At 57.6% G+C, this 230,686-nt stretch carries 210 protein-coding genes, 1 other RNA gene, 2 pseudogenes and 1 riboswitch (2 of these 214 running past the window's edge); of the genes and pseudogenes, 126 read left to right on the top strand and 87 right to left on the bottom strand.

Translation table 11 applies throughout. From position 1 onward, the window contains the following. From hflX to EC836_RS07455, 9 genes are all read left to right on the top strand, one after another. Positions 1-533 carry the end of a ribosome rescue GTPase HflX gene (hflX, locus tag EC836_RS07495; RefSeq protein ID WP_123331656.1) on the top strand. The gene continues 748 nt to the left of window position 1, outside the view, so only the last 533 of its 1,281 coding nucleotides appear in the window; its start codon lies beyond the left edge, outside the window; it ends in the stop codon at positions 531-533. Positions 534-601: 68 nt separating this feature from the next. After that, on the top strand, positions 602-1,864 hold the full coding sequence (hflK, locus tag EC836_RS07490) for an FtsH protease activity modulator HflK (RefSeq protein ID WP_123331655.1): 1,263 nt from the start codon (positions 602-604) through the stop codon (positions 1,862-1,864). A gap of 3 nt (positions 1,865-1,867) precedes the next feature. Next, on the top strand, positions 1,868-2,872 hold the full coding sequence (hflC, locus tag EC836_RS07485; RefSeq protein WP_123331652.1) for a protease modulator HflC: 1,005 nt from the start codon (positions 1,868-1,870) through the stop codon (positions 2,870-2,872). 99 nt (positions 2,873-2,971) lie between these two features. Beyond that, positions 2,972-3,172 carry a DUF2065 domain-containing protein gene (locus EC836_RS07480; RefSeq protein WP_123331650.1) on the top strand — a complete coding sequence of 67 codons (201 nt, stop codon included), beginning with the start codon at positions 2,972-2,974 and terminating at the stop codon, positions 3,170-3,172. 135 nt (positions 3,173-3,307) lie between these two features. Further along, positions 3,308-4,606 (top strand): adenylosuccinate synthase, encoded by a 1,299-nt coding sequence (locus EC836_RS07475; protein WP_123331648.1) that lies wholly within the window; start codon positions 3,308-3,310, stop codon positions 4,604-4,606. A 197-nt stretch (positions 4,607-4,803) separates the two neighbouring features. Continuing rightward, entirely contained in the window at positions 4,804-5,247 is a 444-nt protein-coding gene (gene nsrR, locus EC836_RS07470; RefSeq protein WP_123331646.1) for a nitric oxide-sensing transcriptional repressor NsrR, read from the top strand. A 16-nt stretch (positions 5,248-5,263) separates the two neighbouring features. After that, positions 5,264-7,711: a ribonuclease R gene (gene rnr, locus EC836_RS07465; RefSeq protein ID WP_123331644.1), complete on the top strand. Its 2,448-nt coding sequence runs from the start codon at positions 5,264-5,266 to the stop codon at positions 7,709-7,711. Positions 7,712-7,800: 89 nt separating this feature from the next. Further along, positions 7,801-8,538 (top strand): 23S rRNA (guanosine(2251)-2'-O)-methyltransferase RlmB, encoded by a 738-nt coding sequence (gene rlmB / locus EC836_RS07460; protein WP_123331642.1) that lies wholly within the window; start codon positions 7,801-7,803, stop codon positions 8,536-8,538. 85 nt (positions 8,539-8,623) lie between these two features. After that, a complete protein-coding gene (locus EC836_RS07455; protein ID WP_123331640.1) occupies positions 8,624-10,255 on the top strand; it encodes an isovaleryl-CoA dehydrogenase in 1,632 nt (543 codons plus the stop codon). Here the strand turns inward: EC836_RS07455 and bsmA are convergent. Further along, positions 10,229-10,555, bottom strand: a complete 327-nt coding sequence (bsmA, locus tag EC836_RS07450) for a biofilm peroxide resistance protein BsmA (RefSeq protein ID WP_123331638.1) — start codon at positions 10,553-10,555, stop codon at positions 10,229-10,231. The genes EC836_RS07455 and bsmA overlap by 27 nt on opposite strands. A gap of 355 nt (positions 10,556-10,910) precedes the next feature. On the opposite strand from bsmA, the gene rpsF reads away from it, so the two are divergent. Genes rpsF through rplI form a run of 4 tightly spaced genes read left to right on the top strand, consistent with a single transcriptional unit; the run spans position 10,911 to position 12,355 of the window. Then, positions 10,911-11,309: a 30S ribosomal protein S6 gene (gene rpsF, locus EC836_RS07445; RefSeq protein ID WP_123331636.1), complete on the top strand. Its 399-nt coding sequence runs from the start codon at positions 10,911-10,913 to the stop codon at positions 11,307-11,309. A 5-nt stretch (positions 11,310-11,314) separates the two neighbouring features. Next, positions 11,315-11,632 carry a primosomal replication protein N gene (gene priB, locus EC836_RS07440; RefSeq protein ID WP_123331634.1) on the top strand — a complete coding sequence of 106 codons (318 nt, stop codon included), beginning with the start codon at positions 11,315-11,317 and terminating at the stop codon, positions 11,630-11,632. A 4-nt stretch (positions 11,633-11,636) separates the two neighbouring features. Continuing rightward, entirely contained in the window at positions 11,637-11,864 is a 228-nt protein-coding gene (gene rpsR / locus EC836_RS07435; protein ID WP_123331632.1) for a 30S ribosomal protein S18, read from the top strand. Between the two features lie 38 nt (positions 11,865-11,902). Then, positions 11,903-12,355, top strand: a complete 453-nt coding sequence (rplI, locus tag EC836_RS07430; protein WP_123331631.1) for a 50S ribosomal protein L9 — start codon at positions 11,903-11,905, stop codon at positions 12,353-12,355. Between the two features lie 93 nt (positions 12,356-12,448). Here the strand turns inward: rplI and EC836_RS07425 are convergent, their stop codons facing one another. From EC836_RS07425 to EC836_RS07415, 3 genes are all read right to left on the bottom strand, one after another. Further along, positions 12,449-12,772, bottom strand: a complete 324-nt coding sequence (locus tag EC836_RS07425) for a hypothetical protein (protein WP_233599155.1) — start codon at positions 12,770-12,772, stop codon at positions 12,449-12,451. After that, positions 12,769-13,056, bottom strand: a complete 288-nt coding sequence (locus EC836_RS07420) for a helix-turn-helix domain-containing protein (RefSeq protein ID WP_233599202.1) — start codon at positions 13,054-13,056, stop codon at positions 12,769-12,771. Before EC836_RS07420 ends, EC836_RS07425 begins: the two co-directional genes overlap by 4 nt. 284 nt (positions 13,057-13,340) lie before the next feature. Further along, positions 13,341-13,880 (bottom strand): OapA family protein, encoded by a 540-nt coding sequence (locus tag EC836_RS07415; RefSeq protein ID WP_123331627.1) that lies wholly within the window; start codon positions 13,878-13,880, stop codon positions 13,341-13,343. A 377-nt stretch (positions 13,881-14,257) separates the two neighbouring features. On the opposite strand from EC836_RS07415, the gene fklB reads away from it, so the two are divergent. Then, positions 14,258-14,878, top strand: coding sequence for an FKBP-type peptidyl-prolyl cis-trans isomerase (gene fklB, locus EC836_RS07405; RefSeq protein WP_123331623.1), 621 nt, complete (start codon positions 14,258-14,260; stop codon positions 14,876-14,878). 45 nt (positions 14,879-14,923) lie between these two features. Here fklB and EC836_RS07400 read toward each other — a convergent pair whose 3' ends face one another. Beyond that, on the bottom strand, positions 14,924-16,861 hold the full coding sequence (locus EC836_RS07400) for a bifunctional 2',3'-cyclic-nucleotide 2'-phosphodiesterase/3'-nucleotidase (protein ID WP_123331621.1): 1,938 nt from the start codon (positions 16,859-16,861) through the stop codon (positions 14,924-14,926). A 327-nt stretch (positions 16,862-17,188) separates the two neighbouring features. Here EC836_RS07400 and cysQ point away from each other — a divergent pair, with 327 nt between their 5' ends. Further along, positions 17,189-17,935 carry a 3'(2'),5'-bisphosphate nucleotidase CysQ gene (cysQ, locus tag EC836_RS07395; protein ID WP_123331619.1) on the top strand — a complete coding sequence of 249 codons (747 nt, stop codon included), beginning with the start codon at positions 17,189-17,191 and terminating at the stop codon, positions 17,933-17,935. A gap of 94 nt (positions 17,936-18,029) precedes the next feature. On the opposite strand, the gene EC836_RS07390 is transcribed toward cysQ, so the two are convergent. Beyond that, positions 18,030-18,587 carry a YtfJ family protein gene (locus EC836_RS07390; RefSeq protein ID WP_123331617.1) on the bottom strand — a complete coding sequence of 186 codons (558 nt, stop codon included), beginning with the start codon at positions 18,585-18,587 and terminating at the stop codon, positions 18,030-18,032. A gap of 318 nt (positions 18,588-18,905) precedes the next feature. Here EC836_RS07390 and EC836_RS07385 point away from each other — a divergent pair, with 318 nt between their 5' ends. Then, positions 18,906-19,112 (top strand): DUF1107 domain-containing protein, encoded by a 207-nt coding sequence (locus EC836_RS07385; RefSeq protein ID WP_123331615.1) that lies wholly within the window; start codon positions 18,906-18,908, stop codon positions 19,110-19,112. 997 nt (positions 19,113-20,109) lie between these two features. Here EC836_RS07385 and EC836_RS07380 read toward each other — a convergent pair. Further along, entirely contained in the window at positions 20,110-21,444 is a 1,335-nt protein-coding gene (locus EC836_RS07380; RefSeq protein ID WP_123331613.1) for a hemolysin family protein, read from the bottom strand. Between the two features lie 484 nt (positions 21,445-21,928). On the opposite strand from EC836_RS07380, the gene EC836_RS07375 reads away from it, so the two are divergent. The 8 genes and pseudogenes from EC836_RS07375 to EC836_RS07340 all read left to right on the top strand — a co-directional run bounded on the left by EC836_RS07375 (position 21,929) and on the right by EC836_RS07340 (position 33,547). Then, positions 21,929-23,644 (top strand): autotransporter assembly complex family protein, encoded by a 1,716-nt coding sequence (locus EC836_RS07375; RefSeq protein WP_199735047.1) that lies wholly within the window; start codon positions 21,929-21,931, stop codon positions 23,642-23,644. After that, complete coding sequence (locus tag EC836_RS07370; protein ID WP_123331609.1) at positions 23,641-27,414, top strand: translocation/assembly module TamB domain-containing protein; 3,774 nt, start codon at positions 23,641-23,643, stop codon at positions 27,412-27,414. The genes EC836_RS07375 and EC836_RS07370 overlap by 4 nt, the downstream gene beginning before the upstream one ends. A gap of 2 nt (positions 27,415-27,416) precedes the next feature. Further along, positions 27,417-27,764 carry a gamma-glutamylcyclotransferase gene (locus tag EC836_RS07365; protein WP_123331607.1) on the top strand — a complete coding sequence of 116 codons (348 nt, stop codon included), beginning with the start codon at positions 27,417-27,419 and terminating at the stop codon, positions 27,762-27,764. A 142-nt stretch (positions 27,765-27,906) separates the two neighbouring features. Beyond that, positions 27,907-28,236 (top strand): annotated as a pseudogene (locus EC836_RS07360) (DUF29 domain-containing protein). Positions 28,237-28,516: 280 nt separating this feature from the next. Further along, entirely contained in the window at positions 28,517-29,998 is a 1,482-nt protein-coding gene (locus EC836_RS07355; RefSeq protein WP_123331605.1) for a cytosine permease, read from the top strand. After that, a complete protein-coding gene (locus tag EC836_RS07350) occupies positions 29,998-31,725 on the top strand; it encodes a nitrilase-related carbon-nitrogen hydrolase (protein WP_123331604.1) in 1,728 nt (575 codons plus the stop codon). The genes EC836_RS07355 and EC836_RS07350 overlap by 1 nt, the downstream gene beginning before the upstream one ends. Before the next feature lie 39 nt (positions 31,726-31,764). Next, complete coding sequence (locus EC836_RS07345; protein WP_123331602.1) at positions 31,765-32,949, top strand: transporter substrate-binding domain-containing protein; 1,185 nt, start codon at positions 31,765-31,767, stop codon at positions 32,947-32,949. Continuing rightward, complete coding sequence (locus EC836_RS07340; RefSeq protein ID WP_123331600.1) at positions 32,939-33,547, top strand: ANTAR domain-containing response regulator; 609 nt, start codon at positions 32,939-32,941, stop codon at positions 33,545-33,547. The genes EC836_RS07345 and EC836_RS07340 overlap by 11 nt, the downstream gene beginning before the upstream one ends. 97 nt (positions 33,548-33,644) lie before the next feature. Here EC836_RS07340 and ppa read toward each other — a convergent pair whose 3' ends face one another. Then, entirely contained in the window at positions 33,645-34,175 is a 531-nt protein-coding gene (gene ppa / locus EC836_RS07335) for an inorganic diphosphatase (RefSeq protein ID WP_105592067.1), read from the bottom strand. A gap of 228 nt (positions 34,176-34,403) precedes the next feature. Continuing rightward, positions 34,404-35,402: a class 1 fructose-bisphosphatase gene (gene fbp / locus EC836_RS07330; RefSeq protein WP_123331597.1), complete on the bottom strand. Its 999-nt coding sequence runs from the start codon at positions 35,400-35,402 to the stop codon at positions 34,404-34,406. Between the two features lie 166 nt (positions 35,403-35,568). Here fbp and mpl point away from each other — a divergent pair, with 166 nt between their 5' ends. After that, entirely contained in the window at positions 35,569-36,933 is a 1,365-nt protein-coding gene (gene mpl, locus EC836_RS07325; protein ID WP_123331595.1) for a UDP-N-acetylmuramate:L-alanyl-gamma-D-glutamyl-meso-diaminopimelate ligase, read from the top strand. A 120-nt stretch (positions 36,934-37,053) separates the two neighbouring features. Here the strand turns inward: mpl and yjgA are convergent, their stop codons facing one another. Next, complete coding sequence (gene yjgA, locus EC836_RS07320; protein WP_123331593.1) at positions 37,054-37,596, bottom strand: ribosome biogenesis factor YjgA; 543 nt, start codon at positions 37,594-37,596, stop codon at positions 37,054-37,056. Positions 37,597-37,782: 186 nt separating this feature from the next. On the opposite strand from yjgA, the gene pmbA reads away from it, so the two are divergent. From pmbA to EC836_RS07265, 11 genes are all read left to right on the top strand, one after another. Then, positions 37,783-39,123, top strand: coding sequence for a metalloprotease PmbA (gene pmbA, locus EC836_RS07315; protein ID WP_123331591.1), 1,341 nt, complete (start codon positions 37,783-37,785; stop codon positions 39,121-39,123). Positions 39,124-39,211: 88 nt separating this feature from the next. Then, positions 39,212-39,598: a cytochrome b562 gene (cybC, locus tag EC836_RS07310; RefSeq protein WP_123331589.1), complete on the top strand. Its 387-nt coding sequence runs from the start codon at positions 39,212-39,214 to the stop codon at positions 39,596-39,598. A 332-nt stretch (positions 39,599-39,930) separates the two neighbouring features. Next, positions 39,931-40,266 (top strand): glycine dehydrogenase, encoded by a 336-nt coding sequence (locus tag EC836_RS07305; protein ID WP_255416833.1) that lies wholly within the window; start codon positions 39,931-39,933, stop codon positions 40,264-40,266. A gap of 63 nt (positions 40,267-40,329) precedes the next feature. Further along, positions 40,330-40,689 carry an SFCGS family glycine-rich protein gene (locus EC836_RS07300; RefSeq protein WP_123331585.1) on the top strand — a complete coding sequence of 120 codons (360 nt, stop codon included), beginning with the start codon at positions 40,330-40,332 and terminating at the stop codon, positions 40,687-40,689. Beyond that, on the top strand, positions 40,689-40,988 hold the full coding sequence (locus tag EC836_RS07295; RefSeq protein ID WP_123331583.1) for a DUF4312 family protein: 300 nt from the start codon (positions 40,689-40,691) through the stop codon (positions 40,986-40,988). The genes EC836_RS07300 and EC836_RS07295 overlap by 1 nt, the downstream gene beginning before the upstream one ends. A gap of 33 nt (positions 40,989-41,021) precedes the next feature. Beyond that, positions 41,022-41,798: a DUF4311 domain-containing protein gene (locus EC836_RS07290; RefSeq protein WP_123331581.1), complete on the top strand. Its 777-nt coding sequence runs from the start codon at positions 41,022-41,024 to the stop codon at positions 41,796-41,798. A 13-nt stretch (positions 41,799-41,811) separates the two neighbouring features. Beyond that, a complete protein-coding gene (locus tag EC836_RS07285) occupies positions 41,812-42,456 on the top strand; it encodes a DUF4310 family protein (protein WP_123331579.1) in 645 nt (214 codons plus the stop codon). A 45-nt stretch (positions 42,457-42,501) separates the two neighbouring features. Then, positions 42,502-43,635: an amidohydrolase/deacetylase family metallohydrolase gene (locus tag EC836_RS07280; RefSeq protein ID WP_123331577.1), complete on the top strand. Its 1,134-nt coding sequence runs from the start codon at positions 42,502-42,504 to the stop codon at positions 43,633-43,635. Further along, positions 43,619-44,740 carry a DgaE family pyridoxal phosphate-dependent ammonia lyase gene (locus tag EC836_RS07275; RefSeq protein WP_123331575.1) on the top strand — a complete coding sequence of 374 codons (1,122 nt, stop codon included), beginning with the start codon at positions 43,619-43,621 and terminating at the stop codon, positions 44,738-44,740. Before EC836_RS07280 ends, EC836_RS07275 begins: the two co-directional genes overlap by 17 nt. After that, positions 44,737-45,477 (top strand): KDGP aldolase family protein, encoded by a 741-nt coding sequence (locus tag EC836_RS07270; RefSeq protein ID WP_123331573.1) that lies wholly within the window; start codon positions 44,737-44,739, stop codon positions 45,475-45,477. Before EC836_RS07275 ends, EC836_RS07270 begins: the two co-directional genes overlap by 4 nt. A 215-nt stretch (positions 45,478-45,692) precedes the next feature. Continuing rightward, on the top strand, positions 45,693-47,603 hold the full coding sequence (locus EC836_RS07265; RefSeq protein ID WP_123331571.1) for a transcription antiterminator: 1,911 nt from the start codon (positions 45,693-45,695) through the stop codon (positions 47,601-47,603). Positions 47,604-47,760: 157 nt separating this feature from the next. On the opposite strand, the gene dolP is transcribed toward EC836_RS07265, so the two are convergent. Genes dolP through EC836_RS07245 form a run of 4 tightly spaced genes read right to left on the bottom strand, consistent with a single transcriptional unit; the run spans position 47,761 to position 51,374 of the window. After that, positions 47,761-48,333, bottom strand: a complete 573-nt coding sequence (dolP, locus tag EC836_RS07260; RefSeq protein ID WP_105592051.1) for a division/outer membrane stress-associated lipid-binding lipoprotein — start codon at positions 48,331-48,333, stop codon at positions 47,761-47,763. 10 nt (positions 48,334-48,343) lie between these two features. After that, positions 48,344-48,988, bottom strand: coding sequence for a DnaA initiator-associating protein DiaA (diaA, locus tag EC836_RS07255; RefSeq protein ID WP_370346969.1), 645 nt, complete (start codon positions 48,986-48,988; stop codon positions 48,344-48,346). Continuing rightward, positions 48,985-49,377, bottom strand: a complete 393-nt coding sequence (locus EC836_RS07250) for a YraN family protein (RefSeq protein WP_123331569.1) — start codon at positions 49,375-49,377, stop codon at positions 48,985-48,987. The genes diaA and EC836_RS07250 overlap by 4 nt, the downstream gene beginning before the upstream one ends. Beyond that, the gene (locus EC836_RS07245; protein ID WP_123332150.1) at positions 49,335-51,374 is read right to left on the bottom strand and encodes a penicillin-binding protein activator; all 2,040 of its coding nucleotides are present in this window, start codon (positions 51,372-51,374) and stop codon (positions 49,335-49,337) included. Before EC836_RS07245 ends, EC836_RS07250 begins: the two co-directional genes overlap by 43 nt. Before the next feature lie 62 nt (positions 51,375-51,436). Between EC836_RS07245 and rsmI the strand changes: the two genes are divergently transcribed. Next, a complete protein-coding gene (rsmI, locus tag EC836_RS07240) occupies positions 51,437-52,300 on the top strand; it encodes a 16S rRNA (cytidine(1402)-2'-O)-methyltransferase (RefSeq protein WP_123331567.1) in 864 nt (287 codons plus the stop codon). A gap of 32 nt (positions 52,301-52,332) precedes the next feature. Beyond that, an RNA gene (gene rnpB / locus EC836_RS07235) (RNase P RNA component class A) lies at positions 52,333-52,712 on the top strand. A 472-nt stretch (positions 52,713-53,184) separates the two neighbouring features. Here the strand turns inward: rnpB and EC836_RS07230 are convergent. After that, positions 53,185-53,652: a nuclear transport factor 2 family protein gene (locus EC836_RS07230; RefSeq protein WP_123331565.1), complete on the bottom strand. Its 468-nt coding sequence runs from the start codon at positions 53,650-53,652 to the stop codon at positions 53,185-53,187. Between the two features lie 110 nt (positions 53,653-53,762). On the opposite strand from EC836_RS07230, the gene EC836_RS07225 reads away from it, so the two are divergent. Further along, complete coding sequence (locus EC836_RS07225) at positions 53,763-54,326, top strand: TetR/AcrR family transcriptional regulator (protein ID WP_123331563.1); 564 nt, start codon at positions 53,763-53,765, stop codon at positions 54,324-54,326. On the opposite strand, the gene EC836_RS07220 is transcribed toward EC836_RS07225, so the two are convergent. Continuing rightward, positions 54,315-55,019 (bottom strand): pirin family protein, encoded by a 705-nt coding sequence (locus tag EC836_RS07220; RefSeq protein ID WP_123331561.1) that lies wholly within the window; start codon positions 55,017-55,019, stop codon positions 54,315-54,317. The two genes, EC836_RS07225 and EC836_RS07220, sit on opposite strands and share 12 nt — an antisense overlap. 127 nt (positions 55,020-55,146) lie before the next feature. Between EC836_RS07220 and EC836_RS07215 the strand changes: the two genes are divergently transcribed. Beyond that, positions 55,147-56,049 carry a LysR family transcriptional regulator gene (locus EC836_RS07215; RefSeq protein WP_123331559.1) on the top strand — a complete coding sequence of 301 codons (903 nt, stop codon included), beginning with the start codon at positions 55,147-55,149 and terminating at the stop codon, positions 56,047-56,049. Positions 56,050-56,070: 21 nt separating this feature from the next. Here the strand turns inward: EC836_RS07215 and EC836_RS24815 are convergent, their stop codons facing one another. The 10 genes from EC836_RS24815 to exuR all read right to left on the bottom strand — a co-directional run bounded on the left by EC836_RS24815 (position 56,071) and on the right by exuR (position 61,708). Continuing rightward, complete coding sequence (locus EC836_RS24815) at positions 56,071-56,211, bottom strand: hypothetical protein (RefSeq protein WP_199735045.1); 141 nt, start codon at positions 56,209-56,211, stop codon at positions 56,071-56,073. A gap of 156 nt (positions 56,212-56,367) precedes the next feature. Next, positions 56,368-57,354 (bottom strand): glutathione S-transferase family protein, encoded by a 987-nt coding sequence (locus EC836_RS07210; RefSeq protein ID WP_123331557.1) that lies wholly within the window; start codon positions 57,352-57,354, stop codon positions 56,368-56,370. 72 nt (positions 57,355-57,426) lie between these two features. After that, entirely contained in the window at positions 57,427-57,819 is a 393-nt protein-coding gene (locus EC836_RS07205; protein WP_105592318.1) for a DoxX family protein, read from the bottom strand. 200 nt (positions 57,820-58,019) lie between these two features. After that, positions 58,020-58,304, bottom strand: a complete 285-nt coding sequence (locus EC836_RS07200; protein ID WP_123331555.1) for a YqjK-like family protein — start codon at positions 58,302-58,304, stop codon at positions 58,020-58,022. Next, complete coding sequence (locus EC836_RS07195) at positions 58,304-58,696, bottom strand: phage holin family protein (RefSeq protein WP_123331553.1); 393 nt, start codon at positions 58,694-58,696, stop codon at positions 58,304-58,306. Before EC836_RS07195 ends, EC836_RS07200 begins: the two co-directional genes overlap by 1 nt. Position 58,697: 1 nt before the next feature. Then, positions 58,698-59,003, bottom strand: a complete 306-nt coding sequence (locus EC836_RS07190) for a YqjD family protein (RefSeq protein ID WP_123331551.1) — start codon at positions 59,001-59,003, stop codon at positions 58,698-58,700. A 45-nt stretch (positions 59,004-59,048) separates the two neighbouring features. Continuing rightward, the gene (locus tag EC836_RS07185; protein WP_123331549.1) at positions 59,049-59,420 is read right to left on the bottom strand and encodes a DUF1090 domain-containing protein; all 372 of its coding nucleotides are present in this window, start codon (positions 59,418-59,420) and stop codon (positions 59,049-59,051) included. A gap of 157 nt (positions 59,421-59,577) precedes the next feature. Beyond that, complete coding sequence (mzrA, locus tag EC836_RS07180; RefSeq protein WP_123331547.1) at positions 59,578-59,967, bottom strand: EnvZ/OmpR regulon moderator MzrA; 390 nt, start codon at positions 59,965-59,967, stop codon at positions 59,578-59,580. A gap of 2 nt (positions 59,968-59,969) precedes the next feature. After that, on the bottom strand, positions 59,970-60,635 hold the full coding sequence (locus tag EC836_RS07175) for a DedA family protein (RefSeq protein ID WP_123331545.1): 666 nt from the start codon (positions 60,633-60,635) through the stop codon (positions 59,970-59,972). A 296-nt stretch (positions 60,636-60,931) separates the two neighbouring features. Next, complete coding sequence (gene exuR, locus EC836_RS07170; protein WP_123331543.1) at positions 60,932-61,708, bottom strand: transcriptional regulator ExuR; 777 nt, start codon at positions 61,706-61,708, stop codon at positions 60,932-60,934. Positions 61,709-62,074: 366 nt separating this feature from the next. On the opposite strand from exuR, the gene EC836_RS07165 reads away from it, so the two are divergent. Together EC836_RS07165 and EC836_RS07160 are read left to right on the top strand one after the other, a co-directional pair. Next, positions 62,075-63,523 carry a tagaturonate reductase gene (locus tag EC836_RS07165; protein ID WP_123331541.1) on the top strand — a complete coding sequence of 483 codons (1,449 nt, stop codon included), beginning with the start codon at positions 62,075-62,077 and terminating at the stop codon, positions 63,521-63,523. 10 nt (positions 63,524-63,533) lie between these two features. Then, a complete protein-coding gene (locus EC836_RS07160) occupies positions 63,534-65,021 on the top strand; it encodes a UxaA family hydrolase (protein ID WP_123331539.1) in 1,488 nt (495 codons plus the stop codon). A gap of 148 nt (positions 65,022-65,169) precedes the next feature. On the opposite strand, the gene sstT is transcribed toward EC836_RS07160, so the two are convergent. Both sstT and EC836_RS07150 read right to left on the bottom strand, forming a co-directional pair. Next, positions 65,170-66,423, bottom strand: coding sequence for a serine/threonine transporter SstT (gene sstT / locus EC836_RS07155; RefSeq protein ID WP_123331537.1), 1,254 nt, complete (start codon positions 66,421-66,423; stop codon positions 65,170-65,172). 202 nt (positions 66,424-66,625) lie between these two features. Next, positions 66,626-67,615: a Gfo/Idh/MocA family protein gene (locus EC836_RS07150; RefSeq protein ID WP_123331535.1), complete on the bottom strand. Its 990-nt coding sequence runs from the start codon at positions 67,613-67,615 to the stop codon at positions 66,626-66,628. Positions 67,616-67,790: 175 nt separating this feature from the next. Between EC836_RS07150 and EC836_RS07145 the strand changes: the two genes are divergently transcribed. Then, the gene (locus EC836_RS07145) at positions 67,791-69,482 is read left to right on the top strand and encodes a chloride channel protein (RefSeq protein ID WP_123331534.1); all 1,692 of its coding nucleotides are present in this window, start codon (positions 67,791-67,793) and stop codon (positions 69,480-69,482) included. A gap of 135 nt (positions 69,483-69,617) precedes the next feature. On the opposite strand, the gene EC836_RS07140 is transcribed toward EC836_RS07145, so the two are convergent. From EC836_RS07140 to EC836_RS07125, 4 genes are all read right to left on the bottom strand, one after another. Then, complete coding sequence (locus tag EC836_RS07140) at positions 69,618-70,421, bottom strand: inositol monophosphatase family protein (RefSeq protein WP_123331532.1); 804 nt, start codon at positions 70,419-70,421, stop codon at positions 69,618-69,620. A gap of 14 nt (positions 70,422-70,435) precedes the next feature. Continuing rightward, entirely contained in the window at positions 70,436-71,497 is a 1,062-nt protein-coding gene (locus EC836_RS07135) for an ABC transporter ATP-binding protein (RefSeq protein ID WP_123331530.1), read from the bottom strand. Further along, complete coding sequence (locus tag EC836_RS07130; RefSeq protein ID WP_123331528.1) at positions 71,494-73,713, bottom strand: iron ABC transporter permease; 2,220 nt, start codon at positions 73,711-73,713, stop codon at positions 71,494-71,496. The genes EC836_RS07135 and EC836_RS07130 overlap by 4 nt, the downstream gene beginning before the upstream one ends. An 81-nt stretch (positions 73,714-73,794) precedes the next feature. Then, entirely contained in the window at positions 73,795-74,823 is a 1,029-nt protein-coding gene (locus EC836_RS07125; protein ID WP_123331526.1) for an ABC transporter substrate-binding protein, read from the bottom strand. 216 nt (positions 74,824-75,039) lie between these two features. On the opposite strand from EC836_RS07125, the gene EC836_RS07120 reads away from it, so the two are divergent. From EC836_RS07120 to EC836_RS07100, 5 genes are all read left to right on the top strand, one after another. Beyond that, the gene (locus tag EC836_RS07120) at positions 75,040-76,074 is read left to right on the top strand and encodes a LacI family DNA-binding transcriptional regulator (protein ID WP_123331524.1); all 1,035 of its coding nucleotides are present in this window, start codon (positions 75,040-75,042) and stop codon (positions 76,072-76,074) included. A 38-nt stretch (positions 76,075-76,112) separates the two neighbouring features. Beyond that, entirely contained in the window at positions 76,113-77,093 is a 981-nt protein-coding gene (locus EC836_RS07115; protein WP_123331522.1) for a LacI family DNA-binding transcriptional regulator, read from the top strand. A 123-nt stretch (positions 77,094-77,216) separates the two neighbouring features. After that, positions 77,217-78,026 (top strand): inositol monophosphatase, encoded by an 810-nt coding sequence (locus EC836_RS07110; RefSeq protein WP_123331520.1) that lies wholly within the window; start codon positions 77,217-77,219, stop codon positions 78,024-78,026. Positions 78,027-78,133: 107 nt separating this feature from the next. After that, on the top strand, positions 78,134-79,492 hold the full coding sequence (locus EC836_RS07105; protein WP_123332148.1) for an MFS transporter: 1,359 nt from the start codon (positions 78,134-78,136) through the stop codon (positions 79,490-79,492). A gap of 24 nt (positions 79,493-79,516) precedes the next feature. Beyond that, positions 79,517-80,803, top strand: a complete 1,287-nt coding sequence (locus EC836_RS07100; protein ID WP_123331518.1) for a histidine-type phosphatase — start codon at positions 79,517-79,519, stop codon at positions 80,801-80,803. A 122-nt stretch (positions 80,804-80,925) separates the two neighbouring features. On the opposite strand, the gene EC836_RS07095 is transcribed toward EC836_RS07100, so the two are convergent. Then, complete coding sequence (locus EC836_RS07095) at positions 80,926-81,417, bottom strand: M48 family metallopeptidase (protein ID WP_123331517.1); 492 nt, start codon at positions 81,415-81,417, stop codon at positions 80,926-80,928. A 128-nt stretch (positions 81,418-81,545) separates the two neighbouring features. Between EC836_RS07095 and rlmG the strand changes: the two genes are divergently transcribed. Then, on the top strand, positions 81,546-82,673 hold the full coding sequence (rlmG, locus tag EC836_RS07090; RefSeq protein WP_123331515.1) for a 23S rRNA (guanine(1835)-N(2))-methyltransferase RlmG: 1,128 nt from the start codon (positions 81,546-81,548) through the stop codon (positions 82,671-82,673). Between the two features lie 100 nt (positions 82,674-82,773). Here rlmG and EC836_RS07085 read toward each other — a convergent pair whose 3' ends face one another. Beyond that, a complete protein-coding gene (locus EC836_RS07085) occupies positions 82,774-83,490 on the bottom strand; it encodes a polyphenol oxidase family protein (RefSeq protein WP_123331513.1) in 717 nt (238 codons plus the stop codon). Positions 83,491-83,688: 198 nt separating this feature from the next. Between EC836_RS07085 and EC836_RS07080 the strand changes: the two genes are divergently transcribed. Beyond that, positions 83,689-83,967: a type II toxin-antitoxin system RelE/ParE family toxin gene (locus EC836_RS07080; RefSeq protein WP_123331511.1), complete on the top strand. Its 279-nt coding sequence runs from the start codon at positions 83,689-83,691 to the stop codon at positions 83,965-83,967. Further along, positions 83,967-84,275 carry a HigA family addiction module antitoxin gene (locus EC836_RS07075; RefSeq protein WP_123331509.1) on the top strand — a complete coding sequence of 103 codons (309 nt, stop codon included), beginning with the start codon at positions 83,967-83,969 and terminating at the stop codon, positions 84,273-84,275. Before EC836_RS07080 ends, EC836_RS07075 begins: the two co-directional genes overlap by 1 nt. 92 nt (positions 84,276-84,367) lie before the next feature. Here EC836_RS07075 and EC836_RS07070 read toward each other — a convergent pair whose 3' ends face one another. Further along, positions 84,368-86,377, bottom strand: coding sequence for an NADPH-dependent 2,4-dienoyl-CoA reductase (locus tag EC836_RS07070; RefSeq protein WP_123331507.1), 2,010 nt, complete (start codon positions 86,375-86,377; stop codon positions 84,368-84,370). A 237-nt stretch (positions 86,378-86,614) separates the two neighbouring features. On the opposite strand from EC836_RS07070, the gene idnD reads away from it, so the two are divergent. The 15 genes from idnD to EC836_RS06995 all read left to right on the top strand — a co-directional run bounded on the left by idnD (position 86,615) and on the right by EC836_RS06995 (position 104,246). Next, positions 86,615-87,646 (top strand): L-idonate 5-dehydrogenase, encoded by a 1,032-nt coding sequence (idnD, locus tag EC836_RS07065; protein ID WP_123331505.1) that lies wholly within the window; start codon positions 86,615-86,617, stop codon positions 87,644-87,646. A gap of 9 nt (positions 87,647-87,655) precedes the next feature. Then, positions 87,656-88,420, top strand: a complete 765-nt coding sequence (idnO, locus tag EC836_RS07060; RefSeq protein ID WP_123331503.1) for a gluconate 5-dehydrogenase — start codon at positions 87,656-87,658, stop codon at positions 88,418-88,420. A 47-nt stretch (positions 88,421-88,467) separates the two neighbouring features. Next, a complete protein-coding gene (locus tag EC836_RS07055; RefSeq protein WP_123331501.1) occupies positions 88,468-89,787 on the top strand; it encodes a gluconate:H+ symporter in 1,320 nt (439 codons plus the stop codon). A 90-nt stretch (positions 89,788-89,877) separates the two neighbouring features. Further along, the gene (locus EC836_RS07050) at positions 89,878-90,873 is read left to right on the top strand and encodes a LacI family DNA-binding transcriptional regulator (protein ID WP_123331499.1); all 996 of its coding nucleotides are present in this window, start codon (positions 89,878-89,880) and stop codon (positions 90,871-90,873) included. A 69-nt stretch (positions 90,874-90,942) separates the two neighbouring features. Continuing rightward, positions 90,943-91,986 carry a dipeptidase gene (locus tag EC836_RS07045; protein ID WP_123331497.1) on the top strand — a complete coding sequence of 348 codons (1,044 nt, stop codon included), beginning with the start codon at positions 90,943-90,945 and terminating at the stop codon, positions 91,984-91,986. A gap of 177 nt (positions 91,987-92,163) precedes the next feature. Then, entirely contained in the window at positions 92,164-92,235 is a 72-nt protein-coding gene (gene pqqA, locus EC836_RS07040) for a pyrroloquinoline quinone precursor peptide PqqA (RefSeq protein ID WP_072166356.1), read from the top strand. A gap of 84 nt (positions 92,236-92,319) precedes the next feature. Next, positions 92,320-93,231: a pyrroloquinoline quinone biosynthesis protein PqqB gene (gene pqqB, locus EC836_RS07035; protein ID WP_123331495.1), complete on the top strand. Its 912-nt coding sequence runs from the start codon at positions 92,320-92,322 to the stop codon at positions 93,229-93,231. Then, positions 93,228-93,983: a pyrroloquinoline-quinone synthase PqqC gene (gene pqqC, locus EC836_RS07030; RefSeq protein ID WP_105592566.1), complete on the top strand. Its 756-nt coding sequence runs from the start codon at positions 93,228-93,230 to the stop codon at positions 93,981-93,983. Before pqqB ends, pqqC begins: the two co-directional genes overlap by 4 nt. After that, a complete protein-coding gene (gene pqqD / locus EC836_RS07025) occupies positions 93,980-94,261 on the top strand; it encodes a pyrroloquinoline quinone biosynthesis peptide chaperone PqqD (RefSeq protein WP_123331493.1) in 282 nt (93 codons plus the stop codon). The genes pqqC and pqqD overlap by 4 nt, the downstream gene beginning before the upstream one ends. Then, a complete protein-coding gene (pqqE, locus tag EC836_RS07020; RefSeq protein ID WP_123331491.1) occupies positions 94,248-95,396 on the top strand; it encodes a pyrroloquinoline quinone biosynthesis protein PqqE in 1,149 nt (382 codons plus the stop codon). Before pqqD ends, pqqE begins: the two co-directional genes overlap by 14 nt. 3 nt (positions 95,397-95,399) lie before the next feature. Then, the gene (locus EC836_RS07015) at positions 95,400-98,012 is read left to right on the top strand and encodes an insulinase family protein (protein WP_123331489.1); all 2,613 of its coding nucleotides are present in this window, start codon (positions 95,400-95,402) and stop codon (positions 98,010-98,012) included. 129 nt (positions 98,013-98,141) lie between these two features. Then, a complete protein-coding gene (locus EC836_RS07010; protein ID WP_233599153.1) occupies positions 98,142-99,089 on the top strand; it encodes a ChaN family lipoprotein in 948 nt (315 codons plus the stop codon). Continuing rightward, positions 99,089-99,889, top strand: a complete 801-nt coding sequence (locus tag EC836_RS07005; protein WP_123331486.1) for an energy transducer TonB — start codon at positions 99,089-99,091, stop codon at positions 99,887-99,889. The genes EC836_RS07010 and EC836_RS07005 overlap by 1 nt, the downstream gene beginning before the upstream one ends. 17 nt (positions 99,890-99,906) lie before the next feature. Further along, a complete protein-coding gene (locus EC836_RS07000) occupies positions 99,907-102,027 on the top strand; it encodes a S9 family peptidase (protein ID WP_123331484.1) in 2,121 nt (706 codons plus the stop codon). Further along, a complete protein-coding gene (locus EC836_RS06995; protein WP_123331482.1) occupies positions 102,024-104,246 on the top strand; it encodes a TonB-dependent receptor domain-containing protein in 2,223 nt (740 codons plus the stop codon). Before EC836_RS07000 ends, EC836_RS06995 begins: the two co-directional genes overlap by 4 nt. 1,491 nt (positions 104,247-105,737) lie before the next feature. Here the strand turns inward: EC836_RS06995 and EC836_RS06990 are convergent. Further along, positions 105,738-107,048: an MFS transporter gene (locus EC836_RS06990; protein ID WP_123331480.1), complete on the bottom strand. Its 1,311-nt coding sequence runs from the start codon at positions 107,046-107,048 to the stop codon at positions 105,738-105,740. A 316-nt stretch (positions 107,049-107,364) separates the two neighbouring features. On the opposite strand from EC836_RS06990, the gene EC836_RS06985 reads away from it, so the two are divergent. Further along, positions 107,365-107,922: a UPF0149 family protein gene (locus tag EC836_RS06985; RefSeq protein WP_123331478.1), complete on the top strand. Its 558-nt coding sequence runs from the start codon at positions 107,365-107,367 to the stop codon at positions 107,920-107,922. 115 nt (positions 107,923-108,037) lie between these two features. Here EC836_RS06985 and EC836_RS06980 read toward each other — a convergent pair whose 3' ends face one another. From EC836_RS06980 to EC836_RS06935, 10 genes and pseudogenes are all read right to left on the bottom strand, one after another. Continuing rightward, positions 108,038-108,367 (bottom strand): multidrug efflux SMR transporter, encoded by a 330-nt coding sequence (locus EC836_RS06980; protein ID WP_123331475.1) that lies wholly within the window; start codon positions 108,365-108,367, stop codon positions 108,038-108,040. A gap of 12 nt (positions 108,368-108,379) precedes the next feature. Further along, on the bottom strand, positions 108,380-108,793 hold the full coding sequence (locus tag EC836_RS06975) for a multidrug efflux SMR transporter (protein ID WP_123331473.1): 414 nt from the start codon (positions 108,791-108,793) through the stop codon (positions 108,380-108,382). Between the two features lie 35 nt (positions 108,794-108,828). Continuing rightward, the gene (cutD, locus tag EC836_RS06970) at positions 108,829-109,776 is read right to left on the bottom strand and encodes a choline TMA-lyase-activating enzyme (RefSeq protein ID WP_123332144.1); all 948 of its coding nucleotides are present in this window, start codon (positions 109,774-109,776) and stop codon (positions 108,829-108,831) included. A gap of 59 nt (positions 109,777-109,835) precedes the next feature. Continuing rightward, the gene (gene cutC, locus EC836_RS06965; protein WP_370346936.1) at positions 109,836-112,316 is read right to left on the bottom strand and encodes a choline trimethylamine-lyase; all 2,481 of its coding nucleotides are present in this window, start codon (positions 112,314-112,316) and stop codon (positions 109,836-109,838) included. 154 nt (positions 112,317-112,470) lie between these two features. After that, positions 112,471-113,835: pseudogene (locus EC836_RS06960) on the bottom strand (acetaldehyde dehydrogenase (acetylating)); the annotation flags it as partial. Between the two features lie 418 nt (positions 113,836-114,253). Beyond that, positions 114,254-114,772 carry a FidL-like protein gene (locus EC836_RS06955; RefSeq protein WP_123331471.1) on the bottom strand — a complete coding sequence of 173 codons (519 nt, stop codon included), beginning with the start codon at positions 114,770-114,772 and terminating at the stop codon, positions 114,254-114,256. Beyond that, positions 114,769-115,572: a winged helix-turn-helix domain-containing protein gene (locus tag EC836_RS06950; protein ID WP_123332142.1), complete on the bottom strand. Its 804-nt coding sequence runs from the start codon at positions 115,570-115,572 to the stop codon at positions 114,769-114,771. Before EC836_RS06950 ends, EC836_RS06955 begins: the two co-directional genes overlap by 4 nt. 305 nt (positions 115,573-115,877) lie before the next feature. Then, positions 115,878-116,687: a lipoprotein NlpA gene (gene nlpA, locus EC836_RS06945; RefSeq protein ID WP_123331469.1), complete on the bottom strand. Its 810-nt coding sequence runs from the start codon at positions 116,685-116,687 to the stop codon at positions 115,878-115,880. A gap of 202 nt (positions 116,688-116,889) precedes the next feature. After that, the gene (locus EC836_RS06940; protein ID WP_123331467.1) at positions 116,890-117,150 is read right to left on the bottom strand and encodes a helix-turn-helix domain-containing protein; all 261 of its coding nucleotides are present in this window, start codon (positions 117,148-117,150) and stop codon (positions 116,890-116,892) included. Between the two features lie 114 nt (positions 117,151-117,264). Beyond that, positions 117,265-117,522: a helix-turn-helix domain-containing protein gene (locus tag EC836_RS06935; protein ID WP_123331465.1), complete on the bottom strand. Its 258-nt coding sequence runs from the start codon at positions 117,520-117,522 to the stop codon at positions 117,265-117,267. A 122-nt stretch (positions 117,523-117,644) separates the two neighbouring features. On the opposite strand from EC836_RS06935, the gene EC836_RS06930 reads away from it, so the two are divergent. Next, on the top strand, positions 117,645-117,959 hold the full coding sequence (locus tag EC836_RS06930) for a helix-turn-helix transcriptional regulator (RefSeq protein ID WP_123331463.1): 315 nt from the start codon (positions 117,645-117,647) through the stop codon (positions 117,957-117,959). 10 nt (positions 117,960-117,969) lie between these two features. On the opposite strand, the gene ampH is transcribed toward EC836_RS06930, so the two are convergent. After that, on the bottom strand, positions 117,970-119,145 hold the full coding sequence (gene ampH / locus EC836_RS06925) for a D-alanyl-D-alanine-carboxypeptidase/endopeptidase AmpH (protein WP_123331461.1): 1,176 nt from the start codon (positions 119,143-119,145) through the stop codon (positions 117,970-117,972). Between the two features lie 137 nt (positions 119,146-119,282). Further along, positions 119,283-121,592, bottom strand: a complete 2,310-nt coding sequence (gene opgB, locus EC836_RS06920) for a phosphatidylglycerol--membrane-oligosaccharide glycerophosphotransferase (protein ID WP_123331459.1) — start codon at positions 121,590-121,592, stop codon at positions 119,283-119,285. A gap of 1,338 nt (positions 121,593-122,930) precedes the next feature. Between opgB and EC836_RS06915 the strand changes: the two genes are divergently transcribed. Continuing rightward, complete coding sequence (locus EC836_RS06915; protein WP_123331457.1) at positions 122,931-124,082, top strand: porin; 1,152 nt, start codon at positions 122,931-122,933, stop codon at positions 124,080-124,082. 52 nt (positions 124,083-124,134) lie between these two features. On the opposite strand, the gene EC836_RS06910 is transcribed toward EC836_RS06915, so the two are convergent. After that, complete coding sequence (locus tag EC836_RS06910; protein WP_123331455.1) at positions 124,135-124,524, bottom strand: tautomerase family protein; 390 nt, start codon at positions 124,522-124,524, stop codon at positions 124,135-124,137. A gap of 166 nt (positions 124,525-124,690) precedes the next feature. On the opposite strand from EC836_RS06910, the gene EC836_RS06905 reads away from it, so the two are divergent. From EC836_RS06905 to mug, 5 genes are all read left to right on the top strand, one after another. Beyond that, positions 124,691-125,611, top strand: coding sequence for a LysR family transcriptional regulator (locus EC836_RS06905; protein ID WP_123331453.1), 921 nt, complete (start codon positions 124,691-124,693; stop codon positions 125,609-125,611). Between the two features lie 155 nt (positions 125,612-125,766). Continuing rightward, a complete protein-coding gene (locus tag EC836_RS06900) occupies positions 125,767-126,228 on the top strand; it encodes a heme-degrading domain-containing protein (protein ID WP_123331451.1) in 462 nt (153 codons plus the stop codon). Between the two features lie 61 nt (positions 126,229-126,289). Beyond that, positions 126,290-127,246: a WD40 repeat domain-containing protein gene (locus tag EC836_RS06895; RefSeq protein WP_123331449.1), complete on the top strand. Its 957-nt coding sequence runs from the start codon at positions 126,290-126,292 to the stop codon at positions 127,244-127,246. Positions 127,247-127,259: 13 nt separating this feature from the next. After that, on the top strand, positions 127,260-128,294 hold the full coding sequence (locus tag EC836_RS06890) for a tartrate dehydrogenase (RefSeq protein WP_123331447.1): 1,035 nt from the start codon (positions 127,260-127,262) through the stop codon (positions 128,292-128,294). 51 nt (positions 128,295-128,345) lie between these two features. Further along, complete coding sequence (gene mug, locus EC836_RS06885) at positions 128,346-128,864, top strand: G/U mismatch-specific DNA glycosylase (protein ID WP_123331445.1); 519 nt, start codon at positions 128,346-128,348, stop codon at positions 128,862-128,864. A 322-nt stretch (positions 128,865-129,186) separates the two neighbouring features. Here the strand turns inward: mug and rpoD are convergent, their stop codons facing one another. The 3 genes from rpoD to rpsU form a co-directional block, all read right to left on the bottom strand. Further along, the gene (gene rpoD / locus EC836_RS06880; protein ID WP_123331443.1) at positions 129,187-131,031 is read right to left on the bottom strand and encodes an RNA polymerase sigma factor RpoD; all 1,845 of its coding nucleotides are present in this window, start codon (positions 131,029-131,031) and stop codon (positions 129,187-129,189) included. Between the two features lie 309 nt (positions 131,032-131,340). Next, positions 131,341-133,095 (bottom strand): DNA primase, encoded by a 1,755-nt coding sequence (dnaG, locus tag EC836_RS06875; RefSeq protein WP_123331441.1) that lies wholly within the window; start codon positions 133,093-133,095, stop codon positions 131,341-131,343. A 143-nt stretch (positions 133,096-133,238) separates the two neighbouring features. Then, entirely contained in the window at positions 133,239-133,454 is a 216-nt protein-coding gene (rpsU, locus tag EC836_RS06870) for a 30S ribosomal protein S21 (RefSeq protein ID WP_001144069.1), read from the bottom strand. 308 nt (positions 133,455-133,762) lie between these two features. Between rpsU and tsaD the strand changes: the two genes are divergently transcribed. Next, a complete protein-coding gene (tsaD, locus tag EC836_RS06865; RefSeq protein ID WP_123331439.1) occupies positions 133,763-134,776 on the top strand; it encodes a tRNA (adenosine(37)-N6)-threonylcarbamoyltransferase complex transferase subunit TsaD in 1,014 nt (337 codons plus the stop codon). A 45-nt stretch (positions 134,777-134,821) separates the two neighbouring features. Here tsaD and plsY read toward each other — a convergent pair whose 3' ends face one another. After that, positions 134,822-135,442 (bottom strand): glycerol-3-phosphate 1-O-acyltransferase PlsY, encoded by a 621-nt coding sequence (gene plsY, locus EC836_RS06860; protein ID WP_123331438.1) that lies wholly within the window; start codon positions 135,440-135,442, stop codon positions 134,822-134,824. A 107-nt stretch (positions 135,443-135,549) separates the two neighbouring features. Here plsY and folB point away from each other — a divergent pair, with 107 nt between their 5' ends. Together folB and bacA are read left to right on the top strand one after the other, a co-directional pair. Beyond that, a complete protein-coding gene (gene folB, locus EC836_RS06855) occupies positions 135,550-135,909 on the top strand; it encodes a bifunctional dihydroneopterin aldolase/7,8-dihydroneopterin epimerase (protein WP_123331436.1) in 360 nt (119 codons plus the stop codon). A 161-nt stretch (positions 135,910-136,070) separates the two neighbouring features. Continuing rightward, on the top strand, positions 136,071-136,892 hold the full coding sequence (gene bacA, locus EC836_RS06845; RefSeq protein ID WP_123331434.1) for an undecaprenyl-diphosphate phosphatase: 822 nt from the start codon (positions 136,071-136,073) through the stop codon (positions 136,890-136,892). A 32-nt stretch (positions 136,893-136,924) separates the two neighbouring features. On the opposite strand, the gene EC836_RS06840 is transcribed toward bacA, so the two are convergent. Both EC836_RS06840 and EC836_RS06835 read right to left on the bottom strand, forming a co-directional pair. Next, positions 136,925-138,145 carry a multifunctional CCA addition/repair protein gene (locus tag EC836_RS06840; protein ID WP_123331431.1) on the bottom strand — a complete coding sequence of 407 codons (1,221 nt, stop codon included), beginning with the start codon at positions 138,143-138,145 and terminating at the stop codon, positions 136,925-136,927. Between the two features lie 149 nt (positions 138,146-138,294). Then, the gene (locus tag EC836_RS06835) at positions 138,295-138,915 is read right to left on the bottom strand and encodes a TIGR04211 family SH3 domain-containing protein (RefSeq protein ID WP_123331429.1); all 621 of its coding nucleotides are present in this window, start codon (positions 138,913-138,915) and stop codon (positions 138,295-138,297) included. A 307-nt stretch (positions 138,916-139,222) separates the two neighbouring features. Here EC836_RS06835 and EC836_RS06830 point away from each other — a divergent pair, with 307 nt between their 5' ends. From EC836_RS06830 to hldE, 3 genes are all read left to right on the top strand, one after another. Beyond that, on the top strand, positions 139,223-140,527 hold the full coding sequence (locus EC836_RS06830) for an inorganic triphosphatase (RefSeq protein ID WP_123331427.1): 1,305 nt from the start codon (positions 139,223-139,225) through the stop codon (positions 140,525-140,527). Between the two features lie 105 nt (positions 140,528-140,632). Next, positions 140,633-143,467, top strand: coding sequence for a bifunctional [glutamate--ammonia ligase]-adenylyl-L-tyrosine phosphorylase/[glutamate--ammonia-ligase] adenylyltransferase (glnE, locus tag EC836_RS06825; RefSeq protein WP_123331425.1), 2,835 nt, complete (start codon positions 140,633-140,635; stop codon positions 143,465-143,467). Between the two features lie 131 nt (positions 143,468-143,598). Beyond that, positions 143,599-145,029, top strand: a complete 1,431-nt coding sequence (gene hldE, locus EC836_RS06820) for a bifunctional D-glycero-beta-D-manno-heptose-7-phosphate kinase/D-glycero-beta-D-manno-heptose 1-phosphate adenylyltransferase HldE (RefSeq protein WP_123331423.1) — start codon at positions 143,599-143,601, stop codon at positions 145,027-145,029. A gap of 106 nt (positions 145,030-145,135) precedes the next feature. Here hldE and EC836_RS06815 read toward each other — a convergent pair whose 3' ends face one another. Next, complete coding sequence (locus EC836_RS06815) at positions 145,136-145,480, bottom strand: accessory factor UbiK family protein (protein WP_123331421.1); 345 nt, start codon at positions 145,478-145,480, stop codon at positions 145,136-145,138. A gap of 147 nt (positions 145,481-145,627) precedes the next feature. Continuing rightward, positions 145,628-145,777: riboswitch (FMN riboswitch) on the top strand. A 108-nt stretch (positions 145,778-145,885) separates the two neighbouring features. On the opposite strand from EC836_RS06815, the gene ribB reads away from it, so the two are divergent. Both ribB and ygiD read left to right on the top strand, forming a co-directional pair. Continuing rightward, positions 145,886-146,542: a 3,4-dihydroxy-2-butanone-4-phosphate synthase gene (gene ribB / locus EC836_RS06810; protein WP_123331420.1), complete on the top strand. Its 657-nt coding sequence runs from the start codon at positions 145,886-145,888 to the stop codon at positions 146,540-146,542. A gap of 268 nt (positions 146,543-146,810) precedes the next feature. Further along, positions 146,811-147,596, top strand: a complete 786-nt coding sequence (ygiD, locus tag EC836_RS06805; RefSeq protein WP_123331418.1) for a 4,5-DOPA dioxygenase extradiol — start codon at positions 146,811-146,813, stop codon at positions 147,594-147,596. A gap of 109 nt (positions 147,597-147,705) precedes the next feature. On the opposite strand, the gene EC836_RS06800 is transcribed toward ygiD, so the two are convergent. From EC836_RS06800 to tolC, 3 genes are all read right to left on the bottom strand, one after another. Then, positions 147,706-148,866 carry a glutathionylspermidine synthase family protein gene (locus tag EC836_RS06800; protein WP_123331416.1) on the bottom strand — a complete coding sequence of 387 codons (1,161 nt, stop codon included), beginning with the start codon at positions 148,864-148,866 and terminating at the stop codon, positions 147,706-147,708. Positions 148,867-148,872: 6 nt separating this feature from the next. After that, the gene (locus EC836_RS06795) at positions 148,873-149,550 is read right to left on the bottom strand and encodes a DUF1190 family protein (protein ID WP_123331414.1); all 678 of its coding nucleotides are present in this window, start codon (positions 149,548-149,550) and stop codon (positions 148,873-148,875) included. A 177-nt stretch (positions 149,551-149,727) separates the two neighbouring features. Next, complete coding sequence (gene tolC / locus EC836_RS06790; RefSeq protein WP_123331412.1) at positions 149,728-151,170, bottom strand: outer membrane channel protein TolC; 1,443 nt, start codon at positions 151,168-151,170, stop codon at positions 149,728-149,730. Positions 151,171-151,381: 211 nt separating this feature from the next. Between tolC and nudF the strand changes: the two genes are divergently transcribed. From nudF to EC836_RS06760, 6 genes are all read left to right on the top strand, one after another. Then, the gene (gene nudF, locus EC836_RS06785; protein ID WP_123331410.1) at positions 151,382-152,014 is read left to right on the top strand and encodes an ADP-ribose diphosphatase; all 633 of its coding nucleotides are present in this window, start codon (positions 151,382-151,384) and stop codon (positions 152,012-152,014) included. Continuing rightward, positions 152,014-152,439 (top strand): DUF1249 family protein, encoded by a 426-nt coding sequence (locus EC836_RS06780; RefSeq protein WP_123331408.1) that lies wholly within the window; start codon positions 152,014-152,016, stop codon positions 152,437-152,439. The genes nudF and EC836_RS06780 overlap by 1 nt, the downstream gene beginning before the upstream one ends. A 47-nt stretch (positions 152,440-152,486) precedes the next feature. Next, on the top strand, positions 152,487-153,314 hold the full coding sequence (cpdA, locus tag EC836_RS06775; RefSeq protein WP_123331406.1) for a 3',5'-cyclic-AMP phosphodiesterase: 828 nt from the start codon (positions 152,487-152,489) through the stop codon (positions 153,312-153,314). Between the two features lie 3 nt (positions 153,315-153,317). Continuing rightward, on the top strand, positions 153,318-153,902 hold the full coding sequence (gene yqiA, locus EC836_RS06770; protein WP_123331404.1) for an esterase YqiA: 585 nt from the start codon (positions 153,318-153,320) through the stop codon (positions 153,900-153,902). A gap of 52 nt (positions 153,903-153,954) precedes the next feature. Continuing rightward, complete coding sequence (gene parE, locus EC836_RS06765) at positions 153,955-155,850, top strand: DNA topoisomerase IV subunit B (RefSeq protein WP_123331401.1); 1,896 nt, start codon at positions 153,955-153,957, stop codon at positions 155,848-155,850. Between the two features lie 92 nt (positions 155,851-155,942). Continuing rightward, complete coding sequence (locus EC836_RS06760) at positions 155,943-156,842, top strand: LysR family transcriptional regulator (protein WP_123331399.1); 900 nt, start codon at positions 155,943-155,945, stop codon at positions 156,840-156,842. Between the two features lie 16 nt (positions 156,843-156,858). On the opposite strand, the gene EC836_RS06755 is transcribed toward EC836_RS06760, so the two are convergent. Both EC836_RS06755 and EC836_RS06750 read right to left on the bottom strand, forming a co-directional pair. Then, entirely contained in the window at positions 156,859-157,164 is a 306-nt protein-coding gene (locus EC836_RS06755) for a putative quinol monooxygenase (protein ID WP_123331397.1), read from the bottom strand. Between the two features lie 40 nt (positions 157,165-157,204). Continuing rightward, complete coding sequence (locus EC836_RS06750; protein ID WP_123331395.1) at positions 157,205-157,786, bottom strand: NAD(P)H-dependent oxidoreductase; 582 nt, start codon at positions 157,784-157,786, stop codon at positions 157,205-157,207. Between the two features lie 382 nt (positions 157,787-158,168). On the opposite strand from EC836_RS06750, the gene parC reads away from it, so the two are divergent. The 3 genes from parC (at position 158,169) to ftsP (ending at position 162,877) form a co-directional block, all read left to right on the top strand. Further along, positions 158,169-160,442, top strand: a complete 2,274-nt coding sequence (gene parC, locus EC836_RS06745) for a DNA topoisomerase IV subunit A (protein WP_123331393.1) — start codon at positions 158,169-158,171, stop codon at positions 160,440-160,442. A gap of 152 nt (positions 160,443-160,594) precedes the next feature. Beyond that, positions 160,595-161,332, top strand: a complete 738-nt coding sequence (locus tag EC836_RS06740; RefSeq protein ID WP_123331391.1) for a 1-acylglycerol-3-phosphate O-acyltransferase — start codon at positions 160,595-160,597, stop codon at positions 161,330-161,332. Between the two features lie 123 nt (positions 161,333-161,455). Next, a complete protein-coding gene (gene ftsP, locus EC836_RS06735; protein WP_123331389.1) occupies positions 161,456-162,877 on the top strand; it encodes a cell division protein FtsP in 1,422 nt (473 codons plus the stop codon). Between the two features lie 39 nt (positions 162,878-162,916). Here the strand turns inward: ftsP and dkgA are convergent, their stop codons facing one another. Both dkgA and yqhD read right to left on the bottom strand, forming a co-directional pair. Beyond that, positions 162,917-163,741 (bottom strand): 2,5-didehydrogluconate reductase DkgA, encoded by an 825-nt coding sequence (gene dkgA, locus EC836_RS06730; protein WP_123331386.1) that lies wholly within the window; start codon positions 163,739-163,741, stop codon positions 162,917-162,919. Positions 163,742-163,827: 86 nt separating this feature from the next. Further along, positions 163,828-164,985 carry an alcohol dehydrogenase gene (gene yqhD / locus EC836_RS06725; protein WP_123331384.1) on the bottom strand — a complete coding sequence of 386 codons (1,158 nt, stop codon included), beginning with the start codon at positions 164,983-164,985 and terminating at the stop codon, positions 163,828-163,830. A gap of 172 nt (positions 164,986-165,157) precedes the next feature. Here yqhD and EC836_RS06720 point away from each other — a divergent pair, with 172 nt between their 5' ends. After that, positions 165,158-166,048, top strand: coding sequence for an AraC family transcriptional regulator (locus EC836_RS06720; protein WP_123331382.1), 891 nt, complete (start codon positions 165,158-165,160; stop codon positions 166,046-166,048). Positions 166,049-166,060: 12 nt separating this feature from the next. On the opposite strand, the gene EC836_RS06715 is transcribed toward EC836_RS06720, so the two are convergent. Beyond that, the gene (locus EC836_RS06715; RefSeq protein ID WP_123331380.1) at positions 166,061-166,717 is read right to left on the bottom strand and encodes a DedA family protein; all 657 of its coding nucleotides are present in this window, start codon (positions 166,715-166,717) and stop codon (positions 166,061-166,063) included. Between the two features lie 123 nt (positions 166,718-166,840). Beyond that, a complete protein-coding gene (gene metC / locus EC836_RS06710; RefSeq protein ID WP_123331378.1) occupies positions 166,841-168,028 on the bottom strand; it encodes a cystathionine beta-lyase in 1,188 nt (395 codons plus the stop codon). Positions 168,029-168,276: 248 nt separating this feature from the next. On the opposite strand from metC, the gene exbB reads away from it, so the two are divergent. Next, a complete protein-coding gene (exbB, locus tag EC836_RS06705; RefSeq protein ID WP_123331376.1) occupies positions 168,277-169,011 on the top strand; it encodes a tol-pal system-associated acyl-CoA thioesterase in 735 nt (244 codons plus the stop codon). Between the two features lie 5 nt (positions 169,012-169,016). Further along, a complete protein-coding gene (gene exbD / locus EC836_RS06700) occupies positions 169,017-169,439 on the top strand; it encodes a TonB system transport protein ExbD (protein WP_105592504.1) in 423 nt (140 codons plus the stop codon). A gap of 493 nt (positions 169,440-169,932) precedes the next feature. On the opposite strand, the gene EC836_RS06695 is transcribed toward exbD, so the two are convergent. From EC836_RS06695 to EC836_RS06675, 5 genes are all read right to left on the bottom strand, one after another. Beyond that, positions 169,933-170,919 carry a spore coat U domain-containing protein gene (locus tag EC836_RS06695; protein WP_123331374.1) on the bottom strand — a complete coding sequence of 329 codons (987 nt, stop codon included), beginning with the start codon at positions 170,917-170,919 and terminating at the stop codon, positions 169,933-169,935. Further along, a complete protein-coding gene (locus EC836_RS06690; protein ID WP_370346906.1) occupies positions 170,916-173,327 on the bottom strand; it encodes a fimbria/pilus outer membrane usher protein in 2,412 nt (803 codons plus the stop codon). Before EC836_RS06690 ends, EC836_RS06695 begins: the two co-directional genes overlap by 4 nt. Before the next feature lie 18 nt (positions 173,328-173,345). Further along, a complete protein-coding gene (locus EC836_RS06685) occupies positions 173,346-174,020 on the bottom strand; it encodes a molecular chaperone (protein WP_370347166.1) in 675 nt (224 codons plus the stop codon). A gap of 76 nt (positions 174,021-174,096) precedes the next feature. Next, positions 174,097-174,633 carry a spore coat U domain-containing protein gene (locus tag EC836_RS06680; RefSeq protein WP_123331368.1) on the bottom strand — a complete coding sequence of 179 codons (537 nt, stop codon included), beginning with the start codon at positions 174,631-174,633 and terminating at the stop codon, positions 174,097-174,099. A gap of 17 nt (positions 174,634-174,650) precedes the next feature. Continuing rightward, the gene (locus EC836_RS06675) at positions 174,651-175,217 is read right to left on the bottom strand and encodes a spore coat protein U domain-containing protein (protein WP_123331366.1); all 567 of its coding nucleotides are present in this window, start codon (positions 175,215-175,217) and stop codon (positions 174,651-174,653) included. A 510-nt stretch (positions 175,218-175,727) separates the two neighbouring features. Here EC836_RS06675 and EC836_RS06670 point away from each other — a divergent pair. Both EC836_RS06670 and EC836_RS06665 read left to right on the top strand, forming a co-directional pair. Further along, positions 175,728-177,851, top strand: coding sequence for a bifunctional diguanylate cyclase/phosphodiesterase (locus EC836_RS06670; RefSeq protein WP_123331364.1), 2,124 nt, complete (start codon positions 175,728-175,730; stop codon positions 177,849-177,851). Positions 177,852-177,916: 65 nt separating this feature from the next. Next, complete coding sequence (locus EC836_RS06665) at positions 177,917-179,323, top strand: PLP-dependent aminotransferase family protein (protein WP_123331362.1); 1,407 nt, start codon at positions 177,917-177,919, stop codon at positions 179,321-179,323. Between the two features lie 45 nt (positions 179,324-179,368). Here the strand turns inward: EC836_RS06665 and EC836_RS06660 are convergent, their stop codons facing one another. After that, positions 179,369-179,851, bottom strand: coding sequence for a YlaC family protein (locus EC836_RS06660; protein WP_123331360.1), 483 nt, complete (start codon positions 179,849-179,851; stop codon positions 179,369-179,371). A 195-nt stretch (positions 179,852-180,046) separates the two neighbouring features. Here EC836_RS06660 and EC836_RS06655 point away from each other — a divergent pair, with 195 nt between their 5' ends. After that, positions 180,047-181,039, top strand: coding sequence for a lysozyme inhibitor LprI family protein (locus tag EC836_RS06655; RefSeq protein ID WP_123331358.1), 993 nt, complete (start codon positions 180,047-180,049; stop codon positions 181,037-181,039). A gap of 11 nt (positions 181,040-181,050) precedes the next feature. On the opposite strand, the gene EC836_RS06650 is transcribed toward EC836_RS06655, so the two are convergent. Together EC836_RS06650 and EC836_RS06645 are read right to left on the bottom strand one after the other, a co-directional pair. Then, positions 181,051-181,494: a hypothetical protein gene (locus EC836_RS06650; protein WP_233599151.1), complete on the bottom strand. Its 444-nt coding sequence runs from the start codon at positions 181,492-181,494 to the stop codon at positions 181,051-181,053. Continuing rightward, entirely contained in the window at positions 181,415-182,401 is a 987-nt protein-coding gene (locus tag EC836_RS06645) for a transcriptional regulator (RefSeq protein ID WP_123331354.1), read from the bottom strand. The genes EC836_RS06650 and EC836_RS06645 overlap by 80 nt, the downstream gene beginning before the upstream one ends. A gap of 260 nt (positions 182,402-182,661) precedes the next feature. Between EC836_RS06645 and EC836_RS06640 the strand changes: the two genes are divergently transcribed. From EC836_RS06640 to mdcH, 13 genes are all read left to right on the top strand, one after another. After that, positions 182,662-184,098 carry a circularly permuted type 2 ATP-grasp protein gene (locus EC836_RS06640; protein WP_123331352.1) on the top strand — a complete coding sequence of 479 codons (1,437 nt, stop codon included), beginning with the start codon at positions 182,662-182,664 and terminating at the stop codon, positions 184,096-184,098. Further along, positions 184,092-185,021, top strand: a complete 930-nt coding sequence (locus EC836_RS06635; RefSeq protein ID WP_123331350.1) for an alpha-E domain-containing protein — start codon at positions 184,092-184,094, stop codon at positions 185,019-185,021. The genes EC836_RS06640 and EC836_RS06635 overlap by 7 nt, the downstream gene beginning before the upstream one ends. After that, positions 185,021-185,821, top strand: coding sequence for a transglutaminase family protein (locus EC836_RS06630; protein WP_123331348.1), 801 nt, complete (start codon positions 185,021-185,023; stop codon positions 185,819-185,821). Before EC836_RS06635 ends, EC836_RS06630 begins: the two co-directional genes overlap by 1 nt. Positions 185,822-185,839: 18 nt before the next feature. Next, positions 185,840-186,550 carry a proteasome-type protease gene (locus EC836_RS06625; protein ID WP_123331346.1) on the top strand — a complete coding sequence of 237 codons (711 nt, stop codon included), beginning with the start codon at positions 185,840-185,842 and terminating at the stop codon, positions 186,548-186,550. A gap of 136 nt (positions 186,551-186,686) precedes the next feature. Then, the gene (locus tag EC836_RS06620) at positions 186,687-188,414 is read left to right on the top strand and encodes a lysophospholipid acyltransferase family protein (RefSeq protein ID WP_123331344.1); all 1,728 of its coding nucleotides are present in this window, start codon (positions 186,687-186,689) and stop codon (positions 188,412-188,414) included. Positions 188,415-188,674: 260 nt separating this feature from the next. Further along, the gene (mdcA, locus tag EC836_RS06615; protein ID WP_123331342.1) at positions 188,675-190,327 is read left to right on the top strand and encodes a malonate decarboxylase subunit alpha; all 1,653 of its coding nucleotides are present in this window, start codon (positions 188,675-188,677) and stop codon (positions 190,325-190,327) included. Then, the gene (locus EC836_RS06610) at positions 190,327-191,181 is read left to right on the top strand and encodes a triphosphoribosyl-dephospho-CoA synthase (protein WP_199735043.1); all 855 of its coding nucleotides are present in this window, start codon (positions 190,327-190,329) and stop codon (positions 191,179-191,181) included. The genes mdcA and EC836_RS06610 overlap by 1 nt, the downstream gene beginning before the upstream one ends. Before the next feature lie 126 nt (positions 191,182-191,307). Beyond that, positions 191,308-191,607, top strand: a complete 300-nt coding sequence (mdcC, locus tag EC836_RS06605; protein WP_123331339.1) for a malonate decarboxylase acyl carrier protein — start codon at positions 191,308-191,310, stop codon at positions 191,605-191,607. Further along, positions 191,600-192,436, top strand: coding sequence for a biotin-independent malonate decarboxylase subunit beta (locus EC836_RS06600; RefSeq protein WP_123331337.1), 837 nt, complete (start codon positions 191,600-191,602; stop codon positions 192,434-192,436). Before mdcC ends, EC836_RS06600 begins: the two co-directional genes overlap by 8 nt. Next, entirely contained in the window at positions 192,433-193,233 is an 801-nt protein-coding gene (mdcE, locus tag EC836_RS06595) for a biotin-independent malonate decarboxylase subunit gamma (RefSeq protein WP_123331335.1), read from the top strand. Before EC836_RS06600 ends, mdcE begins: the two co-directional genes overlap by 4 nt. 130 nt (positions 193,234-193,363) lie before the next feature. Then, on the top strand, positions 193,364-194,323 hold the full coding sequence (locus EC836_RS06590) for an AEC family transporter (RefSeq protein ID WP_123331333.1): 960 nt from the start codon (positions 193,364-193,366) through the stop codon (positions 194,321-194,323). A 1-nt stretch (position 194,324) separates the two neighbouring features. Then, complete coding sequence (locus EC836_RS06585; protein WP_123331330.1) at positions 194,325-194,930, top strand: malonate decarboxylase holo-ACP synthase; 606 nt, start codon at positions 194,325-194,327, stop codon at positions 194,928-194,930. Beyond that, a complete protein-coding gene (gene mdcH, locus EC836_RS06580; RefSeq protein WP_123331328.1) occupies positions 194,927-195,829 on the top strand; it encodes a malonate decarboxylase subunit epsilon in 903 nt (300 codons plus the stop codon). The genes EC836_RS06585 and mdcH overlap by 4 nt, the downstream gene beginning before the upstream one ends. A 218-nt stretch (positions 195,830-196,047) precedes the next feature. Here mdcH and EC836_RS06575 read toward each other — a convergent pair whose 3' ends face one another. Further along, positions 196,048-196,974: a LysR family transcriptional regulator gene (locus EC836_RS06575; protein ID WP_123331326.1), complete on the bottom strand. Its 927-nt coding sequence runs from the start codon at positions 196,972-196,974 to the stop codon at positions 196,048-196,050. Between the two features lie 245 nt (positions 196,975-197,219). On the opposite strand from EC836_RS06575, the gene EC836_RS06570 reads away from it, so the two are divergent. The 6 genes from EC836_RS06570 (at position 197,220) to EC836_RS06545 (ending at position 204,331) form a co-directional block, all read left to right on the top strand. Then, on the top strand, positions 197,220-198,287 hold the full coding sequence (locus EC836_RS06570; protein ID WP_123331325.1) for an ABC transporter ATP-binding protein: 1,068 nt from the start codon (positions 197,220-197,222) through the stop codon (positions 198,285-198,287). 28 nt (positions 198,288-198,315) lie between these two features. Further along, on the top strand, positions 198,316-199,290 hold the full coding sequence (locus EC836_RS06565; RefSeq protein ID WP_123331323.1) for an ABC transporter substrate-binding protein: 975 nt from the start codon (positions 198,316-198,318) through the stop codon (positions 199,288-199,290). 21 nt (positions 199,291-199,311) lie between these two features. Next, positions 199,312-201,030 carry an iron ABC transporter permease gene (locus EC836_RS06560; protein WP_233599185.1) on the top strand — a complete coding sequence of 573 codons (1,719 nt, stop codon included), beginning with the start codon at positions 199,312-199,314 and terminating at the stop codon, positions 201,028-201,030. A 139-nt stretch (positions 201,031-201,169) separates the two neighbouring features. Further along, positions 201,170-202,435 (top strand): phosphatase PAP2 family protein, encoded by a 1,266-nt coding sequence (locus EC836_RS06555; RefSeq protein ID WP_123331320.1) that lies wholly within the window; start codon positions 201,170-201,172, stop codon positions 202,433-202,435. Positions 202,436-202,586: 151 nt separating this feature from the next. Continuing rightward, complete coding sequence (locus tag EC836_RS06550; protein WP_123331318.1) at positions 202,587-203,087, top strand: GNAT family N-acetyltransferase; 501 nt, start codon at positions 202,587-202,589, stop codon at positions 203,085-203,087. A gap of 116 nt (positions 203,088-203,203) precedes the next feature. Next, complete coding sequence (locus tag EC836_RS06545) at positions 203,204-204,331, top strand: ABC transporter substrate-binding protein (RefSeq protein ID WP_123331316.1); 1,128 nt, start codon at positions 203,204-203,206, stop codon at positions 204,329-204,331. Between the two features lie 94 nt (positions 204,332-204,425). Here EC836_RS06545 and ftnA read toward each other — a convergent pair whose 3' ends face one another. The 3 genes from ftnA to EC836_RS06530 all read right to left on the bottom strand — a co-directional run bounded on the left by ftnA (position 204,426) and on the right by EC836_RS06530 (position 209,085). Next, positions 204,426-204,938, bottom strand: a complete 513-nt coding sequence (gene ftnA, locus EC836_RS06540) for a non-heme ferritin (RefSeq protein WP_123331314.1) — start codon at positions 204,936-204,938, stop codon at positions 204,426-204,428. Positions 204,939-205,267: 329 nt separating this feature from the next. Continuing rightward, positions 205,268-206,890, bottom strand: a complete 1,623-nt coding sequence (locus EC836_RS06535) for a GMC family oxidoreductase (protein ID WP_123331312.1) — start codon at positions 206,888-206,890, stop codon at positions 205,268-205,270. 104 nt (positions 206,891-206,994) lie between these two features. Continuing rightward, a complete protein-coding gene (locus tag EC836_RS06530) occupies positions 206,995-209,085 on the bottom strand; it encodes a TonB-dependent siderophore receptor (RefSeq protein ID WP_370347163.1) in 2,091 nt (696 codons plus the stop codon). 540 nt (positions 209,086-209,625) lie between these two features. Between EC836_RS06530 and EC836_RS06525 the strand changes: the two genes are divergently transcribed. The 9 genes from EC836_RS06525 (at position 209,626) to wzz(fepE) (ending at position 218,739) form a co-directional block, all read left to right on the top strand. After that, positions 209,626-210,468, top strand: a complete 843-nt coding sequence (locus EC836_RS06525) for an ABC transporter ATP-binding protein (protein WP_123331308.1) — start codon at positions 209,626-209,628, stop codon at positions 210,466-210,468. After that, positions 210,468-211,493 carry an iron ABC transporter permease gene (locus tag EC836_RS06520; protein ID WP_123331306.1) on the top strand — a complete coding sequence of 342 codons (1,026 nt, stop codon included), beginning with the start codon at positions 210,468-210,470 and terminating at the stop codon, positions 211,491-211,493. The genes EC836_RS06525 and EC836_RS06520 overlap by 1 nt, the downstream gene beginning before the upstream one ends. Next, positions 211,490-212,542: an iron ABC transporter permease gene (locus EC836_RS06515; RefSeq protein WP_123331304.1), complete on the top strand. Its 1,053-nt coding sequence runs from the start codon at positions 211,490-211,492 to the stop codon at positions 212,540-212,542. The genes EC836_RS06520 and EC836_RS06515 overlap by 4 nt, the downstream gene beginning before the upstream one ends. Positions 212,543-212,558: 16 nt before the next feature. Next, a complete protein-coding gene (locus EC836_RS06510; protein ID WP_123331302.1) occupies positions 212,559-213,506 on the top strand; it encodes an iron-siderophore ABC transporter substrate-binding protein in 948 nt (315 codons plus the stop codon). A gap of 3 nt (positions 213,507-213,509) precedes the next feature. Continuing rightward, complete coding sequence (locus EC836_RS06505; RefSeq protein ID WP_123331300.1) at positions 213,510-214,649, top strand: PepSY domain-containing protein; 1,140 nt, start codon at positions 213,510-213,512, stop codon at positions 214,647-214,649. Further along, positions 214,646-215,653: a PstS family phosphate ABC transporter substrate-binding protein gene (locus EC836_RS06500; protein ID WP_123331298.1), complete on the top strand. Its 1,008-nt coding sequence runs from the start codon at positions 214,646-214,648 to the stop codon at positions 215,651-215,653. Before EC836_RS06505 ends, EC836_RS06500 begins: the two co-directional genes overlap by 4 nt. Beyond that, positions 215,653-216,576: a PstS family phosphate ABC transporter substrate-binding protein gene (locus EC836_RS06495; protein ID WP_123331296.1), complete on the top strand. Its 924-nt coding sequence runs from the start codon at positions 215,653-215,655 to the stop codon at positions 216,574-216,576. Before EC836_RS06500 ends, EC836_RS06495 begins: the two co-directional genes overlap by 1 nt. After that, positions 216,573-217,475: a MurR/RpiR family transcriptional regulator gene (locus tag EC836_RS06490; protein ID WP_123331294.1), complete on the top strand. Its 903-nt coding sequence runs from the start codon at positions 216,573-216,575 to the stop codon at positions 217,473-217,475. Before EC836_RS06495 ends, EC836_RS06490 begins: the two co-directional genes overlap by 4 nt. Before the next feature lie 151 nt (positions 217,476-217,626). Then, the gene (wzz(fepE), locus tag EC836_RS06485) at positions 217,627-218,739 is read left to right on the top strand and encodes an LPS O-antigen length regulator Wzz(fepE) (protein WP_158612772.1); all 1,113 of its coding nucleotides are present in this window, start codon (positions 217,627-217,629) and stop codon (positions 218,737-218,739) included. 77 nt (positions 218,740-218,816) lie between these two features. On the opposite strand, the gene EC836_RS06480 is transcribed toward wzz(fepE), so the two are convergent. The 4 genes from EC836_RS06480 to EC836_RS06465 form a co-directional block, all read right to left on the bottom strand. Continuing rightward, positions 218,817-220,115: a cytosine permease gene (locus tag EC836_RS06480; RefSeq protein WP_123331290.1), complete on the bottom strand. Its 1,299-nt coding sequence runs from the start codon at positions 220,113-220,115 to the stop codon at positions 218,817-218,819. A gap of 18 nt (positions 220,116-220,133) precedes the next feature. Further along, entirely contained in the window at positions 220,134-220,823 is a 690-nt protein-coding gene (locus tag EC836_RS06475; RefSeq protein ID WP_123331288.1) for a PAS and helix-turn-helix domain-containing protein, read from the bottom strand. A gap of 25 nt (positions 220,824-220,848) precedes the next feature. Further along, positions 220,849-221,259 carry an N-acetyltransferase gene (locus tag EC836_RS06470; RefSeq protein ID WP_123331286.1) on the bottom strand — a complete coding sequence of 137 codons (411 nt, stop codon included), beginning with the start codon at positions 221,257-221,259 and terminating at the stop codon, positions 220,849-220,851. A 405-nt stretch (positions 221,260-221,664) separates the two neighbouring features. Then, the gene (locus EC836_RS06465) at positions 221,665-222,699 is read right to left on the bottom strand and encodes an NAD(P)-dependent alcohol dehydrogenase (protein WP_123331284.1); all 1,035 of its coding nucleotides are present in this window, start codon (positions 222,697-222,699) and stop codon (positions 221,665-221,667) included. 108 nt (positions 222,700-222,807) lie between these two features. Here EC836_RS06465 and EC836_RS06460 point away from each other — a divergent pair, with 108 nt between their 5' ends. Then, positions 222,808-223,716 (top strand): AraC family transcriptional regulator, encoded by a 909-nt coding sequence (locus tag EC836_RS06460; protein ID WP_123331282.1) that lies wholly within the window; start codon positions 222,808-222,810, stop codon positions 223,714-223,716. A gap of 126 nt (positions 223,717-223,842) precedes the next feature. Here EC836_RS06460 and EC836_RS06455 read toward each other — a convergent pair whose 3' ends face one another. The 6 genes from EC836_RS06455 to fecA all read right to left on the bottom strand — a co-directional run. Beyond that, complete coding sequence (locus tag EC836_RS06455) at positions 223,843-225,972, bottom strand: bifunctional diguanylate cyclase/phosphodiesterase (RefSeq protein WP_123331280.1); 2,130 nt, start codon at positions 225,970-225,972, stop codon at positions 223,843-223,845. A 194-nt stretch (positions 225,973-226,166) separates the two neighbouring features. Next, positions 226,167-226,934, bottom strand: a complete 768-nt coding sequence (fecE, locus tag EC836_RS06450; RefSeq protein WP_123332140.1) for a Fe(3+) dicitrate ABC transporter ATP-binding protein FecE — start codon at positions 226,932-226,934, stop codon at positions 226,167-226,169. A 2-nt stretch (positions 226,935-226,936) separates the two neighbouring features. Then, positions 226,937-227,914, bottom strand: a complete 978-nt coding sequence (fecD, locus tag EC836_RS06445; RefSeq protein ID WP_123331278.1) for a Fe(3+) dicitrate ABC transporter permease subunit FecD — start codon at positions 227,912-227,914, stop codon at positions 226,937-226,939. After that, positions 227,911-228,903 carry an iron-dicitrate ABC transporter permease FecC gene (fecC, locus tag EC836_RS06440; protein WP_123331276.1) on the bottom strand — a complete coding sequence of 331 codons (993 nt, stop codon included), beginning with the start codon at positions 228,901-228,903 and terminating at the stop codon, positions 227,911-227,913. Before fecC ends, fecD begins: the two co-directional genes overlap by 4 nt. After that, entirely contained in the window at positions 228,903-229,808 is a 906-nt protein-coding gene (locus tag EC836_RS06435) for a Fe(3+) dicitrate ABC transporter substrate-binding protein FecB (RefSeq protein ID WP_123331273.1), read from the bottom strand. The genes fecC and EC836_RS06435 overlap by 1 nt, the downstream gene beginning before the upstream one ends. A 96-nt stretch (positions 229,809-229,904) precedes the next feature. Next, a protein-coding gene (gene fecA, locus EC836_RS06430) for a TonB-dependent Fe(3+) dicitrate receptor FecA (protein WP_123331272.1) crosses the window boundary here: on the bottom strand, positions 229,905-230,686 show its 3' end. It continues 1,582 nt past the right edge of the window; 782 of the gene's 2,364 nt are visible here — the last part of the coding sequence; its start codon lies off the right edge, out of view; it ends in the stop codon at positions 229,905-229,907.

Raw genomic sequence — 230,686 nt, 5'->3', positions numbered from 1 at the left:
CCGACACGGTGGGCTTTATCCGCCATCTGCCTCATGACCTGGTCGCGGCGTTTAAGGCCACGCTGCAGGAAACCCGTCAGGCGACGCTGCTGCTGCACGTGATTGATGCCGCCGATGTGCGTCTTGAAGAGAACATCAACGCGGTAAACGTCGTGCTGGAAGAGATCGAGTCCGATGAGATCCCCAGCCTGCTGATCATGAACAAGATTGATATGCTGGAAGATTTTGTTCCGCGCATCGATCGTAATGAAGAAAACCTGCCGATCCGCGTTTGGTTGTCCGCACAAACCGGTGAGGGGATCCCGCTACTGTTCCAGGCGTTGACCGAACGCCTGGCCGGTGAAATTGCGCAGTATGATTTGCGTTTGCCGCCGGAAGCGGGGCGGCTGCGCAGTCGTTTTTATCAGCTTCAGGCGATAGAAAAAGAGTGGAATGAGGATGATGGTAGCGTAGGTTTACAGGTACGCATGCCGATCGTTGACTGGCGACGTCTGTGTAAACAGGTACCGGAGCTGGTGGATTACATTGTTTGACTGATTTTGCCTGACACGCGTATCCCGGTTTGGGGTACCACCGCACACACAATTAATGGAGCATAAACATGGCGTGGAATCAGCCCGGAAATAACGGACAGGACCGCGACCCGTGGGGAAGCAGCAATAATCAAGGCGGCAACTCTGGGGGAAATAAGGGAGGACGTGATAAAGGTCCTCCTGATTTGGATGATATCTTCCGTAAGCTGAGCAATAAGCTTGGTGGTCTGGGCGGTGGCAAAAAAGGTGGCGATGGCGGCGGCAACGGTAACGGTAACGATCAGCGTCGCTCCGGCAATACCGGGCGTCTGGTCAGCATCGCGGCAGCGGCTGTGGTGGTTATCTGGGCCGGTAGCGGTTTCTATACCATCAAAGAAGCCGAGCGTGGCGTAGTGACGCGCTTTGGTAAATTCAGCCATCTGGTTGAGCCGGGCCTGAACTGGAAGCCAACCTTTATCGATCAGGTTCGTGCCGTCAACGTTGAGGCGGTGCGCGAGCTTTCTGCCTCCGGTACGATGCTGACATCTGATGAAAACGTCGTGCGCGTGGAAATGAACGTGCAGTATCGCATTACCAATCCAGAACGTTATCTGTTCTCGGTCACCAGCGCGGATGACAGTCTGCGTCAGGCAACTGACAGCGCCCTGCGCGGCGTGATTGGTCGCTCAACGATGGACCGTATCCTGACCGAAGGCCGTACCGTCGTGCGTAGCGATACCCAGCGCGAGCTGGAAGAAACCATTCGCCCTTACGATATGGGGATCACGCTGCTGGACGTTAACTTCCAGACGGCACGTCCACCGGAAGAGGTGAAGGCCGCATTTGATGATGCGATCGCCGCCCGTGAAAACCGCGAGCAGAAAGTGCGTGAGGCGGAAGCCTATGCCAACGGAGAAATTCCGGTAGCCCGTGGTAAAGCACAGGAAACGCTGGAAAAAGCACGTGCGTACAAAGCACGAATCACGCTGGAAGCGCAAGGTGAAGTGGACAGCTTTGCACGTATTCTGCCGGAGTATAAAGCCGCACCGCAGATTACCCGCGAACGTCTGTATATCGAAACCATGGAACGCGTGCTGGGCCATACTCGTAAAGTGCTGGTGAATGACAAAGGCAACAGCCTGATGGTTCTGCCACTGGATCAGCTGATGCGTGGCCAGTCAGGCAGCGCACCGGCGAGCAGCGCTGACAGCACCGGCCTGATGCGCACGCCTCCTGCCAGCAGCGGTAGCGAACGCGCCAGCAGCAGTACGTCGTTCAGCCCGGACGACATCATGGATCAGCGCCGGGTGAACTCCCAGCGCAACGATACCCAGCGCGAAGGGAGAGAGTAACTGATGCGTAAGCCATTAATCGTATTATTGATTGTTGTGCTGGTGGTGCTGTACGCGTCACTGTTTGTTGTACAGGAAGGCCAGCGCGGCATTGTGATGCGCTTCGGTAAAGTTCTGCGTGATGATGAGAACAAGCCGCTGGTCTATGCGCCAGGCCTGCACTTTAAGATCCCATTCCTGGAATCTATGAAGCCGCTCGATGCCCGTATCCAGACCATGGATAACCAGGCCGACCGCTTCGTGACCAAAGAGAAGAAAGATCTGATCGTTGACTCCTATATCAAATGGCGTATCAGCGATTTCAGCCGCTACTACCTCGCCACCGGGGGTGGTGATGTTTCCCAGGCTGAAGTTCTGCTGAAACGTAAGTTCAGTGACCGTCTGCGTTCTGAGATTGGTCGCCTGGACGTTAAAGATATCGTTACCGACTCACGTGGTCGTCTGACTACCGACGTTCGCGATGCGCTGAACACCGGTAGCGCCGGTCAGGATGATGAAGTGGCCACGCCGGCAGCGGATGATGCGATTGCTTCGGTCGCGGCGCGCGTTGAGCGTGAAACGTCGAGCAAAGAACCGTCAATCAACCCGAACAGCATGGCTGCGCTGGGTATTCAGGTGGTGGATGTGCGCATTAAGCAGATCAACCTGCCAACTGAAGTATCAGACGCGATCTTTGCCCGTATGCGTGCCGAGCGTGAATCTGTTGCCCGCAGCCAGCGTGCGCAGGGTGATGAAGAAGCAGCAAAAGTGACCGCGCAGGCGGATTATGAAGTGGCCTTCATCGGTGCTCAGGCAGAACGCCAGGCGCGTATCACCCGCGGTGAAGGTGATGCTGAAGCGGCGAAACTGTTTGCTGATGCCTTCAGTCAGGACCAGGACTTCTACGCGTTTATGCGTAGCCTGCGTGCCTACGAGAACAGCTTCAAGAGCAACCAGGACGTGATGGTGCTCAGCCCGGATAGCGACTTCTTCCGCTTTATGAAGAATCCGTCTACCACGACGCGCTGATAATCTGTTATAACTGCGAAAGGCCGGAATTTCCGGCCTTTTTTTATGGCCGGAGTTTGCCCGGCAGCGGCTGGCAGAACAGTAACGAGATCGACGAAGATGAATGCAATTGTGTGGATGGCGGTGGGCCTGGTGCTGGTTTTTGAAGGGCTGGGGCCGATGCTCTGGCCGCGTATCTGGCGGCGGATGATTTTGTCGATGGCGCAGCTACCGGATGCACTACTGCGCAGGGTCGGCGGCGGGCTGGTGGTGGCGGGTGCTGTGATCTACTACATGATTAGCGTACACAACGGCGGCTAAATCCGCAGCAGGTTGTGATATTTGCCCCGATATGGCGATTGTCGGCAAAAAAGTACGCAATCGTATGCTAAAACAGCTGAAAGACTAAAATGACGATGGTAGAATCCATTTTTAAGCAATCGGTGATTTTGAGAAATGGGTAAGAACGTCGTCGTACTGGGCACCCAATGGGGTGACGAAGGTAAAGGTAAGATTGTTGACCTCCTGACGGAACGTGCTAAATACGTAGTGCGCTATCAGGGCGGCCATAACGCTGGCCATACGCTAGTCATCAACGGTGAAAAAACCGTCCTCCACTTAATTCCATCTGGCATCCTGCGTGAAAACGTCACCAGCATCATCGGCAACGGTGTTGTGCTGTCTCCGGCTGCTCTGATGAAAGAGATGAAAGGTCTGGAAGATCGCGGCTTCCCGGTACGCGAACGTCTGTTCATTTCTGAGGCCTGCCCGCTGATCCTTGAGTACCACGTGGCGCTGGACGTTGCGCGCGAAAAAGCACGCGGCGCGAAAGCAATCGGTACGACCGGTCGCGGTATTGGCCCGGCTTACGAAGATAAAGTGGCTCGTCGCGGCCTGCGCGTTGGCGACCTGTTTAACAAAGAAACCTTCGCAGCCAAACTGAAAGAAGTGATGGAATATCATAACTTCCAGCTGGTTAACTACTACAAAACCGACGCGGTTGACTACGATAAAGTGCTGGCGGATACCCTGGCGATTGCCGATATCCTGACCGGTATGGTGGTTGACGTGTCTGAACTGCTGGACGGCGCGCGCAAGCGTGGCGACCTGATCATGTTCGAAGGCGCACAGGGTACGCTGCTGGATATCGACCACGGTACCTATCCGTACGTGACTTCGTCTAACACCACCGCCGGTGGCGTGGCAACGGGTTCAGGTATTGGTCCGCGCTATGTGGATTACGTTCTGGGCATCGTTAAAGCCTACTCCACTCGCGTGGGTGCAGGTCCGTTCCCAACCGAACTGTTCGACGAAACCGGTGAGTTCCTGTGTGAGAAGGGCAACGAGTTCGGTGCCACCACAGGCCGTCGTCGTCGTACCGGCTGGCTGGATGCGGTTGCTGTGCGTCGCGCCGTGCAGATCAACTCCCTTTCTGGCTTCTGCATGACCAAACTGGACGTGCTGGATGGCCTGAAAGAAGTGAAAATCTGTGTGGCATACCGCATGCCTGACGGCAGCGAAGTGACCACCACGCCGCTGGCAGCAGAAAACTGGGAAGGTATCGAGCCAATCTACGAAACCATGCCAGGCTGGAGCGAAACGACCTTTGGCGTGAAAACGCGCGATGGTCTGCCGCAGGCAGCGCTTGACTACATTAAGCGCGTTGAAGAAGTGACCGGTGTACCCGTTGATATTATTTCAACCGGTCCGGACCGTAGTGAAACGATGATTTTGCGCGACCCGTTTGACGCATAATTGTATTTCAGGCCGGGCATTGCCCGGCCAGATCCTTTCCTGCACTGGTTTCATGCCGTTCCCGTCAGTTCTTTTCACCCATGCCGCTTGTTTAAATAAAATCGCCCCTTTGCGGTGGCTGGTTTATTATCATTGCTAACAAAGTCCATTCTTAAGCGGATGACAGCTTCAATACGGGTTTTATCCTTGAGGTTACTGTGCAGCTAACCAGTTTTACCGATTACGGCTTACGTGCGCTGATCTATCTTGCCTCTTTACCAGAGGGCCAGATGACCAGCATCAGCGAAGTGACAGACACATATGGCGTGTCCCGTAATCATATGGTCAAAATTATCAATCAACTTAGCCGTGCCGGTTATATCGCGGCGATGCGCGGTAAAAATGGCGGTATCCGCCTGGGCAGACCGGCTGAGGAGATTGTGATTGGTCAGGTAGTCCGTGATATGGAACCGCTGCAACTGGTGAACTGCCACAGCGATTTCTGCCATATCACCTCTGCCTGCCGCCTGAAAAAGGCGCTGCATGATGCTGTCCAGAGCTTCCTGCGGGAACTGGACAACTACACCCTGGCTGACCTGGTGGAAGACAACCATCCGCTTTACAAAATTTTGCTGACCGACCGCGTGTCGCTCAGCAGCTGACAACGGAGGAACCTCGATGTCAAAAGATCCCTTTCAGGAAAGAGAAGCTGAAAAGTACGAAAACCCTATTCCCAGCCGTGAGTTTATTCTCGCTCACCTGGACAAACGCGAAAAGCCTGCCAGCCGTGAAGAGCTGGCGGTAGAACTATCCATTAACACTGAAGAGCAGATCGAAGCGCTGCGTCGCCGCCTGCGCGCGATGGAGCGTGACGGGCAGCTGGTCTTCACCCGCCGCCAGTGCTACGCGCTGCCGGAACGCCTCGACCTGTTAAAAGGCAAAGTCATTGGCCATCGCGATGGCTTCGGCTTCCTGCGCATCGAAGGTAGCAAAGACGATCTGTACCTCTCTGCCGAGCAGATGAAGATGTGCATGCACGGCGATATCATTCTCGCCCAGGCCATGGGCGCCGATCGTCGTGGTCGCCGTGAAGTGCGCGTGGTGCGCGTAGTAGAACCGCGCAGCGCACAGATTGTTGGCCGCTATTTTACCGATGCCGGCGTGGGCTTCGTCGTTCCCGACGACAGCCGCCTGAGCTTCGATATTATTATCCCAGCCGAAGAGCTGATGGGCGCCAAAATGGGCTTTGTGGTGGTGGTGGAGCTCACGCAGCGCCCAACCCGCCGCACTAAAGCCATTGGTAAAATCGTCGAAGTGCTCGGCGATAATATGGGTACCAGCCTGGCCGTAGAAATGGCGCTGCGCACCCATGATATTCCGCACGTCTGGCCGCCGGAGCTGGAAAAACAGATCGCTCATCTGAGTGAAGAAGTGCCGGAAGAGGCGAAAAAAGGCCGTGTGGATCTGCGCGATCTGCCGCTGGTCACCATTGATGGTGAAGATGCCCGCGACTTCGATGATGCCGTATTCTGCGAACGTAAGCGCGGCGGCGGCTGGCGCCTGTGGGTCGCGATTGCCGACGTCAGCTACTACGTGCGTCCCGGCACGCCGCTGGATGCCGAAGCGATTAACCGTGGCACGTCGGTTTACTTCCCATCTCAGGTCGTACCGATGCTGCCGGAGGTGCTGTCTAACGGCCTGTGTTCACTGAACCCGGAGGTGGATCGTCTCTGCATGGTGTGCGAGATGACCGTGTCCTCTACCGGTAAGCTGACCGGCTACAAGCACTATGAAGCGGTCATGAACTCGTTCGCGCGCCTGACCTATAACAAGGTGTGGAACATTCTGCAGGGTGACCAGGATCTGCGCGAGCAGTATCAGCCGCTGGTGAAAGACCTGGAAGAGCTGCACCGCATGTATCTGGCGCTGGAGAAATCCCGTGAGCAGCGCGGCGGCATTTCGTTTGAAACGGATGAAGCGAAGTTTATCTTCAACGCCGAACGCCGTATCGATCGTATTGAGCAGGTCTCCCGCAACGATGCGCACAAACTGATCGAAGAGTGCATGATCCTCGCCAACATCGCCTCGGCGCGCTTCGTTGAGAAAAACAACGAGCCTGCGCTGTTCCGCGATCACGATCGCCCAAGCGATGACAGCATCAAAAGCTTCCGCTCCGTGCTGAACGAGCTGGGCCTGACGCTGCCGGGTGGCAATAAACCTCAGCCGCTGGATTACGCCGAACTGCTGAACCAGATCGCCGGACGTCCCGATCATGAAATGCTGCAAACCATGCTGCTGCGCTCCATGAAGCAGGCGGTTTACGATCCGGAAAACCGTGGTCACTTCGGTCTGGCGCTGGCTTCCTACGCGCACTTCACCTCGCCGATCCGTCGTTATCCGGATCTGCTGTTGCACCGCGCGATTAAGTATCTGGTGGCGAAAGAGAACAACACGCTGCAGGGGAATACCACGCCAACCGGCGGTTTCCACTACGATCTGCAGCAGATGCTGCAGTTTGGCCAGCACTGTTCGATGACCGAGCGCCGCGCTGATGAAGCGACGCGCGACGTTGCCGACTGGCTGAAGTGCGACTTCATGCACGACCAGGTGGGTGAAACCTTCAGCGGTGTGATTTCGAGCGTCACCGGCTTTGGCTTCTTCGTGCGCCTGGACGATCTGTTTATCGACGGTCTGGTGCACGTGTCGACGCTGGACAACGACTACTACCGCTTTGATGCGGTTGGTCAGCGTCTGATCGGCGAGTCCGGTGGCCGTACCTACCGCCTGGGCGACTCGGTGGAAGTGCGCGTTGATGCCGTGCATATGGACGAGCGTAAAATCGATTTCGCGCTGATCTCCAGCCAGCGTAAACCGCGTGGCGAAGGCAAAACCGAGCGCGATCGTGAAAAACGCGGCGCGGCTAAAAACAGCGGTAATCGCCGTCGCGCCCCGCGCCCGGGCAGCAAAAACTTCGAGCCGGACGCTGCCTTCCGCACCGCTGGCGAGTCGAAAAGCGCTCAGCCAGCAAAAAGCGAGAAAAAGCCGCGCAGGCCGTCGGATAAAACCCGTAAAATCGCCGCCGCCACCAAAGCGAAACGCGCAGGGAAAAAATCCGACCGCGACTAACCGAGCGGTGGAAATACACTGTAGCAGGGGGGCGAGCGCTGACGCGTTTGCCCCTTTCAACTGAATGATGACCTTTGAGTAACTGAACCATGAGTGAAATTGTTTTTGGTATCCACGCCGTGCAGGCGCTGCTGGACAGCGACCCGCAGCGTTTCCAGGAAGTCTTTATCCAGAAAGGGCGCGACGATCGCCGCTTACAGACGCTGGTGAAAGCGCTGGAAGCGCAGGGCGTGGTGATCCAGGTGGCCAACAAGCAGATGCTGGACAGCACCTCTGAGGGTGCGGTGCATCAGGGCATTATTGCCCGCATCAGGCCGGGCCGTCAGTATCAGGAAGGGGATCTCCCCGACCTGTTAGAAAGCCTGGAAAGTCCGTTCTTTCTGATCCTCGACGGCGTAACCGATCCGCATAACCTGGGTGCCTGCCTGCGTAGCGCAGACGCCGCCGGCGTTCATGCGGTTATCGTGCCGAAAGATCGCTCCGCAGCCCTGAACGCAACCGCGAAGAAAGTGGCCAGCGGTGCCGCCGAGCACGTGCCGCTGATCCGCGTAACCAACCTGGCACGCACCATGCGCCAGCTGCAGGAATTCAACGTGTGGATTGTCGGCACCGCCGGTGAAGCAGATCACGACCTGTATCAGAGCAAAATGACCGGTCCGATGGCGCTGGTGATGGGTGCAGAAGGCGAGGGCATGCGCCGCCTGACGCGTGAGCACTGCGACGAGCTGATCAGCATTCCGATGGCGGGCAGCGTGTCATCACTGAACGTCTCCGTCGCGACCGGGATCTGCCTGTTTGAAGCGGTACGCCAGCGTAGCGTGAAGTAAATTGTCCGGGGCGTGACCTGCGCCCCAGCATTCTCCGCCACCCGTTTTATCCTGTCATCTGGCCCGTTTTAAACAGGATGCCGTGATGGACTGGAAAACCCATACTGTCTTCAATCAACCCACCCCCCTGAATAACAGCAATCTGTTTCTTTCCGATATTCCGCTGCGTGACGCCGTACTGCGTCATGGCGCTGGCTGGGATGCTGAACGTCTGGCTTCCGTCGGACAACAGCTGGGCAGCGCGGAATCGCTTGAGCTGGGGAGGCTGGCAAACCGTAATCCGCCGGAGCTGCTGCGCTACGATGCTGCGGGAGAAAGGCTGGACGATGTCCGCTTCCATCCGGCATGGCATCTGCTGATGCAGGGGTTGTGCGCTAACCACGTGCACAACCTGCCGTGGTTGCCCGATGCGCCAGAGAACGCCTTCGTGGCGCGCGCCGCGCGTTTTATTCTGCATGCCCAGGTTGAGGCCGGAACGCTGTGCCCGGTCACCATGACCTTCGGCGCTATCCCGCTGCTACAGCGCTATTTGCCCGCTGAATTTCACAACTGGCTGCCGGGCCTGCTCTCCGATCGCTACGATGCACACCTGCAGCCGGGTGAACTCAAGCGCGGGCTGCTGATCGGCATGGGCATGACCGAAAAGCAGGGCGGAACCGACGTGCTGAGTAATACCACCCGCGCTGAACCCGTCGACCGTCGTGGCTCCGGTGAATGCTATCGGCTGGTGGGGCATAAATGGTTTTTCTCGGTGCCGCAAAGCGATGCCCATCTGATGCTGGCTCAGACCTCCGCTGGCCTGTCATGCTTTTTCCTGCCGCGACTGCTTCCAGACGGCACGCGTAATGGCGTGCAGATCGAGCGGCTAAAAGACAAGCTCGGCAACCGCTCCAACGCCAGTGGCGAAGTGGAGTTTCGGGACGCACTTGGCTGGCTGATTGGCGACGAGGGCGAAGGCGTGCGGCAAATCCTGAAAATGGGCGGTTACACCCGCTTTGACTGCGCGTTGGGCAGCCACGGACAGATGCGCCGCGCATTCTCGGTGGCTCTGTATCATGCCCATCAGCGGCAGGTGCAGGGAAAAAAACTGGTGGATCAGCCGCTGATGCGCCAGGTACTGGCCTCGCAGGCGCTAATACTGGAAGGCCAAACGGCGCTACTGATGCGCCTCGCACGCGCCTGGTCAGAGGGCAAAGAGGAAACCGAGCGTGGCTACAGTCGGCTGCTGACCCCGGCCGCGAAGTATGTCATCTGCAAGCGCGGCATCCCTTTTGTCGCCGAATCCATGGAGGTGCTCGGCGGCATCGGCTACTGCGAGGACAGTGAACTGCCCCGACTCTATCGCGAAATGCCGGTTAACAGTATCTGGGAAGGGTCCGGCAATGTGATGTGCCTTGACGTGCTGCGGGTCTTGCTTAAGCAGCCTGCGCTTGGTGAAAGGCTGGAGGCGCAGTTTGCCGAAGTGAAAGGCATCAATCGCCACGTTGACCAGCAGTGGCGTCAGCTCAGATTAATGCTGCGCCAGCCGGATGAAGCGCGGGCGCGGAGCCTCGTCGAGCGGCTGTTTGCGCTGGCGACCGCAGAGCAGGTGCTGCGCCATCTGGAGCCGCCGCTGGCGGATGCCTGGTGCCGCCAGCAGCTGGACCCACGCGGTGGCACGGCGATCCCCGAAGACGTCTGCCAGCGGCTGTTATTGCGCGCCAGCGGCATGAGCTGAAGGGCCGTAGAAGATAGCTGAGGCGTACCACATGCCGGGCGCGACCGTCTCGCTCACCAGTTGGATAAGATAGTAGCTGGCACCACTGGCGTTGGCTTTTTCCGCCAGCGCCCGTTCGGCATCGTCCGGGGAACCGCGCACCGTCACGCTGGCCGTACCGAGCCGGGTCAGATTGGTGGTTTGGGCGCGGACGATCTCCTGCGCGTGGTTCGCTGGCGGCGGGGGCGGCTGGGGCGTGGTTTTCAGCGCGCTGCAGGCGCTCAGCAGCAGGATGACGGATAACGCGATTATCGGACGCATCTTCAGCTCTCTTTGATGGCAGTGGCATGAGTTTACGCTATTCCCCGATAGAGGGAGTCGATTTCACCAAAAATGCCTGCGCCAGATGAGCAGAATCCTGCACCGGCGGTGGTTGTCGCAGCGGCTTTTAGCAAGAATTCATCGCCCGTTCTGCAGCCGCGTTTTATTTCTCAGCGCGCTCGATCTTTACCTTGTGTTTCCTATCCCTCGCCAGTATTATTACGCGTCAATTTTTTCAGCCGCATTCTCAAGTTGTAACCTGCAAATCGTTGGTTACGGCTTATAACGTTCCTTGCTTCCATGGGCCGCGGTTGACCCCGACAGGAGGCTGAATAATCCGTAAGGAGCAAATTCGATGCGTCATTACGAAATCGTATTTATGGTTCACCCTGACCAGAGCGAACAGGTTCCTGGCATGATCGAGCGCTACTCTGCCACCATCACTGGTGCAGAAGGTACGATCCACCGCCTGGAAGACTGGGGCCGTCGTCAGCTGGCTTACCCGATCAACAAACTGCACAAAGCCCACTACGTTCTGCTGAACGTTGAAGCTCCGCAGGAAGCGATCGATGAGCTGGAAACTAACTTCCGCTTCAACGACGCCGTTATCCGCAGCATGGTTATGCGCGTTAAGCACGCGGTAACTGAAGCATCTCCGATGGTTAAAGCGAAAGACGAACGTCGTGGCGATCGCCGCGAAGACTTCGCTAACGAAACCTCAGATGATGCAGATGCTGGGGATTCTGAAGAGTAATTTCTATGACGGCTAACCGTCTGACGCTGTCTGGCACCGTGTGCAAGACGCCGATGCGAAAAGTCAGCCCGTCAGGAATTCCACACTGCCAGTTCGTGCTTGAGCATCGTTCACAGCAGGTGGAAGCCGGTTTTACCCGGCAAGCCTGGTGCCGTATGCCGGTGATTATCAGCGGCAAAGCCCATCAGGCCATTACTCAAAGTATAACGGTCGGCACGCAGGTCACGGTTCAGGGGTTTATTTGCAGCCATCAAGGGCGCAATGGCCTGAACAAACTCGTACTGCATGCCGAGCAGATTGAATTGATAGATTCTGGAGACTAGCCTAATGGCACGTTATTTCCGTCGTCGCAAGTTCTGCCGTTTCACCGCGGAAGGCGTTATTGAGATCGATTACAAAGATATCGCAACGCTGAAAAACTACATCACTGAAAGCGGCAAGATCGTACCAAGCCGTATCACCGGTACTCGTGCAAAATACCAGCGTCAGCTGGCTCGCTGCATCAAGCGCGCTCGTTACCTGTCCCTGCTGCCGTACACCGATCGTCATCAGTAACGGCAACTGTCTATTAACGACTTTAAGAGGATAAGGTAATGCAAGTTATTCTGCTTGATAAAGTAGCAAACCTGGGCACCCTGGGCGACCAGGTAAACGTTAAAGCGGGCTACGCTCGTAACTTCCTGGTACCACAGGGCAAAGCTGTTCCTGCTACCAAGAAAAACGTTGAGTTCTTCGAAGCACGCCGTGCAGAACTGGAAGCCAAACTGGCTGACGTTCTGTCTGCTGCTAACGCTCGCGCTGAGAAAATCATCGCACTGGGCACCGTTACCATCGCGTCTAAAGCAGGCGACGAAGGTAAACTGTTCGGTTCCATCGGTACCCGCGACATCGCTGATGCAGTCACTGCAGCTGGCGTTGAAGTGGCTAAGAGCGAAGTTCGCCTGCCGAACGGCGTTCTGCGCACCACCGGTGAGCACGAAGTGGACTTCCAGGTTCACAGCGAAGTATTCGCGAAACTGATCGTGAATGTAGTTGCTGAAGCTTAATCGCTTTTAGCAATAAAAAAACGCCGGCCTCGTGCCGGCGTTTTTGTTTCCGTCAACTGCCTGCAATTCGTAAGTCTTCATCCCCAATCCTGGCTATTTCTCAAAGTCTTTGTGCAACCTGGCCAGAACGTTAAAGATTGGCTCACCAGCTTTGTGAGGAATCTTCAGTCTGGTAAAGACTCTTTTCCAGTCCGCCAGCGCGGACAGGGTCTGCTCTATATACTCTTCGGCCTTTAGATACTTGTAGTCTTTACAGATCTCGATAATACGCTTTCTGGATGGCTTACCGGGCGTGCGGCCGCCGAAGCCAGTGGTGTGCTCACCCATGGCCCTGCCGCCCTTGAGGAGTTCACCGACTTTAGTGCTGTTGCTCAATACGGTGAGTGCCGTGGTGTGCTTAAACCCTTTCTTCATCATCGCATTCCCCGCTTGCGTTTGGCATTTTTAAGTTCATCCATGGAATGCGGATGCTCGGGACTGAAAAGTTTAGTCACGGCATTACGCTCATCGAGAGCGGTAGCGAGGAGAATCAGGGCTTCTAATGTGACTATTCCCGTCGTCTCGAATCTCTTAATGGTACTTTCAGACACACCCGATTTTTCAGCAAGAGTCCTGCGAGAGAGGTTTTTCGAGAGACGAAGTGTTTTAGCGTTCTCTCCAATACTTCGGGCGATATCTGCTGGTGAATGGAGTAAATGCATGAAAGACATGGCTGGCCTCAATATATTTCATTAATGGCTATATATAGACAGTTATAGCATTAAAATGACAGAAATTGGTCATATAAGAACATTTTAAAGGTGTTCATACTAAAGAGTAAAATCAAAGTGAAATGGGGGATATGGCAAAAAACACTAAAAATTAATATGGGGTCTTCTGCATACGGAGCGGTGGAAGGTGAGGTGAGACACCTTCAACACCTGCCCGGTATTTGTTTCCTCTACTCATGCATATCCATGCACGTTAAACGCAGACAGCTTCAGCCCTAACGTGCGCGAATAAAGGATCCGTCCGCCTGGCGGGTAAACAGGATCTCTCCGCTGGCTGATTCCAGCGTCAGCCCCGTCACCACACCGGCGGCATTCTGCCGAATTCTCACTTTCTGCCCTGCGTTTAACGTGCTGAGCGGCTTATCGCTGCCCTCAACCTGCGCCATCGCGAAAACATCGTTCACCGGCAAATTATTATCCCGGAACAGCTGGGCCAGTGTCTGGCCGGAAGCAATCGTGTAATTGTGCCACTGTCCGCGAGAATCCCCCTGCGAGTTGTCCTGTGGGAGGTCGTCGGCGATAGTGGCCTGCAGCGGCACTTCCGTGCCCTCAGAACCGCTTTGCAGCGGCGTAACCGGCACCCGCTGTGGCGACGGCGCTGGCCACAGGAAGGCCAGCAGGATCACCACGACGGCGGCGATAATGCCGCGGCGATGGGGCGCGGGGAGCGGATCCATCCAGCGCATCCCGTCCGGCAGATGCCAGATATGGCTGAGCCATGCAGGAGCACGTGAAACCTTAGATGCGTTTGGCATAGCTTCCTCCTTTCGGCGCATGCCGCGCGCCAACAGTGAGATTCTGGCCATCCCGCTTTTCCATGCAAAAGAGAAACGTGGCTGGCTTTTTCTGCGCCGGCGGGCAATTTGGCCCATTTATACCTCTGAGTACACTGTAGCTGAACCGGTTACCCCCAGGGTGAAAAAATTCCGCAATCTGGACAAACGTGGTCTGTTTTTATTCGGGGAACAGGCATGACACACTGTGCGGTAACCATTTGAGCATTCTGAATAATTGAAGACATTATTGTTTCTCTTTCGCGATCAAAAGTCACCAGTGGAAGATGGGATTTTACGCACGTTCTCTGCGCTGTTATGCTTCGCCTTCGGTTTTATCAATGATGAAAGGAAAATCCATGACAACCCCTTCTTTTGACAGTGTAGAAGCGCAAGCAAGTTACGGTATCGGTTTACAGGTTGGTCAGCAGCTGCAGGAATCTGGCCTGCAGGGTTTGCAACCAGAGGCGCTACTGGCGGGTCTGCGTGATGCGCTGGAAGGGAATGCCCCGGCGGTTCCTGTTGATGTTGTTCATCGTGCGCTGCGTGAAGTTCACGAACGCGCTGAAGTTGTGCGTCAGGAGCGTCAGAAAGCGCTGGCGGTAGAAGGTCAGAAATTCCTGGAAGAGAATGCGAAGCGTGACGGCGTCAGCAGCACCGAAACCGGTCTGCAGTTTAGCGTACTGACTCAGGGTGAAGGCACCATTCCATCCCGTCAGGACCGCGTACGCGTTCACTACACCGGTAAACTGATCGACGGCAGCGTCTTTGACAGTTCAGTACAGCGCGGCGAACCGGCGGAATTCCCGGTAAGCGGCGTGATCCCAGGCTGGATTGAAGCGCTGACCCTGATGCCGGTTGGCTCCAAGTGGGAACTGGTTATCCCTCACAACCTGGCTTACGGCGAGCGTGGTGCTGGCGCATCCATCCCGCCATACAGCACGCTGGTATTCGAAGTCGAGCTGCTGGAAATTCTGTAATTCCTCAGGTGCGCCCCACGGGGCGCACCTGTTGCTGTTCCCTCTCTACTGCAGTTTCAACTGGTAAATCGCAAAGCCTGTTTCATCCGTTGCCACCTGTTTCAGCGGGTACTGCCCGTGGCTGCGAATAAACTCAGCGGCTTTCTCCCCCGGTGCGGTCTCAAAACGAATATCCAGCGGCGTATCACTGACTATCGGTGCCAGGCGCCAGTTATTATCGGCCTGCGGCTTCACCTCGCCTTCCGCTTTAGTTTGCGCGCTGATGTAAGCGGCGACCACCGAACGGTTCTCATCCGGTGAGGCAAACGCGACCTGCTTTTCCCCCGTGCCCGCAAATTTCCCACCGTAAGCGCGATAGTTATTGGTGGCAACGAGGAAGGTGGCTTCAGGATCGATCGGTTTACCCTGATAGGCCAGATCGCGAATGCGCGAGCTTTGTGCATCAATTAGCTGGCACTCGCTGTCATAGCGTGCGGGTTGAGTGATATCAATCTGGTAAGTCACGCCGTCAATCACATCGAAATTGTAGGTACGGAAGTCCCAGTTAATCAGCGACTGCGGCCTGCTGCTGTGAATATCAATCTGATTAAACTGCCCGGCGGAGCACTCCAGCCACTCTTTCACCTGGGCACCGCTAACTTTCAGTACCACCAGGGTGTTCGGGTAGAGGTAGAGATCGGCGGCGTTACGGAACGTCAGCTGACCTTTATCTACTTCAACATAGCTCGCCGGATCGTTTTTACGGCCCCCGGCCTTAAACGGCGCTGCGGCGGACAGCACCGGCAGGCGAGCGAGGTCGGGGTCGCCCTGAATAAAGCGCTCGGTATAGTCACGCTGGGCGTTATTGACGATCTGCACGGTCGGGTCGTCCTGCACCAGCGACAGGTAACTGGCCATCACGTCGGCGGATTTGCCGATCGGCTGGCTGACAAACTCGCGCGTAGCACTATGGTCGTCGGCCAGCACCTTCACCAGCGCCGGATCTTCCGCCGCCAGCGACTGTTTCGCCGCCTTGTCATAGACAGGCCGGGCTTCTGCTTTCGCGCTGCTCACCTTCCAGCTTCCGCTCTCGTTATTCAGCACCAAATCGACCACGCCGAGATGATCGCCCCACATCCCGGGCATCACTGCCGGAATGCCGTTCAGCGTCCCCTGGTTGATGTCAGCGCCCTTAATCGCGGCGAAGTCGGCGCTGGGGAACACGGCGTGCGCGTGGCCAAACATAATGGCATCAATGCCCGGAACCAGGCTGAGGTAGTAAACGGAGTTTTCCGCCAGCGCATGATACGGCTCGCTGGACAGGCCGGAGTGCGGAATGGCTACCACGATATCGGCCCCCTGAGCGCGCATCTCCGGCACCCATTTTTTCGCCGTGGCGGTAATGTCCTCGACGGTGACCTTACCGCTGAGATTCTTTTTGTCCCAGACCATGATCTGCGGTGGGACAAAGCCGATATAGCCGACCTTCAGAGTATGTTCTTTGCCATCACGATCGTGCACTTTCACCGGCTCAATCAGAAAGGGCGTAAACAGCGGCTTACCGCTGGTGACGTCAATAATATTGGCGTTCACGTAGGGGAAACGCGCGCCGTGAATTGCTTTTTTCAGGTAGTCGAGGCCGTAATTAAACTCGTGATTGCCCAGGTTGCCGACGCTGTAGTTCAGGGTGTTCATCGCCTTATAGACCGGGTGAACCTCGCCCTCATTCAACCCTTTTGCCGCCATATAATCGCCCAGCGGACTGCCCTGGATCACGTCGCCGTTATCCACCAGCACACTGTTCGTTGCCTGCTGGCGGGCTGCGGCGATCAGCGATGCCGTTCGCACCAGGCCATACTTATCGGTTGGCCGATCCTTGTAGTAATCGAAATCCATCATATTGCTGTGCAGATCGGTGGTTTCCATAATACGAAAATCGACCGTAGCCGCCTGTAAAGTGCTGCTCACCATGAGTGCAACCAGCGTAATACCGGGCTTGAACATAGTTTCTCCCTTTCTGAGTTCTGACTGAATTTGTGTAACCATCTCAGAAAATTATGAAAACTTGACGTCATGCTGCAAGAAAATGTGATCTAAAACCTGTATTTAGCGGTATCTCGCCGAAAAAACATGAACTGTGAGGATCGCCTGTCGCTTTGGTAGAAAATAATCAAAACAGTGTCATCACCGGGCCGTTGTACGTTATGCTTTTGAAAATCAATGGCTAACCTGCTGTTAACCCGAGCTGAAGTGAACTGCTATCCTCAGTAGAGTGCTTTGGCGTTTGCCCGGTGAGAGCAGGCGTATATGAATACGATCGGGAGGTGGACAGTGTTAGAACAAATTTGCCAGCTGGCACGTGAAGCAGGTGATGCAATTATGCAGGTGTATGACGCACCCACACCGTTAGATGTGGCACACAAATCCGATGATTCCCCGGTAACGGCGGCGGATATTGCGGCACATAAAATTATTGTTGCCGGGCTACTGGCGCTTTCCCCGCAGATCCCGGTCCTGTCCGAAGAAGATCCGGCCGACTGGCAGACGCGTCAGGGCTGGCAGACTTACTGGCTGGTGGATCCGCTGGATGGCACCAAAGAGTTTATCAAGCGCAACGGCGAGTTTACCGTCAATATCGCGCTAATTGAGGACGGAAAGCCGGTGCTGGGCGTAGTGTATGCGCCGGTGCTGGACGTGATGTATTCTGCCGCGGAAGGCAAAGCCTGGAAGGAAGAGGGCGGCCACACCGAGCAGATTCAGGTCCGCGATGCGCGGCCACCGCTGGTTGTCATCAGCCGTTCACACGCGAAATCCGATCTGGAGCTGAAAGAGTACCTTGAGCAGATGGGCGAACATCAGACCACGGCGATTGGTTCATCGCTGAAGTTTTGCCTGGTGGCAGAAGGCAAAGCGCAGCTTTATCCGCGCTTTGGGCCGACCAATATCTGGGACACCGGCGCAGGCCATGCGGTAGCTCTGGCGGCGGGCGCGCACGTTAACGACTGGCAGGGGAAAACGCTGGACTACACGCCGCGTGAATCCTTCCTTAATCCCGGGTTCCGCGTCTCGATTTTTTAATCGTCACCGCTGTGGCCGAATATTGATAGCAGTATGACGTATCGGGTTGTTGGCCCGGCAGGAGGGTATTTCCCTCTCCTGTCGGGTTGATACTTTAATTTAAAAGCTGCTGGAGCAGCGCCATCACCTGCTTAACTTCATCCTGCGTCAGCGCGCCGTCCTTAACGAAGCGCACCTTGCCCTCTTTATCCAGCACGGCGATAGCCGAACCGCCGCTCTGCAGCTGCCATGCCTTCAGCACGCTGCCGTTGCCGTCGATAATAAACTGCGACCACGGGAACTGCTTCTTATTGCTTTCGATGCTGCTGCGCACAAACATGCCGGTACCCGGGATAGCATCATCGGTATTCACAATGGTGGTGGTCTGGTAGCGATCGTGCGGTAGTTTCGCGGCTTTGATGGCTTCAATCAGTGCAGCATTTTGCTCCTTGGCCGATGAGCGACCGGCAATATGCTGGATCACCCGCACTTTTCCTACCAGCTGCGCGCTGTTCCAGTTTTTGTAGCTAAACTTATCCTGTTGGTACACCAACTCCCCTTTGTCGGCGATGCCAACCGGCGGGACGCGCTGGTTCTCAGCCAGGTTGTGCGCACCAGCGATAAACGGCAGCAGCAGGCAGGTCAGTGCAATGAAATGTCGAACTTTGCTCATGACGGCTCCAATATTGTGTGATCGGACCAGTTGTTCACGCAGATGTAATAATAAGTGTGGATGATGCTGCTGTCGCATCGAAATAACATCTTTGCAACACACTGCACAAAACCCCGTGGATTGAAGGTTTATACTGTGACTTGTCGTTCAAATGACATAGTGCTCTGTAATGATGTGTAAACGTAGTAAAAAAATTGGGAATTAAGGACATAGAAAGCAGTCAGTGTTCTATAGTCTAATCACTTTGCGCTTCATGGATTCGTCTCTGATTTGGTTACGGACGGAGCGTACGTTAAATATTCAGGAGTACAATTAACAATGAAAATATTCCAACGCTATAACCCACTTCAGGTTGCTAAGTACGTTAAGATCCTGTTTCGTGGACGGTTGTATATTAAGGATGTTGGCGCGTTTGAGTTCGATAAGGGAAAAATCCTGCTCCCGCGCGTGAAAGATAAGCAGCATTTTAGTGTGATGTCAGAAGTGAACCGCCAGGTTCTGCGCCTCCAGTCAGAGTTTAACTGATGTAAGAGATGGCACCCTGAGGTGTGATGTTCGTTAGAGAGTAAGAAGCCGCTATCTTGTTGAGAGGGCGGCTTTTTTGTTGCCTGGTGGCTGGTGCTTCGGCGATCGGGATTCAGCCTCTGCGGCTCCCGGGCGGTCCTCGCGCCACGCTTTGCGTGGTGCCTTCGGTTCCGGCTGCGGGCCTTGCGGATCGGTGTGGAGCGGTCGTCCTGCCCGCGCCACACCTGAGCCCGCATCCATGCGGGTCTCTCCGGTCCCTCCGCCTGCACCTCAGCGCTGTGGATTGCCCGGCCGCCGCAGAGGCTGAACCCCTTGCAGCATCATCGTTGCTTTCTGGTAGGGGCTGGCAGGTCTCTCCGGTCCCGCTGTCTGTAACTCTGTGCTGCGGATTTTCTCAGCCGTAGAGACAAATTTTCTGTCGAATTTCAAACGTCGTGAGCACCTGGCTCAGTGCTGTTTTGAACGTTTCGGGAGAATGGAATTCAACACACTAATTCATTGCTAACAGAGATAAAACTGTTCGTCAGTACGCTGTTTTTTTCATGTCCGATATCCGTGCTGAAACCAGGCCCGCGAGGATAACGATTTGAACGAAGCCAACTGAGAGACATCAAAGTGAATTGGATTGCGAGCAATATCCAGCAAGAAATACATCGCATAAACAATATGTTGAGAGATTTAAGAAAGCGGTTTTCTCTAACCGTTGTTTCTAACAGGCATCTCTAACAGTTAAAAGCGGACTGGTCGGGGGCGGCTACGGGCAATCCGCAGCGCTGAACGTAGAGAGGAGGCCAGGATTCGCCAGCAGGACGCTGGCGGAAGGCTCGGTCGGGCCAGGGATGGACCGTCTGAGCCGGTCCGACCGTCTGACGAACGAAGTGAAGGTCACCGCGAAGCGGCGCGAGGACCGCCCTGGCCGCCCCTGACCAGTCGGCGCTGGCACAGTTCAGCCAGAAGAGCCAATCAGCGCTGGCACCGTTCAGCCATCACCAAAAAGTTATTCTTCGGCACCCGCTTCCGGCGCGCGCGGCAACACCGGTGCCGCCGGACGAGCATCAATTCGCGTCACCAGCAGCTGATCGATACGGTAGCTGTCGATATCCACCACCTCGAACTTGTAACCGTGGAACTTCACAAAATCGGTACGCTTGGGGATCTTGCGCAGCATAAACATCATAAAGCCGCCAATCGTCTCGTAGTTGCCCGACTGCGGGAACTCATCGATATCCAGCACGCGCATCACGTCATCAATCGGCGTACCGCCTTCCACCAGCCATGAGTTCTCGTCACGGGCCACAATCTGCTCTTCCATGCCCTGGCCGACCAGATCGCCCATCAGCGTGGTCATCACGTCATTCAGCGTAATGATCCCCACCACCAGCGCATACTCGTTCATGATCACCGCGAAGTCTTCACCGGCGGCTTTAAAGCTCTCCAGCGCTTCAGACAGCGTCAGCGTATCCGGCACAATCAGCGCCGAACGGATCTGCAGGCCGCTGTTCAGGGCCATACTCTGATTGCCCAGCACGCGCAGCAGCAGCTCCTTGGAGTCAACATAGCCGACGATATGGTCGATATCTTCATTACAGACCAGGAACTTGGAATGCGGGTGCTGGGCGATTTTCCCCTTCAGGCTGGCCTCATCCTCGTGCAGATCGAACCAGACCACGTTTTCACGCGAGGTCATCGACGACGGCACGGTGCGTGATTCCAGCTCAAACACGTTCTCAATCAGCTCGTGTTCCTGCTTACGCAGCACCCCTGCCAGCGCACCGGCTTCCACCACCGCGTAAATGTCGTCCGAGGTGATGTCATCTTTGCGCACCAGTGGGATCTTAAACAGACGGAAGATAATGTTGGCCCCGCCGTTAAAGAACCACACCAGCGGGCGGAACAGGAACAGGCATAAACGCATCGGATTGATGATTTTCTGCGCCATGCTTTCCGGTGCAATCATTCCCAGGCGTTTCGGGAAGAGGTCAGCAAACAGAATAAACAGGCTGGTGACCAGCGTGAAGGAGCAGATGAAGCTGAGGCGCTCCGCCAGTTCGGGATCCACGAACCGTTCAAACAGAGAGCGGAAAGCCGGAGAGAAAGCCGCATCACCAACGATACCGCCGAGGATCGCCACGGCGTTCAGGCCAATCTGCACGACGGTAAAGAACATCCCCGGCGTTTCCTGCATTTTCAGCACGCGCTGAGCGTTGATATTGCCTTCATCCGCCATGATTTTCAGTTTGATTTTACGGGCGGCAGCCAGAGAGATTTCTGAAAGGGAGAAGAATGAGCTGATCGCAATCAGCAGTAAAATGACAAGCAAGCTGTCTAACATACACTATCCATACAATGGCTCGTCTCTTATGGGCATTCAGTTGTATCACTGCGCGAAAAAGAGGGGCCGGGTTAATCACTTGTCATTTTTGGCCTGGGCAGCGCGCGGGATTCTGCATCATTCTGCGTATTGAGCGTACAGGGCTATCCGTGCCAAAAATGTCTGCGCCAGTTCGGCAAAACACGCCGGGGCAGAAGGGTTATCAGGTTGTGAATAAAACCTGTGCTGGGATTATAGCTGTGCCGACGAGCGCTTACAATTGCGGCGGTGTGGCGAGTGCAACTTTGCAGGTTGCGTTTTAACAAAAGGACCGCGAAAAGCAATCTGAAGTGGAATCATTCCGTAAATACAGCCTTGAAACTTGTTTGATACGGAGAGCACGTTAAACTCCATTAAGTCTATTGAATAATTACAGATTAAGCCCGGTGGATGGTGGGCTGGCAAAAAAACGGGAGTACGCGTGCCACGAATTCATGTCTATTGCATGTCTTGTTTGCTGATCGCCGCACCGGCCGCAGAAGCGGCCAACGTGCGTTTACAGGTGACAGGATTATCCGGGGAATTACAGAAGAACGTCAGGGCGCGTTTATCCACGATTACTAACGACGAAGTGACCTCCGACGGGCGCTTTCGCTCGCGCGTGAGCGTGGCAGTCAAAGAGGGCCTGAAGGCGCTGGGATATTATGAGCCGCAGATCGATTTCGAGCTGCGTCCCGCTCCGGCAAAGGGCGGGCGCCCGGTGCTGCTGGCCAAGGTCACGCCCGGTGAACCGGTAAAAATCGCCGGTGAAACCATAATCTTACGCGGCGGCGCGCGCACCGACAGCGATGTGCAGCAGCTGGTGCGTGACGGAAAACCTAAGATTGGCAGCGTGCTGAATCACGGCCAGTACGACAAGTTTAAAAGCTCGCTTTCAGGCCTTGCACTGCGCAAAGGCTACTTTGACGGTGAATATCGCAAAAGCCAGCTCGGCGTGTCCGTCGAACGGCGCGAGGCCTTTTGGGACATCGACTACGACAGCGGCCAGCGTTATCGCTTCGGCCCGGTGACCTTTGAAGGTTCGCAAATTCGCGAAGACTACCTGCAAAACCTGCTGCCGTTTAAAGAGGGGGATTACTACACCTCGCGCGACCTGGCCGAGCTGAACCGCCGCCTGTCCGCCACCGGCTGGTTTAACTCCGTGGTGGTGGCACCGGAGTTTGATAAAAGCCGTGAAAACAAAATATTACCGCTGCACGGCGTGGTAACACCGCGTACGGAAAACACCATTGAAACCGGCGTGGGCTACTCGACCGACGTTGGCCCGCGCGTTAAAGCGACCTGGAAAAAGCCGTGGGTGAATGACCGGGGACACAGTTTCTCCACCAGTGCGAATATCTCCGCTCCCGAGCAGCAGCTGGATTTCAGCTACAAAATGCCTTTACTGAAAAGCCCGCTGGAGCAGTACTACCTGCTGCAGGGCGGCCTGAAACGCACCGATCTTAACGATACCAAAGCCGATTCCAGCACGCTGGCGGCTTCACGCTACTGGGACAGCTCCAGCGGCTGGCAGCGGGCGATTAACCTGCGCTGGAGCCTCGATCACTTTACCCAGGGGAGCGTGACCAACACCACAATGCTGATCTATCCGGGCGTCAGCGTTAACCGCACCCGTTCACGTGGCGGCCTGATGCCGACCTGGGGTGACTCGCAGCGCTACTCGCTGGACGTATCCGATACCACATGGGGATCGGACGTCGACTTCGCGGTGGTGCAGGCGCAAAACGTCTGGATCCGTACCCTGGAAGACAAGCACCGCTTCGTGGTGCGCGGCAATCTCGGCTGGATCGAGACCAACGATTTTGAAAAAGTGCCGCCCGATCTGCGCTTCTTCGCCGGTGGCGATCGCAGCATCCGTGGTTACAAATACAAAGGTATTTCGCCGCGCGATGACGACGGCAAGCTGACCGGTGCCTCCAAGCTGGCCACCGGCTCGCTGGAGTATCAGTACAACGTGACGGGCAAATGGTGGGGCGCGGTGTTTGTCGACTCTGGTGAAGCCGTTAACGACATCAAGCAAAGTAACTTTAAGACCGGCGCGGGCTTCGGCGTGCGCTGGCAGTCGCCGGTAGGGCCAATCAAGGTGGATATAGCCCGCCCAATCGGCGACCAGGACGATCGCGATATTCAGTTTTACATTGGACTGGGGCCTGAACTATGAAGTGGTGGAAAAAAGGCCTGATTGGCATTGTGATATTTATCGTACTGCTGCTGGGCGGTATTGCGTTCCTAATCGGCACCACCAGCGGCCTGCACCTGGTGCTGAACTCCGCCGCCCGTTGGGTGCCGGGGCTGGAAATCCAGCAGGTCAACGGCGGCTGGCGCGATCTGACGCTGAAGGGCGTCAAATACGAGATGCCGGGCGTTTCGGTTAACGCCGGAGAGTTTCACCTGGCGCTGCGGCTGGGCTGCCTGAAGCAGAGTGCGTTCTGCGTGAATGACCTCTCGCTAAAAGACGTTTATGTCGCCGTGGACAGCAAACAGCTGGCTTCATCGGAGAACCCGCCGGTTGAGGATGAATCCACGACCGGCGAAATCAGCACGCCGTACCCGCTGACCCTGAGCCGACTGGCGCTGCATAACATCAATGTGAAGATTGACGACACGGCGGTGTCGCTGGCGGACTTTACCAGCGGCATGCACTGGGAAGGGCGCGGCATGACGCTGACGCCAACCCATATTCAGGGACTGCTGATCGCCCTGCCGAAGGTGGCTAAGGTCGCCAATGAAGAAGTGGTTCAGCCGAAAATCCAGGATCCGCAGCCGGAAGAAAAACCGCTGGGTGAAACCCTGAAAGCGATGTTCGAGCAGCCGCTGCTGCCGAATCTTCCCGAGTTCACCCTGCCGCTGGACGTCAATGTGCAGCAGATCCTCGGTGAACAGCTGCGCCTGACCGGCGATACCGATATCACCGTTAACCGCCTGCTGGTGAAAGCCAAAACCGAGAACAATCATCTGGCGCTGCAAACGCTGGATGTCGACGCGGTTCAGGGGCAGCTCAACGCGCAGGGGGAAGCCACCCTGAGCGGCAGCTGGCCGATGAACTTTACCCTTAACGGCGCGTTGAATATCGATCCGTTGAAGGGTGAAAAGATCAAAATAACCCTCGGCGGCGATCTGCGTGAAACGCTGACCCTGGCGTTGAACCTGTCCGGCCCGGTGCGTGCCCAGCTGGATGCCGATACCCGTCTGGCCGAAGCGGGGCTGCCGCTAAACATGATGCTGCAAAGCCCGCAGCTGCGCTGGCCGCTTGAAGGTGAAACGCAGTACGAGGCGGATAACTTCAACTTCAGCTTCAAGGGCAAAGCGACCGACTACGTGATGTCGCTGAAGGCGGCGCTACAGGGGCAGGGTGTACCGCCCGCCACGGTGACGCTGGACGGTAAAGGTAACGTTGAGCAGTTCGCCATCGAAAAACTCAGGCTGGCCGCGCTGCAGGGCACCGCCGATCTGAAAGCACTGGTGGACTGGAGCAAGGCGATCAGCTGGAACAGCGAGCTGACCCTGACCGGCATCAACACCGCGAAGCAGTATCCGGACTGGCCGGCGAAGCTGGACGGCAAAATCACCACCCGCGGCAGCCTGTACGGCGGCAGCTGGCAGATGCGCGTGCCGGAGCTGAAGCTGCGCGGCAACGTGCGTAACAACGCCATCAGCGCCGACGGTACGCTGTACGGCAACAGCTATAACCAGTGGGATATTCCCGGCATCAAGCTGATTCTGGGGCGTAACAACGTCAACCTGAAAGGTTCGCTGGGCGACAAACTGAATTTGGATGCGGATATCGACGCTCAGCATCTGGATAATGCGCTGCCGGGCCTCGGTGGGGTGGCGAAAGGCACCATTCGCGCGCGCGGCGATCTGAAAACGCCACAGCTGCTGGCCGATCTGACCGCCAGCGGACTGCGCTGGCAGGAACTGCGTATTGGCCGCGTGCTGCTGAAAGGTGACGTCAGCTCCGGCGAGCAGATTCAGGGCAAGCTGAATCTGCGGGTCGATCAGGTGAAGCAGGATGCATTGTCGATTTCGCAGCTGATCCTGGATGCCAGCGGCAGCGAGAAGCAGCATCAGCTGAAGCTCACAATGCAGGGCGAGCCGGTCTCCGGCCAGCTGGCGCTGAACGGCAGCTTTGACCGCGCCACGCAGCGCTGGCAGGGCACGCTGAACAATACCCGCTTTGACACGCCGGTCGGTGAATGGCGCTTAACCCGTGCGATAGCCCTCGACTACCTCAATACGAAGCAGACCATCAGCATCGGGCCGCACTGCTGGCAGAACCCGAACGCCGAGCTGTGCGTGCCGCAGACGGTGGAAGCCGGTCCTTCGGGCCGTGCGCGGGTGGTACTGAACCGCTTTGATCTGGCGATGATTAAACCGTTTATGCCGGAGGAAACGCAGCTCAACGGTTCATTCAGCGGCGATGCCGACGTCAGCTGGACCGCCGACGGTGCGCTGCCAACCGGGCGCATCTCGCTGAAGGGCAACGGCGTTAAAGTGGCGCAGGACGTGCAGGGCAATACGCTGCCGATCGCCTTCGATACGCTGAACCTGAACGCGGGGCTGAAAAATGGCCGCGCGCAGCTCGACTGGCTGATCCGCATCGCCAACAACGGCCAGCTGGACGGCAACGTGCAGATTGCCGATCCGCAGGGGCGGCGTACGCTGTCCGGCAACGTCAATATCACCAACCTGTCGCTGGCGATGCTGAATCCGGCGCTGATGCAGGGCGAAAAAGTCACCGGCGTGCTGAACAGCAACCTGCGCCTGGGCGGTAACCTGCAAAAACCGCAGGTCTTCGGTCAGCTTGGCCTGCGTAATGTGGATGTGGAAGGCAGCTTTATGCCGGTGGACCTCACCACTGCCAACCTCTCGATGCTGTTTAACGGTATGAGCTCGACGATGGAAGGGGTGATTCAGACCTCGCAGGGCCAGATTGCGCTCAACGGTAATGCCGACTGGAGCCAGCTGAATGCCTGGCGGGCACGCGTCGCGGCGAAAGGCGATCGGGTGCGGGTAACTGTGCCGCCGATGGTGCGGATGGACGTATCACCGGACCTGGTGTTTGAAGCCACGCCGGAACTGTTCAATCTTGATGGTCGGGTGGATATTCCGTGGGCGCGCATTACGGTGCAGGAAGTGCCGGAAAGCGCCGTGGGCGTCTCCTCGGACGAGGTGCTGCTGGATAAAAATCTGCAGCCGATTGCGCCGAAATCGACCTCAATCCCGATCAACAGCAACCTGATTATCCACGTCGGTGATGATGTGCGCCTCAGCGCCTTTGGCCTGAAGGCGAAACTTAACGGCGATCTGAAGCTGGTGCAGGACAAGCGCGGGCTGGGGCTGAACGGCCAGATCAACATTCCGTCCGGGCGCTTCCATGCCTACGGCCAGGATCTGATAGTGCGTAAGGGTGAGCTGCAGTTCGCCGGTCCGCCGGATCAGCCGTATCTCAACATCGAAGCGATCCGTAACCCGGAAGCCACCGAAGATGACGTGACCGCAGGCGTACGCGTCACCGGGCTGGCCGATGAACCGAAGGCGGAAGTCTTCTCCGACCCGGCGATGTCGCAGCAGGAAGCGCTTTCCTACCTGCTTCGCGGCCAGGGTTTGCAGACTACCGGCAGTGACAGTGACGCATTAACTTCCGCCCTGGTGGGATTGGGGGTTGCACAAAGTGGTCAAGTTGTGGGTAAAATCGGCGAGACCTTCGGTGTCAGCAACCTGGCGCTCGATACTGCAGGCGTTGGCGACAGCCAGCAGGTGCAGGTCAGCGGCTATGTGCTGCCGGGTCTACAGGTAAAATACGGTGTTGGCATATTTGATTCACTGGCGACGTTAACGCTGCGTTACCGCCTGATGCCCAAACTCTATTTGGAAGCAGTGTCTGGCATAGATCAGGCTCTGGATGTGCTTTATCAGTTTGAGTTCTAGCAATGCGAATAATTGTCTACGGCAGTCTGCGACGCAAGCAAGGTAACAGTCACTGGATGACGAACGGGCAGTGGTTGGGCGATCATCAGATCGACGGCTATGAGCTCTACAGCCTTGGTCATTACCCGGGTGTGGTTCCGGGTGAGGGACAGGTCTATTGTGAAGTTTATCGGATAGATGCCTCAACCCTGGGGGAGCTGGATGCTCTGAGAGAAACCGGCGGGGAGTATAAGCGCGAGCTGCTACAAACCCCGTACGGTAGTGCGTGGCTGTACGTGTATCAGCGTTCCGTCTCAGGCAGAAAGCGCATCGTTAGCGGTGACTGGCTGCAACGAGATGCCGGAGAATAACGGCCTCTCCTGAAAACAAAAACACCGCTCAGTGAGCGGTGTTTTTTTTGCTCCGCAGCTGGCCCCGGTTTGCCTGGAAATCCTGTTAATGCCTGGCGAGCAAGAAGACTCACCTTGATGGAGCGGGAGCGTACGCTACCTTTTGACGCCTGGCCGCTTCTCTGAAAGACTACAACTGGAATCACGCCTCGAAGTATTACTGCAGCATTTGTTGAAATGGGAGTTTCAACCCAGCCATCAGGGAAGAAGGTGGCAGCTGACGATTGCGTAACAACGCCGAAAAATCGTGCGCCGACTGGCGCGTAATCCCAGTTTAAAAAATGAGCTTTCCGTCCTGATGGCGGATGCTTATGGCGATGCGATCCTTTCTGCGGCGAGTGAAACGGGCATTGATGAGAAACATTTCCCGCTGCTCTGCCCCTGGAGTGAGGCACAGATACTGGACCCTGAGTTCTATCCCGCCAGCAAATAAGAGTGCAGCCTGCGCTATTGTGGTGCAGTTCGCGCCCTGGTCCCCGTCAGATCGGTGTTAACCCCTTGTATTTATTCCTACCTCATAAGCTGGCACCGCTTTTGCAAGATGCAGATACCGCCATGGCCGGATTCGCTCCGGTACAGGCAACGGCGCCTGCTGCGGAAGAACTGATGCTGTTGTGCGAATCATCGCCTGACAGATAACAATTATTGACCGGCAAAGAAGCCCCGCTGACTCACTGTAGTCAGCGGGGCTTTTTTTATTTGGAGAGACAATCATGGGAAAACTGAAGCAGTGGTTCCAGGGGCCGCAGGATATTACCGAGGCGGAAGCCGTTGAGGACTATGCGGTGGGACGGGTGCCCACCACCTATCGCTGGCCGATCCCGGCCATTATTCTGGTGCTGTTGGGTAACTCGACGGCGATGTTCTGGTTCAGCCTCGGGGCAGATATGAGCTACACGGTCGGCTGGCCGACGCTGCTGTTACCGATTGCCTATATGGTTATTTTTGCTACCGTAATTGGTGCCTGCATTATGAAGCTGGCGAGTAAAGAGGGGCTGTCGCTTAACCTGATGACGCGCGGCCTTGGCTTTGGCTATATGGGATCGGCATTTACCTCGCTGATTTATGCTATCAATTTTATCTTCTACTTCCTGTTTGAAGGCACCATCGTCTCGCATGCGATCGCCAACTATGCCGGAGTGGCGGTTAACTCACCGACCGGGATCGCCATTTTCGCGGCGATGGGGCTGGTGGCTATCTGGTTTGTGTGGAAGGGCATGTCTTCGATGCAATTTTTGCAAACCTGGGGCGTACCGATCTTTATCCTGCTGTTTGGTTTCTGCATCTGGCAGCTGACCCACGACTACACGCCGATAGGCTTCTCTGGCTGGCACGCGAAAGGTGATGTTGATGCCAACGCACTGTGGCTGGTGATGAACATGGCGAACGGTCAGATCGTCTTTCAGGGACTGATGGCAACCGACTATGGTCGCTTTGCCAAACCGGGTATCAGCCACAAAGGCACCGCGACGATCATGCTGGGGATGCTGCTGCCGATTGTGGTGGTGATGCTGTTCGGCGCGTTTATGGCCTACACGCTGATGCCGTCGATCGCCGAGGGCGATCCGTGGGCGCTGGCGCTTGACCCTGGCTTTGTCTTCCCGTTGATTATTGCTCTGACCGGCGTGTTGTTCGCGGTTATCACCCAGATCCGTATCAACGTACTGAATCTTTACTCTGGCTCGATTGCGCTCTCCAACACCATGGATATGGCGTTTAACTACCGTCCGGGCCGCCAATGGTGGATGGTACTGGTCTGGGCGCTGGGCGTGCTGTTCTACGTCTGCAACATTTTGCAGTACACCGGTACCTTCCTGTCGATTACCGGCATTCTGACCAATACCTGGGTCTTTATCATCCTGGCCGACTACTTTATCTGCCGCAAAGTGTTCAACCTCGCGCCCAGCGATTTCGTCGAGTACCGCAAAGAGTATCTGCGCATGTGGAATCCCTCCGGGACTATCGCGCTGCTGGTTGCGGTAGCGATTGGGGCGGCGGGCGTGCTGGGTCTTTACCCGATGGTCTACGCCTCGTTTATTGCCATGCTGGTGGGGCCAGTGATCCATGTAGCCATCAGCGTCGCAACGCGCGGCCAGTACTATTTCAAAACCTTCCCGCAGGATATGAAAACCAGCTGGCGTCCGTCTGACGCCTACAGCGGACCAAAACCCGTACTGACTCAGGAGGCAGAATAATGCAGGGACACTCACTGAAGGTTGCCGCAATCCAGTTTGAACCGACCCAGTTTCGTCACCAGGAGAATATCCAACAGCTGCTGGCGCTGAGCGAGCAGGCAGCGCAGGAGGGCGCGCGTCTGATTGTCCTGCCCGAGATGGGCACCACCGGCTACTGCTGGCAAAGCCGGGAGGAGGTTGCCCCCTTTGTGGAAACCGTACCCGGCGCAACCACCGAACGTTTTACGGCACTGGCCGCGCGCCACGACTGCTACCTGGTGGTCGGCATGCCGGAAATCGATGCGCAGGATGGTCTCTACTACAACACCGCAGTGCTGATCGGCCCACAGGGGGTGATTGGCCAGCATCGGAAAACCCATCCCTATATTTCTGAGCCGAAGTGGGCGGCGAATGGCGACCTCGGCCATCAGGTGTTTGCAACGCCGATTGGCAACATTGCACTACTGATCTGCATGGATATCCACTTTATCGAAACGGCGCGGCTGGCGGCGCTCGGCGGTGCCGGGATCATCTGTCATATCAGTAACTGGCTGGCGGAGCGCACCCCGGCGCCGTACTGGATTACGCGGGCGTGGGAGAACGGCTGCGCACTGATTGAGAGTAACCGCTGGGGTCTGGAGCGAGGCGTGCAGTTTAGCGGCGGCAGCTGCGTGATGGACAGTGACGGCACGCTGCTGGCGGCCTGCGACGGCGGTGACGCGATTGTTGCGGCAGAAATTACCGTGCCGGACTATCGCCGTGCGCAGGATAACCCGTGGCTACGCCGGCGCCGTCCGGCGCTGTATAAAGCGCTGATGACCGATACTTACAGCTGGAACCCGCAGGACTTCTTCACGCTCTATGGGCTACAGCCCTTACCGCCGGGTAAGGCCTCTCGCGTAGCGGTCGGGCAGTTTACGCCGGGGGGGGGGATCGAGGCCAACCTGGCGCTGATTGTGCAACAGGCCCGGCAGGCACACGCCGCTGGTGCTGAACTGCTGGTGCTGCCGGAGAAAGCCTTAACCGGCAGCAATGTGCAGCAGGCCCTGATGCTCAGCAGCCACCACCTCGCAGAGCTGCAGAGCATTGCCATCACGTTTTCGCTTCATCTGGTGTGCGGGCTGATTGAAACCGATGGGGGGCGGTACTTTAACAGCGTGGTGCTGGTTGGCCCGGAGGGGATTGTGGGTAGCTATCGTCAAATCCACCTCAGCGCAGCGGACAGCCAGTGGGCCACGGCGGGTGAGCGGTGGGCGCATTACGATCTGCCGTGCGGTCGCGTGGGATTGTTGATCGGCGACGATCTTTTGCTGCCGGAATCTGCCCGCGTGCTGGCCCTGCACGGCTGCGATATCGTTGCCTGCCCGGCCGCGCTCGGCCAGCCGCTTTCGCTGGCACATGAGGGAACCTCGGTGCCGCACAGCTACCCCATTCCCCGCGCGGCCGATGCGTACCACTGGCTGCTGCCACGGGTACGGGCGGGGGAGAATAATCTGTGGCTGGCCTTTGCCAACACCCAGGATGCATCTCAGGGCAGCGTGGGTCTGAGTGGTATTTACGGGCCGGATACCTTTGCTTTCCCTCGCAGTGAAGGTTTTCAGCTGGCAGAACAGGGCGTGACCACGATGGCGATTGATACCGGCGGGCTGACCGGCGGCTGGCCGACCCATGTCGTGCGGCGCAAGGACCTGGTACGTATGCGCCAGCCGCACTACTATAAAGCGCTGGTAGCGGTGAATCTGGACTAATTCCGAGCGGCCCTGCGGGGCCGCCATGCAGGAGTAAACATGCAGTTAATCTCAACCGGGGATGGCAGTGATAAAAAAACGGTGATCCCGGTGGGTATCCTCTATTCGGTATCCGGTAATTACGGCGTGATTGGCCGTGAAATGCTGAATGGTATTATGCTGGCGATCGAAGAGATCAATGCCGATAGCGCCTACGGTTTTACCCTGGCGCCGATCGTTTACGATCCGGGCGGTTCCCTCGATAAATACCATGAATACTGCCACGATCTGCTCTATCGCCACGGCGTAAAGCACATTATTGGCTGCTATACCTCGGCTTCACGCAAGCAGATCCTGCCGCTGATCGAAGGGGCCAACGCCCTACTGTGGCATTCCCCGCGCTATGAAGGTTTCGAAAGCAGCAGCAACGTAGTTTACCTCGGTGCGGCACCCAACCAGCACGTACTGCCGATGATCCGCTATCTGCTCGCCCGCCAGCCGCAGCCGCAGATCTACCATATTGGCTCAAACTACGTCTGGTCGTGGGAGATTGACCGCATCACGCGGGAAAGTATCGAACCGGCCGGCGGTAGGGTGATCGCCAGCCAGCTGCTGCCGCTGGGTGCGGGCGATGTGGCGGTGATAGTGGCAGACATTATCGCTAAGCGCCCAACGGTGGTGCTGGCCACGCTGGTGGGCGCTTCTGCCTATCATTTCTATCAGGCCTGGCAGCAGGCAGCGGCGTTGCATCCGTTTCTGCGCACGCCGGGGTTGTTGAAACTCAGCCTGACGCTGTGCGAACCGGAAGTGAAAATGATCGGGGCCGCCGCACTGGAGGGGTACCTGGTCTCCGCCGCATGGTTTCAGTCCATCGACAGTGAAGCCAATCGCCAGTTTCTTTCCCGTTATGCCGCGCGTTTCGGCGAAGCCAGTTCACCGTCGGTCGATGCACAAACCGCGTGGCTGGCTGGCCAGTTCCTCGCCCGCTCGCTGATGCAGGCCGGATGTGATGACGTTGCCGCTGTACGCGGTGCGCTGTGGCAACAGGAAATTGATGGCCCGGCGGGTAAGGTCCGGATTGATGCGGAAAACAATCATGCCTGGCTGACGCCGCATCTGGCCCGCTGTGAAAACGGTGTGTTGCAGGTGTTCTGGCAGGGCGACGGGCCGGTGCAGCCGGACCCGTGGCTGACGTGGGTGGAGTTAGAGCAGGTCCACATCGGGGAGGTGACCGGTGCGCCCTGATAAGATCCGTCTGCGCGGGCTACGCGCCTGTGTGATCGGCTGCGACCGCCGGGACACGCAAAACCTGCAGCTGCAGTTGACGCGGTTGGGAATGGAAGTGGCTTTTTATGCCGAGTTTCCGCCGCAGGCGGTTTTTGACAGCGCCGATGTGGTGCTGTTTGACGCCGACAATCCGGTGCTGTTTCACCCAACCGATCGTCTGGCGTGGCCGGCATTGCCGAAAATCGCCCTGTCGATGATGGAAACTCCATCGCGCCTGCAGTGGATTGTTGACCAGCAGATTGCCGGGTACCTGCGCAAGCCGGTACGTTCGGATGGGGTGATGACTGCGTTAATGCTGGCGCTGCACGGCTGGCATCAGCGCTGTCAGCTGGAGCAGCAGATAAAAAGGCAGGAGGAAAGGTTAAAGGCACGGCGATACGTATTCGGCACTCAGCTGTTGCTGATGCAGTCACTGGCGCTGGATGAAGCGGCGGCGTACAGCCTGATGCGCACGCTGGCGATGCAGCAACAGAAAACCATTGAGCAATACAGCTGTGATGTGCTGGCACATCCGCAACACGCGCTGGCACTGGCACACGAGGTGCTGAAGGCATAAAAAAATCCGGGAACGCGAACGCCCCCGGATTTTTCTGACTCCGCGCCGACAGCCGCCGAACATTGTGAATTTCGGCTTGATCGGTCAGGTCTCGGTCTTATTTCTTAGCAGCGCGCTCGAAAGAAGAGACGATTTCAGCTTTAGCGGCTTCAACGCCTTCCCAGCCGTCAACCTTAACCCATTTGCCTTTTTCCAGCGCTTTGTACTGCTCGAAGAAGTGGGTGATCTGGCCGCGCAGCAGCTCTGGCAGGTCGTTCACATCCTGGATGTGCTCGTACTCTTTGCTCAGCTTGCTGTGTGGTACCGCAACAACCTTGGCATCTTCGCCAGATTCATCGGTCATCTTCAGTACGCCAACCGGACGGCAGCGGATCACTGAACCAGGCTGCAGCGGGTACGGGGTTGGTACCAGCACGTCAACCGGATCCCCATCCAGAGACAGGGTGTTGTTGATGTAACCGTAGTTGCACGGATAGAACATTGCTGTCGCCATAAAGCGGTCAACGAACAGAGCGCCAGACTCTTTGTCTACTTCGTATTTGATCGGAGAAGCGTTAGCCGGGATCTCGATAACAACGTAGATGTCATCTGGCAGGTCTTTGCCCGCTGGTACATGGTTCAGGCTCATTCTGAGTTCCTTAAATCATATTAGGTTGAGTGCCGGGTATTATAGCCAGGTCAACTTTAAAGTCCTGCGCTTTTTCAGCGTTTAAGAATACGTCGGAGCGATAGCAGATTCTTCCGAGCGGGCGGGTGCTGAAAAAGGATGGGTGATTCGCTGACTTGCCCCGTTCACCAAACGAATAAGCAGATCTACAAAAGAGCAGGGCGGTCATCTGACCGCCCTGCTTAACCGTTAGTTGTCCGGGAATTCCCGCAGGAAACGTTCGGTATCATCCACCATATGGTCGTTGCCGACGAAGAACGGTGAACGCTGGTGCAGCGTTTCGGGGATCAGATCCAGAATACGGTTTTGACCGTCGCTGGCCTTGCCGCCCGCCTGCTCCGCGAGGAACGCCATCGGGTTGCACTCATACAGCAGGCGCAGTTTACCTTTCGGGTGGCTGGCCGTGCTTGGGTACAGGTAGATGCCGCCCTTCAGCAGGTTGCGGTGGAAGTCCGCCACCAGAGAGCCGATGTAGCGTGAGGTATAAGGACGATGAGTTTCCAGATCCTCTTCCTGACAGAACTTGAGGTACTTCTTCACGCCCTGCGGGAATCGAATGTAGTTACCTTCGTTAATGGAGTAGGTGTAACCCTTCTCCGGGAAGGTCATCCTCTCGGCGCTGAGGCAGAATACGCCCAGTGACGGATCGTAGGTAAAGGCGTGAACGCCATAACCGGTGGTGTACACCAGCATGGTGGACGAACCGTAAACCACATAGCCCGCTGCGACCTGCTGGCTACCCGGCTGCAGGAAGTCTTCTTCGGTAACCGGCGTACCCGGAGGGGTGATACGGCGGTAAATTGAGAAGATCGTTCCAACGGAAACGTTTACATCGATATTTGAAGAACCGTCGAGAGGGTCCATCAGGACCACGTACTTACCGTTTTCCACACCTTCGAAGATAACGATCTCGTCTTCTTCTTCAGATGCGATACCGGCAACGATACCCCTGGCCTTCAGCGCGGCTTTCAGTTTTTCGTTTGCGTACAGGTCGAGCTTCATTTGTTGCTCGCCCTGCACATTTTCAGCGCCGCTTGCGCCAAGAATATCAACCAGGCCTGCTTTGTTGATATCGCGGTGGATGATTTTTGCGCCCAGTTTGATCGCGGAGATCAATGAGGTCAGTTCACCCGTTGCGTGCGGAAAGTCGTGTTGCTTCTCGACGATAAATTCGCCTAACGTTTTCATAACACAATCCCTGAATCTGCGGTTGAGTAGCAGCCTGTTTTACAAACTGCAACGTATGCGTACGCAGTTTAGCCGATTGAACGGTAAAGAACATAGGGTAAATCCGTTTCTTCCGCTCGATGGGGGCGCTACACTGTGCGACGAACTTTTAAGGAAAAGACCTTTTATGCGTATTCACATCCTCGGTATCTGTGGCACCTTCATGGGCGGCCTGGCGATGCTGGCACGTTCGCTGGGGCACGACGTCACCGGCTCCGATGCTAACGTCTATCCGCCAATGAGCACACTGCTGGAGAAGCAGGGCATTGATTTAATTCAGGGTTATGATGCATCCCAGCTCGATCCGGCACCGGATCTGGTGATCATCGGCAACGCGATGAGCCGGGGTAATCCCTGTGTCGAAGCCGTGCTGGAGCGTAATATTCCTTACCTTTCCGGGCCTCAGTGGCTGCATGATTTTGTTCTGCGCGACCGCTGGGTTATCGCGGTAGCAGGAACTCACGGAAAAACCACCACGGCGGGCATGGCAGCGTGGATTTTACAGGCCTGCGGCTATGAACCGGGCTTTGTGATCGGCGGCGTGCCGGGCAATTTCGAGGTTTCAGCAAATTTAGGAAAAAGCCCATTTTTTGTCATTGAAGCGGACGAGTACGACTGTGCGTTTTTTGACAAGCGTTCCAAATTTGTTCACTACTGCCCGCGCACGCTGATCCTCAACAACCTCGAGTTCGATCACGCGGATATCTTTGACGATCTGCGGGCGATTCAGAAGCAGTTCCATCATCTGGTGCGTATTGTTCCGGGACAGGGGAAAATCATCCTGCCGGAGAACGATGCCAACCTGAAGCAGGTGATGGCGATGGGCTGCTGGAGCGAGCAGGAAATTGTCGGCGATAACGGACACTGGCAGGTGAAAAAGCTGGTCCCGGATGCTTCCCGCTGGGAAGTGTATCTCGACGGTGAGCGGGTTGCTGAGGTGAACTGGTCGCTGGTGGGCGAGCACAACATGCAAAACGGCATGATGGCGATTGCCGCCGCGCGCCACGTTGGCGTGAAGCCGGAAGATGCCGGCCGTGCGCTTAACGACTTTATCAACGCCCGTCGTCGCCTGGAACTGCGCGGTGAGAGCAACGGCATCAAAGTCTACGACGATTTTGCCCATCACCCGACGGCAATCCTCGCCACGCTGGCGGCGCTGCGCAGTAAAGTCGGTGGCACCGCACGCATTCTTGCCGTGCTGGAGCCGCGCTCCAACACCATGAAAATGGGCATCAGCAAGGACGATCTGGCTCCGGCGCTGGGCCGCGCCGACGAAGTCTTCCTCTTCCAGCCTCACCACATTCCGTGGCAGGTGGTGGAAGTCGCGGAAGCCTGCGTGCAGCCCGCTCAGTGGAGTGCGGATGTCGATACGCTGGTTGAGATGATTGCCAAAAAAGCCCAGCCTGGCGACTACATCCTGGTGATGAGCAACGGCGGGTTCGGCGGTATTCACCAGAAGCTGCTGGATCGTCTGGCGAAAGCGGAAAAGTAACGAACGTGTTCACGGCGGCAGTCGCATTGCTATCGTAATGCGGCTGTTTCCGAAAACGCTTACCCGAACCGGATTCAATATCAGGACAGGGCGCACGAGTTGCAGCCCTGTCCATGCGGGTTACGCTTCGGCCAGCTCGCGCAAATACTGGAAGATTTGACGATAGGCTTTAGGCGGTTTGTTCTCCGCTTTCTCTTTCTGCGCGTTGCGAATCATCGCGCGCAGCTGCTGACGGTCGGCATCGGGATACAGATTCAGCACGTCCGGTACGGCATCATCACCCTGCTCAACCAGACGATCGCGCAGCACTTCCAGCTTGTGGAACAGCGCAACCTGCTGGTTGTGGCGGTTTTTCAGCTTATCCAGCGCGATGCGGATCGGCTCTTCATCACGCGAGCGCAGCATCTTTCCGATCAGCTGCATCTGACGGCGACGGCCCTCTTTTTTAATCTTCTGCGCCAGCTCGATCGCGGCACGCAGATCCTCATCCAGCGGGATGCGGTCCAGGGAGTTTTTCCCCAGTTCTACCAGCTCGGCGCCCAGGCGTTTCAGCTCTTCGGCGTCGCGTTTAATTTCACTTTTACTGACCCAGATAATCTCGTCGTCTTCTTCTTCTTCGTTATCGGGTACGTCGTCGAGCCAGTCTTCGGGCTGCTTGGTCATGGTTAGGCTCCAAAAAAAGAGGCTAATGCTATCAGGAAATTTCGGCTACTGCGAAATTGTTCTCTGAGTCTGTTAGACTCAAATTAACCCTTATCACCCATGCGCGGTTTTGCAGGTGGTTTAAAGCTCAGGATATGAACGAGTTAGACCACAGGGAAACCGCACTGTTAATTATACGGCAGGTCGATGAAATTACTCTCCCAAGTTGCAGAACAGCGAAAAATCCTGGAACAGGCGGTCGCGACGGCACTCGAACTGGCAAAAGCCGGTTCTGATGGGGCAGAAGTCGCGGTAAGCAAAACTACCGGCATCAGCGTGAGCACGCGCTATGGTGAAGTGGAAAATGTCGAGTTCAACAGCGACGGTGCGCTGGGCATTACCGTTTATCATCAGAACTGCAAAGGCAGCGCCTCATCGACCGATCTCAGCCCGGAAGCGATTAAACGTACCGTTCAGGCGGCGATCGATATTGCCCGCTACACCTCACCGGATCCGTATGCGGGCGTTGCCGATCGCGATCTTCTGGCGTTCGATGCGCCGGATCTGGATCTGTTCCACCCCGCTGAGATCGATGCCGATCGTGCTATCGAACTGGCCGCGCGTGCGGAACAGGCTTCGCTGAATGTCGATAAACGTATTACCAATACCGAAGGCGGCAGCTTTAACAGCCACGTGGGGATTAAAGTGTTTGGCAACAGCCACGGCATGCTGCAGGGCTACTGCTCCAGCCGCCACTCTCTTTCCAGCTGCGTGATTGCCGAAGAAAATGGCGATATGGAGCGCGATTACGCCTACACCATCGGACGGGCCATCACCGACCTGAGCTCACCGGAGTCGGTGGGTGAAGAGTGCGCCCGCCGTACGCTGTCGCGTCTTTCTCCGCGCAAGCTTTCTACTATGAAAGCGCCGGTGCTGTTCGCCGCCGAAGTGGCCACCGGCCTCTTCGGTCACCTGGTGGGTGCCATCAGCGGCGGCAGCGTCTACCGCAAATCGACCTTCCTGCTGGACTCCCTCGGCCAGCAGATCCTGCCGGACTGGCTGACCATTCAGGAACAGCCGCATCTGCTGAAGGGCCTGGCCTCCACGCCGTTCGACAGCGAGGGTATCCGCACGCAGTCCCGTGACATCATCAAAGACGGCGTGCTGCAAACCTGGCTGCTGACCAGCTATTCGGCGCGTAAGCTGGGGCTACAGAGCACTGGCCACGCGGGCGGTATTCACAACTGGCGCATTGCCGGTCAGGGCCACAGTTTTGAACAGATGCTGAAGCAGCTGGGCACCGGCCTGGTGGTGACCGAGCTGATGGGGCAGGGCGTAAGCGGTATTACCGGTGACTACTCGCGCGGCGCATCCGGTTTCTGGGTGGAAAACGGGGTGATTCAGTATCCGGTCAGTGAAATTACCATCGCCGGCAATCTGAAAGATATGTGGCGCAATATGGTCAGCGTCGGTAGCGATATTGAAACGCGCAGCAATATTCAGTGCGGATCCGTTTTGTTACCAGAAATGAATATTGCCGGACAATAATTTAACAATTTACGCGTAATATAGAAGGCGACTGTGAAGTCGCCTTTTTTTTGCAGCATGATACCCGTTTATAAAAATAGGATCTGATATGCGTAAATTATTAATTGCAATGTTGAGCTCTGCCCTGTTGTGCGCCGCATCCCCGCTGCTGGCGCAGGATCTTGAAGGTGATATGGACGTCCTGAAAGGTGCTTTAAGGACGGTACAGAAAACCGATGATAAGGCGGAGATGGTGCGCGCCTTAAGCGATATGCGCACCGCTGCCAGCGATGCGAAAACCCACACGCCGGATAAGCTTGAGGGGCAGCCCGCCGACAGTTCGCAGGTGAAGGACTATCATGCCGAACTGGATAAGCTGATTGGTCAGATTGACGCCAGCCTGAAGCTGGCTAACGCCGGCGATTTGGCCGGTGCAAAGGAACAGGCGAAGCAGTTTGCCGCCACCCGTGACGAAGGCCATAAGAAATTCCGCTAGCCACTACGGCTAATTACTCAGGGCCCCACCAGGGGCCTTTTTTCACCATAAGTTTTTCTTCTTTCATCGTTATTTCCCCTTCGCGATAACCTCACTTTTATTCCCGTAACGCACGGAATATGCGGAATGTTTCGTTTTTTTCGCCGTAAATTTCAAACTTAAATTAAAAACGCACATTTCAACGTTTTTGCGAGCGGGATCGCTCCTGTGGCCATTATTTCCGTTTCGAAGTGGAAAAAGTCGTTCTCCACAGTCGCGCCCTCCGGCAGTACTTTATTTGCATCAGCAAAAAGGTTTCTGGTCTACGCCGAAACGTAACACAGGGGATCGATGTGAGTAATGGAACGTTGTCGGCCACAGAACGCAGCGACGAAATTCAGGCTCTGGCCGAGCAGGTGATGACGCAGATTGCCGGACTGTTTGCCGAACGCACCATCGTGCCTAATGCGGTGCAGCAGCAGATGCTTACCTCACACGTTAAGGCGATGGCGCTACGTTCGCTGACCGGCGAACCGCTGCCGGAAGTGGAAGCGGAACTGTTTGAAGACATTTCAGCAGAGTCGATGGTACTGGCACAGCAGGTGGTGGATCTGTTTGGCAACCTGCCCAAAGAGGAAGCCTGGCTCCTCTCCGTTCATTTTGAAGTGGCGAAAGAAAACGCCTTGTGAGCTGGGTAGGCTTGCCGCTACCGACAGCACGCGTAATAACCCATTAAATTTAAGGAACACAGCATGTCTCAAATTATTGTCGTGATCGGCGATCGTTTAGGTAAAGGCCAGAAAGTCGCCGCAGGCGTCGAGAAGGCGGGCGGTAAAGCCATTGTGGTACCGGGCGTGGCGGCGGATATGAAGCTGGGCGACGTGATGAAAGCGGAAAATGCCACCTTCGGCATCTCATTCTGCGGCAGCGGCGGTGCCGGTGCGATCACCGCGCAGACCAAACATGGCTATAAAGCGAAATACGGCATGCGCTCCGTCGATGAGGGCGTCACCGCCATCAATGAAGGCGCAAACGTGCTGGGCTTCGGCTTTATGGATAAAGAAGAGCTGGGCGAGCGTCTGGTGCAGGCCTGGCAGAAGAAGCACGGCTGATGAAAGAGCAATTCACCACGACGGTGAACGTCAGCGGCAAGGGCGACAGCAAGGGCAAAGCCTTTGCCGATGCCCTCAGCCGGGTACAAAACACCGTACTGAAATCCACCAGCAAAATCCTGCTGCGCATCGAACCGATTGACGTTCAGGTCCTGCGGGCCACGCAGAGCGTGAAAACCGAGAAGTTTCTGTTCTTCTTCCTCGCGCGCGAACGACGGCTGTACAGCGTGGAACTGGCGATTACCGTCAATGTTTCGGTGATTGATGCCGAGCAGGTGGATTTTTCCTCGAAAAGCTAAAAACGTTGGGCAATAAAACTAAAGGAAAAGCTGATGTTTTTAATCATTTTATTTAAATCGCTGATTATCGGCGGGCTGGTTGGGGTCGGCGTGGGTGCCGGTGCCGCCCGCATGTTTCACGCTCCCACCTCCCAGGGAATGGGCGCATTTCGTACGCTGGGTGAACTGAACTCCTGTGAGGGCGATCCGGCTTCTCACTTCTCCTTCGGACTGGGCTTCTTCTTTAACGCCTGGGCGTCATCGGTTGCCGCCGGTTCCTTCACCCAGGATGTGGATCACCGCATTATCCCGAACTGGGGGGCGGCCGCACTGATGGTGAAAAACCGCAACGTGGCAGAAACTCTGCACAACCCGAAAAAGATGGCGATTGCCTGCGGCATCATTGGGATGATCGTCGTGGCGTTCCTCAACTCCACCGCTTCCGCTGTTCCCGCTGCGCTGCAGGTGACGGCGGTTAAAGTGCTGGTTCCGGCCGCGAACCTGCTGGTCAATACCGTGATGCCGGTGATCTTCTGGCTGGCGGCCATCGATGCCGGTAAGAAATCCGGCTTCTGGGCCACCATTTTCGGCGGGCTGGCGCAGCTGATCATGGGCAATGCCGTACCGGGCCTGGTGCTGGGTATCCTGATTGGTAAAGGGGTGGAAGAGGCGGGCTGGAACCGCGTCACCAAAGTGATGATGGTCGCCATTGTGCTGCTGTTCGTGCTGAGTGGTTTCTTCCGTGGTTTCGATATGAAGGTACTGGAATCCTTCCAGCTCGGCGTACCGGGCTGGCTGGAAATGATCCACAACTCCCTGAGCGGCAAATAAGAGGACGATGGCAATGGAAGAGTCAAAACGCGGTTTCTGGTACGACGACTGGTCATTCCCGATCTTCGTCGGCCTGCTTTCTGCCGGGGTGTTCGCCGGTACACACATGTATTACGTCTATGGCCTGGGCGCTTTCAACGAAGTGGCTTTTGTTTCGATGCTGCGTTCGGGCATGGAAACCGGCGTCTATGGCGCGGTCGCGGCCTTCGGTGCCAGCTTCCTGTTTGCGCGCATTATTGAAGGCTCGCTGGTCGGCATCCTCGACATCGGTGGCGCAATCCAGACCGGTATTGGTCTGGGCGTTCCTGCGCTGCTGCTGGGGGCGGGCTTCGTTTTCCCGGTCGCTAACTTTGCCGCCTCGCTGGCCACCGGAATGGTGCTCGGGCTGGCGGTGGGCTATCTCATTATTCTGGCACGTAAATTTACCATTAATAACAGCGACTCCACCTACGGCGCGGATGTGATGATGGGTGCGGGTAATTCCTCGGGTCGCTTCCTCGGGCCGTTGATTATCCTCTCCGCGATGACCGCATCCATTCCGATCGGCCTGGGGTCGCTGGTGGGTTCACTGCTGTTTTACCTTTGGGGTAAACCGATTACCGGCGGGGCCATCCTCGGCGCGATGGTACTGGGTGCCATCTTCCCGATCGCCCTGTAATCACTCAACGTGGCGGCCAGCGCCGCCACGATCCGGAGGTTCACCATGTATGACCTGATTATCCGCAATGCCCGCCTCAGCGATGGCTCGTTGAGCGATGTGGCGGTGCTGGCGGGGAAAATTGCCGCTACGGGCACCGTCACCGGCCCGGCAGCGCGCGAGTGGGATCTGGCCGGGCGCTTCTGGCTGAGCGCGGGCTGGATTGATTCACACGTTCACTGCTATCCCAAATCCCCGATTTATCACGATGAGGCCGATCGCATCGGCGTCGATACCGGTGTTACCACCGTGATCGATGCGGGCAGCACCGGGGCCGACGACGTTGACGATTTCTGGCAGCTGACGCGCGACTGCAGCACCCGGGTTTATGCGCTGCTGAACATCGCCCGCAGCGGCATCCTGACCCAGAACGAACTGGCGGATATGGCCAGAATCGATGGTCCGGCGCTGAAAGCCGCACTGCAGCGCCGCCCGGACTTTATTGTCGGCCTCAAGGCGCGCATCAGCAGCAGCGTGGTTGAGCAAAACGGCATCAGGCCGCTGGAGCGGGCAAAAGCGATACAGAAGGAGAACGGTGATTTACCGCTGATGGTGCACATCGGCAATAACCCACCGAATCTGGATGAAATCGCCGATCTGCTGACCGCCGGTGACATCATCACCCACTGCTACAACGGCAAGCCCAACCGCATTCTGACGCCGGAAGGCCAGCTGCGTGCGTCGGTCAGCCGGGCGATTCAGCGCGGCGTGCGGCTGGATGTCGGCCACGGCTCCGCCAGCTTCAGCTTTGAGGTGGCGCGAGTGGCGATTGCCCAGGGCATTCTGCCGCAGACCATCAGCTCGGATATTTACTGCCGTAACCGCATTAACGGCCCGGTACACAGCCTGGCGCACGTCATGTCGAAGTTTCTGCACGTGGGTATGACGCTGTCGCAGGTGATCGACTGCGTGACCGTTCACGCCGCGGACGGCCTGAAGCTGGAGGGAAAAGGGCGACTGGACGTGGGCTGTGAAGCCGATCTGACTATTTTTGACCTGCTGCAGCAGCCGTGTGTTTTCACCGACTCTGACGGCCAGACGCTGGCAGGTAATACGCAGCTGGTACCGCTTGCCGCGCTGGTGGGCGGGCAGGGATTCCTCACCGATGAAGGGAAAAAACGTAATGACTTCAGTTTATGAGAAATATGGCCTGAAACAGGTGATTAACGCCTCGGGCCGCATGACTATCCTGGGTGTGTCGACCCCGGCGGCAGACGTGGTGGAGACGGTGAATTACGGTCTGAACCACTACTTTGAGATGAAAGACCTGGTCAACAAAACCGGTGCGTACATTGCCGGGCTGCTGAACTGCGAAGCGGCGGTGGTGGTGTCCTGTGCGTCCGCCGGGATTGCGCAATCCGTTGCTGGCGTCATCGTTCAGGACAACGACTGGCTGCTGGAAAACCTGCACGCCGCGCCGCTGACCGTGCCGCACGATATCGTGCTGCCGAAAGGCCACAACGTGAACTTCGGCGCGCCGGTCGGCACCATGGTGGCGCTCGGCGGGGGTCGCCTGGTGGAGGCAGGCTACGCCAACGAGTGCTCGCCCGAGCAGCTGTCGGCGGCGGTCACACCAAACACGGCGGCGATCCTCTATATCAAATCTCACCACAGCGTGCAGAAGAGCCACCTTAGCGTGGAGCAGGCGGTCGCGGTCGCGCGTCAGCACGGCGTACCGCTAATTGTGGATGCCGCAGCCGAAGAGGATCTGCTGGCCTACACCGCACTGGGCGCGGATCTGGTGATCTACAGCGGAGCCAAAGCCATTGAAGGGCCAACCAGCGGGCTGGTGATCGGCAAACTTCAGCAGGTTGAGTGGGTTAAGCGCCAGTCGCAGGGCATTGGTCGGGCGATGAAGGTGGGCAAAGAGGGCATTCTTGGCCTGACCCAGGCGATTGAAAATTATCTGGTGCAGGAAAAAGCCAGCGGTGCGCAGATGGTCGAGAAAATGACGCCGTTTATCACCAACCTGAACGGTCTGAACGGCATTCAGGCACGCGTGGTCTGGGATGCCGCCGGGCGTGATATCGCCCGCGCGGAGATCCACTTCGACGAGTCGCGCATCGGCATGAGCACCGGCGCGATAGTGCAGGCGCTGAAGACCGGCGAGCAGGCGATCTATTTCCGTGGTTATAAGGCCAACGAGGGCATTGTTGAGGTGGACGTGCGCAGCGTATCCGCCCCTCAGCTGCACCAGATTTTTACCGCTATTCAGGATTTACTCGCCGGGGGAAAACAGGCATGAAGCTGACACCAAAATTTTATCGCGACCGGGTCTGCCTTAACGTACTGGCCGGTTCTAAGCAGAACGCCCGTGATGTCTGGGAAGCCGCAGAAGGTCACGTGCTGGTCGGCGTGCTGTCAAAAAAGTACGACAGCGTGGACAGCGCGGTGACAGATATGCGCAAGTATGCGGCGCTGATCGACAACGCGCTGTCCGTCGGGCTGGGCGCGGGCGATCCGAACCAGTCTGCGATGGTCAGTGCCATCTCCGCACGGGTTCAGCCGCAGCACGTGAATCAGGTTTTCACCGGCGTCGGCACCAGCCGCGCGCTGCTCGGCCAGACGGAAACGGTGGTCAACGGCCTGGCGTCACCAACCGGTCGCCCAGGCTGGGTGAAAATCTCCACCGGCCCGCTGAGCTGTAAAGCGGAAGACGGCATTGTGCCGGTCGCGACGGCGATCGCCATGCTGAAAGATATGGGCGGCAGTTCGGTCAAATTCTTCCCGATGGATAAAATGGTCGATATCAGCGAGTTCCGCGCGCTGGCCGAAGCCTGTGCCCGGAACGACTTCTGGCTGGAGCCGACCGGCGGTATCGATCTGAAGAACTATGAGACGATCCTGCGCATCGCGCTGGATGCCGGGGTGACGAAAATTATCCCGCACATCTACAGTTCAATTATCGATAAAACCACCGGTCTGACCCGTCCGGCGGATGTCGCCACGCTGCTGGCAATCACCCGCAAAGTCATGGCGTAAGCCCAATTCCCGCCGCCGGACGATCGTTTGGATCCTGCGGCGGCGGGGAATGCTCTGTGGTTTACGCAGCAAAATGGCGAAGTTTTTGGATAAATTGCGATATCAGTCAAATGAATATTGGCAGAGGCTGCTACGCTATTTTTTCGGCGCGAAGAAAGTTAAGCTAGATTTAAAAACACCCCTAAAACGATACATTTTGATGATAATGGTACCCCGTGAGATTCCCCAACCAACGACTGGCACAGCTGTTTGATCTTCTGCAAAATGAAATCCTGCCGCAGGATGAGCTGGCGCGCCGACTGGCCGTTTCCACCCGCACCGTGCGCACCGATATCACCGCCCTCAATGAACTGCTGGCCGACCACGGAGCCAGTTTTGTTCTGAGCCGGGGCGAGGGCTATCAACTAAAGATTGATGACGCCGGACGCTACGACCGCCTGCAGCAGCAGTCCACGTCCCATCTGCGCGTGCCGCGAACCTCAACGGAACGGGTCCATTACCTGCTAACCCGTTTTCTGACCTCGGCTTTTTCCCTCAAGCTGGAAGATCTGGCGGACGAATGGTTTGTCAGCCGCACCACGCTACAGGGGGATATGGCAGAGGTGAGAGAATGGCTGGGCCGCTACGGCCTGGAGATTGAAACCCGGCCACGTTACGGCATGAAGCTGTTTGGCAGCGAAGCGGCGATGCGCACCTGTCTGACCGATCTGCTCTATCAGCTGGCGCAGGAAGATGCCGACAGCCCGCTGCTGAAGCTGGAAGCGTTGAACCGGGGCATGCTGGCCACCCTGCAGCCGATGCTGCTGGAGTGCCTGTCGCGCTTCAATATCCGCCTGGCCGACGATGCCGAGCTGTATCTGCGCCTCTACTGTGCGGTGGCGGTGCGCCGTATCGCGGAAGGCTATCCACTGTCTGACTTTATCGCTGAGGATGTCGCCGATGACGTGCGCGATGCCGCCCGCCACATTATCAACCTGATGCGGCCGATCACCGGTAAAAGCATCTCTCCGGCGGAAGAGGCCTGGCTGCAGGTGCATATCGCCGCCCGGCGTATTGAAGACGTCGCCCCCAGCGCCATCAGCCCGGACGATGGCGAATCGCTGGTGGACTACATTCTTAACTACATCAACAGCCACTATGGTTTTAACCTGCAAAATGACCCGCAGCTGCGCGCCGACCTGCTGACGCACATTAAAACCATGATCACCCGGGTGCGCTATCAGATCCATATTCCAAACCCGCTGCTGGCGAACATCAAACAGCACTACCCGATGGCTTATGATGTGACGCTGGCGGCGGTTTCCAGCTGGGGAAAATATACGCCCTATGCCATCAGTGAAAACGAAGTGGGATTCCTGGTGCTGCATATCGGCGTTGGACTTGAGCGCCACTATAACGTCGGCTACCAGCGCTATCCGCTGGTGCTGTTGGTCTGCGATACCGGCAACTCGACGGTGCGGATGATCCAGGCGATGCTGATGCGTAAATACCCGCAGATCGAGGTGCGCCGTATTATTTCCCTGCGCGAATACGAGCAGCTGGTGGGCGTGGAGGAGGACTTCGTGATCTCTACCGCGCGGCTGAGTGATAAAGATAAGCCGGTGGTGGTGATGTCGCCGTTTCCCACCGATTTTCAGCTGGAGCAACTGGGCAAGCAGGTGCTGCTGGATCGCACCCGCCCCTATATGCTGGAGAAGTTTTTTGACGCCGGTCACTTCTGCATTATCGATCGCGAAATCGATCGGTCCGAGCTGTTCCGCCAGCTGTGCGATCGGCTGGAGCAGGAAGGGATCGTCGACGATACCTTCTATCCCTCGGTCGAAGAGCGCGAAGCCATTGTCAGCACCATGCTGGGCGAGGGCATCGCGCTGCCGCACTCCCTCGGCCTGCTGGCAAAAAAAACCTGCGTCTATACGGTTCTGGCCCCGCATGGGATTAAATGGGGGGATGAAACGGCCTATGTGATCTTCCTGCTGGCCATCAGCAAGAGTGAATATGAAGAGGCGATGGCGATCTACGATCTGTTCGTCACCTTTATGCGCGAACGGGCGATGACCCGGCTGCGGGACAGCAAGGATTTTGACAGTTTCAAAGCGGTGGCGATGGACTGTTTGAGTCGGCTGTAACCAGGGAAAAAGGCAGGAATTTGCCACCCGGCAGCGGGTGAACGGCAGATGGTAACGCTGAATCCGTGGAATGGCGGAGTCTGGTGGATTCCAGAGTCGCTTTGTGAAAACTGCAGGCGGGTTCCTTCCCGCCTTTAATCACGCTTTAAAACGGACGTTACTTCAGAATCGTAAATGCCGTGGTCACGTGCTTAACACCGCTCACCCGGCTGGCGATATCCGCCGCCGCTTTCGCTTCTTCGTTGGTGACCAGACCCAGCAGGAACACCTCGCCGTTCTCGGTGGTCACCTTGACGTTAGACGATTTCACCTGATCGCTGCCCAGCAGCTGGGAGCGCACTTTAGTGGTGATCCAGGTATCGGAAGAGGCTGTGCCAAAGCTGACTTTGCTGGCGGTGCGGATCTCGTTATAGACCTCGGTAGCGCCATCAACGCCCACGGCGATCTGTTTGGCGCGCGTGGCAAGCTCTGCGTTCGGCGACTGGCCGGTCAGCAGCACTTTGCCCTGATAAGCGGTGGCCACGATATGGGTATTCTGTTTGATCTGTTCATCTTTCGACAGCGCATTGCTGACGCGCAGTTCCAGCGTGCCGTCGTCCACCTGGGTGCCCACGGTACGCGGGTCCGTGGCGCTTTTGGTCGCCACTGCGGCGCTACCCACGACTGCGGCGACGCAGCCCTGTAACATCAATGCGGTGAGAATAACGGCCGTTGCAGATAATGCCTTCATTTAAGCTCCTTTAAACATCCTGGTGGGGAAATAAAGTGTTATCTATCAAATCGCACAGGCAATTCACGGTCAGCATATGCATCTCCTGAATCCTGGCGCTGCGATGCGAGGGAATACGGATCTCCACATCCTGCGGGCCCAGTAAACCGGCGAGCTCTCCGCCATCGTACCCGGTAAGCGCGATAATAGTCATATCGCGCGTGACTGCAGCTTCTACTGCTTTCACAATATCGCGGCTGTTGCCGCGGGTTGAAATGGCCAGCAGGATATCCCCTGCATGGCCCAGCGCGCGAACCTGCTTGGCGTAAATTTCGTCGTGCAGACGATCGTTACCAATCGCCGTCAGCAGCACATTATCGGCGCTGAGGGCGATCGCGGGCAGGCTCGGGCGTTCGGTCTCAAAACGGTTGATCATACTGGCAGCAAAATGCTGGGCGTTGGCACTGGAGGTTCCGTTACCACAGCTCAGGATTTTGTTCCCATTCAACAGCGACTGCACGATGGTCATGGCAGCGCGTGAAATCGCATCGGGAAGCGCTTCCGCCGCGGCGATTTGCGTTTGAATACTCTCAGTAAAACAGACTTTAATTCTTTCCAGCACGTCATTCACCTGGTTAGTTTTCGCGGTCTTCGACCTGTCGTTCAGGGCCGTCATTCAGCGTTAAACGCATTGGGCAACCATTCCACCTGTTCTCCGGTGATGGCAACCACATCAAAACGGCAGTCGACAGTGTCAAAGCTTTGACCACGGCTATGCAGCCAAAGTGCTGCCGCTCGCAATAGTTTTTGTTGCTTAATGCGGGTGATGCTGGCCACCGCCCCACCAAAACGGTCAGAACGGCGATAGCGAACCTCAACAAAAACCCATACCTGCCGGTCACGCATAATCAGATCGAGTTCCCCCGATCGGTAGCGGACATTTGCGGCGACAAAACGCAGACCGGCTGTTTCAAGCAGGTGGCGCGCCTGTCGTTCTCGCATCGCCCCCTGCTGCTGTCGACTCAGGATGCCGGAACGATTTGCCCCTGACGATACTGGCTCCATGCTAACTTCCTGTTAATCACGCAGTCCTGTGTTGCGCTCAGACTACCGGTGTTGCCTTTGAGCTGGAAGCCCGGCAGCTGGCGCATTTCACTGAAGTGGTTGGCCAGCGACCAGGCATCAATGCCCATCGCATACAGGCGAACCAGTGAGTAGTCATTGTTAAACTTCTTTGCCGCCTGCTGCATCAGCGCATTGTTCGCGCCGGAGAGCAGCGGAGCATCGCTGAACTGCAGGCCATCCAGTTCCAGGCGGTAGTCCGGGCCTGCACCGGCCTGGTTGCTGCGCGAACTGGCATACAGGCTGACGTTATCACGGCTGCTGACGCGCATCGCAATCATCGGCTTAATCAGCGTCAGCTCGCTTTGCGTCGCGATGATATACACCGAATCCACGCTGCCGCTCGTACTGGCGGTATCCGCAACCGGCGCGTCGCTCACCGGCGCCGGAATATTCAGACCGGCGATGGTCACGCCCTGAGGCTGAGTCGGCTGCACGGTAACCGGCGTGCCGCTCAGGCGAATTCCCGCGCCGCTGTTGATACCCTGCTTAAGCTCGGCGGTGGAACCAAACTGCTGCTGCAGGACGGTACCGCCACCCAGATGCTGCCACTCGGCGGCAAAGGCTTTATTCACCCGATCGCCCAGCGAGCTGCGCGGCACCAGCAGCAGCGGTGAGCGCTTGCCCTGATCCCACATATGATGCGCGGCATCGCGTGCTTCGTCTTCAGGAGAAAGCGCAAAGTAACAGATATTCGGACGGTTCTGGATCGTTTCCGGCTCGTTAAGCGCCAGCACGTTGAGCGCGGTTGGGCTGGCGATCACCTGCTCAACCTGATTTTTAAGCAGCGGGCCGACGATCAGCGTAGCGCCGTCGTTCTGCGCCTGGGTCAGCAGCTGATCGACAGGCTGGGTGCTGGTGTCATAAATCTGAACCTGTGTATTGCCTGACGGGGCCGCCGTTTCGACGCTGCTGGAGGCTACCGGCTGCGGCTGCGCGGCATCCGGCTGAGCCGTGGCGTCCGTCGGTGCGGCTGACGGGCTGACGACAGCATTGGCATCGGTCGCCGCTGCGTCAGGATTGGCTGCGGCTTCCGGCGCCTGAATCGGGGCCGCAGGTGCAGCGGACTGCATCAGGGTACCGTTCTTCGCGTCGTTGAAACCCTGCTGGATGGCGTTGGCAAAGACCTGCGCCTGGCCGCTCAGCGGCAGCAGCAGGGCAATTTTACCGGTCGAGCCCTGCTGGAAATTCTTGACCTGGCTCAGCGCCGACGGCAGCATTTTTGCCGCCGGGTTGTACGGATAGCGGTTCTGCCAGTCGCTGATACCGGCTTTCAGCATGTCGGGATCGTTGCTGTTAGCTTTATACACGCCCAGCAGATCCAGCCATCCCTGCAGCACGTTTTCGTTGGCATTGATGGTCACGTTGTTCAGCTGATCCTGAGTCATCTGGCTCAGCGCCTGCCAGGTCGCATCGATATTCGCCTGCTTTTCAGCGGGGTTGGCGAGCAGCGGTTCCTGAGCAATATAGGCACGCAGCACGTCCAGCGTTGGGCGACCCTGGCCAATCGCGATCTGCAACTGGTAGTAGCGGGCCTGCTGATCTTTCGAAAGTGATGCGACATCAACCTGCTTCAGCCTGTCGGCCGCCAGTGGGAAATTCTGCTCAATAATATGCAGCTGGGCCTGCAGCAGCAGCTGTTCCTGACTCTGGGTAGCATCAAGCTGCTGCGGCAGCTGGGACAGCTGCTGGTTAGCCTGCGGCAGCTTGCCTTCATTCAACAGCGCTCTGATTGCGAGTAATTGCCAGCCAACCTTGTTATCATCTGAACTTTGCTGCATCTGCTGCAGATAATAGTCAGAGGTGCCGGTGGCAGCGCCCTGGACATTCGCCGGTGGCGTTTGTGGTGCCTGGCCGGTACATCCGGCAAAAATCAGGGCGGCCAGCAGAAGCGGCAGGCTGCGCCCGGCTTTGCTACGAACTACTTTCGAAGGAAGCATACTGTATCCAGTGATGTTTTTTTCAAGATGCTCAATATTAAATCGGCTATTCGGATCAAACAATGAAACAACACGATCGGGCAGATATTTCTGCCAGCACGCTCTATATCGTTCCAACACCGATTGGTAACCTGGGCGATATCACCCAGCGGGCACTGACGGTGCTTGCGAGCGTCGATCTGATCGCTGCGGAAGATACACGTCATACCGGACTGTTGCTACAACATTTCGCCATCAATGCGCGGCTCTTCGCATTGCACGACCATAACGAACAGCAGAAAGCAGAATCGCTGCTGGCAAAGCTCCGTGAGGGACAAAGCATAGCCTTAGTTTCCGATGCCGGCACGCCGCTGATCAACGATCCTGGCTATCACCTGGTACGTTTGTGCCGCGAAGCGGGGATCCGCGTAGTGCCACTGCCGGGTGCCTGTGCCGCTGTCACAGCATTAAGCGCCGCGGGATTACCGTCCGATCGATTCTGTTACGAAGGTTTTCTGCCCGCCAAAAGCAAAGGCCGCTGCGACACCCTGCGCGATCTGGAGCAGGAGCCGCGCACGCTGATTTTTTACGAATCGACCCACCGCCTGATCGACAGCCTGCAGGATATGGTGACGGTTCTGGGGCCGGATCGCTATGTGGTGCTGGCGCGTGAAATCACCAAAACCTGGGAATCGATTCAGGGCGCGCCGGTTGGTGAGCTGCTGGCGTGGGTGCTGGAAGATGAGAACCGCCGCAAGGGCGAGATGGTGCTGATTGTGGAAGGCTATCACGCCCAGGAGGATGCGCTGCCGCCGGAGGCACTGCGCACGCTGGCGCTACTGCAGGCCGAGCTGCCGCTGAAAAAAGCCGCAGCGCTGACCGCAGAAATTCACGGGGTGAAAAAAAATGCCCTGTATAAGTATGCCCTTGAGCAGCAGGGTGAGTGACAAGTCATAGAAAACGCTATACACTGCGCGCCGAAGCTGACCAGACAGTCGCCGCTTTGTTGCCGTCCCCCCTCGGGGGAGACAGACAGAGGGGAGGAAAGTCCGGGCTCCATAGGGCAGGGTGCCAGGTAACGCCTGGGGGGCGCAAGCCCACGACCAGTGCAACAGAGAGCAAACCGCCGATGGCCCACGCAAGTGGGATCAGGTAAGGGTGAAAGGGTGCGGTAAGAGCGCACCGCGCGGCTGGTAACAGTTCGCGGCACGGTAAACTCCACCCGGAGCAAGGCCAAATAGGGGTTCATAAGGTACGGCCCGTACTGAACCCGGGTAGGCTGCTTGAGCCAGTGAGCGATTGCTGGCCTAGATGAATGACTGTCCACGACAGAACCCGGCTTAACGGTCAGCTTCAACTCATTCAAAAAGAAACCCGCTTCGGCGGGTTTTTTGCATTCTGGCAGATGAATGACTGTCCACGACGCTCTCTATGAAGAGAACGCGGCTTAAAGGTCAGCTTCAACTCATTCAAAAAGAAACCCGCTTCGGCGGGTTTTTTGCATTCTGGCAGATGAATGACTGTCCACGACGCTCTCTATGAAGAGAACGCNNNNAAGGTCAGCTTCAACTCATTCAAAAAGAAACCCGCTTCGGCGGGTTTTTTGCATTCTGGCAGATGAATGACTGTCCACGACGCTCTCTATGAAGAGAACGCGGCTTAAAGGTCAGCTTCAACTCATTCAATAAAAAACCCGCTTCGGCGGGTTTTTTGCATTCTGGCAGATGAATGACTGTCCACGACGCTCTCTATGAAGAGAACGCGGCTTAACGGTCAGCTTCAACTCATTCAAAAAGAAACCCGCCTCGGCGGGTTTTTTGCTTTCTGGCGATCAGAATCCAAATTCGCTCAGCTCCGGATGATCGTCCGGTCTGCGCGCGCCCTCCCAGAAAAAGCGGCGATCCTGTTCTTTTATCGGGCAGTCGTTGATACAGGCGTGGCGATTCACCATCAAACCCTGCGCATTAAATTCCCAGTTCTCATTACCGTAACTGCGATACCAGTGGCCGGAATCATCGTGCCATTCATAGGCAAAACGTACGGCAATACGATTTTCACTGTACGCCCACAGCTCTTTAATCAGCCGGTAATCCAGCTCCTTTTGCCATTTGCGCTGCAAAAATTTCACCACGTCGGCACGGCCATCGACAAACTCTGCGCGGTTGCGCCAGTGGGTATCAGTGGAATAAACCAGCGAGACTCGTTCCGGATCGCAGCTGTTCCAGGCATCTTCAGCCAGGCGAACTTTCTGACGGGCGCTTTCTTCGTTAAAAGGAGGAAGAGGGGGACGTGTTTCCATGATGATCTCCAGATTGCATGTAGACAGGTTTGTCTACCTTGGCAACAACCATAACTCACGTAGACAGGGCTGTCTACTCCTGAGATAATATTTTAAAAGGAAGGGAAACGATGACTGAAAACACGCTGAGCGCTCGCGAGCGCATTCTTCATACCGCCCATGACCTGTTTTATCAGCATGGCGTACGGGCAACCGGGATTGACCGCATCATTAAAGAAGCCGGGGTGACCAAGGTGACGTTTTATCGCCACTTCCCGGCTAAAAACGATCTGATTCTGGCTTTTCTCGGCTACCGGCATACGCGCTGGATTAACTGGTTTCGTGCGGAACTGGAGCAGCAGATGCATATTCACGGTGCGCTGAGCCGGGCATTGCCCGCCACGCTGGCGCAGTGGTTTGCTTCTGAAGAATTTCGCGGCTGTGCGTTTATCAATACGGCGGTGGAGATGGCGCATGGCCTTCCCGAATCCCTGCCGGTGATACGCCAGCATAAACAGGCGATGACGGAGGTTGTCGCCAGCTATCTGTCAGACGACGGGCAAAGCCTGCGTGAGGCGCAAAGGCTGACGTTAATGATTGATGGGGCGATTGTGATGACGCAGCGCGAGGAAAGCGGGGAGCTGGCCGTCGCGCTGCTACAGGAGTGTCTAGCGGAGAGTGGGTTAGACCGGTAAATCAATCACCAGTGCGCGCAGCGGGGTTTCCGCCGTGAGCTGAACACTCTCTTCTTCCCGCAGAAACGCGCCGTCGCCACAGGTCAGGGCTTCCCGTTCGTGCGAATGCGTCACTGCCGTAAACGCGCCGTGAATCGACTGCAGATAGGCGCGCGGCCCGTGCAGGGGAACCTGATAGCTTTCACCCGGCCGTAATATCACCTGGTGGATCCATACCTGCTGCCGGAGCTGCAGGCTGCCTTCGCTGCCGTCCGGAGAGGCCAGCAGCGTGCAGGTTTTATCTTCCGGCACGGCAATCCGCTGTACGCGACTGTTTTCTCGTTCCGGGCAGGCATCCAGCCACAGCTGAAGCCGGGTCAGGCTGCTGTCTTTACTGATGTTGTGCTCGCTGTAGCTGATACCCGGCTGGGTGGCCAGCAGCAGGGCCTCACCGGCTCGCGCCGTTTCGTGGTTGCCTTCGCTGTCACGATATTCGGCCTCACCCTGCAATATCAGGTTCAGCACGTCGACTTTTGGATAGGTTCTCGGTTGAAAGGAAGCCCCTGGTGCCAGCACTTCCTGATTGAGTACGCGAAGGGAAGCGTACCCCAGTAATTTGGGATCGAAATAGTGGCCAAAGGAGAAGGTATAGCGAGCCTGTAGCCAGCCATAATCGGCTTTACCACACTGTTGCGCTGTACGGCTAATAATCATCTCATTCTCCTTAGTCAATCGGGTCTGGCCCGACCATTTATTATTCGGTTATGGTAAGTTTCTGGACTGGTGAATGCCAGCCAGTTAATCTGCTCGGCATATTCAAATTTCCTGACAGAGAAAAGCTATGGCTAAAGATCGTGCTCTGACGCTTGAAGCGCTACGTGTAATGGACGCCATCGATCGCCGCGGAAGTTTTGCTGCCGCGGCGGATGAGCTGGGCAGGGTTCCTTCTGCTTTAAGCTACACCATGCAGAAACTGGAAGAGGAGCTGGACGTGGTGCTGTTTGACCGCTCCGGCCACCGCACCAAATTTACCAACGTCGGGCGGATGCTGCTTGAGCGCGGCCGCGTGCTGCTGGAAGCCGCCGACAAGCTGACCACGGATGCCGAAGCGCTGGCGCGCGGCTGGGAAACCCATCTGACCATTGCCACCGAAGCGCTGGTGTCTACCGAGCTGCTGTTCCCGCTGGTGGAGAAACTGGCAAATAAAGCCAATACGCAGGTGTCACTGATGACCGAAGTGCTGGCCGGTGCCTGGGAGCGTCTGGAGCAGGGGCGTGCGGATATCGTTATCGCCCCCGATATGCATTTTCGCGCCTCGTCAGAGATCAACACCCGCAAGCTCTATACGCTGATGAGCGTCTATGTCGCCAGCCCGGACCATCCGATCCATCAGGAGCCGGAGCCGCTTTCCGAAACCACCCGGGTAAAATATCGCGGCATCGCGGTGGCGGATACCGCTCGTGAAAGGCCGGTATTAACCGTGACTCTGCTGGATAAACAGCAGCGCCTGACGGTCAGTACCATTGAAGATAAGCATCGGGCTTTACTGGCCGGGCTGGGCGTGGGCACCATGCCTTACAGCATGGTTGAGCAGGATATTGCCGAAGGGCGTCTGCGCGTGGTCAGCCCGGAATACACGCGGGAAGTGGATATTATTATGGCCTGGCGGCGCGACAGCATGGGTGAAGCCAAAGCCTGGTGCCTGCGGGAGATCCCAAAACTGCTGGCGAAGCGTCAGGGATAAGCCCGCAGGCCCGCTATTCCATTACGGCGCAGGGTTAGCCGAGCTGTCCTGAGAATGCTCGATGCCGTTAAACGTAGAGAAGGTTTCGTAGTAGTAGTGGCCAACGAAGGCGACGTAGCACAGCATGACGATAGCCAGGCAGAAAGAGAGAGTCTTGATCATGTTCCACTCCAGGAAGATGGCTTCCGGTTAATCCGCATTTGCGTTCACATCAGTAAAGATACGTAAGTGCGAATCGAGTGAATTTGTTCCAGATCAATAAAGGGTGCAGAACGGTCGGGGCGAAAATAAAATCGCCCCGAATGTTAACGGGCAGAATCAGGCAAAGCGCTCGTCTCGGCCGTGCGGTTCATCCCAGTTAAATGCCGGGCCAACCGAAATCACTCCGCTTGGGTTGATGGTTTTATGGCTGCGGTAGTAGTGGTGGCGAATATGGGGCAGATTCACCGTACCCGCGATACCCGGTAGCTGATAAATCTCACGCAGGAAACCGTTCAGGTTGAGGTAGTCACCGATGCGATGCCTGTCGCATTTAAAGTGGGTGACGTACACAGGATCGAAGCGCACCAGCGTGGTCCACAGGCGCAAATCAGCTTCGGTCAGACGATCCCCTGTCAGGTAGCGCCGCTGCCCCAGAATCTGCTCCAGGCGATCCAGCGAGCTAAACAGCGCGGTCACAGCTTCGTCGTAGGCCGGCTGACTGGTGGCAAAACCGGATTTATAGACGCCATTGTTCACAGTGTCGTAGATCCAGCCGTTCAGCTCATCAATTTCATCGCGCAGTTCCGCAGGGTAATAGTCCCCGGCGCGAGCGCCAACGGCGTCAAATGCGCTGTTGAACATGCGGATAATATCGGCGGATTCATTGCTGACAATGGTGTGCTGGTGCTTGTCCCACAGTACCGGTACCGTCACGCGGCCGGTGTAGGTTGGATCGGCATGCAGATACAGCTGATACAGATATTCGTTCTGATACAGGCTATCGCCGGTCACATCCTGAAAGTCTTCATCAAAGGTCCAGCCGTTCTCCAGCATCAGCGGATGAACAACCGAAACCGAAATCATCTCTTCCAGCCCTTTCAGCTGGCGCATAATCAGCGTGCGGTGCGCCCACGGGCAGGCGAGGGAAACATATAAATGGTAGCGGTCGGCTTCGGCGCGGAAGCCACCTTTACCGTGCGGGCCGGCGCTGCCGTCGGCCGTGACCCAGTTACGGAATACCGCTTCTGAACGTTTAAAACGACCGCCGGTAGATTTAGTGTCATACCAGTTATCGTGCCATACGCCGTCAATTAGCTGTCCCATCGTTCCTCCCTAAAAATGAAAGGGCGAGGATATGCTCCTCGCCCCGGATTCTTCACTGTAAGTGTAGTGGACTTACCACTTTTTACCCAGCAGACGGTCGATGCTGTACGCGCCAGGTCCTACCAGGCCCAGCAGCAGGTAGCCACCGGAGATTGACAGGTTTTTCATGAACATAATGGAGTTCGGGCCTTCCGCAAAGTTAGTGTGGAAGATAAATGCCGTCAGCAGGGTAAAGGCTGCGGTGAACAGCGCGGTGAAGCGGGTCAGGAAACCGAACAGAATTGCCAGACCGCCACCGAACTCAAGCAGAATCGTCAGCGGCAGGAAGAAGCCCGGCACGCCCATCGCTTCCATATACTGCTGCGTACCTGCATAGCCGGTGATTTTTCCCCAGCCAGCCACGATAAACAGAATTGGCATCAGGATGCGAGCCACTAAGAAACCGGTATCTTCTAATTTTTTCATAATAATCCCCAACAAGAATTTTCTGGGCCGTGCTATCAGGCGGACCCTGTTTTACTGAGGCCTGACGCTGTCTAAGCGCTCAGTGCCGTTCGTTGCTGGAGATAATAGACGGGGCGATAAACGATTGTAAGCGAGATAATCTGTCGAAGTTGTTCAAGAAAATTGGAAAGGATGGCCGCACAGGGCGATGCGGCCAGCATTTAACGTTTTGGCAGGGCGTTACGTACCATGCGCCACGTGCTCCAGGCGCCGATGCCGCGCTTCGCCCAGCGGGTGAGGAAGCGGGGATTGCGTACCGACCAGATGGCAAACACGCCGCTGCCAATCGCCAGGTAGCGTTTGGCGTTGACCAGGCTCAGCCAGCCCCGGTCATAGCGTTCGGTAGCTTCCAGCCAGTCTTTGCGTCCGGCGCTTAAATCCAGACGCTGCTGTTGGATCAGCCGCAGCAGATCGGCGGTGCGCTTCTCACGATCGCGGCGGCTCATTACTCGTCCTCCAGCAGCTGACGATCGCTGGCCAGTTCCTTACGGGTGGCGCTAAGCAGCGTGGAACGCCGCGATTTCGCCAGCGTCCACAGGCCGAAAATCAGCGCCAGCGCAAACAGCACGCCGGTGGTGATAGCCATCGCCATCAGTCGGTATTGTGCATCGACGGCCCAGATAACCAGTACCATCAGGCTCATCAGGCCAAACGCGGTGAACAGCAGAGTCAAACCGACCATGACCATCATCTGAATCAGATTGGCTTTTTCCGCTTCCAGTTCAACCACCGCCAGCCGCACGCGGGTTTCAACAATGCCGACCAGCGTGGTGACGATGCGCTGTCCGATGTTAATGACCCCTCTACCGGGGCCATGACTTTGCTGATGATCTGCCATATTAACGACGGGTCAGCAGGACGCCCAGTACCACACCGACCGCTGCGCCAATACCGACGCTGGTCCACGGGTTATCACGGACGTAAACGTCAGCGCGGTCTGCCGCTTCACGGGTGGTCTGTGCGATGCGCTCGCCGGAATCACCCAGCCGTGCGCGGGTATTTTTCAGTGCGCTTTGCGCTTTACTGTGCAGTTTATCCAGTTCGGTTTTGGATTTTTCACTGGAGGTACTCAGCACTTCTTCCAGCGTATCGGCCAGGGTTTTCAGCTCAGCGCGCAGATGTTCTGACGTGGTATCTTTAGACATGAAAGACTCCTTACTTATGATTAATGTCACGGCAGACTGATCACCTCAGTAGGGCGCAGCCTGCACTTCCTTCAGCTCACGTTGAGCGTCAGCCAGTTTCTTTTCCCGTTTGGCGATTTTTTTGCTGTCGCCACCCTCGTTGCGTTCCTGCTGCAGCTCGTGTTCCCGCTCGGTCACCTTCTTCTGATGCTGCTGAATTTTATCCTGATGGGCTTTACGGACGCTTTCATCCGAACAGTTCGCGCGCGTCTCGGTTAGCGCCCGTTCCAGGCCATTAATCTGACGCTGATTATTGTGCTGGCGGGCGAAATCGATTTCTTTCTGAATAGCCTGCTCTTTTTGCTGGCAAAGTGGCCCGGCCTGAGCCAGTGAGGCTGCCGTCAACAGGCCAAGAGCGAGTGTTAAGCGGTATTTCATAAGATGGTGACCTTCCTTTGCAATGACGCCGGTTACGGCTATCGGTTTCCTGAACACAGGGTGGCGTTGGGATTTTTAAGCATAGACAGAAAACGAGAAAAGCTCAAAACCGAACGTGTATTTCCCCTCGCGTCTCTGCCGGGGCGAGGAGGGAGAATTACGTTCGCAGGCTGATACGATTAACCCAGTTTGCCGCGCCGTGTCCTTCCTGGCGGGCGATGTCAAAGCCGTAAGGCAGCAGTTCGCGCAGCACTTTTTCCGCCGCGTCGCTTTGTTCCTGCGAATCGAATCTAATTACCAGTGAATCATGGTCCGGGGTAATACTTTTGATGCGAATGCCCTGGGCGCTGAGGGACTGATAGACATAAAAGCCGTCGGGCAGGCTGTTGCCCTGGCGCAGGGTGCGGATCTGCAGTGCGGCCTCGCTGCGAAACAGCGCAGGCAGCAGCGTCACCACCAGCGTCAGCGTCAGCAACGAGGCGGCGACGATCCCAATCCAGGGCACAACGCGCAGGATCCTGGCCGGTAGTTTAAACAGGGAGAGCATGGTTACTGGCCTCCCTGCGACGTTTTTTTACGCCACAGTACGTAGAGGGAACCACAAAGGCCGAAGACCAGCAGCACCAGCGGCAGCAGCATCAGGCAGAACATCAGCTGGTCTTCATATCGACGGAACAGCGGCGTTTTACCCAGCGCAAAGCCCAGCACGGTCAGGATCAGCACCCACAGCAGGCCGCTCATCCAGTTGAAGAACTGGAAGCGGGCATTGCTCAGGCCGGAAAGCCCGGCGATAGTGGGTAACAGCGTGCGAACAAAGGCGATAAAGCGCCCAATCAGCAGCGCCGACAGGCCGTGGCGGTGAAACATCTGATGGGCCCGCTGGTGATACTGCGCGGGAAGATGCGAAAGCCATTTTTGCACCAGTGGCGTATTGCCGAGCCACTTGCCCTGAATATAGCTGACCCAGCAGCCCAGGCTGGCGGCGGTGGTGAGGATAAACAGCGTGAGTGGAAAATTCATCGTGCCTTTCGCTATCAGCACGCCGACCAGAATCAGCAGGCTGTCGCCGGGCAGGAACGCCGCAGGAAGCAGGCCATTTTCCAGAAAAAGAATCATAAACAGGATGAAGTAAAGCGCCCAGACCAACGTCGGGTCGGCCAGCGTGACGTAATCTTGCTGCCATAAGGCGTGGATTAGATCTTTAAAAATATCCATCAATAGTCCTGAACATCATAGTTGGCCCGATTTGAAGCAATTCTACATGCTGAATTCATCGTTTTAGTGATGCAGATGCTGCGGGCGGCTGAACAGAGTGGCCAGAAAAAGCATCGAAAGCTTAAAGCTTTTTACAAAAGGTAAAAAAAGAAGATAACTGTAACAAAGTTGAGCAGGTCTGGACAGGAAGAAACGCCGGACCAGGGATGTTTTACCGTTGGAAAGGTCCGGCGTGAAGGAGTTTTACACTGGCTGACATAAGTGAACGAAAGCTGACTCAATCTTCGGAGAAAGGTCTACTTTTCGTCGTTGGCGATGCTATCCAGTGCGATAACCGGATTTTCAGCAAACATGTAGCGGTCTACGTTAAATTCAAAGTCGTCCGTCGTGGCGTTAAACAGCATCTGTCGGGTGTTCTCCAGGTGCTGCCACATCGCCAGCTTGCTTCCCGCCGGGTCCTTGCGGATCAGCGCCTTGAGGATGTTATCGTGATCTTCGCACCAGCTTTCAATCGACCGCTCGTCGATATGTTCATGCAATTTTAGCCAGTACGGGTTATACAGGCGGTGCAACCACATTTTTTCAACAATTGCCGCCAGCGCGCTGTTCTGCGTGGAGAGCGCAATCTGCACGTGGAATTTCATGTCCCACTCGGAGTCGCGGAAGCGATCTTCCCGGCGCGCCTGCTCCTGGATAGACATCAGCTGCACGATATCCTGGCGGGTCACCTGGGTGGCGGCAAACTCGGCGACGTTGCTTTCAATCAGCTGACGAGCCTGCAGTAGTTCAAAGGGGCCAAAGCTGGCAAATTCCAGCTGGCTGTTGGTGGTCACGCTTTTCTTCTGCTGCTGTGAGACCACGTGTATACCGGAGCCTTTACGCACTTCTACGTAACCTTCCACTTCCAGCATAATGATTGCCTCGCGCACCACAGTCCGGCTGACGCTCATCTCTTCCGCAATAAAACGCTCGGCGGGCAGTTTGTCACCAATCTGGTACTGGCCCTGTTCAAGGCGCTGCTTCAACTCTGCTGCCAGCTGCTGATAGAGACGACGTGAGTCGATCTGTTGCATGGTTCGCGCTCCGATACACAATGATTTTCTGAAACCTGTTATACCACTTTCCCCGAACTAAAAAAACAGACCCTCGTTAAGGTCTTGCAACCTCTGTTGCTAAGCTTTGTTCGTAGCGAGTGGCAAAGATGTTATACCTTTATGGCTAAGGTTAAGACCGGGTGTGTAACGCTTTCGGAAACTCGATTATTTAATTTATTGAATTTTTTCATCAGCTTATTTTGTTTTTCATGGTTGGGGTAATCTAATCACCCGCAGTTGATAGTGTTTTTTGTGATCGGTTTCTCACTATTTATTCAGCGCTCGGTACAATTGGTATGATAACTTTGCTGATATTGAAACACAGAACTTTCCAGGGGATACCAGATGCAGACGCTGAACCGTGATAATTTTCCCGGCCGCCAGGATGCCGAACGCGTGATCCAGTTTGGTGAGGGCAATTTTCTTCGTGCCTTTATCGACTGGCAGTTAGACCTGTTGAATGAGCACACCGATCTTGATGCCGGGGTGGTGGTGGTCAGGCCGCGCAACAGCGCAGCGAAGCGCAGCCTGAACGGCCAGCAGGGGCTGTATACCACGCTGATCCGCGGCATTAACGATGACGGGAAGGTGGTCAGCGAAGCGCGTCTGATCCGCTCGGTTAACCGTGAAATTCATCCGGTTGATGACTACGAAGGCTTCCTGGCGCTGGCGCGTAACCCGGAGATGAAATTTGTCTTCTCCAACACCACCGAAGCGGGCATCAGCCTGGATGCTACCGATACGCGGGACAGCGCTCCTCCAGTCAGCTTTCCGGCCAAGCTGACCCGACTGCTGCTGGAACGCTGGCAGCACTTCGACGGCGCGGCCGATAAAGGCTGGGTGATCCTGCCCTGCGAACTGATCGACGATAACGGTGCCGCGCTGTGTGAACTGGTGCTGCGCCTGGCCCGCGAATGGCAGCTGCCTGCGGCGTTTGCTCAGTGGGTTGAGCAGAGCAATACCTTCTGCTCGACGCTGGTGGACCGCATCGTGACCGGCTATCCCGACGATGCTGCCGAACTGCACGCGGAGCTGGGCTATCGCGACGACTATCTGGTGGCCGGTGAGGTTTACTACCAGCTGATTATTGAAGGACCGGAATGGGTGGCCCGGGCGCTGCGCCTTGACCAGCTTTCCCTGAACATTCGCATGGTCGACGATATTGCGCCGTATAAGGCCCGCAAGGTGGCGATTCTCAACGGCGCGCACACCGCGATGGTCCCGGTCGCGTTCCTCGCCGGGCTGGATACCGTTGGTGAAGCGATGGATGACGCGGAGGTAGCCGCTTTTGTCGATTCCACGCTGCGCGAGGAGATTATCCCGACGCTGGAACAGTCCCCGGACGAGCTGAATGCCTTCGCCGATGCGGTTCTCAACCGCTTCCGCAACCCGTTTATCCGCCACCAGCTCAGCGCGATTGCGCTGAACGGCATGACCAAGTTCCGTACCCGACTGCTGCCCGCGCTGCTGGCGCAGGTTGAACAGCAGGGCGCACCGTCGCCGCGCCTGAGCTTTGCCTTTGCGGCACTGCTGGCGTACTACCGCGGCGAGCGCAGCGGCACCCGCTACGCGCTGCAGGACGACGCCCACTGGCTGGCGCGCTTCGCTTCGCTGTGGCCGCTGGCGGAGGCACACGATATTCCCCTCAGCCAGCTGGTTAGCGACGTGCTGGCCGATGACGCCCACTGGGGGCAGGACCTGAACCGTCTTCCGGGCCTGACGGCGAGCGTGACCGCTCAGCTGGAACAGATTATTACCGTTGGTATGCGCGCCGCGCTGGCGCAGATTAAGTAAGGTATTCGCGATGCAAAGTCTGAAAATTCACGATCTGGATAATGTTGCCGTTGCACTGCGCGACCTGGAAGAGGGCGAGCAGGTCACGATCGGCCAGCACGCGGTCGTCCTGGCCCAGCCGGTCGGGCGCGGGCACAAATTTGCCCTTCAGCCGCTGGAAACCGGCGCGCTGGTGATGAAATATGGCCTGCCGATTGGGCACGCTACTCGCCCGGTTGCGCCAGGCGAAATCATCCACTCACAGAACGCGCGCACCAACCTGAGCGACCTGGATGAGTATGAATACCTGCCTGACTTCGCGACCGTACCGCCGCAGGCGGCGGATCGCGAGGTGCAGATCTTCCGCCGTGATAATGGCGACGTCGGCATCCGCAACGAACTGTGGATCCTGCCGACGGTCGGCTGCGTTAACGGTATTGCCCGACAGATCCTGCAGCGGTTCCTGAAAGAGACTAATCAGGCGGAAGGCATCGACGGCGTGCATCTGTTCAGCCATACCTTCGGCTGCTCGCAGCTGGGGCAGGACCATGAGAACACCCGTACCATGCTGCAGAACATGGTGCGCCACCCGAATGCCGGGGCGGTGCTGGTGATCGGCCTCGGCTGTGAAAACAACCAGGTGGATGAGTTCCGCGAGACGCTGGGCGCGTATGACGACAGCCGCGTGCGCTACATGATTTGCCAGCAGCAGGATGATGAAGTGGAAGCGGGGCTGGAACAGCTGCACGCGCTGTACGAAATGATGCGCCACGATCGACGCCAGCCGGGCAAACTCAGCGAGCTGAAGTTCGGCCTGGAGTGCGGCGGCTCGGACGGGCTGTCCGGTATTACCGCCAACCCGCTGCTGGGCCGTTTCTCAGACCAGATGATCGCCAACGGCGGCACCACCGTGCTGACCGAAGTGCCGGAAATGTTCGGCGCGGAACGTATTCTGATGAGCCGCTGCCGCGACGAGTCGACCTTCGAGAAAACCGTCAACATGGTGAACGACTTTAAGAAGTACTTTATCGCCCACAACCAGCCGATCTATGAAAACCCGTCACCGGGCAACAAAGCCGGCGGTATTACTACTCTGGAAGAGAAATCGCTGGGCTGTACGCAGAAAGCCGGGCAAAGCCAGGTGGTGGACGTGCTGAAATACGGCGAGCGGCTGAAAGAACCGGGCCTGAACCTGCTTAGCGCGCCGGGTAACGATGCGGTTGCCACCAGCGCGCTGGCCGGTGCGGGCTGCCACATGGTGCTGTTCAGCACCGGGCGCGGCACGCCGTACGGTGGATTTGTACCGACGGTGAAGCTGGCGACCAACAGCGAACTGGCGAACAAGAAGCCGCACTGGATCGACTTCGACGCCGGTCAGTTAATTCACGGCACCGAGATGCCGGACCTGCTGGCGAGCTTTGTGGATACCATCGTTGAGATTGCGAACGGGCGACCGGCGCGCAACGAAGTGAATGAGTTCCGCGAGCTGGCGATCTTTAAAAGTGGTGTGACGCTGTAAGTCTGAAGGAGGGATGCTGCGGACTAAGGCAGGAGGCATTGACGGTCTGCGGTGAGTTCAGCATTGATAGCCGATTCATCCTGCACGCTGCCTGTAGCGGGCGTTACGGCCTGGTTTCCCGCCGAGAGGGAAACCAGGCCGGTCGAAATTATTCCTGAGTCTGTGATTTCACCACGCCCGCGCGTCGGTCTTCCGCCATACAGGCCGCGGCGGTAAATAGAATGTCCGCCGACGAGTTCAGGGCGGTTTCCGCCGAATCCTGCAGCACGCCGATAATAAAGCCGACCGCTACAACCTGCATGGCCACCTCATTCGGAATACCAAACATATTACAGGCCACCGGGATCAGCAGCAGGGAGCCGCCGGCCACGCCGGAGGCGCCGCAGGCACAGATCGATGCCACCAGGCTCAGCAGAATTGCCGTGCCGACATCTACATGAATCCCCAGCGTATTCACCGCCGCCAGAGTCAGCACGGTAATCGTAATGGATGCCCCGGCCATGCTGATATTGGCCCCGATCGGAATCGAGACAGAATAGGTGTCTTCATCCAGATTCAGCTTTTTCGCCAGCGCCATATTTACAGGAATATTTGCCGCCGAGCTGCGGGTAAAGAAGGCGGTCACGCCGCTTTCACGCAGGCAGGTAAATACCAGCGGATACGGGTTGCGGCGGATCTGCCACCACACCAGAATCGGGTTAAATACCAGCGCCATCAGTAGCATACAGCCCAGCAGCAGACCGAGCAGGTGGGCGTAATCCCACAGCGCTTCAAAGCCGGTAGAGGCCAGAATCGAACCGACCAGGCCAAAGATGCCGATCGGTGCAAAGCGGATCACCACGCGCACCAGGCGGGTCACGGCGTCAGAGGCATCGCTGAGGAAGGTACGGGTGGTGGCGCTGCTGTGGCGGAACGCCAGGCCCAGGCCGATACCCCATACCAGAATGCCGATGTAGTTGGCTTTCATCAGCGCTTCAATCGGGTTGGCCACCATGCTCATCAGCAGGCCGTCGAGCACTTCCAGAATACCGGAAGGCGGGGTGATTTCGGTACTGGCCGCGCGCAGCGTCAGGCTCTGCGGCAGCAGGTGGCTGGCAACCACCGCAACCACCGCCGCGCAGAAAGTGCTGAGCAGATACAGCATCACGATCGGGCGAATATTGGTTTTCTGACCTTGCTGATGGCTGGCGATGGAGGCGATAACCAGCACCAGCACCAGAATGGGCGCCACGGCTTTCAGCGCGCTAACGAACAGCTCGCCCAGCAGGCCCACGGCCAGCGCATTGCTTTTTGAGAACCAGGCCAGCGCGATACCCGCCAGCAGTCCAATCATGATTTGTGTTACCAGGCTTCCCTGCATCAGGCGCTGGATGACCCCGCGACCTCTGTTTTCTCTGCTCATAATGTTTAAATCACTGTCGTTATCTGGAGTTCTGCCGCACGGCATGATTTTGCGGCGGCTTATGTGTGTTTGCGCAGGGAAGTATAAGGAAATGTTCTGTCAGGGGAAGGGAAAATTCGGAATTAGCCACTGTCGGTCGGCATAAAGCCGTGCTGCGGCACGAAATGCCCGCAGCATCAGGCGATCGCAACGATCGGGGGTTTTACGCGGATCCCTGACCATCGGCCGGGAACACCACGCCGGTCTGACGGCGGATTTCCGTCAACAGTCGCGCCATGCTTAGCGAGTAGTTCAGGCCGGGGTGGTTAATCTCGTTGGTTTCAATCAGCCGCGCAAAGGTTTCCGCTTCGTACAGCATGGTGTTGATATGCTGCGGCTGGCTGAGATCCTGCGGCTTCGCGCCCCGCGCCACAAAGCTGACGTTCTGGCATTCGGAAACGTGCTCAATCACCAGAGAACCGGCTTCACCCTGGATCTCGCTCGGCAGAACCGACTGGCTGATTTTGGAATGCTGCAGGGTCACGTCGAAGCTGCCGTAGTCCAGCAGCACGGTGCCCGCACCGTCCACGCCGCTTTCCAGCAGCGTGGCGCTGGCGATGACCTTCAGGGGCTCGCCCCACAGGCTGACCGCGGTGCCGAGGCAGTAGTAGCCAATATCCATAATCGAGCCGTTGGACCAGCGCGGATTAAAGGTATTCGGATTTTCACCGTCGAGGTAGCGCTGATAACGGGAGGAATACTGGCAGTAGTTAATCAGCGCCTTACGCAGCACGCCGATCTTCGGCAGCGACTGCTGCAACAGCTGGAAGTTCGGCAGGCTGGCGGTTTTGAAGGCTTCGAACAGCACAACCTGATGTTCACGCGCGCAGGCCACCATCTCTTCCACTTCACGCAGGTTCGACGCCAGCGGCTTTTCACAAATCACGTGCTTGCGCTGGCGTAAGAACAGCAGGGACTGCGGGCAGTGCAGGGCGTTCGGGCTGGCGATATAAACCGCATCGATCAGATCGGACTGGGCCATCTCTTCCAGCGAGTCAAAAAGCTGCTCTACCGGATAATCGCTGGAGAAGGTCTGCGCCTGTTCAAGGGTGCGGGAATAGACGGCGGTCAGCTTAAACTTACCCGTTTCATGAGCGGCATCGACAAACTGACGGGTGATCCAGTTGGTTCCAACGACGGCAAAGCGAATCATAGTATAGTCCGTTCTCTAAGCAGGCCGGTGCAGTCGCGGCCAAAAAGGGAAAAGGCAGATTAACATGCGGCAGCCCGGGTGCAATGGCTAAAAACGTCATGCCGACGTCGCGGTCACGATTTGATTTTTCGCCGCCGCTCTCGCACGATAGAGAAAAGAATTTCGGGGTAAAACGATGTCCATTGGCACTAAACATGCACTTAACTGGACCAGCATTCTGGTGGCGATCCCTGTCGGGCTGGTGGCGTCGCTGGTCACGCTGGGCTTTCGCCAACTGATCGAACTTATCGATCTGCTGCTGTTCGGCGGTCAGCAGGACATCACCGAGGCCATGCACGTCTACCCCTGGTATTTCTGGCCGCTGATCGTGGGCGGCGGCGGGCTGATTGCCGGATTTTTCCTGCGCTATGCCGCGGCGTTAGAACAGAAGGAAACGATTCGCACCGATTATCTGGATGTGATCAACGCCCGGCTGGACAGCGTGCCCACCCGGACCTCGCTGTTTCGCGGCCTCTCCTCGCTGGCCAGTATCAGCAGCGGTGCCTCCATTGGTCGGGAAGGGCCGATGGTGCAGCTGTCGGCGCTGAGCGGCAGCCTGATGGGGCGCTGGCTGTTTAAATCGCTGCCGCTGAAAAACAGCGACGTGGTGGCGATGGCCGCCGCCGCCGGTTTGTCGTCGGTCTACCATGCGCCGCTGGCGTCGGCGATCTTCGTGGCGGAAATCGCCTTCGGCATTTCGGCCATGCAGCGCCTGATCCCGCTGATTATCGCCTCCGGCGTGGCGGTGCTGACCATGTGGTCGCTGGGCTACCGGTCGGCGATTTATCCCTTTTCCCACGCGCAGTTTGAGCTGACGCCGGACAGCATTCTGCTGACGGTGGGGGTCGGCCTGCTGGCCGGGCTGTTCGGCTGGGCGATGATCTGGCTGATTGGGCAGAGCAAGCGGCAGTTCGCCCGCATCGGCAGTCTGCCGCTGCGGCTGGGGCTGGGCGGCGTGCTGGTGGGGGCGCTGGCGATCGGCAGCACGCAGATCCTCGGCAACGGCTACGAGGTAATCGTGCGCATTATGGCGGGCAGCTTCCTGCTGCCGATGCTGGCGGCGCTGCTGCTGCTAAAAATGCTGGCAACGGCGATTTCGGTCGGCTCCAGCGCGGTGGGCGGTCTGTTCACCCCGGCGCTGCTGATTGGCGCGCTGATGGGGCAGCTGGTGGCGCTGGTGGCCATCATGGCCGGGGTGCCGGTCAGCAACGCCGAAGTGTTTGCCGCCGTTGGCATGGGCGCGGTGCTGTCCTCGGTAAGCCAGGCGCCGCTGATGGCGATGCTGATGGTGCTGGAAATGACGCTCAACAGCAGCCTGCTGTTCCCCACGATGATCGCCTGCGTGCTGGCGTCGATGCTGGCCTATCGCCTGCAGTCGGGCAGCACCTACTCGGTGGTCAACAGCCACTTCAGCCGTTCGGATGCCAAATTCGATTTTGATAACGGCATTATCTCGCAGTTTATCGTCTCCGGCGCGGCGCTGACGCCGGAGGATTCGGTAGGCAAAGCGATGGCGGTAAGCTCGCTGAAGCGCGAGCGCTTTGTTTATGTCATCGACCATAAAGGCACCTTCCTCGGCGCGGTCTCGATTCACGATATCTCGCACAAGGTGCTGGATAAGGAGATTACCCTGACCTCGCCGGTGAGCTGCGTTATGGACGCCAGCTTCCCGACCATCTTTGAAAACCAGACTATTCGGGAAGGCTGGGAGGCGTTCGCCCGCATCACCCTGGAGCGCCTGCCGGTGCTGAATAATCCGCAGGAGCGCAAATACGTCGGGGCGCTGACCAAAACCAGCCTGATCCAAAAGGCGAAGGACTTTATTTGAGGCTAAAGGTGTGCGCCTTACCCGCCGTAAGCAGGTAAGGCGTCTGGTTTGCGTCAACTCGTTGTATAACCGGTTACTTGCTGGTTTTTCGCCTGCGTTACCGTCTGGCAATGCGCTTCAGATCCGCGCACGGCACTACAGCCCGGCGATGCGCCGCAGATCCGCTTCCGCGCCGGGTGCCACCGCCAGCACCTGCGCGCCTTTTAGCAGGCGGTCGCCTTCGGTATTAAACGGGTGATACCAGCCGCCTGCTTCTTTGACCAGGCAGTAACCGGCCAGGCAGTCCCAGGCGTGCATGTAGGGTTCGTAGTAGCCCACCACGCGGCCCGCGGCCACCCAGGCCAGCATCAGCGCACCGGACCCGATGCGGATAAAGTTGCCGCCCGCCTCCAGCAGCGAGGCCAGAATTTTCCCCACCTCATCCGGGCTGACGTAGCTGTTGGCACCAAAACCGGTGACGTGGTTCTGCAGCGTGCGGGCAGGGTCAACCTGTAAACGCTTGCCGTTCAGCGTGGCCCCATGCCCCAGCGCGGCGACGTAGCATTCCTGATAGTAGGGGGCATAAATCACCCCAATCACCGGCACGCCGTCCTGCAGCACCGCCACCGAGACGCACCAGTTGGGCATGCCGTTGAGGAACGGGCTGGTGCCGTCAATCGGATCGACCACCCAGGTATAGCCCGATGAGCCTGCCTGCAGCCCATACTCTTCACCCAGAAAGCCGTCGTCCGGGTACTGCGCGCGGATCTGCTGGTCGATCATCTGCTCGACTTCGCGGTCGGCCTTTGAAACGACATCCTGCAAATCATGTTTGGTTTCCACCACCAGGCTGTCGCGCTGATGGAAATACGCCAGCGCCTTTTCTCCCCCGGCGCGCGCCACCTTTTCCGCCAGCGCCAGCCGCGCCAGCAGTGCATCGTGGGTCACTGATTCACTCATTATCTATCCTTAAATTAGCCAGCAATCAGGGCCAGGCCCTGCGGTTTAAAATCAATCGCCACGCGCGATGTCAGCGGCAGCTGCCGTTCCATCTGCGCATCGACAATAAACAACGGCCCCAGCTCGGTCGCCACCTCATACTCAATATGATCGCCCAGCCAGGTGCTGTGCGTCACTTCCCCCGGCAGCGCGCCGACGCCATCGTCGCGCAGGGTGATAAACTGCGGCCTGACGGACAGCTGCGCCGCGCCGGTTTTCATTCCGTTGCCGCGTACGCGATAGCGCTGATTTCCCAGTCTGATCAGCGCCTCATCGCCTTCTACCAGCTCCACCTCACACGGCAGAATGTTGGCCTCGCCCATAAAATCGGCGATAAATACGGAGTTCGGCGCGCGATAGAGGCTCTCCGGCGCACCCTGCTGGGCGATATTGCCCTCTTTCATCACGATAATTTTATCGGACACCGCCAGCGCCTCCTCCTGATCGTGAGTCACGTAGACCGCGGTGAAGCCCAGCCGCTGTTGCAGATCGCGGATGTCGGTCCGCACGCGGCGGCGCAGGCGTTCATCCAGATTCGACAGCGGTTCATCAAGCAGCAGCACCTGCGGTTCCAGCACCAGCGCGCGCGCCACGGCGATGCGCTGCTGCTGCCCGCCGGACAGCTCGGACGGCAGGCGCTGCCCCTGGCTTTCTAACCCAACCAGCTTCAGCCCCTCGCGCGCCCGATCCTGCACTTCGCGCTTGCTGATGCCGGAGGACTGCAGGCCGTACATAATATTGTCGAGCGCGCTCATATGCGGGAACAGCGCGTAGGACTGAAATACCATTGCCACATCGCGTTCGTTGGCGGGGAGATTAGTGACGTCTTTACCGCCAATCAGAATGCGCCCGGATGTCGGATGCTCCAGCCCGGCCAGCAGCCGCAGGGTGGTGGTTTTACCGCAGCCGGACGGGCCAAGCAGCGTCACCAGCGTACCCGGTTCCACCGTCAGCGACAGATCGGGCAGGGCGTTAAAGCCCGCGAAGCGTTTCGAAACGTGCTCAAACACCACGGAACCGGCGTTCAGGGTTGTCATACGGCATTCTCCTGGATTAAAGAGGTGGAAGCGGGCGGTGCAGGCACATCTACCGGACGGGCAACGCGGCGCAGCCGCCGTTCACCGACCAGCCACTGGAACACGCCGATAATCAGCAGCATCACCACGATCAGCACCGTGGAGTAGGCGATAGCCACGCCGTACTCGCCGTTTTCTACCAGCCCGACGATATAGGATGTCGCCATGTTGTACTGCGCGCTGACGAGGAAGATCACCGCACTGATTGAGGTGATCGCCCGCACGAAGGCATAGACCAGTGCCGCGCTGATCGCCGGTTTCAGCAGCGGCAGCACCACCTTGCGCAGCGTGCGGAAGCTGTTAGCGCCGAGAGTCAGTGAGGCTTCATCCAGGCTTTTATCCAGCTGGCTCATCGCTGCGATGCCGCCGCGTACGCCCACCGGCATATTTCGGAACACAAAGCAGGCCACCAGAATCAGCGCGGTGCCGGTAATCTCCAGCGGCGGCAGGTTGTAGGCCATCACGTAGCTGACCCCGATCACCGTACCGGGAATGGCGAAGCTGAGCATCAGCAGGAATTCGAAGGTCTGGCGACCGGCGAACTTCTGCCGCACAATCAGCCAGGCGGTCAGCAGCCCGACGATTGCCGTCAGCGGGGCAGCGATCAGCGCGATCTCCAGCGTGGTCCAGAATGAATTCCACGCCACGCCGCTCCACAGCAAATGCCCCTCGCTAAAGCTGATGCCGAAAGCGCGGACGTAGTGATTGATGGTCAGCGAGCTGTCCAGCCCCCAGGACTGCACGAAGCCGCCCACCACGATCATGCCGTAGATCACCAAGGTGAACAGGCCCCACGGGATCACCATCCCGTACACGCCGAAGCGCAGGGCGCGCGGTAGCTGGCCATGCTGGCCGCCGTCACCTTTGCCGGTGACGGTGGCGAAGTTCTTGCCGCCCAGCCACAGCCGCTGCAGGATAAACGCTGCCAGGGTGAAGCACAGCAGGATCATCGCCAGCACCGCCGCACGGCTTGGGTCGTTTTGCGCCCCGACCACCGAGAAGAAGATCTCGGTAGAAAGCACGCCGTGGCTGCCGCCGAGCACCATCGGGTTGCCGAAATCGGCCATGCTTTCGATAAAGCTAATCAGGAACGCGTTGGCCAGACCCGGGGCCATCAACGGCAGCGATACGCGGCTAAAGGTGCGCCAGCGGTTGGCGCGCAGCGTCTGTGAAGCTTCCTCCAGCGAGGGGCTGACCCCTTCCACCACGCCAATCAGCACCAGGAAGGCAATGGGCGTAAACGACAGCACCTGAGCAATCCAGATGCCGGTCAGGCCATACAGCCAGCGGCCCGGTTCGATGCCGAACAGCGCCGCCAGATGCTCGGTCACCACGCCGGAACGGCCAAACAGCAGGATCAGCGCCAGGCCAATCACAAACGGCGGGGTAATGATCGGCAGGATGGTCAGCATGCGCAGCGCTTTCTTGCACGGCAGCGGGGTACGCGTGGCGGCAAGGGCAAACGCCAGCCCAAGCAGCGTAGAGCCGCTGGCGGTCATCAGCGCCAGCCACAGCGTGCGCCAGGCCGTTCCGCAGGTGCCGCCGTTAAAGCAGGACAGGCTCCAGATGGCCGGATCCTGAATATTGCTGATCAGGCCATCGGGCTGAAAGCTGCCGTCCACACCCTGTACCGAAACCACAAACATGCTCAGTACCGGATAAAGTACAAAGATGCTGACCAGCGCCGTCAGCAGCACCAGCGAAGCCACCACAAAGGCATCGCCCTTCATCACGCCGCGTTCTGCCAGCGCGAAGGAGAACAGCAGCAGGAAGGTCGTCAGCAGCAGCAGCGCGCCCGCGCCCATCGCCGGCTGGCCGGATTCCAGCGCGCCAAAGTGGTTTTCCAGCCACAGCCAGCTCCAGCCGCTGTAGCCAATCGCATGGCCTTCAATCACCAAAAACAGCACGCCGAGCGCGCTGAACAGCAGCAGCAATCGGCTGCGCATCCCCGATGGCAGCAGGCCACAGCCGCCGCACAGCGCGAACAGCGTCACGGCTGCCGTCAGCCACGGATGTTCACCCAGCTGCCAGAGCGCCGGGGCCGTCGCGGCGTCGTTCCACAGGCTCATCAGCCAGCCGCCTTCAAAGAAACCGGCCTCAAGGCTGTACCACGGCAGCAGCAGAGCCGCCGCGCCCATTATCAGCGCGCCGGTCAGACGACGATTATTTGCATTCATGACATACCTCGACCTGAAAACCAGGCTGAAGCGGACATCAGGCCGAAGCCACCGCGTATCAGCATCACAAAACGGCGGGGATTACTGCGCGCTGGCGCCGATCTCTTTGTCCCAGCGGCCGAGCAGCGCTTTACGCTTGGCCGAGTCGCCGTAGGTTTTAAAGTCGTAATCGATCAGCTTGATGTTCTCAAAGCGCGGCGCGTATTCGGAAATCTCCGCCTTGCGGTTCGACGGCAGCTGGAAGGATTTGGCCTCTTTCATATGCGACTGCGCTTCCGCGCTCAGCGCCCAGTCGTACCAGACTTTGGCATTGGCGAGGTTGCGCGCGCCTTTGACGATCGACATGGAGCCGATCTCGTAGCCGGTGCCTTCACACGGCGCAACGGTCTTGATCGGGAAGCCATCAACCTCCATTGCCACCGCATCGTGCATAAACACGATACCGACGGTGGTTTCACCGCGCGCGGCCGATTTTACCGGCGCGGAGCCTGATTTGGTGTACTGGGAGACGTTAGCGTTGAGCTTTTTGAGATAGTCGAAGGCTTTATCTTCGCCCATGATCTGCACCAGCGTCGCCAGGGTGTTGTAGGCGGTGCCGGACGAGTTCGGGTTAGCAATTTGGATCTCGCCCTTAAAGCCCGGATCCAGCAGATCGGCCCAGCAGGTGGGCTCTTTCAGTTTCTTGCTGGCCAGCAGTTTGGTGTTGTAACCCCAGCCGAGCGCGCCGGCGTAGATGCCGACCGTGCGATAGCCGGAGTTCTCAGCCTGCTTCTGGGCCCAGTCCTGCTGCTCCGGCAGCAGCGGCGATTTGTACACCTGGGTCAGCCCTTCGTCCGCCGCCTGCATATGGGGGTCGCCGGTGCCTGCCCACCAGATATCGGTGCGCGGATTGCGTGCTTCGCTGCGCAGTCGCGCATAGGCCTCGCCCGCCGACAGGCGCACCATGCTGACTTTGATATCAGGATGAGACTGACTAAAAATACGCGTCATATGCTCGCACACCACCACATCCGCCGAGCAGACCATATTGAGATTGCCCGCTGCCGAGGCGGCAAACGGTAAAGCAGTGCAACAGAGGGATAGCGCGATGGCCATTGAGGTATATCGCATGATGATCTCCTGGGTTTGTAGGGTAGTGCTTCACTGGCACCTGATTTTGCACGTGTGTGCAAAGTAATAATGAACAAGAAATAAACTGTCAAATGCCTTGCTGCCGATTTATCAGCCCTTGTCACAAAATTATAACAATTGTGATCGTGGTCCGTTTGCACAGCTTTGCAATCTGAGGCAGACTCAATCTCAGCCGGGATTTTGAGGAAGAACAGCATGCAATATGAGAAAGCGGTGGTGAGTGCGCAGGACGTGGCCGACCGTGCGGGCGTATCACGCTCGGCGGTATCACGGACCTATACGCCGGGCGCCAGCGTGTCGGAAGCGACCCGTGCGCGGGTGATGAAAGCGGCAGAAGAACTGGGCTATCACGTCAACCATCTGGCGCGTGGGCTGGTGCGTAACCGCAGCGGTATTGTTTGCCTGGTCGTGTCTGAAATCGCCACTCCCTATCGCGCAATGCTGGTGCGCTGGCTGACCCAGTTTCTGCAGGAGGCGGGCAAAGTGGCGATGCTGATCAACACCGACCGCTCGGACAACAGCGTCTCGGCGGCGCTGCAGCAGGCGATTAATTTCCGCGCCGACGCCTCGATTATCCTTTCCGGCATGCCCGACCGCGCCATCACCCGCCAGTGCTACCAGCACGGACAGCGCATTATTCTGATTAACCGCGACGAGTCGCTGCCCGGATCGCTGAGTATTAATCTGGATGCACAATCGGCGGCCGAAACGGCGGTGATGGCGTTTCAACGCGCGGGCTGTCGGCACCTGGCGTTTGCCAATTCGCTGGCCGGAACGCCTAGCCTGATGAAGCGCGAAGCGGCATTTGTCGCGGTGGCGGAGCGGGCCGGATTAGCGGTGACGGTGGAGCGTTTTGGTTCTACCTCTTACGAAAGCGGCCAGATTCTGGCGCATCGTCTGCTGACCCGCCAGCAGCGTCCGGACGCGGTATTTTGCGTCACCGATCTGGTGGCCTGTGGCTTTATGGATGAAGCCCGACACCGTTTTGCGGTCAGCGTGCCGGAGGATATCTGCCTGATAGGATTCGATAATATCGTGCAGGCCGGGTGGTCATCCTTCAATCTGACCACCTTCGCCCAGCCGGTAGAACGCTTTGCCCGCGACGCGGTGCAGTGGCTGATCCAGACCGAGCAGGCGGAAAGCGGCTTTACCCCGCAGAGTGAACAGCAGCACGACAGCCTGGTGTATCAGGCCGATGTGGTGTGGCGCGGATCGGTACGGGGGGGTTAACATAGCGTAAAGCACACCGTAACCCGCGCAGAGTGAGCATGAACGAGAAGAAAAAAAACTGGGTCAATGCCGAAGATGTCGCCCGCCTGGCGGGGGTATCACGCTCTGCGGTTTCCCGCACGTTTACCCCGGGTGCCTCCGTGGCGGAAAAAACGCGGAAAAAGGTCCTCGCCGCGGCCGAAACGCTGGGCTATCAGGTCAATATCATCGCCCGCACGATGATCACCGGCAGCAGTAACTTTATCGGCATCGTGACTGCCGGATTCGATAATCCGTTTCGCAGCAAGCTGCTGTCGCCGCTGGTCCATCAGCTGGCCCTGCACGGTTTTATGCCGCTGCTGATGAATGCCGACGATCCGCAGCAGCTGGCCCCCTCGCTGAAACAGCTGCTCAGCTACCACGTGGCCGGGGTGATTATCACCTCCGGCGCGCCGCCGCTGTCGCTGGCCGAAGAGTATCTGGAACGGAAAATCCCGGTGACCCTGATCAACCGCAATGCCGATCTGGCGGGTTGCGATCGCGTCGCCAGCGATAACGCGCAGGGGATGCGGCTGCTGGCGGATTACTGTCGCCAGCGCGGTTGGAACAACATTGGATTTATCGGTGAAGAACGCAGCAATTTCAGCACCGAAGAGCGCTATCAGGCGCTGATGTCCTGTGCGCCAGATTCGACCATCGCCACGCGGTTTATCCCCGGCGGCGGCTATGCGGCGGGCAGGGCGGCGGCGATGGAATTACGCACCTGTCAGGTGCTGCTCTGTGCGACGGATATGCTGGCGTTAGGCGCGATCGACGGTCTGCGTACCCTGAACGGCCACGATCCGACACCCGCCGTAATGGGCTTTGATGACATTCCTCAGGCGGGCTGGGATCCCTATCATTTAACGACAATTCAACAGGATACCGAAGGGCTGGCGCAGCATGCGGTGGATCTTCTGGTGACCCGAATTACCCAGTTCGACCTGCCTTCCCGCCATCGCGCGGTGCCGGTGAAATTAATCATCCGCCAAAGCGCGTAATGAAAAATTAATTTTATGCGGTAGCTCACAGATTAATCTGCGGACTGCCGTCACACTCTCTTCTGCCCTGCGGGGCTTATTTTTTGTTAACAAATGCACACGTGTGCATTTTTAGGAGATGTTATGGCAACCCGTGAAAATGATTCGCTTTTGGCGCGCTACCGCTTCGCCTGCAGTCTTGCTGAGTCCGGGGGAAAACTGGCTTACGGCTTCTATCAGCAGCGCGACAGTCTGCAGGTTGAACACAAGGGCTGCGACGCACAGGATGTGGTCAGCCTGGCCGACCGCGAGGTGGAATCCTTTGTTAAATCACGCATTGCGGAAGCCTTCCCGGAAGACGGCTTTCTGGGGGAGGAGAGCGGCACGTCGGATGCACATCAGCGCGTGCTGTGGGTGGTTGACCCGATCGACGGCACCAGCTGTTTTCTCAACGGGCTGCACACCTGGTGCCTGTCGCTGGCGGTGGTGATGGATGGCGAGCCGGTGATTGGCGTGGTGTATGACCCGAATCATAAAGAGCTTTTCCGTGCCCTTAAGGGGGAAGGTGCCTGGCTCAACGACCGCAGGATCGCGCCGCACCCGGCGGAAACGGTGGCCGGTGGCGTGATGGGCGTCGGGACTTCACATCGCGTGACGGCGGCCGATTTCCTGCCGTTTCTCGACCAGCTGTTGCAGCACGGCGGGATGTTTGTCCGCAACGGCTCCGGTGCGCTGATGAGTGCCTGGGCCGCCGCGGGCCGCCTGACGGGCTATTACGAACCGCATATGAATCCCTGGGATGGCCTGCCGGGGATCGTGCTGATGCGCGAGGCGGGCGGCACAACCAACGATTACCTGGCGGCGGACGGCATCGTGCACGGCAATCCGGTTCTTCTGGCCAGTAAAACGCTTTATCCACAATTAAAACAATGGGTTGTTCAAACCTTAAACTAACCTGCTCGGGTCTGGCATCTGATTGCGTACTCTACATAACACGGAAACAGCTTCAGGGACGAAGACAAAATCAATCAGCACCGCCTCCGCCCTACGGAGACAAGATGATGTCTGGATTAATCCGTTTTTTCCGGGCCAGCCCGGCGAAAACAACCGCTGACTTTAACCAACGGCGCTTTCGCAGCGTGCGGTGGCAAACGTTTCTGGCGATGACGCTGGCCTACGTAACGTTTTACGTCTGCCGGCTCTCCTTCACCGTGGCGAAAACCGCGCTGGTGGAGTTAGGTATTTCGCCGTCGGAGCTGGGTATGATCGGCTCTGCGCTGTTTTTCAGCTACGCCATAGGCAAACTGGTTAACGGTTTTTTAGCCGACCACGCCAACGTGGTGCGCTTTATGAGCCTCGGGCTGCTGCTGAGCGCGGGGATGAACCTGATGATGGGGATGACCACCAACGCGATGATGCTGGCCATTTTCTGGGGCATTAACGGCTGGGCGCAGTCAATGGGGGTCGGCCCCTGTGCGGTATCCCTTGCGCGCTGGTACGGCACCAAAGAACGCGGCACTTTCTACTCCATCTGGTCAACGGCGCATAACATCGGTGAGGCGCTGACCTACATCGTGATTGCGGCGGTGATTGCGGGCTACGGCTGGCATATGGGCTATCTGTCAACGGCAGCGCTGGGCGCAGCGGGCGTGGTGCTGATGCTGTTGTTTATGCGCGACTCACCGCAGAGCAGCGGCTTCCCGTCCATTCATGACATCAGCAACGAACCGCAGGAAGAAGAAGAGGCCAAAGGATCGGTCTTCCGCAATCAGCTGATGGCGCTGCGCAACCCGGCGCTGTGGACGCTGGCGCTGGCCTCGGCGTTTATGTACATCGACCGCTACGGCGTGAATTCCTGGGGCATTTTCTTTTTGCAGCAGGGGAAGGGCTACAGCACGGTTGAGGCCTCGGCGATTATCGGCGTGAATGCCATTGCCGGGATTGTTGGCACCATCGTGGCGGGGATGCTTTCCGACCGTTTCTTCTCGCGCAACCGCAGCATTATGGCCGGTTTTATCAGCCTGCTGAATACCGCCGGATTCGCGCTGATGCTGTGGCTGCCGCGCAATTATTACACCGACATTCTGTCGATGATTGTCTTCGGTGCGACCATCGGCGCACTGACCTGTTTCCTCGGCGGTCTGCTGGCGGTGGATATTTCCTCGCGGAAAGCGGCCGGGGCGGCGCTCGGGACCATCGGCATTGTCAGCTATGCCGGGGCCGGATTCGGTGAATTCCTGACGGGTATCATCATCGATAAAACGTCGGTGATGGAAAATGGCATCAAACTCTACGATTTCCACACGTTGTCTCAGTTCTGGGTGGCAGCCGGTCTTATCTCTGCGCTGTTGTGCTTTGTCACGGCTGTGATAGTGGCAAGACGCAACGCCAGCGAGCACCGCACCCTGTTTTCATCTTAATTACCTCAACAGAAGGAAGTTCGAATGATGGCAAAACGACATCAGGCTGCTGCACGCCTGTTTATCGCCGGTGCGCTGTGGTTCAGCGCTACACAGGCTCATGCGGAGGCCACGTATCAGCTGGAAAAAGTGGTGGAGCTTAGCCGCCACGGCATCCGGCCGCCGACGCCCGGCAACCGCACGGATATTGAGGCCGCAACAAACCGCCCCTGGACGCAGTGGAATACCGCCGACGGTGAACTGACCGGCCACGGCTACGCGGCGGTGGCGAACAAAGGACGCTGGCAGGGTGAGCACTACCGCCGGCTGGGGTTACTCACCGCGGGCTGCCCTCAGCCGCAGGACGTGTATGTGCGGTCCAGCCCGCTGCAGCGCACGCGGGCCACCGCCGCCGCGCTGGTGGACGGCGCGTTTCCCGGCTGCGGCGTTGCCGTACACCGGGTAGATGGCGACCACGATCCGCTGTTCCAGACCGAAGCGTTTCCGGCCACCAATACCGATCCGGCGGAGCAGCTGGCGAAGGTCAAAGAGACGACAGGCGATCTGGCCGCGCGTCAGCAGGCGTTGCAGCCCGCGGTTCAGGCGCTGAAAAAGGCGGTGTGCCGCGATGACGCGTCCTGTGCCTTCTTCGATAAGCCGTGGCAAATCAAACAGAGTAAAAGCGGGAAAGCCTACGTTGATGGCCTGAGCGTGCTGGCGAATATGGTTGAGACCCTGCGCCTCGGCTGGAATGAAAATCTGCCGGTTGCTCAGCTGGCCTGGGGGAATATCACCTCATCGGCGCAGATCACCGCCGTTTTACCGCTGTTGACGGCCAATTACGATCTCAGCAACGACGTGCTTTATACCGCGCAGAAGCGCGGCTCCATTCTGCTTAACGCCATGCTGCAGGGCGTTGAGCAGGGTGTGACGAAGCCGGCGGATAACATGCCGGATACGCGCTGGCTGCTGCTGGTGGCGCATGACACCAACATCGCGATGGTACGTACCCTGATGGATTTCAGCTGGACGCTGTCGGGCTACACCCGCGGCAATATCCCACCGGGCAGCAGCCTGGTATTTGAACGCTGGCGCGATATGCAAAGCGGAGAACGCTTCCTGCACGTCTACTTCCAGGGGCAGAGCCTGGACGATCTGCGCAATTTGCAGACCGTGGACGCCCGGCATCCGTTGCTGCGTGAAGAGTGGCGTCAGTCGGACTGCCGCGTAACCGAAGTGGGGACGCTGTGCCCGCTGCGTTCCGCCGTGAAAGCGCTGGGTAAAAACCTCGACCGCCGGGCGGTGACCCCGGTGGCCTACGCGCTGCCGTGATGTTCCGCTCTCGCTGCAGGCCGGAAGGCCTGCAGCAAATCCATTCGCATTATTCCTCAGGGCTACGGCTGGCTCGGTAAAACAGCTTTTCCGCAATCAGAATAAGGATCGGCCCGACGGGGCTATTTCAGATCGCGGAAGTTTAGCCAGATACGCATATCAAACTCCAGCTGGTGATAGTCCGGCTCCATATGGCAGCACAGCTGATAGAACGCTTTGTTGTGATCCTTCTCTTTCAGATGCGCCAGCTCGTGTACCACAATCATTTTGAGAAACTCTTCCGGCCCGTCGCGAAACAGCGTGGCGATGCGGATCTCATTATTGCTTTTCAGCTTGCCGCCCTGCACGCGGGAAACAAAGGTATTGGTTCCCAGGGTGCCTTTTACCGGATTCTGCTTATTATCAAACAGGACTTTCGACAGGGCAGGGGCATTTTTCAGGTAACGCTGCTTCAGCCCGCCCACGTACTGATACAGCGATTTATCATCCTGGATACGGTGCTGCCCCGGATATTTCTTCTGCATCCAGTCCGAGAGCTGTCCCCGATCGGACAGCTGCTGCACGCGGGCAATCAGTTCAGTGGGGTAGCCGTTGAGATAGCGTAATGTAGTCATAACTCTCTGATTAATCTGCTGAGCGTTACGCTGTACGCGATGTGCGTGACAGGTAATATTAAGAAAAACGTTTACTGTGCGCTCATTTTAGGGGATAAAACGCGGAAATTTTACATTAAGGTGTTCCCATGAGCCAACTCGAACTAAGCAACCGTATGCTGACGCTGCATCGCTTTCCCCAAATGCGCGAAGAAAGCCCGTTGCAGGCCTGGGATGCGGCCGATGAATACCTGCTGAGGCACATCGGCGACGAGCCGACCGGCGGACCGACGCTGATTTTTAATGACACCTTTGGTGCGCTGGCCTGCGCGGTAGCGGGCGAGGGCGTCTACAGCATCAGCGACTCGTGGCTGAATCAGCAGGCGACCCGGCAGAACCTGGCGCTCAACGCGCTGGACGAGTGCGATGTCCAGCTGCTGGACAGCCTGGCGCCGCTGCCCGCCGCCCCGACGCGGGTGATGATTAAGGTGCCAAAAACCCTGGCGCTTTTAGAACAGCAGCTGCGTGCGCTGCGCAAAGTAGTGACGCCACAAACGCAGATTATCGCCGCCGGTAAGGCAAAGGATATTCATACTTCCACTTTGCAGCTGTTTGAAAAAATTCTCGGACCGACCACGACCTCGCTGGCCTGGAAAAAAGCGCGCCTGATCTACACCACCTTCATTGCCCCTGCGCTGGCGGACAGTGACGTCATCGCCAGCTGGCCGCTGGACGGCACGGACTACGTGATTCACAACCACGCCAACGTATTTGCGCGCGGCGGGCTGGATATCGGGGCGCGCTTCTTTATGGAGAATCTGCCGGAAGATCTCGACGGCGAAATCGTTGACCTCGGCTGCGGTAACGGGGTGATTGGCCTGACGGCGCTGCGGCAGAACCCGCTGGCGCAGGTTCACTTTATTGATGAATCGTATATGGCCGTGGCGTCCAGCCGTCTGAACGTAGAGTCAAACTGCCCGGACGATTTGGCGCGCTGCGAGTTTCGCGTGAACAACGTGCTGGCGGGTTATCCGTCGGATCGCCTGCATGCGGTACTGTGCAATCCGCCGTTCCATCAGCAGAACGCGGTCACCGACCATATTGCCTGGCAGATGTTCCGCGATGCCCGCCGCTGCCTGCAGTACGGCGGCGAGCTGCGCATCGTCGGCAACCGTCACCTGGACTACTATCACAAGATGAAGAAGCTGTTTGGTAACTGCACCACGGTAGCGACCAACCAGAAGTTTGTGGTCCTGCGCTCGGTGAAAATGCGCTGATTGCCAGCGGTGCGGCGGCTATGCCGCACCCTGAATTCATATACATCCCCGGTTGGAATGGGTGGGCAGCGATGCTTAGCTCGATCGTTTTCGCCGCGCGTTAGCTTTTTACGCTGATCCACGAAAAACGCTGCTGGTAGCCGTGCTGGCGGTGCGTGTTGCGCCGGTAGCTGGCCTGTTCCTCCGCCATGCAGTAGGTGCAGATCCCGCTAAGCTCAATCTGCTCCTCCGGTACGCCTTCCCTCAGCGCGATGCGCTTTGCCAACAGAGGTAAATCAAACCACACGCCGTCCGTCGTTCCCTGCGCCTGTGGGCGAATCGCCGCCGGGTTTGGCGAGGGCTGACCGGACCAGACCATTAACGGCGACAGCTGGTGCGGATCGTCCTGCTGCGCGCGGGCAATCAAATCCTTCCCTAACTCATAACAGCAGGGGCCAATCGACGGGCCGATGGCTATAAACAGATCCGCCGGTGCGCTGCCGCGCTGGCACAGCTGTCGGATGGCGTTGATCAGCACGCCGCTAAGAATGCCCTTCAGCCCGCCGTGCACCGCCGCCACCTGCCGTTGCCGTGCGTCGACCAGCAGGATCGGCAGACAGTCGGCGGTATACACCGCTACCGGGCGGTTATCGCTGGCGATCAGCCCGTCGGCCTCGACGCTTTTTACCGGCAGTGCCGTGGCACTCGGCACCACGCGGGCGCTGTGGCGCTGCTGATTGTAAATCGTCTCTGCGGGCGGCCGTTCACCGGCGGGTAAAAATGCGTGATCGAGCCAGTCGAAGCGGGTAAGCAGGGGAGAGCGATGGCCGGATGGCATTGGATATTCCTCGAAAATCAGTGAGTACGGGTTCAGATTACCCGCCCGCGTGGCGCGCCACTAATCATTTTTGTGGTGATTGCTTGCCGGATTCACCTGCGATGACAACAGCCTAAATTACTAATGCCCTGTCGGTCTATTGTGTATTGCGAAGTTGCGCGATTATAATGTTGCTTGTAGCGCAACAGGGAGCGTTTCATGATTAAGAGTTTCAGGCATAAGGGATTACGTCAGTTCTTCGAAAAAGGAACGACTGCTGGAATTAATGCGCAGCATGCTGGAAAGCTGCGACAGCGTTTAGCCGTTATTAATCAGGCGGAGGAAGTGGGTGAGATAAGCCTGCCTGGCTATTATCTTCATCCGCTGACGGGTGACAGGCGTGGACAATGGGCGATAACCGTGACGGGCAATTGGCGTATTACGTTTGAGTTTATCGACGGCGATGCCTGGATCGTTAACTATGAGGATTATCATTGATGAAAATGCACAATCCCCCGCATCCAGGGGAAATCATTGCTGACGCATTAGATGAGTTGGGATTGGGGATCAGGGAGCTGTCCCGTGCACTGAACGTTGCGCCGTCGACTGCCCAACGGCTGGTATCCTGCCAGGCTGCAGTATCACCTGAAATGGCCATTAAGCTGGCAGAAGTACTGGGAAGTTCTCCTCAGGTTTGGATGCGGCTGCAGGAAGCCTGGAGCCTGCATGAAGCGCAAAAAAAGGTTGATCTGACCAAGCTGACGCGCCTTTTTGTACCGACTGATAGCATGATTGCGTCGTCGTAAAAACTGCCCGATGTTTCAGAATATCGGGCAATATAATTACTTAACAGGATATTTTAACGTTGCTGTTACCGCATTTTAATCAGCGCCGTCCTTCAAATCTCCAGCCCCAGCTTCGTGCCCTGCGCAATCGCCCTCCGGGCGTCCAGCTCCTGAGCGATATCGGCTCCGCCGATAATATGCAGCGGTTTGCCCCCGGCGCGCAGATCCGCCTCCAGCTCTCGCCTTGGCTCCTGCCCGGCGCAGATAATAATATTGTCCACCGCCAGCAGCAGCGGTTCGCCATCGCGCAGAATATGCAATCCGTCATCGTCAATACGCTGATACTCAACGCTGCCCCACATCTGCACGCCGTGCATCTGCAGGCTGGCGCGATGGATCCAGCCGGTGGTTTTTGCCAGCCCCGCGCCCGGCTTACCGGGTTTGCGCTGCAGCAGCCACACCTGACGGGCGCTGTGTGGCGCTACCGGACGGGTCAGGCCACCGGGCTGCGTCAGCGTGCGGTCGATGCCCCACTCTTCGCAGAACCCGGCGATCGTCTGCGGTTCGGCGGCGGCGGGCTGTACCAGATATTCTGCGGTATCAAAGCCGATGCCGCCCGCGCCGACAATCGCCACCCGCTGCCCCACCGGTTTTTTATCGCGGATCACGTCCAGATAGCTGAGCACCGACGGATGATCGGTCCCCGGGATCGCCGGCATGCGGGGTTCAATGCCGGTAGCCAGCACCACTTCATCAAAATCTGCCAGCTGCGCCGCGCTGACGTACTGATTCAGCCGCAGGGTCACGCCGTGGATCTCCAGCTGACGGCGGAAGTAGCGCAGAGTTTCGCTGAACTCCGCTTTCCCCGGGATCTGCCGGGCGATATTAAACTGCCCGCCGACTTCCGGCCGCGCGTCAAACAGCGTCACCTGATGCCCGCGTGCGGCGGCATTCACCGCAAACGCCAGCCCGGCAGGTCCGGCACCGACCACCGCAAGGTTTTTCCGCACGGTCAGGGGGATCGGCTGCAGGGTGGTTTCGTGGCAGGCGCGGGGATTGACCAGGCAGGAGGTCAGCTTGCCGGCAAAGATCTGATCCAGGCAGGCCTGATTGCAGCCGATGCAGGTGTTGATCTCATCGCTGCGCCCCTGCTGCGCCTTCAGCACGAATTCGGCGTCGGCCAGGAACGGTCGCGCCATCGACACCATATCGGCGCAGCCGTCGTCCAGTATCGCCTGGGCCACATCCGGGTGGTTGATACGGTTGGTGGTAATCAGCGGAATGCGCAGATGCTGCTTCAGCGTCTGCGTCACCCAGGCAAACGCCGCGCGCGGCACGGCGGTGGCAATCGTCGGGATACGCGCTTCGTGCCAGCCGATTCCGGTATTGATCAGTGTGGCACCCGCCTGCTCGACCTCTTTTGCCAGAGTGATGGTTTGCTCCAGCGTGCCGCCCTGGTCCACCAGATCCAGCATCGACAGGCGGAAAATAATAATAAATTCGTCACCGACCGCCGCCCGCACCGCGCGCAGAATATCCAGCGCAAAGCGACGGCGGCGCACGTCATCGCCGCCCCATTCATCGTCGCGCTGATTGGTATGGGTCACCAGGAACTGGTTAATCAGATAGCCTTCGGATGCCATGATCTCTACCCCGTCGTACCCGGCCTGCTGGGCCAGACGCGCGCAGCGGGCATAGGCGGCGATCAGCGCCAGGATCTCTTCGTGGCTGAGCGCGCGCGGGGTAAAGGGATTGATCGGGGCCTGAATCGCCGAAGGGGCAACCAGACCGGGCTGGTAGCTGTAGCGCCCGGTATGCAGGATCTGCATGGCAATTTTGCCACCGGCCTGATGCACGGCGTCGGTAACCCGTCGGTGGTGTGCCAGCTGCGACTCGTCGTTGAGCACCGAGGCGCCGGGGCTGACCACGCCCTCCGGCGTCGGGGCGATACCGCCGGTGACGATCAGCGCCACTCCGGCGCGGGCGCGCTCGGCGTAAAACGCCGCCAGCCTTTCGGCACCCTGCGGATGCTCCTCCAGCCCGGTGTGCATTGAACCCATCAGAAAACGGTTTTTGAGCTGGGTAAATCCCAGGTCCAGCGGAGAGAACAGTGACACGCTCATCTTAAATCCCGGAAGTGGTCGGATGAGTTAACTGTAGCGATCATATGACCGCGACGAAAGTGCAGTTATTCGCTTTGTGATGTATGCCACTGATTAACGTTTCTCCGAAAGGGTAGTCGCTTCACGTTATGCGTAACATGAGTTTAGTAACATGATTTTTAGTGATCTGATTCACAGTTTTGCATCTAAAAAATCGTTCTCATAGGCGCCTCAATGAATACGTATTAGAGGTTTCTCATGAGTACTACCACGCAGTCCTGCATGATCAACGGTAAAGAGCAGGTTGAGGTTGTCAGCCAGCAGGTGGATTACCAGGGCGAAGGCACGCTGGTGCGCATCACGCGCGGCGGCATTTGCGGTTCCGATCTGCACTACTATCAGCACGGCAAGGTCGGCAACTTTGCGGTGAAGATGCCGATGATCCTCGGTCATGAAGTGATTGGCTACGTGGTGAAAAGTGATAACCCGGCGCTGAAAGAGAATCAGAAAGTGGCGGTGAACCCGTCCAAACCCTGCGGCCACTGCAAATACTGCGAAGCGCAGGAAGAGAACCAGTGCACCGGCATGCGCTTCTTCGGCAGCGCCATGTACTTCCCGCACGTGGACGGCGGCTTCACCCAGTTCAAAGTGGTCGACAGCAGCCAGTGCATTCCTTTCGATAACCAGGCCGATGACAAGGTGATGGTGTTTGCCGAACCGCTGGCGGTGTGCATTCACGCGGCCAATCAGGGCGGTGAGCTGCGGGGCAAAAAGGTCTTTATCTCCGGCGTGGGGCCCATCGGCTGCCTGATTGCCGCAGCGGCAAAAGCCAAGGGCGCGGCGGAAGTGGTCTGTGCCGACATCAGCGAGCGCTCGCTGGCGATGGCGGTAGCGATGGGGGCTACCGACACCATTCATGCGGCGAACGGCGACTTCGCGCCTTACCTGGCGGAGAAAGGCTATTTCGACGTGTCGTTTGAAGCCTCTGGCCATCCGTCTTCGCTGACCCGCTGCCTGGAAGTGACCCGGGCGAAAGGCACACTGGTGCAGGTAGGCATGGGCGGTGACGTGCCGGGCTTCCCGATCATGATGCTGATCGCCAAAGAAATAAAACTGGTCGGTTCCTTCCGCTTTACCACCGAGTTCAATACGGCGGTGGAGTGGCTGGGTAACGGCACGGTGAACCCGCTGCCGCTGTTCAGCGGTGAATACGATTATCAGAATATCGACGCTGCACTGGTGTTTGCCGGTGATAAACAAAAAGCCGCCAAAGTGCAGCTGACTTTTTAAGGACAAATCATGACTACGCTTTTCTCTCTGGCAAACAAACGTGTACTGATCACCGGTTCCGGCCGCGGCATTGGTTTTCTGATGGCGAAAGGGCTGGCCGAAGCCGGTGCCGAAGTGATCATCAACGCCACCACGCAGGAAGGGGCGGATAAAGCCGCCGCTGCGCTGCAGCAGCAGGGCTTCAAGGCGCACGCGGTGGCGTTTGACGTGACCCAGTCTGCGGCGGTGAATGCGGCGGTGGAAAAAATTGAAAGCGAGATCGGGCCGATCGACGTGCTGGTGAACAACGCCGGTATTCAGCGCCGTCGCCCGTTCCTGGAGTTCCCGGAGCAGGACTGGAACGACGTTATCGCCGTGAACCAGACGGCGGTATTCCTGGTTTCTCAGGCGGTGGCGCGCCAGATGGTCACCCGTCAGCAGGGCAAAATCATCAATATCGGCTCAATGCAGAGCGAGTTGGGCCGCGACACTATCACCCCGTACGCCGCCTCTAAAGGCGCGGTGACCATGCTGACGCGCGGTATGTGCGTTGAGCTGGCGCGCTACAACATTCAGGTGAACGGCATTGCGCCGGGCTACTTTAAAACCGAAATGACCCAGGCGCTGGCGGATGATGAAGCCTTCACCTCATGGTTGTGCAAACGTACACCGGCTGCACGCTGGGGCAACCCGGAAGAGCTGATCGGTGCTGCGGTGTTCCTTGCTTCAAAAGCCTCTGATTTTGTGAACGGGCACCTGCTTTTTGTCGACGGCGGGATGCGCGTAGCAGTGTAAGCGGCTACACCTTAAGACACCGGACTTTTTAAAACACAGGAATTTCTATGCCCATTACAATAATAGCCTTTGGGGTCATTCTGCTTCTGGTGCTGATGATCGTATTTAAGGTCAACGGCTTCATCGCTCTGATTTTTGTTTCTGCCGTAGTCGGCGTGGCCGAAGGGATGACGCCGCTGGCGGTTATCGCTTCGATCCAGAAAGGGGTTGGCGGCACGCTTGGTGGGCTGGCGCTGATCCTCGGCTTCGGTGCCATGCTCGGTAAGCTGGTCTCCGATACCGGTGCCGCGCAGCGCGTTGCCACTACGCTGATTGCCGCCTTCGGTAAACAGCGCGTGCAGTGGGCGCTGATGGTCACCGGCCTGGTGGTTGGCTTGGCGATGTTCTATGAAATCGGCTTCGTGCTGCTTCTGCCGCTGGTGTTTACCGTGGTAGCCGCCGCTCGCCTGCCGCTGCTGTACGTCGGCGTGCCGATGGTGGCCGCGCTGTCGGTGACCCACTGCTTCCTGCCGCCGCATCCTGGCCCGACCGCTATCGCCATTATCTTTGGCGCTAACCTTGGCACCACGCTGCTGTACGGCATGATCATTACTATCCCGACGGTGATTATTGCCGGGCCGGTGTTCTCCAAATTCCTGAAAAACTTTGAAAAGTCGCCGCCGGAAGGGCTGTATAACCCGAAAGTGTTTGAAGACCATGAAATGCCGGGCTTCTGGACCAGTATTTTCGCGGCGGTTATCCCGGTGATCCTGATGGCGGTGGCGGCGGTCTTTGAACTGACCACGCCGAAAGAGAACGTGCTGCGCCAGTTCTTTGAGTTTGTCGGTAACCCGGCGGTGGCGCTGTTTATCGCGGTGGTGATTGCGGTGTTCACTCTCGGCCTGCGCAACGGCCGTAAGATGGACGAAGTGATGGAGATGTGCAGTTCCTCCATCGGTGCAATTGCGATGATCGTGTTCATTATCGCCGGTGGCGGTGCCTTCAAGCAGGTGCTGGTGGACAGCGGCGTGGGCGACTATATCGCTAACATGATGAAAGGCTCGTCGCTGTCTCCGCTGCTGATGTGCTGGACCGTGGCGGCGATGCTGCGTATTGCGCTGGGATCGGCCACCGTGGCAGCGATCACCACCGCCGGTATCGTGACCCCTATTATTGCCATCACCCACGCCGATCCGGCGCTGATGGTGCTGGCGGTGGGTTCCGGTAGCGTGATCGCTTCACACGTTAACGACCCGGGCTTCTGGCTGTTTAAGGGCTACTTCAACCTCAGCGTGACCGAAACGCTGAAGACCTGGACGGTGATGGAAACGCTGATTTCCTTCCTCGGCCTGGCAGGCGTATTGATTTTGAACGCCATTATTCACTAATCTGTCAGACGGCCGGTTACCTCCGTCGTCATCCCGTAAGGGCCAGGCTTGCCTGGCCCTTTTTACTTTTTTCTGATTCCATGGAAGCTTATGAGATCGCACCGCATATCGTTACAGGACATCGCCACGCTGGCTGGCGTAACCCGGATGACGGTAAGCCGCTATCTGCGCACGCCAGAGCGCGTTGCGCCGGAAACCCGGGCAAAAATCGCCCAGATCATCGAAGAGATTAACTACATTCCCAACCGCGCGCCGGAGATGCTGCTCAATGCGAAGAGCTATACGCTGGGCGTGCTGATCCCCTCGTTTAAAAACCAGATATTCGCCGACCTGCTCAGCGGCATTGAAGCCGCCACCAAAGAGGGGCGCTATCAGACGCTGATCGCCAACTATAACTACGATAAGCAGGCGGAAGAGGAGCAGATTATTAACCTGCTCTCCTACAATATCGACGGCATCCTGCTCAGCGAAAAGGACCACACCCTGCGGGCGGTGAAGTATCTGCGCTCGGCGAAAATCCCGATTGTGGAGGTGATGGATACCCAGGGTGCCTGCCTCGATATGCAGGTTGGCTTTAACAACTACAGCGCGGGCTACGACATGACGCGAACGCTGCTCGATCAGGGCCGAACGCGCATTATCTACTTTGGATCGCAGGATGACCGGCGCGATGAGTTTCGCTATCGCGGCTACTGCCAGGCGATGAGCGAGCGGGGAGGCGAGGGGCGGCGAATCAACCCGAAAGCGATCTCTTCGCAGAAGCTGGGCGCGGCAATGCTCACCACCGCGCTGGAACAGTATCCCGATCTGGATGCGGTGTTCTGCACCAATGACGATCTGGCGCTGGGCGCGCTGCTCTTCTGCCAGCGGCAGGGGATTGCGGTGCCCGGCCGCATTGCGATTGCCGGTTTCCACGGGCTGGACATCAGCCGGGAAATGTACCCGACGATGGCCAGCGTGATCACCCCGCGCTATGCGATCGGCTACACCGCCGCCGAGCTGCTGCTGAAAAAAATCGGCGATGAAAGCTTTACCGCCGACTCGGTGGACCTCAGCTATCAAATCTTTATGGGTGAAACCATCTGATCGGCGCTTCTGGCAACGGTGAAAACTGCGTTATGCTTTGGTGTTACCCGCGCGATAAAGGCAGTGTGAATGAGCAATATCCCCCAGCCGGTTTTTGACGGCCATAACGACGTGCTGCTGCACCTGTGGCTGCATCATCCTGAACGCCCGGCCGAAGCCTTTCTTCAGCAGCGACTTGGCGGCCATCTCGACCTGACCCGCATGCGGCAGGGCGGCTTTGCCGGGGGCTTGTTTGCCGTGTTTGTACCGCCTGCGGATTACGTGGCGAAATTCTTCAAGCGCGATGCGGAGCAGGAAGCGCTGCGCCACGATCCGCTGGCGATCACCGAACAGCAGATGGCTATCTTCCAGCAGATCGCGCAGCGGTCGGCGGGGCAGGCGCGCGTCTGCCGCAGCGTCAGCGATATCGAGCAGTGCATGGCGCAGGGCGTGCTGGCAATGGTGCTGCATATTGAGGGTGCCGAAGGGCTGGATGAGGATCTGAGCCAGCTGGAAGGCTGGGCCGCCGCCGGGCTGCGCAGCATCGGGCCGTTCTGGAATATCCCCAACCGTTTCGGCTTCGGCATTAACGGCACCTTTCCCGGCTCACCGGATACCGGTGAGGGGATGACCGAGGCCGGAAAGCGGCTGATCCGCGCCTGTAACCAGCACCGGCTGATGATCGATCTGTCGCACATGAATGAGAAAACCTTCTGGCAGACCGCCGAACTCAGCGACGCGCCGCTGGTCGCCAGCCACTCCAACGTGCATGCGCTGTGCCCGCAGCCGCGCAACCTGACGGATAGCCAGCTGGCGGCAATCAAAGAGCGCGACGGACTGGTCGGGTTGAACTTCGGCACCTCGTTCCTGCGCAGCGACGGCAAGCGCGACGGCAATACGCCGCTCAGCGTGATGGTGCAGCACCTGGATTACCTGCTGGAGAAGCTGGGAGAGGACCGTGTGGCGTTCGGCTCTGACTTTGACGGCATCAACGTGCCGGATGAGATCGGTGACGTGACGGGCCTGCCACGACTGCTGAACGCACTCAGGGCAGTGGGCTATAATGAAGAGCTGATAAACAAGCTGTGTTACGCGAACTGGCTGCGAGTTTTACGACAAACCTGGCAGAAATAAATCGTGGTTTTTGAACCAAATAGTTCAATGCTGAGTTATCCACAAAGAATTAAGGGTTGATATCGATTTATCATAGGCGCAACATTTGCGCCGCCAAGTTCTTGTAATTTGACAACATGCCTTTCACCTGGCGCGTCCGGTGGAGGGGGTTTTTAGCGCTTTTTTGAGGAGATGACTATGTGGACTAAACCTACTTTCATCGATATGCGTCTGGGCTTAGAAGTGACTCTGTACATTTCTAACCGTTAATATTTCTGCCCGCCGGGTTATCCCGGTTGCAGATAATGCCTGCTGTGTTCCGCGGGCATTTTTTCCCTTTTTCCCGGTTTACCCATGAAAATCAAAGTGCTTGGCTCTGCGGCGGGCGGTGGATTTCCGCAGTGGAACTGTAACTGCCGCAACTGCCAGGGCGTGCGCGACGGCAGCATCCCTGCCACGCGGCGTACCCAATCTTCAATCGCGGTCAGCGATAACGGTACCGACTGGGTGCTGTGCAACGCCTCGCCGGATATTTGCCATCAGATTGCCGCTAATCCCGAACTGAATAAGCACGGCGTGCTGCGCGGCACGGCGATCGGCTCAATTATCCTCACCGACAGCCAGATAGACCACTGCACCGGTTTACTGAACCTGCGTGAAGGCTGCCCGCATCAGGTGTGGTGTACGCCGGAAGTGCACGACGATCTGACCAGCGGTTTCCCGATCTTTACCATGCTGTCCCACTGGAACGGCGGCCTGGTGCATCACCCCATCCAGCCCGCAGAGCCGTTTTCGGTCGCGGTCTGCCCGGCGCTGCGCTTTACCGCCATCCCGATCCTTAGCAACGCGCCGCCGTACTCGCCGTATCGCGGGCGGCCGCTGCCCGGCCATAACATCGCGCTGATGATTGAGAACACCACCACCGGCAGCAAGCTGCTGTACGCCCCGGGGCTGGGCGAGCCGGATGCCGGACTGCTGGATCTGATGAAGCAGGCCGACTGCCTGCTGATCGACGGCACGCTGTGGCAGGATAACGAGCTGGCCAACACCGGAGTAGGACGCAATACCGGGCGTGATATGGGCCATCTGGCGCTGGGCGAAGAGCAGGGGCTGATGGCGTTGCTCAGCAACCTGCCTGCCCGCCGCAAGATCCTGATCCATATTAACAACACCAATCCGATCCTCGATGAATCCTCGGCGGAGCGCCATGCGCTGACGCAGCGCGGCATTGAGGTCAGCTTTGACGGAATGAGTATCGACCTATGAGCCAGCCAGCACTGATGACCCCCGAGCAGTTTGAACAGGCGCTGCGCGCACGTGGTGCCTACTACCATATTCATCACCCGTACCATATCGCCATGCACAACGGCGAGGCGACGCGCGAGCAGATCCAGGGCTGGGTGGCGAACCGCTTTTACTACCAGACCAATATCCCGCTGAAAGACGCGGCGATTATGGCCAACTGCCCGGACGCGCAGACCCGCCGCAAATGGGTACAGCGTATTCTGGACCACGACGGCTACGGCGACAGCGACGGCGGCATCGAAGCCTGGCTGCGTCTGGGTGAAGCGGTCGGGCTGGATCGTGATGTGCTGCTCTCCGAACAGATGGTGCTGCCGGGCGTGCGCTTTGCCGTGGATGCCTACGTGAACTTTGCCCGTCGCGCGGTCTGGCAGGAAGCCGCGTGTAGCTCGCTGACCGAGCTGTTTGCGCCGCAAATCCACCAGTCGCGCCTCGACAGCTGGCCGCAGCACTACACCTGGATTGAAGAAGAGGGCTACGGCTATTTCCGTGGTCGTCTGAGCCAGGCGCGCCGTGACGTTGAGCACGGTCTTGAGCTGGCGCTGGAATACTGCAACACCGTGGAGAAACAGCAGCGCATGCTGGAGATCCTGCAGTTCAAACTGGATATTCTGTGGACCATGCTGGACGCCATGACCATGGCCTACGCCCTGGATCGTCCGCCGTATCATACCGTTACCGACCAGCCCGTCTGGCATAAAGGAAAACTGCTGTGAGCAACCCGCAAACTATTCCGATGTTCCGCCGCGGCTACCGCCTGCAGTGGGAAGAAGTGCAGAACTGCCATGTGATCCTTTACCCGGAAGGCATGGCCAAGCTGAACGACAGTGCTACGGCGATCCTTGAGCTGGTAGACGGTAAGCGCACGCTGGCCGACATCATTCAGGTATTAAACGATCGCTTCCCGGAAGCGGGCGGCGTGGATAACGATGTACAGGATTTCTTCGCCCAGGCGAGGGAACAGAAGTGGATAATATTACGTGACCCAGCCTGAAAATAAGGTCAACCCGCCGCTGTGGCTGCTGGCCGAACTGACCTACCGCTGCCCGCTGCAGTGCCCGTACTGCTCGAACCCGCTGGACTTTGCCCAGCAGGAAAAAGAGCTGACCACCGAGCAGTGGATTGAAGTCTTTAAGCAGGCCCGGGCGATGGGCGCCGTGCAGATCGGTTTCTCCGGCGGCGAGCCGCTGGTGCGCAAAGATCTGCCGGAGCTGATCCGTGCGGCGCGTGATTTAGGTTTTTACACCAACCTGATCACCTCGGGGATTGGCCTGACGCAGAAAAAGATCGATTCCTTCGCGGAAGCGGGCCTCGACCATATTCAGATCAGCTTCCAGGCCAGCGACGAGACGCTGAACGCCGCGCTGGCCGGATCGAAGAAGGCCTTCCAGCAGAAGCTGGAGATGGCGCGCGCGGTGAAGGCGCACGGCTACCCGATGGTGCTGAACTTCGTGCTGCATCGCCATAATATCGACCAGATCGACCGCATTATCGAACTGTGCATCGAGCTGGAAGCGGATGACGTGGAGTTGGCGACCTGTCAGTTCTACGGCTGGGCGCAGCTGAACCGCGAGGGACTGCTGCCGACCCGCGATCAGATCGAACGGGCCGAAGCGGTGGTTGCCCGCTATCGCGAGAAGATGTCCGCCAGCGATAATCTGACCAACCTGCTGTTCGTCACCCCGGATTACTACGAAGAACGTCCGAAAGGCTGTATGGGCGGCTGGGGCGCCATCTTCCTGAGCGTGACCCCGGAAGGCACCGCGCTGCCGTGCCACAGTGCGCGCCAGCTGCCGGTACAGTTCCCGTCCGTGCTGGAGCAGAGCCTGCAGGATATCTGGTTTAACTCTTTCGGCTTTAACCGCTATCGCGGCTTCGACTGGATGCCGGAACCCTGCCGATCCTGCTCGGAGAAAGAGAAGGACTTCGGCGGCTGCCGCTGCCAGGCGTTTATGCTGACCGGCAACGCGGACAATGCCGATCCGGTGTGCAGCAAGTCTGAGCATCATCATAAAATCCTCGCCGCCCGCGAGCAGGCCGACTGCACCACGATGCGCGTTGACCAGCTGCAGTTCCGCAACCGCGCCAACTCCGAGCGGGTTAATTCCCAGCTGATTTTCAAAGTCTGACCGATGACGGTTCACCCGCGCCAGCTCAGCAATGGTCTTCAGGTCCGCATTATTACGGACTCGCAGGCCTGCTGCGCCTCGGCGCTGTTTCAGGTTGGCGTTGGCAGCCTGCACGAGCCCGCTGCCTGGCCCGGGCTGGCCCATCTGCTGGAGCACGTGCTGTTTGCCGGTAGCGCCGCTTTTCAGGATGACGAGCGCCTGATGATGTGGATGCAGGCGCAGGGCGGGCGGCTGAACGCCACCACCCTGGCTGACAGCACGGCCTTCTTCTTTGAGTGCCCGCCTGCGCGACTGGCCGACGGGCTTTCGCGGCTGACCGATATGCTGGTGGCCCCCCTGCTGGCGGAAAGCGCTATCCGCCAGGAAACGGCGGCGATTGATGCGGAGTATCGTCTGCTGAGCGGCCATCAGGACACGCTGGCGGACGCGGCGCTGAGCGCGGCATTTGCTGCCCATCCGTGGCAGCGGTTCCATGTCGGTGACGAGGTGCATTTTGGCACGGACCCGGCGGCACTGCGCGAGGCGCTGCGGCACTTTCATCGGCGGGCTTATCACGCCGCGAATACCACGCTGTGGCTCCATGGCCCGCAGTCTGCTGATGAGCTGTGGCAGCTGGCGGAACGGGCCGGGCTGCGTTTTGCGGATGAAGCTCTGGCGGAGATATCATCGGAACAGACTGCGGCATCATCGCCATCCCCGGCTCCGCTGCCGCATACTGCATCACGACCTGTTCCGCTGCCAGCGACATCGTTACCCGCGCTATCTTCACAGCCCGTTCAGACCGATTCGCCGCCGATGCCGCGGAGCCAGACGGTGCCATCAACGACCGCTTTACCCGCGCAAATTTCAAACGTTCGCATTCCGCTGCTGGAACTGACAGTGCAGCGGGACTATGTCTTGCCGCGCCCGGACGGCGAACGGCTGCGGCTCTCCTTCCTGCTGAGTGGGGACTTCAGCGAAGAGCTGACCCTGCTGCGCCAGCTGCTGCGTGATGAGGCCGAAGGCAGCCTGATGGCCGCGCTGCGGGCCGAAGGGCTGTGCGACGAACTGCGCGTGCTGCGGCCCTACATCAGTGCTGAGCAACAGGTGCTGAGCATTGAGCTGACGCTGGTCGAACCGCAGCACGCGGCAGTGGCGGAAGGGCTGTTTCATCACTGGCTGCGGCGGCTGGCGGGGTTGAGCGACGGGCAGCTCCAGCACTATGCTGCTCTGGCGGTGCGGGAGTTTAACCGGCTGCCGGTCATGGACCGGCTGCGCGAACGGGCGTTTGGCTTTGCGCCGCCGGAAGCGTGGCCACTGCGCTGGCAGCCGCTGCTGGCGCAGCTTGTAGCGGAAAATTTGACCCGGCTGCGCAGCGGCGAGCAGGGAACTGAGTCGCGAAGCCCGGATGGTAAACGAATAAACAGGTACCGGCTGGTGCAGGGTTTCAGTCTGCCTCTGGCAGCGGAGCAGCTGGATAAGACAGCGCTACCCGCCGTGATACCCACACTGGATTTCTTCCCGCGCCCGCAGCCGGTCACCGCAGCGGAAAGCCTTTCCGCTGCGCTGCCGCTGCCGCATCACAATCCCGATGGCGGGCAGGCGGTGCTGCTGCTCAGCCCGGCTGCGGTTGTGCCGCTGCCCTGGGGACAGATTATGCAGGCCGCGCTGCGTGCGCTGGCCGGGAGCTGCGCCCACGGCAACGGCGAGCTGAAGCTGGAGTGCCATCAGGGGCTGTGGCTGATCCAGCTGAGCGGCCCTCCCGAGCTGATGATGGCCACGCTTTCCTCGCTGACGGCGCGGCTGGCGGCCTTGCCCGCCGGGGCCATCGAGCAGGGTGAACGGGAATATCAGCGACAGCAGTGCGCTCAGCAGGGCGATATTGCGGTGCGTGCGCTGATTAATGCGCTGCCGCCGCTGTGGCAGAACGCCAGCCCTTCGCCGTCCACGTCGCCGCTGCCCGCGATGCCCTGGCTGGCGAGCCTGTATGGCGGCAGTCGCGATCTGCATCAGCACATCGCCATGCAGCTTTCGCGCTTCCCCGGCGCGGTTAATTCGCCGGCTGAGGCACCGCGCACGCTGCCTCTACCGCAGCGGGAATATACCGTTGCCACCGACAGCCGGGATGCCGCCGTCGTGCTGTTCTGCCCGATAACCGCGATGACCCCGCAGGCCGTGGCCGCGTGGCGATGCCTGGCGCTGATCTTCCAGCCCGCGTTTTTCCAGCAGCTCAGAGTTGAGCAGAATATCGGTTACGTGGTCAGCTGCCGGTTATGGCAGGTGGCCGGGCAGTCGGGGATCCTGTTCTGCCTGCAGTCGCCAGGGCTGACGCATGATGACCTGTGGCAGGCGATCGAGGCGTTTTTGCAGCGAATGATAACGTCACTTGCAACCATCACGACGGAGCAGCTGGCTGAGTATCGTCGGGTGCTGCTGGATTCACTCAATCCCCATAATGACGATCCGCTGACGGCCAGCCGCGAGCGGTGGCTGCAGCAACAGGATCCGGCCCCCGTGCTGACGGCGGAGGCGGTAGAGCAGCTGTCGCTGGCCGATCTGCAGTATCACCATCAGCAGCTTTTGCGGCAGAGCCAACTCGGCTGGCGGGTGAGCAACCGGAAAAACGCCACCGTCTGAACCCCGACGGCATCAGCATTTTCACATCCAATCATCATTGCTAGCATTCCTGCTAATTTTTTGCGGTCGAACGCTAAAAATTAATAATAAGAATGATAGTAATATTGATATTCATTATCAAAAAGAATAATGTCTCATTTTCGCCGCGCCGTGGCTTTTCTGGGGAGTCTTCGCGAAGAAGACTGGCACAACGTTATATCAATGATGATGAAAACAAAATTAGCCGCTAGCGTGCTGCTGCTCTCTCTTGCCTCATTACTGACCGCCTGCCAGCAGCCGAAAACGGCTTCGCCGCAGGTGGCGTCTGTGTCTGAGTTTGCGTTAGCCTCAACGATTAAGGCGCTGGATACCTCGCGTACACTGACGCCGCAGGCGCTGCTGGATGCGCTCAGCCCGGCGCAAATGGTGATCGTTGGTGAAGAGCACAGCGACGCGCGGCATCACCAGGCCGAACAGTGGCTGATTGAGCAGCTGGCAAAGAAGCGCCCGCAGGGCAGCGTGCTGATGGAGATGATTAATAACGATCAGCAGGCCGCGGTCAGCGAGCTACAGAAGGGACTGAAATCCGATCCGTATATTCGCGAGCAGCGCATTCAGGAGCTGCTGCAGTGGCGCACCGGCTGGCCGTGGCCGCTGTATCGCGGCGTGGTGATGTCCGCGCTGCACGGTAAAGCTCCGCTGCTCGCCGCCAACCTCAGCCGCCCGCAGGTTGAGGCACTCTATGCCGATCCGCAGTTCCCGGCCGGTGAGCACGCGTCTCAGCCTGAAGTTCGTAATACGCTGGCTTCGGTGATTATGGCCATGCACGGCGGAAAAATGGCACCTGAGCAGCTGAAATCGATGCTGTCGGTGCAGCAGAATCGTGACCGCTTTATGGCCCAGCAGCTGATGAACGCGCCGCGCCCGGCGTTGCTGATTGCTGGTGGCTATCATGCGGCGAAAAGTCTTGGCGTGCCGCTCCATTTGCAGGATCTCAACGCGCCGCGCCCGCAGGTGCTGATTCTGGCGGCCAGCGGCACCGAAGTGACGCCCGATCAGGCTGACTATGTCTGGTATATCCCGGCGTCGGGTCAGTAATGAGTACGATGTTCCACAGCGAAGCACAGCAGGTTCCGCAGCCGTGGGGGCGGGGAACGCTGCTCAGCATGGCGGCACACGGCATTATTGTCCTGCTGGCGATCGTCACCTTCGAAAAGCAGCACGTCACCGTTAACTCTCCCCCTGCGGTGATGCTGGAGTTTGCGCCGGAAGTTCAAGCCGAAAAGGTGCCGCTGGATATGCCGATTGGCGTTAACCAGCAGCGACGGGTTGAGGCCTCCCGCGCGCAGGTGACCCCGGAGAAGACGGAAACGCATCGCGCGGTAACCGCCGATGACGGCGAGCTGGCGCTGAAAAAACCGAACACGCCGGTACCGAAACCGGTGAAAAAGCAGAATGTGCATAAAGAAAACCGGCTGAACCAGCAGGCGGTGGAAGGGAACGCCACCCTGAACAGCCGGGCTGCGCCGCTGCCTTCCCAGAAGCCGGCGGCCAGAACTGCCGCGCCGGTGGAGAGTAATTCCGAACAGATGGACCGGGTGCGGCTGAGCTGGGAGGGGCTGGCTATGGGCATACTCAACCGGGTGAAGCAGTTCCCGACCGAGGCACGCCGCCGCGAGCGGGAAGGGGTGGCAACGGTGACCTTTACCGTCAGCGCCGGTGGCGAGATTAGCGGCAGCAGGCTGGACCGCTCTTCCGGCACCATTGCCCTCGACCGCGAGGCGCTGGCAATGCTGGAGCGCGCCAGTCCGCTGCCGCCGCCGCCCGCCGAACTGCTGGTGGCAGGACGGTATACGGTAACCATGCCGATAAGTTTTTCCTTAAAAAATAAAAACTGACTGAGAGTCCTTTAAAAATGAATCGCCTTTGGGGTCTGGCGATCGGCATCCTGTCGATCGCACACGTAGCTATTGCCGAAAATCAGCCGGCTACGCCGGTTGCACAAAGCCAGCCGTTTACCGATGTGACGCACGACGACAGTCGCCAGGATAATTACCACTGGCTGCGCGATACCACGCGAAAAAATAAAGCGGTGCTGGATTACCTCAACGCTGAAAACCAGTACACCGCCGCAATCGGCAAAGCGTGGCAGCCGTTGACCCGCCAGCTCTACAAAGAGATGAGCGCGCGCCAGGCGCAGGATAACTACGCTCAGCCCTGGCAGAATCACGGTTATACCTATCAGAGCCGTTTCCCCGAGGGAGCCGATTATCCGCTGCTGATGCGTAAGCAGGGCGACGGCGAGTGGCAGCCGGTGGTGGATGCGAACCAGCGCAGCCGGGGACATGCGTATTACGCTATCTCCCGCTATGCCGTCAGCGAAGATAACCGCTACCTCGCTATCGCTGAAGACACGCGCGGCGAGGGGCAGAATCAAATTGCGATTCTGGATATGCAGCAGCAGCGCTGGCTGCCGGATACCCTTGCAGAGACCTCCGGCGATATGGTCTTCAGCCGCGACGGCAGCGCGATTTTTTACGTGCTGAACCACCCGCAGACCCTGACGCCGTATCGGGTGATGCAGCATATGCTCGGCTCCGGTACGGCGGATCGTCAGGTCTATCAGGAAGACGATGACAGCCTCTACACCGGTATTTCCCGCTCGTCTTCCGGCGAGTATCTGATTATCACCCTGAGCGGTAACGACACGTCGGAAGCCCGGGTGTTGTCGCTCAGCATTCCACAGGCCGAACCCAAAACCATCCGCGCCAGAGTGAAAGGTCAGGAATATTACGTTGACCACAACAACGGCCAGTTTTACGCGCGCAGTAACAGCTGGGATAAAAATTTTGGGCTGTATGCCTTCGGTTATCCCGAAGAGAAATGGCATACCGTTGTCGCGCCGCAGTCGGATCGCGAACTGGAGAACTTCTTCCTCTTCGACCGCTGGCTGGTGATTGCCCGGCGCAGCGACGGGCAGACCCATTTTGCCAGACTGACCCTGGCCGACGGCAAGTGGCAGGATCTGACCTTCCCCGATAATAGCTATATGGCGCGCCCCGGCAGCAACGGCGATGCGGCAGCGAGTACCTTCAACTACCTCTACTCCTCGCTGGATAAGCCGCTCGGCTATTACCAGTGGGATCTCAACGACGGCCAGCAGCGGCTGGTCCATCAGAAACAGGTGCCGGGCGTTGATTTAAGCCTGTACCGCAGCGAGTTTGTTAACCTGCCCGCGCGTGATGGCGAGTCCATCCCGGTGTCGCTGGTCTATCGCAAGGATCTGTTCCGTAAAGGGGAAAATCCGCTGCTGACCTACGGCTACGGTGCCTACGGCATCAGTCTGGATGCGGCCTTTAGCGCCCCGCGCGTCAGCCTGCTGGATCGCGGGTTTGTCTTCGCACTGGTTCACGTGCGCGGCGGCGGCGAGAAGGGAGTTAACTGGTATCTCAACGGTAAAAAAGAGCATAAGCCGAACAGCTTCAATGACTTTATCGATGCCTCCCGTGGGCTGGTTGAAAAGGGCTACGGCAGCCCCGATCGGCTCTACGGCATGGGCGGCAGCGCCGGTGGCCTGCTGCTCGCTGCGGCGGTGAATCAGGTGCCGGATCTGTTTAAGGCGGTGGTGTTACAGGTGCCGTTTGTCGACGTGCTGAACAGCATGCTGGACAAGACGCTGCCGCTGACCCAGCAGGAGTATGAGGAGTGGGGCAATCCGAACGATCCGCTCGCTTATCGGCAGATCAAGGCCTGGAGCCCTTACGATAACCTCAGCCCTCGCGCCTATCCGAATATGCTGGTGACCAGCGGGCTGTACGACTCGCGCGTTCCCTACTGGGAAGCCGCCAAATACGTCGCGCTCCTGCGTACCGTTAATCGCAATCCTGCCTCAAAAATCCTGCTGACCACCAATATGCAGGCAGGCCACGGCGGCCACGCAGGGCGCTACTCCCGCCTTGAAGACTCCGCGCAGGCATTCAGTTTCTTGATTCACCTTGATAACAAAAATAGCCAGACACCAGGAGCACCGCGTTGAAATATTACTCTTTTGCTAACCTCGCGTTAGCCAGTTGCCTTGTTATACCTGCCGTTGCCAGCGCCGAGGGGGAAAAGGGCAGCACCGTCTTCTCCACGCTCAGCGTGTCGGACAGCAATCATAAAAAGCAGGCCGATGATGTGGGGTCATCGGCCGAAACCTTCTCCACTCCCGGCGCGGTCAGCTCGCGGTCTGCCGATAAAAAGCTGCAAAGCCTGGACAATACCCTGCGCGGTATTCCCGGCACCTTCACTCAGCTTGATCCGCTGCAGAGCGGGGTGAGCGTTAACATTCGTGGGATGAGCGGTCTGGGGCGCGTTAACACCATGGTTGATGGCGTAACGCAGACCTTTTACGGCATGGCACCGACCAACTATCACGGCGGCAGCAACAGTGCCGCCTCCGTGCTGATCGACCCTAACTTTATCGCCGGGATTGATATCACGCGCGGCAACAGCGCCGGCTCTCAGGGGGTAAACGCCCTGATGGGCAGCGCCGGCATCCGCACTATCGGCGTGGACGATGTGGTGCAGGAAGGGCGTCAGGTCGGCGTGCTGAGCCGCTTCTCCGTGGGGGATAACGGCATGGGCCGTAGCGGCATGGTGTCGGTAGCCGGTAAAACGGAAGAGTTCGGTAACGGCGGCCAGCTCGGCGCGCTGGTGGGGATGAGCGGAACCACCACCTATGCCACCTATAAAAACGGCGCGGGGGAGAGCAGCAAAGACTTTATCGGCAGCGACACCGACTACATGAAGCAGAACCCGCAGTCGCAGCTGTACAAGCTGGATTTCAGTCCGGACCGCTACAATAAGTTCGAGTTTAACGGGCGCAATTACAGCAACACCTTTACCCGCCGTGATATCACCAGCGACGACTACTCGCTACGCTATAAGTTTAACCCGCTCTCCGAGCTGGTGGGCGTCAACCTGTTACTCAGCAGCAGCCGCTCCAATCAGAATTACGTGCCGGAAGCGTTCTGGAATTTCCCCAGCTCCTCCAGCACCAATAAATCCAACGCGGTGGATTTGAGTAACACCAGCCGCTTCTCGCTGGATGATTACGACTTCACTTTCCTGCTGGGCAGCAAGGTGATGAAAACCGATTACACCCGCCAGTACACGCAGGGTAGCGCCACCGATCGTAATGCGTTTGCCCCGGCTGGTAAGCAGAAGATCGAGTCGCTCTATACCGGTCTGACGATCAATAAAGATATTTATCAGCTCGATCTGAACCTGAATTACACCCGCAGCAAGGTGAATGGCCGCAAGCCTGCCTGTTCCGATAAGGAAAAATGCTTCCCGCAGGGTGAGGCGGAACTGGATCTTGACGATAAAGCCTTCAACCCGTCGGTAATGCTGTCTGCGCAGGTGACGCCGTGGCTGCAGCCGTTTGTCAGCTACAGCCATTCGTCCCGTGCGCCAAACGTGCAGGAGGTGTTCTTTGCTAACGAGGGCGGCGCTTCGATGAATCCGTTCCTCAAGCCGGAAAAAGCGGAAACCTGGCAGGCCGGGGCCAACGTGAATCTGGAAGGGCTGGTGGTGGAGAAAGATAAGCTGATGCTGAAAGCGCTGGTTTATCAGACCCGCACCAAAGACTACATCAGCAGCGAAACATTCTACCTGTGCTACGACGGTTCGCTGTGCAAGGATGTTGATAATTCAGATGCCGGTTTTAACGCCAGCGTTTATGTTAACTCGCTCTCTCCGGTGCAGTCGCGGGGCTATGAGGTGGAAGCGAACTATGATGCGGGCCTCGCCTATCTGAACCTCTCCTACAGCGAGCAGTACACCAACCAGCCGACCTCGATTGCCAGTACGTCAAATCTGTATGCCTACGACGATCTGGCCGATCTGCCGCGCCGCTATATTACGGCCGATTTGGGGGTGCGCCTGCTGGATGAGAAGCTGACTATCGGTAGCCTGATCAAATACACCGGCAGGTCTAAGCGCCTCGATCCTAACTTCTGGGATCATGATGATGTTTCCTTTGCGAGGAAGAACAGCATGCCGAAGATCCCGACGATTATCGATCTCTACAGCAGCTATCAGGTGACGGATAATTTGCAGCTGCGCCTGACGGTACAGAACGTGCAGAACAGGGATTATGCGGAAGCGCTGAACCGGATGAACCAGGATTTGAGCACGGCGGCCGAGGGCGTGTCGGTGAATACGACTGCGCGTGGTCGTACATGGGTGTTCGGTGGGGAGTTCCGTTTCTGACGGGTTAGGCGTTAGCTTCTTCGCGGGTAGTCCGGTGTTCGGAGGCCAGCCTCTGCGGCTGCCGGGCGGTCCTCGCGTCGCGCTGTGGTCGATTCTTCCAGCATCGATGTTGTGCATGGGGACGGTTTTTCGCGGGTAGTCCGGTGTTCGGAGGCCAGCCTCTGCGGCTGCCGGGCGGTCCTTGCGTTGCTCTGTGGTCGATTCTTTCAGTATCAATGTCGTGCATGGGGACGGTTTTTCGCTGGTAGTCCGATGTTCGGAGGCCAGCCTCTGCGGCTGCCGGGCGGTCCTTGCGTTGCTCTGTGGTCGATTCTTTCAGTATCGATGTCGTGCATGGGGACGGTTTTTCGCTGATAGTCCGATGTTCGGAGGCCAGCCTCTGTGGCTGCCGGGCGGTCCTCGCGTCGCGCTGTGCGCGATGCCTTCGGTTACAGCTTCGTGCCTTCCGGACCGGCCCGGAGCGGGCGTCCTGCCCGCGCCAGGCCTGACGCCAACGTCCTGTTGGCGTCTCCTGGCCCGTAGCTTCCACCTCAGCGCTGCGGATTACCCGGCAGCCGCAGAGGCTGGCCTCCTTTTACGTTTCATGCTCGCTTTTAACTGCCTGAATGCCTGAATGCCTGAATGCCTGAATGCCTGAATGCCTGAATGCCTGAATGCCTGAATGCCCGATGGCTGAATTGCTGAGCTGCTATAACTATGGTTTTAGGCGTCGCATATTTGTGAGTTCTTTAACGTCGAGAACGCATTTCAGAAATATGGACTAATACAGAAACAGAGGTGTTTTGCTGAGTTAGTACGGGTCGCTTCAGGCCGTATTACGTTGAAGAATGAGTTTTTAGCATAATCCCGATGAGTTGTTCTGAATTGGCTTTAACTCCACTGCACCCATCTCTGACTATGCAAAACGCATAGCTCAGATGCTTGCCTTTATTTCGCAAAATGGCCATCCCTTAACGTTTTCTGCCGCTGTTGGAAAATGGCTTTAGCGGCGTAAAAGGAGATTCAATGTCGGACTACTCGAATGTTTAGGCGAAGCTGAAGTTCGAAAGCAGGCTGGTAGTGCCCGCGGTTAGGCAATCTGCATAGCTGAATACAAAGAGAACGCCGGGATTTGGTCTTCAGACAACGCGGAAGTCAGAAAGCGGGCTGGTTGTGGCCCCGGGCGGGCAATCCACAGCGCTGAACGCAGAGAGGAAAGCCAGGATTCGCCTGCAAGGACGCAGGCGAAAGGCACAGCCGCGCAGGACGCGCGTCTGTGCCGGTCCGTCTGGCTGACGAGCGAAGTGAGGGCACCGCAAAGCGGCGCGAGGACCGCCCGACCGGGGGCACAACCAGCCAGCGCCAACTGATGATTTTGCAAGCGACAGTCTAAATCGATGCGCCCAGCTGACGAGCGAAGTGAAGGAACCGCAAAGCGGCGCGAGGACCGCCCGCCCGGGGCCACAACCAGCCAGCGATAATTCCACCACCGACAGCACCACAACACTATCGTTAACGATTCACCAACCTCGCCGGCAATGCCACCACCAGCAACGAACTCAGCAGCAGACACACCGCGAAAAACCACATCGCACCGCTGCTGCTGCCGGTCAGATCCAACGCCAGACCCATAATTGAATTACTCACCAGCCCGGCAATATTGGCCACCGAACAGGCCAGCGCAAACCCTGCCGCTGCCGCCGTGCCCTTCAGGAACGTCGCGGGCAGGCTAAAGAACACCGGCACGGCTCCGATAATCATCGCCTGCGCCAGTGAAAACAGCAGCACCGTAGCCAGCACGCTGTGGCCGGCAAATGTGCTGGCCGCCATCGCTCCCGCACCGATAATAAACGGCACAATAATATGCCAGCGGCGCTCGCGCATGCGGTCCGAACTGTAGCCAATCAGCAGCATCCCCACCAGCGCGGCCAGGCTCGGAACGGCGGTCAGATAGCCGATAGTGCTGATACTGGTCACACCCGCCTGCTTAATCAGTGTCGGTAGCCAGAACCCCATCGCATAGGCACTGAGCAGAATCGAAAAATCGATGCCGCCGAGCATCAGTACCCGGATATTCAACAGCCCGTCGCGCAGACGATGCTTACTTTCGCGCCCCTCAAGCTCATCAATATCCAGCTCCCGCTGTACGCACGCCTTTTCCTCGCGGCTGAGCCAGCCAGCCTGCGCAATGCCGTTGGGCAGCACCCACAGTGTCATCAGACCGAGCAATACGCTGGGCAGCCCCTCAAGCAGGAACATCCACTGCCAGCCCCGCAGGCCATGCAGTTGGTCAAAGTGGGTCATAATCCAGCCCGACAGTGGGCCGCCAATCAGGCTCGACAGCGGCAGGCCGATCATAAACAGAGCGATAATGCGACCGCGTCGCCAGGAGGGATACCAGCGGGTCAGATAGAACAGTACGCCCGGCAGGAATCCGGCCTCGGCGACACCAAGGAAGAACCGCAGGGCGTAGAACTGCGAGGGGGTCTGCACCATTAGCGTAGCGGCGGAGAGCAGCCCCCAGCTGATCATGATGCGGGCGATCCATACACTGGCACCGACGCGCTGCAGGATCAGGTTGCTCGGCACTTCAAACAGAATGTAACCGACGAAAAACAGTCCGGCTCCCAGGCCAAACGCGGTTTCGCTGAGCTGAAGATCGTTGGCCATTTGCAGTTTGGCCAGACCGATATTGATGCGATCCAGATAGGCAGCAAGGTAGCACAGGCACAAAAATGGGATGAGCCGCCAGGTGATTTTACGGTATGCCGCAATCGTTTGCGTTGCTGGCTGGACAGCCGGATGCACATCAGCATCAGTCATGGTTCTCTCCGGGGACCTTAACGAAAAGTAGTGGGATAGAAAGCGACTAGAGTCTACCAGAGTTGGATTTTGCTGATAATTATTATCATTTGAAAATTAAGCCAGGGATTCGACGGGACAATATGAAATGACCACTTTCAAGAAAACTCACAAATAGCTTAAATACCCGACACATCAAGCGAAAGCAGCCCGTTTTGCCTGCCCTGGAGGCGGCATTTTTTGCGGTCGGGATAGCTTTTTTCTGCACTGGCAACCAGAATACCCTCATACTCACCGGCGTGGTTGGTGAAAATGATATGTGGAGAGAGGTGACGCTATGCAACAGGGCCCCCTGACGGAAGAACAGCTGGAATGGCTGGACGACGTATTAATGAAATATTCGACTGAAGATTCTCTGGTCGATGCCTCTGAACTGGACGGCATGCTGACGGCGATCGTGTCCGCGCCGGTAGAGGTTCCACCAGGTGCGTGGCTGCCGGCCATCTGGGGCGGTGATGACCAGATGCCTGAGTGGGAATCAGAAGAGGAGTTCCGTCGTTTTCACGATCTGCTTTCCCAGCATATGAATGATATCGTCGACCGCCTGAGCGGATATCCGGATCAGTTCGAACCGCTATTTGGCATTAACACGGTCAACGATGAAGATTACACGGTGGTTGAAGAGTGGTGCTTTGGTTATATGAAAGGAGTCGATCTGGGCGACTGGTCTTCCCTTTCTGCATCACAGGAGCCAGCTCTGCTGATCATTGCACTGCACGGTCGCGAAGAGAATTTTGAGCGGCTGGAAAAACTCACCGTTGAAGAGTATGAAATCAGCGTTGAAGCTATCCGCCCCGCTGCAGTAAGCCTTTATTCAAAGCATCCGCTGCACTGATTTAACGGTTAAGCGTTGGTGGCAGCGTAACAGGAACAACAGACCTTGTTACGCTGCCATTTTATTAAGTTAGCTTTATTTTATTGAAGGGATAATAATAAATTTATTTTCCGATTCACAACGTCGAGAACGCATTCATAATTACCCCGCCGGAAATAATCAACAGCATGGCGAATATCGCCGGAAAATCAGGTTTTTGTTTATATAAAATCATTGAGCACAGTGTAACGCCAACAATGCCGAATCCGCACCAGAGTGAATAAGCAACCCCGACTGGGATGGTACTCATGGCCCTGGTTAGCGCAAAATAGCAAACGGCATAAGCAATAATAACTAAAACGGAAGGTGAAAATTTACTAAAGCCGTAGGTTTTTTTTATCATTGAGGTGCCGGTTATTTCGGAACAGATCGACAGTGCCAGCCATAAAAATCCCACATTAGCCATGATCGTACCCTCTTAGTCTGTTGGCGAACTTTCTTTTGTGAGTTCATGTGGCTGAACAGGCGTATCTTCAGTATCGTCACTGCCCATTCGGGAAAATAAATTCATAATAATGATGCCGCTGGCAATCACCAGCATGCCGATAATCGCCGCCGTATCAGGATGCTGGCCGTAAAACAGCATCCCCAGCGTTGAGACGGTTAAAATGCCGGTTCCTGACCAGGTGGCGTAGGCCAGGCCGACGGGGATATTTTTTACCGCCCGGGACAAAGAGTAATAACAGATGCAGTACAAGACGATGATCAGCCCAAGTAACAGGGTTTTCGTTAATCCTTCGCTGTTATCGAACATTTTTAACGTTGAGGTTGCTGAGGTTTCAGAGACGATGACCAGCAGCAGCCATAGCCAGCATTGCTTTTTAGACGACATGGGTAAACTCCTGATTGTTATTTAAATACATTGAATTAATGTCGAACTAAACGAATGTCAAAATCAAAATTTTTAAATCGGGATTCCATTTGGTTTAGCTCTGCCGATGTATATGACGGGTCATTTATTATCGGGTAGTTCATATCCAGTTTTTGGTATTTACTTTTTCCCAATTGATGGTAAGGGAGGATATCAATGCGGAGGATATTGCCGCGATGGGAAAGTTTTTTTACGTAATCTATGGCCGAAATAACGGACTCTTCCGAATCGTTATAGCCGCGCACCAGCGGAATCCGGACAATGACACTGGCACCCGAATCAACCAGCCATTCCAGATTTCGCTTAACGCGTTCGTTGCCCATGCCGAATAGCGCTTTGTGGTTGGCGCTATCCATTTCTTTCAGATCGAATAAAAAGGTGTCCGTGACGGCTGCCAACTTTTTATAGTTTTCCAGCGGTGTTGTTCCCTGCGTTTCTACCGCCGTATTGATCATCACTTTTTTGCATTCACTGAACAGCGCCACGGCGAAATCCGTTTGCAGGCTCATCTCACCGCCGCCGATAGTGACGCCACCGCCAGAAGAGGTATAGAAAAAGTAGTCCTGCATGATCACCTCCATCAACTCGCTCACGGTGTAATCTCTGCCGACGATGCTGATGGCATCGCGGGTACAGATTTCTTCGCATTTTCTGCAACCGATGCAGCCCGCTTCCCTGTTGATGAAATGCTTCATGACGCCGTTGATATTGGCCCGGTAGTGGGTCCCTGACGGACAAACGCTGATGCAATCCCCGCAGTCATTGCACTTGTCGTGAGAGTACATCACCTGGAAGCTGCCGGTCAGGCCCTCCGGGTTAGAGCACCACGGGCAGGTGATATTGCAACCTTTAAAAAAAATCAGCGTGCGGATGCCATCACCATCATAAATAGAGTATTTTTGGATATTGAAAATCCGCCCGGTCAGTTCCTTAGTGGTTATCATCTCTACCTCATGCATCAATGTGAACGTCCCTGTTCATCTCTCTTTCCTGTTGCTTATTCTCAGAACCCGTCAATGACCGTGCGGCTGATAATTTCATCCTGAACTTCTTTGCACAGCTCAACGAAGTAGGCGCTGTAGCCCGCAACGCGAACGATCAGGTCGCGGTACTTTTCGGGTTCCAGCTGCGCTTTTTTCAACACCTCGTTGTCGACGTAGCTGAACTGCATCTGGCCGTTGCCCATAATCGAGGCGGTGCGCAGCAGTGTGATCAGCCCAAAGCGGCCTTCTGGCGTATCGAGCAGCCCTTTCAGGAACTTGAAGTTGTGCACCATGCCGATATTCATGGTCTCCACGTTCATTTTGCTTACCGACTTGATGATCGCCGTTGGGCCCTGTTTGTCGGCGCCCTGAGTTGGACTGATTCCGTCAGACAGCGGCATCCAGGCCAGGCGACCGTTAGGCGTGGCGTTGGTCAGTTCACCGATAGGCGTATTGTTGGAGATCGACAGCGTACCGTGGCTGAGTGTGGAATAGAGCATGTCGTACTTCCGGCACTCTTTCTCGGTCCACTCGGTAATGTCTGCGGCATACTGGTCAACGTAGTTATCGTCATTGCCGTATTTCGGCGCGTTCAGACAGTCGCGGCGCATCGCCTCGTAGCCTTCGAAGTTGGCCAGCAGCGCATCACGCAGCTGTTCCAGGGTGTATTTTTTATCTTCGTAAACCAGCTTACGAATGGCCGCCATGGAGTCGACATAGGTCGCCAGCCCGGAGAAGATCAGGCCGGGGCCGTGGTTGATCATCGCGCCGCCTGCGGCAACGTCTTTACCGCTTTCCATGCAGCCCTCAACCAACAGCGACATCAGCGGTTTTGGTGCTACGTCGCGGTGTACGCGCTGGCTTATCACGGTGCCGATTGCCGACAGGCGAACGATATGCTCGACCTGCTGCTTAACGGCGGCGTCAAACTGTTCGAAAGTGCGCAGCTCACGTAGAGCGCCGGTATCAAGGCCCTGATGGCTGTCGAACAGCACCATGCGTCCCCGGTTCAGCACGAATTCAATGGCCATGGGCCACTGGGTGTAGCCTGTGGAGGTCCACTGATAGATACGGCCGGATTTTTGCGGCTCCACGCAGCCCATCAGGCAGTAATCGCGTGCGTCGTCAAAATCAAAGCCTTTGCGAAGCATCATACGGATGTGCGAATCATCGAAGTGACAGGCCGGGAAGCCCATTCCCGCTTTCACCACGTCGACGATTTTTTCCATGTATTTCTGCGGTGACTGGTTGTGAATACGGCATGCCAGCGACGGCTGGTACACTTTCACAAAGCGCACCGCGTCCATGATCAGATAGGTGAGGTCGTTACAGGCATCGCCACCCGCGCGTTTCTGGCCGCCGACCGTGAGGTTGATGAAGGGTTGATAACCGGCAAAGTACTTCGCACCGGCCTCACTGGACATCCACATCAGCTCGGCACATTTGATGATAAAGGCTTCCATCATCTCCAGGGCTGTTTCCTCGGTGAGGCGACCTTCGCGGATATCCGCTTCATACATCGGATAGCAGTATTGATCTACGCGTCCCAGGGACAGGCCGGTCTGGTTTTCTTCCACTTCGAACAGTGATTCGACGGTCCAGATGCTTTGCAGCGCTTCCTGCAGCGTTGTGGGCGGGTTAGCGGGGACGTTTTCATTCACCTGTGCGATGGTCTGCAGCTCGGCTTTACGCTGCGGATTTTTCTCTGCCGCCGCCAGTTCTCTTGCGCGGCGGGCGATGCGATTTGCGTAGTTAACCACACCGGTGCAGGTTTCGATCGCCGCTTTGTAAAAGTAAATCCGATCGATATCCTCCGGGTTTTCCATGCTCAGCTGTGCCAGATGCGCCTCGGCATCGGCTTTGATGCCGTTCATCCCTTTGGTAAACAGCAGCACGTCGTAGCCCGGGCAGGTATCGCCGCCGCCGTTAATCTGGTGATAGGAGAGGTCACTGACGAAGGTTTCACCGCTGAATGACCAGACTCCCGCTTCGCGATACTGCGCTTCACAGATTTCATCCAGGGAGCGGCCTTCCCAGAAGGGGACGATTTCTTCACGAATGGTTTTTTTATCTTCTTCGCTGATGACGAAAGGATCCTGCGGGCGCGTGCCCATGGTATCCAGCTCGTCACGCACCCAGCGCCAGGCGATATCCGGTGAGAACGCACCGGCACGCGGCTTACCGCAGGGATGGCCGACGATCAGTTCCTGGTCCTGAATCAGTATCGGTGCCGTTTCACAGGCGTGGCGGAAGGCTTTCGCCCGCAGCAGAATAACCGGCAGGCCCGGGTTGTTTTTCACCACCTCGGTAAAGGCCAGAGCGCGATAAATTGAGACGCTCGGACGGGCTTCAAGATAGTGCTTTCGAAGATACTGCAGCCGTGGAGAAAGCCCTTCCATAACGGTATCGGCAGGCTGATTGACAGCGCTTTCTGTGGCACTGAAGCTGTGTTTCAGCGCGTGTTTCTGCGCGGGAGTCGCTAATAAAGTATCATGTTCCATATTACTCTCCTGAATCTATTCCAGTCTTTCTGAATACGGGCACGAACGGTGCTCGCGGTAGCGGCCACCCGTAAAGCGGTGACCGTAGTTCAGAGTTTGGGGATGGCTGCCCGCGGCTGTCGGGCATTATTGACGGCCTGGGAAATTACGACTGACGCAGGTCGTCGATAGAACGGACGCCGAAGCCCACTTTGCGAATGTTGAGCAGGTTCATGGGGCCGACGTTATCGGAGGTGGAGCCACCGCCGATGGCGCCGCATCCCAGGGTCAGGGCTGGAGTCAGATTGGTGGTGGCGCCAATGGCGCCCAGTGCAGCCGGGGTGTTGATCAGAATGCGGTGGACGGGTTTTTCCAGGCTGAACTGGCGGATCACTTCCTGATTGCGGGTGTGGAGCACTAGCGTGTGGCCGAGCCCTTCGTTGTTTAACAGCTCAACAACGCGGTTGCAGGCAGACTTCCAGTCATTCTCAACGTACATTCCCAGCACCGGGCACAGTTTTTCCCGCGAGAAGGGGTTTTGTTTTGATACCACGGTTTGCAGAGAAACGAGTACGCGGGTATTGGTCGGCGCCCTGAAGCCGGCCATCTGGCTGATGGTCAGCGCGGTTTTCCCCACCGTTTCGGGATTGATGGTGTTATTGGCGCGCATCAGCAGCGCGGAGATTTTTGCGCTCTCATCATCATTCATAAAATAAGCGCCCTGGGCCTTCAGCTCGCGCTGAACGTCGTCCCAGATGCAGCGCTCGACGATAATCGACTGCTCGGAAGCGCAGATAACCCCGTTGTCGAATGTTTTACTGGTGATGATGTCTTTCACCGCCTGATGTACGTCTGCGGTGCGTTCGATAAAGGCGGGGCCGTTACCCGGCCCACCGCTAATCGTCGGCGTGCCGGAGGCGTAGGCCGCCCTGACCATGCCTTCGCCGCCGGTGGCCAGAATAAGAGAAACGTCCTTGCTGCGCATCAGTTCCTGGGTGGCATCCAGGGTCAGTTCGGTAATACCGCTGACGATGCCCGCAGGTGCGCCCGCCGCTTCTGCAGCATTTTTAACGATTTCGATGGCTTTCCAGCTGCATTCACGTGCGCCGGGATGCGGAGAGAAGACGATCGCGTTGCCGGATTTCAGCGCGATAATGCTTTTGTAAAAGATGGTTGATGTGGGATTAGTGGAAGGGACCAGCGCGCAGATCACGCCTAAAGGCACGCCAACATCCATCACTTTTTTCTCATGGTCTTCGTGGATAATGCCCACGGTTTTCATGTCTTTAATCGATTCATAAAGAAAGGTTGATGCAAAGGTGTTTTTCAGGACTTTATCCTGCCAGTTACCAAAGCCCGTTTCTTCACAGGCCAGCCTGGCCAGAGGTTCCGCCTGCGCTGAAGCCGCCTCCGCAACGCTTTTTATGATCTCATCGATTTGCTGTTGTGAGAATGTGGTCAGGATCGCCTGAGCTTTCTTAGCTTCGCGCACCAGGTCGCGGGCGTTTTGCCGGGACAGTAAATCCTTATCAATCGTCATCAGTTTATCCTTAATCAGGCTATAAAAAAAACCAGGCGCATCAAACTGTTGCCCTGAGGCGATAAAATGCGTCACGAATACTCTGAAGCTCACTATATCCCCTGAGATGGAAATCAAAATTTAAATTCGGATTATTGATGTATTTAGTTTTTAAATCTGAAATTTAGCGCTCTCATGCACGGAATTTATGTGTCTGTGCTGGTTTTTAATTGAACCGTAGTCGATTAATAATGTGGGTTTTTAACGCAGGCGAGCGAAGTGTTACTTTGTTAGCCCGATGCTAATGGTTTGAATATGAGTAAAGACAATGGCCCATAAAACTGTGTCGTGTCTCATATTTCAGTGAGGGCAGGCTCATTTAATAAAGACATAAAGTGCTGTTTATCCGTCGCGGTGTTGTAAGGATAGAGGGAAGAAATTAGTTGAATGCGTTATCGGATTTTAAGGTGCAGATATACAACGGTGAGTTGATTGAGCTGAGCATCACGGCTTTGCTACTCAGCCAGCGGGCATTCAGAAACAGGCCGTCGCGACTGTCTGACATCTCGCGCATAAAATAGTCGAAAATAATATCGGGTGACCGATCGATCGTAGAGGCGCTCGCTTGCCACTGGTTGATGATGTAGTGCTTTTCCGCTGCGGAGATGTGCCTGATGTTGTAGGTAAATTTAACGTAGCGCTGCAGGTAGAGCGAGCCCCGCTCTGAATCCGTATAGCCTTCCACGACCATGGAGCCCTCCCCCTGCGAACCGAAGTTGAAATGAACGGTACCGTTAACGTTTTCCTGGTCCATATTTTCAAAGCGCATAATGACTCTGGCGGAGCAGTCAATCAGGGCTGAGGCCTGCTGTGGAACCAGTCGCCAGGCGGTAAAGGCTGCCGCCGCGCTGAATATCAGCAGCGACAGAGTAAAAAGCGATTTGGGATAGTTTCTCATTGTGGAACCCATGAATAATAAAAGTAGTTATCGCAGTATCCATAGGAAACCGTATTGTGGCTGGCGCAGTGGGCGAGGAAAACACGACCTAACCCTCGGGTCTGTAATTTGTCATCGTAAAAGAAAACGTATCGCTGCCCGGAATTACAGGTGAGATTGAGTCGTCGTAAAACGCTCGCGAAGTTATTTTCGTAAGCGAGAATAGTAACCGTACCGATCATATCCGTGGTACCTATTAATTCGCATCCCTGCTCTGAATCGGACACCGGCGAAACAAAAATCGGGTTAAGGCGATTGATTAAGGTTAATGGTAGAATCAATAGCGATAAAATAATCAGTGCTACGCTGGCTATATTCCAGTGAATTTTCCAGCGGCCCCGTTCCGCAACGGAATGCTGTTTATCTTCTGTGGGGATTGCCACTGTCTGTGCAGCATTTTCGGCCTCCGGTGCCGCGTGGGGAAGAGAATCAACCTGCGGTTCGATGGCGATATCCGGATTCAGCTGCAGGTTACCCCGCGAAATAGTCAGGATAATATTATCGATGCCGTAGTGGCGAAATGTTTTGCGCAGCAGGCTGAGATATTGATTGAGATTGCTGTTAGACGACGTTAATCCTTTGTCATCCCAGACTTTTTTTAACACTTCATTCCGGCTGACAACCTCCTGATGCTGTAGAAAAAACAACAGCAGTGCGCTGGCGGTAATTGAGAGTTGAGTATCAGGTGTGCTGCTGTCCGGCAGCAAAATGCTTCCGTCCGCTGCGTCATAAATAAGACTGGCGTTAATGTTGTATCGCATCGGCAGCTCATCCATGTTGCCCGTCATTAAGCAAAGTCATTTTGAGATTGCTTACCCTTGTCTTAAGCAGGTACTCCGTCGCTGAAAATGGTCGGAAACGAGGCCGGAAAGCGGTTTCAGATCGTGACATTCGGTTTACAGGGAGGATCATACCGATGAGCAGGTATGATCCTTCTTGATCGCGATCAACGGTCGGCGGCGTCGCTAAAGATTATCCAGATACTGTGCGGTTTTTCACAAATATCTGATTTTAGTAATCTAAACAACTAACGACATCTCCGTAGCGCTGATGATGCAGTGCCGGTTTACCAGCCGGCTACGGCACCACCGTTAAAGATTTTATCTGCGGCGGCGGCCACTTCCGGCGACTGATAGGATTTAATAAAGTCGCGAACGTTTTCCGCATCTTTATTTTCTTCACGAGTCACAATGATATTCACATAGGGTGACTGCTTATCTTCAATAAATACGCTGTCACGAACCGGGTTCAGCCCGGTCTGTTGAATGTAGGTGGTGCTGATAATCGCTACCGTCACTTTGGCATCATCCAGCACGCGTGGCAGCTGTGCGCCCTCCAGTTCCATGATTTTCAGATGCAGTGGGTTCGCGGTGATGTCGACTGCGGTTGGCAGCAGGCCGGTATCGGGCTTGAGGGTAATCAGCTTTTCTTTCTGTAGCAGCAGCAGTGCGCGGCCAAGGTTGGTGGCATCGTTGGGGATAGCGATGGTATCGCCGTCCTTCAGCTCGCTAATCGTTTTGATTTTTTTTGAGTAGCCCGCCATGGGGAAAACGAAGGTGTTGCCAACGGCAACCAGGTTGTAGCCATGCGCTTTGTTATCCTGCTCGAGGAACGGTCGGTGCTGGAAAACGTTGGCATCCAGATCGCCGCCTGCTGTGGGTTCATTCGGCAGCAAAGAGCCGCTGAAACCCACCAGTTCAACATCCAGACCGTATTTCTCTTTGGCGACGGTTTTCGCCACCTCTGCAACATCCTGTTCCGCGCCGTTGATCACGCCAACTTTGATGTGGTGGCCGTCGGCGGCTTTTTGATCGCAGCCGGTGAGCAGCAAACCCAGCAGCAGTGCAGTAGCGGTAACGGTAACTGAACGAGTCATGACTGGCTTAAACACGATATTTTTCCCTGAATTCAAAGAGGTAGAAGGCTGTCAAATAACCGTAATTCTGTGATTGAGTCAACCGATTGACCATATGATAAAAAGGCACAACTTATAATCAGATGATGTAAGGGCGAGAGAGGGAGAGCTGGAAGGGGGATTCTGCGTTAATGACCATGAAGGTACGAGGGGTAGGAAACGGCTAGCCGCCGTTATGATGACTGTCGTACCAGTGCTGCACGATGTCGGCCAGTTCGTCTTCCTGAATGTAAAAATAGCATGCGGGGACCTGCAGTATCACTGCCAGGCGGCAAACCAGCTCAAAGTCTGGCGTGTGAACACCCCGTTCATACTGGTTCATTCTTGCACTGGCGGTGGCCTCGTCAATCCCCGCTAAAATACCCAGTTTTTGCTGCGCCAGCCCCATCCTCTCGCGCGCTTGTTTTAAACGATATGGCAGCATGTCGATCCTGACTTCTGAACAGATAACAGGATTCTCTTAGCCGTTCGATTAAAATGTACTAAGTAGAACTTAGTCTAATCTTCAGGATGTACAACGGGAAAGGCGTTGTGACTTTTAGTGCGATTTATGCTGGGAGTACCAGGCCAGCACCAGTCTGGCGAGCTCATCTTCCTGGGTATAAAAATAGCAGGATGGCACGTCCAGGATAACGGCCAGACGGCAGACCAGTTCAAAATCAGGCACGTGAATGCCCCGTTCGTACTGATTCATACGGGCACTGGCGGTGGCCTCGTCAATTTGCGCTAAAACGCCCAGTTTTTGCTGCGATAACCCTTTTCTCAGGCGAGCCTCTTTCAAACGTTGTGCCAGCATAGTCATCCCGGTTATTGAAACAATTAACAGGATTCTCTTAGTTGCCAATGCAAATTGTACTAAGTAATTCTTAGTGCTAGATTGGGCGTGAATCAGGAACTCACTGAGATGCAGAGGACGCTATGACGAAACGACAGGATATGCACAGTGCGGATATTATCGCCGCGATAAAAAAACGTAAGAATTCACTGGCGGCGCTTTCGCGTGAGGTGGGGCTAAGTTCGGGAACGCTGGCGAATGCACTGAAAAAGCCCTGGCCGAAGGGGGAGTTCATTATCGCTGCCGCGCTGGATATGCATCCATCTGAAATCTGGCCAAGTCGTTATTATGACAAGCGCGGCCGCCTGCTGCCGCGTGAAAAACTCATCCGCCGCTCACGGGATGTCAAAGCGGCGGATGATTCTATTTTAGACGGCGATGAAGGGTATGCCGAATAGACTCGGGCGATCAGTTCGCCATGATGCTTGCGGCCAGTTGGGCACTGCCTGACGAGTTGCCGATCATCTCGGTAAGCAGATTGTTGACGCCATCACTCATCGGCGTAAATCGGCTTTCATTCGAGCGAGCGACCACGATAAATACGCCGACGCTGTACTGCGGCACCATCGCCATATAGGTAATAAAGCCGCCGCCGCCGCCGGTTTTTTCAATGATCCCCGGTCTGCCATCGCGCGGCGCCATATATACCCATCCCATACCGAGGGCATCCGCGCGTCCGGGTACATCCATGCCTTCTACTTTTGTCAGTTGGCTGCGCTGATAAATCATCGTTTGCAGACGGTCAACCTGCGGGCTGCGGGTGTGCACGTCGGATGACAGGAACTGCTGCATCCAGCGGCCCATATCATCCGGTGTCGAGTAGACCCCGCCGCTGCCGATGGCGGCCAGTGAGTTATTGCACGGGCTCGGGCTTTTAGCCGGAATAATCAGCCGCGCGCACTGGTCCGGAGAAGGAGTGAAGGTGGTATCTTTCATCCCCAAAGGTCGGGTCACTTTTTCCTGCAGCAGGGCCGGGTAGGGTTTACCCCCGGCTTTGGCCAGCGCATCACCCAGCAGATCGAAGGCTAAGTTAGAATAGGAGGCGACCTGCCCGGGAGCCGATTTCAGCTGTGCGGTGCGTAGCCACGCCCAGCGTTGGCTGTTGGTGGGCCAGGTAAACACCGGACGCATGGCTTTACCACCGGGCTGCTCGCGAGGCAGGCCGCTGGTATGTGTGGCAAGATTGATCAGTCGGATAGGCTGCCCGTTCCAGGCTGGCACCCGGGCGCCGGCTGGAGCGTATTTGCTGAGCGGATCGTCCAGCTTCAGCTTTCCTTCTTCCGCCAGTTTGACCATCAACTCGCTGCTCATCAGCTTACTTAATGAGGCGATGCGGATTAGTGAGTCTTTATTCGGTGGCTGTTTGCTACCGGGGCGCGCGACGCCTCGGCTGGCGAAGATGCGTTGATTGGCATCGATAGCGACGATCGCCATACCGCTGGCTTTGGTGTTGTAGAAAATATTATCGGCATAGCGATTAACCAGTTCGGAGGCCAGCAACGGGTCAGGGGATTTCTGCGCCTGGCTTTGCAGCGGCAGAGCAAGTACAGGTAACAGCAGTAGGGCGTTGCGCAAAGATTTCAACGGGAAGGCTTTCCTGTGAGTGAATGGTTACTAATCCATAGTAATTTTTCTGTTTTTTACTGCAAGTCCTTCATGTGAATAAACGTGTCACTACCCGTATTGAAGGGAATCCGCCCCCGATGACGGGGGCGAATGATTTAAGGCTGTGGTGACACCTGCATATCGACAAGGCCAATGCCCAATCGGCGGGCCGCAAAGCCATCTACGGTGCCCAGCGTTGACTCGATCGGCTCCGGGGGCACCAGCACGATGCTGCGCGCGCCAGAAGGATTGTTGACCTGCAGCGTCAGGGTGGTATCGCTTTCCCCCAGTGAAATTTCCTGCTGCCAGTCGCCGACCTTAACGATCACCGGGCGCAGCGCGTTGTGACCGAAGGCCCGCGCCGTCAGTTTCAGCTGGAATACTGTTGGCAACGGTTCCAGATACTGAATGGTCACTTCCGGTAACAGATTGGCATCAGACCAGCGGCCCCAGGTTTCAACATAGGACATGCCGGTGATTTTCAGCACCTGCTGCGGCAGCCCCGGAAGGTTAAATAGAATACGGTCCGAGCGATATTTCAAATCGGCATCGGCAATTCGCAAACGGGTTACGCTGCGCTGATACTGTTCGTCGCTGCTGTTGTCGTTACTGTTGCTGCTGGCCGAGGTGAAGGTGATTTTCCCCAGCGTGTTCCCCGGTTTAATCTGGTCGATATGCGGCCTCGCATTCAGCGTGCCGTTGGCAACGCACAGCCCGTTGTTCAGCGTCAGGGATTCGTCCCATACGCTGCCTATTTTGTAGCAGCGATCCGCCCAGACAAATTTTTCGTCCGGGCCGAACTTTGCCAGCTGCTGTTTCAGCGGCGTTGCCAGATAGGCATCAAGCTTCGGCTCAATTTTGTTTGGCATCACCGATAGCAGCAGCGGCAGCTTGAAGTGTGAACCGGAGAAGCTGAATGTATTTTTCTCGCTGTCAATTTTGTACTCCGAAATGGCTTTCGGAAAGTTCCACAGCTTAATGACGTCGGGCTTCCATTCGTTGATTTTTTCTTTGATATTCAGGTAGGTGGCGGAAAGCGAAGTGGATGACAGCGAACTGCGCCCCAGGCCGATAAAGTTGTCGCCGCCCATGGCATCCAACACCGTTGCTCCGTTATCCAGCGTGCTGCGTTTAGCCGTAATCACTTTGCTGCTCACGCTGTCGCCGCGCAGCATAAAGAACAGGTCGCGGCGGTCGTGCTGGTTCAGATATTTAAAGGCGGTGTTATTCATCGCCAGGTGATCGGAGCCGACCACGATAATGGTGTTTTTGAAGTACGGGGTAGCGCGGATCTTCTCAATCAGCCGGGCGATATGTTCCTGGCCACAGGCAACGGCGGCGAAAGACTTATTTTCCTTTCCATCGAACGGATAGGATTTTCTCTGGCAGCTGCGTGAGATGAATCCATCTGGATGATGGGTATCCACGGTGAGGGCGAACAGTGAAAACGGCTGATTCTTCTTCGCCAGTTCCAGATATTTATCGAACACGATGTCCAGCACGGTGTCGTCGTACCAGCCCCAGTCGTTACGATAGTTCTGATCCTTCACCATGCTCTTCAGCTCATTGAAACCATAAATATGGTCAAAGCCGTGGGAAGTGAAGAACAGATCTTTACCGGCAAAGCTCAGGCTGGCGCCCTGATAAAAATAGTTCTGATAGCCTGACGCTTTCAGGATGTCACCCAGGCAGACGTTTTGCGGATAAAAGGTGGAAAGCGAGCTGGAGGCATTGCCGTCAAACGGAGCAAACAGCGGGATGCCGCACTGTGAGGCGACGATACCTGCGATGGTATATTCGGTTCCGGGCAGCTGTTCGGTGTTACTGAAGTCGAATGAATCCGCTTTGATGCGGTTCAGTTCCGGTGCCAGGCCAGGGAATGCCTTATCATCAAAGTAGGTGCGTTCCAGGCTTTCAGCATAGATGTAAACCAGGTTTGGGCGGTCGCCGCGCAGGTTCTTCCCCGGGACTTTGTAGTGGCTGTAAAAGTCGGAATCTCCTTTGGCGACCTGCGATTTAATCAGGTCGCTTACCTGCTGATACGCCGGGGTTGTTTTAATGGAGGCAACGGCCAGTACCAGCGCCAGCAGGCTGTACAGTTTGCTGTAATTATGATTTTTTCGTAGTCGTAAAACCCAGGATAAAAACAGGAACAGCAATAATAAACCGACGATCAGACCGACGGCTGGCATAATATATTTCTGTAGTCCTGCGCCACTCAGGCTGCTGGTGATCGTATAGATAACCGCGTCGTTAATTCCTTCACCGGTAAAGTAATTACTCGCAAAAAGTGAAGCATTAAGAATGATATAGATGCCCAGCAGCGCCAGTACGGCGGAAAACCACAGCCTGTGCCGCCCGGCCTTCCAGGTGTAGAGAGCCGCAGACGCAATAAACAATAATAAAGATAACCATTCTGAAACCATTGGATCGTTTTTACCCTGTGTGTGACGCAATCCCTGTCAGGTAGCGGCGAGATGAAATGATTCGAGTTAACGAATTAATTTAACGCAGCGAATTATCTCTGGCAATAATTTGGGGTGACAGCAAAATGTGCCCGGGAGGGGCATTCATGCCGCTCTGTTTAGCTTCTGTTTAACTTTGTCTGACGTAAACGTAACCAATGTTAAGCAAAGCAATCGTATGAAAAGAAACGGCAAGTTTGATATAAAAATTATGTTTTTCATTGGATTAGCATGGTTTCTTTTTTTACCTGTCTTTGCAACGTTGAACGGCGTACAGCCAGTACAGGTTATAGGGTAAACGCTGCTAATCTTTCCTTTCATCCGTCAAGAATTGCAAAATTCAGATACTGCTCACATTCTCCCTTCACTCTTAGGATTTCTGCAGCCTGATGGGGATGACGTTTTTTTCTGGCGCGGTCAAAGATGCAGGGCACCCCGATGGTGTAAAAGTGTGGACTCATCCATGTTTAAGATAGCCATATTAGACTGTCGATTACTCTTACTCTGCGTCGGGCACCTTTTTCGCTGATTGTGTCGCTGATTTAAATTAATGTCCTCATTTAACCCGTTAATGAGAGGGAAATATCGCGAGGCTGTTCAGCACTCTATATTTTATTGCGGGCGGGCTCTTTAAAGTTATTGATGTTCTCGACGAGGAATCTGGCCGGGTTAATTATTGTCAGAAAGAGGGTGTTTTCTAATAATGTCTGGTGTCAGAAATCACACTGTTAAGCCGCAGAGTTATGCCGATCGGCGACAATTATGCTCGCTGGTGGATTAGGGTAAATTAATAAGGAATGCTGGCAATCTGGTTACGGAATACCATCAAGGCTTTAAACACGGTGTTTGCGACAGATGTGATAGCGCTGAGATAGCGGTGCCGCATTGGCACAATCACCTGCCGGGCGGCATCGGATATGTTGCTGGACTGGACTGGACTGGACTGGGTTGAGTTGAGTTGAGCCGGAAGATGGTGCAAGCAGCGCGTTACGCTACATACATCGGCCTGCAGGCAATGAGAACTTTTCCTACAGGGTGTCGTTAAACGACTAACGGCGGAAAGAAGCACTTAATCCAGTATGATTTTTAATCGCACCAATAATGCTATTGTTTAGCAAAGGTATATGTAATAAGCACAAAATGGTTAATTACATTCCAGTTGAAATATATTGAAAACAATTATTGATTCTTTTTTTGGAAAAAGAGCACAAAACAATAAGGTTGGTGGATTTTATATTTATCCGTTCAGGGTAATATTTTGGGCAATATTTATTATTTAATATTACACGGGGATACAAGATGTTAATAAAAGTGCGTGCACTTACCCAGGCAGTGGCTCTGGGACTGATTGTGGGCAGCGCTTCTTTTGCCGCCAATGCCGAAATTACGCTTTTAAAGCAGGATCCACAGGCGGGTGACCCGCTTAGCCGTCTGAACTTCACTGTCGGCGGAAGCATTCGACCACAGTTCAACAATATGACCGGCGATGAGGATAAAGGTTCCTATAAGCGTAACGGCTTTGATGGCGGCACCCGTTTCCGCTTCGCGGCTGATTACTATCTGTTCGATGACATTAGCTGGATCAGCTACTACGAACTGGGTGTGAATATCCCTGCGTTATTCGACTGGGATAACCACCATGCCGACGGCGCTAATAATACCTCGCGCCGTATGCTGTATACCGGCCTGAAAAGCGCGACCTGGGGCCAGTTGACCTTTGGTCAGCAGAACAGCGTCTACTACGATGTTGTCGGCGCTAAAACCGATATCTGGGACTATGACATGCTGGGCCAGGCATCGGGTAACGGGATTAACGGTGACTACGATGGCTCTTATCGTAGCCGCAAGATGTTGAAATACAAAAATACCTTTGGTGATACCGACTTTTACGCGTCCTATCTGTTCTCCGACAATGAGTACCTGCCGGGTAATGGTCTGCGTTACAAACGTCAGGGCGGCGGCTCGCTGGGTGTGGACTACCACATCACTAAAGATCTGACCTGGGGTACTGCATGGAACTATACACGTGCTGAAATGCGCAATCCTGGCAACGGCGATGATAAATCCTATGATCAAAATATCTTCGGTACGGCACTGAGCTGGACGCCGGATAACTGGACCTTCACCGCCGGCGGTGGCTGGTATGATAATTTCCTGACCACTAAGCAGGCGAACGTTCACAACTACTTTGCCGGTGATGCGTGGGGTATTGAATATCTGGCAGGTTATACCATTCCGGTGCAGCAGTACGGACTCAAGTCAGTGATGCCGTATGTGATGGGCGACCGCATGGAATACGTGACCGGACGTAACTACAAGCGTATCGACAACGGCTTGGGCGTCACCTTCAAGCTGGACTACGGCTTCCGCGTTGACTACGAGCACGTCTTTACCTCAAGCACCGACAATCTGGGTGATATGAACCTGGTGCGCCTGCGCTACGACTTCTGATTAAACGGTACTCCCCGCCGATGGTCGGGGAGTTTCCACGGCTGAATAGGCCTTACAGTTCGCCGGTCAGGTACTGTGCCACACCGTTCCCGAAGCTCCAGTCACCTTTCTCGTTAGTGATGAATGTGATCATCACGTCCGAGGGCAAAATCCCGCAGCTTTCCTGAAATTCGCGGCACAGTTCTGCCATAAAGAACTGTTTCTGCTCGCTGCTGCGCGGGCTGGTAAAGACCCGCACCATCACCAGATTATCGGTACGTTGTAGCCCCAGACCGGTATCTTCAAACACCATCTGATAACCTTTGTTTTCGTGAACAATCTGGTAGCGATCGCGCTCTGGCACTTTAAATGCTGCCAGCACTGCACGGTGCGCGGCATCCAGCAGCGTTTTCAGCTCTGACTCGGAACGGCCCTGAATAACATCAAATTGCAGTAATGGCATAATAACCTCGACACTCTCTATTGCTGGTTTTAATGGGCAGTTTCGCTGTGATTGTTTGATAATGTTCAGCCGGTTCTGCTCGTCTCTGGGGATAAATTTACCCATAAACTCCGTCGGGAAAAAGCGCTATACTTGAATTGATTATTTACTATAGTGAACAATTGAAATGAAAGATCTGAAAACCGATGCGCTTTGGACCCATCTGCACTGGCTGACGGTGCTGGCCGAGCAGGGTAGCTTTACCGCCGCGGCAGACCGGCTGGAAGTCAGTAAAGCGGCGATGTCACAGAAGATTAAAGAACTCGAGCAGCTGGCTGGGGTACCCCTGGTGACACGCACCACGCGTAGCGTCAGGCTGACCAGTGCCGGTGAAAAGCTGGTGGACGATCTGCGGGCGCCGTTTGCCCAGATTGCGCAGAGTTTTTTCAGCGTACGCGATTCCGCCGGACCGCTGCGCGGCCTGGTGAGGGTGACCGCGCCGGTGGCGTTTGCTCGCCAGCAACTGGTACCGCATATCACGGCGTTTCTGCGTGAACATCCGCAGGTCAGGGTGCAGCTGGAGGTGTCCGATCGTCTGGTTTCCCTTGCCAGCGAAGGATTTGATTTGGCCATTCGCCACAGCAACACGCTGCCGGAAACCCACGTCGCACTGCCGCTGTGCAGCACTCATGCGCTAGTGGTGGCATCCCCCGATTATCTGGTGCGCTACGGCACACCTGAGACACCGGCGTCACTGAGCGAGCATCAGTGCCTGTATTATCCCCGCGGTGTGGAAGCCCCGCGATGGAGCTTCCAGCCCCTCTCCGGCGGTGAACGGCTGGCGGTTAACGTCAGCGGACCTTTTGCCACCAACAACAGTGAATCCATTCGTGATGCGGCGCTGGAAGGGCTGGGGATTGCGCTGCTGCCAGACTTCAGTGCACAGGCGGCATTACAAGAGGGGAGGCTGATCCAGCTGCTGCCGCAGTGGCAAACCGTTGGCGCCTTTGCCGATATGCTGTATGTCGTGCGCCCCTGGTCGGCGCAGGTGCCGCGGGCGGTGAGTGGCTTTATTCACTGGCTGCGCGAGGCTTTTTCTGCAAAGTAAGCGATCCACTATCCTGGAGGGCGTTTTGCCCTCGATTGCAGGGAATAGTTGATCTGCCTCTCAAATAAAACATTCATTTCCTTTTTGTGTTCATTGAAAAAATAAATTCATTTATCCTGCAGGCCTTATTTCGTCAAACTTGCCGGAGATGTTTTATGTCAGCCATTCCCAGCCTTGAAACGCTGTTACAGCAGGAAGCCACCGTTCGCGTCAGCCAGTTTGATTTTGATACCGCATGGAAAATTGGTTCGCTGATCCGCGAGCGGGCCGTCAAAGAGAAAATGCCGGTCGCTATCGAAGTGTTTGCGTTTGGTCAGGTGTTGTTCAGCACGTCGCTGAGCGGCTCGAGCGCAGAAAATCTTGAGTGGATTTCTCGCAAGCGCCATACCGTTTTACGCAACGCGCACTCCTCTCTCTACACTCAGGAATTGAATAAGTCACAGGGCACCCCGATGTCCGAGATGAACTATATGGACCCCGAGCGTTACACCGACAGCGGCGGCAGTTTCCCGATCCTGTTGGGCAACGGCGGCGTCATTGGTACGGTCACCGTCAGCGGTTTGCCTTCTCACGAAGACCATGCGCTGGCCGTTTGGGCCATCCAGCAGGTGCTCTGAATCCTCATCGTATAATCGGATGAACTACCCTTATAGTGTGATAAACCTAAGGGGTATGTGTATGCCGATAACCGATCGCCGATTAGGCCTGATTGCCGTTGATAAGCAGGGCAGCAATGTCCTGTTCCTCGATCCACAGACCTTTGCCGTAGAGCGCGAGCTGAACGCTTTTCCCCCCCGTCCCCATGAGTTGCTGATCCTGCCCAAACAGCGCAAAGCCTGGGTGCCAATCTATGGAGATGGCATTCACGGTGATAACCCCCACCCTGGTCACAAAATCGCGGTGATCGATCTGGAATCTCGTGAGCTGACGGGATTTATCGACATCAGCCCGCTGGAGTCGCCGCATACCGGGCGGCTGGGCAGTGACGGTTACGTTTATATGTGCTGTGAAAACAGCGCGACGATTCTGATACTCGATCCGGAAAGTGAACGCATGATCGGTCATATTCCGCTGACTTCATACAACAGCCATCGGCTGACTATCCTGCCCTCCGGGCGCAAATTATTCACCGATAATGAAGAGGATGCGACGCTGACCGTGGTCGGGCTGGCCAACGGCAGGGGGGAAGTGCTGGATAATATTCTGATGCCGGGGCCGATCAATGGCATCGCCGCCTCGCCGCTCTATCCCTATCTGGTCGCCACCGATGCACGGCGACCGTTGCTGTATGTGGTTGATGCGCAGAGCCACCGTATTCGGCAGCATCTGCCGCTGGACGGTCACAATAAAGCAGCACAAATTACCCGCTTCAGCGAAGATGGATCCCTGCTGGTGGTCATTGGCGATAACGAGCCCGTTATCAGCCTGTTTGATGCCACCCTGAATCCACTCGGGCAGATTGCCGTCGGCCATAAACCTATGGATGGCTGCTTCAGCCCGGACAACAGCCAGCTGCTGATCGCGAATGAAGACGACGGTACGCTGAGCGTGATCGATCTGGCCAGCAGGCAGGTGATTGCTACGCCGTCGGTCGGCCGCGGCTGTGAAGTGCTGAGCTATTTTGCCCTGAATTAACGTAAGGAGAGTCATGAAAAGCTATCAAGTGGCGGTGATCCCCGGAGACGGTATCGGCGTGGATGTGACGGACGCGGCCTGGCAGGTTTTGGAACACAGTGCGGCAAAATTTGATTTTGCCCTCAGTGGTGAGCGCTTCCCGTGGTCCTGCGAGTACTACCTTGAGCACGGCGAGATGATGCCGAAAGACGGTATTGATAAGCTGCGCCAGTTCGATGCGGTGCTGCTGGGTGCCGTAGGCTGGCCGGAAAAGGTCGCCGACAGCGTGTCGCTGCACGGCCTGCTGCTGCCGATTCGCAAACAGTTCGATCTGTTTGCCAACGTCCGCCCTCATCGCCTGTTGCCTGGTGTAGAAGGTCCGCTGCGTAAAGGCGACTTCGACATCCTCTGCATTCGTGAAAATACCGAAGGCGAGTACAGCGGAGCTGGCGGCCGTATTCATCAGGGAACGGCGGATGAAGTGGCGGTTGAAACGTCAATTTTCACCCGCCGTGGCGTTGAACGCATCCTGCGCTTTGGTTTTGAGGCGGCCCGCAAGCGTAGCAAACGACTGGCGTCGGTCACCAAATCCAACGCGCAAAAGTTCACCATGGTGATGTGGGATGAAGTCACTGAGGAAATCGCGAAAGAATACCCGGACGTCAGCGTGACCCGCTATCATATTGATGCGATTGCTGCCCGTATGGTGATGAACCCGGAAACTCTGGATGTGATCGTTGCCTCGAACCTGTTTGGCGATATCCTGACCGATTTGGGTGCCGCGATTCAGGGCGGGCTGGGTTATGCTGCGTCAGCTAACTTAAATCCAAATCCCGGCGTGCCATCGATGTTTGAGCCGGTACACGGCTCTGCTCCGGATATTGCCGGACAGGGGATCGCCAATCCGATTGCGGCGATCTGGTCGGCGGCACTGATGCTTGAGCATCTGGGTGAAACCGCGGCGGCCAGTGCGATTCTGCACGCGGTTGAAACGGTCACGGCGGAAGCGAACGTGAACGGTGGCTTAACAACGGCGGAAATCACCGCAGCGGTGATTGCCGCTATCTGATTTCAATCCGGGCCTCTGACCAGGGGGCCCGTCTTAAGGAGCCTTTGCTGTATGGAAGCACACGGCATTACGGATATTATTCAGCCCGGTCTTCGGGTGTTGTTCTGTGGTATCAACCCCGGAAAGTCCTCTGCTCATACCGGCTATCACTTTGCCCATCCCGGCAACCGATTCTGGAAAACCATTTTTCAGGCAGGATTCACTCTGAGTCAGCTCAAACCCGAACAGGAACAGCGGCTGCTGGAAACCGGCTGCGGCATCACCATGCTGGTAGAGCGCCCGACTGTATTGGCCAGCGAGCTGGCGGGGAACGAGTTGCGCGACGGCGGGCTGGCGCTGAGGGAGAAAATCGAACGCTATCGTCCCGCCGCGCTGGCCGTGCTGGGAAAGCAGGCCTATCAGCAGGCGTTTCGCCGCAGCAAAGTGGAGTGGGGCAGGCAGCCGGAGTTAATCGGTGAAACCGAGGTCTGGGTACTGCCTAATCCCAGCGGGCTGAATCGCGCTTCACAGGAAGAGATGAGCGCGGCCTATGCGGTGCTGGAACAGGCGCTGACGGCGCGAGGCGTTTGAACGTTTGCAGCCTGATTGCAGAAAAATCAGAGCCGTCGTTGAGTTTTGATAACCTAACTCGTTGGTTTTAAGAGCTTGAGGTAAACTGCGAGGCGGGTGCTCAGGATCTTTTGTCCTGAGCTTTTAGCCCGGGACAAAAAGAGAAAAGCCCCACTTGATGTTAATCAAAGTGAGGCTGCTCTTTACGACCCACAACGTAAAGGTAGCCTTTTACCTGCTGAAAAGCAATGGAGAAGGAGGCGCAAAGATGACGCATAAACTGTTCGTTTTCTGCAAAAAAAAAGGCCCCTGTAAGGGGCCATTCTGTTAAGCGATGCTTCGATTAGTCATCAAGGAAGCTGCGCAGCACTTCGGAGCGGCTTGGGTGACGCAGCTTACGCAGCGCCTTCGCTTCGATCTGACGAATACGCTCACGCGTTACGTCAAACTGCTTGCCTACTTCTTCCAGCGTGTGGTCGGTATTCATATCAATACCGAAACGCATACGCAGAACTTTCGCTTCACGAGCCGTCAGGCCAGCCAGGACGTCGTGAGTCGCGGAACGCAGGCTCTCAGAGGTTGCAGAGTCCAGCGGCAGCTCCAGCGTGGTGTCTTCGATAAAATCACCCAGATGTGAATCTTCATCATCACCAATTGGCGTCTCCATGGAGATGGGCTCTTTGGCAATTTTCAGCACCTTACGGATTTTATCTTCCGGCATCAGCATACGCTCGGCCAGTTCTTCCGGCGTTGGTTCGCGGCCCATTTCCTGCAGCATCTGACGGGAGATACGGTTGAGTTTGTTAATGGTCTCAATCATATGTACCGGGATACGAATGGTACGCGCCTGGTCGGCGATAGAACGAGTGATCGCCTGACGGATCCACCATGTCGCATAAGTCGAGAACTTATAGCCACGACGATATTCAAACTTATCTACCGCTTTCATCAGGCCGATGTTGCCTTCCTGAATCAGGTCGAGGAACTGCAGACCGCGGTTGGTGTACTTTTTCGCGATAGAGATAACCAGACGCAGGTTAGCCTCAACCATCTCTTTCTTCGCACGGCGGGCTTTCGCTTCACCGATAGACATACGACGGTTGATATCTTTAACCTGCTCAATGGTCAGGCCGGTTTCTTCTTCAATGTGCTGCAGCTTTTGCAGGCTGCGGTACACGTCGTCTGAAACGTCGTTCAGCTTCTCTGACCACGGTTTGTTCATCGCCAGTGCGGCTTTGAACCAGGTTTCGCTGGTTTCATTACCGGTAAACAGGGTGATGAAGTTTTTCTTCGGCATTTTGCAAAGTTCAACACACAGCTTCATGATCAGGCGTTCTTGCGTACGAACGCGGTCCATCATGGTGCGCATGTTGTTCACCAGGTAGTCGAACTGCTTCGGTACCAGGCGGAACTGTTTGAAGACGTCAGAAAGGTTCTGAATTTCAGCGATAGCATCAGCGTGGCTGCGGCTCTTCGCTTTGATCACGGTGCGGGTGGTTTCGTACTGCACACGCAGGTCGTTAAACTTCTCACGAGCCAGTTCAGGATCGATGCTGTTATCATCTTCCGAGCTGTCGTCGTCAGACTCTTCGTCTTCATCTTCGTTATCGTCACGCTCTGCTTCAGAAAGCTCAGAACCAACGTGAGTTGCCGTTGGAGCCAGATCTTCTTCCGCGTTCGGATCGACAAAGCCGATAATCAGGTCGGACAGACGTGCTTCACCCGCTTCAACACGATCGTACTGATCGAGCAGGTAAGTGATGGCTTCAGGATATTCCGCGACGGAGCACTGAACCTGGTTAATACCATCTTCAATGCGTTTTGCGATATCGATCTCGCCTTCACGCGTTAACAGCTCAACGGTACCCATTTCGCGCATGTACATACGCACCGGGTCGGTTGTACGGCCAATTTCAGATTCAACGCTGGATAAGACCTGAGCGGCAGCTTCAGCAGCGTCTTCATCCGTGTCGGAGCTGTTTTCGTTCAGCATCAGATCATCGGCATCGGGTGCTTCTTCTACCACCTGGATGCCCATGTCGTTGATCATCTGGATGATGTCTTCGATCTGATCGGAGTCGACGATATCTTCCGGCAGATGGTCATTGACCTCGGCATAGGTCAGATAGCCTTGCTCCTTACCACGGGTGACAAGAAGTTTCAGCTGTGACTGCGGGTTTTGCTCCATAAGACGGTATCCACACTTCTGTTAAATTAGATTGGTGTCGGTCGGCTAACGTGCCAACAATAACAGTGAGGGCGTTTGGATTATTGCCGCTGCCCATCGTGGCGGCTGTCAGGGTCTACCTGACGGATAATCGGCACCTAAGCCGCTTGAGTTGTCTTCCGAGGCCATCTCACTTGCCAGTTTGACCGCTGGCAGTGCTCGAAACCTCACGTACTTCAGTACGCTCCGGTTCCTGTGCGCTGGCAGCAATCAAACTGGCCGCGCCGATTACGCCTCTAAATTCTGTGTAATAAAACCAAAATATCGAAGTCAGGAAGATCTGTTCTTCGCTAGAACTTCAGTCAGAGAACGGACTTCCGTTCGTTCTCCCGGTGTCAGGCCATGTGTTCTTGCACGAGCGATCAGCTCTTCAAGCCGACGCTCCAGCGCGGCGTCGTACATGCTGGCCAGCGCATCCTGAAACATGGTGTCGATTTCGTCATCAACAATCATATGGTTCCAGGTTGCCAGCGTTTCAAGGCTCTGACTAAATTTTGTTCCACGGTATAACTCTAGTAGCTGTCCGGTCGTCAGGCCAGGGTGAGCAACGCAAGTACTCACTAATTCTACAAAGAGCGGGAATCCTGCCACCTCGGACTGCTCCAGTCCTTCAAGGGAAGGGACCATGGCACCCAGATGCGGATTCTGCACCAGCAGCCCAATAAGTATACGCATGGTCGTGCGTTTTAGCTGGGGCTGCGCGGGCGGTATCGCATTTTCCGCCTTGCCCGGCATGAGTTTCTCAAGCTGGCTGTCATCGAGGATACCGAGCTTGTTGCCCAATTCCTGGCGCAGATAAATGCGCAATGTTTCGCCAGGTACCTGACTAATCAACGGCAGCGCCAGGGTACTGAGCTGGGCGCGACCATCAGGAGATCGGAGATCAACCTGCGGCATCAGCGTATCAAACAGAAACCCTGACAGCGGCATGGCCTGCTCCATCCGAGCCTCAAACGCCTCTTTACCCTCTTTACGAATCAGCGTATCCGGGTCTTCACCGTCGGGCAGAAACATAAAGCGTAGCTGACGGCCGTCATTCATGTAAGGCAGAGCCGTTTCCAGTGCTCGCCAGGCGGCTTCACGCCCCGCCCGGTCACCGTCGTAGCAGCAAATGACCGTATCGGTCGTGCGGAACAACAGTTGAATATGCTCTGCCGTGGTTGAGGTCCCCAGTGACGCAACGGCGTAATCCACGCCAAACTGCGCCAGGGCCACCACATCCATATAACCTTCAACAACCAGCAGTTTTGCCGGTTCAGGATGATTCTTCTGCGCTTCATAAAGGCCATAAAGCTGGCGACCCTTATGGAAAATATCGGTTTCCGGCGAGTTCAGATACTTCGGCATCCCGTCGCCCAGTACGCGGCCACCGAAGCCAATTACCCGTCCACGTTTATCGTGAATGGGGAACATCACCCGTTCGCGAAAGCGATCGTAGCTGCGGCCCTGGTCGTTAGTTACCAGCATGCCGGCATCGATTAGCGTTTGCTTATCTTCCGGATTACGGCCAAAGCGCTTTAAGGCATTGTCCCAACCTGCAGGAGCGAAACCGATAGAAAAGTGCTGGATAACCTCATTGCTCAGTCCGCGCTGGGCGAGATAATCCCGCGCGCCTGCGGCCTGGCTCTGCGACAGCGACTGCTGATAGAAATCCCGCAGGCCGGTCATCAGCTGATAAAGACTTTGACGCTGGTGGCGCTCGAGCTGGCTGGGGCCGGAGCCGCTTTCGTACGGCACTTCCAGGCCATAGGCCGTTGCCAGCTCTTCAATACTTTCGACAAATTCCAGACGGTCGTAGTTCATCAGGAAGTCGATGGCGTTACCGTGCGCGCCACAGCCAAAACAGTGATAAAACTGCTTCTCGCCGTTTACGGTGAAGGAGGGGGTTTTCTCATTATGAAAAGGACAGCATGCGTGATAGTTTTTACCCTGCTTTTTTAGCTTAACGCGCGCATCAATAAGATCCACGATGTCCGTGCGGGCTAATAAGTCGTTGATAAAAACACGCGGAATGCGTCCAGCCATAAATCCCCTTCGAGAGCTGCCCTGAGAATAATCCGTTATTCACTTATGGCTATAAACGAGAACAAGCCGCGCATTCCTTTCGGAAAGCACGGCCTGATAACTACTAACTTGTCTGTGAAACGTGAGGGCGAACCCTCAGAAAATTAGTACAGACGAGTGCGGCGTGCGTTTTCGCGAGCCAGTTTCTTCGCGTGGCGTTTTACTGCAGACGCTTTAGCGCGCTTACGTTCGGTAGTAGGTTTTTCATAAAACTCACGACGACGAACTTCAGCCAGAACGCCTGCTTTCTCGCAAGAACGCTTGAAGCGACGCAGTGCTACGTCAAATGGCTCGTTTTCACGTACTTTAATTACCGGCATGTAACTCTCACCTCGGATAAATTCGGTTTTGCCGCTGGCATCAGTGCCAGCTCATTTCAAAATGGTGCGGAATTTTACTCCAACACAGGCTGCGTTGTAAAGCACCATAGCATAAAGTAACCAACAGATGCGCCTGTGCGGCTGCCGGCTTTTTTCAGGGGGCTGATTATACATCAAACAGGCATCGGCGTTGGGAAAAAAATCACCTTTTTGCACAACGGTTAACCGCAGTGAGGGTAAAATTGCCGCCGTTAAAAGCGTGCGCGTGCTACACTGCGCGCCGCAAGAATTGAGGTAAAAAGACAGCCATGCGTGTTCTCGGAATAGAAACATCCTGCGATGAAACCGGCATTGCCATTTACGACGATGCTGCGGGTTTGCTCGCTAATCAACTTTACAGCCAGGTCAAACTGCATGCCGATTACGGCGGCGTTGTGCCGGAACTGGCCTCGCGCGACCACGTGCGCAAAACCGTCCCGCTGATCCAGGCCGCGCTGCGTGAAGCCGGACTGCAGGCGCAGGATATTGATGCCGTAGCCTACACCGCCGGGCCAGGCCTGGTGGGTGCGCTGCTGGTGGGGGCCACCATTGGCCGTTCGCTGGCCTTCGCATGGGATGTGCCGGCAATCGCCGTTCATCACATGGAAGGGCATCTTTTAGCGCCGATGCTGGAAGAGAACCCGCCGGAATTCCCGTTTGTGGCACTGCTGGTTTCCGGTGGTCACACCCAGCTGATTAGCGTGACCGGTATCGGTGAGTACACGCTGATGGGGGAGTCGGTTGACGATGCCGCCGGTGAAGCCTTCGATAAAACCGCCAAGCTGCTGGGGCTGGATTATCCCGGCGGACCGATGCTGTCGAAAATGGCGCAGCAGGGCGTGGAGAAGCGTTTTGTTTTTCCAAGGCCGATGACCGATCGCCCGGGACTGGACTTCAGCTTCTCGGGTCTGAAAACCTTCGCCGCCAATACCATTCGTGATAATGACGCCACCGATCAAACTCGTGCCGATATTGCCCGTGCGTTTGAAGACGCGGTGGTGGATACGCTGGCGATAAAATGTCGCCGGGCGCTGGATGAAAGCGGATTTAAGCGGCTGGTGATTGCCGGTGGGGTGAGCGCTAACCGCACCCTGCGCAGCAAACTGGCGGAAATGATGCAGAAGCGCGGTGGTGAAGTGTTTTATGCCAGGCCTGAGTTTTGTACCGACAACGGCGCGATGATTGCCTACGCGGGCATGGTGCGGCTTAAAGGCGGGACTCTCGCCGGACTGAACGTTACCGTCCGCCCTCGCTGGCCGCTGGCGGAACTGCCGGCGATTTAAGCACGACCGCCTGAAACCACGGTGTTTCAGGCTGACTATCCTAAATTACGGCTGGGGTTTATCCTGGCCGTTTTTCTTTTTCTTCTTCCAGATTTTACTTTCCTGACCGCGCCACAGGCGCTGGATATTGTCATGATGCCGCAGCAGGATCAGGCAGGAGAGCATCGCCACCGGGAAGGTGAACTGGGGTTTGAACCACCAGACATAAAACGGCGCGATCAGGGCACTGATAATCGCACCCAACGAAGAATAGCCACTGAGCAGCACGGTCAGCAGCCAGGTGCCGGTCATCAGGCCGGTCAGATCCCAGCCGATGGGAGCAATCGCACCGAATGCCGTCGCCACGCCTTTGCCGCCTTTGAAATGGAAGAACACGGGGTAGATATGGCCAAGACAGGCCGCAATCGCGGTCAGGCCGAGGTAGAGCGGCGTAATGCCCTGACTGTAGGCCAGCCAGACCGGCAGCATGCCTTTAAGAACATCAAAAACCAGTACCGTCGCCGCCGCACTTTTCCCGCCTAAGCGCAGTACGTTGGTGGCACCTGGGTTGCCCGATCCGTTTTGGCGTGGGTCCGGCAATCCGAACAGTCGGCAGACCAAAATCGCGCTGGAGATGGAGCCACACAGATACGCGAAAAGGATCATACCAAGCGCGAATACACTCATAACACCGTTCCGTCTTGTTGGGGTCGTTTTGTTGTGAACATCCGTGGATAATACGCATAAACCGCCGGGGATGGTATCCGGCAACCACAAAAACAGAGAGCCGTATCATGGATATCGTATTTATTGATCAATTGTCCGTTATCACCACCATCGGCGTTTACGACTGGGAACAGACCATTCAGCAGAAGCTGGTGTTCGATGTCGAAATGGCGTGGGATAACCGCAAAGCTGCCGCCAGCGATGATGTGAATGACTGTCTGAGCTATGCCGATGTATCAGAGGCGATTATTGCCCACGTCCAGAACGGGAAATTTGCGCTGGTTGAGCGCGTAGCGGAAGAGATCGCCACTTTACTGTTGAACCAGTTCGCTTCGCCGTGGGTGAAAATTAAGGTCAGCAAGCCGGGCGCCGTTGCGCAGGCACGTCAGGTTGGAGTGATCATCGAACGAGGTAATATTCCGAAATAAATTCAATGTGATTGCCATCACAATGAAACCAAATCACAGTAAGGTTTGTCTTAAGTTGCGGCTTAGGGGTGATCCTGAATTTTTTCAATAAATTCAGGGCTGATTGGCGGAAGCGTTGGCGACCGCCTTTTTAATGATTTTAAAGGGTAAAAGGTAATTTGATGGCAGATATTCATCAGCTATGGGTTGCAGCGATTCTAGGGATAGTTGAGGGGTTAACGGAGTTTCTCCCCGTGTCATCTACCGGACATATGATCATCGTCGGTCATTTGTTGGGGTTTGAGGGAGAGAAGGCGGAAACCTTCGAAGTCGTTATCCAGCTAGGCTCGATCCTTGCCGTAGTGGTGATGTTCTGGCGTCGTTTGTTCGGTCTGATCGGGATTAACTTCGGTGAAGTTAAGCATGAAGGAACCGGCACCGGGCATTTAACGCTGATCCATATCCTGCTGGGTATGGTGCCGGCGGTGGTTATTGGTCTGCTGTTACACGATAAAATCAAGACCCTGTTTAACCCGGTTAACGTGATGTATGCGCTGGTGGTGGGTGGCGTTCTGCTGATTGCCGCCGAGCTGCTGAAGCCAAAACAGCCAAAAGCGGTTGGGGTGGATGATATTACCTACCGCCAGGCCTTCATCATCGGCTGCTTCCAGTGTCTGGCGCTTTGGCCCGGTTTTTCCCGTTCGGGTGCAACCATCTCCGGCGGTATGCTGATGGGCGTGAGCCGCTATGCCGCATCGGAGTTCTCGTTCCTGCTAGCTGTTCCGATGATGATGGGCGCCACCGCGCTGGATCTCTACAAAAGCATGGGCTTCCTGAGCATCGCCGACCTGCCGATGTTTGCGGTAGGCTTCGTCACCGCCTTTATCGTGGCGCTGATTGCCATTAAGAGCTTCCTGCATATTATCAAACGGATTTCGTTTATCCCGTTTGCGATCTACCGCTTTATTATTGCCGCTGCCGTATACGCGGTGTTTGTGCTGTAAGTCACATCAGGGCGGGTCGCGACGATCCGCCCTTACTGCGCCTGCCAGGCCTCCAGCGCCGCAATACGTCTGCGCGTCAGTTCTTCCCTCACTTCTGCACCTTTAAATCCGGCCGCGACCACATCACGCGTAGGGACCTCTGACACAATTCTGAAGGCTTCTCTCAAATACCTGCCCTGGGGATAGGCATTATTCTCGAACCCACTACGTCCGCGCGCGTCGGCTTCGCTGGTCAGCGCAATCTGTTCAATGCGGTGTGGCTTACGCCAGGCATCGATCCTGTCGAACAGGTTAACCAGCGTAGCGGCGGAATGGTTCTGAATGGTATGCACAAGATCGTGGAATTCAGTCACCAGCAGGGCAAGATCGCGAACGTTGTTCGGCACGCGCAGGCGCTCGCACAGCGCGGCAACCAGCGGGACGCCAGCCAGCCCGTGGCCGTGGTGACTGGGCCATTTCTCCGGTGAGGTCAGTGCCTTGCCGACATCGTGGAACAGCGTGGCGAAGCGCACATCCAGCTCCGGGCTAAGCTGTGCAGCCATCGCCAGCGTCATCAGCGAGTGAACGCCGCTGTCGATTTCCGGATGCCATTTCGCTGGAGCCGGCACGCCGTAGAGATTGTCTAATTCGGGGAATAAAATCGCCAGCGCATCGCAGTCGCGCAGAACCTGGAAAAACACCTGCGGATTACGGGTCAGCAGCGCGCTCTCCGTCTCTTTCCACACGCGTTCCGCCGTGAGGTGATTCAGTTCGCCGCTGTGGGCCATTGAGCGCATCAGCGCCAGCGTTTCCTCTGCGATGCGGAAATTAAGATGGGCAAAGCGTGCGGCAAACCGGGCAACGCGCAGCACGCGCAGCGGATCTTCATTAAACGCGGCGGAAACATGGCGCAGAATACGCTGCTCAATGTCAGCACGGCCATTATAAGGATCGTAATACTGGCCGTCATCGTCGCGCGCGATGGCGTTGATGGTCAGATCGCGGCGCGCCAGATCCTGCTCCAGCGTCACGTCGGGGGCTGAATAACAGACAAACCCCGTATAGCCATTGCCCGACTTGCGTTCGGTACGCGCCAGCGCATATTCCTGATGATTTTCCGGATGCAGAAAAACCGGGAAATCACGCCCGACCTGGGAATAGCCCAGCGCGAGCATCTGCTCAGGCGTGGCGCCGACCACCACCCAGTCTTTATCTTTCAGCGGCAAATTCAGCAGTCCGTCACGAACCGCGCCACCGACAAGGTATATTTTCACTGCACATCTCCAGAATAAAACGTCAGGTCAGAGGAAAAGCATTTTTTTATTTTCTGCCGTAATACTACAACATCCGACGGGGAGGATGCCAAATTGCAGGTATGCCAAAGAGGGCATCTACAGATGCCCTCTGGCCAGACCGGAAAACGTTAGTTCATCCAGCGGTCGTTTTTCTTCCTGCGCGGCAGCATATGCGGCAACAGCAAACCGAGCAGCAGGCCGAAACCGGCCACGCCGCCGCCGTACATAAACCACTGCATAATGATGGTGCGCTGCTTATCATCCAACTGAACGTTGGCGGCATCCACCTTTTTACTGGCGACCACCAGCTGGTTCTTAAGCTGCTGATTTTCATCTTTCAGGCTGTTAATCGCATCGTCGCTGCCTGCGACTTTTTTCTGCATTTCTGCCGTGCGCTCATTCCAGCTACCGTCAATGTTCGCCAGCTTAGCGGTCAGATCTTTGACCTGCTGCTCCAGTTCCGGAACGCGGGAACGCAAGCTGGGCTGTTCACTGAGCTGGCTCAGTGGGATCCAAGTCGTCCGGCCCTGCGAATCACGGATCTGACCGTATTTGCTGTTCTCATTAGACTGCAGCAGGGTAACTTCTTCCCCCGCATTCAGAGTACCGATCAGGCGATAATCGTTACCGGGACCGCTGCGAACCCAGGTAGAGAGTTCGTCGGAAATGTAGCGTTTTTCTTCAGCATGCACGTTAGCTACGGCGCTAAAAGCCAGAAAAGTCAGGCCAATAAAGTGAGTTTTTTTCATTCGAACTCTTTTTTCATAAGTACTGGGCGAAAGTAATAACACAGTCTGGAGCGGCCTCGCAGAAAGCTGAATGAGAACTGTCCTGATCTCGGGCGACATGGGAGGCAACGCGCGAAAGCGTAATAAAGCAGAGACATCCCTGCTGCTTGTGCATTACTCTTCTTGGTATATCAGGTGCGATGATCCGTAAGTAACCCTGCTTTTTTGCAGCGGCTGAATCAGCTCTTTCTGCGCTATCGGGAAATTTGCGGTTATTATCAAACACTACCACCATTTACCGTGCCGGTAATCATTTAGATAAGACATTATGACCATCGAAATCGAGCTAAAGTTCATTACCACCGCCGATGCCGCGACAAAACTCGCCAGCCAGCTGGCTAACTGGCCCCACGCGCACTCCGCCGGGCAGAAGCTAAGCAACATCTACTTTGAAACCGCTAACGGCCAGCTGCGCAGCTGGGACATGGGGCTGCGCATCCGTGGTTTCGGTGACAGTTTCGAAATGACGCTGAAAACGGCCGGGCAGACCATTGGTGGCCTGCACCAGCGGCCGGAGTACAACGTTGCGCTCAATGAACCGGTGCTGGATATTCATCAGCTTCCCGCCGAAGTCTGGCCGGAAGGGACCGATCTCGATGCGCTCCAACAGCAGCTCACGCCGCTGTTCAGCACGAATTTCGTCCGTGAGAAGTGGGTCGTGACCTATGGCGAAAGCGAAATTGAAGTGGCCTTCGATCTGGGTGAGGTCAGCGCCGGCGATCTGAGCGAGCCGCTGCATGAAATCGAGCTGGAGCTGAAAAGCGGCCACCGTGACGATCTTCTGGCGTTTGCCGCCGAGCTGACAAAAATGGGCGGCCTGCGGCTGGGAAGCCTGAGCAAAGCCGCGCGCGGTTATGCGCTGGCGAAAGGTAACCCACCTCGTAAACTGCGTCCGGTACCGCTGCTCAAGGTCAAACCTAAGGCGACGGTCGAGCAGGGAATGCAGGCCGCTTTCCTGCTGGCGCTCAGCCAGTGGCAGTATCATGAAGAGCTGTGGCTGCGGGGGAATGCGGCAGCACTGGCTGAAATTCAGGAAGCGCTGGAAACGCTGCGTCAGGCATTTTCCCTGTATGGCGCACTGGTTCCGCGTAAGGCCAGCAGCGAGCTGCGTCAACGGCTGACCGAGCTGGAAGGCTCGCTGCTGGAAGAAGAGCTGGATGCGGAGTCCGTCTGCTTCAGCTCGCTCTGGCTGGAAACGCAGCTGGCGCTGACCACCTGGATTGCCACGGCGCGCTGGCGCGACTTCATCGACCCGAAAACCGATGCCAAGCTGCAGGGATCCTTCAAGCGCTTTAGCGATATTATGCTCGGCCGCATTTCCGCCGATCTGAAGGAGACCTTCGGTCAGATCAATCAGCTGAATGAATATCAGGATAAACTGACGCGCCTTCATCGCCAGCAGCTCGCTGTGCATCTGCTTGCCGGTTGTTATGACGATGCCGTGGTGAGTGCGTGGCTGGGTAGCTGGCAGCTGCTGCGTCAGGCGATTATTGAGCAGCAGGATGTTTGGCTGGATGGCCATCGCCGTCAGGCAGTGAAACAGCCGGTATTCTGGAAGAACGGTAACGCCTGAGTCGTTAGAAACGTTTATTTTCCATGCCCGTTGATCGTGTGTTGCAGGATGGCAGCCAACGCCCCTGGAGCCTGAGGATCGGGGGTGATTAATCAGGGAGTGTTTATGGTGCCTTTACTATCGCAGCCGCTGCCATCCTTGCTGGCTGAACAGATTGCCGTTATCGATCCCCTTCCGGATGGCGCGACTTCGCAGCAGCAGTCCGTGCTGGCGTTTAGTGATTTCATCAACGATAACCTGGCGAAACATCCTGAATGGTGGCAGCAGTTGCAGACGCAGCCGCCGCGTGCCGACGAGTGTCAGCACTATAACGCGTGGCTGGCAGAACGGCTGGCTACGGTGCTGGATGAGAACACGCTGATGCGCGAGCTGCGGCTGTTTCGTCGCCATATGCTGGTGCGTATCGCCTGGATGCAAACCCTGGCAACCAGCAGCACCGAACAGACGCTAGCGCAGCTGAGCGAGCTGGCGGAAACGCTGATCGTCGCCGCGCGTGACTGGCTGTGGCACGCCTGCTGCAAGGATTTTGGCACGCCGGTCAACGCCGCCGGAGAACCGCAGCCGCTGTTGATTCTCGGAATGGGAAAACTGGGCGGCGGTGAACTAAATTTCTCTTCCGATATCGATTTGATCTTCACCTGGCCAGAAAATGGCGTAACGCAGGGCGGACGGCGCGAGCTGGATAATGCCCAGTTCTTTACCCGCCTGGGCCAGCGATTGATTAAAGTCCTCGATCAGCCAACCGTAGACGGCTTCGTTTACCGCGTGGATATGCGGCTGCGGCCCTTTGGCGACAGCGGCCCGCTGGTGCTGAGCTTTGCGGCGCTGGAAGATTATTACCAGGAGCAGGGGCGCGACTGGGAACGCTACGCGATGGTGAAAGCCCGACTGATGGGCGGCGGCGACGATCGCTGGAGCCAGGAGCTGCGGCAGATGCTGCGGCCGTTTGTCTTCCGCCGCTATATTGATTTCAGCGTGATCCAGTCCCTGCGCAATATGAAGTCGATGATAGCGCGTGAGGTACGGCGACGCGGGCTGACGGACAACATCAAGCTGGGCGCGGGCGGTATCCGCGAAATTGAATTTATTGTTCAGGTCTTCCAGCTGATCCGCGGTGGCCGCGAACGTTCGCTTCAGCTACGTTCGTTGCTTCCTACTCTTGAATCAATCAGCGCGCTGAATTTGCTGCCGCAGCAGCAGGTAACACAGCTGCACGACGCTTATCTGTTCCTGCGGCGGCTGGAAAACCTGCTGCAGAGCATTAACGATGAGCAGACGCAGACGCTGCCAACGAACGAGCTGGACCGCGCGCGACTTGCCTGGGCGATGGGGTTTGCCGACTGGCAGGGCCTGCACGACCGGCTGGATGCACATATGGTGGCGGTGCGTTCAATCTTTGACGAGCTGATTGGCGACGACGCTCCGGAAAGCGGTGATAACCGCGAAGCCGGCGAATATGGCGTGCTGTGGCAGGACCAGCTGGAAGAAGCTGAACTGCTGCCGCTGGTCCCGCATCTGGACGGTGAGGCGTGCCAGCAACTGCTGCGAGCGATTAACGATTTCCGCATGGATGTGGATAAGCGCACGATCGGCCCACGTGGCCGTCAGGCGCTCGATCAGCTGATGCCGCGTCTGCTCAGTGAGGTGGTGCCGCGCGATGATGCCGTGGTTACGCTTAGCCGCCTGACGCCGCTGCTGCTCGGTGTGGTCACGCGCACCACCTATCTGGAGCTGATGACGGAATTCCACGGCGCGCTCCAGCATCTCATCCGCCTGTGTGCCGCCTCCCCGATGGTTGCCAGCCAGCTGGCGCGTTATCCGCTGCTGCTTGATGAGCTGCTGGATCCGGCAACGCTCTACCAGCCAACGGCCACCGATGCCTATCGCGACGAACTGCGTCAGTATCTGCTGCGTATCCCGGAAGAGGATGAAGAACAGCAGTTGGAAGCGCTGCGGCAGTTTAAACAGGCGCAGCATCTGCGCATTGCCGCGGCGGATATCGCCGGTACGCTGCCGGTAATGAAGGTCAGCGATCATCTGACCTGGCTGGCCGAAGCGATGATCGAAGCGGTGGTGCAGCAGGCGTGGAATATGATGGTGCAGCGCTTTGGGCGACCATCGCATCTGACCAGCGACAGCGAGCGCGGTTTTGCCGTGGTCGGCTACGGCAAGCTGGGCGGCTGGGAGTTGGGCTACAGCTCGGATCTGGACCTGGTGTTCCTGCACAACTGCCCGCAGGAAGCGGTAACGCTGGGCGAGCGCAGTATCGACGGTCGCCAGTTCTATCTGCGTCTGGCCCAGCGGGTGATGCACCTGTTCAGTACCCGCACCTCGTCGGGCATTCTGTATGAAGTCGATGCCCGCCTGCGCCCTTCAGGCGCTGCCGGTATGCTGGTCAGCACCTTTGAAGCCTTTGATGACTACCAGCGCAATGAAGCCTGGACCTGGGAGCATCAGGCGCTGGTGCGCGCGCGCATCGTTTACGGTGATGGGGAACTCAGCCAGCGTTTTGCTGAAATTCGCCGTGGCATTCTGGCGCAGCCGCGTGAAGCGGAAACGCTGAAGGTTGAGGTGCGGGAGATGCGCGAAAAAATGCGGGCGCACCTCGGACAGAAGCATAAAGGCCGCTGGGATATTAAAGCCGATGCCGGTGGCATCACCGATATTGAATTCATTACGCAATATCTGGTCCTACGTTATGCCTCGCAGGATCTGACGCTGACCCGCTGGTCCGACAATGTGCGCATTCTCGAACTGCTGGCTAACGGTGACAGGATGGCGGATCCCGAGGCGAAAGCGCTGACGCATGCCTACGTGACGCTGCGGGATGCGTTGCATCACCTGGCGCTGCAGGAACTGCCGGGCCACGTGGAAGAGAGTGCCTATGTCGGTGAGAAAGCCCAGGTCAATCAAAGCTGGCAAACCTGGTTTGGTGACTGAGTGAACAGGCTCAGTGTGAGTCCGGTGGCGAAGTGAACAACGCGGCCGCGATAGCCAGGCACGGCAACATTTGTGCTATTATCGCGCGCCTGAATTTTTGGTTTTTATGCTGTCTGGAGTGGAGTGTCTGAATGAAAGTTACACTGCCTGATTTTAAACGTGCGGGTGTTCTGGTCGTTGGTGATGTGATGCTGGATCGTTACTGGCACGGGCCAACCAGCCGTATTTCCCCCGAAGCTCCGGTACCGGTAGTCAAGGTTGAAAACGTGGAAGAGCGTCCTGGCGGGGCGGCTAACGTGGCGATGAATATCGCTTCTCTTGGCGCGGAATCTCGCCTCGTTGGGCTCACCGGCATTGACGATGCTGCGCGCGTACTGAGCGAGACGCTGACCAGGGTTAATGTGCAGTGTGATTTTGTTTCGGTGCCAACCCATCCTACCGTCACCAAACTGCGCGTTTTGTCGCGCAATCAGCAGCTGATTCGCTTGGATTTTGAAGAAGGTTTTGAAGGGGTTAACCCGGAACCAATGCACGAGCGCATTCAGCAGGCCTTGCCTAAGATCGGTGCGCTGGTGCTTTCCGACTACGCCAAAGGCGCACTGGCCAGCGTGGAAACCATGATCAAGCTGGCGCGTGAGGCCGGTGTGCCGGTGCTGGTGGATCCGAAAGGGACCGACTTTAGCCGTTATCACGGTGCCACCTTGCTGACGCCAAATCTTTCCGAATTCGAAGCGGTCGTTGGTAAGTGCAAAAGCGAAGCTGACATCGTTGAGCGCGGCACCGCGCTTATGCAGAAGCACGGCCTGTCGGCGCTGCTGGTTACCCGTTCTGAAAACGGCATGACGCTGCTGCAGCCGGGTAAAGAACCGTTCCATATGCCAACGCAGGCACAGGAAGTGTTCGATGTGACCGGTGCGGGTGATACGGTTATCGGCGTGCTGGCGGCCGCGCTGGCCGCAGGCAACAGCCTGGAAGAGAGCTGCTTCCTGGCGAACGCGGCAGCGGGCGTCGTGGTGGGTAAACTGGGTACGTCGACGGTTTCTCCAATTGAGCTGGAAAATGCCATCCACGCGCGCCCCGAATCGGGTTTTGGCGTGATGGATGAAGCACAGCTGAAGGCCGAAGTGGCGAAAGCGCGTCAGCGCGGCGAGCGCGTGGTGATGACCAACGGCGTGTTTGATATTCTCCATGCCGGGCACGTTTCCTATCTCGCCAATGCCCGCAGGCTGGGCGACCGGCTAATCGTGGCGGTGAACAGCGATGCGTCCACGCGTCGCCTGAAGGGCGAAACCCGCCCGGTTAACCCGCTGGAAAACCGCATGATCGTGCTGGGCGCGCTGGAAGCCGTTGACTGGGTGGTGGGCTTTGAAGAGGACACGCCGCAGCGTCTGATTGCCGACGTGTTGCCGGACCTGCTGGTAAAAGGGGGCGACTACAAGCCAGAAGATATCGCGGGCAGCAAGGAAGTGTGGGCGAACGGCGGTGACGTGCAGGTGCTTAACTTCGAAGACGGTATCTCAACCAGCAATATCATTAAGACGATTATCAATCGTAAGAACTGACGGGTATCTATTGTCTTAACTCACCGATATCGACTTTCAGAATGAACCGATATCTGTCGTCAGAGTTAAAAAAAGCTGCCCGATAGGGCAGCTTTTTCTTTGTCGATCAGACCGGGTCTTTAGCATCGCCAGGCTCGGACGCTGCCTGCGCTGCGGGGGCTGGCGTGACCGGTGCAGAAGCGGTTCCAGCGGTCGGCGCTGCTGGCGCAGCAGCCTGATTCTCCAGCGCCGTCAGGCGTTGTTCCAGCACGGCCAGTTTCTCGCGGGTGCGCAGCAGCACCTGAGTCTGCACATCAAACTCTTCACGATTAACCACATCCAGCCGGGTCAGCTGAGCCTGGATAGTCTGACGGATTTTTTTCTCCACATCATCACCTAACTCGCGGATACCTTTTGGCATAGATTCATGGATCTGGCGGGCCAGTTGTTCAATTTTTTTAGCATCAATCATAGCGGCTTCCTGGTAGCAGCAAATTTTCTATAAGTGTAATCGCTCAGGGGAAAAGGATAAACCGGAAATGAGCATAGCGAATAAATGGATATAAATTTGCCAGTTTTGTTCGTTGCCCACGTGCATTATCAGCGCTATAGTAACCCTGCTTATTCTCAGGGCGGGGCGAAATTCCCCACCGGCGGTAAATCAGCTTCGGCTGAAAGCCCGCGAGCGCTTCAGGATCATTCCTGAAGGACAGCAGATCCGGTGTAATTCCGGGGCCGACGGTTAGAGTCCGGATGGGAGAGAGTAACGTATCTTGTCGGGCTAACGCTCGCCTCGCGTTATTTTTTTGTCACAGCTTGACACTCCTAAGCTCGCCCTGATTCTGGTAACCCATACATTTATTAAGGTTTATTTACCATGAATCAGTCGCTACTTTCTGAATTTGGCACGCCTGAACAGCGTGTAACACGTGCTATCGACGCGCTCCGCGCTGGCCGCGGCGTAATGGTTTTAGATGATGAAGATCGTGAAAATGAAGGTGATATGATCTTCGCCGCCGAAACCATGACCGTAGAGCAGATGGCATTAACCATCCGTCACGGCAGCGGTATTGTTTGCCTGTGTCTGACCGAAGAACGTCTTGCCCAGCTTGACCTGCCGATGATGGTTGAGGATAACACCAGCGCCTACGGCACCGGTTTCACCGTTACCATTGAAGCTGCGCAGGGTGTGACCACCGGCGTGTCCGCTTCTGACCGCATCACCACCATCCGTACCGCCGTTGCCGATGACGCCAAGCCTGCCGATCTGAATCGTCCTGGCCATGTCTTCCCGCTGCGCGGCCGTGCCGGTGGCGTGCTGACCCGCGGCGGTCACACGGAAGCCACCATCGATCTGGTAACGCTGGCGGGCTTCAAGCCGGCCGGTGTACTGTGTGAACTGACTAACGATGATGGTTCAATGGCGCATGCGCCGGAAGTCGTTGTCTTTGCTAAACAGCATGATATGCCGGTCGTCACTATTGAGGATTTGGTGGCCTATCGCCGCAGCCACGAAACGCGTCAGGCAAGCTAAGTTTCTCTGGGCCGGTTTACCCGGCCCTGTTAATTTATCCTGCTTCCTGCTTCCTGCTTCCTGCTTCCTGCTTCCTGCTTCCTGCTTCCTGCTTCCTGCCTTTATCCAGTCCTTAGTCTCCGGTTCTCATGTACATCAGCCAACCGCGCTCCAGACCGCTGCCTCTGTTCAAATTATCTGAACATCTTCATCAGGGTTATCCTGGTTCATCGCGATAAATATGGGCGTAATGTAAGCGTCATTGAACGAACACTTCTGGAGTAAGACCATGAGTCACCAACGTATGCCTGCACTCTTCCTTGGCCACGGCAGCCCGATGAACGTGCTGGAAGAGAATGTCTATACCGAAACCTGGCGCAAACTGGGTGAAACGTTACCGAAACCTAAAGCGATTATTGCGGTTTCCGCGCACTGGTATACGCGTGGCACGGCGGTGACCGCCATGGAGAAGCCGCGTACCATTCACGATTTTGGCGGCTTCCCACAGGCGCTGTTTGACACACGTTATCCTGCGCCCGGTTCTCCCGCGCTGGCCCGCCAGATTGCGGAAGTACTGTCGCCGGTTGACGTTCAGCTGGATCAGGAGTGGGGATTCGACCACGGCTCATGGGGCGTGTTAATCAAGATGTACCCGGATGCCGATATCCCGGTGGTGCAGCTGAGCGTCGACGGTACAAAACCGGCGGAGTACCACTTCGAGCTGGGGCGTAAACTGGCGGTACTGCGTGAGCAGGGCGTGATGATTGTCGCCAGCGGTAACGTGGTGCACAACCTGCGTATGGTCCGCTGGCAGGGCGAAGCAGAAGCCTATCCGTGGGCCGAGTCATTTAATCAGTACGTGCGCGACAATCTGGCGTGGCAGGGTGATGACGCTCAGCATCCGCTGGTTAACTTTATGCAGCACGACGGTGCGGCGCTGTCCAACCCGACGCCAGAGCACTACCTGCCGCTGCTGTACGTGCTGGGTGCGCGATCGCACGATGAAGCGGTCACCATTCCGGTGGATGGGATTGTTATGGGGTCGTTGAGTATGCTCTCAGTCCAGGTGGGCTAACAGCCTGGTTTACTTGCCGCTCCGGGATTGGGCAGTGCTCGTCTCCTCACGGACTCGTGTTCACTCCGGGACGAAATCAGAAAGGGCGAGGGAAGCCTCGCCCAACAGGTTACTCGATAAACGCGTGCGGATAGAAACGGGACAGATCCTGAGTGATCAGGTCTCGATCTTCCCTCAGGCCGATTCCGGCTGGCTGATCGTCGATCAGCCAGGAGCCGATCAGCGTATAGCTGTCACCAAACTTCGGCAGCGGATGGAACTGCTGAACGATCATGCCCTCTTCACCATAAGGTCCGTCAACGCGGGCAATCTCTTTGCCGTTTTCAACGATGCTGATATTAGCGCCCTCACGGGAAAATAGCGGTTTAACCACGTATTTATCCATGTGCGGCACGTTATCTTCCGCGAAGTATGCGGCCAGCAGATTCGGGTGATTCGGGAACATCTTCCACAGCAGCGGCAGCATCGCCTTATTGGAGATGATGCTCTTCCATCCCGGCTCCAGCCAGCGCACGCCCGCATCGGCCAGCTTGGTGGAGAACATCTCGCGCAGCATAAACTCCCAGGGATAGAGTTTGAACATGTTGCTAATCACCTGGTCGTTCACATCGGTGAACTGGCCTTTCTCACCCAGACCAATGTCGTCGATATACAGAAACTCGCTCGGCAGACCTGCCTCGGTCGCGCAGTCCTGCAAATACTGCACCGTGCCGCGATCCTCTTCGGTATCGCGGCAGCAAGCGAAGTGCAGCAGGCCAAAGCCGTGTTTCTGATGCAGGTCGGCAAAACGCGCGATCAGTTTTTCCTGCAGACTGTTGAACTGGTCGCTGCCCGCCGGCAGGTTCCCGGCGTTAAGCTGTTCTTCCAGCCAGATCCACTGGAAGAACGCGGCTTCATAAAGCGAAGTGGGCGTATCGGCATTATTCTCCAGCAGCTTGGCAGGAGAATGCCCGTCCCAGGCGAGGTCAAGCCGGGAATAGAGCGATGGCTGGCCGCTTTTCCAGGATTCCCGTACGAAATCCCAGGTATGCTTAGGAATGCGAAACTTCTCCAGCAGCTCTTCGCTACCGGTAACCAAATCCACCGCCTGTAAACACATCTGATGGATTTCGCTGGTGACATCTTCCAGCGTTTCGATCTGCTGCAAAGTGAACTGATAGTAGGCATCCTCACACCAGTAGGGCTCACCGTACAGGGTGTGAAAATTAAAACCGTATTCAGTGGCCTTTTCTCGCCAGTCGGGACGCTCAGCAATAGCGATGCGTTTCATCCGGCGTTAGCCTCCCATACTGCGGCTGGTGGTGCCGGAACGGTTGCTGCTGGATGCGCTGCTGCGCTGCATCGTGGACTGCTTCGCCACGCTTTCACCAAAGCCGCCGCGTGTTACGGTGCTGGTGGTGGCAGGCTTAGGTGCCATTGCGGTTTTGGGTACGGTCATGGTGCGGCCTGATGCAGCCGGGCCATAGCTCTTGCCGGCGGCATCGACGAATTTACCGTTAGCCGGGCTGGCCGGGTTTTTTGAGCTGAACAGCGGCTGCTGCTGGCCCATACCGCCGCTCATCATACGGCCCATCATGTAACCGGCCATCAGTGGCATCCAGAAGCTGCCGCTGGACTGATTTTCCGCATTGGTAGTCACACCCGCCTGTGCCGGGGTCTGCTGGCACTGGCCTTCGCCAAATTCAGCCACGCAGTCTTCACGGCTGGCGTATTTCGGTGCGGTTTTCACCGCTTCTTCTTTCGCTTTATTAAATGCGACGGAGCACTGCTCGGATTTACCCGGGTTGGCGCTGGAGCAGTCATCTGCGTTCATATACATCGAAACGCTTTCGTCCGTTTGCTCACAGCCCGCCAGCATAATGACAGCTGTTACCGCCAGGGCTACCGGCGTTAAATGACGTGCGCCCCAGCTTTTACGAAAAGAGGCGTGATTAATCTGTTTAGTCCGTTTCATGGCTTTCTGTCCTGTGCCCAAAGATAGTGCATAGGATAGGGGAATGGCGGTGAAAAATGAAGCGATGTGCCCGCATGGTACGGGGATCTTTACGAAGCTATACGTTTGATTGTGAAGGCAGGCTTACAAATTGCATCGAAGGGAAGAAGGGCAGCCGGTGCTGCCCTTTATAACGGATTACTGCCCGAATGGGTTACCGCTGGTCTTCGTCCCTGCCGATGCTCTGGCTGGCTGGCTTAAATCGCGATCTGCGGCGGCGTCCTGCTGTGGGGTTTCAGGTGCGACAGCATCCGGTGTTGTGCCAACATCTTTGCCAAGATGATTATTCAGCGTGGTCAGGTCATCCTCGTTGAGTGTACCCAGCGCGGATTTAATATTCAGCTGATTAATCATGTAGCTGTAGCGGGCATTCGCCAGCTGCTGTTTCGCATTGAACAGCGTTGTTGTCGCGTCCAGCACGTCAACGATAGTGCGCGTTCCCACCTGATAGCCGGCTTCCATGGCATCCAGCGAGCTCTGTGAAGAGACCACGGCCTGCTTGTAAGCGTTAATGCTGCTGATCGACGCGTTTACGTTGTTAAATGAAGAACGTACGGTCTGCACGGTAGTACGGTGTGCGCTTTCCAGCAGCTCGCTGGAGGAAACAAACGCATACTGTGCCTGCTTCACCTGGGACGTGACCGAACCACCGCTGTACAGTGGCAGAGTAAAGCTCAGTCCAACCTGGTTGCTGCCGCTGATATTGTCCGTGCCGGTGGAGCGATCGCCGTGGTAGCGATTGTTTGACAGGCCGGTTGACGCGGTCAGACCAACGGTAGGCATATGGCCGGTTTCAGCGGAGCGAATTTGCTCGCGAGCCAGGTCCTGAGTCAGACGGGCGGAGAGCAGGCTGAGGTTACGGCTTTCAGCCTCTTTCAGCAGATCTTTCACCGGCTGCGGCTTATCCGTTTTGAAGCGATCCACGTTCAGCGATGCCAGGCTTGGATAGTAGTTGCCGGTAACCTGACGCAGAGACTCGACGGCGTTATCCAGGTCGTTACGTGCGCTCACTTCGCTGGCCAGCACGCTATCGTACTGTGAACGGGCGTTCTGCACGTCGGTGATGGCGACCAGGCCCACGTTAAAGCGCTGGGTGGTTTGATCCAGCTGACGATAAATTGACTGCTTCTGCGCTTCGGTATAGGAAAGGGTATCAATCGCATTCAGAACGTTGAAATACGCCGTTGCGGTATCCAGAATCAGTTTCTGCTGTGCGGTCTGATAGGTGACATCCTGAATCCCGGCGGTTTTTTCCTGCAGGGTCAGCGCACGCCATTTTGACATATCAAAAATGGTCTGGGTCAGCTGCAGCGACGCGCTTTTTGTATCGCTGTTCGAATCGCGGGCATCACGGTAACCGTTAGTATAGCTATAGTCCGCTCCCAGTCCGAGTTGCGGTAACAGCGGGCTGCGGGCTTCGTTAATTTTCTCAAACGCGGCATCGCGATCGGCCGCTGAGCTACGAAGGTCAGGATTGGATAAACGGGCCTGCTGATAGACCTGCAGCAGGTTTTCAGCCTGGCTGGCAACACTGAAGCCGCCCAGGCTCAGACCAATGAGTAAAGGGAGCAGTTTGTTCATTTGCATTCCTTGTAGTGCCGCAAAATTGCTATGGTAGCGCTGGCGTAGGCCAAAAAATTATCGCCGATTCTATCAGAGACTGCCGATAAGGTAAGTTGGCTGAAAGTGCCATCTCGCTTTAATTTACGTAAAAAATTCATCAGAAACTACAAACCTGGCGGTATTACTATTGCACTTATCATCATTGTGATCATTTTCGGAAGGGGCAATTATGACTATCTGTAACACATTCCCGGTAACGTTCACCAAAGACGATGTAGAAATTATCGCACGAGAGACGCTGTACCGCGGATTTTTTTCAGTGGAGCGCTATCGTTTCCGCCATCGCTTGTTTAACGGGGAAATGAGTGGTGAAGTAAGCAGGGAAATTTTCGAGCGCGGTCATGCCGCGGTGCTGCTACCCTATGATCCGCTGCGCGATGAAGTCGTGCTGATCGAACAGATCCGCATCGCCTCCTGGGATACCAGCCCAACGCCCTGGAAGCTGGAACTGGTCGCCGGAATGATAGAAGAAGGTGAAACGCCGGAAGAGGTTGCAAGGCGCGAAGCGGTGGAGGAAGCGGGACTGACCGCCGGGCGAACCAAACCGATTTCCAGCTACCTCTCCAGCGCGGGAGGCACCACCGAAAGATTGATGATGTATGTGGGTGAAGTGGATGCCAGCGTGGCGAAGGGAAACCACGGTCTGGAGGAAGAGAATGAGGATATTCTCGTGCATGTGGTGAGCCGCAGTCAGGCCTATCAATGGGTGGAAGAGGGGAAAATCGATAATGCTGCTGCGATCATTGCCTTGCAATGGCTGGAGCTGCACTATAAACAACTGTGTAATGAGTGGAAGCCTTAATGATGAAGCGTTACGTCCCTGACTTTCCAGAAATGATGCGCGTGTGCGAAACTAATTTTGCCCAGCTGCGTCGTTTACTACCGCGTGATGACCAGGCCGGAGTGTCAGTGGCGTACCAGGTGAACGGTGCCAGCTATCAGATTACCATTCTGGAATCGACGCGTTACACCACGCTGGTGGAGATTAAACAAACCGCCCCGGCCGTCAGCTACTGGAGCCTGCCTTCGATGTCGGTCAGGCTCTATCACGATGCGATGGTGGCGGAAGTGTGTTCAACACAGCAGATCTATCGATTTAAAGCACGCTATGATTATCCTAATAAAAAGCTGCATCAGCGTGATGAAAAACACCAGATTAACCAGTTTCTGGCGGAGTGGCTGCGCTACTGTTTGTCCCATGGTGCGATAGCCATACCGGTATGTTGAACCCGCTGCTACACGTTTTGAGAGAGCGCGAACCTTAAGGACTTTGATTGGATAGCTTGTTGAAACTTCCTGTAGCGAGTGGGTCCAGTATCAGGATTTTACAGATAACGGATTCTCACCTTTTCGCAGGTAAACATGAAACGCTGCTGGGTGTGAATACCTGGGCCAGTTATGAAGCGGTGCTGGAAGCCATCGCTGCACAACGTCGACATTATGATCTGATCGTTGCCACCGGCGATCTGGCGCAGGATCACACCACCGAAGCCTATCAGCATTTTGCTGAGGGTATTGCGCGCCTGCCCGCTCCCTGCGTCTGGCTGCCCGGCAACCATGATTTTCAACCAACCATGTTTAGCACGCTGGCAAACGCCAGTATCGCCGATGAAAAACATGTGCTGATCGGCGACCGCTGGCAGGTGGTGCTGCTGGACAGCCAGGTCTTTGGCGTGCCGCACGGCGAACTGAGCGAGTATCAGCTGGAGTGGCTGGATAAAACGCTGGCTCAGGAGCCACAGCGCCACACGCTGGTGCTGCTTCACCACCATCCGCTGCCTTCCGGCTGCTCCTGGCTCGATCAGCACAGCCTGCGAAATCCGCATATGCTGGACGCCGTGCTGCAGCGCTATCCGCTGGCGAAAACCCTGCTCTGTGGTCACATTCATCAGGAACTGGATCTCGAATGGCAGGGTAGGCGCGTGCTGGCTTCCCCTTCGACCTGCGTCCAGTTCAAGCCACACTGCACCAACTTTACCATTGACGCGGAATCCCCCGGCTGGCGCTGGCTGGATCTGTTCGATGATGGCCGCGTAGAAACGGAAGTCTGCCGACTGACTACGCGAATTTTCAGCCCGGATCTGGACTCGGAAGGCTACTGATCGATGGCGACGCTGCTTTATCTGCATGGTTTTAACAGTTCCCCCCGCTCGGCAAAAGCGACCGCGTTCGGTAGCTGGCTGCGTGAGCATCATCCATCGGTTAATTTGCTGGTTCCCCAACTCCCCGCTTTCCCGGCAGAGGCGGCAGCGCTGCTGGAAAATATCGTGATGCAGGCGTCAGGCGAGCCGCTGGGTATGATCGGTTCATCGCTTGGCGGATATTACGCGACCTGGCTTTCACAGCGTTTTACGCTACCTGCGGTGGTGGTGAATCCCGCCGTCAGGCCGTTTGAACTGCTGGTGGATTTCCTCGGGGAAAATGAGAACCCCTACACCGGCCAGCAATATGTGTTAGAGTCGCGCCATATTTACGATCTAAAAGTGATGCAGATTGACCCGTTAGAGTCGCCGGATTTGATCTGGCTGCTACAGCAAACGGGTGATGAAGTGCTCGACTACCGCCAGGCCCTGGACTATTACAGCGCCTGTCGCCAGACGGTAGAAGAGGGCGGAAATCATGCTTTTATCGGATTCGAACGCCATTTCTCCGCCATGTTTGATTTCCTGGGATTAACCCGGCAAGAGTAAGATGGGACGGAGTTTGGCCAATCATTTTTAGCCACTAATTCAGATTGTTACCATGACTCAATCCAGCTATAACGCTGATTCCATTGAGGTTCTCAGCGGCCTTGAACCCGTGCGTCGTCGCCCGGGAATGTACACCGATACCGCACGGCCTAACCACTTAGGCCAGGAAGTGATCGACAACAGCGTGGATGAAGCGCTGGCCGGTCACGCCAAACGTGTGGAAGTGATTCTGCACGCCGATCAGTCACTGGAAGTTATCGATGACGGGCGCGGCATGCCGGTGGATATCCACCCTGAAGAAGGCGTGCCGGCCGTTGAGCTGATTTTCTGCCGCCTGCATGCCGGCGGCAAATTCTCCAACAAAAACTACCAGTTCTCCGGCGGCCTGCACGGCGTAGGAATCTCGGTGGTGAATGCCCTGTCAAAACGCGTGGAAGTGACCGTGCGCCGTAATGGCGAAGTCTACGAGATGGCGTTTGAAAACGGCGATAAGGTGCAGGACCTGTCGGTGACGGGCACGGTAGGCAAACGCAATACCGGTACCCGCGTGCAGTTCTGGCCTGATGAATCCTTCTTCGACAGCCCGCGCTTCTCCGTATCGCGCCTCAGCCACCTGCTGAAGGCGAAAGCGGTGCTGTGCCCGGGCGTGGAAATCGTCTTCAAAGACAAGCTTAACAATACCGAACAGAGCTGGTGCTACGCCGATGGCTTAACCGACTATCTGATGGAAGCGGTTAACGGCCTGCCTCTGCTGCCGGAAAAACCGTTTGTCGGTGCGCATGCCGGTGATGTTGAGGCGGTTGACTGGGCGCTGCTGTGGCTGCCGGAAGGCGGTGAGCTGCTGACGGAAAGCTACGTTAACCTGATCCCGACCATGCAGGGCGGTACCCACGTTAACGGCCTGCGTCAGGGGCTGCTGGACGCGATGCGTGAGTTCTGTGAATACCGCAATATCCTGCCGCGCGGGGTGAAGCTCTCGGCGGAAGATATCTGGGATCGCTGTGCCTACGTGCTGTCGGTAAAAATGCAGGATCCGCAGTTTGCCGGACAGACCAAAGAGCGCCTGTCATCGCGCCAGTGCGCCGCCTTTGTTTCGGGCGTGGTGAAAGATGCCTTCAGCCTGTGGCTGAATAACAACGTGCAGACGGCAGAGATGCTGGCCGAGCTGGCGATTTCCAGCGCCCAGCGCCGCATGCGTGCCGCCAAAAAGGTGGTGCGTAAAAAGCTGACCAGCGGTCCGGCGCTGCCGGGTAAACTGGCGGACTGTAGCGCGCAGGATCTGAATCGGACCGAGCTGTTCCTGGTCGAAGGAGACTCGGCGGGCGGATCGGCCAAGCAGGCGCGCGATCGTGAGTATCAGGCGATCATGCCGCTGAAAGGTAAGATCCTCAATACGTGGGAAGTCTCCTCGGACGAGGTGCTGGCTTCGCAGGAAGTGCATGATATTTCGGTGGCGATTGGTATCGATCCGGACAGTGAAGATCTCAGCCAGCTGCGCTACGGTAAGATCTGTATCCTCGCCGATGCCGACTCCGACGGACTGCATATTGCTACGCTGCTGTGCGCGCTGTTCGTCCGTCATTTCCGTTCGCTGGTGCAAAACGGTCACGTTTACGTGGCGATGCCGCCTCTCTACCGTATCGATCTGGGTAAAGAGGTTTACTACGCACTGGATGAGGAAGAAAAGGCCGGTATCCTCGAGCAGTTAAAGCGTAAGAAAGGCAAGCCTGGCGTGCAGCGCTTTAAAGGTCTGGGTGAAATGAACCCGCTACAGCTGCGGGAAACGACCCTCGATCCGAATACTCGCCGTCTGGTACAGCTCACGGTCGACGAAAGCGATGTGGATCAGACGCTGGCAGTGATGGATATGCTGTTAGCGAAGAAACGCTCGGAAGATCGCCGCAACTGGCTGCAGGAAAAGGGCGACACCGCCGAAATCGAAGTCTGAATACCCGGGCGGATCGTTATTTACGATCCGCCTGAATACCCGCATAATCGTTTCCGACGCGTTTTCCCTCTCTTCTCCCAAAGGCCAGCCCAGTGAAAATTACCCTTGAAGAACTGCGTGCGTGGGTGGTGGTAGTGGACTGCGGCTCAATTACCGCCGCCGCCGAACACCTGAACCAGACCACTTCCGGCATCAGCCGGGCGCTGAGCCGGCTGGAGAGCAAGCTGCAAACCACGCTGCTGCACAGAACCACCCGCCGCATTGCACTGACCGAAGAGGGGCAGATATTCCTGCTGCATGCCCGGCAAATCATCGCCTCGGTGGAGGCCGCCGAAGAGCAGATTGCGCAGCGGCGCGAAATCCCTTCCGGCAGGCTGCGGGTGAACGCCGCGTCGCCGTTTATGCTGCACGTTATCGTGCCGCTGATCGATGGATTTGCGCAGCGCTATCCGCTGATTGAGCTGGAACTGAATACCGATGACGTGGTGATTGATCTGCTTGAACAGCAGACCGATATTGCGATTCGGATTGGCGAGCTGCGGGATTCAACCATGCACGCCCGCGCGCTGGGCAGCAGCAAGCTGAGGATCATGGCCAGCCCGGCGTATCTGGCGAAATACGGTACGCCACAGAGCGTGGCCGATCTGTCGCACCACCGTCTGCTGGGCTTCAGTCAGCTGGAACAGCACAATATCTGGCCAATCCGGCAGGCCGACGGCGAGCTGCTGCAGATTAAGCCCACCGTTGGGGCCTCCAGCGGGGAAACGCTGCTGCATCTGGCGCTGAACGGGCAGGGGATCGTACGCGTTTCCGATTTCCTCTGTAGGGAGGCGACGGCAAGCGGGCAGCTGGTACCGGTACTGGCGGCGGAAACCTGTGAAATGCGGCATCCGGTTAATGCGGTCTACTATCGCAACAGCACCCTGGCCGCGCGTATTAGCTGTTTTCTTGACTACCTCAGCGAGCAGCTTGCCAGCAAAAATTTACTGTAAGCTGCCCGCGGGTTTTTTAGGCGGGTTCCAGCACGAAAATCTTCACGTCAACGACGTCATCCTTGATGACCGCCCGGTGGGTTTCCATATGGTCCGCCTGCTGATGCAGTTCCAGATGGCGCAGGGATTCCCAGTGTTCCACCATAAAAATCGAGTCCGGCGAGTGCTGCTTCCACGGCACCTGCGCTTTATGATCGATCAGCGCCTGATAGCTGCCGCAACCTTCTTCCTGCAATACTAAGGGTATCAGCCGTTCAATCGCCTCAAGCACTGCGGCACGACGGCCCGGTTTAATACAAATTTCAGCCACAACGGTCAACATAGCGCTTCCTCAGATCGATGAATCGAAATAACAGACTAAGTTAAGCAAAGATTGTACTCAGATGAGTCCGATAACGGGAAATATCTCCTGCAATATCAGGCTGCTTAATCACATCATTACAGATAAAGGTTGGCAGCCCCTCCATCCCCAGGAACTGATTGGCCTTGTGGAAGTGCAGATAAACGCCGTCAACGCCAACGCCTTCAAAGAACTGCTCCGGATCGGTAAAGGCCTGTAGCGGGGCATTCCACGTCAGAGACAGCATATACGTTTTCCCCTGCAGCAGACCGCCGGATCCGTATTTTTTCGCCGCGTCCGAACGCGTGCGGCCATCGCTGGCATACAGCTTGCCGTGGCCTTCGGTAAACACCTCATCAATGTATTTTTTCAGCGTCCAGGGTTCACCCATCCACCAACCCGGCATCTGATAAATGATGGTGTCAGCGGCGAGGTATTTTTCAATCTCGTCGGCGACCACGTAGCCATCATCCACCACGGTGACGTCAACATGGTGTCCTGCATCGCGAAGCCAGCTGGCGGCGATGCCGGTCAGCGTATGGTTCAATTCCCCTTTCGAGTGCGCAAAGGTCTTACCGGCATCAATAATTAAAATATGGCTCATGGCTTATTCCTGATTCCTGATTCTGTGAAGTTGACGCCAGTCTACAGTAGCCTGAGGGGCGGTTAAATGTGGTGTGGATCACAACACTGTTGCCTGCCAGTCAATAATCCGACGGCGACTTCTCTTTTGATTCATCGACGCTTTTAGCCAGTGTGGTTTAACGCTTTTTAATGGGCAATGTGACTCATTTTTAATGCCATTCCCTGGACGGCTATCGACTGAACTCTGTGACAGCCCCCGCCAGGATAAGGTACTATCCTCGCCAAACTTACCGCGATGTGGAGCGGGGTTGCCTGACCGAATGAAGCTCGCTATCGGCGAGATAGCCGTTTCAGAATGATGCGGTCGGGCCAGAGCGCCGCAATGTGAGGAAAAGAGAACAATGAGCGATCAGATGCAGGAAGGTGCCGAGCGCCTTCCGCTGCACAAGTTTACAGAAAATGCGTACCTGAATTACTCCATGTACGTGATCATGGATCGTGCGCTTCCCTATATTGGCGACGGGCTTAAGCCTGTGCAGCGGCGTATCGTCTACGCGATGTCCGAGCTGGGCCTGAGCAACAGCGCGAAATTTAAAAAATCGGCGCGTACCGTCGGTGACGTGCTCGGTAAATATCATCCGCACGGCGACAGCGCCTGCTATGAAGCGATGGTGCTGATGGCGCAGCCGTTCTCCTACCGCTATCCGCTGGTTGACGGTCAGGGAAACTGGGGGGCACCGGACGATCCGAAGTCCTTCGCGGCGATGCGTTATACGGAGTCGCGCCTGTCAAAGTATGCCGAAGTGCTGCTGGGTGAACTGGGGCAGGGCACGGTCGATTACACCCCAAACTTTGACGGCACCATGCAGGAGCCGAAAATGCTGCCTGCGCGCCTGCCCAATATCCTGCTGAACGGCACGACCGGTATTGCGGTCGGCATGGCGACGGATATCCCGCCGCACAACCTGCGTGAAGTGGCGAAGGCGGCGATGACGCTGATCGACAGCCCGAAAACCACGCTGGATGAGCTGCTGGATATCGTGCAGGGGCCGGATTATCCCACCGAAGCCGAAATCATCACCCCGCGCAGCGAAATCCGCAAAATTTACCAAAGCGGTCGCGGTTCAGTGCGTATGCGCGCGGTGTGGAAAAAAGAAGATGGCGACGTGGTGATCACCGCGCTGCCGCACCAGGTTTCCGGCGCACGCGTGCTGGAACAGATCGCCGCCCAGATGCGCAATAAAAAGCTGCCGATGGTGGAAGATCTGCGTGACGAATCGGACCACGAGAATCCTACCCGCCTGGTGATCGTGCCGCGTTCCAACCGCGTCGATCTGGAACAGGTGATGAACCATTTGTTTGCCACCACCGATCTGGAACGCAGCTATCGCATCAATCTGAATATGATTGGTCTGGATAACCGCCCGGCGGTGAAAAACCTGCTGGAGATCCTTAGCGAGTGGCTGATTTTTCGTCGTGACACCGTCCGCCGTCGCCTGAACTATCGTCTTGAGAAGGTACTGAAACGCCTGCATATTCTTGCCGGTTTGCTGGTGGCCTTCCTGAACATTGACGAAGTGATTCACATTATCCGCAGTGAGGATGAGCCAAAGCCGGTGCTGATGTCGCGTTTCGACATCTCTGAAACCCAGGCCGAAGCCATTCTGGAACTGAAACTGCGCCATCTCGCCAAGCTGGAAGAGATGAAGATCCGTGGTGAGCAGGCGGAGCTGGAAAAAGAGCGCGACCATCTGCAGGGTATTCTGGCGTCCGAGCGCAAAATGAATACGCTGCTGAAGAAAGAACTGCAGGCCGATAGCGACGCCTACGGTGACGATCGTCGCTCCCCGCTGCGCGAGCGCGAAGAAGCGAAAGCCATCAGCGAGCATGAGCTGGTGCCTTCCGAGCCGGTCACCATCGTGCTGTCGCAAATGGGCTGGGTACGCAGTGCCAAAGGTCACGATATCGATCCGGCCGGCCTCAACTACAAAGCCGGCGACAGCTATCGCGCGGCGGCGCGCGGCAAGAGTAACCAGCCGGTGGCCTTTATCGACTCCACCGGTCGCAGCTACGCGCTTGACCCGGTCACGCTGCCGTCGGCGCGTGGGCAGGGCGAGCCGCTCACCGGCAAGCTGACGCCGCCGCCGGGTGCAGTCGTTGAACAGGTGCTGATGGAGGCCGATGACCAGCGCCTGCTGATGGCCTCGGACGCCGGTTACGGATTTGTCTGCACCTTCAGCGATCTGGTTTCCCGCAACCGTGCCGGTAAAGCGCTGCTCAGCCTGCCGGAAAATGCCAAAGTGATGACGCCGCTCGCGATCCATGGTGACGACGATCTGCTGCTGGCGATTACCGCCGCCGGCCGCATGCTGATGTTCCCGGTGGGCGATTTGCCGCAGCTTTCCAAAGGTAAGGGCAACAAGATTATCTCTATCCCGTCTGCTCAGGCGGCATCGGGTGAAGATAAGTTGGCCTGGCTGCTGTTGCTGACGCCGCAAAGTGCCATTACTCTGTATGTCGGCAAGCGTAAGCTGACGCTGAAAGCGGAAGATTTACAGAAGTTCCGGGCAGAGCGTGGACGCCGTGGTACCCAGCTGCCACGCGGCCTGCAGCGCATCGATCGCGTGGATGTTGATGGTCCGTCACGTCCTGTGGCAGATGACAGCGAAGAGTAATGTTCCTTCGTTGAGAGCAGGCCGGGGACGTGCATGTCGCCAGCCTGCCGCTATCATCAAAATAAAAAACAGTTAGCCACTCTATTCGTCAGCGTAGGATGCCGGATTAATTCGGTCAGCATACGCTGTCTGCATGCAATAACGAGGTTGTGATGCTCTCTATTTTACGTCTCATCGTGGTCATTATTTATTCGATACTGGTGTGTGTGTTTGGCTGTATCTGGTGTCTGTTCAGCCCAAGAAACCCGAAGCACGTTTCTACCTTTGGCCGTCTTTTTGGTCGCCTGGCGCCGGTGTTTGGCTTAAAGGTTGAACTGCGCCGTCCGGAAGGGCATGAGAACTTCCCCAACGCGATCTATATCTGTAACCATCAGAATAACTACGACATGATCACCGCGGCGAGTATCGTCGAGCCAACGACCGTCACCGTGGGCAAGAAAAGCCTGCTGTGGGTGCCGTTCTTCGGTCTGCTGTACTGGCTGACCGGGAATCTGCTGATTGACCGTGATAACCGCGCCAAGGCGCACGGCACGATCGGTGAGCTGGTCAGTGAATTCCAGAAGAAGAAAATCTCCTTCTGGATGTTCCCGGAGGGCACGCGTAGCCGCGGTCGTGGGCTGCTGCCGTTCAAAACCGGCGCGTTTCATGCCGCCGTTGCCGCTGGCGTACCGATTATTCCGGTCGTGGTTTCCAACACCCATGACAAAATTAAACTTAACCGACTGAAAAATGGTCTGGCGATCGTTGAAATGATGCCGCCGGTGGATATTAAGGCGTTTGAAAATCAGTCGGTACGTAAGCTGGCAACCCACTGCCGTGAACTGATGTCGGCAAAACTTGATGAGTTAAATGCTGAAGTCGCTGCACGTGAGGCATCAGGTAAGCTATAAATTATCGGAGGGAGCGTGGCATCGCGCTCCCTGCAGTTGTTCATGCGGCAGCACAGCCCGCACACAATGATAACAATGGATTTCGGCCGCCCTGTTGGCCGTTTTTGGCTTATGGAGTCGGGTATGTCCCTTAGTCGTCGTCAGTTTTTTAAGGCCTCAGGCATTGCCCTTTGTGCTTCCTCGTTACCCTTCAGCGCGCGGGCTGCCGGACCGGGCACGCCGCTGCCGGTTCCGCCACTGATTGAGTCTCGTCGTGGGCAGCCGCTGTTCCTGACGATGCAGCGCAGCCACTGGTCTTTTGACGGCAGTAGCAAGGCGCAGGTCTGGGGCTTTAACGGTCTTTATCTTGGCCCAACGGTGCGCGTGTGGAACGGTGACGACGTCAAACTTATCTACAGCAACCGGCTGAATGAACCGGTGGCCATGACCGTCAGCGGCCTGCAGGTTCCCGGTGCGCTGATGGGCGGCGCGGCTCGCATGATGTCACCGGGCGTTGACTGGTCACCGGTGGTGCCGATCCGTCAGGCGGCGGCAACCTGCTGGTACCATGCCAACACGCCGAACCGCATGGCCCCGCATGTGTACAACGGGCTGGCGGGCATGTGGCTGGTGGAGGATGAAGTTAGTAAGTCCTTACCTATTCCCAAACATTACGGCGTGGACGACTTCCCGGTCATTATTCAGGACAAGCGGATGGATAACTTCGGCTCACCGGAGTATGACCCGCCGGGCAGCGGTGGCTTCGTGGGCGATACGCTGCTGGTCAACGGCGTACAAAACCCGTTCCTGGAGGTTTCACGCGGCTGGGTGCGCCTGCGTTTACTCAATGCCTCCAACTCCCGCCGCTATCAGCTGCGAATGAGCGACGCCCGCCCGTTTAACGTTATTGCCAGCGACCAGGGCTTCCTTCCCGCGCCGGTGGCGGTGGATCAGCTGTCGCTGGCCCCGGGCGAACGCCGTGAAGTGCTGATCGATATGACCCAGGGCGATGAAGTCTCGATCACGGCAGGCGACGCCGCAGGCATTGTCGACAGGCTGCGCGGCATTTTTGAACCGTCCAGTATCCTGATCTCCACGCTAGTGCTAACCCTGCGCCCAACGGGGCTTCTGCCGTTAGTGACCGATAACTTACCGATGCGTATTCTGGCGGATCAGATGATCCCCGGCACCGTCAGCCGCACCCGTGAATTCCGCCTGGGTGATTCTACGCCTGGCATAAACGGTGCGCTGTGGGACATGTCGCGCATTGATACCCAGGCGCAGCAGGGCAGCTTTGAGCGCTGGATGATTCATTCAGATATCCCGCAGGCGTTTCATATTCAGGGCGTGATGTTCCTGATTAAAAGCGTCAACGGTGCACAGACCATGGCAGAGGATCGCGGCTGGAAGGATACGGTATGGGTCGACGGAGACGTCGAACTGCTGGTGTCATTCACGCAGTCCTCCTCCGAGCACTTCCCGTTTGTCTATTACAGCCAGATGCTGGAAATGGCCGATCGCGGAACGGCGGGGCAGATGGTGGTGAATCCGTCACAGCAGTATTAAGAGGTTCGCCCGCGGCAATCGCGGGCAAACGGTATGGCCTTAGTTAAAGCTTTCCGGGTCCGGGCCCAGACGGTTATTGCGATCCAGTGAGGCAATTTCACTGATTTCCGTTTTCTCAAGACGGAAATCAAAGACTTCAAAATTCTCTTTAATGCGTGATGGCGTGACGGATTTCGGAATCACCACCAGGCCGCTGTCCAGATGCCAGCGGATGACAATCTGTGCCGGGGTTTTGCCGTATTTCTGCGCCAGCCGTTTGATAATGTCCTGATCGAACACGCCTTCACCGCCCTGCGCCAGCGGGCTCCATGATTCTGTCTGAATATGATGCATTGCGTTCCATGAATGCAGCGTGCGCTGCTGCAGCATTGGGTGCAGCTCCACCTGATTGATTACCGGGCTGACGCCGGTTTCATCCAGCAATCGTTTAAGGTGGGGTTCGTTGAAGTTACAGACGCCGATACTTTTGGTCAGCCCCTGCTGCTGCAGTTTAATCATGGCCTGCCAGGCGGCGACAAAGGTGTCTTTTTCCGGGCACGGCCAGTGCATCAGATAGAGGTCAACGCTGTCCAGCTGCAGCTTTTCCAGGCTGGTTTCCAGCGCTTCTTCGGCGTTCAGCTGGTCGTCATTCCACAGTTTAGTGGTGACGAAAATATCGTCCCGCGCCACGTCGGTTTCGCGCAGCGCCTGGCCAATACCCTCTTCATTTTTGTAGATTGCCGCGGTGTCGATCGAACGGTAACCGACCTCCAGCGCAGTGACCGCCGCGCTGCGGGCTTCATCCACGCTTGCCTGCCAGACGCCCAGCCCAAGCTGCGGCATCCTGTTGCCATCGTGCAGTTTAATGATTGGTTGCTCTGCCATGTTCGCTCCTTTTCTGCGGAAAAACCGGTGCACGGGCACCGGTTGATGGGAATAAGTCTAGTCGATAAGCGGAGGGTTGGTGGGGGTTAGCGTGCGTCCAGATAGATCTGGCGGCTGACTTCAAGGGTGATGTCCTGGCGTTCGCCCAGTGCGGTAAGCCCCTTCTCCGCCAGTTTTTCCAGCAGGGCGGGGATTGACGAACCGTCGAGCTGGTAGTCGGACAGGCGGGTGGCTATGCCCATTTGCTCAAAGAAATCGCGCGTGGCGGCAATCGCTCCGTCAATACGCTCCGCCTCGCTGCCTTCGGTGATGCCCCAGACGCGTTCCGCGTACTGCAGCAGTTTTTCACGCTTGGTATCACGCTTGATGTTCAGCAGCGACGGCAGCACGATAGCCAGCGTCTGCGCGTGATCGATGCCGTGCAGCGCCGTCAGCTCATGGCCGAGCATATGGGTGGACCAGTCCTGCGGCACGCCGGCACCGATCAGTCCGTTCAGCGCCATCGTGGCACTCCACATCACGTTGGCGCGGACGTCATAATTCTCCGGTTCGGCCAGTGCGCGCGGGCCCTCTTCCACCAGCGTCAGCAGCAGGCCTTCGGCAAAGCGGTCCTGCACGCGGGCGTCAACCGGGAAGGTAAGGTACTGTTCAACGGTATGCACAAAGGCATCCACCACGCCGTTGGCGATCTGGCGCGGCGGCAGGCTGTAGGTATAAACCGGGTCCAGCACGGCGAAAAGCGGGAACAGATGGTTGCTGCGAAACGCCCGCTTATCCTGGGTGGCACGGCGATTAATCACCGCGCTGCGGTTGGACTCGGAGCCGGTAGCGGGCAGCGTCAACACCGATCCGACGGGCAGCGCCCGTTCAATTTCAGCGCCGCCGGTTTCCAGGATATGCCACGGATCCTGCGGATACAGCGCCGCCGCGGCGATAAACTTGGTGCCGTCCAGCACCGACCCGCCGCCAACGGCCAGCAGGAAGGTAATGTTTTCCCGTTTAACGATCTCCACCGCTTTCATCAGCGTAGAGAAGTCCGGGTTAGGCTCAATACCGCCAAACTCCTGCAGATCAAAACCCTGTAGTGCGCTGTAGACCTGATCCATCACGCCATTTTTCTTGACGCTGCCGCCGCCAAAAAGGATCAGCACCTTGCTGTCGGCGGGGATCGCGTCGGCGAGCTGGGAAATTTGTCCTTTGCCAAACAGGATGCGGGTGGGGGTGTGCAGTACGAAATTATTCATCGCGGTAATCCTGGGAGTATGACGTTTATCAGATGAATCATTGTGCGCAGCAGGTGAGTATTGCTCAATGCACATTTCTGCCGGATTCTTGCCTGATTCTCCAAACTGCTGGAGAAATACTGAACGTCAGGCGATGATGCTGGCGTAAAACTTTCAGCGGTGGGAAGAGTGAATGGACAGAAACGCGACGTGTGAACGGCTGGCTCACCGGGTGATCGACCTGGTCACGCAGAACAAGGGAGTATCGTCGGTACCCGGCATCAAACTGATTTATGCCGACAAGCATATGGCGCGTACTCCGGTGATGTATCAGCCGGCAATTGTGATCCTGTTTCAGGGCCAGAAGACCGGCTATCTGGGTAACAGCGTCTTCAGCTATGACGCCAATAAGTACCTGATGCTGACCGTGCCGCTGCCGTTCGAGTGCGAAACCTTTGCCACGCCGGAAGCGCCGCTGGCCGGTCTGATGCTGCGGGTCGATCCCCTGAAGCTGCAGGACCTGCTGATGGACATTGGCGACGACGACGCCTTCCACCCTGAAGCGAAAACCTGCGGTATTCACTCGGCGCTGCTGACGGAAGAGATGCTTTGCGCCACCGAACGCCTGCTGGACATGATGAAAAATCCGCGTGATGCCCGCGTGCTGGGGCCGCAGCTGGTGCGTGAAATCCTCTACTACGTACTACAGGGGCCGTGCGGCGGTGCGCTGCTGGCGCTGGTGAGTCGGCAGACGCAGTTTAGCCAGATTGCCCGCGCGCTGCGGCGCATTGAGCATCACTTCACCGATAACCTGAGCGTTGACCTGCTGGCGGCGGAAGCCAATATGAGCGTTTCGGCGTTCCACCATAACTTTAAGGCGGTGACCAGCACCTCGCCGCTGCAGTATCTGAAAAGCTACCGTCTGCACCAGGCTCGCATGATGATGCTGCAGGAGGGGATGAAGGCCAGCGTGGCGGCAATGAAAGTGGGATATGAAAGCGCCTCGCAGTTCTCGCGCGAGTTCAAACGCTACTTCGGCGTGACGCCCGGGGAAGAGATGACGCGGATGCGCCAGCCTGGATAAAACCGGCCCGGATTAACGGGCCTTTTTACGCTTCAGGACCAGCACAACGCTACCGGTCAGCCCGGCACAAAGCAGCACCAGCGGCAGGATCATAAGAATCGCCATCACCTGATCCTCATGGCGCTTGATAAACGGCACCTGGCTGATGCCATAGCCGAGCGTCACCAGAATCGTCACCCACAGCAGCCCGCTAAGCCAGTTAAACAGCTGGAAGCGGCCGTTTTTCAGCCCGGAAATCCCGGCCATGGTCGGCAGGATCGTCCGTACAAAGGCAAGGAAGCGGCCAACCAGCAGCGCCAGCAGTCCGTGACGGTTAAACAGGTTCCACGCCCGCTGGTGGTACTGTGCAGGAAGGTGCAGCAGCCAGCCCTTCACCAGCCGGGTATTGCCCAGCCAGCGGCCCTGCAAATAGCTCAGCCAGCAGCCAAGACTGGCGGCGGCGGTCAGGATGATCATGGTGGGAATAAACGCCATAACGCCTTTGGCAACCATGGCACCGGCCAGCAGCAGCAGGCTGTCGCCCGGGAGAAATGACGCCGGAAGCAAACCATTTTCAAGCAGCAACGTGATAAACATAATCCCGTAAACAACCCAAATCACATCCGGATTGGCCAGCGCGGTAAAATCCTGATGCCACAGCGCCTGAACAATCTCGTGTAAAACACCCATTCGTTATCCCATTAACTACAGCTATAGCTATGTCCCTATAGTACTCGCAAATCACGATCGATATCTTGATCAAAGGCGCGAACAGCGCGCCTTATTGATAATTTGTTGAAGCAGCGAAGATTATTAGCTCAGTCTGTCGAAGCCGGCGCGCAGATCCTCAATTAGATCGTCAACGTGCTCCAGTCCGATATGCACCCGGACCAGCGTGCCGCTAAAATCCACGCCACCTGCGGGACGGATAGCCGCCAGCTCTTCGGGCTGATTGGCGAGGATCAGCGACTCGTAGCCGCCCCAGGAGTAGGCCATGCTGAAATGGCTGAAGTTATCCAGGTAATGCGCCAGGCGCTCATTGCTCAGACGCTCCTTCAGCACAAAGGAGAACAGGCCGCTGCAGCCGCTAAAATCGCGCTTCCAGAATTCGTGCCCTTTGCACTGCGGCAGCGCCGGATGATTCACCCGCTCAACCTCATCGCGCTCCGCCAGCCACTGCGCAATCTGAATGCTGCTCTCCTGATGCTGACGCAGGCGCACGGCCAGCGTTCTCAGCCCGCGGCTGGTGACATAGGCGGTATCGGCATCCACCATCTGGCCCATCAGATACGAGTTTTCCCGCAGCTGCGCCCAGCAGCGCTCATTGGCGACGGCGGTGCCGATCATCGCGTCAGAGTGGCCAACCAGATATTTGGTCGCCGCCTGAATAGAAATATCCACGCCGAAATCCAGCGCGCGGAACAGGATCCCGGCGGCCCAGGTGTTATCGATCATGATAATGGCGTCGGGCGCTTTGCTGCGCACCGCCGCCACGATTGACGGGATATCCTGTACTTCCATGGTGATGGAGGCCGGCGACTCGAGGAAGACCACGCGGGTGTTAGGCTGCACTAAATCGGCAATTTCAGCGCCGATGCAGTGATCGAACCACGTGGTGCTGACGTTCAGCTTGCTGAGAATTTTGGTACAAAAATCCTGAGTCGGCTCATAAACGCTGCCGCTCATCAGCACGTTATCCCCGGCGTCAACAAACGCCAGAATGGCATTAGCGACGGCGGCGGCACCGCACGGATACAGCACGCAGCCCGCACCGCCTTCCAGTTCGGTCATCGCATCCTGCAGTGAAAAGTGGGTAAGAGTACCCCGGCGACCATAAAACAGTTCGCCGTTGGCGCGCCCGGCGGTGGCGCGTTTCTTATCGGCCACGGTGTCGAACACCAGAGAAGAGGCGCGCTGGATCACGCTGTTTACCGATCCCTGGGTGTATCTTTTGCTGCGTCCGGCGGCCACCAGGGCCGTTTCGATCTTTTTGCTGGTCATTAAAACGGTCTCTTTATTCAGTGATGTTTTTACGTTAACACGGCTACCTCTCTGGAGGTATTCGGCCTGCGGGTAAGTGATAAAATTTCACTGTGAGCGCCATCACATCCGTAAATGAGAAAAAAATTGTTCAAAAAATGTCTTATAGGGTGTAAATAGTAATGAGAACTACTATCAATTCCTAACGGGTTTGGTATGATCTGGCCTGAATTTTTTCGCTATCAGCAATTAGATGTTGGAGACACAGCGTGACAAATGATTTGATGCAGATGGACCTTTCCGTCTGGGGCATGTACCAGCATGCAGACATCGTGGTTAAAGCCGTAATGATTGGACTGTTGTTGGCATCCGTTGTCACCTGGGCCATCTTCTTTAGCAAAACAATCGAATTGAGTTCCGCACGCCGACGTCTGAAGCGCGAGCAGCAGCAGCTGGCAACCGTACGTTCGCTGGACGAAGCCTTAAAAACCAGCGCCGGTTTCACCGGTCAGAGCCTCAGCGCATTGCTGATTAAAGAAGCCGAAAACGAGCTGGAGCTGTCCGCCGGTACCGATGATAACAACGGCATTAAAGAGCGCACCGGCTTCCGCCTTGAGCGCCGCGTTGCTGCCTTCAGCCGCCACGCCGGTCGCGGTAATGGTTACCTCGCGACCATCGGTGCGATTGCGCCATTCGTGGGTCTGTTCGGTACTGTATGGGGCATCATGAACAGCTTTATCGGGATTGCAAAAACCCAGACCACCAACCTGGCCGTTGTGGCACCGGGCATCGCGGAAGCGCTGCTGGCCACCGCGATTGGTCTGGTTGCGGCGATTCCTGCGGTCGTTATCTACAACGTGTTTGCCCGCATGATTGGCAGCTATAAAGCGTCCCTGGGCGATGTGGCTGCACAGGTTCTGCTGCTGCAAAGCCGCGATCTTGACCTTGCCGCTAGCGAAGGTTCTCACCGCGTTCAGTCGGCGCAGAAACTGCGGGTAGGTTAAGCGCTATGGCAATGCGATTAAACGAAGACCTCGATAGCAACGGTGAAATGCACGAAATCAACGTGACGCCGTTTATCGACGTGATGTTGGTGCTGCTGATTATCTTTATGGTCGCCGCGCCGCTTGCCACCGTTGACGTTCGCGTCAATCTGCCGGCCTCAACCAGTTCGCCGCAGCCGCGCCCGGAAAAACCGGTTTATCTGTCTATCAAGGCCGATAATCAGCTGTTTATCGGTAACGATGCGGTATCGGAAGAGACGCTGGTGGATGCGTTGGTTAAGCAGACCGAAGGCAAGAAAGATACGACTATCTTCTTCCAGGCCGATAAGTCAGTGAGTTACGAAACGCTGATGAGCGTGATGGATAAGCTGCGTCAGGCGGGTTATCTGAAGATTGGCCTGATGGGCATGGAAACCGTGTCGAAATAATCGGGTCGCGGTGGCCGATTTGAGGGCTACCGTTTCAGGTGATGTTTCTCCGGTTTAAATTAAAGCCGCTGTCTTTTAGATAGCGGTTTTTTTATATGTATCGCTGGTGGCTGATCTCTCCGGCCCCGCCGCCTGCGCCTCAGCGCTGCGGATTGCCTAATCACCACAGAAACAGCTTCCCCGGTTAAATCATGCTCGCTTTGGTTGTGGTCATCGCAAAGGCAACACGAACATAGCAAAGCAGACGGGCTGTCCCCGCTCATCCGGCAATCCGCAGCGCTGAACGAAGAGAGGAGGCCCGGATTCGGCCGAATGGACGCGGACGAAAGGCACAGCCGCGCAGGACGCGCGTCTGTGCCGGTCCGTGAGGCTGACGAGCGGAGTGATGGCACCGCGAAGCGGCGCGAGGACCGCCGGATGAGCGGGGACAGCCCGTAGGCGTCAGCACCTAACTGCCAGACAACAGACCAGCTCGAACCCGTTAGCGCGAATCTTAAAACGACACATCCACCGACACTGAATCCAGATAGCTTCCCGCCGGCTGCGGCGTCTGGGTGCTGATAATCAGCGCACGATAGCTGAAGGTCTTGGTCAAGCCATCGGTGCTGGTTGAGCTGGCCGTACTGCTGTCCACGCGGTCGGTGCCGGTCGGACCCCAGTAGGTTGTGCCGGTGGTGCCTTTGTAAATCTGGTAGGCCAGTCGGTTACTACCGGACGCCATATAGCGCTGTGTGCCCACCGCGTAGCCGCCGTTGGTAATGCCGACGGTATAGGTGCTGCCTTTGGTGCAGATCACATTCAGCGACTGGCTGACCGTCAGAAAGTTGGCGGGCAGCGGCGCGCTGCCGAAGTTGATGCCCGGCGCGGTAATGGTAGTGCAGTCGCGCGTGACGGTCATATTTAGCGTAATCGGCAGAGATAAGGTGCCCTGCTGGCGGTTGCCCAGCACACAGAGATTGCCTATGCCAATAGCGGTACAGATGTCATAGGTAAATGTCACCGTCAGTACCACGGTATAGTTACCTGCCGCGACCACCGCGCCGGGCATCTGGCGCACATACAGCGGGATTGGAAAGCGATACCCATTCAACAGCCCGGCGAGATCCAGCAGGGTGCTACGGGGAATGATCACCCCCGTGCCGCCCAGTGTGACCACCGATGCGCAATTGCCGTCGGTACACACCTGCAGCGGTATACGATCGGTGCCCAGCCCAAGTGCCGCCTGGGTCGTACTGGATGAGAAGGTCGCAGTCGTCAGTCTAACGGTGATATTGTCGTTGCCCAGTAACGTTAATACCCCGGCACCACAGTCGACGGTGTAGGTGCCATTCAGTGTGGTTTGCGCGGTGGTGACCGCAAACGAGGTCATGGTACCAAAGCTGGCCGTCGCACTGGTCGGGCTAAGCGTACAGGCGGCCTGCGCCAGCCATGACCCGCTCATCAGCAGGATAAAGGTCAGGGATAAAAATACTCTTTTCATGGCGTAGTTCCTGAAGGGGACGACAACGTACAGATCAGTGGACCGTAAGTCACCAGCGTGTCCGGCAGTTCTTTCGGCAGCGTCAGCTCTGTCTCGCAGGTGCGCCCGTCCGGCGTACGTGCACGAATCGGGTTACGCTGTTCGAGGTTATCCATCCATACGATACCATCCCAGCCCACCACTTCGGCCGGTGGAGCTGTGCGCGTAATCGCGGTGCCCACCGGCAGCGGCTGGCCGTGTTGATCGTTGATAATCACGCTGGCGGCACGCAGCGGCTTGATTTCCATATCCAGCATATAGCCACTATGGCGCTTCACCGCCACGCGTTTTTCCACATCTGCGGTGCCCAAGTTAGCGGGCAGGTCGAGCGTGTCGATATCATATTTGGCGGCATAGTTTGAGGTTACGCGCGGAACCAGCAAGTACCCTTTATTATTGGTCTTGCCCTGCAGCTGGTTCTCGAAGCGCACGCCGACATTCGGATAGCCCGTTTTCACCAGAACAAAGGAGTCGGTCACCTGATTGGCGGCAAACAGCTGGCTGTCCATCAGCACCAGCGAGCCGTTAACCTGGCCCCATTTGGTCATGTATTCATCGTCACCGTAGAAGCCACCGGAGGTTTCCACCTGCTGGTTACGCCAGCGCAGACTGCCCTGGCGGTAGTCGCCGCCGCTGCTTTGATTTGCCCAGGACGCATCCCATGCGAAGCCGCCGTCGCTCGGCATCGCGCGGGAGACAAACAGCCGCTGGGAATTTTTGCCCTCAGCATCACGTTCTATACTGGTCCCGCCGCTGATCAGGCTGCTGAACGGTACGCTCAGCGAAATGGCTCCCGCCCAGTTGTCCGCCTGATCGTCCCGGCTGGCGGAGACATAAATACTGCTGCCGCCCCATAGTCCGCGGCTCCAGGTCAGATTGATTAGACGGGTGCGATCGCCGTTGCCGCTGGTAATGTCGATCAGCGCGGCACCCAGACTACCGTATTGATCCAGCGACAGGCTGGCGCTGTACTGGGCACTGCGCCGGCTCAGCGTGTAGTAATCCTGGTCGGCATTGTTCCACGTTTCGCCATTCTTACGGTCACCGTACAGGGCGAGGTTACCATAGCCGCTGGAGCGCAGCGTTTGCTGCATGCCTAAGGAAAACAGGCCCGTGCTGTACTGATAGCCCCAACTGTACTGATTGCCGCTTTGCCCCATCATCTGGCTCTGGCTAACGGACCCGTTGACCACGCCCAGCGAACCGACCCGCAGCTGAGCGCCGCCGCCCAGTTGCGCCAGCGACTCGGCCGCTTCGCCGTGGCTCTCCAGAGTTAACCAGTCGGTTAAGCCATAGCGGTAAGAGCCGCTGGCGGTCAGCGGGCCATAGTCAAAGTTTTCCAGGCCGTAGTTCTCACGCAGCGCTCCGCTGGAAATCGCATAGTCCGACAGGCCGCTCTGCAGCAGATTACTGGCGACGTAAAATGGCAGGGTGGTGGTTACCTGGCGTCCCTGGGCATCGGTGGTCACCACCACCGCATTGCCCGCGCCGTTAACAAACGGCAGATTGGTCATCGACCAGGGGCCGGGCTGCACGCTGTTGCTGCTGGTGCGGAAACCGTTAACGAACAGGTCGACGGTGGACGGCACGGCGGCCTGGCCCGAGAACGAGGGAAGGGGGTAAGTAATTAAATCGGGGCGCAGCGAAAAATCACGCGCCAGCTGAATGCCGCCGACGCGCACGCTGCTGCTCCAGGCGAGGGAATCGGTGACCAAATCGCCAACCCGCAGGGTCAGCGCATTATCTTCATTTTGATTCGACCACCAGGTGTCATAGCGGGTGTAGGTATTGCCCAGATCGGCATCTCCGGAAAGCTGGCGCTGTAAAATGCCGCTGTTGGAAAACTGCCCCCAGCCGCCAAACAGACGCAGTTCGTTCCAGGCCGAAAGTCGACTGCCGCCGCCGTCGGTCTGGCTGCCGTAAACATTGTAATTGAACAGCGCACCTGAACTGCTGAGGCCGTCACTGCGGGGACCGTTTTGGATGGCTTTACCGAACGTTTGCTGCGGTAGCCACTCCGGCGGCACCGTTAGCAGCAGGCGCTGCCCCTGACGATCATACTCGGCCTTGACGTTTTCCATCGACGAAACGTCCATCATAGTCGAGTTAATCTTCGAACTGGGGATGCCAACCTTCATTAAGTCTCCGGCGCGCATCACATAGTGATCGCCCTGGAACTGAACGCTGACTACCTCACCGGTATCGTAGCCGTTCAATGACAGCCCCAGCATCCAGCTTTGTGCCTCGCCTGCAGTGGCCTGCACTGCCGGCGGTGGTGGCAGTGCGTTCCAGGTTTCAGCACCGGCGAACAGCGGCAGCAGGCAGCCGCTCAGACCGGTAATGGCCAGCTTCAGGGGAGTTGACGCCACAAAGTCAATCCTCATCAGTTAGCGGGAACTGCGGCCGCGCCAGACGGTTTTATCGCTCAGTTGCGCACTCAGTTCCGCATTCGCCGCTGCCGGAAAACTGAGAGGGAAAGTATTAGTCGAATTCGGCAAAACGTAGCCAAGCAGGCTGTCGGAAACGCTGCGTCCGCCGAGCGATACATGGCTCAGGCGAGCGTGCCCGCTACCGCTGTTGGTAATTTCGAGTGCCTGGTGGCCATCTTTGTTGACCAGCCTCCATGCCAGCTGCGGCTTACTGCTGGCGACGCTGGCACCGTTACCGTAAACGAACAGAGGCACGGTATAGCGCATCTGGAAATTCAGCCCTGCCTGATTTTGCGATGTATTTTGCGCCTGCGGCGACGGGATCTCGTCTATCAGAATACGGAACGCCGTTTCTTCACCGGCAGGGACCGGCGTTTGTTTCACCAGGCGAATCAGCTGTTTTTTTCCTGGCTCAATCCGCACCATCGGCGGGCTGGCCAGCACCTGCTGCTGGGTTTGATACTGGTCCTGGCCGTCCTTCTGCTGCCAGAGAAAAACGCGAATCTGCATCAGCGTGGTGCTATCCCCGCGGTTTTCCATCCACAGCTCGGTGGCTTTCTCATCGCTCGCAATTTTCGGGTCGATCGGCCAAAGCAGCACCGAGTTTGCCGCCCAACTGTTCAATGTTGTCATAGACGCTAAAAGCAGAAAGCCGAATCCGGTGATGAGCGAGCGTTTCATAATAAGCGGTTCCTTTCTTCGAAATAAATCACCAGTTTAACGTTACCGTTAACGTATCGGTGTAGGTGCCGGCCCGGTTAACTCTGGGGATCTGCGCCAGGCCATAAATCGGCAACGTAATATTGTTAGCATTGCTATAAGTGACGTTCAGAGCTGTATCTAGCGGAATCGCCGTGGTATGCGCGGCATTGGTATACAGGGCGTAAGACACCAGATTGGTATTATTCGCAATCTTCATATTGCGGGTGCTGTTGGCGTAGTTGAGTCCGCCATTAATGCTCATCGTCAGCGTGGTGCCCGGCGTGCAGGCCAGGGTGATGGTGGTATTGTTGGCGAAGACGGCGCTCGCCGTTGTCGCAGTAGAGTTGATGCCGGGTAGCGTACCGAAATTTAGCGTACCTATTGCGCCTGGGTTAGTACCGGAAACCACGCAGCCATTGACGATACTGGCTTTTACCTCAACGGCGACGGGGTTCGGCATGGACCACCCGCTGCTGCTGAATAGCAGCAGCGGAGTAAGTAAGTGCCAGTAGCACGTCAGTGAAGGGATGCGATCCGGCACCATACTTTATTTTCCAGTTATCAGTAGTTTACGGCTACGCTGATCGTGTCGACATAAACCCCGACGGGGACGAGGGCGCTGTTATTGCCGGCGATTTTACCGAAGATAGTGTAGTTATCGCCGTAGGTCTGGTCGGCAGCTCCCAGCGGAGTGATGGTGGTATTATTGAGAATCGGCGTGGTGGACGCCGCAGAAGGGTAAAGGCCATAAACCACGCCGCGCGTTGCATCGGTGGCGCGGATCAGGTAGCGCGCACCGGTGGTCGGAGCGGTGCCGAACACCGTGGTAGGCGCGGTGTTTAGGCTGCCCGTAATTTGCAGATTGTAGTCTTCACCAGCGGTACAGCGGACGAAAATACCCGCCCCTTGCGACCCGCTTACCGCGGCCTGCAAGGCACCGAAGGTGGCGACCTGGCTACCGAAGTTAAGTGAACCGAAGTTGGCGTTGGTGGTGGCCGGTTGTCCGTTGACCAGACAGCCAGCGGTTAATGTCAGTGTTGCCCCAATGGTCCCGGTGGTTGCAGCAATCCCCGAGGTGGCCACACCCATAGTCAGACCACAGCCCAGCAGAAAAAGCTTTATTTTCATAACCATTCCTTAATGATTAAAGAGAGTAAAGAACTTTTTCGCCTGATGAAATACCACGTCAGCAACGCTAAACGCAGCAAGGATAATGGAAAAATAGCCAAGCTATGACTGAAGCGTACCTCGGTCATATTATGTTACCTGTCTTAACAGGTTAAATTATTTGAATTAACTATAGGCAGCGCTTTCCCCGCTGTGAAGCCTCCGCAAGAAAAAAAAATAAATTTTGGCGATGAAGGTCCTTGATGAAAGATCCCTCTGAGGCGCGGCTGGATGGAAACTTTTCAAGAATTATCTTAGACCGAGCTAGGTGAAATTTTGAGGTGATGCTATTTTCACTCTGAAGGAGAGGAAGATTAATAAACTTTATAAATTATAGGGATATTCGAATAGTGAAATCAGCCTCTTTAATTATTTTCATCCCGTAGCGGCGGCTGGATCCCAATCGATTCGGGTCAGCTTAGTTGAGACGGGGAGATTCAGGCCCTGACATACAGCTCCCGAGATCGTCACATGTTAATGAGTTCCTACAACCAGCTGCTGGTTATTATCTCGTTTATCGTTGCCTTCCTGGCTTCCTACACCGCACTGGATATGGCCGGGCGGGTCGCCACCGCCAGCGGTAAAGTGGCCCGGCTCTGGCTGTTCGGCGGTGGCTTCGCCATGGGCATTGGCATCTGGTCAATGCATTTTATTGGCATGTTGGCGATGAGCCTGCCGATGGTGATGAGCTATGACGCCACGCTGACCGTGGTGTCGATGGTGATCGCCGTGGCGGCCTCCATCTTCGCACTGTGGACGGTGTGCTACGGCGAACTGCCCTGGTACCGGCTCAGTGTGGGGGCGGTGATTATGGGTAGCGGGGTGGTGGCGATGCACTACACCGGTATGGCGGCGCTGATGGTGCAGCCGGGCATTGTCTGGCACTGGGGCTGGGTTGCGCTGTCGGTGCTGATTGCGCTGGCAGCCTCCGGGGCCGCGCTGTGGCTGGCCTTCCATCTACGGCAGGGAACCGGCCGCCTGACGCTGATGCGCGGCGGCGCGTCGCTGATTATGGGCATTGCCATTGCCGGCATGCACTACACCGGCATGGCGGCGGCCAGCTTCCCGATGGACAGCCATGCCACGCATATGGGGGTCAACAGCAACTGGCTGGCGGTGCTGGTGGTGGTGGTCACGCTGTCGATCCTCGGCATTACCCTGCTGATTTCCATGCTGGATGCCCGTCTGCAGGCGCGAACCTCGCTGCTGGCAACCTCACTGGCGGAAGCCAACCGCGAGCTGGCTCAGCTGGCACTGCACGATAACCTCACGCGTTTACCCAACCGTATTCTGCTGGAAGACCGGCTCGATCAGGCGATCAATAAAGCCACGCGAGAAAACTCGAAGTTTGCCCTGATGTTTATGGATCTGGACGGGTTCAAGGGCGTTAACGATGCCTTCGGCCACCATATTGGCGACAGCCTGCTGATAGCCGTTACCGAGCGGATGAAGTCGCTGCTGCTGGGGCATCACACCCTGGCGCGTCTGGGGGGCGACGAGTTTGTGCTGCTGATGGAGATTGAAGACCCGAACGATGCGGCGGTGGTCGCCGGTGCGTTGGTGAAGAGCATTGAGCAGCCGTTCGATATTTCCCGCTATGAACTGCAGGTCTCACTCAGCATCGGCGTGGCCGTCTTCCCGGGTGACGGAGTGGATGAGCGGGAACTGATGTTTAACGCCGATGCGGCGATGTACTACACCAAGAACAAAGGCCGTAACGGCTTCAGCTTCTTCCAGCCCTCAATGAACATCATCGCGCAGAACCAGCGCCAGCTGATTAACGATCTGTGGATGGCACAGGACAACGGCGAGCTTCGCCTGTTCTATCAGCCAAAATTCCGCGCGCCGGACGGTCCCGTGGTGGGCTTCGAGGCGCTGCTGCGCTGGCAGCATCCACAGCGCGGGCTGCTGACGCCGGATGTCTTCCTGCCGCTGGCGGAAAAAACCGGACTGATAATCAGCATCGGCAACTGGGTGATCGATGAAGCCTGCCGCCAGCTTCGCGTCTGGCATCTTCAGGGTAACAGCCAGTGGTCGGTGGCGGTCAACCTCTCGGCGCTTCAGTTTGAGCAAACCGGGCTGGTTGAAACCGTCATCAAAGCGCTTTCGACGCACCAGATCCCGGCTGAGCAACTGACGCTGGAGGTGACGGAAACCACCGCGATGCGCGATCCGGATGAAAGCATTCGTATCCTTACTCAACTGACCGATTTGGGCGTGAAGGCATCGATTGATGATTTCGGTACCGGCTACTCCAGCCTGCTGTACCTCAAGCGGCTTCCGGCCAGCGAGCTGAAAATCGACCGCGCCTTTGTGAAAGAGCTGCAGGAGCAGACCGAAGACGCCACCATCGTTTCCGCCATCGTGGCGCTGGCGCAAACCCTGAACCTGAAGGTGGTGGCGGAAGGGGTGGAAACGCCGGAGCAGCAGCAGTTCCTCACCAGCCTCGGCTGCAATACCCTGCAGGGCTACCTGCTGGGGCGGCCTCTGGCGGCCGATAAGGTCCCGGAACTGGCAGACTTTTTCAAGGCTGATAAGTCAGAAGAGGTTGCCGAAAACACGCCGGTGCAGACAAAGGCCGCCGATGCCGGGTGATTGTACTGTGCGCAGCGGCTGACCTATAATAGTTCACTTTTTGATGACAATGGCCTGTAACAGTCGTGGCGAAATATGAACAGCTGGTGGCTCAAATCCGCCAGCAGATTGAAACGGAAATCTGGCTACCGGGTGAAAAACTGCCCTCGCTGAGGGAGCAGGTCAGCCTCAGCGGCGTCAGCCTGATGACGGTGATGCACGCCTATCAGGTGCTGGAAAGCCAGGGCTGGATTATCTCGCGCCCGCAGTCGGGCTATTACGTTGCGCCACGCGCCGAATTTCTCAGCCAGCCGGTCAGCCATCAAAAGCTGCAGCTGGCCGAGTCGGTGGATATCAATGCGTTTATCTTTGATGTTCTGCAGGCCTGTCGCGATCCGCACATCGTTCCCTTTGGATCCGCCTTCCCCGACCCGGAGCTGTTCCCTCAGCGCCAGCTAATGCGGGCACTGACCACCGTTTCCCACAGCATGAAGCCGGTCGATGCCCTGCACAATCTGCCGCCGGGCAATGAAGCGCTGCGTAAAACTCTGGCCCAGCGCTATGCCCTGCAGGGGGTACAGGTCTCGCCGGATGAAATTGTCATCACCAACGGGGCGATGGAAGCGCTCAACCTCAGCCTGCAGGCGGTGACCGAGCCGGGCGATTGGGTGGCGATTGAGAATCCGTCGTTTTACGGTGCGCTGCAGGCGATTGAGCGACTGAAGCTGAAGGCGGTAGCGATCGCTACCGATCCACAAACCGGCATCGATCTCGATGAGCTCAGCCGGGCGCTGGAAAGCTGGCCGATTAAAGCGATGTGGATGATGAGCAATCAGCAGAACCCGGTCGGCTGCACGCTGAGCCGGGAAAAGAAGCAGCAGCTCGTGGCGCTGCTGGCGCAGCATAACGTCACGCTGATTGAAGATGATGTTTACAGCGAACTCTATTTTGGCAGTGAAAAACCGCTGCCGGCCAAAGCCTTCGATCGTGACAATAACGTCCTGCACTGCTCGTCATTTTCCAAAAACCTGGTGGCGGGTTTCCGCGTCGGCTGGGTGGCGGGCGGTAAACACGCCCAGCGCATCCAGCGCATTCAGTTGATGAGCACGCTCTCGACCAGCGCACCCATGCAGCAGGCGCTGGCGACCTATCTCGGTACCCGCAGCTATGACCGCCATCTGCGTCGGCTGCGGCAGGTGCTGGAGCAGCGCAAAAATCTGGCGCTGCAGTCGCTGAAGCGGCATCTTCCTGTCGGGGCGAAAATCAACGAATCACGCGGTGGCTACTTCCTGTGGATTGAGCTGCCGAAACAGGTCAACACCACGGAATTATACTATCGCGCGCTGGAGCAGAAGATCAGCATCGCGCCCGGAAAAATGTTCTCTTCCAGCGAGCAGTATGCCAACTATTTTCGCTTTAATACCGCATGGTGGGATGAAACACAGGAAGCGGCGGTGGCGACGCTGGGGTCGCTGATTAGGGAACTGCTGTAGCGGCGATCGGCCCTGCAAGGGTGAACCGATCGCCCGCGGCAGGCATCAGATCGTGGCGGCGCTTTTCTGGCCCCAGGCCAGATGGAACACGTCGTAAAAGTCGACTTCGCCCTTCAGCGACAGCAGCTTGTTGATGCCCTGCTTAACGTTATCCGGCACCTTTTCGCTGCCGAGAATATCGTTCACCGCTTCCGGCGACAGGGTGCGGATATAGTACCATTCGCCGTTGTAGCACACGCGCAGGTCGAGGGTATCAATATCTTCGAAGCGATATTTTGGATTAACATCCATCAGCATCAGCCCGCTCATCAGCAGGACGAACAGCGTTGCACCCCAAAACGCAGGCCAGCCGAGAAAATCGGTGGTAAAGATCAGCGCAACGGTCAGCACGTAGCAGCCATACATAGAAGCCCAAAGGCCCGGATGGGTTTTCAGGAACTTAAAGCTGAAACGCGGCTTGTTATCGCGCTGCTCCTCGCGATTGAGCGTATCGATTTCGCGCAGCAGTATCTGTTTAACTTCTTCCATTTTTTACCTCTGTTTAAAGAGTCCGGGCAGAGTGAAAGTAAATCACAGTTTTAGCTGTAACAGCAGACACAGTTTAGGGCTATTAGGCTATAACAGTTGTACGCAGAAGGGCGTTTGTCGCGGCATTTTGCGACGCAGTGTAAAATTTTACCGATCTCCCGTCAGGGCCGATTACAGAATAAATGGACAGGCAACATGGTTAACCGCTCCCGCTTTTTACTGATTTTCCTGCTGATGATGCTGGGGATGTCCTCCGCCCGGGCGCTCGACTGTGGGCGCGCCGCGACGGTGGTAGAGAACACCATCTGCGACAGTAAAGAGCTGATGTGGCTTGACCGTCTTTTCACCGACTCCTTCCGCGACGTGGTGGTCGAAAATCCGCAGCGGATACAAAGCATCGCCGATCGCTGGACCCGCTCGCGCGATGCCTGCGTCAGCAATGCCTGCCTGCGGCGCGCCTACCTGAACGGCATCGGCCAGCTGTACGGCGTTCCGGCTTCGTTCGACTGGCAGGGCGTCTGGTGGAATACCACCGCCACCCACGGCAACGGCGGAAAAATTGTGATCCACAGCGCCGCAGACTGGGGGTTTAAAATGGATGCCACGGTGTGGGGCGGCGTCTACAGCTCGGTTCTAAGCGGCAGCGTCAATGATTATTACGGCGTTGCCTACACCAGTGAAATCGCCTGGGGCGGCCACTGCGCGATTATTCTGGTGCCGCGCGCCGACGGCAAGCTGGAGGTGAGCAGCGATAACAACGGCAGCTGCGATATGCTGCTGCCGGGCGAGATGGACATCGACGGCGTTTACGAAAAAGCCGCCAGCGATCCGCGCCCACCCGCCACGCTGCTGACCCTGGGGATCCTGCCGGATAAGGCGCTTGACGATCGTTTTCGTGAGCTGGTCGGCGACGATTATCAGCACTATCTGGACACCGCGACGAGCTTTGTTTACGGCACGGATGAGGACAGCTTAGGGGCAACGGTGTTAACGCTGTGGGTGAAGGGCATGGCCAACCGCCAGTCGGCGATGATCATGTATACCCCGGAGGGGAAAATATGGGCGCTGCGCGTGGAGCCGGGTAAAAACGACAACGGTATTCAACTGCACTATGCCACCACCGAAGAAGACAAAAACAGCATGCCGAAAACGATGGCTAACTGGCGCGCCAGGTTCACAGAACGCTAAGCCCCGGGCGATCAATGGTAGTTAAAAATCTGGCCGGACGGCGTGATGAGCAGCTGCTCGTCCCCAAATTCCAGCGTTTCGAAACGCACATCGTTATTCTGCGCGTAGCCAAGGATGTTTTTAATCATTCGCGTTGAACCGCTGTCGTTATAGTAAATTTGATGCGAGTTAAACGATACGGTGTTGCCGCTGACGCTCTTCTGCTCCAGGCTGACCTTGGCAATAAAGCGATTATCATTCGGGCTGGTCAGCGTCATGATCGCCGTCTTCTCCTGAACAGCAAAACGGGTGTCATAAATCTCCCGCTGGTGAGCCAGCAGGTCGTAATAGCCCAGCTGCAGATTTGAGCCGGTAAAATCGCGGCTGAACAGCAGCTTATTGCCGAACGGCGGCAGCTTGAGCAGCGTTGCCGTCAGCACCAGCAGCAGCGTTATCGCCAGCAGAGTTATTGACACAGTTCGCCATTTCATTGATTTTTCTCTCGCCTTCCCGGTAAATCAGCGCACTCAGCTGTGCGCCGTCCGTCCGCCAGTTGATAATATTCATCGCCAGCTGCCTGCGGTTGCACTGGTTAGTGAAGGTCATTGTGTAGCTGAGCGCCGCACCGGAGGTCAGAAAGAACACCTCCATCTTGACCTGTCGATTTTCCAGATACTGGTTCAGCGCAAACAGCACCGGCCCCAGCTGTTTGTTCAAATCGTCGGCTGCGGATGAACCGACCCAGCCACGGCGCACCTCCACCAGGCGAATGTTACTGTAGGCCACCGAATTTTTTTCCTGCAGCCGCGTTGGTGAGGCGGTGAAATAATGGTGGGCGATAACCGCTAACAGGGCGGCCAGCAGCACGATCTGGCCCGGCACCAGCCAGCGCCAGAAGCGGGCTTCCCGGACGGGGGGCGGGGGGGATAATGGGATCGCCGGCTGCGCGGGCGCCTCAACGAGCGCAGGGGCATCGTCACCCGCACCCGGCTCGATCGCCACCGCTTCACGGACAGTATCCTCTGCAGCCTGCACCTGCGGCAACACGTCGGCGAGGGGCACCGACTGGCAGAATTCCGCTTCGAGAATATAGCCCTTCTTCGGCACGGTTTTAATAATACGCTGCTGCTTGCCGTCATCCTCCAGCGCTAGGCGCAGCGCGTGAATGGCGTTAGGCAGGCTGTTGTTGCCAATGATCCGTCGTTCCCACACCAGATTGGTCAGCTCTTCACGCGTCAGCGTTTCACCGGCGTGCTCGGCCAGAACCTGCAACAGTTTAAGCTGATACTCACCAAGACGACGCTGTTCACCGGTGATCTGATGGATCAGCGAACCGGAGGCGTGGTCAATCAGCCAGTGATGAATGATAAGAGACGGAGTCATAGGTATCGTCAGGCAGAGGTTGTCACCTGTTATTATGCGTGGTGGCAGCCAGTTCGCGCAACATACCCTCCTTTTTTGTGATCGTGCACCGTTCCGGTGCGAAAGAAAGTGCATGCTTCATTTTCAGGCATTTTGCTAACAAATCGTCGATTTGCCGCTTACGTTGCCGTCATGCGCTTCGCGGGGTGCTCCCTGCGCCGGGATACTGGCACGCTTTGTGCAGCTTTGATCGTGGGTTCACAGACAGCGGTAGGGAAATCATGAATCAAAGCTATGAATTAGCGTCGCACTTTTATGATGAAATGTTGCTGAGCGATGGACACTATCGTCAACACTATCGGGAATACTGGCAGTGGCTACAGCAGGCTGACCAGCAGGCGATTGCGCGCAAGCGTGAAGAAGCGGAACTGCTCTTTCACCGCGTGGGGATCACCTTTAACGTCTATGGCGAAGACGGCGGTGCGGAGCGGCTTATCCCGTTCGACAGCGTACCGCGCATTATACCCGCTGCGGAATGGGCGATGCTCGACAAAGGCATCCGCCAGCGCGTCCAGGCGTTGAATGCCTTCCTGCACGACATCTACCACGATCAGCACATCCTGAAATCCGGCATTATCCCTCCTGAACAGGTGCTGGTTAACGAGCAGTATCAACCCTGCATGCAGGGGATCAATCTGCACCGCAATATCTATGCGCACATCACCGGGGTGGATATGGTGCGCAACGGCGACGGCGAATACTACGTGCTGGAGGATAACCTGCGTACCCCTTCCGGGGTGTCCTACATGCTGGAAAACCGCAAAATGATGATGCGGCTCTATCCGGAACTGTTTGCCGATCAGCGTATTGCGCCGGTGGAGCGCTATCCGTCGCTGCTGCTGCAAACCCTGCGCGAAAGCTCACCGGTCAACGATCCGGTAGTGGTGGTGCTGACGCCGGGGCGTTTCAACAGCGCCTACTTCGAGCACAGCTTCCTCGCGCAGCAGATGGGCGTGGAGCTGGTGGAAAGCGCCGACCTGTTTGTGAAAGACGGCGCGGTGCTGATGCGCACCACCGCCGGGCCGTGCAAGGTGGATGTGATCTACCGCCGCGTCGACGATGCCTTCCTCGATCCCTTAGCCTTTAACCCGGATTCGATGCTCGGCGTTCCCGGCCTGCTGTCGGTGTATCGCAGCGGCAACGTGGTGCTGGCCAACGCCATCGGCACCGGCGTCGCCGATGACAAATCCATCTATCCCTACGTGCCGGATATGGTGCGCTTCTACCTGGACGAGGATCCGATCCTCAACAACGTACCGACGTGGCAGTGCCGCCGTCCGGAGGATCTCTCCTGGGTGCTGGCGAACCTGGAAAAGCTGGTGGTGAAAGAAGTTCACGGTGCCGGTGGCTACGGCATGCTGATCGGCCCTGTGGCCAGCCGCCAGCAGCTGGAGGATTTCCGTGCGCTGCTGAAGGCGCGGCCGCAGAACTACATTGCCCAGAACACGCTGGCGCTGTCCACCTGCCCAACCTTTGTCGAACAGGGGCTGGCGCCGCGCCATATCGATCTGCGTCCGTTTGCCCTCAGCGGCGCGGAGATCCGCCTGGTGCCCGGCGGCCTGACCCGCGTGGCGCTGACCGAAGGCTCGCTGGTGGTCAACTCCTCGCAGGGCGGCGGCACCAAGGATACCTGGATTCTGGAGGATGACGCATGCTGAGTCGCACGGCTACTGGCCTCTACTGGATGGCGCGCTATCTGGAGCGCGCGGAAAACATTGCCCGGATTCTCGACGTCACCAACCGCCTGTCGCTGATGCCGGTGCGCGGCAGCCACAACAACGAACTGCGCGTGCCGCTGAACCTCACCAACACCAGTGAACTGTACTGGTCGGTCAGCGACGCGCTGGCGATGCCGCAGCTGTTCAGCTTTTTTGCCCTCGACGATCGCAACCCGGCCAGCATTTATAACTGCTGGCAGGCGGCGTGGAATAACGCCCACGCGGTGCGCGGCAGCCTGTCCTCGGAAGTGTGGGAAAGCATTAACTCCAGCTGGATTGAACTGCGCAAGATCCGGCGTCGCGGCGTCGGCAGCGGCGGGGCGGATGCGTTCTTTGACTGGGTAAAAGAGCGCTGTCACCTGTTTCGCGGTGCGATGTTCGGCACGCTGATGCGCGGCGACGCGATGAACTTTATCCGCCTCGGCACGCTGCTGGAGCGCGCCGACTGCACCGCACGCCTGCTGGACGCGTATCAGTACCTCTCGGATGCCGATGACGACACGGTGCGGGAATACTACCGGCTGGATACGCTGCTGCGCTCGGTTTCGGCCCGCGAAGCCTATCACAGCATCTACAAACAGCAGCTGGCGGCGGAGGGCGTGAACGAAATGCTGATCCTGCGCGAGGAAAGTCCGCGATCGCTGCGATCCTGCGTGGAAGAGATCGCCGGGCTGCTCGAACAGATCGGCAGCAGCGGCGAGGATCGTCCGCGCTATCTGATCAGCGTGCTGCACGCGCAGCTGCGCTTCAGCAGCCGGGAATCGGTACTCGATCGCGGGCTGCACGCCTGGCTCAGCGCGTTTCTGGGCGAACTGGCCACCCTGTCCGACAGCATTCATCACACCTATCTGGAGGCGAAATAATGCAGCTGACCATCGAACATAAAACCTGTTTCAACTATCAGGACCCGGTGACGCAGAGCACCCAGTACCTCCGCCTGACGCCGCAGGATTCCATCCATCAGCGCATCATCTCCTGGGAGCTACGGCTGCCGGGCGATGCGGTTTGCACCACCGATGCCTGGGGCAACGTGCTGCACGTGCTGACGCTGGATACGCCGCATCAGGCGATTGCAATCGAGGCCCGTGGCGTGGTGGAAATCATCGACGGTGGCGCGTTTGCCGCCGACCAGGTTAACGCACTGTCGCCGCTGGTATTTTTGCGTTTAAGCACGCTGACTCAGCCGGATGAGGCGATCCGCGACTTCGCCCGCCGCTACTACCGTCCGGAAGCCCCGCTGCAAAGCCTGGAACGCCTGATGGGCGAACTGCTATTGAAAATGCCGTACCAGCCGGGCAGCACCCGCGTGACCGACTGCGCGTCGAAGGTTTTTGCCGCCGGCAGCGGCGTTTGCCAGGATCACAGCCACGTATTTCTTGCCTGCTGTCGCAGTTTGCAGATTCCCGCACGTTACGTCAGCGGCTATCTGTATACTGAGAATGTGGAGCACGTGGCGACCCATGCCTGGGTGGAAGCGTGGATCGACGGCAGCTGGCACAGCTTTGATATCACCAATAACACCCGCAGCACCCGCCAGCACCTGAAGCTGGCCGTCGGCGTGGACTATCTGGATGCCTGCCCGGTGCGCGGTATGCGCCTCGGCGGCGGCAGTGAGGAGATGCATGCGGTCGCCGCGGTGCAGCAGGTGAATTTGCAGCAGTAATCTTTAATCGGGAAAACTATGACCTATTGTGTGGCAATGCGCTTATCGTCAGGGATGATTTTCGTGTCCGACTCCCGTACCAATGCGGGCGTGGACCATATTTCTTCTTTCCGTAAGCTCCATGTATTCCAACAGGATGATGAGCGGACGCTGGTGCTGCAAAGCGCCGGCAACCTTGCCACCACGCAGAGTGCCCTGAGCCTGCTGCGACGGGGCTGTGAAGACGGTAAAAAACCGAACCTGATGAGCTGTAGCAATATGTACGACGTGGCGCTGCTGGTGGGGGAAACGCTGAGGACGGTGATCAAGCGCGACGGCGAAGAGTTTGGCGGCACGCTGCTGCTCGGCGGACAGATCAAAGGTGAAGAACCGCGGCTGTTCCAGATCTACCCGCAGGGCAACTTTATTGAGGCCAGCACCGATACGCCGTATTTCCAGATTGGCGAAAGCAAATACGGCAAGCCGATTATTGACCGCGTGCTGCGCTACGATACGCCGCTGGATCAGGCGATGCAGTGCGCGTTAATCTCCATGGACTCCACTCTGGCGAGCAATATTTCGGTCGGGCTGCCGCTGGACGTAATGACCTACCCGGCGGATAGCTTCAGCTGTGCCCAGCAGCACCATATTACCGAAAAGCATCCCTACTTCTCGCAGATCCGCCAGCTGTGGAGCAGCGGGCTGTTAAGCGTTTTCTCCCAACTGCCGTCGCTGCAGCTGGAAGAGTAATTTCCTCTCCGATTTGAACCCCTTGCAGCGCGGCTAAACAGGCCGCGTTGCGCTGTCTTCTTTTCGTCATTTTTTTGCCATGTTGGCGTCATTCCCGGTGGTTAGTGTGCGGATAAAACACCCGGGAGATAAGCCTGTGTTTACTATTGAAACCGTACTTGAAGACCTCTGTCCGCAGCGTGAAACCCCTTCCTGGCAGAAAAGCGTCCTGCGCCGCCTGCTGCATGAAAAAGAATTCCAGCGATTCAACCAGCGCTATAAACACCTGAAAGGGCTGGATATGGTCGAACAGGTGCTGGAATACCTCGACGTCAGCTGCGAACTGAGCGAGCGTGACCTGGAACAGATCCCCAGCCAGGGTCCGGTAGTGATCGTTGCCAACCATCCGCTCGGCACGCTGGACGGTCTGGCGCTGCTGCACGCGGTGTCGCAGGTGCGGCGCGATGTGAAAATCGTCACCAATCGCCTGCTGAACTGCCTGGAATCGCTGAGCAGCCTGATGGTGCCGGTGGACAATATGGGCAATCGCACCAGCCGCCAGCAGGTGGGCCTGATGCAGGACCAGCTGGAAAGCCAGGGCGTGCTGATCTTCTTCCCGGCGGGCGAGGTGTCGCGCTTTGGCAGCAAGGGCGTTAAGGACGGCAAATGGAGTCACGGCTTCCTGCGGCTGGCGGCGCGCTACCGTGCGCCGATCGTGCCGATCCACGTCAGCGGCCGCAACAGCGCGTTGTTCTACCTGACCTCCAAAATCTACCAGCCGCTGTCGATGCTGCTGCTGGTGAAAGAGATGTTCGGCAATCGCGGCGAGCGGCTGAAGCTGAAAATCGGCGCGCGCATCCCTTACGCCAGCTGGCACGACGGTCGCACCCCGGCGAAAGAACTGGCCGCCCGGTTCCGCCGCCACCTGTACCGCGTGGCGCAGGGTAAATCGGCGCTGTTCCAGACTGAAGCGGCCATCGCCCGCAGCGAAGACCGTGCGGTGCTGAAGCGCGCGCTGGCGGGCTGTGAAGTGCTGGGCAAACTGCCCGATGGCAAAACCATTTACCTCTATCGCCGCAACGGCGAGGACTACGTGCCGATCCTGCGCGAACTGGGGCGGCTGCGTGAAATTGCCTTCCGCGCGGTGGGGGAGGGCAGCGGCACCCGCCGCGACCTCGACGACTACGACGACGACTACTATCACCTGATCCTCTGGGATGAAGACGCGCTGGATATTGTCGGGGCCTACCGCTTTATCCCGACCGCCGAGCAGTTCGAACGCAGGGGACTGGAGGGCATCTACAGCCACAGCCTGTTCCACTACGATCATCAGATGAACCCGGTGCTGATGCAGGGCATCGAACTCGGCCGCAGCTTTATCCAGCCGGCCTACTGGGGCAAACGCGGCCTCGACTATTTATGGATGGGCATCGGTGCCTATCTGGCGAAGTATCCGCAGTACCGCTACCTGTTTGGCCCGGTTTCCATCTCCGGCGGGCTGCCGCTGGCGGCGCGCGATCTGCTGGTGGCCTTCTATCGCCTCTACTTTGCGCCATTACTGCCGCTGGCCACCTCGCGCCGCCCGTATCCGGCATCGCTGCCGGACGTGCTGGCCCAGTTCACCGGCGATAACTACAGCGAAGATCTCAAGCGCCTGAAACGCCTGCTGGCGAATCTCGGCACCGGCATTCCGCCGCTGTACAAACAGTACTCCGAGCTCTGCGAAAGCGGCGGCGTGCAGTTTATCGACTTCGGCAGCGACCCCGACTTTAACCACTGCATTGACGGTCTGGTGCTGGTTGACCTCACCCGGCTGAAAGAGACCCGCTTCCAGCGCTATATCGCCATTCACCAGCAGCCGGAGCAGGAAACTACAGCCGACTGACGCCGCCCCCCTCCTGCCACAAACGTTTCTGTTAAGAAAACAGCGCACGTTTGTGGCATTTTTGATTCAGCCTGCTGGATATAAAACGAATACATTCCGTGCCTTAGCCTTAATCCCCTGAACAACGGGCGGATTATTCTAATCGTTACTCTCAGAGTAACGATCTGGCACGAAGCGTAATTGATGCTCCGCCCTTTCAGGTCCAGACTGGCTGCCATACTGAAAGCATCTTCAGAGGATGCACTTACAGGAGGTTAACCATGTTATCTACCCCGTCACCCCAGATCTGGGATACGCGTCGGCGCGAGAAACAGCGTCGTATCGCCAGCCTCGGTCTCTCCCATAAAGTCCTGCCCACCGACGATATTGTCGCCATGCTAGAAAAACTGATCTCCCCCGGCGACCGGGTGGTGATGGAGGGCAATAACCAGAAGCAGGCCGATTTTCTTTCCCGATCGCTGGCGCAGGTCAACCCACAAACGCTGCACGACCTGCACATGATTATGCCCAGCGTCGGCCGCAGCGAGCACCTTGATATCTTTGAAAAGGGCATTGCCCGCAAGCTGGATTTCTCTTTCTCCGGTACCCAAAGCCTGCGCATTTCGCAGCTGCTGGAGGATGGCCTGCTGGAAATCGGTGCCATTCATACCTACATCGAGCTTTACGCCCGTCTGTTTATCGACCTCTCTCCGAATGTGGCGCTGGTCGCCGGCTTTAAAGCCGACCGCAAAGGCAACCTCTATACCGGCGCCAGCACCGAAGATACCCCGGCGCTGGTTGAAGCCGCCGCGTTCCATAACGGCATCGTGATTGCCCAGGTGAATGAACTGGTGGATGACGAATGCGATCTGCCGCGCGTGGATATCCCCGGCTCGTGGATTGATTTCGTGGTGGTGGCCGATAAGCCTTTCTTTATTGAACCGCTGTTTACCCGCGACCCGCGCCTGATTAAGCAGGAACACGTGCTGATGGCGATGCTGGCGATCAAAGGCATCTACGCCGAACACCAGGTGCAGTCGCTGAACCACGGCATTGGTTTTAACACCGCCGCCATCGAGCTGCTGCTGCCGACCTACGGTGAAAAGCTTGGCCTGAAAGGCAAAATCTGCCGCCACTGGGCGCTGAACCCGCATCCGACATTAATCCCGGCCATTGAAAGCGGCTGGGTGAACAGCGTGCACTGCTTCGGCGGCGAGCTGGGCATGGAAAATTATATTGCCGCCCGCCCGGACGTGTTCTTTACCGGCAATGACGGTTCAATGCGCTCCAACCGCGCCTTCTGCCAGATGGCCGGGCAGTACGCGGTGGATATGTTTATCGGCTCGACCCTGCAGATTGATGGCCAGGCGAACTCCTCCACCGTGACTCGCGGTCGCCTGTCCGGCTTCGGCGGCGCACCGAACATGGGCCACGATCCGCACGGCCGCCGTCACGCCACGCCGGCCTGGCTGGCGATGATCAATGAACCCGACCCGCTGGCGCGCGGCCGCAAGCTGGTGGTGCAGATGGTGGAAACCTTCCAGGCGGGCGCTAAACCGACCTTCGTGGAAAAACTGGAAGCAATCGACGTGGCGAAAACCGCCGGGATGCCGCTGGCTCCGGTGATGATCTACGGCGATGACGTCACCCACGTGCTGACCGAAGAGGGGATTGCCTACCTCTACCGCGCGAGTTCGCTGGAAGAGCGCCGCGCGATGGTGGCGGCGGTTGCCGGTATCACCGACGTTGGTCTGGGCGTGGATGCGAAACGCGTGGCCCAGCTGCGCCGTGAAGGCAAAGTGGTCTTCCCGGAAGATCTCGGCATTCGCCGTACCGATGCCAGCCGTTCGCTGCTGGCGGCGGGCAGCGTGGCGGATCTGGTTGAATGGTCCGGCGGGCTGTATCAGCCACCGGCCAAGTTCAGGAGCTGGTAATGAGCCCGCAGCGGCAGCTCGCCGCTATCGTAGCAGAGCGCCACGCGCGACATCTGGCCGTGGTGGCAACCCACTGCCTGCTGGAAGAGGCGAACCTGACGCCGAAGCCGGGCCTGGTGGATCGCCGGGGAAGCGGAGCGCACAAGGACCTCACTTTGGATCTCCTTGAGCGCTCGGCCCACAGCCTGGCCCCGACCTTCTACGCGCTGGCCCTGCAGTGCTGGCAGCGCCCGGCGGACATTGCCCTGCGTCAGCTGATCGGTCGGCTTGGCCGCGAAGGCGAAGCGCAGATGATGCAGACCACCTCGGGCGTTAACACCCATCGCGGGGCGATCTGGGCGCTGGGGCTGCTGATCGCCGCCAGCGCGATGCGTGGCGGAGAAGGCAGCGTGCAGCAGGTGGTTAACGGCGCGGCTGCGCTGGCGATGCTGCCCGATGATACGGCGCCAAAGCTGTTCAGCAACGGTCAGCGCGCCAGCTCACGCTACCGGTTGCCGGGCGCGCGTGAAGAGGCCCAGCAGGGCTTCCCGCACGTAGTGAATCTGGCGCTGCCGCAGCTGCGACGCAGCCGCCAGCAGGGGGCCAGCGAAAACGAAGCCCGGCTGGATACGCTGATGGTGATGATGACCTCACTCAGCGATACCTGCGTGCTGTCGCGGGCGGGTATGGCCGGGCTTGAGGCGATGCAGCAGGGCGCACGGGCGGTGCTGGCAGCGGGCGGCGTCAGTCAGCCTGCGGGGCAGCGTGCGCTGGCGCGGCTGGATGCGGAGATGCTGGCACTGAACGCCTCGCCGGGCGGCGCGGCAGACCTGCTCTCCGCCGCGCTGTTTCTTGACCGTATCTGCCCGGCCTGATGCGCGACGTGATGCCTTCCCGCTACCGGTGTGGCGAAGCACATCCGTCAGCGCGAATACCTGACATTCCGAACGGCGGTCCGCAACGGGCCGTCCGACACAAGGATTTTATTTAAAGAGGACCTTATGCAACAGATAAGCCTTAATTTTCCAGCCTCACGACGCCTGAGCGGCAGAGCGCTGGCGGGCGTTGTGGGCTCCGGCGACATGGAAGTGCTGTTTGTCGCCGACGGCAGTGACACCCTGAACGTTGATATCGTCACCTCGGTGGATAACAGCAACAAGCGCTGGACAGCGCTGTTCGAACGGCTGGCCACCTTCGGGGAACTGCCTGCCGGTCAGATGACCATCCACGACTTCGGTGCCACGCCCGGCGTGGCGAGGATCCGCATTGAGCAGGTATTTGAGGAGGTAGCCGATGCGTAACGATCTCAGCTTTATTGAACTGAATGCGCGCCAGCGCGCGCGGCTGCTGCTGGATGACGGGAGCTTCCGTGAACTGCTGGATCCCTTCGAAGGTATTATCTCGCCGTGGCTGGCGATGCAGGGCATCGTTCCGCAGGCCGACGACGGCATGGTGGTGGCGAAGGGCACCCTCGACGGGCAGCCTGCGGTGGTAATCGCCATTGAGGGGGCGTTCCAGGGTGGCAGCATGGGCGAAGTGTCGGGTGCCAAAATGGCGGCGGCGCTGGAGCTGGCGGCGGAAGACAACCGCAACGGCATTCCGACCCGCGCGGTGCTGTGCCTGGAAACCGGCGGCGTGCGGCTGCAGGAAGCGAACCTGGGCCTGGCGGCGATTGCCGATATCCACGCGGCCATCGTCGATCTGCGCCGCTATACCCCGGTGGTGGGCATTGTTGCCGGTACCGTCGGCTGCTTCGGCGGCATGTCGATTGCCGCCGGACTGTGCAGCTATCTGATCGTCACCCGCGAAGCGCGCCTGGGGCTGAACGGCCCGCAGGTCATCGAGCAGGAGGCGGGCATTGACGAATATGACTCCCGCGATCGTCCGTTTATCTGGAGCATGACCGGCGGCGAAACCCGTGCGGCCAGCGGGCTGGCGGATGCGCTGGTCGGCGACGGCCAGAAGGCGGTGAGGCAGGCGATGCTGGACGCGCTGGCGAAGGGCGTACCGGCGGTACACCGTTCCGAAAATTACGCACACTACCTGCCGCGGCTGACACAGTTTGATACCCGCCAGCAGGCGGACCCGCAGCAGATTACACGTCTTTTCAGCAGGGAGGATCGGTCATGAAACAGCAAACGGGACGCGGTGAAGTCTGGCTGCAGCAACTGACCAACGGCGCACGCCGCCTGTCCGGGCTGTGCCCGTCTGTGCAGGTCGCCGACGGCGAGGTTCACGGTGAAGCCGCACGCTTTATCGCGGTGGTGGCGGATGAAAATAATCACTATCCGCGTGCTGCAAGGGGCGAAGTCGGCCTGCTGGAGGGCTGGACGCTGGCGAAGGTGGTCAGTGAAACCGTAGCGGAAGACGCCGGTAAAGCCGATAAACGCATCATCGTGGCGGTGATCGACGTACCCAGCCAGGCCTACGGTCGCCGTGAGGAGGCCTTTGGCATTCATCAGTCGCTGGCCGCAGCGGCAGGGGCCTACGCCAGCGCACGTCTGGCGGGCCACGTGGTGATCGGGCTGATCGTTGGCAAGGCGATGTCGGGGGCATTTCTGGCCCACGGCTATCAGGCCAACCGGCTGATCGCCTTCAATGACGACGGCGTAATGATCCACGCGATGGGCAAGGCGGCGGCGGCGCGCATCACCCTGCGCAGCGTTGAAGCGCTGGAGAAACTGGCGAAAACCATCCCGCCTATGGCCTACGACATCGATCACTACCAGACGCTGGGCCTGCTGGAGTCGCTGCTGGATATCAGCCAGCCGGACGCGCCGGGCGAGAGCGATGTCGCGCAGGTGCGCCAGGCGCTGACCGCCGCCGTGGCCGCCGCCCGCCGCGATCCCGGACTGCAGTGCCGCCTGCAGGCGGAAAACCGCAGCAGCTCAAAACGGGTTCGTGAACGGATGCGTGCGGCCTGGTAATACTTCTGATTAAGACAAACCTGCCGGGTTATCTGCGGGGGCCAACGGACAACGTTCCCCCGCAGCCATGGCCTGAAAAATAAAAAAATAATCATCGCACCGGTGCTTAATCTGACGACCTGGTGATGTTATGACTTATATAATTATTCATGCGCTTGCCCCTATTTTTGTGATTATGCTGCTCGGGTTTTATGCCGGGAAAGCAAAGATGGTGGACAACAAAAATGTTGCTCTGCTGAACGTGTTCGTGATGGATTTTGCTCTGCCCGCCGCGCTGTTCAGCGCCACGGTAAAAACCCCCTGGCTGGGGATTGTCCAGCAGTCGCCGCTGATCGTGGTGCTGGTGCTGTCAATGTGGGTGGGCTGGTTCGCCATCTATTTTACCGCGACGCGGTTATTCCATAAGTCCCCGCAGGATGCCGCCGTGCTGACGCTCACCGTCTCCCTGCCGAACTATGCGGCCCTGGGCCTGCCGATCCTCGGCAGCGTGCTGGGGGAAGGTTCGACAACCTCGCTGTCGGTGGCCGTCTCAATCGCCTGCGGTTCGGTGCTGCTGACGCCGTTCTGCCTGCTGATCCTTGAGCGTGAAAAAGCGCTGGCGGCAGGTAACGGCCAGCTGTCAGGCATCGGTATGCTGCCGGTTCTGATGTGGCGTTCGGTCACCAAGCCGATCGTCTGGGGGCCGCTGCTGGGCGTGGTGCTGTCCGGGCTGGGGGTCAGCATGCCGGAGATCGTGCTGGCATCGATTAAACCGCTCGGCCTGGCGGCTACCGCCGGTGCGCTGTTCCTCACTGGGGTGATCCTCTCCGCCCGCAAACTGAGCATCAACGGCGCGGTAATCCTCGGCAGTTTCACCAAGCTGCTGATCCAGCCGCTGATCGCCTGGGGCGTGGTGCTGGCGCTCGGTCTGCATGGCGAGGTGGCGATCACCGCGATCCTGATGATCGCGCTGTCGGCGGGCTTCTTCGGGGTGGTATTCGGTAACCGTTTTGGCGTGCAGTCGCCGGATGCGGAAGCCGTTCTGCTGATCACCTCGCTGTTGTGTATCCTTAGCCTGCCGTTGTTTATCACGCTGACTTCCGGGATGTGAAATGAGTTCTCCACACGATCTGATTTGGGTTTCCGACAGAACCGCCTTACAGGGCGACCTGCCGGAATGGGTAGCCAGCCAGTGGCGGCCAGCGCTGCCGCTGGTAGTTCGCCGCGACAGTGACACAGGCGGACGCGTGCCGGTCGGCGTGCGGGGACTGCAGCGCGATCTGCGGGCCGCAGGCTGGGTCGATCCGCGCGATATCCGGCGGATCCTGTCGCCGGAGACGCTAAGCGATGCGGCACGGCTGCTGGCTTCACCCTATATTTCCCAGCCGCCGCTGCAGGCCGCGCTACAGCTGGCCCAGCTGACGTGGCCGTGGCGCTGGGGAATCACCGGCAGCGTCGGCTACGCGCTGGCAACCGAAGTGCCGGTGCTGCGTGCCAGCAGCGATCTCGACCTGCTGATCCGCAGCGAGCAGCCGCTGGACCGCGCCGAACTGCTGCGCTGGCAGACGTTTGTCAGCCAGCTTCCCTGCGGGGTGGATACCCAGATTGGGACGCCGCGCGGAGGCTTTGCCTTAACGGAATGGCTGCGGGAAGAGCGGGTGCTGCTGAAAACGCCGCAGGGCCCGCTGCTGACCGATCGGCCCTGGAGTACAGAATGAACGTGCTTTTCTCTTTTCCTGGCCAGGGCGCACAGCGGCCCGGCATGCTGCAGCAGTTGCCCGACGGTGATGCGCTGCTTGATGAGGTCAGCGAGGTGCTGGCGGAGGATGCGCGCCTGCTCGACAGCGCGGAGGCATTACGGCACACCCGCGCAGTGCAGCTGTGCATTCTGATTAGCGGCGTCGCCCACGCTCGCGCGCTGGAACGGCAGGGCACCGTGGCTGATATTACCGCCGGGCTGTCGATCGGCGCGTATCCGGCGGCGGTGATCGCCGGAGCGCTGGCATTCAGCGACGCGCTGCGGCTGGTTTCGCTGCGCGGTACGCTGATGGAGAACGCCTGGCCGCAGGGCTACGGTCTGACGGCGATCGTCGGTTTTCCGCAGGCGGATCTGCTGCCGCTGCTCGGCGACGACTGCTGGCTGGCTAACGTCAACAGCCCGCAGCAGCTGGTGATTGCCGGATCGGATGCGGCGATGGCGCGGGTGGGGGCCGCGGCGAAATCGCTCGGTGCCCAGCGCGCCTGTCGGCTGGCGGTCAGCGTGCCTTCCCACTGCGAACTGCTGGCGAAGCCCGCGCAGGCGCAGGCGCAGGCCTTTCGTGATGTCACGCTGCATCGCCCGCGCTGCGCCTTTCTCAGCGGCAGCAGCGCCCGCGTGCTGTGGCAGCCGCAGCAGATTGCCGACGACCTGGCATACAATATGGCGCGCAGGGTGAACTGGTACGATGCGATGATTGCGGCGGAAGAACGCGAGGTGCGGCTGGCGATTGAGATGCCGCCCGGCGCGGTGCTCACCGGGCTGACGCGGCAGTCGTTCAGTCAGGGCGGCGAAGCGATCGCGCTGGAGCAGAGCGGCCCAGAGCTGGCAGCCCGCCTGGCGCTGAGAGCCAGGAACTAGAATCAGGCTGCATCCCGCCTGGCGCTATGGATCAGTCGCTCATACTGAGCTGGCCGAGAGAGCAGGAACCCGTACCAGGATGCCGCCCGCCTGGCGCAGAGAGCCAGGAACTAGAATCAGGCTGCATCCCGCCTGGCGCTATGGATCAGTCGCTCGTACTGAGCTGGCCGAGAGAGTAGGAACCCGTACCGGGATTGCCGCCCGCCTGGCGTTAAGGCTCAGGATTTAGAACCGCGCTGGCGGCTGTACATCCTGCCTTCCGCCACCAGCGCCAGCAGGTTCGGATCGTGCTCGCGGTTGCGCTCAAAGACAATCGAGATGTTCTGCCGCATCTGATAGGGCGGTGCCAGCCGCAGCAGCTGAACCGAGTTTTCATAGACCCGCTTCATCCGCCCCGGCAGCAGGGTATAGCCGACTCCGGCCTGCACCAGGCTTAGCATCGAAAAAATATCGTTCACCCGGGTGACGATCTCCGGCTCATAACCGGCAACGGCAAACGCCTCGCGGAAGCCCTGCCAGGTGGCAAATCCCTCATCGAGGGAGACGAATTTAGCCTGGCGAAAATCGCGCAGATCGGCTTCCTGGCTGACGTCCAGACCGGAGGCGGCGGGCGCGGCGAGGAAAATATCGTCCTCAAACAGCGGCAGCGTTTCCAGATGGCTATGATTGATGTGCTCACAGGAGGTGGCGATCAGCACCGCGTCCAGCGTGCCTTCCTCCAGGCGGTTTAACAGCATCTTATTGGAGCCCATGGTCAGTTCCAGCTCCAGGTCGGGACGGCGCAGCTTCATGCCCATAATCAGCTGCGGAATCGTCTCGAGCGTCAGCGAATAGAGCGTGCCCAGCCGCAGATTGCCCTGGCTCATTCCGGCGGTTTTTCGCGCCTCCTCCACGCCGCGTGACAGCAGGTCGAGTGCCTCCTGGCTGTATTCCAGCAGCGTCTGTGCGGCGGGCATCGGCACCAGATTGCGCCCCTGATGAATAAACAGCGGGCAGCGCAGGCTTTCTTCCAGGCTGTGCAGGGCGCGATGTACGCTGACGCTGCTGATCCCCAGCGCCTCCGCCGTGCGGGCAAGATTTCCCCGGGTCATAAAAGCGATGAAAATTTCCAGTTTACGAACGGTGATATCCGAATCGATGCTCATGTGACCTGCCTGTGTGAGTCGCCCTGTGATGAGTTTAACGAGTCTACGATCGCGATACGCAATTGCGTTAACGCTCAGATGCGGTACGCACACCGCGCGACGCAACGGTATTTTCTCCGTTTTTCCCCCCACCGTTCAACGGCGGCGGGCGGCACAGGCTTCATTCTACCTGCTGTCACCGCGCTGTCATCTTTGCTCAGTATGTTCTAAGCCGTTGCTTTATTTGAACGGAGTCCGAGCGCCTGATGTCTGCGATCCTGATCGAGAATCTGTGTAAATCTTTTAGCCAGCAGCCGGTGCTGCGCAATGTCTCGCTGCGGATTGAGCACGGGGAGTTTATCGCCGTACTCGGGCCTTCCGGCTGCGGTAAAACCACGCTGCTGCGGACTATCGCCGGGTTTGAAACCCCGGATTCCGGCAGCATCACCGTCGGCGAACGCTGCTACAGCGCGCCGGGCCAGCATCTGCCGCCGGAGCAGCGCGAGCTGAGCGTGGTGTTCCAGAACTACGCCCTCTGGCCACATATGTCGGTGGCAGAAAACATCGAATACAGCCTGAAGGTGAAGGGGATGGATCGCGCCAACCGCCGCATCCGGGTGGATGCCGCGCTGGAGCTGGTCGGTCTGGACGGCATGGGCGAACGCCGCCCGGCGGACCTTTCCGGCGGACAGCGGCAGCGCGTGGCGCTGGCTCGCTGCCTGGTCACGCGCCCGCAGCTGGTGCTGCTGGATGAACCGCTGGCCAACCTTGACGTGCATCTGCGCGCCGCGATGGAAGAGGAGTTTACTCGCTTTCACCATCATGCCGGCGCCACGCTGCTCTACATTACCCACGATCAGCATGAAGCGATGGCGTTAGCCGACCGCATCGTGGTGATGGAAGCGGGGCAGGTGATGCAGTTCGCCACCCCGCAGGAACTTTACCGCCAGCCCGACTGCGAAATGGTGGCGCGCTTCATTGACGATGGTCGGGTGGTCCCGGTCGGGGATGTTGAACCCGATGGTCACGGCTTTGCCTGGGTCACGCTGCTTGGCCAGCGGGTAAAGCTGCGGGCCAGCCTCACCCAGGCCGCCCTGCCGAAAGGCAAAGTCTGCCTGCACGCGGGTGACCTGCAAAGGGTCGCGCATGATGCGCCAGGCTTTGACGGCGAGGTCCGCCGGGTGATCTACCGCGGCGGGTACAGTCAGCTGGAAATAGAACCTCTGGGCGATCCGCAGTGCCGTTTGACCTTAATGCAGGCAGACGCCGCACCGCCGCGGGTCGGAGAACGTATCAGGCTGGCCGCCACCGACGGCTGGGTCATTCCGCACTAATTTTTTTTAAATTCACTAAGGACTACAGATGCGTAGCACGGTAAAAATTCTGTCACTGCTAGCGTTCACCTCTCTGTCAGCCCAGGCGGCCGACGGCAAACTGGTGGTTTATACCTCGCAGGCACCGGAGATCGCTCAGCAAACGATTGAAGCCTTTAAAGCCGCCAATCCCGGCATTGAGGTCAGCTGGACCCGCAACGGCACCACCCAGCTCATGAACGTACTGCGCACCGAAATGATGAGCGGCGAGGTCAAAGCCGATGTGCTGCTGGTGGCGGATTCCATCAACCTCGGCGCGCTGAAGAAAGAGGGCAAGCTGATGGCCTACGCGGATGCGCCGGTCAGCCATATCAGCCCGAATTTCTACGATAAAGATAAGACCTGGTTCGGCACGAAAATCATCGCCACGGTGATTGGCTACAACACCCAGAACGCCAAACCGGTTAACAGCTGGATGGCGCTGACCGATGCCAGCAATCGCGGCCAGGTGGCGGTGCCAAGCCCGCTCTATTCCGGCGCGGCGCTCTACCACCTGCATACCGCCATCAATACGCCAACCATCGGCTGGGATTTCTATAAAAAGCTGGCGGCCAACGGCATTACGCCGGAAGGCGGTAACGGTCCGGCGCTGAAAGCGGTCGCCAGCGGCGTTGCCAAATACGGGATCATTACCGATGCCGATCTGATCCGCGCGAAGAAACAGGGATCGCCGGTCGATCTGGTTTATCCGCAGGAAGGTGCCTCGTTCGTGACCGAGCCGGTGGCGATCCTGGCGGGCGCGCACAACGTGCCAGCGGCCAAAGCCTTCGTTGATTTTATGCTGTCGGAAAAAGGCCAGCAGCTGGTGGCGCAGCAGGGCAACCGGCCGATCGATAAACGCGTAGCGGCACCGGACGGCTTTGCCCCAATCGATTCGATCAAACTGCTGACGCTGGACAGCGATAAAGCGGTCAATGACGATACGCAGGTGCGTGAGAAATTCACTGAAATCTTTGGCGGATAAACGATGAGCGTATTGCCCGGTATGATGCGCAGCGCCCGACATCCTCGTGCGATCCGCTGGCCCGGCAGCGAGCGGTGGATCCTCTGGCTGCTGGCAATCATGATTGGCCTGCTGTCGATTGCGCCACTGGCGCGGCTAATCTGGGCGGCGGTTGCACCACAGGGCGTACCCGACAGCGAGCGTCTGCTGCGGCTGTTGAATACGCCCCGGGTGCTGCGTGCGACCGGCAATACGCTGTTTATTGCACTGGGTGCCACCGCGCTGTCTCTGCTGCTGGGGACCCTGGCGGCGTGGCTGGTGGCGTTGAGTAATATCCGGGCCAGGGCGGCGTGGGTTTTTGCCTTTATTCTGCCGCTGATGATCCCGCCGCAGGTCACCGCGCTGGCCTGGGTGCAGGCGATGTCGCCCTCCGGCCCACTGATGACACTGCTGGCCGGGCTGGGCCTGCCCCCCGTCGCCGGTCCGCCGCCGCTCTACTCGATGAGCGGCATTATTCTTTTGCTCGGGCTGCACAATGCCCCGCTGGTGTTTCTGGCGGTGCGCGCCGGGCTTCAGCGCCTGCCGTCCGATCTGGTTGAGGCGGCGCGTATTGCCGGAGCCTCGCCGCTGCATGTGCTGCTTACCATTATCCTGCCGCTGGCGCGCCCGGCGATTTTCGCCGGAGCCGCGCTTTCCTTCGTGGCCGCCGCCGGTAACTTCGGTATTCAGGCCATGTTGGGTATTCCGGCACGCGTGCCGACGCTGATTACGCTTATCTACCAGCAGCTGAACAGCAGCGGACCGGGTGCGCTGCCCGATATGGCGGTGCTGTCGCTGCTGCTGGCGGCGATCACCCTGGCCGGAATGCTGGTCAGCAGCCTGCTGGGCGGTCGGCGCGACGTGCGCGTCAGCGGGACGGCGCAGGCGCTGACACAGTCTCTTGGCCGCTGGCGACTGCCGGTGGAGGTGATCGCATGGCTGCTGATGGCGCTGATCCTGCTGCTGCCGCTGTCGGCTCTGCTGACTACGTCGCTGACCCAGGGCTTTGGCCAGGCGCTGAACGCGCAGACGCTGACGCTGATTAACTACCGCAACGCGCTGTTTGGCTACCCGGCAGTGCGCCACGCCTTTTTCACCAGTCTGTGGCTGACGGCGATTGCGGCGGCGATCCTGACCCTGATGGCGCTGTTTATGGCCTGCTACCTCAGCTGGCGGCGTAGCCGCCTGGTGCGGGTGCTGCATCTCTCCAGCGAACTGGCGTATGCACTGCCGGGCGTGGTGACCGGCATCGCGGCGCTGCTGTTTTTCCTGCGGCCGCTGCCGCTGGTTAACGTCAGCCTGTACGGCACGGTGTGGATTATCCTCGCCGCCTATCTTTCCAACTTCCTTGCGCTGGTGCTGCGCCCGACGCTGGCAGGTTTCGCCCGCGTGGAGCGATCGCTGGACGAGGCGGCGCAGCTGGCCGGTGCGGGCTTCCTGCGGCGGATGCGTGACATTCTGCTGCCGCTGGTCGCGCCATCGGCGATTGCCGGGGCGATCCTCGTATTTCTGACCGCGCTGAACGAAATCCAGGTGTCGATCCTGCTGGTGACCTCCTCGACCCAGACGCTGGGGCCGACCATTGTCTTCCTTGATGAGGGCGGTTCGTCAACGCTGGCGGCGGCGGTGGGCTGCCTGATGATCCTGGTCGTCGTGCTGCTGATGCTGCTGGCGTCCTGGTGCGCGCGCCGCCACAAAGGCGTGCTGCCGTGGCAGGTTTGAGGCAAACGCGACTATTTTTCAGCGTGTTTTATGACAGGATGCGGGAATCTGTATCGGAATATGTTTTGCCATAAAAGTGCCATATAGCGGGACTAGTCTGCGGGCGACAGGGTTAACTTGATAATAACGAGGATGATTTATGCGCTTTCGTCTCACGCTTCTTGCCGCTTCGCTCCTGGCCGGTCCGCTGGCCCAGGCTAAAACCCCCGCAGAGCTGCCGCAGGTTGCCGCGATTGTGAACACCACCACCCCGGCCAGCAGCAGCCCGGCGGTGGTCGCTCTGGAAGGCTCGGTGCAGACCGCATTGATTAACGGTATTAAGGGTGACAGCAGCACCCTGGCGCGCAGCCAGCTGGAAACGGCAAAGCAGGGCGGTAAGCAGGTCGACAAAGCCTGGCTGCAGGCCAGCGGCTATGACTTCGGTAAAAAAGCTAACCAGCAGGCGGGAATTGAACTGCTGAGCGCCTTCAGTAAGCTGCCGGAAGCGACGCTGGCGCAAAACCTGGCAACGGTAGAAAACATCAACCTCAACGCCACCGACGGCGCACGTCGCCAGGCGCTGGTCGATGCCGAAGGACAGAATTACCTCTACTTCCTCGCCGATGCGCTGGGGCCAAAGCTGGGTGAGGCGTTTATTCGCGCCTATGACAAAGGCGAACTGGGCAAGGCGGCGGCGCTGCTGAAGGCCAGCGAAGTCAGCACCAGCGAAGCGAAAAAGCACTTTGACTATAAGCGCCCGTTCCTGATCCCCGGCAATACCATTCACCTCGTGCCGGACAGCGCGGTGGCGAAAGATAACCATCCCTACACCGCCGACGGAGGTTCGTTCCCGAGCGGCCACACCAACACCGGCTACACCGATGCGCTGCTGATGGCGCAGATGCTGCCTGAGCGCTTTGTGCCGCTGATCGACCGCGGCGCGCGCTACGGTTATTCGCGCATCGTGCTCGGCGTTCACTATCCGCTGGATGTGATGGGTTCAAGAATGGTGGCGGAGCGCAACGTGGCGCACTACCTGAACGATCCGCGCTACCGTGAGCTGTTCGACGCGGCGAAGCAGCAGCTGCGCAGCGCGCTGGAGAAAGAGTGTGGTATGTCGCTGCGCGACTGTGCGAAGGCACCGGCGCAGGATGACCCGTACTCGGCGAAAGCGATGCAGACGTTCTACCGCTTTACCATGACCTACAACCTGCCCGCCGCGAAGGTGAAGCCATCGCCACTGGTGGTGCCGGAAGGGGCTGAAGTGCTATTGGAAGCGCCGTTGCCGAATCTCAGCGCCGCACAGCGCCGTCAGCTGATGGTGCGCACCGCGCTGGCGGATGGCTATCCGCTGTCGGGTGACGCTGCGCAGAGCTTCTGGCAGCGGCTGAATCTGCACGATGCGGTGAAGGCGGCGGCGCGCTGAACTCGTCGATAGCCGAATACGAATTAACCTGATGATTTATCATGCTAATGATGTAGTCTGAAAGGGCAGAGAAAGCAGGCGGCAATTAGCGGTTGCCGCCTGCATCTAACGTCCCTAACGCAGCCCCTGGCCGCCAGAGAGAACAACATCAATGAGCGAAACCGGCAAAACCCTTCGTATTGAACCCTACAGCGCTAAACATCAGGCGGCGGTGCTTGAGTTGATCCTGCCGATCCAGACCCAGGAATTTGGTATCCCGATTACCGCAGAGCAGCAGCCCGACCTCAACGACATTGAAAACTTCTATCAGCAGGGCCACGGCCAGTTCTGGCTGGCGCTGGTGGACGATCGCGTGGTGGGCTGTATCGCGCTGAAGGATATTGGCCACCGCCAGGCGGCGCTGCGCAAAATGTTCGTGGCGGCGGAGTATCGCGGTAAAACGTACGGCACCGGCCTGGCGCTGCTGAACATCCTGCTGGCGTATGGCCGCGAGCAGGAATTAACCGATGTCTTTCTCGGCACCACCGCGCTGTTCCTGGCCGCGCACCGTTTCTATGAGAAAAACGGCTTTACGGAAATCGCCGTTTCCGACCTGCCCGCCTCCTTCCCGGTGATGAAAGTGGATACGAAATTTTATCGGTACACCGTTTAAAATCGTCATCAAATGAAATTTTTTGACACATCTTGTTTTAACTTTCATCGCCACGTAGCATGCCCCTGCAAGACTTGAACTGAGAATAATTATCATTTTCCTTGTTGGGGTTTATTATGACGATTTGGGGTAAAACAGGCATTCTGCTGACCGGTCTGATCGCATCTGCCAGCCTGTGGGCTGCACCGTTTGTAGTGGAAGATGTCAGCGGCCGGAAGGTTGAAATTAAATCCGAAGTGAAGCGGGTGATCCTGGGAGAAGGGCGGCAGATCTACCTGCTGGCGGCCTTCGATACCGCCGCACCTTTCCAGCGCGTCGTGGGCTGGCGCGACGATCTGCCGAAGGCGGATTTCGACACTTATCAAATCTACGCGGAAAAATATCCGCAGATCAAAAAGCTGCCGACCTTCGGCGGTGCGAAGGATGGCACCTTTAACGTTGAGCAGGCGCTGACGCTGAAGCCCGATCTGGTGCTGATGAATCTGGAATCGAAAGCGGCGACCGATGAGTCGAAGCTGACCGAAAAACTCGACAAGCTGGGCATCCCGGTGGTGTTTATCGACTTCCGCGAAAAGCCGTTTGAGAACGCGGAAAAAAGCATCCGCATTATGGGCCAGCTGGTGGGGAAACCCGAGCGCGCCGAAGAAATCGTCGCCTTCCGCCAGCAGCAGATCGATATCGTCACCGACCGTCTGAAAAACTTCACCGGTAAGCGTCCGAAGGTGATGCTGGATCGCGCCGGGGGCTACACCGAAGAGTGCTGCATGTCGTTTGGCGATGAAAACTTTGGCCGTATGGTCGAAGTGGCGGGCGGCAGCAATATTGCCAAAGGACTGATCCCCGGCACCTTCGGCACCCTGAACCCCGAGCAGATTATCGCCTCGCGTCCCGACGTGGTGATTGTGACCGGCGCGAACTGGAAGAACTACAACACAGCCGGTGGCTGGGTGGGCGTGGGCCCGGGCGCAGATATGGCAGAAGCGACAAAACGCTTAACGGCGCTGATGGCCCGTTCTGCCTTCCATACGCTGCCGGTGGCCACCAACGGCAATGCGCACGCGATCTGGCATCAGTTCTACGACAGCCCGTATCAGTTTGTAGCGATCCAGGCGATTGCCAAGTGGCTGCATCCTGAGCTGTTCAAGGATATCGATCCGGATGCCACCTTCCGCGAATTTCACCAGCGCTTCCTGCCGGTGGCGTACCAGCCGGGCTACTGGGTCACGCTGCCTGCCGGTCATTAATCGGTAAATGAAAAAAGCCACTCCCTTTCGGGAGTGGCTCGGTGACTGATGCTCAGACAGCACGAAACAAAACGCTTTCGCCTGGCAAAGCGAATTACGGTGCGGAGTGCGCGCCCGGCTCGCTCAGTTTTTTCAGATCTTTGTCCAGGAAGAACAGTGCCTGTCCGGTGTTGCCAACCAGCGCCAGTTTGTCCAGTACGGATTTGAATAGCTTCTCTTCTTCGTGCTGCTCTGCGACGTACCACTGCAGGAAGTTGAAGGTGGAATAATCCTTGCTGGTGATGGCTTCGTGGGCCAGTTCATTGATCTTCGAGGTGATCAGCTGCTCGTGCTGATAGGCCTGCTCCAGCACTTCACTCAGCGAGTTAAAGGTTACCGGTGGTGCATCAATGGTGCCCAGCACCGGCATCGCGCCGGTATCGCTCAGGTAGTTGAACAGGCGCTGCATATGCTGCATCTCTTCTACGGAGTGTTCACGCAGGAAGGCGGCGGCGCCGTCAAAACCTTTATCGTTAGCCCAGGCGCTCATCTGCAGGTAGAGGTTGGCAGAGTAGAACTCCAGATTCAGCTGGTCGTTCAGCTTTGCGGTCATTTCATTGGTCAGCATGGTGACTCCTTAAAATTATTATTGGCTGTAGATTACAGGTGATTTCTGCGCATTATGCACGCATCCTGATAAAATAAAAACCGTTTATTATAGCAAATGCTAAATTTATTTTAGATGATCTAAAGCAATGATTTATTATGGTTTTTTATTTTAGTTAAATATAATTCGTTCCGTTTTTTAAATAAGTTTGATAACCATTCTTATTAATAATTAGCAGAATAAAAATCATCGAAATGAGAATTAATCTCTTTAAGATTATTCTGGTAACTAATTAATTCTAGTCGAATAAGAAGCTTCTGCCACAGGGCAGAAGCCGGGGGCTGGCGTGGTCAGGAGGCGAGGTTAGCGATATCGCTGAGGATCAGATCGGCGGCACGTTCGGCGATCATAATGGTGGGCGCATTGGTATTGCCGCTGGGGATTTGCGGGAAAATACTGCAGTCAGCCACCCGCAGGCCGCTGATGCCGTGAACGCGCAGCTGTAAATCCACCACTGAGGTCGCCGGATAGGGGCCCATACGGCAGGTGCCGACCGGGTGGTAGACGGTTTTAATATCGTTGAGGATAAACTGGGTGATGGCGGCGACATCGTCCTCTTTGACCTCATCGAGATGCAAAATATGCCCGACGACCGACTGCAGGGACGGGCTGCGCAGCAGACGCAGGCCAGCCTGTACGGCGCGGATTTGTCCGGCCAGGTCCGCCGGGTTGCTGAGATAACCGGCATCAATCGCCAGCTCATCGGCTGGATGACTGCTGTTCAGTCTTACCTCACCGCGCGACTGGCTTTGCAGAAAGCCCACTTTTAGCGTGATGCCGTGTTCGCTGCCTGCGGGGTTCGCCCCCGGTCCGTTTTCAAAATTATCCAGCACCGGCAGGAAATGCACCTGAATGTCGGATCGACCGCAGCCGGTGGAATCGATCAGCGCGCCGCCTTCGAGGATATTGCTGGTCAGCAGGCCGCTGTGGAAGCAGTGCCACTGGGCGAAATTTTTCACTGCCCTCAGGCCCTTGTCCTGTCCCCACATGCTGTTATGGGTGGTGACGGTGGCGTTCAGCGACATATGCAGGTGGTCCTGATAATACTTGCCGACCGGTAAATCGGCACAGGTCTTGATGCTCATATCGTCGAGGTGCTGGTGTGGTCCAATGCCGGACAGCAGCAGGATTTTAGCGCTGCCGAAGGCACCGGCGCAGAGGATCACCTCCCGCCGGGCATAAGCCTGACGGTGCGATTTGCCGTGCGTGTGATAAACCACGCCGCGTGCATGCTGGTCTTCCATAATCAGATGCTCAACCTCGGCACCGGTGATCGCGGTCAGCTGCGGATTGTTTTTCACCCGGTCGAGATAGGCGCGTGAGGTACTGGCGCGTTCGCCGTTAAGCGTGGTGGTCTGCCACAGGCCGACGCCTGCGGGGGCGCCGTCGTTGAAATCATTGACGTACGGCAGGCCCTGCTCCTGCCCGGCGCGAACGAAGGCATCGGTTAACGGGTGGCGGAACTGGTTTTCGCTGACGCTCAGCGGCCCCTGCTGGGCGTGATAGCTTCCGCTCAGGCATTCGTTGTTTTCTGCTTTTCTGAAGAAGGGGAGCAGATCGTTAAAGCTCCAGCCACGGCAGCCGTATTCTTCCGCCCAGTCGTCATAGTCCCGGGGCTGGCCGCGCAGATAGATCATGCCGTTGACGGAACTGCCGCCGCCCAGCACGCGGCCCTGAGCGACCTGCATAACGCGATTATTGACATGCTGTTGGGGAAGGGTGCGGTAGGGCCAGCGGGTTTTGGGGGAAAGCTTTACCAGTCCGGCGGGAATTTTGTGGAACAGGCTGTCGTCGCGACCGCCGGCTTCCAGCAGCAGGACGCTGCCTGCCTGGGCCTCTATCAATCGCGTGGCGATAACGCATCCTGCGGAACCACCACCGATGATGATGTAGTCAAATTGCTGCTCTGCCATAGTTTCTCTCCTGAAAGCGACGACTGGCGTCGTCATAACATCCGATGTACTTCAGGAGATAAACTACGTTTGCACAGAATAAACGGCTGCTTTAAACGTGCGGATCAGAAATCCATTTTGACCGTGAACTGCACTTCGCGCGGATCGCCAATCTGGTTAGACAGATTGTTGGTGGCGATAGACGAGGTGTAATAAGTTTTGTCGAAGATATTCTTCACATTAACCTGCAGCGTTACCGGATGCTCTGCCTTGATTTTGTAAGAGGCGAACGCATCGGCAACCGCATAGCCCTGTAGCGAATAATCTTCGCCGTTGTCGCCGGAACGGCGGCTGACCGCATGGCCCCCGCCGCCCACGGTCAGGGTATTGCCGTCATACACGTTGTGGAAATCGTAGGTCAGGAACAGCGATCCGGTGTGGCGCGGCACGTTAGGCAACATTTTCCCTTTGTAGTCCGGGTCTTCCATCACTTTGGCATCGGTATAGCCGTAGCTGGCGATAACGTTGATGTTCTGCGTCAGCGCCCCGGCAACATCCACCTCCACCCCGCGTGAACGCACCCGTCCGGCGGTTTTCGCTACGCTCTCATCGTTGATGGTTTCGGTATACAGTACGTTGTTTTTATTGATGTTAAACAGGGTGACGTTCGCCGTTACGCCGTCAAACAGATCGAATTTGGCCCCGGCTTCCCAAGCGGTCGCGGTTTCCGGCGGCAGCTCGCCGATGTAGCTGGCAATCGAGTACTGCGGCATAAACGAACGTGAAACGTTACCGAACAGTGAGATCGACGGCGTCGCTTTATACACCAGACCAAATTTCGGCACCCAGGCATTGTCGGTGCTGTCGGTATTGGTGTTGAACGGACGGCCCTTACCGGCGTACTCGGTAAAGTACTGATAGCGCAGAGCACTGACGGCAATCCACTTATCGGTCAGATACAGCGAATCCTGCACGTAGGCCGAGTAGCTAACCTGCTGGATGGTCTGGTCGCTGTCCGAGGCGGAGACCGTGGTGCATTTGCCGGTCGAACCGTAACTCGGATTGTAGATATTGAAGTCCTGCACGTTCTTACAGCGGATCATATCGGTGCGCAGCAGATCGTAATTCTCGTACGCCACCCCGGTCAGGATCTCGTTGTACAGGCCGCCAATCACCACGTCGCCCTGCAGATCGAAGCGCGCCGAGTGCTGACGCTGGGTCGATCCCTGCGTGGCGTCAACGCGGCGGGTCAGGTTGCCGGTGGTGGCGTCATAGGCCATCACGCGCGCCTGGTTGTCGCTGTATTTATCCTGGCTGAAGCTGTAGTCGAACTTCGCCGTCCACTGATTGTTAATGCGGTATTCGGCATTCAGCTGCGCGAGGTCCGATTCGCCGTCGGTGATGTTGTACTCTTCATCAAAGCGGGTTTCGCGGCTTACATTTACCGCATGGCCGGTATTCAGATCGAAAATGGTGCCGCGATCGAACGGGGTACTGTAGTTGCGATGGGAATACGCGATATTAACCGTCGCATCGTCGCCGAACCAGGTCAGAGACGGGGCAATAAAGCTGCTGCGCTCCTTGCCGAAGTTACGCCAGTAGTCTTCGTGCTGATAGGAGCCAATCAGGCGATACGCCAGGTTGGTGCCTTCGATCGGCCCGGTCAGATCCACGGTTCCGGTGCCGCCGCCAAAGCTGCTGGAGGTCGCCGAGATGGAGCCGCCAAAGGTGCGCTCCGGCCGCTTGGTGACCACGTTAATCAGCCCACCCGGATCGAGGATGCCGTATAGCGTTGAGGCCGGGCCCTTCAGCACTTCGACCCGCTCGGTGGCGGCGTTAAAGCTGCGTGGCAGAACGGTTTTCAGGCCGTTGGTCAGCACGGAACCATCTCGGTTGCTGCCGAAGCCGCGGCGCACGAAGGCGTCCTGTGTGCCGCCAAGGGTGTTGGTCTGCACGACGTTACTGACGTTGTTAAGCACTTCATCCAGCGTGGTGGAATGCTGATCTTCGAGCACCCGATCGCTGACGGTGTTCACCACCTGCGGAATATCCAGCAGCGGCATATTGGTCAGCGTGGCCGTCGTGGAGTTCAGCGGCTGGTAGCCGGAGGTCATCGGCTTATCGGCATCGGCGACGCTGGCTTCCACCGTCATCGTGCCCGCATCCTTCGCCGTTTTATCGCTGCTGCCGGTGGCGGCGGGGGCGTCTGCCGCCATGGCGACCGACGAGGCCAGCGTGCCGATGAAGATCGCTGAAAACAGCGCATAACCCTTTTTCCCCAGAAAAGAAGGTCTTAACTCAGTCATTTAATTTATATCCCGCACGTGTCCCATCTTCGTTGGTGAGATGAGAGGAGTTTTCGTATTCATTGCCCGATGGATTGCGATTAACGCCGTCTACCCGTAGCCCGTTGAGTGGGGTCGGATATGTAATTGAGAATCATTCAAACATGCGGTTATGTAGTAGTAAATGCAAAAATCAGGAAAAAATCCTGCAAACAATTTAGCGCCGAGTTGTCACATTTATCATCGGGTTATTGTTTTTTAATTTATTGATTATCAATGTAAAAATAAGAACTTCGATTTCCTGAAGGTTCCATAAAATCCTGATGGTCGACGTTTTAATCAGCGGCTTGTTATTTCTTGACTACTACATTCATTCTACGCATGATCGAGAAAGATAATGAGAGTTATTTTTATTTAAGACTTACGCGCGCGCAGGCCGGGAGCCGCGCCGTTGCGGTGCAGGAGTAGTGAATGCCACAGCGGGTGGAACAGAGTGCGGGCGACAATATCGCTCAGCAGCAGCAGGGGATCGTGCTGGATCGGCTGTCGGCCGGATACGGCAAACAGATCATCGTCGACGATATCAGCCTGACCATTCCGGCGAAGAAAATGACCGTGCTGGTCGGTGCTAATGGGTCGGGAAAATCCACCCTGCTGACCACTATTGCGCGCATGCTGGCCCCGCTGGGCGGCAGCGTGCTGCTGGACGGGAAGAGTATTCACCAGCAGCCGACCAAAGCCGTTGCCCGCCAGCTGGGCATACTGCCGCAGTCGCCGCTGCTGCCGGAAGGGCTGACGGTCTTTGAGCTGGTTTCCCGCGGCCGCTACCCGTGGCAAAACTTTATGCGCCAGTGGTCGGATGCGGACGAAGCCGCAGTCGAGCAGGCGCTACAGCTCACCGGCACCGCCGGGTTCGCCCACCTGCCGGTGGACAGCCTCTCCGGCGGCCAGCGTCAGCGCTGCTGGATCGCCATGGCGCTTGCGCAGCAAACCCAGACCATTCTGCTGGATGAACCGACGACCTTCCTCGATCTGCGCTATCAGGTGGAGATCCTCGAACTGCTGCACGATCTGACCCGCTTGCACGGCCGTACCGTTGTCGTGGTGCTGCACGATCTTAACTTCGCGGTGAACTACGCCGATATGCTGGTCTTTTTAAAGCAGGGGCGCCTGCTGGGCGTCACCGGTGAAGATGAAAGCTGTACCCCGGAGATGATCAAGGCGACGTTTGACGTCGATGTGCAGATGTCGATTAACCCGCTGACGCAGAAACCGTTCTTTATGCCGTTTCGCCGCCGCGATGGCCAACGCTGATGCGTAGTCGGCACCATTCTGCTTATCGTCACCGGCTGCGCCCCTCACTGGCGCTGGCGGCGCTGCTTTTCCTGCTGCTGGCCGGAGCGCTGGTGCATCTGGGCCTGGGCGCGCGTTATATCGGCCCCTCGACCGTGCTGCAGGCGCTGCTGCACTTCGATCCGCGTAGCTTCGACCACAAGGTGATTGTCGAGCTGCGGCTGCTGCGCCTGACCGCCGCACTGCTGACCGGGGCCGTGCTGGGCGTGGCCGGGCTGCTGCTGCAGTCGGTGATCCGTAACCCGCTGGGCGAACCGCATATTCTCGGGCTGAACGCCGGGGCCGCGCTGGCGGTGGTGATCGCCTCTGCGATGGGCGGAAGCTGGGGCGGATTGCTGGCCAGTCGTCCGCTGATTGCCGCCTGCGGTGCCGCCGTGCTGTTTGCGCTGGTGATGCTGCTGGCCTCCGCCGGGCGCAGCGGGCTGACGCCGCTGAAAGTCACGCTCTGCGGCGTGGCGCTGTCCTCCTTTGCTTCTTCAGTCACCGCCGCGATCCTGATCCTCGACGAGCAGACGCTGCTGGAAATGCGCACCTGGCTGGCCGGGGATCTCGCCGGGCTGAGCTGGTCGGTGACCGCCGCCGCCGCGCTGCCCGCGCTGATCGGCATGGTGCTGGCGCTGGCGATTGCGCCACGGCTAAACGTGCTGGCGCTGGGCGATCAGGTCGCCAGCGGCCTGGGGGTGAATATCGCCCGCACCCGCTTAATCGGACTGATCTCCGCCGCCCTGCTGTGCGGTGCGGCGGTGTCGGTGGCCGGTCCAATCGGATTTATCGGGCTGGTAGTGCCGCACGTTGTGCGGCGGCTGATCACCGACGATATCCGCCTGGCGGTGCCGCTCTCGGCGCTGGGCGGGGCGCTGCTGCTGCTGCTGGCCGATCTGGTGGCGCGCGTGCTGATCGCGCCTCAGGAGCTGGCCACCGGTGTGATGACCGCGCTGGTCGGCGCGCCGGTATTTATCTTTATTGCCGCCAGGTATTTCAAATGAACAAGATCGCGAAACGGCAGGGTTTTCATCGGCTGAAGCTGGGGCCGTTCACGCTGCTGCTGCGCCCGCGCCTGCTGGCGATGTGCCTGCTGCTGGCCGTGACCGCGCTGCTGCTGGCGGTGTTCGGCATCACCCAGGGATCGCTGCCCGTTCCCGCCTCGGACATTGGCCGGGCGCTGTTTTACCCGCAGCAGCTGAGTGCGCAGCAGCACTATATCGTCTGGGATATTCGCCTGCCGCGCCTGCTGATGGCGCTGCTGAGCGGAGCGATGCTGGGCATGGCCGGGGCGGCGATGCAGTCGATTACCCGCAACGGCCTGGCCGATCCGGGGCTGATCGGCGTGAAGGAGGGGACCAGCGCGGTGGTGCTGGTGCTGATCCTGCTGTTTCCGTCCCTTGGCCTGCTGTGGCGGCCGCTGGCAGGAATGGCGGGCGGGCTGCTGGTGGCGCTGATCGTGGTGCTGCTGGCACGCGACTTCTCCCGCCCGCGTTTTATTCTGATCGGCATCGGCGTTTCCTGGGCGTTTGCCGCCGGTATCGGGGTATTTATGACCACCGCCGACGTGCGCGACGTGCAGACCGCGCTGGTGTGGATGGCGGGCAGCCTGCACTCCGCCACCTGGTCGCTGCTGGCGGTGGCGTTCTGCTGGGCGCTGCCGGGAGCGCTGATCCTGTTCCTGACCGCCCGCGCGTCGGACGTAGCGCTGCTCGGCGACCAGTCCGCTACCGGGCTGGGAGTGCGGCTCCGGCGGCTGTCGCTGGTGCGCTTCTGCGCTCCGGTGCTGCTGACCGCCGCCAGCGTCTCCTGCGTCGGCAGCCTGGGCTTCGTCGGGCTGATTGCGCCGCATATGGCGCGCTTTCTGCTGCGCGGCGGACAGGTGGCGCTGCTCAGCGGCAGCGCGCTGCTGGGCGCACTGTTGGTTCTGCTGACGGATTCTATCGGGCGGCTGGCCTTTGCCCCGCTGCAAATTCCGGCGGGGATTGTGATGGCGCTGGTGGGCGGTCCGTTCTTTCTTCTGCTGCTGTGGCGTCGTCGTGACGCGCTGTAAAACTCTGAGGATGGCTATGCGCCTGCTACTTTCCCTGTTATTTATGACCTGCCTGAGTGCCACCGCTGCGGAACCGACGCAGCAGTTTACCGACGATTTAGGCCGCACGGTGACCGTGCCGCTGCACCCGCAGCGTATCGTTTCGCTGCACGATCTGGATATCACGATCCCCCTGATCGAGCTGGGCGTGCCGCCGGTCGCCAGCCACGGCCGCACCCGAGCGGACGGCTCGCACTTCCTGCGCTCCAGCGGGCTGCTGACCGGGGTGGATTTCGACAATTCATCGATCCAGTTTATCGGCACCGCCGATATGGATATTGAGGCCATCGCGGCCGCGAAGCCCGATCTGATTATCACCGAGCCCAGCCGCAACACCGCGATTGAACAGCTGGAAAAGATTGCCCCAACGGTCAGTATTGACCACCTGGTGGGCGGTGCGCCGCGCATCTACAGCAAGCTGGCGCAGCTGACCGGCAGCCAGAAGCAGCTGGCGATCCTTGAGCGCCGCTATCAGGAGCAGATCAAGCAGCTGAAGCTGATGGTGGATACCCAGCACATCACCGTCTCTGTAATCCAGGCGAACAAGGGCAAAATCACCGTTCATCACACCTATCGTGCGCTGGGCCGCGTGCTGCGCGACGCCGGATTCCGCTTCCCGCTGTTGATCGACAGCATCCCGGACGGCGACCGCATTGAGGTCAGCGCCGAGCGACTGCCGGAGCTGGACGCCGATTATATTTTCGATACCTGGCGCTCCGACTCCGGCGGCAAACCGCAGGAAGAGCTGGATGCGATGAACGCGATTATGCCCGGCTGGTGCGAGTTCCTGAACGCCTGCCGCAGCGGCCATTACATCCTGCTGCCACGTGAAGAGACCATCTCCAACTCCTTTGCGGCGCTGAGCCTGATGGTGGCGCAGGTGCAGTCGCATATCGCCGGGCGCCTGATGCCGGTGGCGAAATAATCGATGACGCGCTCGCGCCTGTTCCTGCTGAAACTGCACTGGCTGCTGGGGATCACCCTCGGCGCCAGCCTGTCGTTTATGGCACTCAGCGGCGTGACGATGAGTTTTGAAGATGAAATTATGCAGGCGCTCAGCCCGCAGATGACCGTCATCCCGCCCGCAGGCGCGGTGCCGATGTCGGCGGCGGCGATGATTGCCACGCTGCGCCAGCAGCGGCCCGGCGAGCGGCTGATGTCGTTACAGATTGAGCAGCAGGCCGATCTTGCCTGGACCGCCGCCTTCCAGCGCGGTAAAGGGCAGCGCAACCAGCGGGTGCTGATTAATCCCTACAGCGGGCAGATCCTCGGGGAAGCCACCGGCGCGGCCTTTTTTGCCACGGTGCGCAACCTGCATCGCTTTCTTTCGCCTGCGGGGGATAACGTAATTGGGCGAACGATTACCGGTGCCAGCGCCGTCAGCCTGATCTTTTTCGCGCTCTCCGGGCTGTGGCTGCGCTGGACGGCGGGCAGCCGTGGTCTGCGCGAGTGGCTGCGCCCGGAGTTTCGCCTCAGCGGCCGCGCCCTGTACCGCATGCTGCATCAGGTGGCGGGAAGCTGGCTGGTTGTGCTCTATCTGGTCAGCGCGCTGTCCGGCCTGTGGTGGTCATCGCAGTGGTATCGCCAGGGCGTCACCTGGCTGCTCGCCAGCACACCGGCAGAAGTGGTGAAGAAGCCCGTAGCTGCGAAGAAAACGGCGGTGAAGCCCGCAGAGCCTGACTGGGACCGCGTCTGGCAGCAGGTGGTTCAGCGCTACGGCAGTCAGTATCGGTCGGCGCTGCTGTTTATTCCCGCGCCGGGGAAGGCGATCCGCGTGCGTGTCCTGCCGCTGGATGCGCCGCACGCCCGCGCGCTGGATGAGCTGAGCATCAATCCCCGCACGATGAACGTTACCCGGCAGACGCTGTACCGCAGCCTGCCCGCCGGTGAACGGATTCTAACGGATATGGACCCGATCCATACCGGCGCGCTGTTTGGCATACCGGGCCGCATTGCGATAACGATTTCCAGCCTGTGTATGCCGCTGTTTTTTATCACCGGGCTGCTGATGTACTGGAAGCGGCGGCAGCGCCGCAAAAATCCGGCATCTTCTGAGGAGCATTTGTGAATTTATCAACCGACAGCACCGGATGGGTTCCGCGCCCGCTGGATGCTGAACTGACCGATTACCTGCCGCAGCCGCTAACGGCGGATGTGAACGCCAGCTGGCTGACCGCTGACGGCGCAGTGCGCCTGAGTGGTTCCGGCCACGCGCGGTACATTCTTGAAAAGCTGACCGCCGCATTTACGCACTATCACCCGTCGGTGCGCTTCGCCATTGAACTGAAGGGCACGCCGACCGCGATGGCCTTTGCGATCAACGACAGGGCGATGTTCAGCGTGATGGGGCGCGAAATCACCCCGATGGAAATCGTGCCCTGGCGCAAGCAGCGGGGCGCGGAGCCATTGGCGGTGCGGGTGGCGGGTGCCGCGCTGGATACCCACCAGCATCTGGCGACCTCGCTGGCGGTCTATGTCCATCACGCCAACCCGCTTGCGCGGATAAGCCTCAGTCAGCTGTCGCGGATCTTTACCGCCGGTAATCCCGGTGGCGATGTCAGCCGCTGGGGGCAGCTGGGGCTGGGCGATGACTGGGCGGATCGGCGGATCGTGCCGCTGACCACCCAGCAGTACAGCGGTTTTGGCAGCTATATGCAGAAGCACCACTTTGGCGGTCGCGCGCTCAGCGCTGACTGCGAATATCTGGTGGGCACCGATCGCCTGCTGGAAAGGCTGGAGCAGGAGCCGTCGGCAATCTGCGTGGCGGCCATCGGGCGGGAAACCGCACTGCTGCGCGCGCTGCCGCTGGCGGCCGACGACAGCGGTCCCTGGCTCAAAGGCACCGCAGAAGAGATGACGGCGGGCCGCTATGCGCTGGGGCGCTATCTGTGGTTTTATCTGCCAACCCGCTACGGCGGTGGGCTGGATGCGCTGCAGCTGGCGTTTCTGCGCTTCACGCTGTCGCGACAGGGACAGCAGATTATTGCTTCGCAGCCCGACGGCTATCTGCCGCTCAGCGCAGCGGATGTAGAGATGGAACAGCGGCGGTTAGATCTGGCGGAGGGAGCCTGATGTCTGAATTCTTTTACATTACCGGCAATGACGGCATGGCGTCGCTGATCGAACCGTGGTGCGCGATGCTCTCCGCACAGCGGCCGGAGCAGGAGTTTCAGCTCAGCCTGGCCGGTTCATCCACCGCTATCATGGCGCTGGCGGCGGATGCCTGCCTGCTGGCCCCGATGTCGCGCGCGCCCTGGGCACAGGAGCTGGCGGCCTTTCGCAACGTTAAGGGCTATTTGCCGAGCGGGATTCAGGTTGGCTGGTGCGGCCACGGCCCGCGCGCCGGGGCGAAAACCCCGCCGGCTATCTGGCTGCATCGCGACAACCCGCTGGCCGGGCTGAGCATGGCGCAGCTGGCGGCGGTGTTCTCTTCCGGTTCGCCGCAGGGGGATATCACCTGCTGGTCACAGCTGGGGCTGGGCGGAGCCTGGCTGCACCGGCGCATTCACCTCTACGGCCTGCGCGATGACGGCAAGTATGCCAGCGCTTTCCGCCGTGCCCATCTCGCCAACCGACCGTTTCCTCGCCACTATGAGCCGCTGCCGGACCGCCGCGCGGTGCTGGACGCGGTTGCCGCCGATCCTTTCTCGCTCGGTGCCGTCGGCTGGTTTAACGCCGCCGCGTTTGGCGACGGGGTGCGCGTGCTGCCGCTGGGCCAGCATGAAGGGGACTTCTTTATGCCAGACGCAGAAGCGGTGCAGGCGGGGAACTATCCGCTGGGCAGCGCGGTGACGCTGTGGTTCGATCTGCCGCCCGGCGGTGTCCCTGAACCGCGCCTGGCGGCGTTTCTGCAGCTGGTGCTGTCCGATGTCGGGCAGCAGGCGGTTGCCGCGCAGAGTTCATCGCCGGAGGGCTATCTGCCATTGAATCCGGCGATGCTGCACGCACAGCGTCAGCGTTTACAGCAACTGATTGACGGTCGAGGCAAGCAATGAACAAACTGCTGACGAAAAAAGCCAAAACACGCGTGGATATCTACGGCGAACGCTTCCGCGCGCGTGGTCCGGGGCTGTCGCCGCGCCTGCTGGCGGTGGCCAGCTACATCAACGAGAACCGCGAGGTGGTGCTGGAATACACGGCGATGGAAATTGCCGCCGCCACGCAAACGTCCGACGCGACGGTCGTCAGGGCCATTCAGGCGCTGGGATTTGCCGGACTGCGCGATCTGAAGCAGACCATGGAAAGCTGGTTCGGACCTGGGATCACCTCGGCGGAAAAGATGAGCACCACAGTGAATGCGCTCAGCTGCGACGTCAACTCCAGCATCGATTTCGTTCTGGAAGGGCACCAGCGCGCCTGTGAGGTGCTGTCCGAACCGCACAACCGCGCCGCCATGTCCCGCGCCGTGGCGCTGCTGGTGGAGGCGCGCCAGGTGGCGATTTTCGGCATTGGTGCCTCCAGTATTCTGGCCGAATACGCCGCGCGCCTGTTCAGCCGTAACGGCATCCCCGGCACTCCGCTGAATCGCACCGGCGTGATGCTCGCCGAGCAGTTGATCAACCTGCAGCGCGGAGACGTGCTGATTATGATGGCGCAGAAGTCGGCACATCGCGAAGGGTTAACGACTCTGCGTGAGGCAAAGCGGCTGGGCATTCCCACCATTTTGCTGACCCATTCCACTGATTCGCGCTTCAGTAAAGAGGTGCAGGTGGTGATCAACGTGCCGCGCGGCGGGGAAAATGGCAAGGTGCCGCTGCACGGTACGGTGCTGGTCTGTCTGGAGATGATTATCCTGTCTGTGGCCTCCACCGCGCCGCAGCGCACGATTAAGTCGATGAAGCGGATTCAGGAACTGTATCGAGCGATTGGCAAGTCGGGGGCGAAAAAGGCGTAGCCCTGTTTTCGCAGAATGATGTTATTTAAAACAGCGGCTGAAATTTTTCAGCCATCAACGCGCTCTATTTTCGTTTATACTCGGGCTGCCGCAACGGATTGCGATGCGGATAATACGATTTTGTCTTTATACCGTACTGCAGGAGTTTTACATGGCAAGTATTACGCCGGATAGCGCTGCGCATCATTCGCCGCTGCCATCCGCCCTTCCTTTGTTCCCTGAGCCGAATGAATCCCTCGATTTGCTGGATATTTTCACGATTATTCTGCGGCGAAAGTTTACCGTGCTGGCCTTTATCATCGCTGCGGTGCTAATCGCGGTGGCCGTCTGCTTTATCATCCCGCAGCGCTGGACCAGCACGGCGATGCTGGTGCCTGCCGAACCGTCACAGCTGAAAACCATCAACACCATCCTCACGGAACTGTCGGTGCTGGATATCAAAACGGATATTACGGCGGATTCGCTGCTGTCTGACTTTATGCGAGATTTTGACTCGCGCAGCCTGCGAGAGAAATATCTGGTTAATACAAACTATTTTAAGAAGCTGGCGTCGGAAACAACCGATGATGCGGAGTCTCGCAACCGGTTAATTAACGGTATCCTGCACGGCAATATTGAGTCGCACAGTTCGGTACAGGATAAAGAAGCGAATAAAAAAGAGTATCGTTACTACGATCTGAAATATACCGCTGAAACCGCCGTTGACGCCCGTGATTTACTGGAAGGCTACATCAACTATATCTCCGGAGAAGTGAATGAAGAGCTGTACCGGCGGCTGGAATACAAGATTGACGAAGTCAGAATGAAAGAGAAGTCGCGGTACGATCTGGAGATGATGCAGGAGGAGATTAAGCACCGCAGCAAGATCGACAGGCTGCAGTACGCGCTGGATATTGCCAGATCGGCGGGGCTGAAAAAGCCGTCGTGGAGCAATGGCGGCGTCATTCTGGACGACCCGGATTTCTCCGTGACGCTCGGTGCCGATGGTCTGGCGCGCAAGCTGGACATCGAGAAGTCGCTGGCGGTTGGCGCGTTGAATGACAAGCTGCAAAACCGGCGTCTGTATCTTGAAAAGCTGGATGCGCTGAAGATCTCTCCTACGGAAGACGTGCCGTTCAAATATATGCGCGCGCCGTACGAGCCGCTGACCCGCGATGCGCCGAAACGCACGCTGATCGTGCTGCTGTTTTCCCTTGGCGGGCTGATTGCTGGCTGTGGCTATGTGCTGGTAAGCAGCGTGGTCGCGCGGCGCGCGGTGAAGTGAGGCGGTGATTGAGCGTCAGGTAAAATGAAGGTTTGATTGAGCACCTGGTAAGGCGGACGATGTCCGCCTTATTTACATCAGGCCGAGGCCGCCGCAGGACGGCTGCGCTGCTGCGCCAGCTTCACCACGTAATAAATCACGCAGGCAATCAGCAGTGAGTTGATGGTCGGCACGCCCCATTCGGTTAACAGGCCAACGGCACTGCCCACCAGCGTGGCAATAATCGCCACCCAGCCAATCACCGGGGTTTCGCTGTCTTTCGGTAGTTCACCCAGCAGACGGCTGCGGTCCAGCAGGCCACGGTGCGTGCGCAGCAGCAGGTAATCCACCAGCATAATGCCGAGGATCGGCGGGAACACCACGCCCAGCACGGTGAGGAAATCTACGAAGCGGTCGAGAATACCCAGCACCGACAGCAGGGTGCCCAGCAGGCCGATCACCAGCGTGGTGCTGCGGTACTTCAGCTTTTTACCGCTGATCCCTTCCACCGCGTTTATCACCCCTAGCGAAGACGAGTAGAGATTCAGGTCGTTCACGCGCAGGGTAGAGAGGATCACCACCAGCAGTCCGACACCGCCCGCCGCCTGAGACATAATGGTCACCACGTCTGCGGTTTGCAGCGTACGGGCAATCAGGATCGCCAGGCCGTTAACGATAAACTCACCGGCAATAATCGTCAGCAGAGTAATGCCCGCTACGTGCCGGGAGGATTTTGAATAGCGGGTCAGGTCCGGGGTCATCAGGCTGGCAACAATCGCACCGCCGACCACCATGGTAATGGCCGCGCTGACGGTCAGCGGTGAACCGGTTGGCGGCAGGTCGATAATCTGCTGCAGGGTATGGCCGGACAGGGTGTGGAAAGAGATAAACGCCACCAGGCAGATAAACAGCGGCACGGCGATGCGGGCGGTCACGCGCAGCGCCTTAAAGCCGAAGGTCACCAGCACGGTTAGCAGCAGGCCGGACAGGCTCGCGGCCTGCGGGAAGCCAAGCCGGTCGCCGAGCGCAAAGTTGAGCGATTTCGCGAAGATGGCGTTCTGAATGCCAAACCAGCCGAGCAGGCTGACGGCCACGACCAGGCCAATCAGCACGGAACCGATACGGCCAAAGCCACACCAGCGCGCCAGCAGGCTGCCGGAAATCCCTTCACGCATCCCGGCATAGCCGAGCCCATAGGTTACGATCCCAAAGATAACGCTGCCCGCTAAAATCGCCAGAAACGCGCTGGCCAGATCCATCGAGTCACCCAGCACCGAGCCGAGCATAAACTGATCCAGCGCGGTCAGCATGCCCATGTGCACCACGGCGACGCTGAGGAATGAGACGCGCTTGTTCTCAGGAACCCGGCTTAGCGGATAGTCTTCTATTTTTATCACGATCTGTTTTCCTTGAAATTAAATAAACTGGATACCCTTTTCGATCAGGCGGTCCGGTATAAAATTGTCCAACCCTGCGTGACGGCAATACTCTTCAAACTGATTCAGCGTGTGCACCCCGGCCTTCTGATAGATGCTGTAAATCCGGTTCTCTACCGTGCGATGGCTGAGGTTATAGATGCGGGCGATCTCCTTGGTGGATAAGCGCTGTAGCAGCAAAAACAGCGTATCCAGCTCCGAACGGGTAAACAGGTCGGTACTCACTTCGGTGGTCAGCACCCCCGGTTTTTGCTGGGTGATATATTTCAGCGGCGACAGGGTGTCGAGCAGCCTGGCGTTCCACGCAACGCCGATAAACACGCCGCCGTCGCCGTAAAGGGGGATTTTTTCGCTGACGTAGGGTGTCAGGCTGTCCTGACCGAACCAGAAGTGGGTCTCAATCACCGCAACCCGGCCGTGGCAGGCTTCGGTCCGGCGATCGTGCTCGATCAGCTCTTCTTCGCATTCAGCCCAGGAAGCGGGAAATTCGCTGTCGAACTTTCCCTCAATGGCGAATTTTTTTGGCGTATTGGTGTAGCGATACGCCATATCATTCATATAAAGATGGCGTGACTCTGCATCTTTGATGCCCCAGGGTTCCGCTAAGTGTTCCATCATGGCGATCATTGCGTTCAGATTTGATTGCTGCTTAGCCTCTGAAACGTTCATATCTTCCCCCTGTGCACCGCCACTATCAGAGTTTTTTCGCCAGATAGTGCCGGGTATGTTGATGGGCGTAATCGCCCAGTTCACCGTAGACGGCGTAGCCTAACTTTTCGTAAAAGCCCCGCGCCTGAAAATCAAACGTGTCGACATAGGCCATATGGCAACCACGTTGTTTGGCTTCCCGCTCTGCGCTTTGCATCAGCTCGCGGCCGACCCCTTGACCGCGACACGCATCGCTGACCCACAGGTACTGCACCTCCAGGCCTCCCCACCACGTGCGGGCAACAAGACCGGCCATAATCTGGTCCTGCTCATCGCGCAGTGTCAGAAACAGGGGATGGATATCTACCGGGGTGGTTCTGGCGTTGTGAGCCCACAGGCTGTCGATAACAAAGTCTTCATCGGCGGCGGCGGGTTTGTCAGTCATTGTCATTTTCATTGTGAGTCCAAGATCATGATTTAAAGTAAATTAATAAGATAACCTGCACATTAACAATGGGTAATTATCATTTTACTTTTCGACTGACAAGAGTGTTTTTCTCCCGTTCCCTCAGGGCCAGAAAACAACTACTGTAGTGACGACCGGGCAAACTCGCCACGCGGATCACACTAATATCAATTAGCCGGGTAGTTTGACAAGAATTGTTTACGCCTCACCAGGGCACTCTCTCCATGAGACACCTCCATTTATCGTTAAGATCGACGCGAATGGGGCTAAAATAAAGAAAGATAACTGATAATTTAAAAACAAATAACTTCAGGAAATCTTTTCAGAAAACGCTGTATCTTTCCAGGGGACCCCGTAAAACGCGGTCCCCTGAGTTTTTCTCAGACTCCCCCTGCATCACCGCGCCGCTGGCTCTTCCGTTTCCATCCTAATGACCACCTTGCCACAGTGCTGCTGACTGTCGAAATAACGCCATGCTTCAAGCGTTTCCGAAAAAGCATATACCCGATCGATAACCGGCTGCAGCTCACTCTGAGCCAGCGCCAGATTCATGTGCTCAAAATCTTCCCGGCTGCCCACGCTGAAGGGGCGAACGGTGGCGCCGCGGGTAAACAGCGTCATAAAATCAACGGTCTGCTCCCCGGCGGCCACGAAGCCCAGCAGCGCAATCTCGCCGCCGGAGGCAGTCGACTTCAGCGAGTTTTTTAGCGTTCCCGGTCCGCCAATTTCCACCACCCGCTGCACGCCAACGCCGTCGGTCAGCGCGTTGACCTGCTGATGCCAGTCGGGATGCTGGCGGTAGTTAATGGTGTGCGTCGCCCCCAGTTCGCGCAGCCGCGCCGCTTTTTCCTCGCTGGAGGTCAGGGCGATAATCTTCAGCCCCATCAGCCGGGCAAACTGCACGGCAAACAGCGCCACGCCGCCGGTACCCTGGGTGAGCACCGTTTCTCCGGGCTGCAGCGGTCGCGACTGCACCAGGCTGTTCCAGGCCGTGACCGCCGCGCAGGGCAGGGTGGCGGCCTGTTCATCGCTCAGATAGGCGGGGACGGCAACCAGCGACGCCTCATCTATCACCTTGTACTCGGTGAGCCAGCCGTCCGCGCGGCTTCCCCACGCGCCGCCGCTGTTACCCGGCGTCAGCCTGCCGCCCAGCCACTGCGGGAAAAAGATCCCCGCCACGCGATCGCCGCAGGTAAAGCGCGTGGCTTCCTCGCCGCACTCCACGATGTAGCCGACGCCGTCCGACAGCGGGATCAGCCCCGCCTGCGGGGAAAGAGTGCTTTTGCCGTGCAGGATCGCCAGATCGCGATAGTTCAGGCTGACGGCGGCCACGCGGATCAGCACCTGCCTGCGTCCGGGGCGCGGGCGCGGTTCTTCAACGCGCTGGAGATGGTCGATGCTGCCAAAATCATTCAGTTGATAGCTGTACATAGTGGTGTCCTTGGTCGTGGGAATGTCGCTACCTTACGTGCCCAGCGCTGTACAGATAATGACTGAAAAGGTATTTTTACTGACTTATCGTCCAGAAAAGGTCATGAGATGGATCCGCTTGATGATGTTTTTGCCGCGATGAACGTGAGTAGCGCGCTCCATTCGCGCCTGCAACCGCGTGCGCCCTGGGGCGTCAGCTTTATCAAAAGCGCCTCAATTCGCTTCGGTTTTATGCTGGAAGGTCAGGGCTGGCTGACGGTTAACGGCCAGCCGCCACAGCGGCTGTGCAGCGGAGAGGGGTTTATCGCCCGGCCGGGCGTGCTGCTGTCGCTGAGCGATGAGCCGCACACGCCGACGCTGGCCTGCGAGGAGGTGTTCGCTGACTGCGCCGGTAAAAGCGCGGTATTTGGCGGCGAGGGGGAAGGCGCCGAACTGCTGTGCGGCTGGCTGACCTTTGACGCCGGCGGTGCGCAGCCGCTGCTGTCGCTGCTGCCGGACTGCGTGGTGATCCCGGCCGATGCGGGACGATCGCCGCTGCTGGCGGCCACGCTACAGCTGCTGGCGCTGGAAACCGACCAGCCGCATCTGGGATCGCGAATTGTCATCAGCCGGCTGGCGGACGTGCTGTTTGTACAGGCTATCCGCACGCATTATCAGCAAATTCAGCCGCAGCAGGGCTGGATGGCGGCACTGGCCGACGGCCGTCTGCGCCCGGTGATCGAGAAAATCCATCAGCGGTTAGACTTTCCGTGGCGGCTGAGCGAGATGGCGAAGCAGGCGGGGATGTCGCGTTCGGCGTTTACCGCCCATTTTAAGCAGGTGACCGGGGAAACGCCGGGAGACTATCTGAGCCGCTGGCGCATCTGGCGCGCGCGCTGTCTGCTGCGCCATCCCGAACTGGCGCTGGAAACCATCGCGCAGCGGGTGGGCTACGATTCTGCCATCACTTTTGGCCGGGCATTCAAGCGCCACGAAGGGCAGACACCGGGTGAATATCGCCGCGCGCTGGCAACGTAGCTGAAGTCACCCGCATCCAGAACGCTTGCGCAAGTACCCTGGCTGGTGCTTGTGCAAACGTTATAGCTCGATGCTACATTCGCCCTTATGTACAAGTCGGGCTGGAGAAGGGCCACGTTCAGCTCTCTACGGGCGCTGTTGATCCAGCAGGGCGTGCAGGCTATCCGCCGTCAGCGGTCGGCTGAATAAAAAGCCCTGCAGCAGATCGCAGCCTGCGGCTTCCAGCATCATCCGCTGGGCATCGGTTTCCACCCCTTCCGCCGTCACGGTGATCCCCAGGCTGTGCCCGAGAGTGATCACCGATTTAACGATGGTCGCCGAGTTGTCGCGCACGCCCAGCGACTGGGTAAAGGTCTGGTCGATTTTGATGGTATCGACCGGGAACTGGATCAGATAGCTGAGGCTGGAATAGCCGGTGCCAAAATCATCCAGCGCGATGCTGAACCCGGCCTCGCGCAGGGTATTGATGTTTTGCAAGGCGCGCTCTTTATCTTCAAGCAGCACGCCTTCGGTGATCTCCAGCTCGATCTGGCGGGGATTGATGCCGTGACGTGCCACCGTGCCCATCAGCGTGCTGATAAAGTTGTCGGCAAGGAACTGCAGCGGCGAGACGTTAATCGCCACGATCAGCTGCGGGCAGGTGACGGCCATCTGACAGGCCTTCTCTACCACCCAGTCGCCGAGCGGGATAATCAGCCCGGTTTCCTCCGCCAGCGGAATGAAATCGGCGGGCGATATGGCGCCCAGCTGTGGATGATGCCAGCGCAGCAGGGACTCTACCGCCACAATTTTTTTCCCGCTGCTATCAACAATTGGCTGATAGAGCTGGGTCAGCCCGCTGTCGTTTTCCAGCGCCAGACGCAGCTGCTGCGCCAGACGCTGGCGTTTTTGCAGGGCTTCATCCATTGCCGGAATAAACAGGCGATACTGACCGCCGCCTTCGGCTTTGGCGGCGTACAGCGAAATATCCGCCATCCGCATCAGCTCCAGCCGGTCGGTGCTGTCCTGCGGGGCCAGCGCCACGCCGATGCTAACGCCGATCCACAGCGCGTTGCCGTTCAGCTGCATCGGCTGCGACAGATGCGCAATAATCTGCTGACACAGCTGGCCTACCTGCCGCTCGTCCGTCACGTTCGCCATCATAATCACAAACTCGTCGCCGCCCAGGCGGCCTATCGAATCTTTGATCGGCAGAAGGTTGGAGAGCCGCTTGCTGACTTCCATCAGCAGCTCATCGCCGGTGTGGTGACCGTAGGTATCGTTGACGATCTTGAAGTGGTCGAGATCCAGCAGCAGCAGGGCAAGGGTATCGCGGTCGGTCTCCAGCACGCTGAGGCGACGATTAAGCTGCTCCTCAATCCATTTGCGGTTAGGCAGACCGGTTAAAATGTCATGTAGGGCGATATGCCGGGAGCGGGCTTCGCTGGCGGCCAGCTTCTGCATTGAGCGGGTCAGATTCAGCGAGGAGTGCCACAGGCGGCGGGTCATCACCAGGCACATCAGCGCAATGCTGAGGATCGCCAGCGCAATCAGCGGGCCGGTAAACAGCAGCATCTGGCTGCCGGGGCGCATCGGCTCCCAGGAGACGTCGCTGACGGGCGTTCCCTGATGCGAAGTCAGCAGGAAACCGGCGCTGTTCGGCTGATCCGGCTGGCTGGCGCTGAAGCTGAAATTGCTCACCACGCCGCGATGGGTTAAGAAATCGACAAAGCTGCTGCGCAGATAGCGGATGAACACCAGCTGATAGCCGCGATCGTCGCCGGGCAGGCTGGCAACGGCCACTTCTGCCACCCGCTCGCGCAGGCGGATAAAATCGCTGGTCAGCACGTTGGAGGCGTGCAGGCTCGGTGCCAGCTGCTGGGCTATCTCATGGTAGCGTTCAACGGGGGCGGGGGCGTCAGAAAGCCAGGCAGCCAGCGGGCGCTGGTGAGTATCCACCAGATAGACTTCGTCATCGCCAATGAGCCTGAACAGCCACGGGGCGGCTGCGTCTGACTGCAGCAGCAGTGAAACCGGCTGTGTTTCCCGCAGCAGGTTTCGATGCTGCTGACTGAACTCTTCCAGATGCTGGGTTAACAGGTTTCTGATCACCTGCTGTTGTTTTTCCAGCGCCTTATTGTTGCTCTGCGCCGTGACCCACCAGGCGGTAAGCCCACACCCCAGCAGAGAAAACAGCACCACCGCCACCACTGGCGCGATAACATTACGCGTGAACTCCCGGCGCAAACTGGCAACCGTGCTGTGTTTGTTTTTCATTGACCTTCCAGGATAGACGCGTTGTAGTCCCAGGAAACCACCGATCTTGAGATAGCAAACATTACCTCATTGACCATTTTTGGCAAAGATAAACCCTTGGATAACGTCACGAATAGGTCACTTATTGTTGTATCAAGGGTTTTTGGTGAAAAGAGGTTTCCTGAAAGTGCCAGTTATCCAGGCGAATTGATCAATTAAAGCACCACGCACATCGGGCGTCCACACACCGGGTCGGCATGAATTTCCGCATTGATGCTGAACACCTGCTGCAACAGTTCCGGGGTCATTACCTGTTCTGGCGTGCCGCTGGCAACCACCCGACCGGCCATCATCAGCACCAGATGGTCACAGTAGCGGCTGGCCTGATTCAGATCGTGCAGTACCGTCACCACGGTTTTACCCTGCTGCTGCTGGCGGCGGAGTAAAAGCAGCAGCTCAACCTGATGGTTGATATCGAGCCAGGTGGTCGGTTCATCCAGCAGCAGCAGCGGCGTGTCCTGCGCCAGCGTCATTGCCAAAAACGCCCGCTGGCGCTGGCCGCCGGACAGCGTGCTAACCTGTTTTTCCGCGAGGCTGCCGATCTGCACCTCGTCGATGGCCGCCTGCACCCGCTGGCGATCGGCCGGGCCAGGGCGGCCAAACAGGTTAAGCCACGGGCTGCGGCCATAGCCCACCAGCTCGCGCACGCTAATCCCCTCCGGCACGCTGTGCTGCTGCGGCAGCAGAGCCAGACTCTGCCCCAGCTGGCGGGCGCTCAGCCCGGCCAGATCGTCATCGCCCAGCATCACTCGCCCCTGTCCGGGCTTCAGCAACCGCGAGCAGCAGCGCAGCAGCGTCGATTTACCGCAGCCGTTGGGGCCCAGCAGGGCGGTGATCTTCCCTGCGGGCAGCGTCAGCGAGAGGTTATGCAGAATGGGCGCGCTGGCGTAACCGGCGCTCAGCCCGTCGATGGAAAGTGGCATCATTAGCGGGTTCTCATTAACAGCCAGAAAAAGTAGGGCGCACCGATTACCGCCGTTAGCACCCCGGCGGGCAGCTCCAGCGGTGGATGCAGCGTGCGGGCCAGCAGGTCCGCCAGCATCAGCAGCAGCGCGCCGGTCAGCATGGCAGCCGGGATCAGCCAGCGGTGGCGGCCACCCACCAGTCGTCGCGTCAGATGCGGGGCAACCAGCCCAATAAAGCTCAGTGGCCCGCAGACGGCCACGCTGACGGCGGCCAGCGCCAGCGCCAGCAGCAGAATACGCCGCCGTGCGCGGGGAACCTCCACGCCGAGCGTCGCCGCCTGCTCATCGCCCAGCCCCAGCAGATCGAGGCTGCGGCACAGCAGCAGGCTCAGCGGCAGCAGCAAAACCAGCCACGGCAGCGCCAGCCAGACAAACGGCCAGCCGCGCCCCCACAGGCTGCCGGTCAGCCACAGCAGCGCCTGGTTAATTTCCAGCGGGCGGGAGAGCATCAGATAGTCGGTGATGCTGGCGTAAAAGGCGGTCAGCGCCACGCCGAGCAGCGCGAGCCGCAGAGGGGCGCTGCTTCCGGCCAGCAGCCGTAGCAGCAGAAAGGCCAGCAGCGCACCGGTAAAGGCCAGCAGCGGCAGCCAGGCCGCCGACAGCGCCGGGAACAGCATCAGCCCGGCGATCGACATCAGCCCGGCGGCGTGATTCACCCCAAGGATTTCCGGCGAGGCCAGCGGGTTACGGATAGCCCCCTGCACCAGCACGCCGGAAACCGCCAGCGCCGCGCCGACCAGCATCGCTAACAGAGTGCGCGGCAGGCGATACTCCATCAGAGCAAAGTAGCGATCGTCCGCCGGATTAAGCGCCTGATACAGCGTGCTAAAACTGAGGGTTTCACTGCCGTAGCGCAAAGACAGCGGCAGCACCAGCAGGGTAAACAGCAGCAACAGCAGCAGCGCGGTCAGTGGCCGCTGCCCCCGGAGGCGTTTCATACGCGCCTCCGCACCAGCCAGACAAAGCACGGCGCGCCGATCAGCGCCACCACCGCTCCGGCGGGCAGCTCGGCGGGGAACGCCAGCCAGCGCGCAATCACATCGGCCAGCAGCATCAGCAGCGCGCCAAACAGCATGCAGGCGGGCAGCAGCCGCCGCAGATCGTGGCCGATCCACGCCCTGGCCATATGCGGCACCAGCAGGCCGAGAAACGCCACCGGCCCTGCCACGCTGACGCAGCTGCCGACCAGCACCACCACCAGCAGATTGATCGCCGTGCGCAGCATGTCGGGATTCACCCCCAGCGTGTGCGCGCTGTCGTCCCCCAGCCGCAGCAGATTCAGGCGCGCCGCCAGCAGCCAGGCCAGAGGCATCAGCAGCGCGCTGAACGGCAGCAGCTGCCAGAACTCGCGCCAGCGCACGTGGGACACGCCCCCGGCCAGCCAGTGCAGAATGCCGTAGGTGTGATCCTCCGCCAGCAGCAGCGTGGCGCGGGTCAGCGCGGAGCAGAGTGCCGACACGGCCACCCCCGCGAGGATCAGGCGGCTGCGGTCGCCCGCGGAGCGCCAGCCTTTGCCCAGCAGCATCACCATTCCCCAACTGACGCCGCCGCCCGCTGCGGCCAGCAGCGCAAGGCTGTAGCCGGCGATCCAGCCGGGATTAAAGGCGCTGGCCAGCACCATCGCCAGCGCGGCACCGGCGTTAATACCCAGCAGGGAAGGGGAAGCCAGCGGATTACGCGTCAGGGTTTGCAGCAGGCAGCCCGCCAGCGCCAGGCTCGCCCCCAGCAGCATCGCCACCAGGCTGCGCGGCAGGCGCAGGTTAAATACCAGCGCCTGCGGCAGCGCGATGGCCTTTCCCGGCAGCAGCGCGCTCAGCGCCTGCCAGGGCCCGATCGGCAGCGCCGATCCGCTGAACAACGACAGCCAGAAGGCCAGCGCCAGCAGCAGAAGCGGCAGACCCCAGGCGAGCAGCGGTCGGGCTGACATCATGGCTGCACGTTCACCGGCTGATGGTGCAGGATCGCCACCAGATCGCGTGCGATCTGCTCGGCGGCAAACAGCCCGCGCATCCGCGCCCAGCCGTTGCTGTCCACTTCAGCTACCTGGTTTTTCTGCGCGGCGGTTAACATCTGCCACAGCGGGTCCTGCTGCCAGTCGCGCACGATGCTCTGCTGACGGTAATGGGCCACCAGCAGCCAGTCCGGGTTAATCGCCAGCAGCTGCTCCAGATTGATACTGGCGATCGGGCTTTGCCCAACGGATGCCGGCACGTCCATCCCCAGCGCGGTCAGCACGCTGCCGGTATAGCTGTCGCGGCTGTGCAGATTAAACTGCTGCTCGCGCGAGGTGCCGAATACCAGCTTCAGCCCTTTGGGCAGCTGGCTGGCGAAGTCCTTCATCCGCTGGTGGTGCAGCGCCAGCCTCTGCTGCATTTCGGTATCTTTACCCAGCACTTTGCCGATAATCGCCGCCGATTGCAGATTTTCCTCCCAGGTTTCATTGCGCGATTTCAGCATCAGCGTGGGAGCAATACTTTTCAGCTGGCCGAAGATGCCACCGTGGCGGGCGCTGTCGGCAATAATCAGGTCGGGCTTCAGCGCGGCAATCACTTCCAGGCTGGGCTGGGCGCGGGTACCGACCGATTTCCACGGTTGAAGATGCTGACGCACGGCGGGCAGGATGCGCTGCGGATCGTTATCGTCGGCGACGCCAACCGGGCTGACGTCCACCGCCGCCAGCGCATCCACGAAGGACAGTTCCAGCACCACCACCCGCTGCGGGGCGTGCTCAAGGGTAAAGGTGCCGTTGTTGTCCTGCACGGTGACCGCCGACGCGGCTGATGCGACCAACATCAGGGCACAGGACAGAAGACGAGTGATAAGCGTGAACATAGATTCTCCAGCTGCCAGAAACGACAAAGCGGGCTGCCAGCCGGCACCCGCTACACAATCCACAACGGCCGGTTATCATCCCGGCCATTGGGAACATCAGAACTTAACGGCACCCTGCAGATAGACGGTGCGAGGCTGCCCGGCATAGATGCCCTTGTTGTTGTCATCGTAGGCGCGGGTAAAGTATTCATGGTCGAAGATATTCTTCACGCCGACGGCCAGGTTGAGGTTGGCGTACTGCGGGCCGAAGTCGTAGTTGGCGCGCGCGCCCCACAGCATAAAGCCGGGGATGCGGCCGGTGCTGCCGTCGGCGCTTTCCTCGCGGGTATTGGCGTTATCGGCGAACTGCGAAGACTGGTACTCGCTGTTGAGGTTAAAGGTCCAGCTGCCGGTCAGGTAGTCCAGCCCCAGCGTGCCTTTGTGCTTCGGCGAGAACGGCACCTGATTACCGTGGTAATCGCCCTGCTCGCGGATCACCGCATTGACGTACGCATAGCTGGCGGAAACCGACAGATTCTCCAACGCCGGAGAGAGATCGCCGAGGTCATAGCGCACTTTGCTTTCCAGCCCGGTATGGCGGGTTTTACCGCGCGCGGTGACGCTGTCGGTCACCTGGTTTGAATCGTACTGGTTGCTGAAGTTAATCAGGAACAGACCCGCTTCGGCCTGCAATACCTGATTGTCATAGCGCGTGCCCAGCTCCCAGGTGCGGGCTTTTTCCGGCTCCACGCTGCCGCTGCTGACCGCTTTACCGATCTGGCTGTACTGCACGGTGCCGAACGATCCTTCGGTATTGGCATACAGGTTCCAGGCATCGTTCAGGTGATACAGCACGTTAAGCGCGGGCAGCGGCGCGTTGTAGCCGATTTCCTGTTTTT

Origin of the sequence: Erwinia sp. JUb26 (genome assembly GCF_003751505.1) — a bacterium.
Taxonomy (GTDB): Bacteria; Pseudomonadota; Gammaproteobacteria; order Enterobacterales; family Enterobacteriaceae; genus Erwinia.
Note: the sequence above shows the minus strand (reverse complement) of the source record. Positions and strands in the feature narration are given on the sequence as shown.

Excerpts from the sequence above, each read along its gene's own strand:
- EC836_RS06910 (WP_123331455.1), bottom strand. The coding sequence starts at position 124,524 with ATGCCATTACTGCAATTTGATGTTATTCAGGGCCGTTCCGAGTCAGAG.
- EC836_RS06715 (WP_123331380.1), bottom strand. The coding sequence starts at position 166,717 with ATGGGTGTTTTACACGAGATTGTTCAGGCGCTGTGGCATCAGGATTTT.
- EC836_RS06530 (WP_370347163.1), bottom strand. The coding sequence starts at position 209,085 with ATGGCGGCAGACGCCCCCGCCGCCACCGGCAGCAGCGATAAAACGGCG.
- EC836_RS07375 (WP_199735047.1), top strand. The coding sequence starts at position 21,929 with ATGTCTTGTTTGCTGATCGCCGCACCGGCCGCAGAAGCGGCCAACGTG.
- tsaD (WP_123331439.1), top strand. The coding sequence starts at position 133,763 with ATGCGTGTTCTCGGAATAGAAACATCCTGCGATGAAACCGGCATTGCC.
- EC836_RS06640 (WP_123331352.1), top strand. The coding sequence starts at position 182,662 with ATGAATCAAAGCTATGAATTAGCGTCGCACTTTTATGATGAAATGTTG.
- pqqC (WP_105592566.1), top strand. The coding sequence starts at position 93,228 with ATGAGCCAGCCAGCACTGATGACCCCCGAGCAGTTTGAACAGGCGCTG.
- EC836_RS07215 (WP_123331559.1), top strand. The coding sequence starts at position 55,147 with ATGGCTAAAGATCGTGCTCTGACGCTTGAAGCGCTACGTGTAATGGAC.
- bacA (WP_123331434.1), top strand. The coding sequence starts at position 136,071 with ATGGCAGATATTCATCAGCTATGGGTTGCAGCGATTCTAGGGATAGTT.
- hldE (WP_123331423.1), top strand. The coding sequence starts at position 143,599 with ATGAAAGTTACACTGCCTGATTTTAAACGTGCGGGTGTTCTGGTCGTT.
- EC836_RS06510 (WP_123331302.1), top strand. The coding sequence starts at position 212,559 with ATGCGCCTGCTACTTTCCCTGTTATTTATGACCTGCCTGAGTGCCACC.
- rpsU (WP_001144069.1), bottom strand. The coding sequence starts at position 133,454 with ATGCCGGTAATTAAAGTACGTGAAAACGAGCCATTTGACGTAGCACTG.
- EC836_RS06985 (WP_123331478.1), top strand. The coding sequence starts at position 107,365 with ATGCAACAGGGCCCCCTGACGGAAGAACAGCTGGAATGGCTGGACGAC.
- rlmB (WP_123331642.1), top strand. The coding sequence starts at position 7,801 with ATGAGTGAAATTGTTTTTGGTATCCACGCCGTGCAGGCGCTGCTGGAC.
- EC836_RS07010 (WP_233599153.1), top strand. The coding sequence starts at position 98,142 with ATGTCTCATTTTCGCCGCGCCGTGGCTTTTCTGGGGAGTCTTCGCGAA.
- EC836_RS07390 (WP_123331617.1), bottom strand. The coding sequence starts at position 18,587 with ATGAGCAAAGTTCGACATTTCATTGCACTGACCTGCCTGCTGCTGCCG.
- yjgA (WP_123331593.1), bottom strand. The coding sequence starts at position 37,596 with ATGACCAAGCAGCCCGAAGACTGGCTCGACGACGTACCCGATAACGAA.
- cutD (WP_123332144.1), bottom strand. The coding sequence starts at position 109,776 with ATGATAACCACTAAGGAACTGACCGGGCGGATTTTCAATATCCAAAAA.
- pmbA (WP_123331591.1), top strand. The coding sequence starts at position 37,783 with ATGAAATTACTCTCCCAAGTTGCAGAACAGCGAAAAATCCTGGAACAG.
- EC836_RS07480 (WP_123331650.1), top strand. The coding sequence starts at position 2,972 with ATGAATGCAATTGTGTGGATGGCGGTGGGCCTGGTGCTGGTTTTTGAA.
- EC836_RS06695 (WP_123331374.1), bottom strand. The coding sequence starts at position 170,919 with ATGAAAAGAGTATTTTTATCCCTGACCTTTATCCTGCTGATGAGCGGG.
- EC836_RS06670 (WP_123331364.1), top strand. The coding sequence starts at position 175,728 with ATGTTAATGAGTTCCTACAACCAGCTGCTGGTTATTATCTCGTTTATC.
- EC836_RS07045 (WP_123331497.1), top strand. The coding sequence starts at position 90,943 with ATGAGCAATATCCCCCAGCCGGTTTTTGACGGCCATAACGACGTGCTG.
- EC836_RS07380 (WP_123331613.1), bottom strand. The coding sequence starts at position 21,444 with ATGTTAGACAGCTTGCTTGTCATTTTACTGCTGATTGCGATCAGCTCA.
- EC836_RS06525 (WP_123331308.1), top strand. The coding sequence starts at position 209,626 with ATGCCACAGCGGGTGGAACAGAGTGCGGGCGACAATATCGCTCAGCAG.
- bsmA (WP_123331638.1), bottom strand. The coding sequence starts at position 10,555 with ATGCGTCCGATAATCGCGTTATCCGTCATCCTGCTGCTGAGCGCCTGC.
- EC836_RS06755 (WP_123331397.1), bottom strand. The coding sequence starts at position 157,164 with ATGTTGACCGTTGTGGCTGAAATTTGTATTAAACCGGGCCGTCGTGCC.
- EC836_RS07225 (WP_123331563.1), top strand. The coding sequence starts at position 53,763 with ATGACTGAAAACACGCTGAGCGCTCGCGAGCGCATTCTTCATACCGCC.
- EC836_RS06660 (WP_123331360.1), bottom strand. The coding sequence starts at position 179,851 with ATGGAAGAAGTTAAACAGATACTGCTGCGCGAAATCGATACGCTCAAT.
- EC836_RS06550 (WP_123331318.1), top strand. The coding sequence starts at position 202,587 with ATGAGCGAAACCGGCAAAACCCTTCGTATTGAACCCTACAGCGCTAAA.
- EC836_RS06780 (WP_123331408.1), top strand. The coding sequence starts at position 152,014 with ATGATGAAGCGTTACGTCCCTGACTTTCCAGAAATGATGCGCGTGTGC.
- EC836_RS07425 (WP_233599155.1), bottom strand. The coding sequence starts at position 12,772 with ATGATGAAGAAAGGGTTTAAGCACACCACGGCACTCACCGTATTGAGC.
- EC836_RS06520 (WP_123331306.1), top strand. The coding sequence starts at position 210,468 with ATGCGTAGTCGGCACCATTCTGCTTATCGTCACCGGCTGCGCCCCTCA.
- EC836_RS06815 (WP_123331421.1), bottom strand. The coding sequence starts at position 145,480 with ATGATTGATGCTAAAAAAATTGAACAACTGGCCCGCCAGATCCATGAA.
- rpoD (WP_123331443.1), bottom strand. The coding sequence starts at position 131,031 with ATGGAGCAAAACCCGCAGTCACAGCTGAAACTTCTTGTCACCCGTGGT.
- rnr (WP_123331644.1), top strand. The coding sequence starts at position 5,264 with ATGTCAAAAGATCCCTTTCAGGAAAGAGAAGCTGAAAAGTACGAAAAC.
- EC836_RS06645 (WP_123331354.1), bottom strand. The coding sequence starts at position 182,401 with ATGACTCCGTCTCTTATCATTCATCACTGGCTGATTGACCACGCCTCC.
- EC836_RS07370 (WP_123331609.1), top strand. The coding sequence starts at position 23,641 with ATGAAGTGGTGGAAAAAAGGCCTGATTGGCATTGTGATATTTATCGTA.
- mug (WP_123331445.1), top strand. The coding sequence starts at position 128,346 with ATGGAAGCACACGGCATTACGGATATTATTCAGCCCGGTCTTCGGGTG.
- metC (WP_123331378.1), bottom strand. The coding sequence starts at position 168,028 with ATGACCAGCAAAAAGATCGAAACGGCCCTGGTGGCCGCCGGACGCAGC.
- EC836_RS06590 (WP_123331333.1), top strand. The coding sequence starts at position 193,364 with ATGACTTATATAATTATTCATGCGCTTGCCCCTATTTTTGTGATTATG.
- EC836_RS06890 (WP_123331447.1), top strand. The coding sequence starts at position 127,260 with ATGAAAAGCTATCAAGTGGCGGTGATCCCCGGAGACGGTATCGGCGTG.
- EC836_RS06570 (WP_123331325.1), top strand. The coding sequence starts at position 197,220 with ATGTCTGCGATCCTGATCGAGAATCTGTGTAAATCTTTTAGCCAGCAG.
- EC836_RS07250 (WP_123331569.1), bottom strand. The coding sequence starts at position 49,377 with ATGGAGCCAGTATCGTCAGGGGCAAATCGTTCCGGCATCCTGAGTCGA.
- EC836_RS07280 (WP_123331577.1), top strand. The coding sequence starts at position 42,502 with ATGTATGACCTGATTATCCGCAATGCCCGCCTCAGCGATGGCTCGTTG.
- EC836_RS07160 (WP_123331539.1), top strand. The coding sequence starts at position 63,534 with ATGCAAAGTCTGAAAATTCACGATCTGGATAATGTTGCCGTTGCACTG.
- ftnA (WP_123331314.1), bottom strand. The coding sequence starts at position 204,938 with ATGCTGACCAATGAAATGACCGCAAAGCTGAACGACCAGCTGAATCTG.
- EC836_RS07245 (WP_123332150.1), bottom strand. The coding sequence starts at position 51,374 with ATGCTTCCTTCGAAAGTAGTTCGTAGCAAAGCCGGGCGCAGCCTGCCG.
- EC836_RS06460 (WP_123331282.1), top strand. The coding sequence starts at position 222,808 with ATGGATCCGCTTGATGATGTTTTTGCCGCGATGAACGTGAGTAGCGCG.
- mdcH (WP_123331328.1), top strand. The coding sequence starts at position 194,927 with ATGAACGTGCTTTTCTCTTTTCCTGGCCAGGGCGCACAGCGGCCCGGC.
- EC836_RS06585 (WP_123331330.1), top strand. The coding sequence starts at position 194,325 with ATGAGTTCTCCACACGATCTGATTTGGGTTTCCGACAGAACCGCCTTA.
- EC836_RS07420 (WP_233599202.1), bottom strand. The coding sequence starts at position 13,056 with ATGCATTTACTCCATTCACCAGCAGATATCGCCCGAAGTATTGGAGAG.
- EC836_RS06490 (WP_123331294.1), top strand. The coding sequence starts at position 216,573 with ATGAACAAACTGCTGACGAAAAAAGCCAAAACACGCGTGGATATCTAC.
- EC836_RS06795 (WP_123331414.1), bottom strand. The coding sequence starts at position 149,550 with ATGAAACGGACTAAACAGATTAATCACGCCTCTTTTCGTAAAAGCTGG.
- rplI (WP_123331631.1), top strand. The coding sequence starts at position 11,903 with ATGCAAGTTATTCTGCTTGATAAAGTAGCAAACCTGGGCACCCTGGGC.
- EC836_RS07275 (WP_123331575.1), top strand. The coding sequence starts at position 43,619 with ATGACTTCAGTTTATGAGAAATATGGCCTGAAACAGGTGATTAACGCC.
- dnaG (WP_123331441.1), bottom strand. The coding sequence starts at position 133,095 with ATGGCTGGACGCATTCCGCGTGTTTTTATCAACGACTTATTAGCCCGC.
- EC836_RS06835 (WP_123331429.1), bottom strand. The coding sequence starts at position 138,915 with ATGAAAAAAACTCACTTTATTGGCCTGACTTTTCTGGCTTTTAGCGCC.
- EC836_RS06565 (WP_123331323.1), top strand. The coding sequence starts at position 198,316 with ATGCGTAGCACGGTAAAAATTCTGTCACTGCTAGCGTTCACCTCTCTG.
- ygiD (WP_123331418.1), top strand. The coding sequence starts at position 146,811 with ATGAGTCACCAACGTATGCCTGCACTCTTCCTTGGCCACGGCAGCCCG.
- cutC (WP_370346936.1), bottom strand. The coding sequence starts at position 112,316 with ATGGAACATGATACTTTATTAGCGACTCCCGCGCAGAAACACGCGCTG.
- dolP (WP_105592051.1), bottom strand. The coding sequence starts at position 48,333 with ATGAAGGCATTATCTGCAACGGCCGTTATTCTCACCGCATTGATGTTA.
- idnO (WP_123331503.1), top strand. The coding sequence starts at position 87,656 with ATGACTACGCTTTTCTCTCTGGCAAACAAACGTGTACTGATCACCGGT.
- pqqB (WP_123331495.1), top strand. The coding sequence starts at position 92,320 with ATGAAAATCAAAGTGCTTGGCTCTGCGGCGGGCGGTGGATTTCCGCAG.
- EC836_RS07130 (WP_123331528.1), bottom strand. The coding sequence starts at position 73,713 with ATGAATGCAAATAATCGTCGTCTGACCGGCGCGCTGATAATGGGCGCG.
- EC836_RS06625 (WP_123331346.1), top strand. The coding sequence starts at position 185,840 with ATGACCTATTGTGTGGCAATGCGCTTATCGTCAGGGATGATTTTCGTG.
- EC836_RS07140 (WP_123331532.1), bottom strand. The coding sequence starts at position 70,421 with ATGAGTGAATCAGTGACCCACGATGCACTGCTGGCGCGGCTGGCGCTG.
- ftsP (WP_123331389.1), top strand. The coding sequence starts at position 161,456 with ATGTCCCTTAGTCGTCGTCAGTTTTTTAAGGCCTCAGGCATTGCCCTT.
- yqiA (WP_123331404.1), top strand. The coding sequence starts at position 153,318 with ATGGCGACGCTGCTTTATCTGCATGGTTTTAACAGTTCCCCCCGCTCG.
- EC836_RS06955 (WP_123331471.1), bottom strand. The coding sequence starts at position 114,772 with ATGAGAAACTATCCCAAATCGCTTTTTACTCTGTCGCTGCTGATATTC.
- hflK (WP_123331655.1), top strand. The coding sequence starts at position 602 with ATGGCGTGGAATCAGCCCGGAAATAACGGACAGGACCGCGACCCGTGG.
- exbD (WP_105592504.1), top strand. The coding sequence starts at position 169,017 with ATGGCAATGCGATTAAACGAAGACCTCGATAGCAACGGTGAAATGCAC.
- mzrA (WP_123331547.1), bottom strand. The coding sequence starts at position 59,967 with ATGCTCTCCCTGTTTAAACTACCGGCCAGGATCCTGCGCGTTGTGCCC.
- EC836_RS07150 (WP_123331535.1), bottom strand. The coding sequence starts at position 67,615 with ATGATTCGCTTTGCCGTCGTTGGAACCAACTGGATCACCCGTCAGTTT.
- EC836_RS07120 (WP_123331524.1), top strand. The coding sequence starts at position 75,040 with ATGCAATATGAGAAAGCGGTGGTGAGTGCGCAGGACGTGGCCGACCGT.
- EC836_RS06900 (WP_123331451.1), top strand. The coding sequence starts at position 125,767 with ATGTCAGCCATTCCCAGCCTTGAAACGCTGTTACAGCAGGAAGCCACC.
- EC836_RS07400 (WP_123331621.1), bottom strand. The coding sequence starts at position 16,861 with ATGTTCAAGCCCGGTATTACGCTGGTTGCACTCATGGTGAGCAGCACT.
- nlpA (WP_123331469.1), bottom strand. The coding sequence starts at position 116,687 with ATGACTCGTTCAGTTACCGTTACCGCTACTGCACTGCTGCTGGGTTTG.
- EC836_RS07475 (WP_123331648.1), top strand. The coding sequence starts at position 3,308 with ATGGGTAAGAACGTCGTCGTACTGGGCACCCAATGGGGTGACGAAGGT.
- EC836_RS06685 (WP_370347166.1), bottom strand. The coding sequence starts at position 174,020 with ATGACAACATTGAACAGTTGGGCGGCAAACTCGGTGCTGCTTTGGCCG.
- EC836_RS06720 (WP_123331382.1), top strand. The coding sequence starts at position 165,158 with ATGGACAGAAACGCGACGTGTGAACGGCTGGCTCACCGGGTGATCGAC.
- EC836_RS06800 (WP_123331416.1), bottom strand. The coding sequence starts at position 148,866 with ATGAAACGCATCGCTATTGCTGAGCGTCCCGACTGGCGAGAAAAGGCC.
- EC836_RS07230 (WP_123331565.1), bottom strand. The coding sequence starts at position 53,652 with ATGGAAACACGTCCCCCTCTTCCTCCTTTTAACGAAGAAAGCGCCCGT.
- EC836_RS06830 (WP_123331427.1), top strand. The coding sequence starts at position 139,223 with ATGACCATCGAAATCGAGCTAAAGTTCATTACCACCGCCGATGCCGCG.
- EC836_RS07185 (WP_123331549.1), bottom strand. The coding sequence starts at position 59,420 with ATGAAATACCGCTTAACACTCGCTCTTGGCCTGTTGACGGCAGCCTCA.
- EC836_RS07145 (WP_123331534.1), top strand. The coding sequence starts at position 67,791 with ATGTCCATTGGCACTAAACATGCACTTAACTGGACCAGCATTCTGGTG.
- EC836_RS07195 (WP_123331553.1), bottom strand. The coding sequence starts at position 58,696 with ATGGCAGATCATCAGCAAAGTCATGGCCCCGGTAGAGGGGTCATTAAC.
- cybC (WP_123331589.1), top strand. The coding sequence starts at position 39,212 with ATGCGTAAATTATTAATTGCAATGTTGAGCTCTGCCCTGTTGTGCGCC.
- EC836_RS06435 (WP_123331273.1), bottom strand. The coding sequence starts at position 229,808 with ATGTTCACGCTTATCACTCGTCTTCTGTCCTGTGCCCTGATGTTGGTC.
- EC836_RS07350 (WP_123331604.1), top strand. The coding sequence starts at position 29,998 with ATGCAGGGACACTCACTGAAGGTTGCCGCAATCCAGTTTGAACCGACC.
- EC836_RS07055 (WP_123331501.1), top strand. The coding sequence starts at position 88,468 with ATGCCCATTACAATAATAGCCTTTGGGGTCATTCTGCTTCTGGTGCTG.
- EC836_RS06630 (WP_123331348.1), top strand. The coding sequence starts at position 185,021 with ATGCAGCTGACCATCGAACATAAAACCTGTTTCAACTATCAGGACCCG.
- EC836_RS06470 (WP_123331286.1), bottom strand. The coding sequence starts at position 221,259 with ATGAAAATGACAATGACTGACAAACCCGCCGCCGCCGATGAAGACTTT.
- EC836_RS07000 (WP_123331484.1), top strand. The coding sequence starts at position 99,907 with ATGAATCGCCTTTGGGGTCTGGCGATCGGCATCCTGTCGATCGCACAC.
- EC836_RS07175 (WP_123331545.1), bottom strand. The coding sequence starts at position 60,635 with ATGGATATTTTTAAAGATCTAATCCACGCCTTATGGCAGCAAGATTAC.
- opgB (WP_123331459.1), bottom strand. The coding sequence starts at position 121,592 with ATGGTTTCAGAATGGTTATCTTTATTATTGTTTATTGCGTCTGCGGCT.
- nudF (WP_123331410.1), top strand. The coding sequence starts at position 151,382 with ATGACTATCTGTAACACATTCCCGGTAACGTTCACCAAAGACGATGTA.
- EC836_RS07115 (WP_123331522.1), top strand. The coding sequence starts at position 76,113 with ATGAACGAGAAGAAAAAAAACTGGGTCAATGCCGAAGATGTCGCCCGC.
- EC836_RS07355 (WP_123331605.1), top strand. The coding sequence starts at position 28,517 with ATGGGAAAACTGAAGCAGTGGTTCCAGGGGCCGCAGGATATTACCGAG.
- mdcE (WP_123331335.1), top strand. The coding sequence starts at position 192,433 with ATGAAACAGCAAACGGGACGCGGTGAAGTCTGGCTGCAGCAACTGACC.
- EC836_RS07295 (WP_123331583.1), top strand. The coding sequence starts at position 40,689 with ATGAAAGAGCAATTCACCACGACGGTGAACGTCAGCGGCAAGGGCGAC.
- EC836_RS06455 (WP_123331280.1), bottom strand. The coding sequence starts at position 225,972 with ATGAAAAACAAACACAGCACGGTTGCCAGTTTGCGCCGGGAGTTCACG.
- EC836_RS07125 (WP_123331526.1), bottom strand. The coding sequence starts at position 74,823 with ATGCGATATACCTCAATGGCCATCGCGCTATCCCTCTGTTGCACTGCT.
- EC836_RS06600 (WP_123331337.1), top strand. The coding sequence starts at position 191,600 with ATGCGTAACGATCTCAGCTTTATTGAACTGAATGCGCGCCAGCGCGCG.
- sstT (WP_123331537.1), bottom strand. The coding sequence starts at position 66,423 with ATGAGCAGAGAAAACAGAGGTCGCGGGGTCATCCAGCGCCTGATGCAG.
- EC836_RS06905 (WP_123331453.1), top strand. The coding sequence starts at position 124,691 with ATGAAAGATCTGAAAACCGATGCGCTTTGGACCCATCTGCACTGGCTG.
- EC836_RS06975 (WP_123331473.1), bottom strand. The coding sequence starts at position 108,793 with ATGTCGTCTAAAAAGCAATGCTGGCTATGGCTGCTGCTGGTCATCGTC.
- EC836_RS06560 (WP_233599185.1), top strand. The coding sequence starts at position 199,312 with ATGATGCGCAGCGCCCGACATCCTCGTGCGATCCGCTGGCCCGGCAGC.
- EC836_RS07100 (WP_123331518.1), top strand. The coding sequence starts at position 79,517 with ATGATGGCAAAACGACATCAGGCTGCTGCACGCCTGTTTATCGCCGGT.
- EC836_RS07205 (WP_105592318.1), bottom strand. The coding sequence starts at position 57,819 with ATGAAAAAATTAGAAGATACCGGTTTCTTAGTGGCTCGCATCCTGATG.
- EC836_RS06940 (WP_123331467.1), bottom strand. The coding sequence starts at position 117,150 with ATGCTGCCATATCGTTTAAAACAAGCGCGCGAGAGGATGGGGCTGGCG.
- EC836_RS06575 (WP_123331326.1), bottom strand. The coding sequence starts at position 196,974 with ATGAGCATCGATTCGGATATCACCGTTCGTAAACTGGAAATTTTCATC.
- fklB (WP_123331623.1), top strand. The coding sequence starts at position 14,258 with ATGACAACCCCTTCTTTTGACAGTGTAGAAGCGCAAGCAAGTTACGGT.
- EC836_RS06475 (WP_123331288.1), bottom strand. The coding sequence starts at position 220,823 with ATGAACGTTTCAGAGGCTAAGCAGCAATCAAATCTGAACGCAATGATC.
- EC836_RS07015 (WP_123331489.1), top strand. The coding sequence starts at position 95,400 with ATGACGGTTCACCCGCGCCAGCTCAGCAATGGTCTTCAGGTCCGCATT.
- EC836_RS07075 (WP_123331509.1), top strand. The coding sequence starts at position 83,967 with ATGAAAATGCACAATCCCCCGCATCCAGGGGAAATCATTGCTGACGCA.
- EC836_RS07105 (WP_123332148.1), top strand. The coding sequence starts at position 78,134 with ATGTCTGGATTAATCCGTTTTTTCCGGGCCAGCCCGGCGAAAACAACC.
- parC (WP_123331393.1), top strand. The coding sequence starts at position 158,169 with ATGAGCGATCAGATGCAGGAAGGTGCCGAGCGCCTTCCGCTGCACAAG.
- EC836_RS07210 (WP_123331557.1), bottom strand. The coding sequence starts at position 57,354 with ATGGGACAGCTAATTGACGGCGTATGGCACGATAACTGGTATGACACT.
- EC836_RS07135 (WP_123331530.1), bottom strand. The coding sequence starts at position 71,497 with ATGACAACCCTGAACGCCGGTTCCGTGGTGTTTGAGCACGTTTCGAAA.
- EC836_RS06895 (WP_123331449.1), top strand. The coding sequence starts at position 126,290 with ATGCCGATAACCGATCGCCGATTAGGCCTGATTGCCGTTGATAAGCAG.
- EC836_RS07080 (WP_123331511.1), top strand. The coding sequence starts at position 83,689 with ATGATTAAGAGTTTCAGGCATAAGGGATTACGTCAGTTCTTCGAAAAA.
- EC836_RS06935 (WP_123331465.1), bottom strand. The coding sequence starts at position 117,522 with ATGCTGGCACAACGTTTGAAAGAGGCTCGCCTGAGAAAAGGGTTATCG.
- EC836_RS07095 (WP_123331517.1), bottom strand. The coding sequence starts at position 81,417 with ATGACTACATTACGCTATCTCAACGGCTACCCCACTGAACTGATTGCC.
- EC836_RS06495 (WP_123331296.1), top strand. The coding sequence starts at position 215,653 with ATGTCTGAATTCTTTTACATTACCGGCAATGACGGCATGGCGTCGCTG.
- parE (WP_123331401.1), top strand. The coding sequence starts at position 153,955 with ATGACTCAATCCAGCTATAACGCTGATTCCATTGAGGTTCTCAGCGGC.
- EC836_RS06680 (WP_123331368.1), bottom strand. The coding sequence starts at position 174,633 with ATGGTGCCGGATCGCATCCCTTCACTGACGTGCTACTGGCACTTACTT.
- EC836_RS07415 (WP_123331627.1), bottom strand. The coding sequence starts at position 13,880 with ATGCCAAACGCATCTAAGGTTTCACGTGCTCCTGCATGGCTCAGCCAT.
- EC836_RS24815 (WP_199735045.1), bottom strand. The coding sequence starts at position 56,211 with ATGATCAAGACTCTCTCTTTCTGCCTGGCTATCGTCATGCTGTGCTAC.
- rpsF (WP_123331636.1), top strand. The coding sequence starts at position 10,911 with ATGCGTCATTACGAAATCGTATTTATGGTTCACCCTGACCAGAGCGAA.
- EC836_RS07385 (WP_123331615.1), top strand. The coding sequence starts at position 18,906 with ATGAAAATATTCCAACGCTATAACCCACTTCAGGTTGCTAAGTACGTT.
- ribB (WP_123331420.1), top strand. The coding sequence starts at position 145,886 with ATGAATCAGTCGCTACTTTCTGAATTTGGCACGCCTGAACAGCGTGTA.
- EC836_RS06545 (WP_123331316.1), top strand. The coding sequence starts at position 203,204 with ATGACGATTTGGGGTAAAACAGGCATTCTGCTGACCGGTCTGATCGCA.
- EC836_RS07220 (WP_123331561.1), bottom strand. The coding sequence starts at position 55,019 with ATGATTATTAGCCGTACAGCGCAACAGTGTGGTAAAGCCGATTATGGC.
- EC836_RS06655 (WP_123331358.1), top strand. The coding sequence starts at position 180,047 with ATGGTTAACCGCTCCCGCTTTTTACTGATTTTCCTGCTGATGATGCTG.
- glnE (WP_123331425.1), top strand. The coding sequence starts at position 140,633 with ATGGTGCCTTTACTATCGCAGCCGCTGCCATCCTTGCTGGCTGAACAG.
- EC836_RS06740 (WP_123331391.1), top strand. The coding sequence starts at position 160,595 with ATGCTCTCTATTTTACGTCTCATCGTGGTCATTATTTATTCGATACTG.
- rlmG (WP_123331515.1), top strand. The coding sequence starts at position 81,546 with ATGAGCCAACTCGAACTAAGCAACCGTATGCTGACGCTGCATCGCTTT.
- EC836_RS06675 (WP_123331366.1), bottom strand. The coding sequence starts at position 175,217 with ATGAAAATAAAGCTTTTTCTGCTGGGCTGTGGTCTGACTATGGGTGTG.
- EC836_RS06980 (WP_123331475.1), bottom strand. The coding sequence starts at position 108,367 with ATGGCTAATGTGGGATTTTTATGGCTGGCACTGTCGATCTGTTCCGAA.
- EC836_RS07110 (WP_123331520.1), top strand. The coding sequence starts at position 77,217 with ATGGCAACCCGTGAAAATGATTCGCTTTTGGCGCGCTACCGCTTCGCC.
- EC836_RS06535 (WP_123331312.1), bottom strand. The coding sequence starts at position 206,890 with ATGGCAGAGCAGCAATTTGACTACATCATCATCGGTGGTGGTTCCGCA.
- EC836_RS07290 (WP_123331581.1), top strand. The coding sequence starts at position 41,022 with ATGTTTTTAATCATTTTATTTAAATCGCTGATTATCGGCGGGCTGGTT.
- EC836_RS07085 (WP_123331513.1), bottom strand. The coding sequence starts at position 83,490 with ATGCCATCCGGCCATCGCTCTCCCCTGCTTACCCGCTTCGACTGGCTC.
- EC836_RS06515 (WP_123331304.1), top strand. The coding sequence starts at position 211,490 with ATGAACAAGATCGCGAAACGGCAGGGTTTTCATCGGCTGAAGCTGGGG.
- exuR (WP_123331543.1), bottom strand. The coding sequence starts at position 61,708 with ATGCAACAGATCGACTCACGTCGTCTCTATCAGCAGCTGGCAGCAGAG.
- fecC (WP_123331276.1), bottom strand. The coding sequence starts at position 228,903 with ATGTCAGCCCGACCGCTGCTCGCCTGGGGTCTGCCGCTTCTGCTGCTG.
- diaA (WP_370346969.1), bottom strand. The coding sequence starts at position 48,988 with ATGACGGCCCTGAACGACAGGTCGAAGACCGCGAAAACTAACCAGGTG.
- folB (WP_123331436.1), top strand. The coding sequence starts at position 135,550 with ATGGATATCGTATTTATTGATCAATTGTCCGTTATCACCACCATCGGC.
- EC836_RS06750 (WP_123331395.1), bottom strand. The coding sequence starts at position 157,786 with ATGAGCCATATTTTAATTATTGATGCCGGTAAGACCTTTGCGCACTCG.
- ppa (WP_105592067.1), bottom strand. The coding sequence starts at position 34,175 with ATGAGCCTGAACCATGTACCAGCGGGCAAAGACCTGCCAGATGACATC.
- hflC (WP_123331652.1), top strand. The coding sequence starts at position 1,868 with ATGCGTAAGCCATTAATCGTATTATTGATTGTTGTGCTGGTGGTGCTG.
- tolC (WP_123331412.1), bottom strand. The coding sequence starts at position 151,170 with ATGAACAAACTGCTCCCTTTACTCATTGGTCTGAGCCTGGGCGGCTTC.
- EC836_RS07365 (WP_123331607.1), top strand. The coding sequence starts at position 27,417 with ATGCGAATAATTGTCTACGGCAGTCTGCGACGCAAGCAAGGTAACAGT.
- EC836_RS07270 (WP_123331573.1), top strand. The coding sequence starts at position 44,737 with ATGAAGCTGACACCAAAATTTTATCGCGACCGGGTCTGCCTTAACGTA.
- mdcC (WP_123331339.1), top strand. The coding sequence starts at position 191,308 with ATGCAACAGATAAGCCTTAATTTTCCAGCCTCACGACGCCTGAGCGGC.
- EC836_RS07345 (WP_123331602.1), top strand. The coding sequence starts at position 31,765 with ATGCAGTTAATCTCAACCGGGGATGGCAGTGATAAAAAAACGGTGATC.
- EC836_RS07455 (WP_123331640.1), top strand. The coding sequence starts at position 8,624 with ATGGACTGGAAAACCCATACTGTCTTCAATCAACCCACCCCCCTGAAT.
- EC836_RS06635 (WP_123331350.1), top strand. The coding sequence starts at position 184,092 with ATGCTGAGTCGCACGGCTACTGGCCTCTACTGGATGGCGCGCTATCTG.
- EC836_RS07050 (WP_123331499.1), top strand. The coding sequence starts at position 89,878 with ATGAGATCGCACCGCATATCGTTACAGGACATCGCCACGCTGGCTGGC.
- fecE (WP_123332140.1), bottom strand. The coding sequence starts at position 226,934 with ATGCCACTTTCCATCGACGGGCTGAGCGCCGGTTACGCCAGCGCGCCC.
- EC836_RS06465 (WP_123331284.1), bottom strand. The coding sequence starts at position 222,699 with ATGTACAGCTATCAACTGAATGATTTTGGCAGCATCGACCATCTCCAG.
- rpsR (WP_123331632.1), top strand. The coding sequence starts at position 11,637 with ATGGCACGTTATTTCCGTCGTCGCAAGTTCTGCCGTTTCACCGCGGAA.
- yqhD (WP_123331384.1), bottom strand. The coding sequence starts at position 164,985 with ATGAATAATTTCGTACTGCACACCCCCACCCGCATCCTGTTTGGCAAA.
- plsY (WP_123331438.1), bottom strand. The coding sequence starts at position 135,442 with ATGAGTGTATTCGCGCTTGGTATGATCCTTTTCGCGTATCTGTGTGGC.
- EC836_RS07285 (WP_123331579.1), top strand. The coding sequence starts at position 41,812 with ATGGAAGAGTCAAAACGCGGTTTCTGGTACGACGACTGGTCATTCCCG.
- rsmI (WP_123331567.1), top strand. The coding sequence starts at position 51,437 with ATGAAACAACACGATCGGGCAGATATTTCTGCCAGCACGCTCTATATC.
- mdcA (WP_123331342.1), top strand. The coding sequence starts at position 188,675 with ATGTTATCTACCCCGTCACCCCAGATCTGGGATACGCGTCGGCGCGAG.
- EC836_RS06950 (WP_123332142.1), bottom strand. The coding sequence starts at position 115,572 with ATGCGATACAACATTAACGCCAGTCTTATTTATGACGCAGCGGACGGA.
- fecD (WP_123331278.1), bottom strand. The coding sequence starts at position 227,914 with ATGAAACGCCTCCGGGGGCAGCGGCCACTGACCGCGCTGCTGCTGTTG.
- EC836_RS07200 (WP_123331555.1), bottom strand. The coding sequence starts at position 58,304 with ATGAGCCGCCGCGATCGTGAGAAGCGCACCGCCGATCTGCTGCGGCTG.
- EC836_RS07070 (WP_123331507.1), bottom strand. The coding sequence starts at position 86,377 with ATGAGCGTGTCACTGTTCTCTCCGCTGGACCTGGGATTTACCCAGCTC.
- EC836_RS06915 (WP_123331457.1), top strand. The coding sequence starts at position 122,931 with ATGTTAATAAAAGTGCGTGCACTTACCCAGGCAGTGGCTCTGGGACTG.
- dkgA (WP_123331386.1), bottom strand. The coding sequence starts at position 163,741 with ATGGCAGAGCAACCAATCATTAAACTGCACGATGGCAACAGGATGCCG.
- priB (WP_123331634.1), top strand. The coding sequence starts at position 11,315 with ATGACGGCTAACCGTCTGACGCTGTCTGGCACCGTGTGCAAGACGCCG.
- EC836_RS07165 (WP_123331541.1), top strand. The coding sequence starts at position 62,075 with ATGCAGACGCTGAACCGTGATAATTTTCCCGGCCGCCAGGATGCCGAA.
- EC836_RS07005 (WP_123331486.1), top strand. The coding sequence starts at position 99,089 with ATGAGTACGATGTTCCACAGCGAAGCACAGCAGGTTCCGCAGCCGTGG.
- idnD (WP_123331505.1), top strand. The coding sequence starts at position 86,615 with ATGAGTACTACCACGCAGTCCTGCATGATCAACGGTAAAGAGCAGGTT.
- EC836_RS06990 (WP_123331480.1), bottom strand. The coding sequence starts at position 107,048 with ATGACTGATGCTGATGTGCATCCGGCTGTCCAGCCAGCAACGCAAACG.
- EC836_RS06555 (WP_123331320.1), top strand. The coding sequence starts at position 201,170 with ATGCGCTTTCGTCTCACGCTTCTTGCCGCTTCGCTCCTGGCCGGTCCG.
- EC836_RS06505 (WP_123331300.1), top strand. The coding sequence starts at position 213,510 with ATGACGCGCTCGCGCCTGTTCCTGCTGAAACTGCACTGGCTGCTGGGG.
- EC836_RS07300 (WP_123331585.1), top strand. The coding sequence starts at position 40,330 with ATGTCTCAAATTATTGTCGTGATCGGCGATCGTTTAGGTAAAGGCCAG.
- EC836_RS06930 (WP_123331463.1), top strand. The coding sequence starts at position 117,645 with ATGACGAAACGACAGGATATGCACAGTGCGGATATTATCGCCGCGATA.
- EC836_RS06610 (WP_199735043.1), top strand. The coding sequence starts at position 190,327 with ATGAGCCCGCAGCGGCAGCTCGCCGCTATCGTAGCAGAGCGCCACGCG.
- EC836_RS07190 (WP_123331551.1), bottom strand. The coding sequence starts at position 59,003 with ATGTCTAAAGATACCACGTCAGAACATCTGCGCGCTGAGCTGAAAACC.
- fbp (WP_123331597.1), bottom strand. The coding sequence starts at position 35,402 with ATGAAAACGTTAGGCGAATTTATCGTCGAGAAGCAACACGACTTTCCG.
- mpl (WP_123331595.1), top strand. The coding sequence starts at position 35,569 with ATGCGTATTCACATCCTCGGTATCTGTGGCACCTTCATGGGCGGCCTG.